Origin of the sequence: Acinetobacter sp. 226-1 (genome assembly GCF_030329325.1) — a bacterium.
GTDB classification, from domain to species: Bacteria; Pseudomonadota; Gammaproteobacteria; order Pseudomonadales; family Moraxellaceae; genus Acinetobacter; species Acinetobacter sichuanensis.
The window spans coordinates 185,036-415,721 of the sequence record NZ_JACANU010000002.1 but is presented as its reverse complement, the minus strand read 5'-3'; the positions used below and the strand labels follow the sequence as shown (position 1 = coordinate 415,721).

General features: G+C 36.2%; 217 protein-coding genes, 8 tRNA genes, 2 pseudogenes and 1 riboswitch (2 of these 228 cut by a window edge). Of the genes and pseudogenes, 109 read left to right on the top strand and 118 right to left on the bottom strand.

Annotated features, from left to right (window positions below):
* A protein-coding gene (locus tag HX124_RS05445) for a phosphatase PAP2 family protein (protein WP_107006556.1) crosses the window boundary here: on the top strand, positions 1-499 show its 3' portion. The gene continues 98 nt to the left of window position 1, outside the view; 499 of the gene's 597 nt are visible here — the last part of the coding sequence; its start codon lies off the left edge, out of view; the stop codon is at positions 497-499.
* Between the two features lie 123 nt (positions 500-622).
* Entirely contained in the window at positions 623-1,402 is a 780-nt protein-coding gene (locus HX124_RS05440) for a sulfite exporter TauE/SafE family protein (RefSeq protein ID WP_286382191.1), read from the top strand.
* A gap of 129 nt (positions 1,403-1,531) precedes the next feature.
* On the opposite strand, the gene HX124_RS05435 is transcribed toward HX124_RS05440, so the two are convergent.
* Positions 1,532-2,626 (bottom strand): fatty acid desaturase family protein, encoded by a 1,095-nt coding sequence (locus tag HX124_RS05435; protein ID WP_286382190.1) that lies wholly within the window; start codon positions 2,624-2,626, stop codon positions 1,532-1,534.
* Positions 2,627-2,638: 12 nt separating this feature from the next.
* A complete protein-coding gene (locus tag HX124_RS05430) occupies positions 2,639-3,706 on the bottom strand; it encodes a ferredoxin reductase (protein ID WP_286382189.1) in 1,068 nt (355 codons plus the stop codon).
* Between the two features lie 141 nt (positions 3,707-3,847).
* On the opposite strand from HX124_RS05430, the gene fabR reads away from it, so the two are divergent.
* On the top strand, positions 3,848-4,543 hold the full coding sequence (fabR, locus tag HX124_RS05425) for an HTH-type transcriptional repressor FabR (protein WP_107006552.1): 696 nt from the start codon (positions 3,848-3,850) through the stop codon (positions 4,541-4,543).
* A 33-nt stretch (positions 4,544-4,576) separates the two neighbouring features.
* Here fabR and HX124_RS05420 read toward each other — a convergent pair whose 3' ends face one another.
* Both HX124_RS05420 and HX124_RS05415 read right to left on the bottom strand, forming a co-directional pair.
* Positions 4,577-5,254 (bottom strand): response regulator transcription factor, encoded by a 678-nt coding sequence (locus tag HX124_RS05420; RefSeq protein ID WP_286376464.1) that lies wholly within the window; start codon positions 5,252-5,254, stop codon positions 4,577-4,579.
* Between the two features lie 240 nt (positions 5,255-5,494).
* A complete protein-coding gene (locus tag HX124_RS05415) occupies positions 5,495-7,192 on the bottom strand; it encodes an AMP-binding protein (protein WP_286382188.1) in 1,698 nt (565 codons plus the stop codon).
* A 410-nt stretch (positions 7,193-7,602) separates the two neighbouring features.
* Between HX124_RS05415 and HX124_RS05410 the strand changes: the two genes are divergently transcribed.
* On the top strand, positions 7,603-8,403 hold the full coding sequence (locus HX124_RS05410) for an enoyl-CoA hydratase-related protein (RefSeq protein ID WP_286382187.1): 801 nt from the start codon (positions 7,603-7,605) through the stop codon (positions 8,401-8,403).
* A gap of 47 nt (positions 8,404-8,450) precedes the next feature.
* Here HX124_RS05410 and HX124_RS05405 read toward each other — a convergent pair whose 3' ends face one another.
* A complete protein-coding gene (locus HX124_RS05405; protein WP_286382186.1) occupies positions 8,451-9,050 on the bottom strand; it encodes a LysE/ArgO family amino acid transporter in 600 nt (199 codons plus the stop codon).
* Between the two features lie 115 nt (positions 9,051-9,165).
* Between HX124_RS05405 and HX124_RS05400 the strand changes: the two genes are divergently transcribed.
* Positions 9,166-10,056 carry a LysR family transcriptional regulator ArgP gene (locus HX124_RS05400; RefSeq protein WP_286382185.1) on the top strand — a complete coding sequence of 297 codons (891 nt, stop codon included), beginning with the start codon at positions 9,166-9,168 and terminating at the stop codon, positions 10,054-10,056.
* A gap of 11 nt (positions 10,057-10,067) precedes the next feature.
* On the opposite strand, the gene HX124_RS05395 is transcribed toward HX124_RS05400, so the two are convergent.
* Positions 10,068-10,634, bottom strand: coding sequence for a nicotinate-nicotinamide nucleotide adenylyltransferase (locus HX124_RS05395; RefSeq protein ID WP_107006547.1), 567 nt, complete (start codon positions 10,632-10,634; stop codon positions 10,068-10,070).
* A 104-nt stretch (positions 10,635-10,738) separates the two neighbouring features.
* Here HX124_RS05395 and HX124_RS05390 point away from each other — a divergent pair, with 104 nt between their 5' ends.
* Positions 10,739-11,539: an enoyl-CoA hydratase-related protein gene (locus tag HX124_RS05390; RefSeq protein ID WP_107006546.1), complete on the top strand. Its 801-nt coding sequence runs from the start codon at positions 10,739-10,741 to the stop codon at positions 11,537-11,539.
* A gap of 109 nt (positions 11,540-11,648) precedes the next feature.
* A complete protein-coding gene (locus tag HX124_RS05385) occupies positions 11,649-12,407 on the top strand; it encodes a nitroreductase family protein (RefSeq protein ID WP_286382184.1) in 759 nt (252 codons plus the stop codon).
* Between the two features lie 82 nt (positions 12,408-12,489).
* Here the strand turns inward: HX124_RS05385 and HX124_RS05380 are convergent, their stop codons facing one another.
* From HX124_RS05380 to HX124_RS05345, 8 genes are all read right to left on the bottom strand, one after another.
* On the bottom strand, positions 12,490-12,804 hold the full coding sequence (locus HX124_RS05380; protein ID WP_286382183.1) for a YqfO family protein: 315 nt from the start codon (positions 12,802-12,804) through the stop codon (positions 12,490-12,492).
* 89 nt (positions 12,805-12,893) lie between these two features.
* Positions 12,894-13,637: a hypothetical protein gene (locus HX124_RS05375; RefSeq protein ID WP_286382182.1), complete on the bottom strand. Its 744-nt coding sequence runs from the start codon at positions 13,635-13,637 to the stop codon at positions 12,894-12,896.
* 24 nt (positions 13,638-13,661) lie between these two features.
* Positions 13,662-14,069, bottom strand: a complete 408-nt coding sequence (locus HX124_RS05370) for a hypothetical protein (RefSeq protein ID WP_286382181.1) — start codon at positions 14,067-14,069, stop codon at positions 13,662-13,664.
* Between the two features lie 220 nt (positions 14,070-14,289).
* On the bottom strand, positions 14,290-17,289 hold the full coding sequence (gene gyrA, locus HX124_RS05365; RefSeq protein WP_286382180.1) for a DNA gyrase subunit A: 3,000 nt from the start codon (positions 17,287-17,289) through the stop codon (positions 14,290-14,292).
* Between the two features lie 394 nt (positions 17,290-17,683).
* Positions 17,684-18,172, bottom strand: coding sequence for a DUF2147 domain-containing protein (locus HX124_RS05360; RefSeq protein WP_286382179.1), 489 nt, complete (start codon positions 18,170-18,172; stop codon positions 17,684-17,686).
* Between the two features lie 349 nt (positions 18,173-18,521).
* Positions 18,522-19,016: a DUF2147 domain-containing protein gene (locus HX124_RS05355; RefSeq protein ID WP_286382178.1), complete on the bottom strand. Its 495-nt coding sequence runs from the start codon at positions 19,014-19,016 to the stop codon at positions 18,522-18,524.
* 333 nt (positions 19,017-19,349) lie between these two features.
* Positions 19,350-20,282 carry an FAD-binding protein gene (locus HX124_RS05350; RefSeq protein ID WP_286382177.1) on the bottom strand — a complete coding sequence of 311 codons (933 nt, stop codon included), beginning with the start codon at positions 20,280-20,282 and terminating at the stop codon, positions 19,350-19,352.
* A gap of 17 nt (positions 20,283-20,299) precedes the next feature.
* Positions 20,300-21,052 (bottom strand): electron transfer flavoprotein subunit beta/FixA family protein, encoded by a 753-nt coding sequence (locus HX124_RS05345; protein WP_107006537.1) that lies wholly within the window; start codon positions 21,050-21,052, stop codon positions 20,300-20,302.
* A gap of 597 nt (positions 21,053-21,649) precedes the next feature.
* Here HX124_RS05345 and HX124_RS05340 point away from each other — a divergent pair.
* Positions 21,650-22,243, top strand: a complete 594-nt coding sequence (locus tag HX124_RS05340; protein ID WP_502872807.1) for a GNAT family N-acetyltransferase — start codon at positions 21,650-21,652, stop codon at positions 22,241-22,243.
* Between the two features lie 13 nt (positions 22,244-22,256).
* On the opposite strand, the gene HX124_RS05335 is transcribed toward HX124_RS05340, so the two are convergent.
* The 7 genes from HX124_RS05335 to HX124_RS05305 all read right to left on the bottom strand — a co-directional run bounded on the left by HX124_RS05335 (position 22,257) and on the right by HX124_RS05305 (position 28,074).
* Positions 22,257-22,631 (bottom strand): hypothetical protein, encoded by a 375-nt coding sequence (locus tag HX124_RS05335; protein ID WP_107006535.1) that lies wholly within the window; start codon positions 22,629-22,631, stop codon positions 22,257-22,259.
* Positions 22,632-22,820: 189 nt separating this feature from the next.
* The gene (locus tag HX124_RS05330; RefSeq protein ID WP_286382175.1) at positions 22,821-23,195 is read right to left on the bottom strand and encodes a hypothetical protein; all 375 of its coding nucleotides are present in this window, start codon (positions 23,193-23,195) and stop codon (positions 22,821-22,823) included.
* A 95-nt stretch (positions 23,196-23,290) separates the two neighbouring features.
* Positions 23,291-24,208: a tyrosine recombinase XerC gene (locus HX124_RS05325; protein ID WP_286382174.1), complete on the bottom strand. Its 918-nt coding sequence runs from the start codon at positions 24,206-24,208 to the stop codon at positions 23,291-23,293.
* A 103-nt stretch (positions 24,209-24,311) separates the two neighbouring features.
* Complete coding sequence (locus HX124_RS05320; protein ID WP_286382173.1) at positions 24,312-24,587, bottom strand: hypothetical protein; 276 nt, start codon at positions 24,585-24,587, stop codon at positions 24,312-24,314.
* Positions 24,588-24,674: 87 nt separating this feature from the next.
* A complete protein-coding gene (gene glnA / locus HX124_RS05315) occupies positions 24,675-26,090 on the bottom strand; it encodes a type I glutamate--ammonia ligase (RefSeq protein ID WP_171405048.1) in 1,416 nt (471 codons plus the stop codon).
* A 417-nt stretch (positions 26,091-26,507) separates the two neighbouring features.
* The gene (locus HX124_RS05310) at positions 26,508-27,041 is read right to left on the bottom strand and encodes a GTP-binding protein (protein ID WP_107006530.1); all 534 of its coding nucleotides are present in this window, start codon (positions 27,039-27,041) and stop codon (positions 26,508-26,510) included.
* 88 nt (positions 27,042-27,129) lie between these two features.
* Positions 27,130-28,074, bottom strand: coding sequence for a hypothetical protein (locus tag HX124_RS05305; protein WP_107006529.1), 945 nt, complete (start codon positions 28,072-28,074; stop codon positions 27,130-27,132).
* A 564-nt stretch (positions 28,075-28,638) separates the two neighbouring features.
* Between HX124_RS05305 and HX124_RS05300 the strand changes: the two genes are divergently transcribed.
* From HX124_RS05300 to HX124_RS05270, 7 genes are all read left to right on the top strand, one after another.
* Positions 28,639-29,223, top strand: a complete 585-nt coding sequence (locus HX124_RS05300; RefSeq protein WP_107006528.1) for an anthranilate synthase component II — start codon at positions 28,639-28,641, stop codon at positions 29,221-29,223.
* Positions 29,224-29,236: 13 nt separating this feature from the next.
* On the top strand, positions 29,237-30,283 hold the full coding sequence (gene trpD / locus HX124_RS05295) for an anthranilate phosphoribosyltransferase (protein WP_286382172.1): 1,047 nt from the start codon (positions 29,237-29,239) through the stop codon (positions 30,281-30,283).
* Positions 30,284-30,313: 30 nt separating this feature from the next.
* Complete coding sequence (gene trpC, locus HX124_RS05290) at positions 30,314-31,120, top strand: indole-3-glycerol phosphate synthase TrpC (protein ID WP_286382171.1); 807 nt, start codon at positions 30,314-30,316, stop codon at positions 31,118-31,120.
* Between the two features lie 88 nt (positions 31,121-31,208).
* A complete protein-coding gene (locus HX124_RS05285) occupies positions 31,209-31,718 on the top strand; it encodes a GNAT family N-acetyltransferase (RefSeq protein ID WP_286382170.1) in 510 nt (169 codons plus the stop codon).
* Positions 31,719-31,877: 159 nt separating this feature from the next.
* Positions 31,878-32,579, top strand: a complete 702-nt coding sequence (locus HX124_RS05280) for a Smr/MutS family protein (RefSeq protein WP_107006524.1) — start codon at positions 31,878-31,880, stop codon at positions 32,577-32,579.
* 140 nt (positions 32,580-32,719) lie between these two features.
* Positions 32,720-33,268, top strand: coding sequence for a GTP cyclohydrolase I FolE (folE, locus tag HX124_RS05275; RefSeq protein ID WP_171405017.1), 549 nt, complete (start codon positions 32,720-32,722; stop codon positions 33,266-33,268).
* 63 nt (positions 33,269-33,331) lie between these two features.
* Positions 33,332-33,691, top strand: coding sequence for a cupin domain-containing protein (locus HX124_RS05270; protein ID WP_286382169.1), 360 nt, complete (start codon positions 33,332-33,334; stop codon positions 33,689-33,691).
* Positions 33,692-33,931: 240 nt separating this feature from the next.
* On the opposite strand, the gene HX124_RS05265 is transcribed toward HX124_RS05270, so the two are convergent.
* The 4 genes from HX124_RS05265 to hemE all read right to left on the bottom strand — a co-directional run bounded on the left by HX124_RS05265 (position 33,932) and on the right by hemE (position 38,387).
* The gene (locus HX124_RS05265; protein WP_286382168.1) at positions 33,932-35,818 is read right to left on the bottom strand and encodes an Lnb N-terminal periplasmic domain-containing protein; all 1,887 of its coding nucleotides are present in this window, start codon (positions 35,816-35,818) and stop codon (positions 33,932-33,934) included.
* Positions 35,819-35,897: 79 nt separating this feature from the next.
* On the bottom strand, positions 35,898-36,368 hold the full coding sequence (locus HX124_RS05260; RefSeq protein WP_286376487.1) for a DUF3015 family protein: 471 nt from the start codon (positions 36,366-36,368) through the stop codon (positions 35,898-35,900).
* Between the two features lie 122 nt (positions 36,369-36,490).
* Positions 36,491-37,297 carry a DUF817 family protein gene (locus HX124_RS05255; protein ID WP_286382167.1) on the bottom strand — a complete coding sequence of 269 codons (807 nt, stop codon included), beginning with the start codon at positions 37,295-37,297 and terminating at the stop codon, positions 36,491-36,493.
* Positions 37,298-37,313: 16 nt separating this feature from the next.
* The gene (gene hemE, locus HX124_RS05250; protein ID WP_286382166.1) at positions 37,314-38,387 is read right to left on the bottom strand and encodes a uroporphyrinogen decarboxylase; all 1,074 of its coding nucleotides are present in this window, start codon (positions 38,385-38,387) and stop codon (positions 37,314-37,316) included.
* 242 nt (positions 38,388-38,629) lie between these two features.
* On the opposite strand from hemE, the gene HX124_RS05245 reads away from it, so the two are divergent.
* From HX124_RS05245 to HX124_RS05205, 9 genes are all read left to right on the top strand, one after another.
* Positions 38,630-39,904, top strand: coding sequence for a L,D-transpeptidase family protein (locus HX124_RS05245; protein ID WP_286382165.1), 1,275 nt, complete (start codon positions 38,630-38,632; stop codon positions 39,902-39,904).
* 141 nt (positions 39,905-40,045) lie between these two features.
* Entirely contained in the window at positions 40,046-40,873 is an 828-nt protein-coding gene (locus HX124_RS05240) for an SIR2 family NAD-dependent protein deacylase (RefSeq protein WP_286382164.1), read from the top strand.
* A 160-nt stretch (positions 40,874-41,033) separates the two neighbouring features.
* Positions 41,034-41,723, top strand: coding sequence for a pirin family protein (locus HX124_RS05235; protein WP_107006516.1), 690 nt, complete (start codon positions 41,034-41,036; stop codon positions 41,721-41,723).
* Positions 41,724-42,056: 333 nt separating this feature from the next.
* Positions 42,057-42,132, top strand: a tRNA-Asn gene (locus tag HX124_RS05230).
* Positions 42,133-42,137: 5 nt separating this feature from the next.
* Positions 42,138-42,213: transfer RNA gene (locus HX124_RS05225), tRNA-Asn, on the top strand.
* A 188-nt stretch (positions 42,214-42,401) separates the two neighbouring features.
* Positions 42,402-42,953, top strand: coding sequence for a hypothetical protein (locus tag HX124_RS05220; protein ID WP_286382163.1), 552 nt, complete (start codon positions 42,402-42,404; stop codon positions 42,951-42,953).
* A 328-nt stretch (positions 42,954-43,281) separates the two neighbouring features.
* Positions 43,282-43,692 carry a hypothetical protein gene (locus HX124_RS05215; RefSeq protein ID WP_286382162.1) on the top strand — a complete coding sequence of 137 codons (411 nt, stop codon included), beginning with the start codon at positions 43,282-43,284 and terminating at the stop codon, positions 43,690-43,692.
* A gap of 178 nt (positions 43,693-43,870) precedes the next feature.
* A tRNA-Asn gene (locus HX124_RS05210) sits at positions 43,871-43,946 on the top strand.
* Between the two features lie 58 nt (positions 43,947-44,004).
* Complete coding sequence (locus HX124_RS05205) at positions 44,005-44,454, top strand: DUF2726 domain-containing protein (RefSeq protein WP_286382161.1); 450 nt, start codon at positions 44,005-44,007, stop codon at positions 44,452-44,454.
* Positions 44,455-44,537: 83 nt separating this feature from the next.
* On the opposite strand, the gene rapA is transcribed toward HX124_RS05205, so the two are convergent.
* Together rapA and HX124_RS05195 are read right to left on the bottom strand one after the other, a co-directional pair.
* Positions 44,538-47,375 (bottom strand): RNA polymerase-associated protein RapA, encoded by a 2,838-nt coding sequence (gene rapA, locus HX124_RS05200; RefSeq protein WP_286382160.1) that lies wholly within the window; start codon positions 47,373-47,375, stop codon positions 44,538-44,540.
* Positions 47,376-47,516: 141 nt separating this feature from the next.
* A complete protein-coding gene (locus tag HX124_RS05195; RefSeq protein ID WP_502872806.1) occupies positions 47,517-48,161 on the bottom strand; it encodes an RluA family pseudouridine synthase in 645 nt (214 codons plus the stop codon).
* Positions 48,162-48,632: 471 nt separating this feature from the next.
* Here HX124_RS05195 and HX124_RS05190 point away from each other — a divergent pair, with 471 nt between their 5' ends.
* A complete protein-coding gene (locus HX124_RS05190; RefSeq protein WP_286382159.1) occupies positions 48,633-49,337 on the top strand; it encodes a YidX family protein in 705 nt (234 codons plus the stop codon).
* Positions 49,338-49,398: 61 nt separating this feature from the next.
* Entirely contained in the window at positions 49,399-50,418 is a 1,020-nt protein-coding gene (locus HX124_RS05185; RefSeq protein WP_286382158.1) for a hypothetical protein, read from the top strand.
* Positions 50,419-50,489: 71 nt separating this feature from the next.
* Here the strand turns inward: HX124_RS05185 and HX124_RS05180 are convergent, their stop codons facing one another.
* The 5 genes from HX124_RS05180 to HX124_RS05160 all read right to left on the bottom strand — a co-directional run bounded on the left by HX124_RS05180 (position 50,490) and on the right by HX124_RS05160 (position 54,997).
* Positions 50,490-51,086, bottom strand: coding sequence for a GGDEF domain-containing protein (locus tag HX124_RS05180; RefSeq protein WP_286376497.1), 597 nt, complete (start codon positions 51,084-51,086; stop codon positions 50,490-50,492).
* A gap of 294 nt (positions 51,087-51,380) precedes the next feature.
* A complete protein-coding gene (locus tag HX124_RS05175) occupies positions 51,381-51,800 on the bottom strand; it encodes a GlcG/HbpS family heme-binding protein (RefSeq protein ID WP_286382157.1) in 420 nt (139 codons plus the stop codon).
* A 65-nt stretch (positions 51,801-51,865) separates the two neighbouring features.
* On the bottom strand, positions 51,866-53,167 hold the full coding sequence (hemL, locus tag HX124_RS05170) for a glutamate-1-semialdehyde 2,1-aminomutase (RefSeq protein WP_286382156.1): 1,302 nt from the start codon (positions 53,165-53,167) through the stop codon (positions 51,866-51,868).
* A gap of 41 nt (positions 53,168-53,208) precedes the next feature.
* On the bottom strand, positions 53,209-53,829 hold the full coding sequence (thiE, locus tag HX124_RS05165) for a thiamine phosphate synthase (RefSeq protein WP_286382155.1): 621 nt from the start codon (positions 53,827-53,829) through the stop codon (positions 53,209-53,211).
* Positions 53,830-54,118: 289 nt separating this feature from the next.
* Entirely contained in the window at positions 54,119-54,997 is an 879-nt protein-coding gene (locus HX124_RS05160; RefSeq protein ID WP_286382154.1) for a hypothetical protein, read from the bottom strand.
* Between the two features lie 204 nt (positions 54,998-55,201).
* Between HX124_RS05160 and HX124_RS05155 the strand changes: the two genes are divergently transcribed.
* The 3 genes from HX124_RS05155 to HX124_RS05145 all read left to right on the top strand — a co-directional run bounded on the left by HX124_RS05155 (position 55,202) and on the right by HX124_RS05145 (position 57,717).
* Positions 55,202-56,224: a hypothetical protein gene (locus tag HX124_RS05155; protein ID WP_286382153.1), complete on the top strand. Its 1,023-nt coding sequence runs from the start codon at positions 55,202-55,204 to the stop codon at positions 56,222-56,224.
* 79 nt (positions 56,225-56,303) lie between these two features.
* Entirely contained in the window at positions 56,304-56,999 is a 696-nt protein-coding gene (locus tag HX124_RS05150) for a hypothetical protein (protein WP_286382152.1), read from the top strand.
* A 199-nt stretch (positions 57,000-57,198) separates the two neighbouring features.
* Positions 57,199-57,717 carry a hypothetical protein gene (locus HX124_RS05145; protein WP_286382151.1) on the top strand — a complete coding sequence of 173 codons (519 nt, stop codon included), beginning with the start codon at positions 57,199-57,201 and terminating at the stop codon, positions 57,715-57,717.
* A gap of 58 nt (positions 57,718-57,775) precedes the next feature.
* Here the strand turns inward: HX124_RS05145 and HX124_RS05140 are convergent, their stop codons facing one another.
* The gene (locus tag HX124_RS05140; RefSeq protein WP_286382150.1) at positions 57,776-58,978 is read right to left on the bottom strand and encodes a toxic anion resistance protein; all 1,203 of its coding nucleotides are present in this window, start codon (positions 58,976-58,978) and stop codon (positions 57,776-57,778) included.
* A gap of 109 nt (positions 58,979-59,087) precedes the next feature.
* Positions 59,088-59,468 (bottom strand): Mpo1-like protein, encoded by a 381-nt coding sequence (locus HX124_RS05135; RefSeq protein ID WP_107006499.1) that lies wholly within the window; start codon positions 59,466-59,468, stop codon positions 59,088-59,090.
* A 190-nt stretch (positions 59,469-59,658) separates the two neighbouring features.
* Between HX124_RS05135 and HX124_RS05130 the strand changes: the two genes are divergently transcribed.
* Entirely contained in the window at positions 59,659-61,116 is a 1,458-nt protein-coding gene (locus tag HX124_RS05130) for a CYTH domain-containing protein (RefSeq protein ID WP_286382149.1), read from the top strand.
* Positions 61,117-61,264: 148 nt separating this feature from the next.
* On the opposite strand, the gene HX124_RS05125 is transcribed toward HX124_RS05130, so the two are convergent.
* Positions 61,265-62,977: an ATP-binding cassette domain-containing protein gene (locus tag HX124_RS05125; protein ID WP_286382148.1), complete on the bottom strand. Its 1,713-nt coding sequence runs from the start codon at positions 62,975-62,977 to the stop codon at positions 61,265-61,267.
* A gap of 193 nt (positions 62,978-63,170) precedes the next feature.
* On the opposite strand from HX124_RS05125, the gene HX124_RS05120 reads away from it, so the two are divergent.
* The gene (locus HX124_RS05120) at positions 63,171-64,634 is read left to right on the top strand and encodes a CHAD domain-containing protein (protein ID WP_286382147.1); all 1,464 of its coding nucleotides are present in this window, start codon (positions 63,171-63,173) and stop codon (positions 64,632-64,634) included.
* A gap of 48 nt (positions 64,635-64,682) precedes the next feature.
* Here HX124_RS05120 and HX124_RS05115 read toward each other — a convergent pair whose 3' ends face one another.
* The gene (locus tag HX124_RS05115; RefSeq protein ID WP_107006494.1) at positions 64,683-65,315 is read right to left on the bottom strand and encodes a hypothetical protein; all 633 of its coding nucleotides are present in this window, start codon (positions 65,313-65,315) and stop codon (positions 64,683-64,685) included.
* A 90-nt stretch (positions 65,316-65,405) separates the two neighbouring features.
* Between HX124_RS05115 and HX124_RS05110 the strand changes: the two genes are divergently transcribed.
* Together HX124_RS05110 and HX124_RS05105 are read left to right on the top strand one after the other, a co-directional pair.
* Complete coding sequence (locus HX124_RS05110; protein ID WP_107006493.1) at positions 65,406-65,783, top strand: DUF3144 domain-containing protein; 378 nt, start codon at positions 65,406-65,408, stop codon at positions 65,781-65,783.
* Positions 65,784-65,837: 54 nt separating this feature from the next.
* A complete protein-coding gene (locus tag HX124_RS05105; RefSeq protein ID WP_107006492.1) occupies positions 65,838-66,236 on the top strand; it encodes a DUF3144 domain-containing protein in 399 nt (132 codons plus the stop codon).
* Positions 66,237-66,343: 107 nt separating this feature from the next.
* Here the strand turns inward: HX124_RS05105 and HX124_RS05100 are convergent, their stop codons facing one another.
* The 4 genes from HX124_RS05100 to HX124_RS05085 all read right to left on the bottom strand — a co-directional run bounded on the left by HX124_RS05100 (position 66,344) and on the right by HX124_RS05085 (position 72,953).
* Positions 66,344-69,112: a M16 family metallopeptidase gene (locus HX124_RS05100; protein WP_286382146.1), complete on the bottom strand. Its 2,769-nt coding sequence runs from the start codon at positions 69,110-69,112 to the stop codon at positions 66,344-66,346.
* A 116-nt stretch (positions 69,113-69,228) separates the two neighbouring features.
* Positions 69,229-70,404, bottom strand: coding sequence for a winged helix-turn-helix domain-containing protein (locus HX124_RS05095; RefSeq protein ID WP_286382145.1), 1,176 nt, complete (start codon positions 70,402-70,404; stop codon positions 69,229-69,231).
* A 192-nt stretch (positions 70,405-70,596) separates the two neighbouring features.
* On the bottom strand, positions 70,597-71,427 hold the full coding sequence (locus HX124_RS05090) for a PhzF family phenazine biosynthesis protein (RefSeq protein WP_107006489.1): 831 nt from the start codon (positions 71,425-71,427) through the stop codon (positions 70,597-70,599).
* Positions 71,428-71,561: 134 nt separating this feature from the next.
* Positions 71,562-72,953: an L-cystine transporter gene (locus HX124_RS05085; protein WP_286382144.1), complete on the bottom strand. Its 1,392-nt coding sequence runs from the start codon at positions 72,951-72,953 to the stop codon at positions 71,562-71,564.
* A gap of 386 nt (positions 72,954-73,339) precedes the next feature.
* Between HX124_RS05085 and HX124_RS05080 the strand changes: the two genes are divergently transcribed.
* A complete protein-coding gene (locus HX124_RS05080; protein ID WP_286382143.1) occupies positions 73,340-74,503 on the top strand; it encodes a YbfB/YjiJ family MFS transporter in 1,164 nt (387 codons plus the stop codon).
* Positions 74,504-74,581: 78 nt separating this feature from the next.
* Here the strand turns inward: HX124_RS05080 and HX124_RS18150 are convergent, their stop codons facing one another.
* The 3 genes from HX124_RS18150 to icd all read right to left on the bottom strand — a co-directional run bounded on the left by HX124_RS18150 (position 74,582) and on the right by icd (position 76,806).
* Entirely contained in the window at positions 74,582-74,902 is a 321-nt protein-coding gene (locus HX124_RS18150; RefSeq protein ID WP_353619584.1) for a pentapeptide repeat-containing protein, read from the bottom strand.
* Between the two features lie 60 nt (positions 74,903-74,962).
* Complete coding sequence (locus tag HX124_RS05075; RefSeq protein WP_286382142.1) at positions 74,963-75,451, bottom strand: hypothetical protein; 489 nt, start codon at positions 75,449-75,451, stop codon at positions 74,963-74,965.
* A gap of 98 nt (positions 75,452-75,549) precedes the next feature.
* The gene (gene icd, locus HX124_RS05070; protein ID WP_286382141.1) at positions 75,550-76,806 is read right to left on the bottom strand and encodes an NADP-dependent isocitrate dehydrogenase; all 1,257 of its coding nucleotides are present in this window, start codon (positions 76,804-76,806) and stop codon (positions 75,550-75,552) included.
* Between the two features lie 553 nt (positions 76,807-77,359).
* Here icd and HX124_RS05065 point away from each other — a divergent pair.
* From HX124_RS05065 to HX124_RS05005, 13 genes and pseudogenes are all read left to right on the top strand, one after another.
* Positions 77,360-78,148: an rRNA large subunit pseudouridine synthase E gene (locus HX124_RS05065; RefSeq protein WP_286382140.1), complete on the top strand. Its 789-nt coding sequence runs from the start codon at positions 77,360-77,362 to the stop codon at positions 78,146-78,148.
* 223 nt (positions 78,149-78,371) lie between these two features.
* The gene (paaI, locus tag HX124_RS05060; protein WP_286382139.1) at positions 78,372-78,776 is read left to right on the top strand and encodes a hydroxyphenylacetyl-CoA thioesterase PaaI; all 405 of its coding nucleotides are present in this window, start codon (positions 78,372-78,374) and stop codon (positions 78,774-78,776) included.
* A gap of 174 nt (positions 78,777-78,950) precedes the next feature.
* A pseudogene (locus tag HX124_RS05055) lies at positions 78,951-79,337 on the top strand (carboxymuconolactone decarboxylase family protein).
* 208 nt (positions 79,338-79,545) lie between these two features.
* A complete protein-coding gene (locus HX124_RS05050; protein WP_228198960.1) occupies positions 79,546-79,902 on the top strand; it encodes a hypothetical protein in 357 nt (118 codons plus the stop codon).
* Position 79,903: 1 nt separating this feature from the next.
* Positions 79,904-81,685 (top strand): PepSY-associated TM helix domain-containing protein, encoded by a 1,782-nt coding sequence (locus tag HX124_RS05045; protein WP_286382138.1) that lies wholly within the window; start codon positions 79,904-79,906, stop codon positions 81,683-81,685.
* Positions 81,682-82,020, top strand: coding sequence for a DUF3325 domain-containing protein (locus HX124_RS05040; protein WP_286382137.1), 339 nt, complete (start codon positions 81,682-81,684; stop codon positions 82,018-82,020). The genes HX124_RS05045 and HX124_RS05040 overlap by 4 nt, the downstream gene beginning before the upstream one ends.
* Positions 82,021-82,118: 98 nt before the next feature.
* Positions 82,119-82,628, top strand: coding sequence for a tetratricopeptide repeat protein (locus tag HX124_RS05035; protein WP_286382136.1), 510 nt, complete (start codon positions 82,119-82,121; stop codon positions 82,626-82,628).
* 394 nt (positions 82,629-83,022) lie between these two features.
* Positions 83,023-84,405 (top strand): adenosylhomocysteinase, encoded by a 1,383-nt coding sequence (gene ahcY, locus HX124_RS05030; RefSeq protein WP_107006478.1) that lies wholly within the window; start codon positions 83,023-83,025, stop codon positions 84,403-84,405.
* Positions 84,406-84,601: 196 nt separating this feature from the next.
* Positions 84,602-85,438, top strand: coding sequence for a methylenetetrahydrofolate reductase [NAD(P)H] (gene metF, locus HX124_RS05025; RefSeq protein ID WP_286382135.1), 837 nt, complete (start codon positions 84,602-84,604; stop codon positions 85,436-85,438).
* Positions 85,439-85,474: 36 nt separating this feature from the next.
* Positions 85,475-86,188 (top strand): 16S rRNA (uracil(1498)-N(3))-methyltransferase, encoded by a 714-nt coding sequence (locus HX124_RS05020; protein WP_286376522.1) that lies wholly within the window; start codon positions 85,475-85,477, stop codon positions 86,186-86,188.
* A 161-nt stretch (positions 86,189-86,349) separates the two neighbouring features.
* Positions 86,350-89,208, top strand: coding sequence for a sensor domain-containing protein (locus HX124_RS05015; protein ID WP_286382134.1), 2,859 nt, complete (start codon positions 86,350-86,352; stop codon positions 89,206-89,208).
* Between the two features lie 133 nt (positions 89,209-89,341).
* Positions 89,342-91,621, top strand: a complete 2,280-nt coding sequence (locus tag HX124_RS05010) for an NADP-dependent malic enzyme (protein WP_286382133.1) — start codon at positions 89,342-89,344, stop codon at positions 91,619-91,621.
* Positions 91,622-91,700: 79 nt separating this feature from the next.
* Positions 91,701-92,942 carry a multifunctional CCA addition/repair protein gene (locus HX124_RS05005; protein WP_286382132.1) on the top strand — a complete coding sequence of 414 codons (1,242 nt, stop codon included), beginning with the start codon at positions 91,701-91,703 and terminating at the stop codon, positions 92,940-92,942.
* A gap of 124 nt (positions 92,943-93,066) precedes the next feature.
* Here HX124_RS05005 and HX124_RS05000 read toward each other — a convergent pair whose 3' ends face one another.
* A complete protein-coding gene (locus tag HX124_RS05000) occupies positions 93,067-93,189 on the bottom strand; it encodes a hypothetical protein (RefSeq protein WP_286382131.1) in 123 nt (40 codons plus the stop codon).
* Positions 93,190-93,663: 474 nt separating this feature from the next.
* Between HX124_RS05000 and HX124_RS04995 the strand changes: the two genes are divergently transcribed.
* A complete protein-coding gene (locus HX124_RS04995) occupies positions 93,664-94,128 on the top strand; it encodes a hypothetical protein (RefSeq protein ID WP_286382130.1) in 465 nt (154 codons plus the stop codon).
* Between the two features lie 54 nt (positions 94,129-94,182).
* On the opposite strand, the gene HX124_RS04990 is transcribed toward HX124_RS04995, so the two are convergent.
* The 5 genes from HX124_RS04990 to HX124_RS04970 all read right to left on the bottom strand — a co-directional run bounded on the left by HX124_RS04990 (position 94,183) and on the right by HX124_RS04970 (position 99,497).
* Positions 94,183-94,656 carry a hypothetical protein gene (locus HX124_RS04990; protein ID WP_286382129.1) on the bottom strand — a complete coding sequence of 158 codons (474 nt, stop codon included), beginning with the start codon at positions 94,654-94,656 and terminating at the stop codon, positions 94,183-94,185.
* A gap of 76 nt (positions 94,657-94,732) precedes the next feature.
* On the bottom strand, positions 94,733-95,725 hold the full coding sequence (gene epmA / locus HX124_RS04985; RefSeq protein WP_286382128.1) for an EF-P lysine aminoacylase EpmA: 993 nt from the start codon (positions 95,723-95,725) through the stop codon (positions 94,733-94,735).
* Complete coding sequence (locus HX124_RS04980) at positions 95,722-96,789, bottom strand: 4-phosphoerythronate dehydrogenase (RefSeq protein ID WP_286382127.1); 1,068 nt, start codon at positions 96,787-96,789, stop codon at positions 95,722-95,724. The genes epmA and HX124_RS04980 overlap by 4 nt, the downstream gene beginning before the upstream one ends.
* A gap of 89 nt (positions 96,790-96,878) precedes the next feature.
* Positions 96,879-98,183, bottom strand: coding sequence for a GGDEF domain-containing protein (locus HX124_RS04975; protein ID WP_286382126.1), 1,305 nt, complete (start codon positions 98,181-98,183; stop codon positions 96,879-96,881).
* A 282-nt stretch (positions 98,184-98,465) separates the two neighbouring features.
* Positions 98,466-99,497 carry a L,D-transpeptidase family protein gene (locus HX124_RS04970; protein WP_286376530.1) on the bottom strand — a complete coding sequence of 344 codons (1,032 nt, stop codon included), beginning with the start codon at positions 99,495-99,497 and terminating at the stop codon, positions 98,466-98,468.
* Positions 99,498-100,036: 539 nt separating this feature from the next.
* Between HX124_RS04970 and pyrC the strand changes: the two genes are divergently transcribed.
* The 7 genes from pyrC to HX124_RS04935 all read left to right on the top strand — a co-directional run bounded on the left by pyrC (position 100,037) and on the right by HX124_RS04935 (position 104,788).
* Positions 100,037-101,071: a dihydroorotase gene (gene pyrC, locus HX124_RS04965; RefSeq protein WP_286382125.1), complete on the top strand. Its 1,035-nt coding sequence runs from the start codon at positions 100,037-100,039 to the stop codon at positions 101,069-101,071.
* Positions 101,056-101,715, top strand: coding sequence for a ribonuclease T (gene rnt, locus HX124_RS04960; protein ID WP_107006466.1), 660 nt, complete (start codon positions 101,056-101,058; stop codon positions 101,713-101,715). The genes pyrC and rnt overlap by 16 nt, the downstream gene beginning before the upstream one ends.
* A 20-nt stretch (positions 101,716-101,735) precedes the next feature.
* Positions 101,736-101,811: transfer RNA gene (locus tag HX124_RS04955), tRNA-Glu, on the top strand.
* Between the two features lie 211 nt (positions 101,812-102,022).
* Positions 102,023-103,438, top strand: coding sequence for an amino acid permease (locus HX124_RS04950; protein ID WP_286376531.1), 1,416 nt, complete (start codon positions 102,023-102,025; stop codon positions 103,436-103,438).
* Between the two features lie 129 nt (positions 103,439-103,567).
* Positions 103,568-104,440 (top strand): lipase family protein, encoded by an 873-nt coding sequence (locus HX124_RS04945; RefSeq protein ID WP_286382124.1) that lies wholly within the window; start codon positions 103,568-103,570, stop codon positions 104,438-104,440.
* A gap of 148 nt (positions 104,441-104,588) precedes the next feature.
* A tRNA-Glu gene (locus HX124_RS04940) sits at positions 104,589-104,664 on the top strand.
* Between the two features lie 48 nt (positions 104,665-104,712).
* Positions 104,713-104,788, top strand: a tRNA-Glu gene (locus tag HX124_RS04935).
* Positions 104,789-104,851: 63 nt separating this feature from the next.
* Here the strand turns inward: HX124_RS04935 and HX124_RS04930 are convergent.
* Positions 104,852-105,454, bottom strand: coding sequence for a YiiX family permuted papain-like enzyme (locus HX124_RS04930; protein WP_286382123.1), 603 nt, complete (start codon positions 105,452-105,454; stop codon positions 104,852-104,854).
* Positions 105,455-105,539: 85 nt separating this feature from the next.
* On the opposite strand from HX124_RS04930, the gene HX124_RS04925 reads away from it, so the two are divergent.
* A complete protein-coding gene (locus tag HX124_RS04925) occupies positions 105,540-106,241 on the top strand; it encodes a glutathione S-transferase (protein ID WP_286382122.1) in 702 nt (233 codons plus the stop codon).
* Here the strand turns inward: HX124_RS04925 and HX124_RS04920 are convergent.
* From HX124_RS04920 to HX124_RS04895, 6 genes are all read right to left on the bottom strand, one after another.
* Complete coding sequence (locus tag HX124_RS04920) at positions 106,238-107,482, bottom strand: NADH:flavin oxidoreductase/NADH oxidase family protein (RefSeq protein ID WP_107006461.1); 1,245 nt, start codon at positions 107,480-107,482, stop codon at positions 106,238-106,240. The two genes, HX124_RS04925 and HX124_RS04920, sit on opposite strands and share 4 nt — an antisense overlap.
* A gap of 118 nt (positions 107,483-107,600) precedes the next feature.
* Positions 107,601-109,199, bottom strand: coding sequence for an ABC transporter ATP-binding protein (locus tag HX124_RS04915; protein WP_286376588.1), 1,599 nt, complete (start codon positions 109,197-109,199; stop codon positions 107,601-107,603).
* Positions 109,174-110,187 (bottom strand): ABC transporter permease, encoded by a 1,014-nt coding sequence (locus tag HX124_RS04910; RefSeq protein ID WP_107006459.1) that lies wholly within the window; start codon positions 110,185-110,187, stop codon positions 109,174-109,176. Before HX124_RS04910 ends, HX124_RS04915 begins: the two co-directional genes overlap by 26 nt.
* Positions 110,187-111,266, bottom strand: coding sequence for a microcin C ABC transporter permease YejB (locus HX124_RS04905; protein ID WP_107006458.1), 1,080 nt, complete (start codon positions 111,264-111,266; stop codon positions 110,187-110,189). Before HX124_RS04905 ends, HX124_RS04910 begins: the two co-directional genes overlap by 1 nt.
* Positions 111,267-111,323: 57 nt before the next feature.
* Positions 111,324-113,168, bottom strand: a complete 1,845-nt coding sequence (locus tag HX124_RS04900; RefSeq protein WP_286382121.1) for an extracellular solute-binding protein — start codon at positions 113,166-113,168, stop codon at positions 111,324-111,326.
* A gap of 42 nt (positions 113,169-113,210) precedes the next feature.
* Positions 113,211-116,513 (bottom strand): LysM peptidoglycan-binding domain-containing protein, encoded by a 3,303-nt coding sequence (locus tag HX124_RS04895; protein ID WP_286382120.1) that lies wholly within the window; start codon positions 116,511-116,513, stop codon positions 113,211-113,213.
* A gap of 215 nt (positions 116,514-116,728) precedes the next feature.
* On the opposite strand from HX124_RS04895, the gene dnaQ reads away from it, so the two are divergent.
* The 3 genes from dnaQ (at position 116,729) to nudC (ending at position 120,792) form a co-directional block, all read left to right on the top strand.
* Positions 116,729-118,168 carry a DNA polymerase III subunit epsilon gene (gene dnaQ / locus HX124_RS04890; RefSeq protein WP_286382119.1) on the top strand — a complete coding sequence of 480 codons (1,440 nt, stop codon included), beginning with the start codon at positions 116,729-116,731 and terminating at the stop codon, positions 118,166-118,168.
* A 228-nt stretch (positions 118,169-118,396) separates the two neighbouring features.
* Positions 118,397-120,037: a chemotaxis protein gene (locus HX124_RS04885; protein WP_286382118.1), complete on the top strand. Its 1,641-nt coding sequence runs from the start codon at positions 118,397-118,399 to the stop codon at positions 120,035-120,037.
* Entirely contained in the window at positions 120,037-120,792 is a 756-nt protein-coding gene (gene nudC, locus HX124_RS04880; RefSeq protein WP_286382117.1) for an NAD(+) diphosphatase, read from the top strand. Before HX124_RS04885 ends, nudC begins: the two co-directional genes overlap by 1 nt.
* Positions 120,793-120,821: 29 nt before the next feature.
* Here the strand turns inward: nudC and HX124_RS04875 are convergent, their stop codons facing one another.
* The 4 genes from HX124_RS04875 to HX124_RS04860 form a co-directional block, all read right to left on the bottom strand.
* Positions 120,822-121,709 carry an alpha/beta hydrolase gene (locus HX124_RS04875; RefSeq protein ID WP_286382116.1) on the bottom strand — a complete coding sequence of 296 codons (888 nt, stop codon included), beginning with the start codon at positions 121,707-121,709 and terminating at the stop codon, positions 120,822-120,824.
* Positions 121,696-122,394: a BON domain-containing protein gene (locus tag HX124_RS04870; RefSeq protein WP_107006451.1), complete on the bottom strand. Its 699-nt coding sequence runs from the start codon at positions 122,392-122,394 to the stop codon at positions 121,696-121,698. Before HX124_RS04870 ends, HX124_RS04875 begins: the two co-directional genes overlap by 14 nt.
* Before the next feature lie 75 nt (positions 122,395-122,469).
* On the bottom strand, positions 122,470-122,898 hold the full coding sequence (locus HX124_RS04865) for a YraN family protein (RefSeq protein WP_107006450.1): 429 nt from the start codon (positions 122,896-122,898) through the stop codon (positions 122,470-122,472).
* Between the two features lie 29 nt (positions 122,899-122,927).
* Complete coding sequence (locus HX124_RS04860) at positions 122,928-123,815, bottom strand: penicillin-binding protein activator (protein WP_286382115.1); 888 nt, start codon at positions 123,813-123,815, stop codon at positions 122,928-122,930.
* Between the two features lie 73 nt (positions 123,816-123,888).
* Between HX124_RS04860 and rsmI the strand changes: the two genes are divergently transcribed.
* Positions 123,889-124,731 carry a 16S rRNA (cytidine(1402)-2'-O)-methyltransferase gene (rsmI, locus tag HX124_RS04855; protein WP_107006449.1) on the top strand — a complete coding sequence of 281 codons (843 nt, stop codon included), beginning with the start codon at positions 123,889-123,891 and terminating at the stop codon, positions 124,729-124,731.
* 298 nt (positions 124,732-125,029) lie between these two features.
* The gene (locus HX124_RS04850; RefSeq protein WP_286382114.1) at positions 125,030-125,479 is read left to right on the top strand and encodes a universal stress protein; all 450 of its coding nucleotides are present in this window, start codon (positions 125,030-125,032) and stop codon (positions 125,477-125,479) included.
* Between the two features lie 69 nt (positions 125,480-125,548).
* On the opposite strand, the gene HX124_RS04845 is transcribed toward HX124_RS04850, so the two are convergent.
* Entirely contained in the window at positions 125,549-126,385 is an 837-nt protein-coding gene (locus HX124_RS04845; RefSeq protein WP_286382271.1) for an SDR family NAD(P)-dependent oxidoreductase, read from the bottom strand.
* A 193-nt stretch (positions 126,386-126,578) separates the two neighbouring features.
* Positions 126,579-126,736, top strand: a riboswitch (FMN riboswitch).
* A 107-nt stretch (positions 126,737-126,843) separates the two neighbouring features.
* Between HX124_RS04845 and ribB the strand changes: the two genes are divergently transcribed.
* A complete protein-coding gene (gene ribB, locus HX124_RS04840; protein ID WP_286382113.1) occupies positions 126,844-127,503 on the top strand; it encodes a 3,4-dihydroxy-2-butanone-4-phosphate synthase in 660 nt (219 codons plus the stop codon).
* 86 nt (positions 127,504-127,589) lie between these two features.
* Here ribB and HX124_RS04835 read toward each other — a convergent pair whose 3' ends face one another.
* Positions 127,590-128,120, bottom strand: a complete 531-nt coding sequence (locus HX124_RS04835) for an HPP family protein (RefSeq protein WP_286376543.1) — start codon at positions 128,118-128,120, stop codon at positions 127,590-127,592.
* Positions 128,121-128,217: 97 nt separating this feature from the next.
* Between HX124_RS04835 and HX124_RS04830 the strand changes: the two genes are divergently transcribed.
* On the top strand, positions 128,218-128,778 hold the full coding sequence (locus tag HX124_RS04830; protein WP_286382112.1) for a TetR/AcrR family transcriptional regulator: 561 nt from the start codon (positions 128,218-128,220) through the stop codon (positions 128,776-128,778).
* Here the strand turns inward: HX124_RS04830 and HX124_RS04825 are convergent.
* Entirely contained in the window at positions 128,760-129,368 is a 609-nt protein-coding gene (locus tag HX124_RS04825; protein ID WP_286382111.1) for a LysE family translocator, read from the bottom strand. The genes HX124_RS04830 and HX124_RS04825 overlap by 19 nt on opposite strands.
* Positions 129,369-129,402: 34 nt before the next feature.
* Entirely contained in the window at positions 129,403-129,915 is a 513-nt protein-coding gene (locus tag HX124_RS04820) for a DUF1289 domain-containing protein (RefSeq protein ID WP_107006649.1), read from the bottom strand.
* Positions 129,916-130,030: 115 nt separating this feature from the next.
* On the opposite strand from HX124_RS04820, the gene trhO reads away from it, so the two are divergent.
* The 3 genes from trhO to HX124_RS04805 all read left to right on the top strand — a co-directional run bounded on the left by trhO (position 130,031) and on the right by HX124_RS04805 (position 132,171).
* A complete protein-coding gene (trhO, locus tag HX124_RS04815; protein ID WP_107006444.1) occupies positions 130,031-130,963 on the top strand; it encodes an oxygen-dependent tRNA uridine(34) hydroxylase TrhO in 933 nt (310 codons plus the stop codon).
* A 214-nt stretch (positions 130,964-131,177) separates the two neighbouring features.
* On the top strand, positions 131,178-131,459 hold the full coding sequence (locus HX124_RS04810) for an FUSC family protein (protein WP_107006443.1): 282 nt from the start codon (positions 131,178-131,180) through the stop codon (positions 131,457-131,459).
* A 100-nt stretch (positions 131,460-131,559) separates the two neighbouring features.
* A complete protein-coding gene (locus HX124_RS04805) occupies positions 131,560-132,171 on the top strand; it encodes a DedA family protein (protein ID WP_286382110.1) in 612 nt (203 codons plus the stop codon).
* Positions 132,172-132,235: 64 nt separating this feature from the next.
* On the opposite strand, the gene HX124_RS04800 is transcribed toward HX124_RS04805, so the two are convergent.
* Both HX124_RS04800 and HX124_RS04795 read right to left on the bottom strand, forming a co-directional pair.
* A complete protein-coding gene (locus HX124_RS04800) occupies positions 132,236-132,760 on the bottom strand; it encodes a YecA/YgfB family protein (protein ID WP_107006441.1) in 525 nt (174 codons plus the stop codon).
* A 67-nt stretch (positions 132,761-132,827) separates the two neighbouring features.
* Positions 132,828-133,037, bottom strand: a complete 210-nt coding sequence (locus HX124_RS04795) for a PA3496 family putative envelope integrity protein (RefSeq protein WP_065994931.1) — start codon at positions 133,035-133,037, stop codon at positions 132,828-132,830.
* A gap of 377 nt (positions 133,038-133,414) precedes the next feature.
* Here HX124_RS04795 and rpoD point away from each other — a divergent pair.
* The 6 genes and pseudogenes from rpoD to HX124_RS04765 all read left to right on the top strand — a co-directional run.
* Positions 133,415-135,304: pseudogene (gene rpoD, locus HX124_RS04790) on the top strand (RNA polymerase sigma factor RpoD); the annotation flags it as partial.
* A 115-nt stretch (positions 135,305-135,419) separates the two neighbouring features.
* On the top strand, positions 135,420-135,707 hold the full coding sequence (locus tag HX124_RS04785; protein ID WP_107006439.1) for a YbeD family protein: 288 nt from the start codon (positions 135,420-135,422) through the stop codon (positions 135,705-135,707).
* Between the two features lie 158 nt (positions 135,708-135,865).
* Positions 135,866-136,534: a lipoyl(octanoyl) transferase LipB gene (gene lipB, locus HX124_RS04780; protein WP_286382109.1), complete on the top strand. Its 669-nt coding sequence runs from the start codon at positions 135,866-135,868 to the stop codon at positions 136,532-136,534.
* 80 nt (positions 136,535-136,614) lie between these two features.
* Positions 136,615-137,148 (top strand): hypothetical protein, encoded by a 534-nt coding sequence (locus HX124_RS04775; RefSeq protein ID WP_107006437.1) that lies wholly within the window; start codon positions 136,615-136,617, stop codon positions 137,146-137,148.
* A gap of 3 nt (positions 137,149-137,151) precedes the next feature.
* Positions 137,152-138,336: an iron-containing alcohol dehydrogenase gene (locus tag HX124_RS04770; protein WP_286382108.1), complete on the top strand. Its 1,185-nt coding sequence runs from the start codon at positions 137,152-137,154 to the stop codon at positions 138,334-138,336.
* 267 nt (positions 138,337-138,603) lie between these two features.
* Positions 138,604-139,989: an APC family permease gene (locus tag HX124_RS04765; RefSeq protein WP_286382107.1), complete on the top strand. Its 1,386-nt coding sequence runs from the start codon at positions 138,604-138,606 to the stop codon at positions 139,987-139,989.
* 70 nt (positions 139,990-140,059) lie between these two features.
* On the opposite strand, the gene HX124_RS04760 is transcribed toward HX124_RS04765, so the two are convergent.
* Positions 140,060-140,614: a flavodoxin family protein gene (locus HX124_RS04760; protein WP_286382106.1), complete on the bottom strand. Its 555-nt coding sequence runs from the start codon at positions 140,612-140,614 to the stop codon at positions 140,060-140,062.
* Positions 140,615-140,734: 120 nt separating this feature from the next.
* On the opposite strand from HX124_RS04760, the gene HX124_RS04755 reads away from it, so the two are divergent.
* Positions 140,735-141,118, top strand: coding sequence for a winged helix-turn-helix transcriptional regulator (locus tag HX124_RS04755; protein ID WP_286382105.1), 384 nt, complete (start codon positions 140,735-140,737; stop codon positions 141,116-141,118).
* Positions 141,119-141,232: 114 nt separating this feature from the next.
* Here HX124_RS04755 and HX124_RS04750 read toward each other — a convergent pair whose 3' ends face one another.
* The 10 genes from HX124_RS04750 to HX124_RS04705 all read right to left on the bottom strand — a co-directional run bounded on the left by HX124_RS04750 (position 141,233) and on the right by HX124_RS04705 (position 151,355).
* Positions 141,233-141,712 (bottom strand): tRNA (cytidine(34)-2'-O)-methyltransferase, encoded by a 480-nt coding sequence (locus tag HX124_RS04750; RefSeq protein ID WP_286382104.1) that lies wholly within the window; start codon positions 141,710-141,712, stop codon positions 141,233-141,235.
* Between the two features lie 141 nt (positions 141,713-141,853).
* The gene (cysG, locus tag HX124_RS04745; RefSeq protein ID WP_286382103.1) at positions 141,854-143,236 is read right to left on the bottom strand and encodes a siroheme synthase CysG; all 1,383 of its coding nucleotides are present in this window, start codon (positions 143,234-143,236) and stop codon (positions 141,854-141,856) included.
* 11 nt (positions 143,237-143,247) lie between these two features.
* Positions 143,248-146,130, bottom strand: a complete 2,883-nt coding sequence (locus HX124_RS04740; RefSeq protein WP_286382102.1) for a UvrD-helicase domain-containing protein — start codon at positions 146,128-146,130, stop codon at positions 143,248-143,250.
* 106 nt (positions 146,131-146,236) lie between these two features.
* Positions 146,237-147,508 carry a serine--tRNA ligase gene (gene serS / locus HX124_RS04735; protein WP_286382101.1) on the bottom strand — a complete coding sequence of 424 codons (1,272 nt, stop codon included), beginning with the start codon at positions 147,506-147,508 and terminating at the stop codon, positions 146,237-146,239.
* Between the two features lie 115 nt (positions 147,509-147,623).
* Entirely contained in the window at positions 147,624-148,436 is an 813-nt protein-coding gene (locus tag HX124_RS04730; protein ID WP_286376557.1) for an RsiV family protein, read from the bottom strand.
* A 77-nt stretch (positions 148,437-148,513) separates the two neighbouring features.
* The gene (locus HX124_RS04725) at positions 148,514-149,212 is read right to left on the bottom strand and encodes a hypothetical protein (RefSeq protein ID WP_286382100.1); all 699 of its coding nucleotides are present in this window, start codon (positions 149,210-149,212) and stop codon (positions 148,514-148,516) included.
* A gap of 17 nt (positions 149,213-149,229) precedes the next feature.
* Positions 149,230-149,535, bottom strand: a complete 306-nt coding sequence (locus HX124_RS04720; protein ID WP_286382099.1) for a hypothetical protein — start codon at positions 149,533-149,535, stop codon at positions 149,230-149,232.
* Entirely contained in the window at positions 149,486-149,947 is a 462-nt protein-coding gene (locus tag HX124_RS04715) for a hypothetical protein (RefSeq protein WP_286382098.1), read from the bottom strand. The genes HX124_RS04720 and HX124_RS04715 overlap by 50 nt, the downstream gene beginning before the upstream one ends.
* A gap of 98 nt (positions 149,948-150,045) precedes the next feature.
* The gene (lolA, locus tag HX124_RS04710) at positions 150,046-150,741 is read right to left on the bottom strand and encodes an outer membrane lipoprotein periplasmic chaperone LolA (protein WP_286382097.1); all 696 of its coding nucleotides are present in this window, start codon (positions 150,739-150,741) and stop codon (positions 150,046-150,048) included.
* Positions 150,742-151,019: 278 nt separating this feature from the next.
* Positions 151,020-151,355 (bottom strand): MGMT family protein, encoded by a 336-nt coding sequence (locus HX124_RS04705; RefSeq protein ID WP_286382096.1) that lies wholly within the window; start codon positions 151,353-151,355, stop codon positions 151,020-151,022.
* Between the two features lie 102 nt (positions 151,356-151,457).
* Here HX124_RS04705 and HX124_RS04700 point away from each other — a divergent pair, with 102 nt between their 5' ends.
* The 3 genes from HX124_RS04700 (at position 151,458) to HX124_RS04690 (ending at position 154,559) form a co-directional block, all read left to right on the top strand.
* Positions 151,458-152,423: an alpha/beta fold hydrolase gene (locus HX124_RS04700; protein ID WP_286382095.1), complete on the top strand. Its 966-nt coding sequence runs from the start codon at positions 151,458-151,460 to the stop codon at positions 152,421-152,423.
* Between the two features lie 249 nt (positions 152,424-152,672).
* The gene (locus HX124_RS04695) at positions 152,673-153,647 is read left to right on the top strand and encodes a hypothetical protein (RefSeq protein WP_107006422.1); all 975 of its coding nucleotides are present in this window, start codon (positions 152,673-152,675) and stop codon (positions 153,645-153,647) included.
* A 12-nt stretch (positions 153,648-153,659) separates the two neighbouring features.
* Positions 153,660-154,559, top strand: a complete 900-nt coding sequence (locus HX124_RS04690) for an arginase family protein (protein WP_286382094.1) — start codon at positions 153,660-153,662, stop codon at positions 154,557-154,559.
* Between the two features lie 58 nt (positions 154,560-154,617).
* On the opposite strand, the gene HX124_RS04685 is transcribed toward HX124_RS04690, so the two are convergent.
* A complete protein-coding gene (locus HX124_RS04685; RefSeq protein ID WP_107006420.1) occupies positions 154,618-156,117 on the bottom strand; it encodes a cation:proton antiporter in 1,500 nt (499 codons plus the stop codon).
* 241 nt (positions 156,118-156,358) lie between these two features.
* Here HX124_RS04685 and HX124_RS04680 point away from each other — a divergent pair, with 241 nt between their 5' ends.
* On the top strand, positions 156,359-156,904 hold the full coding sequence (locus HX124_RS04680; protein ID WP_286382093.1) for a hypothetical protein: 546 nt from the start codon (positions 156,359-156,361) through the stop codon (positions 156,902-156,904).
* A 49-nt stretch (positions 156,905-156,953) separates the two neighbouring features.
* On the opposite strand, the gene ypfJ is transcribed toward HX124_RS04680, so the two are convergent.
* Positions 156,954-157,844 (bottom strand): KPN_02809 family neutral zinc metallopeptidase, encoded by an 891-nt coding sequence (ypfJ, locus tag HX124_RS04675; protein WP_286382092.1) that lies wholly within the window; start codon positions 157,842-157,844, stop codon positions 156,954-156,956.
* A gap of 67 nt (positions 157,845-157,911) precedes the next feature.
* On the bottom strand, positions 157,912-158,826 hold the full coding sequence (locus HX124_RS04670) for a DUF808 domain-containing protein (protein WP_286382091.1): 915 nt from the start codon (positions 158,824-158,826) through the stop codon (positions 157,912-157,914).
* Positions 158,827-159,039: 213 nt separating this feature from the next.
* Here HX124_RS04670 and trpS point away from each other — a divergent pair, with 213 nt between their 5' ends.
* The 3 genes from trpS (at position 159,040) to HX124_RS04655 (ending at position 163,070) form a co-directional block, all read left to right on the top strand.
* The gene (gene trpS / locus HX124_RS04665; RefSeq protein ID WP_286376565.1) at positions 159,040-160,053 is read left to right on the top strand and encodes a tryptophan--tRNA ligase; all 1,014 of its coding nucleotides are present in this window, start codon (positions 159,040-159,042) and stop codon (positions 160,051-160,053) included.
* 639 nt (positions 160,054-160,692) lie between these two features.
* Entirely contained in the window at positions 160,693-161,331 is a 639-nt protein-coding gene (locus HX124_RS04660) for a YqiJ family protein (RefSeq protein WP_286382090.1), read from the top strand.
* 29 nt (positions 161,332-161,360) lie between these two features.
* Positions 161,361-163,070 (top strand): flotillin family protein, encoded by a 1,710-nt coding sequence (locus tag HX124_RS04655; protein WP_286382089.1) that lies wholly within the window; start codon positions 161,361-161,363, stop codon positions 163,068-163,070.
* 94 nt (positions 163,071-163,164) lie between these two features.
* Here the strand turns inward: HX124_RS04655 and HX124_RS04650 are convergent, their stop codons facing one another.
* Positions 163,165-163,581 carry a hypothetical protein gene (locus HX124_RS04650; protein ID WP_286382088.1) on the bottom strand — a complete coding sequence of 139 codons (417 nt, stop codon included), beginning with the start codon at positions 163,579-163,581 and terminating at the stop codon, positions 163,165-163,167.
* A gap of 251 nt (positions 163,582-163,832) precedes the next feature.
* Here HX124_RS04650 and HX124_RS04645 point away from each other — a divergent pair, with 251 nt between their 5' ends.
* Positions 163,833-164,852: an ELM1/GtrOC1 family putative glycosyltransferase gene (locus HX124_RS04645; RefSeq protein ID WP_286382087.1), complete on the top strand. Its 1,020-nt coding sequence runs from the start codon at positions 163,833-163,835 to the stop codon at positions 164,850-164,852.
* A 39-nt stretch (positions 164,853-164,891) separates the two neighbouring features.
* On the opposite strand, the gene HX124_RS04640 is transcribed toward HX124_RS04645, so the two are convergent.
* Positions 164,892-166,595, bottom strand: a complete 1,704-nt coding sequence (locus HX124_RS04640) for a M61 family metallopeptidase (RefSeq protein WP_286382086.1) — start codon at positions 166,593-166,595, stop codon at positions 164,892-164,894.
* A gap of 172 nt (positions 166,596-166,767) precedes the next feature.
* On the opposite strand from HX124_RS04640, the gene HX124_RS04635 reads away from it, so the two are divergent.
* From HX124_RS04635 to HX124_RS04625, 3 genes are all read left to right on the top strand, one after another.
* A complete protein-coding gene (locus HX124_RS04635; RefSeq protein ID WP_502872805.1) occupies positions 166,768-168,036 on the top strand; it encodes a D-alanyl-D-alanine carboxypeptidase PBP6B in 1,269 nt (422 codons plus the stop codon).
* A 129-nt stretch (positions 168,037-168,165) separates the two neighbouring features.
* The gene (locus tag HX124_RS04630) at positions 168,166-169,452 is read left to right on the top strand and encodes an NAD(P)/FAD-dependent oxidoreductase (protein ID WP_286382085.1); all 1,287 of its coding nucleotides are present in this window, start codon (positions 168,166-168,168) and stop codon (positions 169,450-169,452) included.
* A 142-nt stretch (positions 169,453-169,594) separates the two neighbouring features.
* Positions 169,595-170,077, top strand: a complete 483-nt coding sequence (locus HX124_RS04625) for an FKBP-type peptidyl-prolyl cis-trans isomerase (protein ID WP_107007104.1) — start codon at positions 169,595-169,597, stop codon at positions 170,075-170,077.
* A 177-nt stretch (positions 170,078-170,254) separates the two neighbouring features.
* Here the strand turns inward: HX124_RS04625 and HX124_RS04620 are convergent, their stop codons facing one another.
* Positions 170,255-170,695: a hypothetical protein gene (locus HX124_RS04620; RefSeq protein ID WP_286382084.1), complete on the bottom strand. Its 441-nt coding sequence runs from the start codon at positions 170,693-170,695 to the stop codon at positions 170,255-170,257.
* Positions 170,696-170,929: 234 nt separating this feature from the next.
* Here HX124_RS04620 and HX124_RS04615 point away from each other — a divergent pair.
* A tRNA-Asn gene (locus tag HX124_RS04615) sits at positions 170,930-171,005 on the top strand.
* A gap of 193 nt (positions 171,006-171,198) precedes the next feature.
* Here HX124_RS04615 and HX124_RS04610 read toward each other — a convergent pair.
* The 9 genes from HX124_RS04610 to lepA form a co-directional block, all read right to left on the bottom strand.
* Positions 171,199-171,855 (bottom strand): MiaE family protein, encoded by a 657-nt coding sequence (locus HX124_RS04610; protein ID WP_286376573.1) that lies wholly within the window; start codon positions 171,853-171,855, stop codon positions 171,199-171,201.
* Between the two features lie 36 nt (positions 171,856-171,891).
* Positions 171,892-172,617 (bottom strand): pyridoxine 5'-phosphate synthase, encoded by a 726-nt coding sequence (gene pdxJ, locus HX124_RS04605; RefSeq protein ID WP_286382083.1) that lies wholly within the window; start codon positions 172,615-172,617, stop codon positions 171,892-171,894.
* Between the two features lie 32 nt (positions 172,618-172,649).
* Positions 172,650-173,372 carry a DNA repair protein RecO gene (gene recO / locus HX124_RS04600; protein WP_286382269.1) on the bottom strand — a complete coding sequence of 241 codons (723 nt, stop codon included), beginning with the start codon at positions 173,370-173,372 and terminating at the stop codon, positions 172,650-172,652.
* Between the two features lie 39 nt (positions 173,373-173,411).
* Positions 173,412-173,594, bottom strand: a complete 183-nt coding sequence (locus HX124_RS04595; protein WP_286382082.1) for an NF038104 family lipoprotein — start codon at positions 173,592-173,594, stop codon at positions 173,412-173,414.
* A 40-nt stretch (positions 173,595-173,634) separates the two neighbouring features.
* Positions 173,635-174,663 carry a GTPase Era gene (gene era, locus HX124_RS04590; protein WP_286376575.1) on the bottom strand — a complete coding sequence of 343 codons (1,029 nt, stop codon included), beginning with the start codon at positions 174,661-174,663 and terminating at the stop codon, positions 173,635-173,637.
* A 5-nt stretch (positions 174,664-174,668) separates the two neighbouring features.
* Positions 174,669-175,361: a ribonuclease III gene (gene rnc, locus HX124_RS04585; RefSeq protein ID WP_107007097.1), complete on the bottom strand. Its 693-nt coding sequence runs from the start codon at positions 175,359-175,361 to the stop codon at positions 174,669-174,671.
* Positions 175,333-175,707: a DUF4845 domain-containing protein gene (locus HX124_RS04580; RefSeq protein WP_286376576.1), complete on the bottom strand. Its 375-nt coding sequence runs from the start codon at positions 175,705-175,707 to the stop codon at positions 175,333-175,335. The genes rnc and HX124_RS04580 overlap by 29 nt, the downstream gene beginning before the upstream one ends.
* Positions 175,708-176,025: 318 nt before the next feature.
* On the bottom strand, positions 176,026-176,880 hold the full coding sequence (gene lepB, locus HX124_RS04575) for a signal peptidase I (protein ID WP_107007095.1): 855 nt from the start codon (positions 176,878-176,880) through the stop codon (positions 176,026-176,028).
* A 21-nt stretch (positions 176,881-176,901) separates the two neighbouring features.
* A complete protein-coding gene (gene lepA, locus HX124_RS04570; protein WP_286382081.1) occupies positions 176,902-178,719 on the bottom strand; it encodes a translation elongation factor 4 in 1,818 nt (605 codons plus the stop codon).
* 403 nt (positions 178,720-179,122) lie between these two features.
* Here lepA and HX124_RS04565 point away from each other — a divergent pair, with 403 nt between their 5' ends.
* Positions 179,123-179,332: a DUF1090 family protein gene (locus HX124_RS04565; RefSeq protein ID WP_286382080.1), complete on the top strand. Its 210-nt coding sequence runs from the start codon at positions 179,123-179,125 to the stop codon at positions 179,330-179,332.
* Between the two features lie 60 nt (positions 179,333-179,392).
* Here the strand turns inward: HX124_RS04565 and HX124_RS04560 are convergent, their stop codons facing one another.
* Both HX124_RS04560 and HX124_RS04555 read right to left on the bottom strand, forming a co-directional pair.
* Positions 179,393-179,836 (bottom strand): acyl-CoA thioesterase, encoded by a 444-nt coding sequence (locus HX124_RS04560; protein ID WP_286382079.1) that lies wholly within the window; start codon positions 179,834-179,836, stop codon positions 179,393-179,395.
* A 98-nt stretch (positions 179,837-179,934) separates the two neighbouring features.
* Entirely contained in the window at positions 179,935-181,326 is a 1,392-nt protein-coding gene (locus tag HX124_RS04555) for a Do family serine endopeptidase (RefSeq protein ID WP_286382078.1), read from the bottom strand.
* 227 nt (positions 181,327-181,553) lie between these two features.
* Here HX124_RS04555 and nadB point away from each other — a divergent pair, with 227 nt between their 5' ends.
* Positions 181,554-183,191 (top strand): L-aspartate oxidase, encoded by a 1,638-nt coding sequence (nadB, locus tag HX124_RS04550; protein WP_286382077.1) that lies wholly within the window; start codon positions 181,554-181,556, stop codon positions 183,189-183,191.
* Positions 183,192-183,255: 64 nt separating this feature from the next.
* Here the strand turns inward: nadB and HX124_RS04545 are convergent, their stop codons facing one another.
* Positions 183,256-183,672 (bottom strand): PaaI family thioesterase, encoded by a 417-nt coding sequence (locus tag HX124_RS04545; protein WP_107007089.1) that lies wholly within the window; start codon positions 183,670-183,672, stop codon positions 183,256-183,258.
* 178 nt (positions 183,673-183,850) lie between these two features.
* On the opposite strand from HX124_RS04545, the gene HX124_RS04540 reads away from it, so the two are divergent.
* Positions 183,851-184,300 carry a DUF6210 family protein gene (locus HX124_RS04540; RefSeq protein ID WP_286382076.1) on the top strand — a complete coding sequence of 150 codons (450 nt, stop codon included), beginning with the start codon at positions 183,851-183,853 and terminating at the stop codon, positions 184,298-184,300.
* A gap of 8 nt (positions 184,301-184,308) precedes the next feature.
* Here HX124_RS04540 and tmk read toward each other — a convergent pair whose 3' ends face one another.
* The 3 genes from tmk to pabC are packed head-to-tail and all read right to left on the bottom strand — an operon-like array spanning position 184,309 to position 186,775.
* On the bottom strand, positions 184,309-184,917 hold the full coding sequence (gene tmk / locus HX124_RS04535; RefSeq protein WP_286382075.1) for a dTMP kinase: 609 nt from the start codon (positions 184,915-184,917) through the stop codon (positions 184,309-184,311).
* Between the two features lie 9 nt (positions 184,918-184,926).
* On the bottom strand, positions 184,927-185,958 hold the full coding sequence (gene mltG / locus HX124_RS04530; RefSeq protein ID WP_286382074.1) for an endolytic transglycosylase MltG: 1,032 nt from the start codon (positions 185,956-185,958) through the stop codon (positions 184,927-184,929).
* Positions 185,930-186,775, bottom strand: a complete 846-nt coding sequence (pabC, locus tag HX124_RS04525; RefSeq protein WP_286382073.1) for an aminodeoxychorismate lyase — start codon at positions 186,773-186,775, stop codon at positions 185,930-185,932. The genes mltG and pabC overlap by 29 nt, the downstream gene beginning before the upstream one ends.
* Before the next feature lie 161 nt (positions 186,776-186,936).
* On the opposite strand from pabC, the gene HX124_RS04520 reads away from it, so the two are divergent.
* From HX124_RS04520 to HX124_RS04490, 7 genes are all read left to right on the top strand, one after another.
* Positions 186,937-187,944, top strand: a complete 1,008-nt coding sequence (locus HX124_RS04520) for a sulfate ABC transporter substrate-binding protein (protein WP_107007084.1) — start codon at positions 186,937-186,939, stop codon at positions 187,942-187,944.
* Positions 187,945-187,967: 23 nt separating this feature from the next.
* Complete coding sequence (locus HX124_RS04515) at positions 187,968-188,573, top strand: RBBP9/YdeN family alpha/beta hydrolase (protein ID WP_286376736.1); 606 nt, start codon at positions 187,968-187,970, stop codon at positions 188,571-188,573.
* An 83-nt stretch (positions 188,574-188,656) separates the two neighbouring features.
* Complete coding sequence (gene cysT, locus HX124_RS04510) at positions 188,657-189,490, top strand: sulfate ABC transporter permease subunit CysT (protein ID WP_107007082.1); 834 nt, start codon at positions 188,657-188,659, stop codon at positions 189,488-189,490.
* Positions 189,487-190,380 (top strand): sulfate ABC transporter permease subunit CysW, encoded by an 894-nt coding sequence (gene cysW, locus HX124_RS04505; RefSeq protein WP_286382072.1) that lies wholly within the window; start codon positions 189,487-189,489, stop codon positions 190,378-190,380. Before cysT ends, cysW begins: the two co-directional genes overlap by 4 nt.
* An 11-nt stretch (positions 190,381-190,391) precedes the next feature.
* Positions 190,392-191,453, top strand: coding sequence for a sulfate/molybdate ABC transporter ATP-binding protein (locus HX124_RS04500; RefSeq protein WP_107007080.1), 1,062 nt, complete (start codon positions 190,392-190,394; stop codon positions 191,451-191,453).
* Positions 191,454-191,506: 53 nt separating this feature from the next.
* Positions 191,507-192,436 carry a CysB family HTH-type transcriptional regulator gene (locus HX124_RS04495; RefSeq protein WP_107007079.1) on the top strand — a complete coding sequence of 310 codons (930 nt, stop codon included), beginning with the start codon at positions 191,507-191,509 and terminating at the stop codon, positions 192,434-192,436.
* 178 nt (positions 192,437-192,614) lie between these two features.
* Entirely contained in the window at positions 192,615-193,832 is a 1,218-nt protein-coding gene (locus tag HX124_RS04490) for an outer membrane protein transport protein (protein WP_286382071.1), read from the top strand.
* 82 nt (positions 193,833-193,914) lie between these two features.
* Here HX124_RS04490 and carO read toward each other — a convergent pair whose 3' ends face one another.
* Positions 193,915-194,658, bottom strand: coding sequence for an ornithine uptake porin CarO (gene carO / locus HX124_RS04485; RefSeq protein ID WP_107007077.1), 744 nt, complete (start codon positions 194,656-194,658; stop codon positions 193,915-193,917).
* 299 nt (positions 194,659-194,957) lie between these two features.
* Here carO and dapD point away from each other — a divergent pair, with 299 nt between their 5' ends.
* The 6 genes from dapD to HX124_RS04455 all read left to right on the top strand — a co-directional run bounded on the left by dapD (position 194,958) and on the right by HX124_RS04455 (position 199,052).
* Entirely contained in the window at positions 194,958-195,779 is an 822-nt protein-coding gene (gene dapD / locus HX124_RS04480; protein WP_107007076.1) for a 2,3,4,5-tetrahydropyridine-2,6-dicarboxylate N-succinyltransferase, read from the top strand.
* 115 nt (positions 195,780-195,894) lie between these two features.
* A complete protein-coding gene (gene queE, locus HX124_RS04475; protein ID WP_286382070.1) occupies positions 195,895-196,605 on the top strand; it encodes a 7-carboxy-7-deazaguanine synthase QueE in 711 nt (236 codons plus the stop codon).
* Positions 196,606-196,724: 119 nt separating this feature from the next.
* Positions 196,725-197,393 carry a 7-cyano-7-deazaguanine synthase QueC gene (gene queC, locus HX124_RS04470; RefSeq protein WP_107007074.1) on the top strand — a complete coding sequence of 223 codons (669 nt, stop codon included), beginning with the start codon at positions 196,725-196,727 and terminating at the stop codon, positions 197,391-197,393.
* 16 nt (positions 197,394-197,409) lie between these two features.
* Positions 197,410-197,817, top strand: a complete 408-nt coding sequence (locus tag HX124_RS04465; protein WP_107007073.1) for a hypothetical protein — start codon at positions 197,410-197,412, stop codon at positions 197,815-197,817.
* A 72-nt stretch (positions 197,818-197,889) separates the two neighbouring features.
* Complete coding sequence (locus HX124_RS04460) at positions 197,890-198,591, top strand: Dph6-related ATP pyrophosphatase (protein WP_213069626.1); 702 nt, start codon at positions 197,890-197,892, stop codon at positions 198,589-198,591.
* Between the two features lie 2 nt (positions 198,592-198,593).
* Complete coding sequence (locus HX124_RS04455; RefSeq protein WP_286382069.1) at positions 198,594-199,052, top strand: peroxiredoxin; 459 nt, start codon at positions 198,594-198,596, stop codon at positions 199,050-199,052.
* A gap of 63 nt (positions 199,053-199,115) precedes the next feature.
* On the opposite strand, the gene HX124_RS04450 is transcribed toward HX124_RS04455, so the two are convergent.
* The 9 genes from HX124_RS04450 to HX124_RS04410 form a co-directional block, all read right to left on the bottom strand.
* Entirely contained in the window at positions 199,116-200,315 is a 1,200-nt protein-coding gene (locus HX124_RS04450; protein WP_286382068.1) for an alpha/beta hydrolase family protein, read from the bottom strand.
* A 125-nt stretch (positions 200,316-200,440) separates the two neighbouring features.
* A complete protein-coding gene (gene ubiA, locus HX124_RS04445) occupies positions 200,441-201,328 on the bottom strand; it encodes a 4-hydroxybenzoate octaprenyltransferase (protein WP_286382067.1) in 888 nt (295 codons plus the stop codon).
* Positions 201,329-201,342: 14 nt separating this feature from the next.
* Positions 201,343-201,843 (bottom strand): chorismate--pyruvate lyase family protein, encoded by a 501-nt coding sequence (locus tag HX124_RS04440; RefSeq protein WP_107007068.1) that lies wholly within the window; start codon positions 201,841-201,843, stop codon positions 201,343-201,345.
* A gap of 246 nt (positions 201,844-202,089) precedes the next feature.
* The gene (locus HX124_RS04435; protein WP_286382066.1) at positions 202,090-203,859 is read right to left on the bottom strand and encodes a leucine-rich repeat domain-containing protein; all 1,770 of its coding nucleotides are present in this window, start codon (positions 203,857-203,859) and stop codon (positions 202,090-202,092) included.
* 95 nt (positions 203,860-203,954) lie between these two features.
* Complete coding sequence (gene dapF, locus HX124_RS04430) at positions 203,955-204,800, bottom strand: diaminopimelate epimerase (protein WP_107007067.1); 846 nt, start codon at positions 204,798-204,800, stop codon at positions 203,955-203,957.
* Positions 204,801-204,813: 13 nt separating this feature from the next.
* Positions 204,814-206,058 (bottom strand): diaminopimelate decarboxylase, encoded by a 1,245-nt coding sequence (lysA, locus tag HX124_RS04425; protein ID WP_286382065.1) that lies wholly within the window; start codon positions 206,056-206,058, stop codon positions 204,814-204,816.
* A 34-nt stretch (positions 206,059-206,092) separates the two neighbouring features.
* Positions 206,093-206,311, bottom strand: coding sequence for an LPS translocon maturation chaperone LptM (gene lptM / locus HX124_RS04420; protein ID WP_107007065.1), 219 nt, complete (start codon positions 206,309-206,311; stop codon positions 206,093-206,095).
* A 118-nt stretch (positions 206,312-206,429) separates the two neighbouring features.
* On the bottom strand, positions 206,430-207,995 hold the full coding sequence (locus HX124_RS04415; protein ID WP_286382064.1) for a hypothetical protein: 1,566 nt from the start codon (positions 207,993-207,995) through the stop codon (positions 206,430-206,432).
* Between the two features lie 165 nt (positions 207,996-208,160).
* Complete coding sequence (locus HX124_RS04410) at positions 208,161-209,558, bottom strand: amino acid permease (RefSeq protein ID WP_107007063.1); 1,398 nt, start codon at positions 209,556-209,558, stop codon at positions 208,161-208,163.
* Between the two features lie 419 nt (positions 209,559-209,977).
* On the opposite strand from HX124_RS04410, the gene HX124_RS04405 reads away from it, so the two are divergent.
* From HX124_RS04405 to HX124_RS04395, 3 genes are all read left to right on the top strand, one after another.
* Positions 209,978-211,333: an alanine/glycine:cation symporter family protein gene (locus tag HX124_RS04405; protein WP_286376727.1), complete on the top strand. Its 1,356-nt coding sequence runs from the start codon at positions 209,978-209,980 to the stop codon at positions 211,331-211,333.
* Positions 211,334-211,466: 133 nt separating this feature from the next.
* Positions 211,467-212,855 carry a DNA repair protein RadA gene (radA, locus tag HX124_RS04400; protein WP_107007061.1) on the top strand — a complete coding sequence of 463 codons (1,389 nt, stop codon included), beginning with the start codon at positions 211,467-211,469 and terminating at the stop codon, positions 212,853-212,855.
* Positions 212,856-212,975: 120 nt separating this feature from the next.
* Positions 212,976-213,971 carry a Tim44 domain-containing protein gene (locus HX124_RS04395; RefSeq protein WP_286382063.1) on the top strand — a complete coding sequence of 332 codons (996 nt, stop codon included), beginning with the start codon at positions 212,976-212,978 and terminating at the stop codon, positions 213,969-213,971.
* A 72-nt stretch (positions 213,972-214,043) separates the two neighbouring features.
* Here HX124_RS04395 and HX124_RS04390 read toward each other — a convergent pair whose 3' ends face one another.
* Complete coding sequence (locus tag HX124_RS04390) at positions 214,044-214,736, bottom strand: aspartate/glutamate racemase family protein (RefSeq protein ID WP_286382062.1); 693 nt, start codon at positions 214,734-214,736, stop codon at positions 214,044-214,046.
* Positions 214,737-214,870: 134 nt separating this feature from the next.
* Positions 214,871-216,046: a S1C family serine protease gene (locus tag HX124_RS04385; RefSeq protein WP_107007058.1), complete on the bottom strand. Its 1,176-nt coding sequence runs from the start codon at positions 216,044-216,046 to the stop codon at positions 214,871-214,873.
* Between the two features lie 249 nt (positions 216,047-216,295).
* On the opposite strand from HX124_RS04385, the gene HX124_RS04380 reads away from it, so the two are divergent.
* Both HX124_RS04380 and sodB read left to right on the top strand, forming a co-directional pair.
* The gene (locus HX124_RS04380; RefSeq protein WP_286382061.1) at positions 216,296-217,054 is read left to right on the top strand and encodes a Nif3-like dinuclear metal center hexameric protein; all 759 of its coding nucleotides are present in this window, start codon (positions 216,296-216,298) and stop codon (positions 217,052-217,054) included.
* A gap of 216 nt (positions 217,055-217,270) precedes the next feature.
* Positions 217,271-217,897 (top strand): superoxide dismutase SodB, encoded by a 627-nt coding sequence (gene sodB / locus HX124_RS04375; RefSeq protein WP_107007056.1) that lies wholly within the window; start codon positions 217,271-217,273, stop codon positions 217,895-217,897.
* 143 nt (positions 217,898-218,040) lie between these two features.
* Here sodB and HX124_RS04370 read toward each other — a convergent pair whose 3' ends face one another.
* The 6 genes from HX124_RS04370 to greB all read right to left on the bottom strand — a co-directional run bounded on the left by HX124_RS04370 (position 218,041) and on the right by greB (position 225,886).
* Positions 218,041-218,928, bottom strand: coding sequence for a metal-dependent hydrolase (locus tag HX124_RS04370; protein WP_107007055.1), 888 nt, complete (start codon positions 218,926-218,928; stop codon positions 218,041-218,043).
* Between the two features lie 125 nt (positions 218,929-219,053).
* Complete coding sequence (locus HX124_RS04365) at positions 219,054-220,235, bottom strand: lipid-transfer protein (protein ID WP_286382060.1); 1,182 nt, start codon at positions 220,233-220,235, stop codon at positions 219,054-219,056.
* A gap of 82 nt (positions 220,236-220,317) precedes the next feature.
* Positions 220,318-223,335: a peroxisomal multifunctional enzyme type 2 gene (locus HX124_RS04360; RefSeq protein WP_286382059.1), complete on the bottom strand. Its 3,018-nt coding sequence runs from the start codon at positions 223,333-223,335 to the stop codon at positions 220,318-220,320.
* Positions 223,336-223,608: 273 nt separating this feature from the next.
* Positions 223,609-224,784, bottom strand: coding sequence for an acyl-CoA dehydrogenase family protein (locus HX124_RS04355; protein WP_286382058.1), 1,176 nt, complete (start codon positions 224,782-224,784; stop codon positions 223,609-223,611).
* A gap of 427 nt (positions 224,785-225,211) precedes the next feature.
* Positions 225,212-225,301 (bottom strand) — tRNA-Ser (locus tag HX124_RS04350).
* Positions 225,302-225,391: 90 nt separating this feature from the next.
* Positions 225,392-225,886, bottom strand: coding sequence for a transcription elongation factor GreB (greB, locus tag HX124_RS04345; RefSeq protein WP_107007052.1), 495 nt, complete (start codon positions 225,884-225,886; stop codon positions 225,392-225,394).
* A gap of 362 nt (positions 225,887-226,248) precedes the next feature.
* Here greB and HX124_RS04340 point away from each other — a divergent pair, with 362 nt between their 5' ends.
* Positions 226,249-227,361 (top strand): transglycosylase SLT domain-containing protein, encoded by a 1,113-nt coding sequence (locus tag HX124_RS04340; RefSeq protein ID WP_286382057.1) that lies wholly within the window; start codon positions 226,249-226,251, stop codon positions 227,359-227,361.
* Positions 227,362-227,434: 73 nt separating this feature from the next.
* On the opposite strand, the gene HX124_RS04335 is transcribed toward HX124_RS04340, so the two are convergent.
* Both HX124_RS04335 and ttcA read right to left on the bottom strand, forming a co-directional pair.
* Complete coding sequence (locus HX124_RS04335) at positions 227,435-227,818, bottom strand: SCP2 sterol-binding domain-containing protein (protein WP_286376716.1); 384 nt, start codon at positions 227,816-227,818, stop codon at positions 227,435-227,437.
* 221 nt (positions 227,819-228,039) lie between these two features.
* The gene (ttcA, locus tag HX124_RS04330) at positions 228,040-228,948 is read right to left on the bottom strand and encodes a tRNA 2-thiocytidine(32) synthetase TtcA (protein WP_107007049.1); all 909 of its coding nucleotides are present in this window, start codon (positions 228,946-228,948) and stop codon (positions 228,040-228,042) included.
* Between the two features lie 489 nt (positions 228,949-229,437).
* Here ttcA and HX124_RS04325 point away from each other — a divergent pair, with 489 nt between their 5' ends.
* A complete protein-coding gene (locus tag HX124_RS04325; RefSeq protein ID WP_286382056.1) occupies positions 229,438-230,316 on the top strand; it encodes a lytic transglycosylase domain-containing protein in 879 nt (292 codons plus the stop codon).
* 255 nt (positions 230,317-230,571) lie between these two features.
* A protein-coding gene (gene htpX, locus HX124_RS04320) for a protease HtpX (protein ID WP_107007047.1) crosses the window boundary here: on the top strand, positions 230,572-230,686 show its beginning. The gene runs 791 nt beyond the window's last position; only the first 115 of its 906 coding nucleotides appear in the window; the start codon lies at positions 230,572-230,574; the stop codon falls past the right edge of the window.

Genomic DNA, 230,686 nt, shown 5'->3' with positions numbered 1-230,686 from the left:
TGATTTATTGTATTTAATGATTGTTGTATTTGCCATCTTGTGGTTTCGTGGCGATGAACAAGTCAAAAAACAGATTTTAAAAGCATTCATTTTTACTTGTGTGACACTGTCAATTAGTCAGTTAATTTCACATTTTTTTTATTCTCCACGACCCTTTGTCATGGAAGTCGGTCAAACCTTAATTCAACATAAACCGACAGGTTCTTTTCCAAGTAATCACATGACGATTTTTAGTAGTATCGCCTTTGCTTACTATTTTTCATCACAACGCGAATTGGGTAAATTACTCATCTTGGTCGCGTGGTTAGTGGCATGGTCTCGTGTTTATGTAGGAGTGCATTTTCCACTCGATATGATTGGTGCTTTTTTGTTGGCATTATTGGTCAATTTTTCTGGGCTCATGCTATGGCACAAATATAAAGACTTTATTTTAAATCTGGTCTTGTCAATTTATTATCGTATTTTTAGACCTTTTATTGATAAAGGGTATATAAAATAAACACTACCTCCTACATTACAACAACCAAGTCTCAAATCGTGAGACTTGGTTATTTTTATGACTTTCATTGCAAATACTTCTAGCATAAACTCGCAACATCTCCTTTAAATATCAGCGCTGACCATGGAATATCAAACCCTTTTAATGGGTCTCGGCTTTTTCGCATTCTGTGGTGGGCTGATTGATGCCACAGTGGGTGGTGGTGGTCTAGTCCAATTACCTGCCCTCATGCATGCTTTGCCAAAACATAGTTTAGCCACTGTTTTTGGTACCAATAAAATGATTGCAATGGCAGGTACATTGTCTTCTGCGCTTGCTTATTTTAAGAAAGTAACCATTAATTGGAAGTTAATCCTACCGACCATGGTTGCTGCATTTATATTTTCTTTCTTTGGAGCAATGTCAGTTTCGCTTATTCCCAAAGAATTCATGCGTTATATCGTGTTCTTTTTGCTGATTGCCATTGCCATTTATACATTTGCCAAAAAAGATCTTGGACAAGTTCATACCGTTTTACAAGCAGGGAAAAAGGAAATTGCGCTCGGCATTTTGTTTGGTGCATGTATTGGTTTTTATGATGGTATTTTTGGTCCAGGAACGGGTAGTTTTTTATTATTCTTATTTGTCAAAGTCTTTGCTTTTGACTTTTTAAATGCCTCTGCTTCGGCAAAACTCGTCAATGTTGCCACCAACGCAGCCGCGATGTTTTTCTTTATTCCAACGGGTCATGTGATTTGGCTCGCAGCCGTTGTCCTTGCTGTATGTAATATTTTGGGAGCAATTACAGGCACGGCTTTGGCAATGAAATATGGCAGTGGTTTCATCCGTATTTTCTTTCTGATTTTATTGGTTTTTTTAATTGGGCGAATGGGATCTGATCTATTCTCGTTGTCCTTATTTTAAGGTTTTTTCAATCTTCAATGCTCATGCTGAGCACGGTCAATATGTCGTCTCAATTATGATGACAAAATTCAAACTTATTTCCCAATAAAAAACCGCTCGAAAGCGGTTTTATTTCAAAATCAATGCTAATTATTTCTTAAATGGGAAAGCATATTTGACAATACGTCCAAGTACCTGACCATACTGTTTTAATAAACTTGCATTGTTATAGTTCAAACCATATTTTTCACATACAGCCTGTACTTTCGGTGCCATTTTACGATAACGACGTGCAGGTACTTCAGGAAATAAATGGTGCTCAATTTGATGGCTTAAGTGCCCCGTCAAAATGTGGAACGCTTCTGAACCTGTTAAGTTTGAAGAACCACGAATTTGACGCATATACCAATGACCACGGCTTTCATTTTGTAATAACGTTTTAGGAAAAACTTCTACATCTTTGGTGAAATGACCACAGAAAATAATGCTAAATGTCCAAACGTTACGAATACCATTTGCAACCAAATTACCTGTAAATACAGGCAACGCCGCAGGTCCTGCAATTAAAGGAAAAAATACATAATCTTTTAGAAATTGCTTGCCTATTTTTTGCTGTGTCGGTTTCCATTCTTTTTTAAACTCAGCCCAAGTTTTCCGCTTGTAAATTAATTTACCAATTTCAAGATTTTGGATTGCAACGCCCCATTGAAATAACAAACAAAATGGAATGCTATATAAAGGCTGTAATAAATAGCCCGGCTTCCAACGCTGTTCAGGGAAAAGGCGCAATAAACCATAACCAATGTCGTCATCCATGCCTTTAATATTAGTATAGGTATGGTGCTTGTAGTTATGGGTTTGACGCCAATTATCAGAAGTACCTACAATATCCCACTCATAATTTGTTCCTTTAAAACGTGGATCATTCATCCAATCATATTGCCCGTGCATGACATTATGACCCAGCTCCATGTTTTCCATGATTTTGGCAAAACCAAGTAAACCTGTGCCTAGCAACCATGCTGGTGGGAACCAACCTGCAAAAAGACAAGCGCGCCCTAAAATACTGCTATAGCGAATCGCTGCATAAACCTTTTTAATGTATTTCGCATCTTTTTCGCCAATATCATCAAGAACTTCTTGCTTAATTGCATCAAGTTCACGGGCAAGTTCATCTAACTCAAACTGAGTTAACTCACGGTTTTTAGGATTGGTAAAATATTGAATTTTAACTGGCATATTCATGATAAAACTCGCTTAAATGTCGATAACTAAATCAGTTTGTGCAGTATTTACACAAATTCTAAGTAAATTGTTAGGTTCAGAGTTTTCTTGACCATTCACCATATTTTTGGTTGCACCTTGGGCTTTATTACATGCACATTTATTGCAAATTCCCATACGGCAGCCATGCTGCGGTTTAATGTTTTGTTGTTCTAAACTCACCAAAATAGACTGACCTTTTGGAATCGCCAGCACCTTATTCGACTGAGTTAAAGTTACATTTACAAAGCCTGTTTCATCAGAAATTATGGGCGTAAGACTAAAAGCTTCACTTTTAAAATCATGTGCGGACTGAAATAAACTTTCCGCAGTGCTGACAAAACCTGATGGACCACAAACATAAACCGTACTTTGTGTAAGGTCTTTCACCAAATGTAAATACTCAACATTTAAACGTGCATCTTTAGGCGTATCTTGTGTATAAAAAACATCAAATTTAAAGTTTGGATATTGTACTGCCCATTGTTCAAACTGCTGTTTAAATGCAACATCGGCATGTTTTTTTACCCAATACATTAGATGTACCGTTTGCTCTTTATTTTTTTTGTTTTGAAGCAAATCCTTAACTAAGCTATACATCGGCGTAATGCCACTTCCCGCAGCCAATAATACAAGTGGCTGAGTTGTGTTTAGCAGTTGCATTTCACCATAAGGCTGACCAAACTCAAGAATATCTCCAACTTGTGCTTGTTCATTTAGCCACTGACTAACGATACCTTTCTCAACTTTTTTTACTGTTAATACAACATGTTGTGTATCAAGTTGAGTCAAACTATAAGTACGCTCATAGCGACGACCATTAATTTCAATCGTGATAGGATGATGTTGCCCTGCTTGCCCATGTTTAAAATTACGATTTACTTGAATCGTCAAACTCACCATATCAACGGCGGTTTGTTCTTTTTGGACAATTTTTCCAAGTGCTTGCTGAATTGACCATAAAGGATTAATTTTTTGTAGCCAGAAGTTGCTTGCATGAGTGCCTAATACAACTTCAAATATTGAATTTATAGGAGATTTTTGCTTTTTAAGAGCATGCATCAGAGGCGTACCACTCAATAGGATTTAAATTATTATACATATGTATATATATTTGTATATACAGTTGTATTGTATCTAGACATTTCATTTATGTAATGGCAACGGCTATAATAGTTAAATAACTTAATTTACTTGATATTTATGAATCAGCCCTCTGCACTCTCTGAAAATTCTATTTCCGTTCAAGACACAGATACGGGTCTTGAAAAAGTATCTGTGCGTTCAGTAGGCAGAAAAGCAACCATTACTAAAGAAGAGCTTTTTCAAGCCGCACTAAATTTAATTAGCCCACAAAAAAGTATTTCATCTTTAAGTTTGAGAGAAGTTGCACGTGAAGCAGGTATTGCACCCAATAGTTTTTATCGACACTTTAAAGATATTGATGAACTTGCAATTGAGTTAATTGACCGTGCAGGCGGTGTCTTACGTCAAATTTTGCATCAAGCACGTCTACAAGCGACCAAAAACGGCAGTATTATCCGTAGTTCTGTTGAAGTATTTATTGAACAATTAGATGCTGACGAAGGAAATTTAAGTCTATTATTACGTGAAGGTTATACAGGTTCAATCCAATATAAACATGCTGTAGACCAACAATTGGCTTTTTTTCAACAAGAGTTACAAGAAGACTTAATTCGCTTAGAAAAGCTGAACCGACATAAACTCATTCATCCCGAGCTTGTAGCCAAAGCCATTACACAATTGGTTTTTAATATGGGAGCAAAAGTGCTAGATCTGCCAAATCATGAACGCAAAGCAGTTGCTGAACAAACCATGATTATGATTCGCATGCTGCTTGAAGGTGCTCGCCATATGAATGATGCAACCATTCCTTAAACCTTAAAATCATCTATGCACAAAGGCTTATTATTAACTTAATAAGCCTATATTTTGTGCAACATGAATGGCTTTAGTGCGCGAATTTACCTCAAGTTTTTGATAAATATTTTTGATATGAACATCAACCGTATATTTTGCAATCACCAGTTGGTGACTAATTTCTTTACTGCTTAAACCTGAAGCAATCAATTTTAAAATTTCTGTTTCTCGGTTAGATAAAATACTTTTCTTGCTCACATCTTGTGAAACAACATCCACACCAACAAACTTATTTAAAATTTCTTTAGCAATGCTAGGATCAATAATTGCGCCGCCCGTTAATATGCTACGAATCGCAAACATGATTTCTAAATCATCACGTTCTTTGAGTACATAACCTGTTGCACCAGCAGTGAGTGCCTGATAAATCATTTCCGTTGTATTCCATGCGGAAATCACCATGACAGGAATATCTTCTTTTTCCTTTTTTTGACGTAAATATTTTATAAAATCGATTCCGTTACCATCAGGTAAACCTAAATCGACCAATGCTAACTGCACAATATTTTCTTGTGCATTTTTTTTTGCTGTTGCAATACTTTGTGCAAAAAGCACATCTTGCTTTTTATAGCCAAACGCATATAACAATTTTTCAATGCGGATTTGTACATTAGGATCATCTTCTAAGACTAAAATCGGTTTTAATAACGGACAAGAAATATTAAACATGACGATATCCAATTCATTTTTTTATATTTTATGGACTATCTGGTCAATTTTATATCCCTGAGATTGGTGATTTTTAATACAAAAATATCAATAAAAATCACACAAAAACTTAAAAATATAAAATAAATCACACTTTACCCTAAAGCTTATTTTTTGATATTTATTATTTTTGACTATATGGTAAAAAAGGCAGTTTATCTAAAACTCCCTTTTTTTTCATCCAACACACTAAATTTAAGTTTATTCCCAGATTATTTTTTGCTGTTTAGCCGCCCAACTTTCTAGAGGTTGTTGATAAAGAGCTTCTATTTTATTACGTTTAATCTTCATCGTTGGTGTTAATAAATCATTATCCATAGTCCATAATTTTTTAATGATGACAATAAATGCAAGCTTTTCATGAGATTCTAATTTTTCATTGGTACTATTTAAAAGTGCTGTTAACTCCTGTTCAACAGGTTCTCTTTGCTGCTTGCCTTCAGCTAAGTGATGTCGCAAATCTTCAGCTAGCATGACAAATGCTACAGGTTGAGGCAAACTGGCACCTCCCACGCAAACTGACTCAATATAACCATGATTACCTAACTTTTGCTCAATCGGTACAGGCATCACATATTTACCTTTTGAGGTTTTAAAAATATCTTTCACTCTTCCCGTAATTTTTAAGCGTCCTGAAGCATCGATCTCGCCCATATCCCCTGTACGTAAAAAACCATCCGCTGTGAGATCTTCTGCTGTTTTTTCTGGATTTTTATAATATCCCAACATTGTTCCGGGACTCTTGACTAAGATTTCACCATTCTCATCAATTTTACATTGCACACCTGTTTGTACATGCCCAACGAAACCTTCAGCATATTGTCCTGTGCGTGTTACATGTGAATAACCACAATTTTCAGTCATGCCATAAACTTCAAGTAATTCAAGCCCTAAACTTCGGTACCATTTGATAATATCTACAGGTAATGGTGCTGAACCCGTTAAAGCAAAACGTATATGATTTAAGCCTAATTTAGTTAAAAGTTTCTTCTTAATCACTTTACCTAAAATAGGCAATTTAAATAATATTTTTTGCTTAGATAATGGAATTTTCTCATTAATTCCCAAATAAAATTTTGTCCATAAACGTGGCACTGAAAAGAAAATTGTTGGTTTTGCTCGGTTTAAGTCTTGTACAAAAGTTTCTAAATTATTGGCAAAATATACGGTAAATCCTGCTGCCAAAGAAGCTGACTCAATAAACATTCGCTCTGCAACATGTGCTAAAGGTAGATAAGACAAAGTTCGTTCATTTGACGTAACAGCAAAAGTTCCTGATAAAGAATGCGTAGGGCGAGTTAATGTTGCAAAACTTTGCATGACACCTTTGGGTAAACCTGTACTGCCTGATGTATAAATAATGGTTGCTAAATCATGCTCTTGAGGCAAAGATAAGTTTTCGGATTGTGGCGTTTGAGTAATAATTTCATCCCAAGCCGGTGCAGAGTAATCTGGAGCTAAAGGCAAACGAATACACGGCATATTTTCAGGAATAATTGTTTTTACACTATGCCAACTGTCAGCGACTCCATCTAATTTTCCAATAAAAAATAATTTTGCCTCACTGTGTTCTAAAACATAAGCTGCTCCCTCTGCATTTAAGGTGGTATATAAGGGCACAGAAACATGACCTGCAAGCCAAATTGCCAAATCAGCAATAATCCAATGCGCACTATTTTTACCATAAATAGCAATACGGCTGTGTGCTGGAAAGTTTAAAGATTGCAAATAGCTCGCCATTAAACGTACCTGACGAGCGACTTCCCCCCATGTATATTCCACAACAGAGCCATCAGACAAAGGTTGTACTAAATAAGTTTTATTGGGTTGTTTCTGCTCCCAATGTAATAAATAGTGCAGATGTGTGTCACGCGCTTCAACTTGATTCTTGCTATCCATATTGTTTTTATCCATTTTAAAATCAATGTTTTAATAAAATTAAAACAAAGTAATACCCTTTTTTAAATTTTTAAACAGTACACATTTACTTTTCGCATCCAATTGCAAAAAATATTCAAATGCCTATTATTTATACTATTGCAATTCTTAAAAAGATAGTCTGTTCCGAAGCTTTTTCTCTATTTTCCATTTTATTGAGTGAAATATCTTTTAATTTCAATTTACACTTATTTTGAGTAAAAACTGTTACTTATTGCCAATGCTGATCAAGAAGTATTCACCTATAACGTAGATAAATATATTTTCCATCTCTAGATATGACTCAAAAATTTGCACAATAACAAAGCAATGTAATACATCTTTTTAAGCAAATCATTTTCTCAGTAACGTAATAATATAAGGATATATGAATGACTTACCAAACGATAAAACTTGAATACTTTGATGAGGTTGCGCTACTAAAGTTTACACGTATCTCTGTAATGAACAGCCTATCTATTGAAATGGTAAAAGAAGTTTTAGATGCTTTTACAGCAATTCGTGAAAATAGTGCTATTGGCGCACTGGTGATAAGTGGTGAAGGTAAAGCTTTTTGCACAGGTGCTGAACTGAATCCAGAATTTTTTATGGGTATTGATGGTAAATCTCCTGCTGAGTCATTAGATTATCATATGCAATATTATTTTAATCAATGGATTGAACAGCTTGAAAACTTCCCTATTCCCGTGATTATTGCTATGAATGGTGTTGCAGCAGGTGCAGGTGTTGGCATTGCTTTAGCAGGTGATATTACACTTGCTGCCGAAGAAGCATATTTTATTTTAACTTTTGCACCCAAACTTGGACTCATTCCTGACATGGGAACATCATGGTTTTTACCACGTTTAATTGGTACAGCAAGAACCAAAGCGATTACTTTACTTGGAGAAAAAGTCAGTGCAACCCAAGCAGAACAATGGGGCTTAATCTGGAAAACTGTACCCAAAAATGAATTGCTTGATGAGGCTTTAAAAATTGCAAAAAAACTCGCCTCACTACCGCCTCATATTGCCCAACATATTCGTAATACCTACTCATCTGCCAACGAAAATACCTTAACACAGCAATTAAACTATGAAAAAGATTTGCAATGCCAATTGATTCAAACACCTGCTTTTATGGAAGGGATCATGGCATTTACAGAGCGCCGTGAACCTGTTTTTAAACGTTAAAGTGATGACTGCATTAAGAGGATAATGCAGTCTTTTTGGTTTTAAAATCAATGGGAAATCAAATTCACAGCAATTCCCCACATCATTATTGCAATAAGGATATCTAAAACTTTCCATGCATTAGGTCTTTTAAAAATCGGTTGTAAAAGCCTTGCCCCAAAGCCTAATGCAAAGAAAAAGATAAACGAAGCTGTGATTGCCCCTAAAGCAAAATTCATTTTAGCTGCTGCGTATTGTGTAGAAATTGAACCCAATAAAATGACCGTATCCAAATAAACATGAGGATTTAGCCATGTTAATGCTAAGCAAATGGCTAATAATTTCCATAAATTTTGTTCAGATTGTTCTGTTGCAATTAATGTTTGATTTTGTGTTAATGCTGTATAAAAATGCTGAGCACCATAAAAAAATAAAAAAGCAGCACCAAAATACTGAGCAATGATCAAAATCTCAGGTATTTTTTCAATTATTGAAGCAAAGCCCAACACGCCTAAGAGAATGAGGATCGCATCCGATAATGCACAAACCAAACAAATCCAAAAGACATATTGTTTCTTGAGTCCTTGTTTCAATACAAAAGCATTTTGAGCACCAATCGCCACAATTAGCCCCATGCCCACAGCAAAACCTTGAAGAAAAATATACATTGTTTCATCTTAATCATTAAACTGAGCCATTATGCAAATTTGAAAATTAAAATAAATTATTCTTATAAAATATTAGCTAAACTAAGTTTTTCTTAGCCTCATGCTGGATAAACACATGTTACAAAGCAAACAAAGTGAAGCTTTTCTTGCTGTTGCAGAAACAGGAAGCTTTGAACTCGCAGCCGAAAAGTTATGTATTACAGCATCAGCAGTCACACTTCGGCTACAAACATTAGAAAAAAAGTTAGGGCAAGTCCTTATTTTAAGAGAACGCCCTTGTCGTGTGACACAAGTTGGGCAAATACTCTTGCAACATTTACAACACACTCGTTTAATGCAACAAAATTTATTACAACAGCTCCAAGGTCAAGATACACATTCTGGTTTTTATCAGGTCAATATTGCAACGAATGCTGACTCTCTCGCCACATGGTTATTACCTTTATTACGTGATTTACTGATTAAACAAAACATCACTGTGCATTTTCAAGTCGACGACCAATCAGAAACCCATCATTTACTTGAAACAGGTCTTGTGAATGCCTGTGTCACAACAGAACCTCAAGCAATGAAAGGTTGTATCGCTGAATACTTAGGCAGTATGAATTATCGTTTTACAGCAACGCCCTCTTTTGTAAAACAATGGTTTCCTCAAGGCGTACACCGTGATGCCTTAAGACAGGCACCCGCTTTGATTTTCAATGAAAAAGATTATCTACATACTCATTATATACAACAAAATTTTGGTCTCAGTCCTAGTCAATATCCTCATTATTTTATTCCGTCATCGACTGCCTTTGTTGATGCTATAGTCATGGGCTTAGGCTATGGCTGGCTGCCTGATTATCAAGTAAAAAAGTTTTTAGATACGGGTGAACTCATAGAAATATCACCGCAGTTTCAAATTCAACTGGCTTTGTATTGGCATCATTGGAAACAACAATCTCAGCAACTTCAACACTTAACAGCTCATTTGATTCAATATGCTCATCATGTACTGAACTAAAAGATAAAAAGCTAAATATTTGAACGATCTTGTTGTTGAAACTTTTCACTTAATTTTTGATAGGTTTCAGTTTTTTGGAATTTCTCTAAAAACTCTACTGTTCCCAATGGAAATTCAGCCTGTTTAATTTCACCCTGAAAGTATGCTTCTCTGAGTGGTGTTGCTGAAATTGACCCTTTCAAACTCTCCAATTCAACCATTTTCCATTCAGGGAAAAGCTGTAAATAATAAGAAGACTCATCTTTAAAATGACCAATTAAACCCACTCGGTCATCAGATTTAACCACATCATTCACCAAAGACTTCACTAGCTTTACCCATTTCACATCATTATAAACATCAATAACATGTACAAAATGGATACGTTTTTGGTTTTCAGGTGAAAAATTTGAGAGAATCATTTTTTCACGTTCTTCAGCACTAAAGGGATTTTTAATATTACGCTCATTTTGTGCTGAGCCTAATGCCAAAATTATATTTTGACTTTGCGCTAATGCAATGTTTATAGTTTGCATATGCGCCAAATGAAAAGGCTGAAAACGACCAATATAAACCAGATAATCAAAACAATATTGCATCATAGTCCTCATTTTTATGAACTGACCAGTTTGCGTCTACACATAAAATATGCGACATAATGGCGTTATAAAAATCCAATGAATTTTAAAGCAAGGATAGTACGATGACCCTCAATTGTATTCAACAGCCTCACCCACATTTAAATGCAAATTTAGACAACGGTACGCTCACTTTAGCAATCAATCGCCCTGAAGCAAAAAATGCACTTTATGGTGAATTATATTTGTGGATTGCTCAAGCATTAGATGAAGCAGATCATGATGATGCTGTACGCAATGTCATTTTACGCGGACAAGACAATGACTTTACTGCGGGCAATGATATGCAAGACTTCTTGGCTAGTGCGCAAAAGCCTTTAGATCGTAAAGCAGGTATGAATCCGCCATTTGTATTATTAAAGTCTGCTGCTCGATTTTCTAAACCCTTAATTGTCGCTGTTCGTGGTGTAGCAATTGGAATTGGTGTCACTATTTTATTACATGCTGACTTGGTATATAGCGATAACACAGCATTATTTCAAATGCCATTTGTCAGTCTAGGTTTATCTCCTGAAGGCGCTGCTACACAACTCTTGGTACAACAAGCAGGTTATCATAAAGCGGCTGAGCTTATTTTTACTGCACAAAAATTTAATGCAGAAAAAGCCTTCGCTACAGGCTTAGTCAATGAAATTGTAGAAGATGCTTATGCGCATGCTGAAGCACAAGCACGTCATTTATCTTCACTGCCTTTAGCATCATTAAAACAAAGTAAAGCTTTAATGAAACACAATTTAGAACAAATTATTGAATGCGTAGATCATGAAGCTGAAGTATTTATGACACGTGTCAAATCACCTGAAATGGCAGAAGCTGTTTCAGCATTTATGCAAAAACGTAAACCAGATTTTTCTCAATTTAACTAATTGTGTATTCATTTGTATATTCATATAAGTTTAAGCCACTGAAGTCATTATATTCAGTGGCTTTTTCATTTGAAATTTTTATTTATTTTATAAATTTAAGGCAAGATTTATGACACAAGAAAATTCGACCAAGCAGCGTTATTATGAACCTGCACCACAAAATATTGATATTGATAATTTTAAGCTTGTTCTACAAAGTCGCCGCTCTGTACGTAAATTTACAGAAAAGAAAATTCCAAACGAAGTTTTAGAGCAATGTTTAGATTTGGCTTTACTTGCACCTAACTCATCTAACTTACAACCTTGGACATTTTATGTTGTTCAAACACAAGAGAAAAAACAACAATTGGTTAAAGCATGTTTAAGCCAACTTGCTGCCAGAACAGCCGCAGAACTGATTATTTGTGTTGCCCGTACAGACCGTATAGATGAAATGTCTCAACGAAATTTAAGTGAATTTCCATTTCCTGAAGTTCCACCGATTGTGCAAAAATATTATAGATATATTCCTTATAACTATAAAACTGGTTATTTCAACACTTTGGGTAATTTTAAAAAAGTAGCATTTAAAATCGCCCGTATCATGAACAAACAATTACCTGTAACGGCTTTTAACCCTGCCGATGCTAAGCTTTGGGCAGCAAAAACGACAGCATTGGCTTGCGAAAACCTTGTCTTGGCTTTACGTGCTTATGGTTTTGATAGTTGTATGATGGAAGGCTTTGATGAACCGATGCTGCGTCAAATTGTAAATTTGCATGATCAACAATATCCAATTATGGTGATCGCCGCAGGTGAACGTGCAGAAGATGGTGTATTTTTACCGCAATATCGCTTTGATCGTGATTTATTTATTCAAAAGATTTAAAAACCAATAAAGTCTTCTCTCCCTTTAAGGGATGAGAAACACTGTTTCGCAAAGAGAGAGGCTGCTTTTTAGCTTACTGATTTCAATCAATCTCAACCATCTGAATAAATTCAAAAGCAGGTTCTTCATAAGGATGACTTGCTTTTAAAGCATGCATAACTTGTCGTGCTTTTTGCTCTGAAACAATCGTTTCTACACGCCATTCAGGAACTTGTTCCAAAAGACCTAACTCGCCAATAAACGGGTTCGCACCTTTTACAGGTTTAAATTGCCCGATTCCTAAAACTTGCCAAGCACAGTGTTCATAGTTTCCGATCCCTCCCGCACCTGCTGCAAATATTGCTGCTTTTGTCGTTTCTAAATGTGACTCTGGAACGTAATAAATTAATTTTAGCATCTCAATTTCATTCCAAATAATATAGTTGATGATTTTAAATTTTATAAATATATATTAAAGCGATTTAAAACTCTAAAGTATTTTAAAGTCTAAAATATCCTAAACTCAACTTGTATCCATATATAAATAAGTTTGTAAAATATAAAATAAATAACAAAAAATAATCCTAAGATAGAAATAATGATCGAAGAAATATTATTTTTATAATCTTTTAAGCAACTAAATAAATATGTCGCAAAAATAGCAAAAGAAATCATAAATATTGCAATTAATACAAAAACATACATATTTTTTGTAGAACGGATTTGATTATATTTTTTAAAATTTGGATCAGCATTTTTAAAATAAATACGTGCTTCTTGCCCCTCACTGATCACAGTTGCTTTCGTGATCCAATATAAATCTTTACGCTTCAACATCACACTATAATCAGGACTATAATAAAACTCAGGATAGCTTATCGGATATTCCACATCTGAGATTAACTTCATTTCAGGATGATTGATTTTAAAAAAACTAAATTGTTTACTCACCAGAGTTTGTCCAGTTTTTTTATTTTTAACAATGAGTTCTGGACCTTTAGGTTTTATCGTTTTACCTTTTTTAGAATGGAAACTAAAAATAAGATCTTCAACTTCTAATTCTTTTTCTAATGCCCAATTTAATTTATAACTTATTTCATATTCAGTTAATGCAACTAAATAGGATTTACGAGATTCACTAAACATCACAGTAAACCAAATAATCGCGCATAAAATAACAAAAAAGACTTTTAATTCGCCTTTTACATCTGGTTTTTCTATATTTTCATGATCTATATTTTGATTATCCATATTTTAACTTAATTGTTTTTCCGTTTACTTATTTTCATTAACTGGTTTTATTTGATCTGATGTAACAAAAAGTCCTAATACTTTTGCACCTCCATCATGCCCTTTGAATACCACCGTAAAACGAATGGGTTTCTCAGGATAATCATAGTAATAAGTCACTGAAAATATTTTTCCTACTTTTAAATCAACTGTTTTTGCACGATAAACTACCTCTTTTGGCTCAATCACATGATCAGGCATCATTTCAAAAATTTCTGGCAGCACTTGTGGATTATTATTTAATAATTCATGAACATCTAATTCAACCAACTGGTAAACCTTAATTTCATTTTTTTCAACCAATGCGCTAAAGAGCTGCTGTGCCTTAATATCTTGTTCTTCACTACTTTCTGGTATTTCACCAATTGCTTTTTCAAATACCGCATTACCCACTTTTTCACACACCATGAGCGGTAAACTTAAACACAAAATAAGTAAAATATTCTTCATTCAAATCCCAGTTTATTTTTATAAAAGCATTTAACTTTCATTAAGAAACCAAGTTATCACAGATATAACTACAAATAAAACTCATATATAAATTAAAATGATAAATACTTAAATATACAGATAAAAAAAAGAGCGCCTAAGCGCTCTCCTTTAAATATTTAAATTACTCTTCAACTTCATCATTATTAGATTCAGCATTAGCCTCATCCATAATTGTTTCATCAATCACTAGCTTTTCTTGATCCACTAATGCTTCACCATCAATGGTTTCAACTGACTCTAAAATTTCTTCATCTTCTTCAACAGCTTCAACAGCAACAACGCCAACCAAGATTTCTTCATTACCTAAACGGATAAGACGAACACCTTGTGCATTACGACCTGTTTGTGCAATTTCAGAAGCACGAGTACGCACTAAAGTACCACCATCAGAAATCAACATCACTTCTTTGGTCACATCAATCGCAACAGCACCGACCAATTCACCATTACGCTCAGAAGTCTTAATGGCAATAACACCTTTACCACCACGTTTTTTGGTTGGGAAGTCATCGACAGAAGTACGTTTGCCATAACCATTGGCTGAAGCACATAATACTTCGCCCGTTTCAGGAACAACAACGAGTGAAACGATACGGCTCACAAATGCTGAATCAGATAGATCCTCATCATCAGAATCTACATCAGTTTCCACATCTTCTTCTGCTTGTACAGCAGCAAGTGTTACACGCATACCACGAACACCTTTCGCAGTACGCCCCATCACACGAGCATCAGTTTCTGAGAAGCGAATGGCTTTACCTTCGTTCGAGAACAACATAATTTGCTGTTCACCGTCAGTGATCGCAACACCAATCAAGGTATCTTCTTCTTTCAACTCAATTGCACGTAAACCATTTGAACGAACATTACTAAACTGTTCTAATTCAACACGTTTTACTGTACCTGAAGCGGTTGCCATAAAGACATAGAAGTTTTTACGCACGCTTTCAACACGTTCAGCAAATTCAGCAACCAAATCATCTTGTACATCTGTTGCAGAAAGCTCTAAACCAATTTCTTTCAACTGCTTGCGTAAAGCATCTGATAAGTCATCTGGATTGTCACCCAACTCAGCAAAGGCAGTTTTTAATGCTTCATAATGTGCATCAATAATTGCATTTTCACGTAGTTTATCTACATTATTGCGAACAAACGTTCTAAATTCTGCTAAACGTTCTGTAAATTTCTTCGGTGCATCAATCACAGGAAGAATCGCTGTGATGGTTTCATTTGCATCTAATGGCAATAAGTTGACCATCGGGCGACCTTTTGCACCACGAGATGCTTGTGGTACTTCAAAAACTCTTAAACGATAAACTTTACCCACATTGGTAAAGCACAATACCGTTGCATGGTTCGATGTCACGATTAAATGTTGAATATAATCATCTTCTTTCATCGAAGTTGCAGATTTACCACGTCCACCACGGCGTTGAGCCGCATAATCTGACAATGGTTGAGTTTTTGCATAACCTGTTTTAGAAACAGTGAGTACAACTTGTTCTTCTGGAATTAAATCTTCACGTGAAAAATCAATACGAGATTCAACAATATCTGTTTTACGTGCATCGCCATACTGTTGTAGGACTAAAGCAAGTTCTTCTTTAATCACAGCCATCAACAGATTGAAATCATTTAGAATTGCTGTTAATTCAGCAATTTGTGCCAAGATTTCAGAATATTCCGCTTGTAACTTATCCTGTTCAAGACCAGTCAAACGATGCAAACGTAATTCTAAAATTGCACCAACTTGTGCAGGTGATAAACGATAAATAACATCATCTAGACCAAATGGACGATTTGGATCTTCACCTTCAATTTCATCTGGACGTACAGAAATTGCGCCCGCTTTTTCAAGCAATGCAACTACATTTCCACCTGCCCATTCTCCAGCAAGTAAACGCTCACGTGCTTCTTGTGGGTTTGCTGATGTTTTAATGGTTTCGATGATGTCGTCAATATTGGCTAAAGCAACAGTCAAACCTTCTAATATATGACCACGCTCACGTGCTTTACGCAGTTCAAACATCGTACGGCGTGTTACGACTTCTTGACGATGACGAATAAATGCCGCAATGATATCTTTTAAATTCATCAGCTTAGGTTGACCATTATCAAGGCAAACCATATTAATGCTAAACGAATTTTCAAGTTGCGTATTGAGGAATAAATTATTCACAATCACTTCAGCATTTTCGCCACGCTTCAAGTCAATTGCAATACGCATTCCGTCTTTATCAGACTCATCACGAAGTTCTGAAATACCTTCCAGTTTTTTCTCTTTCACCAACTCAGCAATACGCTCAATGGTTTTTGCTTTATTGACTTGGTAAGGAATTTCTGTGAAGACGATCGTAGTACGACCTGTTTTTTGGTCTTCTTCAAAATGGTATTTACCACGAATATGTAAACGACCTTTACCTGTACGATAAGCGTCTACAATTCCTGATTTACCATAAATAATACCGCCAGTCGGGAAATCTGGACCAGAGATATGCTCCATTAACCCTTCAATACTGATTTGTGGGTTTTCAGCATAAGCTAAACAAGCATTGATCACTTCGGTCATGTTGTGTGGCGCCATATTGGTCGCCATACCCACAGCAATACCTGTGACACCGTTGATCAATAAGTTAGGAATACGCGTTGGCATCACCTGAGGAATACGCTCAGAACCGTCGTAGTTATCTTCCCATTCAACTGTATCTTTTTCTAAGTCAGCCAACATTTCATGGGTCAATTTACGCATACGGACTTCGGTATAACGCATTGCCGCAGCACTGTCACCATCAACAGAACCAAAGTTACCTTGACCATCAACCAATTGGTAACGCAAACTAAAATCTTGCGCCATACGTACAATGGTTTCATAAACAGCAAAGTCACCATGTGGGTGATATTTACCGATTACGTCACCGACAACACGGGCAGATTTTTTATAAGCTTTGTTATAGTCATTGCCTAACTCGTGCATAGCGAATAGCACACGACGATGAACAGGCTTTAGACCATCTCGAACATCTGGTAATGCACGTGAGACAATAACGCTCATCGCATAGTCTAGATATGAGTGCTTGAGTTCATCCTCAATGGCAATCGGTCTAGTTTCCGATACGCTCATGCATACTCCTTATTTCAAGCAAAAAATGCTCGATTTATATCATCAATCTTGCAAATATTTGACCTAAAAAATTTAAGCCAAAATCTAAAATTCAGCCGAAAATTATAGCACAAATACTTCACATTTTGTGACTTTAAATGACTGCAAATCCTGTTAAATTTCACCAACCAATCGTACATTTATTCACCAATTTTTGGTTATAAAATATTGATTACTCGCCCTACTCAATCACGCCATCTTCTCTGTTTAAAAACTTATGTTTTCTGAATGGAAATTGTACAAATTTTATATATATTCAAATTTATTACACATAAAAAATAAGATGACACACGCTATAATTGAGAATGAAAACCTCCAAATTACGTAATTTGGAGGATATAAACTTTTTTCTTTTTTATTTATTAATTTCTGCTTGTGGATCATTCACTTTAACCCAAACCTGTGTACGCCCCAACATCGACACTCCCACAAATCCTCTCAAGCGAAAACGCCGCCCATCTGTTGTTAACTGCCCTTTTCCTTCAAAAATTTTACCGCTTTTTGCTTCTAAAACCTTACCATGAATAAAATGATTTTCTTTTTTAGGGTCTTCAATAAAGCCTGATAAAATCTGCATACCTAATAAAGGCTTATTTTTATAAGGTTCAGGGCATTTTGTACAATTCGTTAATACCACCCCACCTGGCGCCGCAAAACGATGGACAATAAAACCACCATAAGTTCCATCTTCTAATTTTTTAATTTCAATAATCGATAATGCTTCTCCCGTCCGATCATCTACACTTTTCCAATATCCTGTCAATGGACTTGCATATATATTTGTCAGACACCCCATTCCAATTAAAGCAATCAATCCAATTTTTTTTAAAATATTAATTTTCATCTTATGTCCTATTAAGAATTAATTATTCTTCCTTACCAGAAGTAAACTTTATATTACTGCGCACTTAATAAAATACAATTGTTATTTTTAAAAGTTATGCTGAGTATTTATCAAATTTAAAAAAATAAATTAATATTCATTTAAAATTTATCTCGATATTATGAATAGGCTATATTTCTTTAATTTTTTTTAAAGATAATAGATTTTTTAATAAAATAAATTCATAGATTTAATTGAGGACAAAAATTTTTATTTACTGACTTGTTAAATAACTGCCTTAAAAACACCCCTTAAATCATTATAATTCACATAATTTAAGGGGTTATTCTAATGTAATTTTATATTTCTTTTATTTCTTATTAATTTCAGCCTTAGGATCGTTCACCTTCAACCAAACATGAGTTCGCCCTAAAATTGACACCCCCACATATCCCCTCAAACGAAAACGCCGACCATCTGAAATAAGTACCCCTTTTCCTTCAAAAATTTTGCCACTTTTTGGCTCTAACAACTTCCCATGAATAAAACTATTAGGTTTACTAGGATCCTCAACAAAACCAGATAAAATCTGCATACCCACCAAAGGTTTATTCTTATAAGGTTCAGGGCATTTTGTACAATGCGTCAATACAGCACCTCCAGGTGGAGCAAAACGATGTAAAATCACACCACCATATGTTCCATCAGGCATTTTTTTTACTTCAATAATAGATAAATCCTCCCCAGTACGATCATCTACACTTTTCCAATACCCTTCTAATGGACTTGCTGCATGCACATGTGCTAAATACCCCATTCCCACAAAAATCATCAATCCAATTTTTTTTAAAATATTGATCTTCATCTTATATCCTATTAAGAATTATTACTCTTCATCACTAGAAGTAAGCATCATATTACTGCGCACTTAATAAAATACAATTGTTATTTTTAAAATAAATCAATGATTAAAGTTGAACATCTATAAAAATAAATCACTATTCATATAATTTTTCTTCGTACTTTTTATTTAAAGAATTCCTAAAAATATTTGAAAGTTAATCTTTTTATCTATGCCAACATAAATGGCTCTTTAAAGTCACGTTAAATATTTTATTTAAAACTTAAAAATATTTTCCACTAAAAAAAGCACCCTTAATTTCTTAAGCGTGCTTTTTTTGAAACTTAAGTTTCAGAATTAGATTTTAGAAACCAATTCTGGAACGACAGTATTCAAATCACCCACTAACCAGTAGTCAGCTACAGCATTGATTGGCGCTTCTTCATCTTTGTTGATCGCAACGATCACTTTAGAATCTTTCATACCAGCCAAGTGCTGAATCGCACCAGAAATACCGACAGCGATGTATAGGTCAGGTGCAACGATTTTACCTGTTTGACCAACTTGCATATCGTTAGGAACAAAACCAGCATCAACCGCAGCACGTGAAGCACCTTGAGCAGCACCAAGCTTGTCAGCAAGTGGATCAAGTACTTTATGGTAGTTCTCACCAGAACCTACACCACGACCACCAGATACAACGATACGCGCAGCTGTTAATTCAGGACGTTCAGATTTCACGATTTCTTCAGAAACGAACTTAGAAATACCCGCATCACCTGTTGCAGCGACAGCTTCAACCGCAGCAGAACCACCTTCAGCAGCAACTGGATCAAATGCAGTACCACGAACAGTTGCAAGCACTACAGACTCAGCTGATTCTACAGTTGCAATCGCGTTACCCGCATAGATTGGACGTTTGAAAGTTTTAGGACCTTCAACCGCGATCACATCTGTGATCATACTTGAATCAAGTAACGCAGCAGCACGTGGCAGAATGTTCTTACCTGTTGTTGTAGAAGCAGCAAGGATATGTGTATAACCTTTACCCAATTCTGCAACTAGTTTAGCAACATTTTCAGCCAATTGATTTGCATAAGCAGCGTCATCAGCAAGTAAAACTTTGCTTACGCCTGCAACTTTAGCAGCTGCATCAGCAACTGCTTGAGCGCCAGAACCAGCAACCAATACAGTGATATCACCACCGATTTTCTGAGCAGCAGCTACAACGTTTAATGTTGCACCGTTAAGTGCTTTATTGTCGTGCTCAGCGATAACTAAAATACTCATGATTTTATCCTTCTGTATTAGATCACTTTCGCTTCATTTTTAAGTTTTTCAACAAGCTCATCTACAGATTTCACTTGTACGCCTGCTTTACGTTCAGCAGGTGGTTCAACTTTAACTGTTTTAAGCTTAGAAGTCGCTGTAACGCCATAATCTGCAGGAGATTTAGTATCAAGCGGTTTTTTACGTGCTTTCATAATGTTTGGAAGCGCAGCATAACGTGGCTCATTCAAACGTAAGTCAGTCGTAATAATTGCAGGAAGTGCAAGTTCAACAGTTTGTAAACCGCCGTCCACTTCACGAGTAACTTGTACTTTATCGCCTTCAACTTTAACTTCAGAAGCAAATGTACCTTGACCTGAACCTAATAAAGCGCCCAACATCTGACCCACTTGGTTTGAGTCGTCATCAATTGCTTGTTTACCTAAAAGGATTAATTGTGGTTGTTCTTGTTCAACAACACCTTTTAAGATTTTAGCAACTTCTAAAGCACCTAGTTGGCTGTCATCAGCTTCAACCAAGATACCGCGGTCTGCACCAAGCGCCATAGCAGAACGAATTTGTTCTTGCGCTTCTTTAGGACCAATAGAAACAACGACGATTTCTGAAACAGTTCCTTTTTCTTTTAAGCGAACCGCTTCTTCCACTGCGATCTCATCGAAAGGGTTGATCGACATTTTAACGTTAGTAAGGTCTACCCCACTATTGTCCGGTTTAACACGAACTTTAACGTTGGCATCAACCACACGTTTTACAGCAACAAGAGCCTTCATGTAATCCTCGGCTGTTTTAGCAAAAGTGAAAATTAAGAAGTGTTATAATAACGCTTCATTTAAAATTATTTAGGTGTCCTATCTTGCAATGTGATTGGCATTTCGGTCAAGTCACAATTCATCAAAGTGTTGTAAAAAAGCGTAAAAATAGTTGAACGTACAGTTCAAAAATATTTTTTTTGCACAATTCAGTTTGTTTTGACTATTATTTATTAAAATTTTAAACATTGATTTTTAAAGTTTAATATCAAATTACACCTAAAAACCACTGTCAATCTAAGATAAAAAACCGATTAATTCATCAAAAAAAAATTCCCTAAAATTTACTGATGCTCTATATCAAAAAATGTCATTTAAGATATAAAGCCGAAAAATCAGCTTTTTTTCTCTATTTTTTTTACGTTTAGTCACAACTTTATGGTCATAATCTTACAATCTTTCGGATAAACAACAAAATATGATGCTATTTATGAATAAAATTCACCCTAGAAATGATTATTTTATAAACTCAACTCTAAAAAAGAAATTGAATAAAAATTAAGCTATTTTAGTCAACAATATTTTGCACACTATTTCCTTAAAAAATATAGGTACATGATGCCCCACTATCAACTTGAAACATCACGTTTAATTTTACGACAATGGCAAGACTCTGATTTTGCAAAATTTGCTCAACTTAATGCCAACTCCCAAGTAATGCAGTATTTTCCTCATTACTTATCATGTGAAGAAAGTGACCTATTAGCCACTCGTTTTCACAATTTAATCGAACAAAATCAATGGGGATTTTGGGCGGTTGAATTAAAAGCAACTCAACAATTCATCGGATTTGTTGGCTTACATTCTCAACCTGAGCGGTTTCTATTTTCACCTTGCGTTGAAATTGGTTGGCGTCTAGACCAAAAGCATTGGCATCAAGGCTATGCAACTGAAGCTGCTTATGCGTGTTTATTATTTGCTTTTGAATATTTAAAATTAACAAAAATTGTATCTTTTACAGCATGTGTAAATTTAGCCTCTACAAAAGTAATGCAAAGGCTAAAGATGAATTATATTCAGACATTTAATCATCCCAACTTAATGGAAAATCACCCATTATCTCAACATGTTTTGTATGAAATAACTCAAGATCAATTTAGACTAAACACACAAAAATTAAATGAATTTTACATTAAAATTAAAAACTTATAAAAACAAAGCTCACTTAATTTATAGGGTTATTTTCTAAAAAATCGCGGTGAATATGGCTCAGTGAGATTAGATCTTGATGTTGTAAATCAAATATTTCCCACACAGCCAAAAAGTCTTCTTTTAAATCGACATGACTAGACTTCGTTTTTGCAGCTTGCCATTGTTGATCTGAAATCCACAAATAAACTTGTTGTGTTTCAGTATTCATTGCTTGCACTTTACCTTCAGCATTAATACCAAGTACTTTTCCTTGTTGTGGTAAAGTTGCCTCAATTTTGGGCAAACTAAGTTCAACAAAATGTTTCACTTGTCTTAACCCATAGCCTCTAAAAATTTCTTTTTGCGCTTCAGTCAATTGTTGATATTTTTGCTCAAGCTCAGGAATCATGTTATTACCCAGTACATGTCAGACATAATTTTTCAGAAATGAAAAAGAATTAATTAAATTACTCATTGTGCTTAAAACATATACAAGAGTGCTTTGAAAAACAATTATTCTTTCGGCTTTTTTTGATGACTTTTTATAAAAGATTTGCAACCAAGTGTACTTTTATAGCAAGCATTGACAAATTTTCGATTATTTTACAGCACATTCACCCAAAGAAAGGTACTCTGAACCACTTGCCATTTCAACTGTACATTTTAGATGTACTTTTTGCCCTTCTTGCAACTGAGAAAATTGCGCAGCAGCAGTATCTACAGGTACAACACGTGCTAAAGCAGTCGTTGAATCCTTTAAACCTGCAACTTCAAGTAAAACACCACCCTCTATATTTTCGTCTAAAGCAGAAACAATAGCTTGAAAATCAACTTCTGTATTGTATTCTGCCAACTCTAAAGAGGAATAATCTGCTTCACTATAACGTTGATATAATTCATCTAATTGTACAGTTTTTGCAAAAATTGCTGTAGATTGTAGCAACAATAATGACAGGATAATTTTTTTAATCATTGTTAGAAATTTTCATATTATTGAAGAAAAATAAATATAAATCGTTTTATTTCCGCAAACAATGTCATTTTGATCAGTAAATTGCGTTTAATTTGCTACTTTTTCATCGCTCTTGGATGTGCTTGATCATACACTTGTGCTAATCGATCAAAATCGATGTGTGTATAAATTTGTGTCGTTGTTAAATTACTATGCCCTAACATTTCCTGCACTGCACGCAAATCACCACTATTTGATAACATATGACTCGCAAAACAATGTCTTAATAAATGTGGATGCAAATCAACATTTACATTTGCTCTTTGTGCTTGATATTTAACCCGATTTTCAATCTGTCGTGGGGTAATGCGATGACCTTGCTGGCGAATAAAAACTGGTGCATCAGGGCTAAATTCACCCTGCCAAATTCGATAGATTTGCAACCATTGAATCAAACTTTCTTTTGCTTTACGACCAAAAGGTACAATACGCGTTTTATTTCCCTTACCTGTGATGCGCAACAATTGACGATTAAAATCAATATCACGAATATTTAGCCCCTGCACTTCAGCTAAACGCAAACCACTTGAATACAATAATTCTAAGATTGCTTTGTCTCTATACCATAACTGCTGTTCTATTGGCTTTTTAGGTGCTGGCTGATCTAAAATTTGATTCACAGTTTCAACATCAATCATGCCCGGTAAAAGTCGTGGTTGACGCTTTAATTGCAAATCATCAGCAGGGTTGATTGCTAAAAAGTGATTCTGCTTTGCCCATTTCATAAACTGCCGAATTGAGCTGAGATGACGCTGCAAACTCGTTGAACCAAGCTGATCTTTTTCAACCTTATAAGCTAAATATTCACGTAAATCTGATGCTTCGACATGATTTAACTCAATATTTCGGGTATAACAAAAATCTATAAAACTAGAAACATCACGAAAATAAGCATCAAGGGTATTTTCTGACTGATTTTGAATTTTACGGTCTTTAATCCACATCGAAAGCAGTTGCATTGCTCCATATTGCATAAGTGATTCCGTAAAATTAAACCTGAGCTAGTGTAACAAAAAATTCTATCCCTCAGGGCAATACCCATTATTTAATTAATTTTTTAGATCAATTTTGATTGAATTAAACATGATCTGTTTTAGCAATCACTTCAAACTTACCTTGAGGGGTTTTTACCAATATTAAACCTTCAGCACTGATATAAAAACTTTTTGGATAATCAAAATCTAAAGCAAGTTCAGGATTTCTTAAAGCAACAAATTCAGCCTGCTTATAACCTTCAACTGTACGTCCAACTTCAAAATAAGTCACTTCAGAAAAATTTAACTTAAAGCCTTTTTCATGATCTTTACAATCATTCCACGGGAAAAATCCTGTGTGTTTTTTACGTTGTGCCATATAAATAAATCAATGCTTGATATAAAGCTATCATACAAAAAAACCCGCACAAGGCGGGTCTTTTTTACAGTTAAATTCTCAAAAGAATTACAAGCTGTAGTACATATCAAACTCAACTGGGTGAGTTGTTGTATTTAAACGACGAACTTCTTCAGTTTTAAGCTCGATATACGCATCAAGCATATCTTTAGTGAATACACCACCTTTTAATAGGTAGTCATGGTCAGCTTCAAGCGCTTCAAGTGCCATATCTAAGCTATGTGCAACTGTTGGGATTTTTGCTTCTTCTTCAGGAGGAAGATCATACAAGTTCTTATCAGCAGCTTCACCTGGGTGGATCTTGTTTTGAATACCGTCAAGACCTGCCATTAACAATGCAGCAAAACCTAAGTACGGGTTCATCATTGGATCTGGGAAACGTGCTTCAATACGTTTACCTTTAGGGCTTGAAACGTATGGAATACGGATAGAAGCCGAACGGTTACGTGCTGAGTAAGCAAGCATAATTGGTGCTTCAAAATGTGGCACTAAACGCTTATACGAGTTTGTAGAAGGGTTTGTGATCGCATTTAAAGAACGCGCATGTTTGATTACACCACCGATGAAGTAAAGTGCCATTTCTGACAAACCTGCATATTCATCACCAGCGAACAAGTTCTTACCATCTTTAGAGATAGATACGTGAACATGCATACCAGAACCGTTATCACCTACCATCGGTTTAGGCATAAAGGTTGCTGTTTTTGCAAATTGGTGCGCAACATTCCAAACAGCATATTTGAACTGTTGTACTTCGTCTGCTTTGCGAACTAAGGTATTGAAACTTACACCAATTTCTAATTGGCAAGATGCAACTTCATGGTGATGTACTTCTACACGACCAGGTCCCATGATATCTTCAATACGTGCACACATTTCAGCACGCATATCTTGTGAAGAATCAACAGGAGGAACTGGGAAATAACCACCTTTCACACGTGGACGATGACCAGAGTTACCTGCTTCGTAGTCTTTACCAGTTGACCAAGCAGCTTCTTCAGCAATCAATGTATGACGAGCGCCAGACATATCAATGTCCCATTTCACTTCGTCAAATACAAAAAATTCTGGTTCAGGACCAAAGAATGCAGTATCACCAATGCCTGTAGATTTTAAATATTCTTCAGCACGACGAGCAATTGAACGAGGGTCACGTTCATAACCTTGACCTGTAGATGGCTCAATGACATCACAAGTTACTACAACAGTCGCTTCAGCAAAGAATGGGTCAAGGAAAGCTGAATTAGCATCTGGACGCAGAATCATATCTGATGCTTCAATGCCTTTCCAACCAGCAATTGAAGAACCGTCAAACATTTTACCGTCTTCAAAAGTATCTTCATCAATACTGTCGGAAGGATAAGTTACGTGTTGTTCTTTACCCTTAGTATCAGTAAAGCGAAAATCGACCCATTTTGCGCCACTTTCTTGGATGAGTTGTAGGACCTTGTTCGCCATGCTCATTTTGCTCCGATGATTTTTTGTTGCACATTTTTTAATTGTGCGTGTTAGTAGTTGGTATTTATATAGCAATTACCGTACCAACTTCAAGAATATTTGCTAAAAGGTTGAATTCCTTGTTAGAAAGCATTCTTTTCTTAGTTCAGCTAGTTACTATTATACAAGCCATATTGATAATTGCACCATCTTCATACACTCTTCTGGCTTTTAAATATTGATCTCATCTCTCAATTGCACCATTATTGTGCAATTAGGTTTAAATGTATTAACTTGGTGCTGATTTTATTTTTTAGCTTGTTCTTTGAGTTTATCTTATACAATATTATTTGTCTTAAAACATCCAATTGTTTTGATATTTGTTTTCTCTAAGTCAAGTAAAACTTAACAGTATTATTAAGTTTTACTTTAAATAACAATAAATTAAGACATTTCTACTTCTGCACGAGCGATCAGTGTCTCAACCACCAACAATACATCGTCTTTTTTTCGTGCATCTACCGCAAAAATCGGTAAATTATAATTTTCCATTTCACTAAAATCACGATACGCCTTTAAAAGACTTTGTGGATTTTCATCAACATGCGTAATTCCCACAATAATGTTATCGACATGTGCCTTAAATGCCTCAAGATAGAACTTCAAATCTTCTAGAGCCGTTTTTTGAGAATGATCAATTAGTACAATCGCACCAATTGCCCCTTTACAGATCACAGACCAAATAAAGTCAAAACGATCCTGACCCGGCGTGCCATATAAGCCAACCACAACCCCATCTTCAAGTTTGATTTCACCGTAATCAATGCCGACAGTTGTTAAGGCTTTGCTATGCGCATCTTGATCTGTATTTAATGCTTCAGTAGAAAGCACTGAAACTTCAGAAAGGGATTTAATGGCTTCGGTTTTACCAGCCCCCATAGTGCCACCGAATACAATTTTGTATTTCTGTAAGATCAATTTTCTCTCCCTTGTTCATTTAAATGAACAGTTAACAACCTTAATTATCTAATAGATTTAAAAAATTTTAAGTCAAACTTAAATATTTTTATAAGCCAAGCTTTCGTCTTAACTTACCAAAGAATCCTTTCAGAACACCTTCAGTTTTTTCTGATTTTACTATTAATTTCGCATCTGTCTCATTTATTTCTTGCAAAGCGTTGGTTAATACAGCGACTGAAACAAAATGTTGAATAATAGATTGCTTGATTTCTAGTTTTTTTTCAATTTGACTAATACTTGCTCCTTTTTCAAAACAAGCAGCGATCTTAAAAATACTTTGTCGTTCATAAGCTGATTGTGGTTGTGGCCAAAATTTTAACTTATAAAATGTATTTACATTATGATCTTCTAATAACTGTGGAGAATACCACAATAAATTCCATAACCAATTTTTTAAATCTTGCCCTTGGATTGAATCAACACTTTGTACTTTCTGCATCGTGGCATAAGTAAAGTTCAATGATGTATCTGTATTATTGGTACGACGTTCAGGGTCTGCCCAAACCTGTTCTTTACGAATATTAATAAGTGCAATGTTTCCTGTATTATCAAATACTTGAATATTGCTATTGCGTGGATCAAATAATTCTTTAATTAATTTTTTAATTTCAAGTGGTTGTACATTTTTTAAAGTTGATGATTTTAGGTTTTGTTGTCTAATCGGTTCACCATGATAACGCGCTTTAAACCAATTACGAATTTCATCTGAAGCAGTAAATGGTAAATATAAAGCATCATCTTCTATTAAGCCCGACTTATCTTGTTTATTCACCAAACGTAAATATGCAACTTTCTGATTACCAACTAAATTCTGAATCGTTGGTGAACCAAAGAACATATCATTCACCAATAATATGTCTAATTGGGGATCTGCAATATTTGCCCAAGAAATCTGAATTGATCCATCATAAAGTGCCTGAATTTTTTGTTTTAGGCTTTCTAAAACATTTAGACTCAATCCAAAAATTGCTATTTTTACTTCTTCTTTCACAAATTTCCCCTTCAAATATGTGACAATGTTATCATTTTAAGAGCAAAAGGCAAAAATATTAACATTTTATTATTTGACCGAAGCGCTCATTTCTCATAACAAATACTTATGTATTAAATCATTATATTTTTACGCTTATCTGCCAACTTAATATAAATTGCATTTTCAATCTATCTTCACACAATTGAAAGTTATTTGTCATCTATTTTAGTTGAAATTTCCGACCATTATAAAGATAAAGTTAAGATCATCAGGCTTATTACATATAAAGATTTAATTATAAAAAAATATAAAAATTAACCTCATGTTTATACAACAATTTATTTTATTTTTACGCTTTAAAATTAACCTAGTCTTTTGCGTTTTTGATTTTTTAAATCAAAGGAAAATACAGCTTTCTAAAATAGTCAAACAGCCAAGCTTGTTTTTTGTTATGATTCATCTTACTCATTTTATAGATTGATTTAAAAGGGTTAATTTCAAATAAATTCTTTCTAAATATCTTTTGAGTATTTTCAGACAATAAGCACTTATGTGTATAAATTTCAATAGGTTAATTAGCTCATGCTTTTGATGATAGATAATTACGATAGCTTTACTTACAACATCGTCCAATATTTTGGCGAGTTAAATCAAGAAGTTAAAGTCGTTCGCAATGATGCCGTCACATTGGAAGATATTGAGCGATGGCAACCAAAATATCTTGTGATTGGTCCTGGTCCTTGTTCTCCATCTGAAGCTGGCGTTTCTGTGCCTGCGATTCAGCATTTTGCAGGGAAAATTCCAACCCTTGGCGTCTGTCTTGGACATCAGGCAATTGGACAGGCATTTGGTGGTGACATTGTTCGTGCCAAAACCGTGATGCATGGTCGTTTATCTGACATGTACCACAGTGATACAGGCATTTTCAGCAATTTACCTTCTCCATTCTCAGCAACTCGCTATCACTCTTTAGTGATTGATCAAGCGACTTTGCCTGAATGTCTTGAAGTTACTTGCTGGACCAATGAAGCCGATGGCTCAATGGAAGAAATCATGGGTGTAAAACATAAGACATTGCCAATAGAAGGCGTGCAGTTCCATCCTGAATCCATCCTGAGCCAACACGGACACCAAGTCTTCAAGAACTTTTTAGATATTTATGCATAATTGAGTGACCCAAATGAATATTCAACAAGCTTTAAATAACATCACCAAAAATATTGAACTGACTCAACCGCAAATGGAAGCAGTGATGCGTACCATTATGAGCGGTGAAGCCTCTGATGCCCAAATTGGTGCATTGATGATGGGTTTACGCCAAAAAGGTGAAAGTATTGATGAAATCACCGCAGCAGCACGTGTCATGCGTGAATTTGCCATCAAGATTGATGTCAGTGATATTCCCTATTTAGTCGATATTGTCGGTACGGGTGGTGACGGACAAAATTTATTTAATGTCTCGACTGCATCTTCGTTTGTGATTGCAGCCGCAGGTGCAACCATTGCCAAACATGGTAACCGTGGCGTGTCATCCAAGTCAGGCTCTTCTGACTTATTGGAACAGGCAGGTATCAATCTTGATTTGAGCATGCAACAAACAGAACGATGTATCCGTGAGATGGGCGTCGGTTTCTTATTTGCTCCAAATCATCACAAAGCCATGAAATATGCAGCAGGTCCCCGTAAAGAATTGGGTTTCCGCAGTATTTTCAATCTTCTTGGTCCGCTTACGAATCCGGCTGGGGTGAAGCGCTTTGTCATTGGTGTATTTTCCACTGAACTTTGCCGCCCGATGGCGGAAGTTTTAAAGCAACTTGGTGCTGAGCATGTGATGGTGGTTCATTCTAAAGATGGTTTGGATGAAATCAGTCTGGCTTCAGGAACTTATGTGGCTGAACTTAAAAATGGTGAAGTGACTGAATGGATGATTCAGCCTGAAGAGGTTGAGATTGAATCTCAGACATTAACAGGCTTATCTGTAGACAGTGCTGCTGAAAGTCTTGCACTGATTAAAGACGCTTTGGGTAAGAAAAAATCGGCAAAAGGTGAAAAAGCAGCCAACATGATTGCTTTAAATGCAGGTGCAGGGATTTATGTTTCAGGCTTAACCAACTCCTATAAACAAGGTGTGGCTTTGGCACATGACATTATTTATGGCGGACAAGCTTTGGAAAAAATGGGCGTTTTGTCAGAATTTACCAAAACCCTCAAAGAATACGAAGCTTAAGCATTTAGCCAAAATTTAAGGAATATCATTATGGTGGATATCGCCAATACCATTTTAGGTAAAATTGTAGATCGTAAATACGAAGAATTTGCAGCACGTTTAAAACAACGCAGTTTAAAAGACATTGAAGAGCTTGCTCAGGCAGCAACACCTGTACGTGGTTTTGCCAATGCTTTGCACAGTAAACGTCCTGCGGTGATTGCTGAGATTAAAAAAGCATCTCCGTCCAAAGGCATTATTCGTGAAAACTTTAATCCTGCTGAAATTGCTGAACAATATCAAAATGCAGGTGCGGCATGTTTGTCTGTATTAACAGATATCGATTTCTTTCAGGGTGCTGATGAAAATATTCAAATCGCGCGTAGCCATTGTGACTTACCTGCGCTACGTAAGGATTTTTTAATTGATCCTTATGGTGTGATTGAAGCGCGTGCTTTACATGCAGATTGTATTTTGTTGATTGTGGCAAGTTTGTCAGATCAGCAACTCGAAGAAATGTCTAAAACTGCGTTTGAGCACAATCTGGATGTATTGGTTGAAGTCCATGACGAGGAAGAACTTGAACGTGCAATGAAGCTTTCTGAGCATTGTTTATTGGGCGTGAATAATCGCAACTTGAAAACCTTTGATGTGGATTTAAATACATCTTTCCGTTTGAAAAAGTTGCTTGATCCCTCTCGTTTGTTGATCACGGAAAGTGGTATTGCCACTCCTGAAGATGTTCGAAAAATGCAGGAACATGACATTCATGCATTCTTAGTCGGTGAAAGTTTTATGAAGCAGCCTCGTCCTGATCATGCATTTACTGAGTTATTTGGTGTTCCTCAAGCTATTTAGTCTTATTTTTAAATAGAGATCAAACAGTTAAGGGTCATTATTCTTAACTGTTTAAATCATAATAAATTCAGCAGAATGAAAGAACATTTTGAATAAAGTCATCATCCGTCCAGAAAAAGCACAAGATATAGATGCTATTTCAGAAGTCATTCGTTTGGCTTTTTTGGATGTGGAATATTCAAGTCATACTGAACAATTTATTGTCAATGAGTTGCGTCGAAATCATACACTGACTCTTTCTCTAGTCGCTGAAATCGATCAGAACATTGTTGGGCATGTGGCAATTTCACCTGTAGAACTATCAACACATGAATCAGGTTGGTATGGATTAGGTCCGATCGCCGTTTTACCCACAATGCAAAAACAAGGCATTGGTTCACAATTGATGAACTCTGCTTTAGAGCTTTTGAAAAAACAAGGAGCCAAAGGTTGTGTTTTATTGGGTGATCCACTCTATTATCAACGCTTTGGTTTTAAACCTTATCCTAATTTGATTTTAGAAGATGTACCACCTCAGTATTTTCAAGCTTTAAGTTTTAATGATGCTATCCCAAAAGCAACAGTAAAATATGATACAGCTTTTAATGCAACAGAATGAATTTAAAGTCATATTTCACATCAATTAAAAGCCACTGTCATTCATACTAAAAATATAAAATTACACTGATAACATGTGAACTAAATCCAATTCAGTTCAAATTTAGCCTGATTCAGACTATAATTCACAGTAAATACCCTTTATTTACTATTTTCTAATATGAGTAATTCTGATTCTCCATTTTCCAAATCACAACTTGATTTATTAAAGCAATTTAAAAAACAAATCAGTCATCCGCATTCTTCAAAAGTTGCAGCACAGCCTGAACCTAAGAAAGTTCAAGAAACTGCACCTGAAGAAATCAGTGATGCAGATTTATTTAAAACAGCTTTGGGCGGCGTTAAAAAACTCGATAATAGTAATATTGCCAAAATCGAGCGTAAAGATATTCGTAAAAAACCTGATGCAAAGACCTTAGCCAAACGCGCTTCGGCTGAAGGTGCATTTGAAGTCAATGATGCAGAACTGTCTGATACTCAAGCTATTTTAAATCCTGTGGCAAGCCAAGCAACTTTAAGTTACCGCATTGCAACATTGCAGCACAAAGTGTTTGAAGACTTAAAAGCAGGTAATCTGCGCTGGTTTGAAGCGGTAGATTTGCATGGTTGTACGGTTGAAGAGGCTCGTGCTGCTGTACTGCAAGTGATTCAGATCGCCAAAGAAGAAAACCAAAATGTGATTAAAATTGTGCATGGCAAAGGTCCTGACGCCATTTTAAAAACATATGTCAATGGTTGGTTACGTCAGCACCGTGATGTATTGGCATTTGTCAGCGCACCTGAAAAACAAGGGGGTACAGGCGCTGTTCTGGTTCTATTGAAACGTGCTGAAAAAAATCCAAAATTTGCCAAAGAGTCTTGATCTACTGTATGTCAAACAGGCAAATCCCAGTAAAAATTTTATTTAAATGACGGTTTATCTCGTAGTTGGAAAATATTTCATGTTTTTCTGCTACAATGCCGTCCTTGTTCAATCCGTATAAGTGAACACGTTTTATGTCTATGCAGCAATCCTACGCAAATATTTTAACTGCCGTTGGCGAGGACTTAGACCGTCCTGGTCTGAAAGATACGCCCATGCGTGCGGCTAAAGCTTTTTCGTACTTGACGTCTGGCTATAGCAAAACGCTAGAAGAAGTGACCAATAATGCGGTCTTCCCCTCTGATAATGATGAAATGGTCTTGGTTAAAAATATCGAGTTCTATTCTTTATGTGAGCATCATTTATTGCCATTTCATGGTCGTGTGCATATTGCCTATTTACCTTCAGGTAATGTTTTAGGTTTATCTAAATTTGCCCGTATCACAGAAATGTTTGCCCGTCGCTTACAAATTCAGGAACAACTCACCAAGCAAATTGCCGATGCGGTTGCAGAAGTAACAAATGCCCGCGGTGTTGCTGTGGTGATTGATTCAGCGCATATGTGTATGATGATGCGTGGTGTCAGCAAACAAGAATCTACCACACGTACCGTATCTTTCGTGGGTGATTTCAAAACAGATAAAGAAGCACGTCGTGAATTTTTGTCTGCTGTGCCTGAAGCACACTAATCATTTGATTTAATATGTTAAGCCTCAAATTTTTGAGGCTTTTTTATAAAATGGATTGTTAAAATGTCACCGATTTATTTGGCAGGTCAAGGTTTAACACATAGTGAAACTACGGTGGACTATCCACGTACGGATCGTTTGGTTAAAGGTAATCCAAAACGTCTGACCCAAAGTTTATATGAACATCCCCATATGAATTGTGGCATTTGGCAATGCGAAGTCGGTGCGTGGAATATTGTATTTGCAGACAATAAACAAGAATTTTTTACTATTCTTGAAGGTGTTGTTCGCATTCACAATGCAGAAAATAATGCGTATATCGAAGTGAAAGCGGGTGAAGCAGGTGTCATTCCACCAAGTTTTGTCGGAACTTTTGAAGTTGTTGAAGCTGTGAAAAAATATTTTGTGGTGGTTGAAGTTTAAGTTTGTATGATCAAGCACTTACCATATATTCAATAAAGCAGTGTCATGATTAACGCTGCTTATTTGATTGTTCTTTTTCATTAATCAAACACAATAAACCCAATTACGCCCATTATTTTTCACTGTATATAAAGCCATTTACAATAACCAAAATCCTTCACGACTCACTCGAAAAGTATAATTACTGATGCAACTGACATAGTGATTGTTGAAAATTCATTTGAGCGAATATTTATCGTGTTAAAAATAGTGAACAAAACCTAGACTTGTTTTATTCCAATCCAAATGATTTTGTTGTTGATATTGCCATGTTATACGTAGCGAATTTTGTGCATCAACTGCATAATTAAGCCCTGTATTCAGACGTAAATTCCACTGATTTGCATCCTGCCAATATGGCAGTTCAAGCTGTACTAGGCTGTTGAAACGGTCTGTCCATATATTCTGACAACCCATCGCAGGTCCAAGCCCAATACGCCAACCATCATCAAGAGATTTACCCGCTTGTACTTGTGGCTGTAGCTGAGCATAACATACATGCTGCCGATCTTGATCGGCAAGACTATAGCCAAACTGAGTTTTCAGTTGTAATACACCATGCTGTTGGTCTGAATTGAATCGCCCTTGGTGAATGGCTTCCTGTTGCCACCCCAGATTAAACCCCCAAGTTAAAGGCATTTTAAATGATGTGATCGGGTTGTAGGAATTGACTGAAAGAAAATCAAAATGTTCAAGTTTCAACTTATCATCACGATACTGGATCGTACCATCCCAGAAATTTAACTGTGTTCCTGTACGGTATCCACCTTGCGGATCAAGTAAATCATGATACGCCTGACGTAAACCCAACTCAACAAACTGTTGCCCTTGCACTTCACCCACGTGAATGGAGGTATTTTTAGCATGGTGACCCTGAGCAGGATCATGGCGGGGGCGTGTAACTTCAGTGCGTTGTTTTTCAATATTGAGCTGACTACGCAAACTCAAAATCTGACGCAACTTTGGCTGTGCCTCTTGCGCTGCAATTTTACGGGAAATAAACACCAAGTATAAATCGTCATAAGCCATTTCCAGTATTTTGGCTTGATCAGCAGCATCAAACTTTGCCAACATTACAGACATATCATCGACGTTTAACAAGGTGAGTTGATGTGCTGTTTTTGCCAGTTGCTGCCCATGCTGACGTGACTGAGCCAAAAGCTGAGTTTCCAAAGCGGGACGATATTGCACATCCTGAATCAAATGATTGTCTTGAACTGTTTTTAAAGTTTCAATAGGAATAGAGGCAATTTGATTCTGTTGTTGCAGATTCAGCTCAGGACGGACGATGTCCAACAAGCCAAGCAGTCGATAGGCACAATTGTCACTGATAAAATAATAAGGGAATTTAACATGCTTCATTTCCCAGATGTGTTGCACTAAAAATCGTGTTTCTTCTGGATTTAAACTGAGTTCATACTCCCATAAATCACGACTTTCAAAATCACCATATTCCTTCACCTTGCGATAGTATGGCATCAGTGAATATTCACCATCATATTGTCCAGTCAAGCCTTTCCATGCATATGACCAACCTTCACTGCCCTGAACTGTGGCAGCATAATTTAATGCATAAGACACCAGATTTAATTGTTTTTGGTCTTTGGGATCCAGTCGCAATAAGGTATGTCCAAACATGGAACTTGGGTTGCCCATAAAATCTGTGGCATAAATTAAAGTGGCTTTATAGGGTTTAATTTGCCCCATCCATTCATCCAGTTCAGCACAATCTGCATGAGCCAATGTTGCTTTGGAAATTTCGAGTTGTTGAATCAACCACTGACTGCGGGCAGGAAAACGACATTGAATGGATTGATTGGCAGCAGCAGCTTCAAACAGTGCTGCAATATTGGCATTGATTTCTTGCTTTAAGTCGGACTTTCCATGTGGAGACAGAAAAAAACCATCATAACGCACTTCACTTTGACCTTGCGCATTGGCATATAACAAACGTTGCCATGCAGTCTGCTTGTAAAGCTGTTTTTGTTCAGCAAGTTGTTGATATTTTTGAACAGATGCAAGGTCCACTGATGTTGCATAAGCCAGTGGCGTTAAACTGAGTGTGCACAAAAGCGCAAATATTTTCATTAATAATATATTGAATCATTTAAAATTTTACTAAAATAGATAAAAACCCCATCATCAATGACAGGGTTTTCTCTTTACATTAAACGTAAGCTTTTAACACTTCGTCTTGTGACATCACAGTTTGCAATGATGCTAAAACTTCTGCTGAAGATGCATTTTCAGCTGAGTAAATTTTAGAGAAATTTTGTTTAGATACTGCAAAGAAACGCGCTTTATCCTCAGCTTTAATATTTAATAATTCAGCCAAAACGTTTAAGCTTTCGCCCTCACCAACTGCCATATCACGTGCAAGTGATTCAGCATTTTCATTGGTAAATGTCACTGCCTGAGCAGTCACAGCACCTGTACCACTACAACCTAGTGTACCAAATGTGATACCAAATAATTGGTTTGCAAACAAACCATTGGTTGTTGCAGCTAAAATTTTAGGAATTTTTCCAGACTGTCCTTCCCAAACTTGAGAACCTAGACCACAACCTACATCGCTATCTGCAAAAGCTGAAACTGATCCTGTTGCCAATATGGCTGCTAAAGCGATTTTTTTTAACATGTCGTTCTCCAATATTTTTAATGTTTCCCTTATTCTTGGGATTTGTGTAACTATGATTACACTGTATAAATGTTTAACACAGTTATTCTGATAAGCAAATCAAAATATACCATTTTAATTGATTATTTTTCATTCTCTTTTAATAACCACTGCCCTGTATCGGCTCTGTGCCCTAAAATTCGTAAGACTAGCACCAGACTGAGCAATAACAATAAATACCAAGAACCAAGTTTCCCCCACCCCACCATATGCCATGCATCGACCTGACTTGGATATAACCAAATTTTATAAAAAGTACTGATATTTTCAGCAATCCAAATGATAAATGCCAAAATCAATAAAATTGGTAGCATAGGCAATTGGAATTGAGATTGTTGTATTTGAAAGCGAATTTTTGTTTTCCAAAAAATAACGACGCTCCAAACAAACAATACATTGCGTATATCTGGAACAAAAAATTTTGTCATAAAATTAAGATAAGACAACAATGCAAGACTCAGCATATTGGCAAAACTAGGCAATCTTAAAAAAGAAACTTGATAAAGCCTTAATGAACGTGCAAAAAAACTGCCAACTGCCGAATACATAAAGCCTGCAAATAACGGCACAGTCATGATTTTAAAAACTGCAGGTTGTGGATATTGCCAAGATGCAATGTGTGGATGAGTCAGGAAAATTTCCATCACCATTGCCATGACATGGAACAAAGCAATCACTTTTGCTTCCGCCCATGATTCGAGTTTTAAATAGAGTAAACAGACTTGAATGAGTAAGGCATAAAATAATAAATAATCATAACGAAAGAAGCCATAAAACTCATAACTGCCCATTTTTGCACTCAGTGCAAAAGCGATCAGCAATAAAATACCAAATAAGGCAGCGGAAACTGCCTTAATGATAAATTCAATACTTAATTTTATATAGAACATGGAGAAAAAAAGTGTTTTACCCTAAGTATTTCGCACTATATTCATGCACGGTATCAATGAATATTTTTGGTTGTGCAGGGTCAACCCATTGCGTAATACCATGTCCTAAGTTTGCAACATAACCTGTTTTTTCACCGTTGGCATAAGCATCATCTAGCATGGCTTTTGTTGCTTTCTCAATCGTTTGTGCTGAACCATATAATGTTGCAGGATCTAAATTACCTTGTAGTGCCACACGACTATTCACTGTTTGGCGTGCTACATTTAAAGGTGTTGTCCAGTCCAAGCCTAAAGCATCTGCACCTGTTGCAACCATTGGCTCTAGCCACTGCCCGCCGCCTTTGGTAAATAAAATGACAGGCACTTTACGTCCTTCATTTTCACGTTTTAAACCTGCAACAATTTTCTGCATATATTGAAGTGAAAACTCAAGATATTCGCGATGTGCTAGCGCGCCGCCCCAACTATCAAAAATTTGAATTGCTTGTGCGCCTGCATCGACTTGCGCATTTAAATAGTCGATCACTGCATCAGCTAAACGGTCTAATAATGCATGTAAAACTTCAGGTTGGGCATACATCATTTGCTTGGTAAAGCGAAAATCTTTACTCGAACCACCTTCAATCATATAGGTTGCCAAAGTCCAAGGACTACCTGAAAAACCAATTAAAGGGACTTGACCACCTAATGCAGAACGAATAGTTGAAACTGCATTCATGACATAATCTAAGTCAGATGCTGCATTAAATTTCGGTAAATTTGCAACGTCTTGTTCGCTACGAATCGTCTTATGAAACTTAGGACCTTCACCTACTTCAAAGTATAGACCTAATCCCAAAGCATCAGGAATTGTCAAAATATCTGAAAATAAAATCGCAGCATCTAAATCATAGCGACGTAAAGGCTGTAAAGTCACTTCACATGCAAATTCAGTATTTTTACATAAAGAAAGAAAATCACCTGCTTTGCCTCGTGTCTCACGATACTCAGGAAGATAACGACCTGCTTGGCGCATCATCCATACTGGTGTGGTATCTACGGGTTCACGCAACAAGGCACGTAGAAAACGATCATTTTTGAGGGTCGTCATTTACTTTCCTATTTTCAAATTTAACAATTTGACTCATCATATCAAAAAAGCTTTCAAATATAAGCTTTTCTTCTCGACATTTTATTTTTCTACATATTCTTAAATTTTCTGTTTACTTTTGCTGGCTTTTATTTGCATAAAACGAGTATTTACACAAAACAACTACTGCATCTACATTTAAATTCTGCAATACTTATTCGGTTTTTATAAATCAATATGAATAATTCTTAAGGTTGAATTACATGTTCGTTCGCTCAATTCTTGCTTTGAGTTTAAGTTGTATATTAACAGGTACTGCATTTGCTGCACCTACAACTGCTGAGCAACCCTTAAAGCCAAGTAAAGTATCATCAGCAGTTGAAGATCCGATCGATCCTCTAGCTGTTGATTCATCTGCTGCATCTACCGTAAATACAGCAAGTGCTAGCGAAGCTCAAATTTCCCAACAAGAGCTTAATGACTTAGACCAAGCAGCTACAACGCTACAAAACCTAGAAAAGACTGAAGACAAGACTGCTGATACAGCAATTGCACCAAGTGCAAAAACGACTGAATCAAGCACAAGTGAAACAACAGCAACGCCTAAATCTCCATCTACAAATGCAGCTAAAGCATCATGGACTTTAGATGGCATTAACAATGCTGAATGGTATGAAAATATTGGGAAAGGTCAATTCCCTGTTTATGCTCGTGCGCATGTTATGCTGAACAACGCCCATGCTTCACCTGGTGCGATTGATGGTTCAAGTGGTATGAATACCCTAAAAGCTATTTCTTCATTTCAACAAATGAATGGCTTAAAACCTACTGGCGAACTGACCAAAGAAACTTGGGATGCTCTTGTTGCAAAACAAGGTGCTAAACCTGCATTTGTAGAGTACACCATCACAGATGCAGACTTGAAAGGTCCTTATGCTGCATCTATTCCACATGACTACGCTTTACAGGCAAAAATGAAAGGCTTGTACTACACGCGTGTAACAGAAATGTTGGGTGAAAAATTTCATATGGATGAGGATTTCTTAAAGAAACTAAATCCTAAAGCGAGCTTTAAAAAAGCTGGTGAAAAAATCATTGTCACCAACATTCGTAATGAACTACCTGAAAACATTCACCTCATTGTGGCACATAAAGGTGCTAAACAACTTTACTTGTTTAATGCACAAAACCAGATGGTAGGTTCATTCCCTGCAACGATTGGTAGCTCTGACACACCATCACCAACAGGGACATATAAAGTCACTGGCGTAGCACCAAATCCATGGTATAGCTATTCACCAAGTAACTTTGTACAAGGAAATAACCGTAAACCACTTTCTTTACCACCTGGTCCAAATGCGCCAGTAGGAAATATCTGGATCGGTTTAAGCAAAAAATCATTTGGTATTCACGGCACACCAAACCCATCTGCGATTTCAAAAACCGCATCTCATGGCTGTATTCGTTTAACCAACTGGGATGCTAATGATCTTGGTAAAAAAGTGAAATCTGGTGTCACGGTTAAATTCTTAGAATAATGTTGAAAAAATTTTTCACATGATTTCAAAACCAGTGTTGTTATACACTGGTTTTTTTATCTTAAATCATTTTGCTTTGACCTATACTTATCAAATAATAATCGATCATTTCTAACAAATATTTCATAGGTTTCAAATGCGATGTTAAATTCTCAACATATCTCAAAAATACAAAAGCTTTTTTCACATGCAGATAGCTTAATCATCACGGCAGGCGCTGGCATGGGCGTAGATTCTGGTTTGCCTGACTTTCGTGGTAATCATGGGATGTGGCAAGCTTATCCAGCCTTAGCTAAGCAACGTATGCAATTTACATCTATTGCAAATCCAAACGCATTTCAACAACAACCTCATCTTGCATGGGGTTTTTATGGGCATCGTTTAAAGTTATATCAAGAGACAATACCGCATCAGGGTTTTCATTTATTAAAAAAACTCAGTGTAATACTGCAACTCCCCTATTTTATTTTCACATCAAATGTGGATGGGCAATTTCAAAAAGCTGGTTTTGCTGAAAATCTGATTTATGAATGTCATGGCTCTATTCAACATTTACAATGCTTAAATGTATGCACTGCAAAAATTTGGACAACAGAAACATTAAACCCTCATATTGATCACATCCGTTGTGAATGGCTAGGTGAGTTACCGCACTGTCCTCACTGCCAAGCACTAGCACGACCTAATATTTTGATGTTTGATGATTATGATTGGATCGAGCGACGTAGTCAGCAGCAAAGACAAAATCTTAATGCTTGGCTCACGCAACACCATCGCCCTATAGTCATTGAACTAGGTGCAGGAACAGCCATTCCAACGGTACGGTATTTTAGTGAACGCTTTGCCCCTGCTGTCATTCGAATTAATCCTAGAGAAGCACAATTCTCATCAGCACAAGGTATTTCTTTAGAATATGGCGCGCTAGAAGGTATGCAAATGATTTTTCAAGCACTGAATTTAACTGAATAATTTAAATTTTAGCTTTTATTTATTGTTCTATAAATGCTGTTCATCAATCCCTTTCATCGTTCCAAATACACAACAATACGTTGCTACTTTAAGGTTTTAATCCATATTCTAGAAAGCTAATATGAACTCAAGTTAAAAAATAAAAATTTGGAGTTTCATCATGAATACATTTCTACATCGTAGTGAAGATCGTGGTCATGTCAAAGCAGGTTGGTTAGATACCAAACATAGTTTTTCGTTTGGTAGTTGGTATAACCCTAAATATATGGGTGTTGGTTCATTACGTGTTATCAATGACGATACCATTGCAGCACATAATGGATTTGGTACACATCCACATGACAATATGGAGATTTTGACTTGTGTACTCAAAGGCACAATTTCACACAAAGATAGTATGGGCAATGAGCGTCATATCAATGCAGGTGAATGGCAATTAATGAGTGCTGGTACAGGCGTACAACACAGTGAAGTCAATCAAGGCGATGAAGCTGTACATATGCTGCAAATCTGGGTAATGCCGAATGTACAAAATGCAGAGCCAAATTATCAACAAATTGAACGTGACCCACGTAAAACGCCCAACCAATGGCAATTAATTGTGGGACCAAATGACAATGCACCAATGCATATCCGCCAAGATGCTGAAATTAAAGCTGCTTATTTGGAAAAAGGTCATACACTTGAGGTTAAAGCAACTCAAAAATTTAACTATGTACATGTCATTGAAGGTGAAATTGATATCGCAGGGCAAACTTTGAAGGCAGGCGATGCTTATCTTTTTGATGAAGATGCAATGCTCAATGCCAATGAAAACAGTCAATTCATTTGGTTTGACTTAAACAACTAATGGTTTATTCAAAAATAAAACCTCCATATTGATTATGGAGGTTTTTTATATTGTGACGTTTAATTTTACGCTTCCAGACCACTCAGCTCTCATGCTTAGATTAAGTATGTATACACTTTATTCAAAAATAATTGAAACCTGTAACCATCCATTTTCATTGCAAATATGGATATTTTTCATAATCTTGCATAGTGAAAATCGCCTATTTAAACAACAAAATTCGTATTTTTTAAAATTTTTTCTAAAAAACGCATATTAATAAAGCAAACAATTCATTTCTGTACATTATCTTATTGACGAGTTGCCATTTCATCCCTAAAATGCGCATCAGATTCTCCAATAGCTCAGTCGGTAGAGCGACGGACTGTTAATCCGCAGGTCCCTGGTTCGAGCCCAGGTTGGAGAGCCATCTATTCTTCCATAGCTCAGTCGGTAGAGCGACGGACTGTTAATCCGCAGGTCCCTGGTTCGAGCCCAGGTGGAAGAGCCAGATTCTAAAAAGCCCACTCATTGCGAAGTGGGCTTTTTTTATTTTATGATTTAAAATTACATCATCAATAAATTGATTAAAACATAAATATGCCAGAAACTTATCATCTCTTTTATTTAAAGAAAAAAAATCTAAATAAATTTTTTCTTCCATTTTTTATTTTAATTTTTAGCTGTGCAACATTTATTATGACTGTAAATGCAATTGCACATCAAAGCATTATATATACAGCACTTGCCTTATTTTTTGGCTATATGATCTATATGTTTAGCTTTGCAACTTATCGTTTATTTAAAATCAAGACACCACACTTAAAAATTACACCTGAAGCCATTTATCATGAAGGAATCTGGAAAAAATCTGAATATATTAAATTTATCGATGTTATCTCTACGAACCTAAAATTACATACTATTTCGGGTCAATCAATATGTGACTTAGTACTGAATGACTGGGATATTAAAACACAACATAAAACGGGTTATGGAAAATACACAGCAATATTACGTATTCGAATTTTCCCTGAAAGCTATGCATCCATTAACCTAGATTTTGCTACATGGATCACGGTGCTTAAACGCATGAACACGCAACAACGTCAAACTATTATCCAACAATGGAATCAGGGTGAAAAACCTAACCTAAATGAATACTTATCCGAAAAAGATCTAAAATACTATCAAGAAAATAATGTCATTTTAATAGGAAATCATATTAAAATGACCTTGAAATCGAATTAAAAGAATTTATGTTCAGCTAGTAAAAGCAACCATCTATTTTCAACAATAACAACCTAATTCAGGTAATAATCTCTATTTCAATATGAATATCAAGACAAGCATTCTATTTAAAACTCAACTCTCCACAATTATTTTCAGTTTTTTAGGATTATATATTTTTGTATTTGTTTTTTATTTTATATTTAATGAATTACGATACCAAAAACCATTACTGAGTTTAATTGCAGCACTGATTGGATTTTTGCTTGTCGTTATTTCAATATATTATCTTTTATTTTTAATTCGTTTTGGCAAACCTTATCTACGTATTTCAAAACAACGATTTGAGGTGAGAACTTTATTTCATCATTTGGATATTTCGCTTGAAGACATCACACAAACAAATATTCAAGTAGAAGATATTAATTTTTTCCAAGCCACGGTGATATTACACCTTGATCAAAAACACATAGATGAAAAATTGAGTTTAACTCAGCAAAAAGTATATCAACATCATGCGATTTCTTTATTCTTTTTACCCAAAGATTCCCACTTCCAAGCTGTAACATTGCTTTCTATACTCTATGCCTTACCACTATTTAAACGAGACTCATTCATTCAGTCCTATCATCAAAACCCAGATTTTGATTTCAGCAATTTTTTAAGTCTTGAACAACGCCTTGAATTAGATTTACTGGGTTATTTATTAATTTCATCTCAGCAAAATCATAGTCTTGCTGACCATATTGAAAATTTGTAAAAATAAAAAATAGAGCATAGACCCCTCAATTTCCACTAAATCAAACATATTATTTTCAATACTTTTGCCACAAAACACGATAAATGGTTAATTTTATACCAAACAAGCTTTATTCCTCATAAATATTACATTTGCCTCTTGACCATACAGCCTTTCATCACTAAAATGCGTTCCAGATTCTCCAATAGCTCAGTCGGTAGAGCGACGGACTGTTAATCCGCAGGTCCCTGGTTCGAGCCCAGGTTGGAGAGCCAAATTACAAAAAGCCCACTCATAACGAAGTGGGCTTTTTCTTTTGAAATGAATGTATTTATGTTTAATTCACATGAGACTTTGTTTTTTATCATTGGGTGTCTTGCACTCATCGCCTTTTTAGTTATTTGCTTTGGTCAAAATTTGTTTCGTAAAAAGGAATATTATTCCAAACCTGTCATTACTGCTTTTGAGCAGAAAATGTTTCTACGTTTAAAAGAAGCTTTCCCTCAATATCATGTCTTAGCACAAGTGGCTTTTAGTGCGCTCATTACCGCAAATGAATATAAACTAAGATCTCGTTTTAATCGCAAAGTTACTGACTTTGTTATTTTAGATCAAAACTTTCGTGTATTGAGTATTATTGAACTTGATGATCCAAGTCATATTGGTCAAGAAAAACGAGATGCTGAACGAGATGCAATGTTTCATCAAGCAGGTTATCAAGTTTTGCGCTACACCAGTATTCCCTCAATACGCCAGCTGAAAAAAGATCTCCCTCATTCTTAAGTTATCTACCTCTTTGCCTGAGGTTATTTGATTATTTCAATGGCAAAAAAAAGCTCCCGAAGGAGCTTTAATTGATATAGAAATTAAGGTTTAACAACCACTAAGACTTGAATCGCTTCTGGTGTAACCGCCAACCCTTCTAACAATTCCAAACCTTCTTTTTGTAGTTTTTGTAAACGTGCAATTTCATCTTCACGAATACTTGGATTGAACTGTTTCAAATAAGTTAAACGATCAATTTCATATTGCCATTTGCTACCATAAATTTCTTTAGCTTGTTGTTTTAGCTCTGGCAATGCGCCTCTTGCAATTTCAAGTGCTTGCGTATAGCGTTTCTCAACGACTTCTCGACGTGCTTTCACCACTTGACGACAACTATTGCTATCTAAATGATGTAAATAAGGTTTTAAAATTTCAGGTGCGATTTTATTCGATAAATCCTGACCTTTTTCACTTAATAACACACGAATAAGTTGTGTTGGCAAACTCGAAGGTAAATTTAAAGCTTTTGGTGCAACCACATCAACTTTAAACCACACTTCAAGCAAGACAGAACCTTGTGGTAAAGCAGCCGATTTAAGCAAGGCAACATTCGTACTACCAAATGATTGTGTACGAATCATTTCCATCACACTTTCAGTAAATGGATGCTCTAAAGTGATGTATTGCGCATCTTCACGAATTTGCGCTTGATCACGATAGAAAGTTACGGTCATGCCTTCTTCATCAAGGTCTAAACCTTGCACTTGCATTTGATCTGTTGGCTTAATGATCACAGTGCCATTACTTTGCTCATCAAAATCAATGTTTGTAGATGCCATAAAACGCTTCATAAACATTGGTAACAATGTGTTGTCATCATAGTCTTCAAGTGCATTGACAATTTCTTGTGCAACCATAGGACGACAAGAGTTGTATTCTAACAAGCGGTCACGACCTTCTTGTAACTCATTTTCAAGTGCTTGGCGTTGAACATTAACAGCTTCAAGCAAGTCTTCAAAATCTTGACCTTTATCTGCCAATAAACAATCTTTTAAGTCAACAATAAAGTTTTCTTGCAAGGTTTGTGCTGTTGGAGAAATATTACTAAAAATATTCAATGCTTCGTTGTACCAACGGAACATACGTTCTTGTGCTGTTCCAACCAAATAAGGTACATGAATCTGAATACGATTTTCTTGACCAATACGATCTAAACGACCAATACGCTGCTCCAGTACATCTGGATTTGCTGGCAAGTCAAATAAAATTAAATCTGAAGCAAATTGGAAGTTACGCCCTTCTGAACCAATTTCAGAACAAAGTAAAATTTGCGCTCCATATGAGTCTTCAGCAAAATAAGCTGCTGCTTGGTCACGCTCAAGCAGGCTCATTCCCTCATGGAACATTGCTGTACGAATACCTGCATGAATACGCAAAGCATTTTCTAAAGCTTCAACCACAGGACCACTACGTGCAATAAGTAAAACTTTCTTATGTTTTAATTGCGTACGTAGCATCTCCATAATCCAAGATACACGTGGATCTGTTTCCATCCAAGCACCATCAAGTTGTGCTTCTTCAGGCCACATTTGCTCACGCAATTTACCATCTTTAGACCAGTTTTCTGGTGCAGGTAATGGCGCAGGCTGACAATCACGACCAGGGAAACCTTGAATTGCTTCACGAGTATTACGGAATAAAATACGCCCTGTACCATGACGGTCTAACAACTCATGAATAGCACGGAAACGTTGCTCAGGTTGATCTTCAATTGCATGACCTAAGAGCTTTTCAATTGCAGTAAAATGTTCAGCTTCTAATGGTAAATCAGACATCAACACTTCAGCAATTTTTGCAGTGTGATGATATTGCTCTTCCTCATCTAAGAAACGATCAAGTGAGCTAAAACGTTGTGGATCAAGCAAACGTAAACGTGCAAAATGACTCTCTACACCTAATTGTTCAGGTGTCGCAGTCAATAACAACACACCAGCCGTTTTTTCAGCAAATTCTTCAACTAGGTCATAACGGTCATTACCGCCTTCTTCTTCGCTCCACATCAAATGATGGGCTTCATCGACCACTAAAAGATCAAAACCTGCTTCAAGTGCTTGCTCACGCAAATCATCATGGTCAATCATCAAGTCAACAGAAGCAATAATACATTGCTCTGTTAAGAACGGATTCAGTTCAGGATCATGCTCTTTAATCGAAGCAGTACGCGTCAAATCAAATAAAGAAAAATTCAAATTGAAACGACGACGCATTTCAATCATCCACTGATACTGCAAAGAATCTGGCACTAAAATCAGAATACGTTCAGAACGACCTGTTTTTAACTGTTGATGAATAATCAAACCTGCTTCAATGGTTTTCCCCAAACCAACTTCATCAGCAAGGAGTACACGTGGTGCAAAACGCTTACCCACTTCATGAGCAATATAAAATTGGTGTGGAATCAAACCAACACGTGCACCAATCATGCCTCGTAATGGAGAGGTTTGCATTCCTGCTTGCATTTGCATTGCTTCAATGCGTAAGTCATACCATTCTTTATAATCAATTTGGCTTGCAAGCAAACGATCCAGTGGTTTAGATAACTGAATAGAAGCTCCAATACGCGTTTCATTTAAAGATTTGCGTTCTTCTGCGCCATCTGCCAACGTACGAATCACATTGTAACGTAAGACGCCATGACCGTCTTCAAGTGACTCTACTGACCATGTAGTGCCTTCTTGATCTTGAAGCTCATCGTTTACATTAAAAATAATACGAGATAAAGGAGCATTATTACGTGCATATACACGAGTTTCATCACTTTTGGGAAACAATATACTGATTGAACGCTCATCGACATCAATCAATACTCCCAGACCAAGTTCTGTTTCTGTATCTGATAACCAACGTTGACCTATAGCAAATTGTTGCAATTTTTCCACCTTTATCTCATGTTAGGACTGAAAAACAGTTGCTCAAATTAGGAGAATATTTGAACAAAGTTTAACCCCATTAAGCAATACTTTTTGACACAAAGCTCACCAAAAGAGTGAGCACATTCAATCTTTGTTAATAAAACCAAGTTAAAACGGAACTGGACAATAAAATTGTACATCCTCCTCTGTTTTAGGATGATGAAAACTCAACTGTTCCGCATGTAAACATAAACGCGGCATTAATATTTGTTGTTCTAGCGTTGCATATAAAGTATCGCCAATAATAGGATGTCCTAAAAACTGCATATGCACTCTAAGCTGATGTGAACGTCCTGTAATCGGCGTTAATTTTACTCGTGTTACAGCTTGCCCTTGTATTTCAAAATGCTCAATGCTTTGCCACTCTGTTAAAGCAGGCTTATTATTTTGAGGGTCAGCAATATGTAAAGGAGGATGTTCTGGGTCATAAACAACAGGAACATCAATTGTGCCTTGCCCGACTAAATGCCCAGCAACCACAGCTTGATAAGTTTTTGACGTTTGGCGTTCTTGAAACTGACGGGAAATACTTTTTTGTCCCCAACGAGACAAAGCAAAGACTAAAATACCTGATGTATCACGATCTAAACGATGGATAAGTAATGTTTTTGGTTCTATCTTTAATAAACGATTAATCACACAATCTTGTAAATCTTCTGTTTTGCCCGGAACAGTGAGAATACCCGCTGGCTTTGCAATCACCATAAAATCTTCATCACGATGTATCAGGTGTTCGGTTAGAAAATTACTCAAGGTTCAATTCCGCTGATCGTGCAAACAAGCAGGCAATGATAAGAATCTTAGCTTAAAAATACAATGAATATTTTCGTTTTTTCGATTGATTGCTCTAATTGACACAATCTAAAAGTAGAATAAGCTTTTAGACCGCCAAACAATTTCAATATTGTCATCTTTATAAAAAATATGTTTAGAATATTGAAAACGTTAATACGATGAAAACAAAAATGCATATCGGTACAACATCATATACAAATGATGCTGATTACATGAAAAAATTGTTTCAGGTCAATAAACATTCATCCAACACATTAAAAACTTAAATTAAAGATATTCAATCATTATATTTTGCCAACCCATACCATGAAAAACGATAAAAACATCTCAAAATTAGAAAATTTATCGATAATTTTGGCATCTTATAAACTTAACGGGCTATAACTTAAATGCTATAAACTAAATTGAAAATAATCAATGAGTATAAAAATGCTTACAGCACTCAAAAACCCTTTCCTTCCCCTCGCTTTAAGTACAGTTGTCCTCTTTACGACAGGATGTGCTACAAAAACACTTTTAGAAAAAGATGATGGTATACGCATACAAACAGTGCAAAAAACCTTAATTGAAGATTATGTCATCGCTTTTGGTAAACCATCGCAACCTTTAGCAAATCTACCTCAGGACAGTATTGTTATTGTTGGACAACAATATAGTTATGTTTTAACACATGGTGGAAATCGATTTGCAAAAGTAATTTCTGCACTTGATCCTAAAAATATACAAATCAAACGTTCTTTAGATTTTTCCTCACCTAAAAATGATGGAAAATTTGTGGGAACTGTGGAACTTTCCTATGTCAAACTTGCCGAAGATGTAAGCAAAGCTGACCGTGAGTTCTTTATTGAAAATGGTGCTGAAGAATGTACCAGTTCAAGCGATAAACGTATGGAGGCTCAACGTTTTTGCTTTGACATTAAACTTGCTGGCGTCGTATATCCCGCTGCAACCAACCGTGACTCTTTTAAAGCACTCAGTAAACCTTATCGTATAAGCATTTATACGCAACAACAAGAGAAAGACTATTCTGAAGTCGGTAGCAACGCAGCCAATAAATTAATGTTATTCCCTTTTGCTGTGGCATTTGATGTTGTGACTTTACCGTTCCAAGCGATTCACAAAATATTTGATTAATCATTTAAAGATATGCAGGATACTTATAGAATATCCTGCATAATTCCAAATATATTTAAATATGATTCCTTTTTCTTTTAGCTATTTATGGATTTTTTTTATTGCAGCAATAGGCAGCTTGGTTTTTTGCTTATTTGCAATCGGACTTATTTTTAGCGCTCAATGCCGTACCAAACTCAAAAATGGTAATATTTTCCTACAATCACTTTTTGTCACAAGTTGCTTATGTGTATTGCTCAGTATAGGTTTATTTTTTCTGGTTAAGAAAGCGCAACTTGAAGTTAAAACTGATCATGAAGCAACTTATCAAACCTTAACTTCACCACAAAATATTTTAGGTATTTCTATGCCAACAGGCACAGAACTTTATTTATTTGAAGCCAACAACCAAGAATCTTTTCGTGAGGCAACATTTCCAACACCCGTCGCTTTTGGTAATTTTCAAATTAATAATATACAAATTCCTAGAGGCTATGAATTAGAAATGTTTGATGATCGTTCAATTACCTTGCGTGGTAAAGGAGTTGATCAAATCGAGGGCTGGCAATGCAAACTTGAAAATTACATAAAAGTTTATTTAGATGAACAAGCAAATATTTCTGGCTTAGAATTTTGTATTTTAGCGAGTTCTGTCAAACTCAAACAAATTACCTTGCAAGCTGGAGCTGATATTCAACGTAGTAAATATTCAAAATACCCCGATGGATTTATTGCTCAAGATACTTGGCAAATCAGAAATCTGTTAACACACTACAAAAATATTTCGGTTGGGTGGGCAAATATTTATTTAGATAAAAATCATCAATTATTAGGCATCGAAAATGGCACACTTGCCAAAGATTTACATTTTGGCGGTATTGATTATCCTCAAGGAACAGAATTTAATTTTTTGCTTCATCCCCTAATTAAAAATCAAGAAACTTGGCTGTTTACACCACCAACAAATAAAACTGCAAAAGCAAAAGATGGAACCGTTTACACCGATCAACAAGCCATTTTGCACACCACTGATGGTCAAGTTTTAAAAATTTTAAATGCTAATGACGAAAAAATCATGGCACGTAGAAGTAATCACTCCTAAACGATTTTATATTTTTCAGGCAATGGATATTCCTATTTTTTTCTTTAAAAACAGGAATATCTATACTTCCATTAAGATAAACTTTGTGAGCCTGAATGAAAGCCTTGAGCCTGTATTTCAAAACGATTTTGATCTGCTTGTTGTAAAACCTCATGACTTTTTACATTTTGCTCAGAGACTGACATTCCATAACTTAATTCAGCATGAATCAATTTATTTTTTATTTTAATTGGATGACTCTTAATCACACCAAGTAAACGCTCAGCAATTTGGGCTATTTGTTGTTGATTAATATCATTTAAAATCAAAATAAATTCTGAATCACTGAAACGCCCAACCAAGTCCGTATCACGAATATTGTGACTCAGTTGATAAGCAACCGAAACCAAAACTTCATTGGTAACTTTTTGATTATATTCTTCATTTAATTTATTAAAATTATCAAGATTAAAAAGAATAATCCCGTATTGAATCAACTCTTGTGGATGTAACTCCTTTAAAAATTGATTAATTGCAAACTGGTTATATACACCTGTTAATGTATCTGTTTCTAAATCCTGATGTTTTTGATCCTTATGGATAAGTTTTGTAAACAAGGAATTTTTCAGAACTTGGTTGAGTAATCTATAAATTTTACGACGTTTTTCTGAATAAATTTTATTGCGCATACAATCCCCATCCCCATGGTTTTTTATTTTATCCTATCAATGTAGCAATTTATTCAATGATTTCCAAATCTAATTTTCAAGCAATTATTGATATATATAGCAATCAAAACCAAAAATGTGACCAGATTTACAATAAAATTAAAACAAAATTAACTAACATTTCTATTTAGTATAACTGAATAATAAAAGTTTGAGTATAGTTAATGAATTGAGAAATTCCTTTATTTTTATTTGAATAAGATAGATTGCAGTGAGATACAATCTACCTCATTTTAACAGCATAAATCATTTAATTTATGAAGAAAACTGAGCTAAGAAATTTTGAATTGCATATAACGCAATCTCTGCATCTTCAAATGATTTCACACCTGAAACACCGACAGCACCAACCAACTGCCCTGCATATAAAATAGGCTCGCCACCCTCTAGCATCCCTGAAAAAGTTTCCATGGTCAGAAAACCCATTTGACCATTTTTAATTAAATTTTCAAATAGACCTGAAGATTTACGGCTGATTGCAGAACATTTGGCTTTTTCCAAAGCAAGATTTGCAGTCATGGGTGCAGCGCCATCCATACGCTTCATCGCAAGTAAAGTTCCTGTTTCATCCACAATGACAATACTGACATTAAATTGTTTTTGAACCGCATATTGATGTGCATGATCCAATAAAAACTCACCATCTGCCAAAGTCAAATAATGTTTAGTTTGCATCCATTCATTCCTATTCAAAATTTAAGGAGTTCCCTCTCTTTTCAGGAGAGGGTTAGGGAGAGGTATTAAGCTTTCATTTCTGCAAAAACTTCTTTTGCCATATCAATGGTAAATTGAATATCTTCATCACTATGTGCAGCCGAAATAAAGCCCGCTTCAAAAGCCGATGGCGCAAGATTCACACCACGTTTTAACATACCGTGGAAGAACTTACGGAAAGCATCGACATCACATTTCAACATCGAGTCAAAGCTTGTGATATCTTCTTGATCGGTAAAGTACAAACCAAACATCGCACCCACTTGCTGAGTTTTAAAAGCAATGCCTGCTTCATTCGCAGCAGTCTGCAAACCTGTAAGTAATTTTTCGAGTTGTGCAGTAATATTTTCATAAAAGCCGTCTTGGCGTAAATGCTTAAACATTTCAATCCCTGCACGCATCGCCAATGGATTACCTGACAATGTACCTGCTTGGTAAACTTTACCCAAAGGTGCAATACATTCCATCACTTCACGTTTACCACCAAAGGCACCTACAGGCAGACCCGCACCAATGATTTTGCCCAAAGTGGTTAAGTCAGGTGTCACACCATAATGTGCTTGTGCACCGCCTAAACCTACACGGAAACCCGTCATCACTTCATCAATAATAAAAACTGAACCATGTTCGTCACACACATCACGAATGGCTTGTAAGAAACCATCAATCGGTTTGACCAGATTCATGTTACCCGCGACAGGTTCAACAATGACCCCTGCAATTTCAGCACCAAACTTGGCAAAACATTCTTTTAAAGTGGCAATATCATTATATGGCAAAGTTAAAGTGTGCTTGGCAAAATCAGCAGGAACACCCGCAGAAGTCGCTTCGCCTTCACCGCTCGTCAACAGACCTGAACCTGCTTTTACCAGCAATGAATCTGAATGACCGTGATAACAGCCTTCAAATTTGACAATTTTGTCACGTCCAGTATAGCCACGCGCCAGACGAATTGCGGTCATGGTCGCTTCCGTTCCTGAGTTGGTCATACGCACCAATTCAATTGAAGGCATGATTTCACAGATGATGTCTGCCAATGTCGTTTCGTGGACAGTCGGCGCACCAAAACTTAAACCATCGACAGCAGCATCTTGTACAGCTTTGATAATGTCGGGATGTGCATGCCCTAAAATCATCGGTCCCCATGAACCGACATAGTCGACATAACGCTTGCCATCGACATCGTACAAATAAGCACCCTTGGCTTTTTCAATAAAAACTGGCGTACCACCGACACCATTAAAGGCACGTACAGGAGAGTTCACTCCACCTGGAATATGTTTGCTTGCTTGTTTAAACAATTGTTCTTGCTTGGCAGATAAAGTCATGGAAATGCTCAACTTAAAAATAGAACGGCATTCAAAAAAGCTTATGCTTTTGATGCAAATAAATCAGCCCATTCGTGGGTACGCACAGTAACGCCTGATAACGACTGTCCCAATATATCACTAATCACAGCACAAAGGTCGGCACCTGCATCAATCACTTCACTTGAATTTTCAACAGTTAAACCACCAATCGCACAAATTGGCACATCAAATTTTACTTGGGCTTGTTTTAAAGTTTCCAATCCAATATTGCCTGCTTCAGGCTTGGTTTCAGTGGCATAAATTGCACCAAAAGCCACATAGTTTGCGCCATCCGCAATAGCTTGTTCAGCAAGCTCAATCGAATTATTACAACTACGACCAATCAAGACATTTTTGGGTAAACGAGCAACAGCATCAACAATTGAGCCATCACCCTGCCCCAGATGTACGCCTACGCCATATTTTACTGCGGCTTCCAAGTCATCATTGATCACAAAAGGGACTTTATATTGCGCACACATCGACTTCATATATTCGATTTCATAGTCCTGATCTTGTTTTGCCACTTTTTTACGGCGATATTGCAACACTGCCACTTCATAAGTTGACATTGCACCTTCAAGCTTTGCCAATAAAAGTTCAATTGGATCATCATTGGTAATGAGATAAAGACCGCGCATACAAATACCTAAAGTTTCTAATTGATCTAATTATAGCGTTGTTCTTTTATATTTCATGTTATAAAGCGATTAAAAAATATTTTATGCTTAAAAATAATGTTTATTGATTACAAGCATTTTGCTAAATTTTCTAAAATTATATTTTTTTGGCTATTCATGCCTTAATTTCTATAATTAACATTTATAATTCATCTTTAATTTTCACATAAAAAATGCTGTGTCTGGAGCACAGCATAAATTTAAAAAACAAATAACTTAAAAGCCAAATAGTTTAGGTCAAATGATGATATTAATACTCTAAAATTTCAGACCATTTTTTTGTTTCATCAAATAAGACCTTATTGTTTAAAACTGCTTTATATTGTGCAGTCTGATCATTTAAAGCTGAAATTGTCGTAATATTTTTATTGTCTTTGGTATCAATAATTGTCATGACACCGCTATATGGCGAAGAAACAATATCATCATTTTTTGCATCTTTTTTAACAAAGAATGGCTGATTAGTATTGTCATAAGCGACGCTAAAATCACCATTTTCACCGCCTGTTGCAGCAATTTTACCACTCAATTGTAATTTAACATTTGTAGCATCTTGTGCTGACCACACAAGTTTATAGTTATCAACCACATAATTGACTGTTCTAAGTTTTTTACTTTGATCAAATTGTTTGATCACTGCTTTAATTTGATTGACTGTGATTGTCGCTACGGAAGGTAAATCATTGACATTCAGCCCACCATTAATGACCTGATTTTCTCCATCTGCAAATGAAACATTCAAGTCGTTAAATTCATAATCACGACTATGATCATTGATTTGCTTAAACTTAATAACACCAGAAGCACTCCCCTTACCTTCAACTTCAAAAACACCAACACATTTATTTAAAGTGACCGTATTGGCTGTTTTTTGATATGAACCAGATTCACACTTGATATTATTATCCAATATTTCATCTGTTCCATATACCAAAGAGTCAATTAAACCATCTCCTAAAGATTCTCGGAGAACAATTCCACTAACTTCATTGATCAGTGCTTTTGCTGTTTCATCTGTTGTTGGATTTGTTGGATTTGTTGGATTTGTTGAATTTGTATCATCATCATTATCACTCCCACAAGCAACTAATGCTAAAGTACAAACAAGTGTTAATATTTTAATTTTCATTTGGATCATCCTTGTTGAAGGCGCCATCCTATTTTTAAAAATAAAATGCAATAAAACTATTCCTCAAATAAGGAGTTGTTAAATCTCTAAAGTTATGATTTTCAAAAATTTGAATGCTTTCTGAATAAAAATAATACTTCTTTTTTATTTACTGTTATACTTAAGACTCTATATTATAAACACATTAAATATATAAACGAAAAAATGTTCATCTCCAAAATAAAAGCAGGTCTTCAAACCCCAAGTCAAGAACTTAAGAAAATTTATCGTGATATTTTCATTTTCAGCTTAATTGGTTTTTTTATTTTGGTTTTTACTCAAAGTTTTTTAGCATCTATAACGTCTTATTTAGTTTTATTTTTTCTCTATAAATGCTTTTTCTATTCAAAAAAAATAGAACTACCTCAATATTACGAAAAAAATTATCGTATTTTTAAAATAAATCTCATTTATAGTTTAAGCATCATTTTTATTTCTACATTTTTTATTTTAATTATTTCAGCATTTATACATCTAAAATTTTTTAAAATTTTAATCGTCATTTTTTCTACTTTTCTTGTTTACTTTATATTATACCAACTGCCTATTATTTTAGCCTACTTAATCTATTTTAAAATAAAAAGCACATTTTTTGAAATCAAATGGGAATCTCCTACTTCAAATACTCAAAATAAACTGTCCATTTCTGAACGACAACTTAAATTTAAACAACGGAATATAAAACCGAAACCAAATACTCCAATCATAATCAGTACAACATCAGATAAAATTATTCCTCCATTTATACTGAATACCGAAAATAGCAGTACAGAACAACTGTTCGAGCTAAAAATACATTATCAAAGTTATTTAGGTGTACGCCATAAACGCCAAATCAATGAAATATATAAAGTATTCAAAGAAGTTGATTTAAAGCTATCAAACAAAAATAAATTTTATAAGAACAGACAAAGTATTTCAAAAATACAACTCACATTATTAGAACAAATTCTTGAATATACTCAACAATTTTTGACTTATCCGCGAAATGAACAAACACGTTTTTGTCGAAATTTAAACAATGTTCCTGATCTTTGGTTTACACAAATGCTGAATAAAATTTTAGATGATTTGTTAAAGCAAGTTGAGTCTATTTATAATCATGATTTACAATCTTTATTAGACCATCAAGAATTCTTACATCAAAGTTTAAAAGCTGAGGAGGATTTTAAAATAGATAAAAAATAAAATTTTAGAATATTAAAAACAGCATAATAAAATCAAAAGGTTGAATGAAAATACAAAATATCCAAGGTGATCTAAATTTATGCATTATTTTAAAATTACTTTAACTATCTTAATTTGTATTTTATTCATCTATAGTGAAATAAGTTTTTTAAAGTCTTTAAGTATTTTTGTGCTGATTTTAGTATGCCTTTATCTTTTCTTACTTGTATTTATGAAAATTTTGAATCAAGTTTTATTTCCAAATACAATACATGGGCATATTGAAAAAAATGAAAATCAAAATTTAAAATCAATCCCTATTCAGCTATTTAAAACTGATCACCCAAAAGTTAATCAAGAAAAAATCACGATCATACAACAATTTCAAATTTTTAAAAAAAATATTCGTACACAATTAGATTCTCAAAACCAAGCTTATTTAGATGAAATTGAAATGATTTTTCTGGATATAGAGCAACGTAAAAAATCCACTCAATTTAATATTTCTAAAAAACTAAACCGTAAACTTAGATTGGCTGAAAATGAATGCTTAAAACGAATTCAACTGTTATTTGATCATTATTTAAATCATGCATATAACAACTTTGATCAGCAAACATTCATAGATGAACGCAATAAAATTATGGAAAAATTACTTAAAAAAATAGAATTTTTATACCAAAATGACTTACAATCCTTACTCAATCACCAATATTTCATACAACAAAATTTAGATGTGAAACCAGTATTTGAATTAAAGGAAAACACAAAGAGAATTTGGCAAAACGATGAGTAATAAAGATCAATCACATAATCGAATTTCTGGAAAAGACGCTTTAATCACGTGTGTTATCTCGATTATACTTGCTATCTTTATTAGTATCCTTCTATTTATAGATACATGGTTTTCTAATCTATTACTGGTCGTTATATTACTGGGAATTGTATTTGGTGTATATTGGCTGTATAAAATAAGTGATTTAGAATTTAAAAGAATGTTAAAAAATCAAGAAGATGAAAATAAAATAGACGTTATCCATCAACAACCAACTGCTTATTTTTTACAATATCAACAACTCATTTCAAATTATCAACATTTACAAAGTCAGAGTCTACGACATTTAAGTCAAAATGCGCAAAATCAACTGACAAAAATCGAAGAAATCATGCAATTTATGAATGAAAAACTTCAGCAGAGTCAAGATGAATCATTTCAAAATGAAATTATGGATATTCAAAGAACCTTAAATGCCTATCTTAGCCCTGCATTACAGCATTTTATTGATATTCCTGAGTTTTTAAGAAATCGTAAAGTTTTAGATCAACAACAGACACCAAATCAGATCATTGAACAACAGCTACAAATGATTGTAAATGAGTTTGAAAATATTGCTGAGTCAATTTATTTAAATGATTTAAATCAATTGGTTGATCATGGGCAATTCTTAAAATATAAATTACAACAACCCGATCTCTTTAAGACGCAGCAAGATATTTCTGATCATTCAGCTTAAAAGTAAAAAGTTGCAATTCTTACAACTTTTTATTGGTTATAGATGATCAGATATCAAATTACTTTTCATTGACAGAAATAAAATCTTTTACAGTGAGCTGCTCATCTTTTAATTGCTCTGCAACTTCTTGAGCTCGAACTTGATCTGTAAATTGCTGCGCACGTTGTAACTGTGCAGCTAAATGATCCATACTTTGTTGTAAATTAGGCAAAGCTCGAACTTTAAATTCGTTCACTAAATCAATGGTTTCAAAAATTTGGTTAAAAGCCACTTGTAGTTTTTCAACATTAATTACACTATTTGAAGATTGTGATTGAATATCTCGTGTTTGTTGATTCAACATTTTACTGGTTGCAACAATCAAATCTTCCGTAGTGCTATTAATAATTTTAACCTGATTTAGAACAAGTTTTTGAGTTGATAAGGCTTGAGCCACCACCATAGCCGTTTGTAAGGCAGAAACCGTTGTCATCAAAGCACGGTCTACACCTTTTATCAGTTCTAAATTATTTTTTCGAATTAAATCTAGCGACATATACGCCTGTACACTCACCGCTTGTTGCGTCATTAAATCGGTGACTTTCTGCTTTAAATAAAACAAAACTTCTTCTTGTAAAACCATTGCTTTTTGCTGATCTGTCACCCGTACATTTTCAATAATATCTTCAACTTTTCGGCTGAGTTCCTGCCCAATATAACTATATTGTTCAAGCTCTTGCATGGTATCCCACATATTACGTTTGTCACGTTCTAATGCGATATTATCTTTAATTAATTCATCTTTACCATTTTCTAAACTACTCAGTACAACATTAATATGCTCTTCTGAAGATTTATATTTATCAAAATAGTCCTCGACTCGCTCACCTAAAGGTAAAAATTTTAACCATTTTCGCACAGCAAAAAATTTCTGATTATTTGCAGGATTCAAACTGTCTAAAGTTTGTTTAAGATCAATCAAACTTTGGCTAATATTTTGACTGTCAGCATCATCATTTAATTGATTCAATGATCTTGAAAGTAAGCGGTGGCTCAGTCGTGATGATTTTTTAACACTATTATGTCCAAGTTGATGAACTGCATTCACTTTATCTTGAAAGGTTTTTTCATGTACAGGAAGATCAATTAAATGTTGTAAAAATTGTTCAACTTGTTGATTTAAATTTTGTACAACCTCTGGCTTAATTTTTACTGCGCCACCAACTTGTTGATGATCTACTAAAGGTAATGCATCAGGTGCAGTTAATTCTATTTTAGCCATACATTGTCCTCTGTTATTTTATTATGATCTTTTTCAACCTCTTTGATTCAATCATTCAAAGAGGTTTTATATATTATTTAAGTGAATTATTAAATTTTAATCAAAACAATTAACGATCAATTTTATCAAACTGACGGTCTTTTAAACTTAAGTTACCACGAACAATATCAGATAACATCCGCCAATCTGAAATAAAGCTATATAACGGTTGTTTAAAACTTGCTGGTTTATTTTTTTCAAAAACAAAATGCCCTACCCATGCACAAGCATAGCCAGAAACTAATCCATATACAAAATATTTAGGTTTACGTTGACGAATTGCTTTACTAAAAAAATAAATCCCGACGCTACTGCCTACCGCATGTAGACGGCGACTCATAATATTTCGGTGTTCGGTAAGATAAAAACGATAAAATTCAGAATAGTTTTTAATTGGTAGCTGAAAATTTGGCGTCGTTAATTCTGATTTTGGTTCAACGAGTGCATTCATTCTGATTTTCCTTATTTATTTTGTATTGCTTTATTCTAATGGATGCCGAATTAAAAGCCAAATGAACTTTGACCCATACAAATACTGATAATGCAGTTTGAATCGACAAGAAAGCGAACAATTTTACAGTATATTTTAGGCTACAATAGCGCATTAAAATTCAAATTTTACTATTTTTCAGGATTTCACCATGCTTGAAGTTGAATTGAAATTTCAGATTTCAGAAAGCCGTCGTAATGCTTTACTCAAAGCCATTGACCCTAAAAAGTCTGAAATTATTCAACTTCAAGCAAAGTATTATGATACACCTGATAAAAAATTGGCGGCACACGGTGCTGCACTGCGTCAACGCTTAGAAGGTAAAACATGGGTTCAAACCCTTAAAGCTGCGACTAAAAACCATTTACAACGTATTGAAGAAAATCACAATTTAGGTGAATTAGCTGAAGCACCACAACTGGATCTTTCACTCTATCCAAAAAACTCCGAAGCTGATCAAATTCTGCAAAATGCTTTAGGTGATCAATTTGACCAGCTACGATTGCAATTTGAAACTGATATTCAAAGAACGTGTCGAGTCATTACATTTGAAGATGCAGAAATTGAAGTCAGTTTAGACATTGGTGAAGTGCGTACTCAAACAGCACGTCATGAAATTCATGAAGTTGAATTTGAACTAAAAAATGGTTCTATCCAATCTTTATTGGCTTTTAGTTTTGAATGGGTGAAAAAATATCAACTTTGGTTAGATGTTCGTAGTAAAGCCGAATTTGGTAACTTATTGACATTAAATCAAACTGTCAGCCCTGCTCATATCGCTAAAGATATGATCCTGAACAAAAAAGATAGTTCAGATAAAAGCTTAAGAACGATGATTGCTAATCATATGCAACATCTATTACCAAATATTGCCGCAATTTCAGCACAAGTTGCTGAAGCAGAACACATTCAACAAGCTCAGCTTGCCTTACACCATTTACATCTCAGTTTATCTTTATTTAAAGATTGGACACATGTAAAAACTGAAAAATGGGCACATCAACTTGCTGCATTTGAAAGTCATTTTCAAAATTTACAACATTTTCAACACATGCAAAATACTTTAGGTGCTTTGCTACAAAACCCTAAAACGGCTGAAAGCTTAGATAAAGACATTCTATATGCACAAGAAAAGTTGAATAATTTAGTTAAATCTACACAAAATGTGCAGCATTATTTAGAATTACTCATGTTTAGCCTTGCAGAGGCTGAACAATCCACTCATGATTTAAAATGGTTTGCACAAAATACGCTGCAAAATCAATATAAATTATTACAAGAGGCTTTGAGTCAAGCCGATTTAAATCATCTGGAAAGTCTTGAACTTTTAGCGCAAAGACTGAATGAGCTAAAATTTAGCTTCCCGATTTTAACCCAAATTTATGATGTAAAAAATCTACAAAAATATGGAAAATCACTGAACGATGCACAGCAAGCATCTGAGCAATATCAAGTTTTAGCATCATCTTCATCTTATTTACAACAAACTGAACTAGAAGCCAGTGATTGGTTTGCATTAGGTTGGTTAACTGCAAAACAAGAAGCTTATGCAGAAAAACTACTTGAAGCAACTGAACAATTTCTAATCAGTCGAAAGTTTCTAAAATAGGATTAAACTATAATATATTCAATATTTTACATTTAAGTTTATTTTGTATTATGTTATCAGGTGATCAAGACATTGATATATTGTGGTCACCTTATTGAGTAACAAACATCAAGTTTTACTTAGTTATTTTTAGTGATATTTAAAAACCTCATAGTTCTAAATCAGTTTTTTGAATAGCACTTTTTTGAATTAAAGTATCAAAATTAATGACTTCATCTGCATATTGTTGGGCAAAATTTGCATGTGAAATGATAAAAGTTGTTTTTACTTGGCTTTGAATAAATTTCATTAATGCCATACTTGTTTGTTCATCTAATGCGGCTGTTGGCTCATCCATAATTAATAATTGTGGTTTTTTAAGTAGTGCTCGAATAATACTAATACGCTGCTTTTCGCCACCTGAAAAACTTTTATAAACATGTTTAATATTATCATCTAAAGCTAAATTATTTTTATTTATTAAATTCAATAAATTAAACCGTTCTAAATAATCATAAAGCTCATCATCGGTATATGTATAATGACTATTATGAACTAAGTTTTCTCTAAATGTTCCCGAGTACACTACAGGCATTTGACTCACGACTGCAATTTCTTTAAAAATATTTTCAGAGAATTGTTGACTGATTTCCACATTTTTATAAAACAATTGCCCTGCTTTTATCTTTTCTAAGCCAATTAAATAGTTGATAAAACTCGTTTTTCCTATACCTGTTTGCCCAATCGCAATATAGTTCTTCCCTTGTTCTATGACAAAGTCAAAATCTGTAATTAGGTTTTTACCTAAGTAAAATTCGGCTTGTTTAAACGCATAGAAAATAGGCTGATCAATAATAACTTCAGAACTGAGTTGATCTGTCATTAAATGAAAATATTGTTCAAATTTTTCGATGGCAATAAAATCACCTTTCAAATGAATAATACTTTGTGACACCATTAATAAAGGCATGGTTAATGCAATAATATATGTACTAATGAGGACAAAATCACCTGAAGTCACTTGCTTTTGACTGAACAGATAAACTGTCAACAACATAAATGATAAAAGAAAAAAACCCACGAATAAAACTTGTATAACCATTAAACCAGCAAGTTTTTTATGGCTACTTAAAATCTCATCTTTATAATGTTCTAAACGCTTTTCGTATAAATTCATTTCATATTGCTGTGCACCATTAACCTTAATATCATAATTTGTTTGAATTTTTTCAACTAAAAACTGACCGACCTGATTTTGCGCATTATACATTGCAGTAAAAATATCATTTCCCTTTGCAGTAAAATATATGTTCAATGCAAAAGTGATCACGGCGAATAACATAAAATATAAGGCATAAGCTAATTCAATAGCGTGTGCAAGCACCCAAACCATACTTAAAATTTGGAATAAAATAGGAACTAATACAAATAAAATAACGTAGGTAATCGTACCAAATGAGCTAGCTCCACGTAAAATATCAGTTTGATAAACCCCCAATTCAATTTTTTTCTGTTCCGCAAATGTCGCCTCAAAAAATTGTTTGACCCCACCATGTAAAAGTGCAATTTTAAATTTAGTCATTAATCTTGCACTTAAGAAATTCGCTGCATGATTTAACACATTCATCAGCAACCATCCTAAAGCGTAGGCTGTTGCTAAAATGTAGAGATTTTTCCATGTAAATAACTGGTCAAATGTTACAACATTTTTCGTATGAGACTGATCAACAATTTCTTTTAAAATATAAGGCACTGCAACTGAAAGTAACGTGTGAATCATCAAGAATAGACCTAAAATCAGCATATCTTGTATTGGTCTGGGATAACGATTTTTGACAATTTTCCAAATAGTTTGATAATTTTTTAAAACTTTTATACTCATCCAAAACCTATTTTTATCTATTTTTTAGTCAATTTATTCTTATTCTAATCATGGCAGATCAAATGCTTCCATGTATTTATTGTGAACAGTGATTCAATTTATCTTAATATTTAAACGTATCCAATTATGTACTAGGTTTTAAATTTATATTGTTCTAATATAAGAAAAAGTTTCTATAACAGGATGTTAGACCATGTTTGAAATAGAACTCAAATTTCAAATCAAAAATGATAAAAAAGATGCCTTTCTCAAAGCATTACAAAGAAGAAAGTGTGATAAATCCACTATACATACTCAATACTTTGATCATGATAAATGCCCTTTATCTACACAAGGTATTGGATTACAACAACGTTTAGAAAATGGTCAATGGATACAAATACTACATTTATCCAATGTAGAACAACTGGCACCCCCCCAATTTCAAATCAATTTAGGAACAACAGCCCCCAACAATTTCGAGTTTAAAAATTTTGGTAATAAAAACCATCATAAAAGCATCAGCAAAAATACTCAAAAATTATTAAATGATCTTTCATCTGAACTGTATGTGAAATTTAGCATAGATATTGAACGCTTTATCACCTCATTTAATTTTCAAAAAAGCCTCATTGAAGTGTATTTTGATCAAGGTCTTGTTTATTCTCAGCAACAAAAACGAGAGTTTTCTGAAATAACATTTAAGTTAAAAAAAGGTAATATTCAGGATTTTATTTCTTTTGTTCTGCCTCGCATTAAACGTTATGCCTTATATTTAAATACACAAGCTAAAACACATTATGATGATTTACTCAGTCAGAACATCCCTGCTCAATTTCAAACACCATTTCAATTAGACCCAAAAAGCTCACCTGAACAAGCCATTAAAAAGATTGTACAACATACTTTACAGCATCTTTTGCCGAACAGTTCTGCCATTGCCTCAGGCTACTTTACTGAGGAACATGTACATCAAGCTCGTGTTGCGATCCGTAGGTTACGCAGTGCACTCAAAACTTTTGCGCATTGGTCATCTCATCTTGATCCGACATGGGAACAACAACTTGCCGAACTTTTCCGCCAACTGGGTCATCAACGTGATCTTGATATGGTTAAAAGTACAATTTTACCGCAAATTTTAGCTGATTGCTCACCCAACATAACATTGAAAAAACACAAAAATATAGATAAAAATAAACTAGATGATGTGTTTAAGTCGTTTAATTTTCACGCTCTTATCTTAACTTTGATGCAGTTTGTCCATACACAGCATAGTGAGCCACTTTCTCTCAATCTGAAAAAACAATTTAGAAAAGATATTGAAAAATTACATCAGAATATTATCAACAATTCATTTAATTTTTTAGAATTAGCAATAGATGACCAACACCGTGTTCGTAAACGCTTAAAACGTCTACGTTATAGCATTGAGTTTATCGCATCGCTCTATCCTACTGAAAAGGTAAAAGAATATTTAAAAGCACTGAAACCTGCACAAGAAGCTTTAGGTTTATATAATGATTTATTTGTTGCTGAAAATATTTTTAAAAGCATCTCAGAACATGAACCTAAAGCATTATTTGCTCTAGGTTGGATTGCTGCACGAAAGCATGATTTATTAGCACAATCAGCCCAAGAGTTACGCCATCTTTCTCAAGCTGTACCTTTTTGGAAGTAAATAATCTTAATTTTTACAATATTTTAGATTTTATTTGGGAAAATGCGATTAACGATATTTCCCAAATATTTTCCAAGTTTGGTTATCTGCTAAAGGATCACTATAACTGTCATTTCGTTGCTTACGTGGCTTATCACGTGCATCAATCAATTCAAAATGCTCTTCTGTGCTTAATACTAAACCATTCACATAAAAACGAGTACGTGTATATTCACTTTGACCATGTTGAAAAATATACGTTCTTAAATCAATAAACTCACGATGTGCCACTAAGGCTGCGGTATCATCGCTATTTAACCAATGTTTCATGGCTAAAACTTGTTCAGGCTCAAACTGACCACATTTATCCATCAAACTGGCTAAACCACGAAAAGTTTTAGATTCTTTTGCTCGTGTTTTATTAATACGAATACGATCTACATGAAAGAAAAATAAGGGTAAATTTAAGTGGCTAGGTAGATGGACAGCATCTAAAACCTCATCTTCCATAAAGGGTTGAAATAAGTCTTGCGCACGTTCAATCAACCCTGTCCACTGATGATAATATTCGGCAACTTGTTGTTTTGAACCATAATAAATAGGTAGACCTTCAACATTTGCTAAATCTGTTGGCGGCCAAATATTTTGACGCAATAAGGCAATATCACTTTTTAAACTTTGTACCGCAATAGCATCTTGCATATACACCTCTTAAATTGTTTAATTTTATACTTAGGCTATTTTAAGTATGCTATAGTTTAAATATACATACAAGATATTGAGAGATTTTAAATGTCAAACAATTCAAATAATTTTGATGGCTTATTAGACCAAAACGAATCTGCACCAGATGAACAATTTTATCAACGTGCAGATGAATTTATTGCACTTGCAAATGAGCTTGCAGACACGACAGATGATGCTGAACAATTCGCTCAATCTGCTGCAAAAGTCAGTGCTTCACTGATGTATGCCAATGCACGTTTTGACATTTGGTTGACTGCATGTGGTTATGACAAAGCTGAAGATATGCAAGCCAACAAAGAGCAAATTTTGCAGTATTTTTTAGAGCAATATAAAGTTATGTTAGAAGATAATTTTGAAGAATATGCAAATAACTTTGAAGAATATATGAATCCACCACAGGATGAAGTTAAGCATTTCGTTTAAAGGCGAGATTGCCTATAATATGAGAATATTTATGTAATCGTTGTGGAAATATTCATGTCTCAAAAAATCGATGCTGCGGATGTCACTGAAGAAGAAGCGTTAAATGCCGTTTTTTTTGAGCGTGCCGATGAGTTCATCAAACAAGCCAATGAATTTTGCCGCCCACCAAAAGGTCAAAAACCTGATCCAAATGAGTTACGTGGTCAGGTCAGTGCAGCCATGTTATTTGCCACAGCTCGTTTTAATACATGGGTTGCAGCCAATACGTTTAAAGATGGCAACGAAATGCGTGATGCCAAAGAGCAAGTGATGTCTTATGTACTTCAACAGTTTCAAATGATGTTAGAAGACAATTATGACGAATATTGTGAACAATTCGAGAACTATTTACGCTTCCGTAAAAATGAAGAATTTCACACACATAAGCATGACCATGACCATCATCAACACTAATTTACAGACCTAAAAATGAAAAAAGCCCTGTCAAGTACAAGGCTTTTTTATTCTTTTACAGATCATTAAAATAAAAACAATTGATCAAAATATGTGATTACAAAAAATTATGGTTTCTGTGCCGTACCATATTGATCTGCCATTACCTCAACCAACTGATTCAGATCAATATATTTCTTAATCACAGCATCTACATCTGCTTTGGTCAATTTTGCAAACTCTTGATCACGTTGTGCTCGATCCAATAAGTTACGTTTATTTTGCATTTGGGAAACTAACATACGATGAATAATACGATCATCTTCAAGTGAAGTAACACGTTTTTTCATGATTCTGGCTTTTGCTGCTTCAAGCTCTTGTTCCGTTATGCCATTGCTTAATAATTCAGTTAATACTTGATGAATGACTTGTGAAACTTGGGCTGATTTTCCCGCAGTATAGTTGGCTTCTATCTTGATTGCACCAGACTCAACAACGTCATCTAGATCCAATTGACTACCAAAACCATAAACTAAAGCATTCTTTTCACGCAATTCCTTACCTAAACGAGAAGATAATTGTGAATCACCTAAAATATTATCTAATACAATTAATGCAGGTGCATCCACATGATATGCCCCAACAGGAATCGTCAAAATACTTTGATAATTACCAAACTCTCGTTGCTCTGAAAGCGCATGAACTTTTTGTGCTTTATATGCTTCAAAACCAGAGCTTAAACGCTCATATTTTTCTTTACTTTTCCAATTTCCTAACTGTGATTGAAGTAACTTTTGAATATGTTTAGCATCATATTGTCCTGTAATGGCAATTTGTGCATGATCCATTGCAAAAAATTTCTGATATAAATCTTTCACTTGCTGATTCGTCATTGACTTAATTTGCTGTTTTGCCAACTCTGGTTCATAGTGATAACGCAAATCACCTGCTTGATAAGTCTCTAGCAAACGAGAAATGGTTAATGCAGCTACAGTTTCAGGCTCGGTATAAGGACGATCTAAAGTCGCTAAACTTTGTAACTTGATTAAATCAAACTGTGATTGTTCGAACTTTGGCTTTTTCATCACAGCTAAAATATACTGAAAAAAGTCATCAAACTTATCTTTTTTCGCAGAAATTTGGATTTGCATCCCATTGCCATTTGCAACTGCACTGGCTGAACCACCTGCTTCTATCGTTTTATCTGCAATATCTTGCAAACTATATTGATCTGAAGCACGTAATAACAAATAAGAAGTAAATTCAATAATCTCATCTTTATTGAATAAAGACTGTGCTGTACCGAACTCCACATTCAAGGTTGCATAGGTTTTATCATCACGAGTGGTCGTTGGAAATAGTGCATATTGCATTCCATTTTTGAGTTGACCACGTTGAATTTTTTGCTCAGATTTTTGCAAAAGCTGTTTTGAAACATCAACATACTGCGCTACTTCTTTTTTATATTCATCTGCTGACTTTAGTGGCTCTTCAGCAATGGTCTGCTGATCTAATGTTTTATTAGACTCCGTAGACTGTTTTTGCTCAAGTGCTTTCTTTTGATCTTCAGGAGTAGGCTGTATATCCCCACTAAAACGATGTGGTGACGTTAAAAATGTTTTTAAGGTTTGATTGGTTTCTGCAACTGTTAAAGCTTGTATTTTTTGTTGGTCTTTAAAATATTGTGTCCAATCACCATGTGATGATACAACATAATCACTCAACATTGAGCCGACTGCTGATGCACTACTCAATAGATTATCTTGTGCATTTTTTAAGAGATTTTTAACACGTTTTAACTCAACTTCATTAAATGCTGGGTTTTGTTCTACACCTGAGATTAAGGCTTGATCAATACGTTTTGCATCATGTGTAGGTGCATAAATTGCCCCCATTAAAATCAGATTAAAATCATCATCTAACCAAGTTGTTGATTGCACATTCGTTGCTATACCTGTTTCAACCATACTGGAATATAAATGACCACTTGGCTGCAATGTATATAAATAAGGTGTTAATGCTAAAACGGGTTGAATTGCTTCATTTTTCCCATTCATATAAATATTAAATTTTGCTAAATCGCTGCCTTTTTTTACAATAAATTGGCGATTTTTTACAGTTGCTGAATCTAATAAGGGAACTTGTGCTTGTGTTGGTAATGCACGTTTTGGAATGGCACTAAAGTTTTGATCAATTTGCTTTAAAACCTCAGCTTTATCAAACTTTCCTGAAATGACCATAACCGCATTATTGGGTGCGTACCAGTCTTTATAGAACTTGTTCAGTTCATTCATTTTAATGGATTGTAACTCAGGTAAATCACCAATCGGCAAACGTCCTAAGAATTGATTACCATAAGCTGCTTTCCACATTTGATCCATGAGTACAGCAAATGGCTGATCCATTCTGACTTCACGCTCACGCATGACAATATTAATTTCAGAAGGTACATATTTTTCTTGTAAAACCAACTGATCCATCCGTTCTGCTTCTAAATAAATAATTTCATTTAAAGCATTCGCTTCAGGACGTACAATATTGGTATATTTTGTTGAATAATAATCTGTGCTCGCATTCGTCATTAAAGTATAACGATCAAGTCGACGTTGAAATTCTTCGCCTTGAACATTTTTTGTTCCTTTAAAAGCAAGATGTTCTAGTAAATGTGCTAAGCCTCCTTTTCCTTTTGGATCATTCAAAGAACCTGTAAAATATACTGTATTAACAAAGACTTTACTCTCTTTCTCATTCGGTGCTAATAAGATACGAAAACCATTTTCTAAGGTATATTCTTCAATATTATGTTCAGATTTAACCAAAACAGGTTGGGCAAAAGCCGCTATCCCGACGCCCATTAAACAAAGAGATAAAGTGAGTTTTTTCAACCGCATTAACATAGAAATTCCAGATTTTTTGGATAAATTTTAAAAAATTGTAAACAGCTTAGCTTAAGAAAGACTGCAATAAATAGTTAATTTTTGAAACTTTTTACTGTTCAATCACATTTAAAAAATCAGGACTGCCATTTTTGTAAAAATTTTATTTCAGTCGTATCCACCACATTGCATTGGTTAAATGCTGCAAACCTTTCCAGTTCCTGCATCAGTAGAAAATAAAACTGATCCTGATCTAGCCATGATTTGGCTTCATCCTGTAAATGAAAACTGCACAGTTGCAGAATTTTTTCTCCCCGATGTGCTTTACAATCCATCCGCCCTACCAGTTGATCAGCATATAAAACAGGCAAGCAAAAATACCCAAAACGACGCTGCTCGGCAGGTAAATAGCACTCCAACCGATAATCCATCGCAAAAATCTGCTCTAAGCGTTCACGATGGATCAGTACATTATCAAAAGGAGATAGAATTTTAAGCTGTACTTGTGGCTGTAGCGTATGCGTCAAAGCCTGCGTGTCGACATATAAAAGCTGCCCTTTTGCCTGTTGAATAGGTGTAATAGTGCCAAGCTGAAGCTGTTCATCAATAATTTGACGCATCGCCTTTTGTAGTGACTGACCCGTTTTTAAGTGCAAGAGCTGTTTTAAACTGAAAATACCATGTGCCCGTAGCGTCTGATCAAATAAATATTGTGCATATTGTTGCAGATCAGGTTCGCTTAAATCGAGATCTGCGGGTAAACATCGTGCTGTCAGATCATAAATTTTTTCCATGCCCTGACGCTGACAAATCATCAGATCACCTTGCATAAATAACTGCTCAAGTGCACGTCTTCCTGCACTTGACTTCCATCCTTGTCCAGCAACCTGACGATGCCGAAGTTCCAAATCACGTAATTTGAGTGGACCTTCTGCTGTGATTTGCGCCATGATTTCAGTCATTAACTGGGGCTCACCACGATTAAAATAACGGCTTTCACCACGTCGGACTGCATTCATCTGGATTAAAGCAAAACGATAATCACGCATGGGTAAATATGCTGCGGCATGTGCCCAATATTCAAAAATTTGTTGATCTTTCACCAAATGATTCAAATGATCTTGCTGATAATCCTGCACACGATTCCATAACACATGATGATGTGCCCGCTCTACAACGGAAATGGTATCAATTTGCACATAACCCAAGTGTTGAATCATGCTCAATGTTCCTGACTTTCCGATATATTCCGTAGCGTCTGGGATTAATTTTTGATGAGCCAATGCCAATTGTCTTAAATTTTGTTGATGCATAAATCACACAATATAGCTGTTATTTTCAGGTGAATATTAAAGTTATAGATTTAAATACTGATTTGAATGAGCAAAGCAAAATGATACAAAAGTTGAAGCATCCACATCAGCCTTAAAATGTCACTCAAAAAGACTTTCCCTCAAGAAAGTCTTCAGCATGCTAACATTATTTTTTAAGATACAATGCAGAATTTACAGAGAAAGTTCAGCCACCATATACAACTGCGCATAACCTGAAATTTCAATACGTTGATCATTCAGAATTTTACAATATAACTCTCCGCCTCGTGCAGAAGCCTGATAAGCAATCAGTTGATCTTTACTGAGTTTTTCAGCCCATAACGGTGCCAATCCTGTATGCATGGAACCTGTCACAGGGTCTTCATCAATGCCTTTATGTGGTGCAAAATAACGTGCAATATAATCATATTTTGAAGAAGCTGCCGTGATGGTCAGATCCAATTGATCTTCTTTGGCAGTGATTGCGGTCGAGATTTTATAGGATGCTGCAAGTTTCTGAATTGCATCTAAATTTGGAATAGCATCTTGAACCGCTTGTGCTGACTTTAATACCAAAATAAAAGCTTGCGGATTGATATAAACCTCTTCAAAAGGCTGATCAATCACCTGATTTAACAGTTCAGGATAATTCAGCAAAGGTTCAGCTCTACGAATTGGAAAATTCATGTGAATCATTCCATTTTCATTGCGCTGAATAATAAAAATACCTAAATTTTCAACATGAAATTGCAGTGTGGTTGCCGCTGTATAATGTTCAAATAAAACAAAAGCTGATGCCAAAGTTGCATGTCCACAGAAATCCACCTCCAAAATTGGGGTAAACCAACGGATTGCATAGTTTTCCGCATCCATTTTTTTGACAAATGCAGTTTCAGCCAAATTATTTTCCAAGGCAATTTTCTGCATGAGGGCATCGTCCAGCCACTCATCTAGAACCAATACAGCCGCAGGATTACCCTTAAATAATTGTTGGGTAAAAGCATCAACCTGATACATTTTCATGTTTAATCTCCTCATTCATGGGTATTTTAGCCAAAACCATTGCTTGAAAAACAGATACACTTTTTATTTTTAACCAGATACAAAAAAAGCATTATGTGACCATAATGCTTTTAAATAAAAATGCTCAGCAAAGCTTAGCGCTGCTGTAATTCTTCATATTGTTCTGACTGTAAAATAGCTTGATCAGTTTGCCCCATTAATTGACTAGTGACCATGCCCGCAGTCATGGATCCATCCACATTTAAGGCTGTACGCCCCATATCAATCAAAGGTTCAATTGAAATTAACAATGCCACTAAAGTTACAGGTAATCCCATAATAGGTAAAACAATAAGAGCAGCAAAGGTTGCGCCACCACCGACACCTGCTACACCTATCGAACTCAGAGTGACAATACATGCCAATGTTAAAATCCAAACAGGATCTAGTGGATTAATTCCAACTGTTGGAGCAACCATAACAGCAAGCATCGCAGGATATAAACCAGCACAGCCATTTTGACCAATGGTTGTACCAAACGAAGCTGAAAAACTGGCAATTGACTCAGGTACACCTAAACGACGAGTTTGCGCTTCAATATTCAAAGGTATACTTGCGGCACTTGAACGACTGGTAAAAGCAAAGGTCAGCACAGGTAAAACTTTTTTAAAAAAGCGAATTGGGTTGACACCTGTCAAAGCCAAAATGATGGCATGCACCATAAACATAATGGCAAGACCAACATAAGAAGCCACTAAAAAACCACCAAGGTTTATAATGTCTACCAGTTTAGAACTCGCAACAACTTTTGTGATCAATGCAAAAACACCATAAGGTGTAAGTAACATAACCAAACGAACTAGCTTCATCACCCAAGCTTGTAAAGTTTCAATGGCTGTTACAATACGCTGCCCTTTTTCAGCATTCTCTTTAATCAATTGAATACCAGCAAGACCTAAAAATGTCGCAAAAATTACAACACTAATAATAGAAGTTGGATTTGCACCTGTTAATTCAGCAAAAGGGTTTGTAGGAACAAAAGATAAAATAAAATCTGGAACATTTAAATCGGTTACTTTACCGACATAATCAGAATTTAACTTTGCTAAACGTTCTGTTTCTTGCGTTCCTTGAACCAGTCCTGCTGCACTTAAACCAAATAAATTCGTTACAAATACACCAACCAATGCGGCAATCAAAGTCGTAAATAGTAAGGTTCCTATACTAAAAATACTAATTTTACCCAATGAACTTGCATCATGAAGTTTAATCACAGCACTCAGAATAGAAATAAATACCAATGGCATAACCACCATTTGTAATAGTTTTACATAACCATTACCTACGATATTAAACCATTGAATAGATTCAGTTAATATTTCTGGCTGTGCGCTATAAACAAGATGTAAACCTAAACCAAATCCCACACCTAAACATAAGCCTGCGAAAACTTTTTTAGCAAGACTCCAGTTCGTTTTTCGGGTTTGCATCAAGATCAGAATTAAACCTGCGAATATCAAAATATTCAAAATGAGCGGATAATTCATTCAATTTCCAATTTTTTACACTGCTTTTATTATATTCTAATTCAGTGGAATTCCTTGTTATTTAGCATTTTTATGTATAAATGGCGAATTTTCACCCAAATTATAATAAATTGATAAATCAAATACTTCTTGCTTATATCTAAAAAAATGATAAGTATTTCTAAAAATAAAATATATAAGTGTATAACATTCAAACCAAACTCAAATGACTGTAGCACTCTTTATATTTTCCATATAAGTGTCTTTTTCATTTGAAAAAAAACATAAATCATCACGGTTTAGATATTCCTCAAATAAATAATCAAAATAACTTGCCAAGTTTTAAGCAGCAATTTAGTGTAAGACTCATGATTAAAACAGATGATAAAAAATTGAGTAATCAAATCATGTCAATAAGCAAAATTAAACTGAGTCTTTTTCTCTGCTTAAGTACATGTTTGGGCATTGGTTTATTGCGTTTTTCTTATACAGCTCTTCTTCCTTCAACACGTGAAAGTTATGAATGGACAGCTCACTTTGCCAGTATGTTAGGCAGTGCCAATCTTCTTGGTTATTTGATTGGGGCTTTTTTTGCAATGAAGCTGCCACAAAATCAGAGTATGGCGAAATACTTACTCTATGCTGCATTTGCAGGTAGTTTAAGTCTACTCAGTTGTGCTTTTGCTGAGCTTCCTGCAAGTTGGTATGTTTTTTGGCGTATTATTTCAGGTGTCAGTGGTGGGTTATTGATGATTCTTGCACCGAGTGTTGTAGTGCAATGTTGTGCCGTAGAAGATCGCTTAAAAATTAACTTTATTGGTTTTAGTGGAATTGGGATTGGTGTCCTAATTGCAACTTTATTTATGCCGTATTTAGATCATATTTCAACACAAACTGCATGGCTCATTTTATTTGCTTTTTCATTTATTATTTGTCTCATTCTTTTATATTTGCTTAATATTTTTAAAAATCATATCAATAATATTCAAATGCCACTCCAACAAAACAATGTGATGGATGGCATGTATTTTAGCTTATTACTGGTTTATGCCTGTAGTGCATTTGCCTATGTGCCGCACTCTTTATTTTGGATTGATTATTTAAAAAACACTTTGGCTCTTGATTTATATCATATTAATTTTAATTGGATTTTATATGGTTCAGGGAGTGCTTTGGGTGCAATTAGTGCTTATGTATTCGCACGGATTTTTGGGCATTTTACGGCACTTAAAATCTTATATAGCTTGTATGTTGTAGCAATTATTATTGCCATTTTAGATTTAAACCCTATTTTTACTTATATATCTTCATTTTTTACAGGTTTACTCAACCCTGCTGTAGTTTTTTTAACCTCATTTACCATTATGCAGCTTTATGGCGTGGCGTATAAAAAACTTTGGAGTATAGCGACCTTGGCGTTTGCGCTTACACAATTAGTCGGTGGTTTATGTTTTAGTGCTTTACAACATTTTGGAGTAAATTATCATCAACAATTTATACTTGCTGCTGCTGTGTTAATGGTCGGTACATTACAATTTTTTGTTTATAGCCTGCGAGCAAAGCCGCTTTAATATCATCCAAGTTAATACGCTATTGGACATACATAAACGCTTATCAGGCTGATATTTTAATTTTTTTTAAAAAATTTCCTAGATAAAATCCAGACTTAACTGAGAATTAATCTGACAATTCACAAATTCAGTCTTAGAAATTTGCATATATTTCATGTTACAAGACTTAAAAGTACAATTTTCGATACGGGATTGATGAATAATCAATGTAATCATATTGGTTTCTATAAAATAACAATGTTCAAAATGACATTTTATAAAAAAAGCACCACGAAAATTGGTTTTAAACCATGTAAACCCTATAAAATGGATATTATAAAATCTCACTCTATGTAAATTTACAGCATTAAACTGAAATTTTCCGATATAAACAAAACTTCTAAAATTTTGTTCAAACATAAAATCATACATCATGCTTTATAAGCGTCTCCCATGCGATTTTAAAAATTCACCATAAAACTAATCTTGTCGATCATCTGTCTGTACGATTTGAGGATCAAGATCCAATAATAAATCTGAGAATAATCCCTTTTTCAAACACGCATCAAAGCCATAGGTAGTATTGAACATTAAAATATTTAAACTTGCCTGTAATTGCTCAAAAGTTGCTATTTCCAACACTTTTGAGAAAATAACCTGGCTACGCTTTTTACTTGTAATTCCTTCATTGATCACATAAAGGTCAATTTCATAACTTAAATCCACAATTTTATCGTGTTCATATCGCGGATACGAACTGACCCACAATGTCACTTTATATTGTTTTGTCCAAATACACTCTGCCAAAAAAACATTATAGCTAAGATAAAACTCAATAATCTCAAATAGATCCTCTTCATTCAAAGCATTGATCACATCTAAGGGAACTTGAATTAAATGATTCTTTGCAATACTCCAACGTGCTGGAACACGAAGTGAAATCAATGTCTTATAAAATTCATTTATCATTTTTTGTCTAATCTTTAAGTTTACAAAACCAACAATATAAAAAAAGCCCATCAGTTCTATGAGCTTCTTTTATATTGTATTGCAATCGATGTTATGAATTAACTGTCCATATGCATAATAATGGCTTGAGCAAATTCAGAACAACGTAATAATTTTGCACCTTTCATTAAACGTTCAAAATCATAAGTCACTGTTTTAGCTTCAATGGCAGCCGAAATACCCTTAATAATCAAATCTGCTGCCTCAGTCCACCCCATATCACGCAGCATCATTTCCGCAGAAAGAATAATCGAACCGGGGTTCACCTTATCCTGTCCTGCATATTTAGGTGCTGTGCCATGTGTCGCTTCATAAACCGAAATTGCCCCGCCAATATTGGCACCCGGTGCAATGCCAATACCACCTACTTCAGCAGCCAAAGCATCAGAAATATAATCTCCATTTAAGTTTAAGGTGGCAATCACAGAATAATCCGCAGGGCGCATTAAAATTTGTTGCAGGAATGCATCAGCAATCACATCTTTAATAACAATGTCCTGACCTGTTTTTGGATTTTTGATTTTCACCCAAGGACCACCATCCAATAATTCACCCCCAAAACGCTCAAGCGCAAGTTCATAACCCCACTCTTTAAATGCGCCTTCGGTATATTTCATGATATTGCCTTTATGCACCAAAGTGACTGAAGGTTTATCATTATCTATGGCAAATTGAATGGCTTTACGCACCAATCGCTGTGTACCTTCTTTGGAAACAGGTTTAATTCCAATACCACAATTTTCCTCAAAGCGGATTTTAGTAACACCCATTTCCTCTTTTAAAAATTTGATGACTTTTTTCGCTTCAGGCGAGTCAGCTTTCCACTCAATTCCTGCATAAATATCTTCGGAATTTTCACGGAAAATGACCATATCAGTCAGCTCAGGATGCAACAATGGTGAAGGCACTCCCTCAAACCAACGTACAGGACGTACACAGACATACAGGTCAAGTTCCTGTCTTAATGCGACATTTAAAGAGCGAATACCACCGCCTACAGGTGTGGTTAATGGACCTTTGATTGAAATGACATATTCACGCAAAACCTCAAAGGTTTCTTCGGGCATATAAGTGCCATAAATTTTATTGGCTTTTTCGCCACAATACACTTCCATCCATTCAATCGAACGTTTGCCACTATAGGCTTTTTGTACCGCAGCATCGACCACGGCTTTCATTGCCGGTGTAATATCCACACCAATACCATCTCCTTCAATAAAAGGAATAATAGGATGATTCGGAACATTGAGTGACAGATCTGCATTTACGGTAATTTTGCTGCCGTCCGCAGGTACAACGATCTTTTGATAACCCATTTTTCAGGATCTCCCTGTTGTTATAATTGGCGATTTTTAAAAATTTACAGTAATAAAAAGAGATTTTGCATCTTTCCCTATCTCTTAGAGATTAATCGAATTTGCATGTTTTTGAGATTTATATCAGGAATAACTACATTTCTTAATTGAATAAGCGACATGCTTTTACATTGTCTGAACTCAATCCACATGTTTCAACACATCTTACTGACTGTTGATGAATGCAAAGCATAAAGTTGCAGAGCATAAAATTTAATTCTGTTATAATCGCTCTCAATCCTGCGGGCTTTTTATTTTGATGCCTGCCCCACCTTTGTTAAAACGGGTCACTGAACTAATGCCAATCATTTAAGCATTTTTAATCCTTCCCAACTCTACTTTTTCAAAGCAGGGAACTTTTCATGACTAAAAATGACTTTAGTGAGTGGAAGTTCCCCTCTTTTCAAAGAGGGGTTAGGGGAGATTTTTAGGAATTTAGCCAATTATTTTGCTTAACTGAACGGCTTATACCGTACTCGATTTATTTTATTTCTCATGATATTAGTAGCTTAAGATGAAAATTGTCATTCTAAACAAGCCCTATGACGTCCTCTCCCAATTTCGTAAAGACGAAGCACATATGACGATCTCAGACTTTGTCGCTGATCCAACATTACGTATTGCGGGTCGTCTGGATATGGACTCAGAAGGATTGGTTTTTTTAACCGATCATGGTGGCTTAAACCAATTTATTACCAATCCTGCCAATAAAAAGTTTAAAACCTATTTGGTTCAAGTCGATGGTGATGTGACTGAAGAAGCTTTAGAACAATTGCGTAAAGGCGTTGAACTTAAAGATGGTATAACTTTGCCTGCCAAAGCTGACAAAGTTGCACAACCTGAATGGTTATGGGAGCGTGATCCTCCTGTACGTTTCCGTGCCAATATTCCAACGTCCTGGATTGAAATTTCAATTTGTGAAGGGCGAAACCGTCAGGTTCGTCGTATGACTTCGGCTGTGGGTTTTCCAACTTTACGTTTAATTCGTACTAAAATTGGTGCAATTGATTTGGTGCAAATGGCGCTTGAGCCTGGTGAAACCAAAGAGATTGAACCACTTTTATATCCAGACTTCCAAAATATACCTGCGGAAGAACCTTATCGTTCTCGTTCTTATGTGAAAAAACCGGGTGGTACAGGTGGTAAACCGATGGTTCGTAAGAATAAAGATGGTTCTGTGAAAAAGTCAGGGACAAAGCGGATCTGGCAAATGGATGACAGTGAAAAACCAAAGCGTAAAACCAACGGTACGACACGTCCAAATACTAAAGCACCTCGCGGTCGCGGACGTAATGGTCGTTAAGTTTTAAGTTTTAAGTTTTAAGTTTTAATGAAGCTCACATATGTGGGCTTTTTTAATTTTCTACGCTGCATAAGTTTATATTTTTATATAAAGTCTAACTCAGTTCTTAAAAATAATCACAGTTTTACGCTGTATTCATCTTGTCTTAGCATCATCAAAATGATATTCATGATACATTATTTTATATTTTAAAATAATTAAGTATCAATAAAGGAATTTTAAAATGACACAGGATTTACAAAAAAACGTTTTTGAAAATGATGCTGTAATGCAAAATTTAGGTGTTCATCTTGATCACTATTCACATAAAACAGCACAGCTCTCCTTAACCATTACCACTGACCATACACAAGGATATGGAACTTGTCATGGTGGTATTATCTTTACACTTGCAGATGGTGCGTTTGCGGTTGCCTGTAATTCTGAAACAACAGCCGTTGGACAACATTGTACGATTAGCTATTTAAAACCTGGAAATGTTGGTGATACATTAACTGCAAAAGCGATATTTAAAGCACCTAGTGGTCGCTCTGAAATTTATGATATTACGCTGACAAACCAACACAATGAAATCATTGCAGAATTTCGAGGTGTATCACGAATGGTCAGTAAAATAAAAAATACTTAATATCACTAAAAAGTACATCTGCAAGACAGAATTGCTCAATATTGATTGAAAGATTTTAATTTTTACAGCACTTGGGCGTAATACTTTTCTAAACTTAGACGTTCCGCCTATGGTTTTCTTGCTAAAAAGCTTTAGGCTATAACACATAATATTGAATGATCAGGATCAAGATCAATGTCACAACAAGATTATGAAAATGGCTTAAAAGTCCGCACAGAAGTTATGGGCGAAAGCTTTGTAAAACGCGCACAAGAAAATACCGTACCTTTCACACAACCTTTACAAGATTGGATCAATGAACACGCATGGGGTTCAACTTGGCAACGCGAAGATGTTTTACCACGTAAATATCGCTCTCTCATTACCATTGCATTTTTAACTGCTCAAAAAAGCCCAACTTAATTAAAAGGTCATGTGCGTGGTGCATTAAATAATGGTGCGACTGTCGCAGAAATCCAAGAAGTTTTATTGCATAGCCTACCTTATTGTGGCGCACCTGCGACTCAAGAAGCTTTTCGTGCAGCACTTGAAGTGATTAATGAATACCAAAAAACTGAATAAAAATAAAAGTATAAGGCTAGTTACAATCTAGCCTTATGCTGATTGATCAAACATATTATAAATCTACATTCTGCGTTCAATAATCACGATATTCACCTGATTTAATTTTAAAAAATCTATATTTGTTTAGGCTTTTGATTTCTCTTGTTTTAAATTTTAATAATAATTGTTATCATTTGCATTAATATTAACCCTATGATCAATATGTATGTCTAGCGCCAATCTTGAGATGCAAAAATCTCCCCCTCTTATTTCGCCATCCGAAAAAGTAAAAAAAAGCACTAAAACTCAGTCATTATTCACATATCGAATCATGATTTTTTATCGTTTTATCTTGGCAATTTTAGGCGGCTACATTCTTGCTTCTTTATCAGCAATACTCATCGCACAAACTTTTGCGGAGTATCGTTCAAGTGCTGCTATGGCTGCTACTTTGATTGCATTTAGTCTGCATTGTGCTGTGTTTATTTGGGTTTTTATGGTGAATAAAACATTAAAAGCCACTTTAGGTATTTTCCTACCCATTCTCATTTTATTTTTAATTTATAAAGGTTTGGGCAACTAAAATGAGAACTGATGAAAAAATTGAAAGCCCTCGCCAATCAATGTCATGGTTACATACATGGGCAAGTTTAATTTTAGGTTGGTTACTTTACGCTATTTTTTTGACTGGAACGCTCAGTTTTTTTCAATCGGAAATTAGTGCATGGATGAAACCTGAATTTCATCAATCCATACCCAACCAATCACAAATTCAAAATACGCAAGTCGCTTTAAATTATCTACAAAAAAATCATGCTGAAGCAGGGAGTTGGTCGATCCAACTGCCAAATTCACGACAAAATGTCACAACCTTAACCATTCGTAAACAAGGTGAAGACCCCCGTGCACGTCGTGGTGGTGAACGCGTGAGTATTGATAGCCAGACAGGTGAAGTTTTAACTGCACGTGATACACGTGGCGGTAGTTTCTTGTATCGTTTTCATTTTGAGCTTTATGGTTTACCACGTACATGGGCGCGTTGGATTGTCGGTATTGCGACGATGATGATGCTTGTTGCAATTGTCAGTGGAATTATCACACATAAAAAAATCTTTAAAGATTTCTTTACCTTTCGTTCAGGTAAAGGACAACGCTCTTGGCTTGATGCACATAATGCCACAGCAGTTTTTGCGCTTCCCTTCCATATTATGATTACTTTTAGTGGCTTATTGCTGCTGTTATTTACCATTATGCCGTGGGGGGTCAATCAACTCTATGAAAATCGTGGACAATTCCTACAAGATCAAAGCCGCTCTTTAGTACAGCAAAATAATACCGAACGTGGCGAACGCCCTACGAATGGTGAAAATCCACAAGCACGTAGTGAACATCCTGAAGGTGAAAACCAACAAGCACGCGGCGAACGTCCTGAAAATGGTGAAAACCAACAAACACGTGGTGAAAGAGCCTCTCGTGGTGAGCGCAGTGAAGGTCGTCAACGCCAAGCGCCTCAATCTGCGCCATTGGCTGATCTTGCACCGATCATTACTGCAACACAAGCCAAATGGAAAGACAATCCGATTGCAAGCATTAATATCATCAACCCTAATACCAACAAAGCCAAAATTGAATTACGTGCTTTACATGGCGAAAGCGTGGCACATCGTAACATTTATGCCAGTTTAGAATTTAATGGCGTGACAGGTCAGAACATCACAAATGACAGTGCAAAACTACTCAATCCTTCTATTCCAACAGGGATTTATAATGTCACAACTGTACTACATGAAGCACGTGGTGTTGATTATGCTTTACGTTGGCTGTTATTTTTCTCAGGCATTGTAGGCACAATGATGGTCGCTACAGGACTGATTTTATGGTGTGTCAAACGTGCGCCACAGCAACAAAAACAGGGTTATAAATCTTTTGGTTATCGTGTTGTTGAAGTCACAAATATTGCAGCAATTATTGGCTTACCGATTGCCTGTGCTGCATATTTTTATGCGAACCGTTTTATTCCGACAGAAATAGAATTACGCTTAAATTGGGAAATTCGTACGTTCTTTATCATCTGGCTGCTGACCTTAATCTATGCAGCACTACGCCCGCATCGCCAAGCATGGTTAGAATTATTAATGTTGGCAACGCTTGCATTTGCACTATTACCTATCATTAATTTTGCAACAGGTGGCGCAGCACTTTGGCAGTCCATCCCACAAGGTTTATGGATGATTGCAAGTTTTGATATTGCAATGTGGGTACTTGCTGCACTCTTTGCTTATAGTTTTTATAAAGTGAAAAAACACCAAGGTTTACCGAGCAAAAAAGCCAAAATAGCGCATAAAGTACAGGAGAATGAAGCATGATTTTCTTTCTCAGCATTTGGTCTTTGTCTAATCTTGGCTTTTTTGCTTTAGCAAGTTCAATGTCAAAACATCAAAAGCAGATCTATTTGACCGAGTTAGATACATCTAAAACTCGTTTTGCACGCTGTATCGGTTGGTTGATTTTATTGATCACCTTAGGAATTTGTATTTCTCAAGGGCAAATGAGCAATATGATGAGCTATTGGGTCGGTGTGCTGACTTTTTCTGCGCTTTTTGTTGGGTTAATGCTCAGTTATTTTCCTGAAAAAATTAAAAAACTTATGCGAATATGTCTGCTACTTTCTATAATCAGTGGTTTACTTTACTTGCTCTGATTGTTTCAGATGCCTTTGTGATGACTGCCAATCTTCGGATTGGCTTTTTTGTGGTAACCTTTTAGGTTATAACGCTCTGATGCTTTGGATTTTTGAATATGTCTGACCTCCCTATTTCAACTGAACTATATAACCGTGCGATGGCTGGCAACCGTAATGCTCAATTTGAACTTGCTGAAATTTATATGCAAAGTGACAAAGATGAACATGTTGAATTAGCAGAAGAATGGGCACTCAAAGCAGCACAACTGGGTCATGTAGAAGCGATGTACTGGTTGGGTGAAGGCTATGCAGTCTATGCAAAAGATATGCTAGAAGAAGATCCTGAAGAAGCGAAAGCCTACTTTGAACATGCACATCGTTGGTTAGAACAAGCTGTGAAACACCATCACCCTGCTGCCATTTTTGAATTAGCCAATTTTTACCGCCGTGGGGATGTCGTAGAAAAAAATGTCGTTAAATCAATCGAAATGCTAGAGCAAGCCGCTAAACTTGGCGAAATACAAGCCATGCGTGACCTTGTTGCTATTTATGAACATGGTTTGGGTGTAGATGTGAATGATGGAAAAGCGGATTTTTGGGCGGAAAAAGTAAAAGCAGCGGAATAAAAGTAGCAAGCTCATTGAATATATTTTTCAATGAGCTGATTCATTCTACTCAAAAATCTTCAAGATTAAACTGAGCGTTTAATTCAAAAAAAATATAATGAAAGACATCATTTAACAGAACGAACATTGTTATTTCAAAGAATAGAAGAAGCGATCTAATCTCACCTTACAAAATTAGGCATTGAGGTACAGCTCGATGAATAAAGCAACAAGATCACATTGGAATCAAACCAATTTCCAAGTACAATACGCCACAGTCGAGGGATGCTGCGACTTTCTTACAGGCACTAAATGTAAGATCGCTAGGCTCGACCATCGGTATTCTATTCAGATATACCAACAACGGCATCCGCGAACATACTGATCAATTTTTATTTTTATTAAGGAGATCGTGATGAACGCGGTTAATGCTTCATTTACAGATTATAAAGTTGCTGACATTTCACTTGCAGACTATGGTCGCAAAGAAATCAAACTTGCTGAAGCAGAAATGCCAGCTTTAATGGGGCTTCGTAAGCGTTATGCTGCTGCAAAACCACTTGCAGGTGCAAAAATTCTTGGCTGTATCCACATGACTATTCAAACTGCTGTTCTTATTGAAACACTGGTTGAGTTAGGCGCAGAAGTTCGTTGGACATCTTGTAACATCTTCTCTACACAAGACCATGCTGCTGCTGCGATTGCTGCTGCGGGTATTCCTGTATTTGCTTGGAAAGGCGAAACTGAAGAAGAATACGTTTGGTGTTTAGAACAGCAAGTTAACGTGAATGGTACACCTTGGGATGCCAACATGATTTTGGACGATGGCGGTGACTTAACTGCACTTGTTCATGAAAAATATCCTGAAGTGATTGCAAAAATCCACGGTATTACAGAAGAAACAACAACAGGTGTTCAACGTCTGTATGAAATGCACCGTGATGGTACTTTAAAAGTTCCTGCGATCAACGTAAATGACTCTGTAACTAAGTCTAAAAATGACAATAAATACGGTTGCCGCCACTCTCTGAATGATGCAATCAAACGTGGTACAGATATGCTTTTATCTGGTCGTCGTGCGCTTGTGATCGGTTATGGTGACGTGGGTAAAGGTTCTGCGCAATCTCTTCGTCAAGAAGGCATGATTGTACGTGTCACTGAAGTTGATCCAATTTGTGCTATGCAAGCATGCATGGACGGTTACGAAGTTGTTGCTCCGTACAAAAATGGCGTACAAACTGGAAAAAAAGAAGACATTAACCTTGATCTTCTTCAAAACACTGACCTAATCGTAACAACAACTGGTAACTATCACGTTTGTGATGCTGCAATGTTAGATAGCTTAAAAGCTGGTGCAGTAGTTTGTAACATCGGTCACTTTGATACTGAAATCGACACGAACTATTTACGTGGTTACAAATGGGTTGAAGTTAAGCCACAAGTTCACCAAGTGTATCGTTCAGAAGATGAAAATAACTATTTAATTCTTTTATCTGAAGGTCGTTTAGTGAACCTTGGTAATGCAACAGGTCACCCATCACGCATCATGGATGGTTCATTTGCTAACCAAGTTTTAGGTCAAATGCACTTGTTTGCTGAGAAATTTGCTGATCTTCCTGAAGATCAAAAACAAGCAGCGATCCGTGTTGAACTTATTCCTAAGAAACTCGATGAAGAAGTTGCTGCGGCAATGGTTGCAGGTTTTGGTGGTGTCTTGACTCAATTGACTCAAGTACAAGCAGATTACTTAGGTGTAGCTGTTGAAGGTCCGTTTAAAGCTGAGGCTTATAAATATTAATTTTTAATTTCCCTCACCCCATCCCTCTCCCTGAGGGAGAGGGTGACCACGCAACTCCTTCATCAATGAATTTCCTTTCATCATGTGAAGAAAGTTAGCTTTTTCCCTGCATCATTCTTCAATGAATTCTCCTCTCCCTCTGGGAGAGGTCAGGGAGAGGGAAAAAATTAAAGTATTTATAAAAAAGGACTTAACCATGACCAAACGTGTTCCAATTTCCTTTGAGTTCTTCCCGACCAAAACCGATGCGGGTGCAGAAAAACTCAAAGTTGTACATCAGGAGTTGCAATTACTGAATCCTGAATTTTTCTCTGTGACTTATGGTGCAGGCGGTTCAACCCGTGAACGCACATTGTCCACACTGAATGACTTTAACGGTAAAGGCACGCCTGTTGCTCCACATCTTTCTTGTATTGGTGACAGCAAACAACGAATTGCAGAATTGCTCGATTTATATAAATCACAAGGTATTGACCGTATTGTTGCACTGCGTGGTGACTTACCTTCTGGTCAGGTGGGCTTAGGTGAATTACCTTATGCAACCGATCTGGTACGTTTTATCCGCGAACATTCAGGCGATCACTTTCATATCGAAGTGGCAGCTTATCCTGAAATGCATCCTCAAGCAGACAGCTTTGACTTAGATATTCAACGCTTTTGTGACAAGGCTCGTGCAGGTGCGAATGCGGCACTGACACAGTTCTTCTTTAATCCAGATGCGTATTTCTATTTTGTAGATCGCATTCAAAAAGAAGGTATAGATATTCCTGTTGCACCCGGCATTATGCCAATCACCAATGCAAGTAATCTAATTCGCTTTGCCGATGGTACAGGTGCAGAAATTCCACGCTGGATTCGTAAACAACTGGCGACCTATGGTGATGACACAGCTTCAATCAAAGCCTTTGGTCATGAAGTTGTTGTTAAGCTTTGCGAACGTCTCATTGCAGGCGGCGCACCAAGTCTACATTTCTATACCATGAACCATACAGAGCCAAATCGTCAGCTTGTGCTTGACCTCGGTCTAGCTTAAGTCAAAACCATCATCGTTATTTGTGAGTAAAACTACATGCCCCGCTTTTATATTGAAACTGATTTAGCTGTTGATACTCTAGTTGAACTGACTGAAACAGTATTTCATCATTGGGTAAAAGTTTTACGTGCGCAAATCGGTGAACAAGCCACTTTGTTTAATGGGCAAGGTGGCGAATATGAAGTTGAATTAACTGATATTTCTAAAAAATCAGCCATAGTCAAAGTCAATAATTTTAATCCTATTAATCGTGTTACAAAGTTCAGCACACTCCTTGGTCAAGTCATGAGCAAAGGTGATCGTATGGATTATGCCATTCAGAAAGCCGTTGAGCTTGGAGTATCAAAAATTCAACTCCTCACCTCTGAACGTTGTGAAATGCGCTTAAAATACGATCGTGACCAAAAAAAACTTGATCATTGGCAAGGTATTGCGATTGCGGCTTGCGAACAATGTGGATTGAATATTGTACCTGAAATTCTTGCACCACTTAATTTGGAGCAATGGCTAACAAGCGAACTTCCTACAACACGATTAGTTCTTGCGCCAAATAAAGAAGAAGTCAATGTATTAGCAAATGTAACAACTGATCTAGCTTTATTAATTGGACCAGAAGGAGGCTTAAGTGATACTGAAATAAACAATGCAAATCAGAAAGGCTTTATAAATTGGTGTATTGGTGAACGTGTATTACGAACAGAAACAGCCCCTGTTGTTGCTTTGTCCATTTTAAACTATAAATTTCAATAAATATTTAATCTTTTTTTGTGAACTGTGCCTTAAAAATCTATTGATTTTGCCAAAAAAAATAAGTAATTTACATATTTCTTGAGCAATTATTAAAGTAATATTAAATGTTGTCTATAAAATTAAATTCTAAAAGCATTTAAAATAAGGAAAAGGCATTAGGAATGGTCATAGATGTTCAAGATGAACTTTTGTACACTTCACAGATTAAAAGTGCAGCAGTTCATTTACAGCGTTTTCTAGTCTGTCTTTTTGGCATTCTTGCATATGTTGATCTTGTTCACTTTTTTTATTTTGAAAGCTTCTCATTTGCATTTAATTTATGGTTCATTTCAATTTCTATTCTTCTGAGTATTTTTTGGTTATTAATTAAAGCAACTATCGCCTCTCCTTATAATAATACCTTTAATTTAGATGCACTCTGTCAATTTATTTGTCTAGTTTTAGGATGTATTTTAGGTTTTGGTGTTTTTAATTTACATCATTATGTCAATATTGATACCCCGAATATGACTTTAAATCATTTAATCATATTATCAGGGATTTTAATTTTTTCGACATCTACCATTTCTATTTTGTATTTAAGCAATAGATTTCGATATTTTTTATTTTTATTTATTCCTTTTATTACGCCATGTATTTTATATAAGTTTATTTTCTTCACGCCATTATCTACTTATTATCAATTTACATTTAATTTTATTTTTTTATTTATTATTATCTGTGCCTTTATTGTGCATAGATATCACACACAATTAAGCTTATTATCTTTTAAAAATAATAAATTTTCTCTCCAAGAAACACAGCTTACGCAAGATAAGAATCAATTGGGTCTTAATTTAAAAAATGCAGTTGAAAAATCAAATCAAATGCAAAATGAGCTTTTATTACATAATCAATTACTCGAACAAAAAGTAAAAGAACGTATTTATGATATTAAACAAATTAATGATCGTTTAGAAAACCATCAAGCAAACTTAGCATTTGCCCATGAAACTGCAGGCATTAATTCTTGGTTATGGAATATTGAAAAACGTAGTATTGAAATATTTGATACAAAATCAAAAATTTTATTCAACCATATTAGTGAAAATGAAGTTCAATTTGAAAGCTTAATTCATCCAGATGACTTAGATAATTATCAAAAATTAATGCGTCAACATTTAAGAGGTAAAACAGAACGTTTTGAAGCACGTTATCGTATTAAAAGAGATCAACAATGGTGCTGGATTCAAGATACAGGCAAAGTTGTTGCACGCCACCCTATGTCTTATAAACCATTGAGAATGGTTGGAATTCATCGTGATATTCAAAAAGAAAAGACGGATCAGGAACAATTAAAATTAGCAGCAAATGTGTTTGAACATGTCGCAGAAGGTGTTTTTGTTTTAGACAATAATTTGTGTTATTTAGAGGTTAATCCTTATTTTGAAAAGCTTACTTCTTATCATCAAAGTGACTTACTTGGTAAACATTTATTTGATATTACAGTCAATACAAAAAAAGAAATTTTGTCACAGCATTTTGATGTTACTAAGAAACTCATAGCAGATGGTGAATATGATGCAGAATTACAAATTGAGTTTTTAACAGGTAAAGTTTTAACATTATGGGTGCATATTAATGCAGTGACTGATGAAAAAAATAAAATCATCAATTATATTGGCATTATTACTGACTTAACAGAACGTAAGAAACAAGAACAACGTGTTTCATATTTAGAAAACTATGATTTATTAACAGATTTACCAAATCGTTTTTATTTTAATTTGCAACTACATCATTATCTAACGGATCCAAATGATTCAATACAAAATTTAGCTGTAATCCGCATTAATATCGATCGTTTTAGATCATTTAATGAGTTTGTAAGCACTCAAGCAGGTGATATATTACTGCAAAAAACTGCACAGAGATTAAGACATTCCTGCCCTGATGCTTTATTAATTTCTTATTTAAATAATGATGATTTTGCGATTATTTATAAATATGGTCAAAACAAAAAAAATATCCAACAAATTGCTAAGAAAATTTTAGAAGCATTTGAAAGTCCTTTTGTCATTCAAAATAATGAGCATTTTATTTCAACCTCAATTGGTATTGCGCTTTATCCTGAACATGGTCGACAAATTGATACACTCAACAGCCATGCAGAACAAGCATTAGCTGAAGCCAAAAGTCTAGGGGGAAATACAGCTTATTTTTACACCAATAAAAATACACGACTCTTTCACCAAGGAGTAAATTTAGAAGGTGATTTAAGACAAGCACTTAAAAACAAAGAGTTACTGGTTTACTATCAACCCAAAATTTGTACAAAAACAGAAAAAGTGTATGGCTTTGAAGCTTTAATTCGTTGGCAACATCCTAAGTTAGGTTTATTAACGCCTGATATTTTCTTGCCAATCGCAGAAGAATCTAGTCTGATTACCGAAATTGGACGTTTTGTTTTATTTGAAACCTGTAAACAAATCAGAATTTGGCAAGATTTAAATTTTGATTATTTACGCATCTCTGTCAATGTTGTTGCTCAACAAATTCATCGTGGTGAACTCATTCATGATATTGATCAAGCTTTAGAACTATATAATGTTTCTGGCGATATGCTTGAACTTGAAATTACAGAGTCATCACTCATTGCAAAATCAGAAAATGTACTCACGCTCTTGCAGCAAGTGAAACATCGTCATATTTCTATTTCTTTAGATGATTTTGGAACAGGCTATTCATCTCTTGCTTATCTCATCAATTATCCTATTGATACTTTGAAAATTGATAAACTCTTTATTGCAAAAATTGAGCAAGAAAAAGATCAAGCTATTGTGAGTGCAATTATTGCAATGGGTAAAGCAATGGGGCTCAGTATTGTTGCCGAAGGTGTAGAAACGATTGAGCAAATTAACTTCCTCAAAAAACACGATTGTCATATTTTACAAGGTTACTATTATTCTAAGCCACTCACGGCTCAAGAATGCATTGATTATCTTTCAAAATTCAAACTCGCTTCTGTTTACCGTAGTTGAATAATCCGTAATTGCACATCTTGTTCAAAAAGATATCTTTTCGACTGTCCGTATCGCTCAACAAATGGTATATTCAAGAAAATCTAGCCAAAATCGCCAGCCCCGCTGGTACATTGTAACAAACGAGATGTAAATGGACGATCAATCACTAAAACAGCAAGCCCTCTATTACCATGAATTCCCAAGCCCAGGGAAAATCAGCGTTACTCCAAGTAAACAACTCGTTAACCAACATGATTTAGCACTTGCCTATTCTCCAGGTGTTGCTGCGCCATGTTTGGAAATCGAGAAAGATCCGTCTAAAGCAGCACTGTATACTGCACGTGGAAACTTGGTGGCAGTGGTCAGTAATGGTACTGCCGTTTTAGGTCTGGGAAATATTGGTCCTTTAGCTTCTAAACCTGTTATGGAAGGTAAAGGCGTACTGTTTAAAAAGTTTGCTGGTGTTGACGTATTCGATATCGAAATTGCTGAGAACGATCCTGATAAGATCGTTGATATCGTTGCTGCATTAGAGCCTACTTTTGGTGGAATCAACTTAGAAGACATCAAAGCACCAGAATGCTTCTATATTGAACAAAAACTCCGTGAACGCATGAACATTCCTGTGTTCCATGATGACCAACATGGTACTTCTATCATTGTCGGTTCAGCACTTTTAAATGCGCTGCAACTCAATGGCAAAAAAATTGAAGAGATTAAAGTTGTCGCTTCAGGTGCAGGTGCAGCAGCACTTTCTTGCCTAGATTTATTATGCGCATTAGGTGCAAAAAAAGAGAATATCATCGTTGCTGATTCACGTGGTTTATTAACCACAAAACGTGAAGGTTTGGATGACTCTAAAAAGCGTTATGTACAAGATATTGAAGGTTCTCAACTTGCAGATGTTATTACAGATGCAGATATGTTCCTTGGTCTTTCTGCTGCGGGTATTTTAACCAAAGAAATGGTTAAAGTGATGGCGGCTGACCCAATCATCTTTGCATTGGCAAACCCAGATCCTGAAATTTTACCTGAACATGCACATGAAGTTCGTCCAGACGTCATTATGGCGACAGGTCGTTCAGACTATCCAAACCAAGTGAACAATGCACTTTGCTTCCCTTATATCTTCCGTGGTGCGCTTGATGTTGGGGCAACGACAATCAATGAAGAAATGAAGATTGCTTGTGTACATGCGATTGCACGCATGGCACATGTTGAAGCAGATGCAGCCTCTTATGGTGAAAAATCTGCGTCATTTGGTCGTGATTATTTAATTCCACGTCCACTTGATCAACGTTTAATTCTTGAAATTGCGCCAGCTGTTGCACAAGCAGCAATGGACTCAGGTGTTGCCAGTCGTCCAATTCAAGACTTCTCTGCATATCGTCAACGTCTTTCTGAGTTTGTTTATAACTCAGCATTGATGATGAAACCAATTTTTGCTCAAGCAAAATCTGACCCTAAACGTATTGTTTATGCAGAAGGTGAAGATTTACGTGTACTCCGTGCTGTGCAAATTGCAGTAGATGAAGATTTGGCTAAACCGATTCTTGTTGGTCGCACCGCAGTGATTGAAGCGAACATCAAAAAACTCGGTTTACGTCTGCAAAATGGTGAAAATATCACGATTGTTGATCAGGAAAACAACCCTGATTATGAAAAATTTGCGGATGATTATCACACCATCATGCAACGCAAAGGTGTTACACCTGAATATGCACAGCGTGAATCACGTCGTCGCTCTACACTGATTGCAGCCATGCTTGTCAAATTTGGTAAAGCTGATGGTATGCTTTGTGGTACTTATTCAAGCTATGACATTCACCTTGATTTCGTGAAAAATGTCATTGGTTTAAAAGAAGGTCGCAATAACTTCTTTACTTTGAACGCTTTGATGCTTGAAGATCGTAATATTTTCATTGCAGACACATACATCAACCGTAACCCAACGGCTGAACAGTTGGCTGAAATGACCATTTTAGCAGCTGAAGAAGTGCGTCGTTTTGGTATGACACCTCGTGTTGCTTTATTGTCACACTCAAGTTTTGGTTCAGATCAAAATGACCCAAGCGCACAAAAAATGCGTAAAGTCTTTGAAATTTTGACTGAAATTGCACCTGACCTTGAAGTTGAAGGTGAAATGCATGCCGATGCGGCATTGGATGAAAATATTCGTCATTTTGCATTCCCGAACTCACGTTTCAAAGGTTCTGCAAACTTGTTGATTATGCCAAATCTTGATGCTGCAAACATTTCATTCAACCTGTTAAAATCTACATCGGGTAATAATGTGACGATTGGTCCTATTTTACTGGGTGCAGCAAAACCTGTTCATATTTTGACACCGACTGCAACGACACGTCGCCTTGTGAATATGACAGCATTAACAGTTGCTGAAATTCAGGAAAATGAGAAAGCTGCACTTTAATTGCACGTTTACTCACATCTTGTGACTTGAGAAAACCTCTATTCTGTAGCATCATGGCTTGAAGAATAGAGGTTTTTTCATGCAAGTTTATTTAGTAGGCGGTGCCGTCAGAGATCATTTACTCGGACATCCCTATCACGAAAAAGATTATGTGGTTGTCGGTGCAACACCAGAACAACTGATCGCTCAAGGCTATCAACCTGTGGGCAAAGATTTTCCTGTGTTTTTGCATCCTGAAACAAAAGAAGAATATGCACTTGCACGCACTGAGCGTAAGTCAGGACATGGTTATCATGGATTTGAGTTTTTTACCGATCCTGATGTGACTTTGGAAGAAGACCTGATTCGCCGTGATCTCACCATCAATGCTATGGCAATGGATGATACAGGTCAGGTATTTGACCCCTATCATGGGCAAAATGATTTAAACAATAAAATCCTGCGTCATGTTTCAGATGCCTTTGCCGAAGATCCTTTGCGTGTACTGCGTGTAGCGCGTTTTGCTGCGCGTTATGCACAATATGGTTTTAGCATTGCCGATGAAACTTTGGCGCTCATGCGTCAATTGGCTGAGTCAGGTGAACTTGAAGCACTAACCCCTGAACGGGTTTGGAAAGAGACCTCTCGCGCCTTGATGGAAAATCATGCCGATGTTTATTTTCAGGTTTTACGTGATTGTGGTGCGCTTAAAATTTTATTTCCTGAAATAGATGCTTTGTTTGGTGTTCCACAGCGTCCTGAATATCATCCTGAAATAGACTGTGGTATTCACACATTAATGTCTTTGCACCAAGCCTGTAAAGCCAACTATTCTTTAGATGTTCGTTTTGCGGTTTTAGTGCATGATTTGGGTAAAGCACTCACCCCTGTTGATGAATTGCCGCGTCATGTTCAGCATGAAGAACGTGGTATAGCACCTGTGACTGAAGTATGTGATCGTTTAAAAGTACCAACGCATACCAAACAACTTGCGCTTGCTGTGTGCAAGGAGCATTTGAAATGTCATCAGGCATTTACTTTAAAAGCAGGGACTTTGTGGCGTTTGTTACAGCGTTTGGATGTATTGCGTCGTCCTGAGCGTGTGGAGGCATTTTTACAAGCCTGTGAATGTGATGCACGTGGTCGCTTAGGTATGGAAGATCGTGATTATCCACAAGCAGATTTTTTATGGAAAATCACACAACGTGTGCGTACCATTAAGGCGTCTGACCTTCCCCCTGAGATCAAAGGTGCGGATATTGGTGAAATGCTCATTCAAAAACGGATTGAGGCAATTGCGCAGTTAAAGCATGATTTGGGGCATCATAGTCATACGGTTTGATATAAAGTATCTCTATAAAAGTCTAGGAAATCTATTTTTTGAATTGTGATTTTTTGAGCTAAAACTTAGAAATCTATATTATGAATTAAGGCAAATCAATGACTTGCCTTTTTTACCTAGCATATTAACCGTTCATTTTATCATGATGTAGATTTTCCAAATGTCTCATTTCATCATATTGAGTTGGGTTAAATGCACATGCTGATACTGTACTAGCGACTAAAACAATCAAAACAAATTTATTCATCACACAAATTCCTCAAAATTGAGTTGATACATATCAAAGGTTTATCTGCATCAACTGAGTGCAATAAATATACATAATATTTAAAATTCATTAAAACCGATTATTTTATTAATATTGATTGTTTTTTTAGATTAAAAACCTACGTCGTCTATTTTGTATGTCGTAAGATTCATTGAACTTGGTAATTCACTGCTTGGATTCATATAATTTCTATCATCTTTTATACACTAAGGTTTCATCTTCTTTCTCTTTGACATCTTTATTATTTTTAAATCAACATGCCTAATCCCAACAATCAGACATGTTTTATGTTTAATTTTACGAAACATCCGCTGTAAAACTCACCACTTTTTCCAACTTTATATTTTTTATAAAATATAAGAACACCTACATGCCCAATACAATCTCATCCATTCTCTATATGCTATTTTAAACATTTAGAGAAATGCTTTTGAATCTACGGAATAAAAAATAATGAAACAAAAATTATATCATGTAAGCACCATTGTATTGTTCTGTGGACTGCTCATTGGCATGGGTTTTACCCAGACTCATTTAAAAAGCATGCCACAAATCGTCATGTTCTTCTTCGGAATTTTCACATTAGCCTCATTATCCATTAAATCATCATTCATAAGCTCCATTCCTTTCTATGTTGTATTATTAGTCATGTTTTATATCAATATTTATTTATTGACTCATTTAATTGTAGATTTTATTCATCCATATCAAGGCTGGATTACCAATCCTGACGGTACTATAGATAGACGTATGAATACCAATTGGATTTGGGGTATTTTTACCAGTTTTATTCTTTCACCGTTAGCTGTTATTTTCTATCATAAAAAGATTCAGAGAAATAAATTTTTAGAAATATCCTTTATGAGTATTTTCATTATTTTGACAGCGATCATTTATATTAAAGATGAATTACTTTGATATCATTGAAGCACCGCATTTTATCCAATAACTGATAATTTTTCTTACTCTTATTTAAATCACTTTAAAATGCTCTGCAATCCAGTCCTGTGCCAACTCTTCCGAATCAAACTTTTTAATCGTGACCTGATCTGAATCAATATACACAATTTCAAAATACTGAAAGATCTTGTTTTCATAAATAGAGTTAATGTGCGAAATTTTATTACTATCTAATGCTGTATGAATTTCTGTTTTACTCATATTGTCTAAATTAATATCACACAACTTATCATTCACCCATTCATCATGAGAGAGTGGACATGCGACGTCAGGACATACCTCCGTTAAATTTTCTATCCATTCCAATACCTCAAAGTCACCTTCTAAAAATTTTGTCGTATCAAGATCACCGCCACTTTTTGGTCTTTTTATCCCCATAAAAACCAATATTGATCCTAATCTTGAATATCTTATTTTTATAATACGCTCGATATACTCAGGATTTAGATAATTTCCATCATCATCTTTAATAAAATAAGGTTTCATATTTTTTCGTCTTCTATAATTATTTTATAAAAAACATGCCCAATCACATTAATCAGACATGTTTTCATTCATTATATCACGACACATCCGCAGTAAAACTCACCACTTTTTCCAGCTTCATTTGATTTTGCACCACCATCAATAGACGATCTATTCCCAAAGCAATTCCTGAGCATTCAGGCATATTCGGCAAAGCTGCAAGTAAGTATTCATCTATCGGCATCACATGCAAACCGAGTTTTTCACGCTCAGCATTATCTGCTTCAAAACGCCCACGTAACACATCGGCATCAATCAACTCATCATAAGCATTGGCAAGCTCTAAACCTTCAATATACAACTCAAAACGTGCTGCAACCAACTCACCATCTTCATCTACACGTGTCTTGGCAAGAGAAGCCAACTCAGGTGGAAAATCGGTTAAAAACACAGGTGTATCAAAACCTAAACTTGGCTCAACCATGTGTGAAAATAACAGGTCGATATACCCTAAACGATCATCACCCAAATCCAGATTTAAACCAACACGGCGACAAGCATCTTTCAATTCCGCCAAAGTCGCTTGCAAGGGATTCAAATCCAAACGATCCATAAAGGCATGCTTATAACTGTAAATGGTTGGGCGAACTTCACCAAAACGCTGTGCCAAAACCACATTCAACAAATCCGTCACTTCAAGCATCAAATCTTTCAGTGAAAAAGCAGGTCGATACCATTCCAACATGCTAAATTCGCTGTTGTGCTTCCGCCCATGTTCATCATCACGGAACACTTTACAAATCTGATAAATCGCACCACTGCCACTTGCGAGCAAACGCTTCATGGCAAATTCAGGCGAAGTCTGCAAATAATGCGTTTGCTTTTTACCTTGTACATGACGTTGCGCTTGAATTGATGCCAAATGCACATCAGTCACACCCGCTTGTGACAAGACAGGTGTTTCAACCTCCAATACATCTCGTTCAGCAAAAAACTGACGAATTTGACTATACATTTTCGCACGGGCTTTGAGTGCAGCCACATCACAAGTCGGTTGATAATTTATGTTTTCAAGAGCAGATAAACTCATGCTTTAGGTCCCCCGTGTGCAGCCCATTCACGACGTAAAGGATAGGTTTTTCTAAGATAATCAAAGGCTTTTTGATCTACTTTACCATCTTTCAAACAAGCTCTTAAATTATCATCATCGCGTTGAATGTCATAAATTTCTGTAAGATACTTTTTCAATGTTTGCTTAATATTATTGCCATAAAAATATTGTTCACATGCAGGCAGTTGGCTCTCAAATTTTTTGTGTGCAGCATAGTCAAAATTTTTACAAAATGCCTCATAAATCATTTGTGTACCGCGTGCCTTACCCTCAAGGCTATAACCTGCAATGTGTGGTGTGACGATGCTGATTAAGTCTAATAATTGCTGAGAAATCTCAGGCTCATGTTCAAATACATCCAGTACGACTTTACGCTGTGTTTTTTTAATATCATCAATCAACGCAGCTTCTTCTACGACAGCGCCACGTGCTGAATTAATTAAAATTGCTTCAGGTTTCATCATTGCTAATGCTTCAGCATTAATCAAATGATAGGTTGGATGCTCACCTGCTTTGGTGAGTGGAACATGCGTGGTAATTGCATCGGCTGTTTTTAATAATCTTTCTAATTCAACTTGTTGAATATAATTACATTTTACAAATGGATCATAACCAATCACATGCCAACCAAGTAAAGTTGCCATATAAGCCAAACGTGAACCTACATTACCCAGTCCAATAATCCCTAAAGTAAATGTTTTATTTTGATCAATTAAACTTACATTTAAATGTAATAATGCCGTAATCACATATTCTGCAACAGCTTGAGCATTACAACCTGCTGCATTTGACCAAGCAATTTGATGTTTTTCTAAAGCCTCAATATCTAAATGATCTGTACCAATCGTTGCACTACCTACAAATTGCAGCGCTGTATTTCCAATCAATGCTTCATTAACTTTGGTCACTGAACGCACTAATAAAACATCACTCTCTTTGACATCATCATGGGTCAAAGTACGCCCTGCTGCTTGATGAATTTCCCCGTATTCTGAAAAAAAGTATTCAGTAAATGCTAGATTTTCATCTGCAACAATTTTCATAATTCATTCCAATGCAATAATGCAGCTATAATAACCCTTTGCGCGATCACTGACTATGCGAATACGGATGAATACAATACAGAATTCAGCTATGAGTTTTTAACTGGGTTTTTATTGACATCTATATCATGCATATTGGTATTGGTAGGCATAAAAATATACTGATTGCGTCCCTGTTTTTTGGCTTGATATAAGGCATTATCCGCGATATTTAAAAGCTCTTTTTCTAAAATATGCTCATTTCCTAAATAAACCGTTAAACCAATACTGATCGTTAAATATTTAGAAATTTTAGAATGCTCATGTGGAATTTTTTGTTTATACATATCCTCCAGTAATTTTTTTGCAACTTTAATCGCGGCTTCATAAGAACTATTATTTAATAAAATAATAAACTCCTCTCCACCATAACGAATTGCAATATCATCGTCTTGAATATTCTTTTTTAATACTTCAGCTACAGAGATTAAAGCCATATCTCCTTGTTGATGCCCATAATAATCATTAAATAACTTAAAAAAATCGACATCTATAAATAATAATGCCAAAGGTTGATGTTTATCTTTTGCACGATATAAACTTTGTGAAAATTTCTGTTCAAAACTTCTACGGTTATCGAGTAATGTTAAAGTATCTTGATGACTTAACCGTACTAAATGCTGATTTAAAGCAGCATATATTTTTTTATCAAGATCAATAATAAGCGACTGCAAAAAACGGATTCTTTCTGTTGAAATGGTTAAAACTGCAAGACCTAAACCGACTAAATTCCCTAAGACTAAGACATTAAATAATACCCATTGTGGTACATATTTTCCTGTTATCCATAACACTAAACATGTTATGAGTGCGGACATCATACCTGCGATAAAAGTATATCGCGGACGTATACCTGAACAAATATAAGCAAACATTAATGCAAAAATGATAATTAATGTGCCTCGCCATGTCATAGATCCTGATTGAGTTGAAAATAAAACAATTTGTACAATACTCAAACCGATCATAATGACAGTCATAACAACATGACGATAATAAACTTTCCATATAGGATGCTTTGCCATTAAATAAACCGTTAATAACGCAATCCATCCCGTGCTATATGAAATAAGCGTCATCAGAACATCATGTTTGCGATACATCACCTCAGTCGTAAAATAGTTAATGGGTAAACTAATCAGTTCAAATAAAAAATAGAAAATGGTGGCTGGAAAAAATGCCCGTACAATTAATTTAGTTAATCTGTCTTCACGATCTTTCCAAAACTTAGACTCTAATGATTTTGAAAAAAGTGATGACATACTTTTTGATTGATTTTCGAGTAAGCACTCGTATTCTTTTCGCTGTCTTTCTAGTTCTTGGATTTCGGGTTCATCTTCTATTTTACTATTCATCTATTTACTAATTACTTTTACATTCCATTATTTTAAAGTTTATTTTTAAAAATAAATAAAACCTCAACAAGATTAACATTATAAATAATGCAATGAAATAATTAATTCCAACTTTATAAAAATAAAATAAATCACATTTTTATTATATTTAAGCGGTTTAAATCACAATAATATTAAAGAAATAATAAATAAATATTTTAATATAAGTAAATAATAAGTTTAAAATAAAAATAGAGGTATAAAATACCTCTATTTATAAACAAAAAATTTTAACGGCTAAAATCACTCTAAAAATTTTACTACAGCGCCTTCTTGAACTTTACGCCCTAAATCATTCGCATCCCAATTGGTCAAGCGAATACAACCATGCGATGCTGTTTTCGAAATTAAAGATGGATTTGGTGTGCCATGAATACCAAAAGACGGCTTACTTAAAGCAATCCACATATTACCCACAGGACCATTTGGACCAGGTGGTAATGTTAAAGGTTTCTTATTACCACCTTGTACAAAATTCTTTGGTGAATAACCATAATAAGGATTTGCTGCGACTTTTACGACTTTATGTGTACCTTTAGGCGAAGGCGTATCAGCACCACCAATGGTTGCAGGGAAAGACCCAACCAATTGATTTAAATGATTAAACAAATATAATTGACGTGCGCCTTTATGTGCCACAATCAAAGTAATATCCGCAGATAAATCATTACGTACATTCGGTACAATAATTTTCTGACCTGCTTTATTAAAATTTACTTTAGGATTTATTTGTTTTAGAAATTCTTCATCAATATGAAATTTTTCGCCCAACATTTCAGTAATACGTGTGTAATACAAGCCTTTCATTTTCGCTTGTAAAGCATAATTACGTGGAATACTTTTCGCATAAGGACCTTTTAAGTCCTGTGCTGTAATCGTATATTCAGTAAAGGCAGGTTGTGTTTGCTGAGCAACCAAACTATTCCATGTGCTTTGATTTAAAACTCCTGTAATTTCTAGACCATTCATTTGTTGGTAAGCAGAAATTGCTTTCAAGAAATTTTTACCACTTTTTGCATCAATTGGACCAGGAGAAGCATGTAAATTGTTGAGCATGACTTGTGCTCGTGCATAAGCAGGATACTGTCCACGTGCTAATTGAGCAGACCACACAGCTTTATTTATGGACTCTTTATCCCAACTAACGGATGGTGCAGATGCAACTTGAGCTGTTTTTTTATCATCATTCGCAGCTTTGCTTGTTGTCGCATAAATTGATGTATTAAAAATCGTGACACATGCAAACAACATGATGAATGGCACACTTTTGCGCATTTTCTACTCTCTATTCATCTCATTTTAAATATTAAAAAACAAATCGTTATCTAAATTTTTTAGTCTAACCGATATGCTTTTTATCATAACCTTATCAACACAATATACTTTACCCAAAGTAAAACCAATAAATTATTTTTGAATATCAGCTCGTTAAATATACCAATCATTAAAAAGATTAATTTATTCACTCAAAATATATTTGCATCAAAAAACGTGACAAATTTAACACTTTATCAAAAGGAAAGTGTAATTTTATTGCGTTTTTTTAAAATAAGCCGACTCTTTACTCAATAGAAAATATTTATTTGATTATCCTACATTAAATCAAAGTATTTATTTTTCCCCTGCTATTTTCTGACTATTTTAAAGTATTGTATAAAGAATAAACATTTAATTTTAAAATAGAAATAAATGTTGCTAAAAAAACACCAATTCAATCTATAGAATATGCGCAAAGATTTAGCAAGCGAAAAATAGCGGTTACCATTTTTGTTGGAATGGATTATCATCTACTTTATTTTTCAGTAAGAACTGCCTTGAACACGATTACTATTCTTCAGCCCGATGATTGGCACGCTCATCTTAGAGATGGTCTTGCATTAAAACGTACTGTTCCTGATTTAGCAAAACAATTTGCTCGTGCGATTTGTATGCCAAATCTTGTTCCACCTGTAAAAACAGTTGAAGAAGCATTGGCTTATCGTGAACGTATCATGGCACATGTACCTGAAGGCATGGACTTTGACCCACGCATGGTGCTGTATTTTACAGATCAAACCGCACCTTCTGAAGTGAAAAAGATTAAAGATTCAACCCATGTCAATGCGATTAAACTTTATCCAGCAGGCGCTACGACAAATTCAGATAATGGCGTGAGTGATATTCGTAAGGTTTACGGTGTCATTGAACAGCTTGAAGAACATCAAGTCCCATTATTATTACATGGTGAAGTCACACATAACCATGTTGATATTTTTGATCGTGAAAAACGCTTTTTAGATGAAGTCTTAGTTCCTTTATTAAGACAATTTCCAAAATTAAAATTGGTATTGGAACACATCACAACCAGTGAAGCTGCACATTTTGTCTTAGAGCAAGATCGTAATGTTGCTGCAACTATCACACCACAACATTTATTATTTAACCGTAATGACATGTTAGTGGGTGGCATTAAGCCTCATTTTTATTGCTTACCAATTCTAAAACGTCAAGTTCACCAACAAACATTATTAGAAGTTGCAAGTAGCGGTAACCCTAAATTTTTCTTAGGTACTGATAGTGCTCCGCATTCAAAAAATGCTAAAGAAAATGCTTGTGGATGTGCAGGTTGTTATAGTGCTCCAACAGCAATTGAACTTTATGCTCAAGCATTTGACCAAATCGGTAAAATTGAGCGTTTAGAAGGTTTTGTAAGTCATTTCGGTGCTGATTTTTACGGACTTCCTCGTAACACCAAAACCATCACCCTTGTGAAAGAAGACCAAGTGATTCCTGAAAGTTTAGACTATTTAGATGGTGAAAATATTATTCCATTATATGCGGGTAAAACCATTCAATGGAGAAAAGTGTGACAACTGAAATACAGCCTGTAATTGCTCAACGATTCCGTGGTTTTTTACCCGTTGTCGTGGATGTTGAAACAGCAGGCTTTAATGCAGATACAGACGCTCTACTTGAAATTGCGTGTATTCCAATTATTTATGATGCTGAAGGAAAATTTGTGCCTGGTGAGGCTCATCACGCACACATTAATCCTTTTGAAGGTGCTCATTTAGACCGTCGATCATTAGATTTTATTGGGATTGATCCATCAAATCCTATGCGTATTGCGATGGCTGAAGACGAAAAAACAGCATTAAAACGCATGTTTAAAGCAGTGAATGAAGTTCGTCGCCAACAACAATGTACGCATGCAGTTTTGGTTGGACATAATGCACATTTTGATTTAGGTTTCCTCAAAGCAGCCATTGCACGTACAGGAACTAAAAATCAAAATCCATTTCATAGTTTTTCTGTATTTGATACAGTCACTTTGAGTGCGGTGATGTTTGGTCAAACTGTATTAGCAAAATCATGTATTCAGGCAGGAATTGAATTTGATGGCAAAGAAGCACACTCTGCTTTATATGACACTCAAAAAACTGCTGAACTGTTTTGCTATATTTTGAACAAACTCTCTCCTCATGTACTTGACACTTTGATGGCGGATCAATAAGATAGCGCCATCTTCTAAACGACCCTATCGTCTAGAGGCCTAGGACATCGCCCTTTCACGGCGGTAACCGGGGTTCGAATCCCCGTAGGGTCGCCATCTATTTTTAGTATTTCATATACTCATCTCAATTTCCTTAGAACTCCAAGCATTTTTTGTTTGCATCTTATCTTGCCTATTTTTTAACACCCAACTTTATTAATTGTTCAAACAGTCTATACAATTACACTGAATTTATCAGTTCGGCTTTGAACTCTAACGCAATAACACCTACAATACTGCGCTTCCTATTTATCTTTCATTACTTTTTATGCAGCCATCTCATACTCAGAATGACAACCAAACTCAGGACGATTCTGCACAATTAAAACGTGCAATGAGTACTCGACATTTGGTGATGATTTCACTAGGTGGTGCAATAGGCACAGGCTTATTTCTAGGCTCTGGTGAAGTTATTGCTCAAGCGGGTCCTATTGGTGCCATTATCTCCTATATTTTGGGTGGTATTATTGCCTATATGGTGATGCTCTGTTTGGGCGAACTTGCTGTACACATGCCAGAATCAGGCTCTTTTGGCTCTTATGCTCAAAAATATATTGGTCCTGCAACAGGTTATACTGTGACATGGCTGTACTGGTTAACATGGTCAGCAACTTTGGGTACCGAATTTACCGCCGCCGCCTTATTGATGCAAGAATGGTTTCCACAAGTTTCTATGTGGTTATGGACACTTATTTTTGCAGCTATTGTACTTATACTCAACATGAGTTCGACACGCTGGTTTGCTGAATCTGAGTTCTGGCTCTCTTTAATCAAAGTAGTGACCGTTGTTGCTTTTATTCTGTTAGGTTTACTGGCTATTTTTGGTGTCATTCATTATGACGGCTATAGCACTGCACCTCTTTTTAGCAACTTAACAGCAGGAGACTGGTTTCCACAAGGTCTGTTTCCTATCTTTACCACAATGTTAATTGTTAATTTTGCCTTTTCTGGCACAGAGTTGATCGGCGTTGCAGCAGGCGAAACCAAAGATCCCGCAAAAAATGTACCTAAAGCGATTAATACTGCACTGTGGCGTTTGTTAATTTTCTTCGTGGGTACAATCATTGTAATTAGTGCACTTCTTCCGCATGAACTGGCAGGCTTAAATGCTGAAGGTGTTAGTAGTAGCCCATTCGTTACAGTGTTTACGCATATTGGTATTCCTTATGCTGAAGATATTATTCGTTTTGTGATTATTACGGCATTATTATCAGCAGCAAACTCAGGTTTATTTGCAGCTTCACGCATGATGTGGTCGTTATCCGCAAAAAAACAGCTCCCTGCTATATTTTCTAAATTAAATGCTCGTGGTATTCCCTATATTGCAGTGTTAGTGACCATGTTAGGTGCAATGCCTGGCTTATTGTCTGAGCAATTTGCACCTGAAAAGATTTTTAAAAATCTATTAGGAATTGCAGCATTTACAATGGTAATTGTGTGGATGAGTATTTGCTGGAGTCAATTTAATTTTCGTCGTACATGGTATAAAGCAGGACATCGTAAATCCGATCTTGCTTTTTCCGTACCTTTCTTTCCTATTATTCCAATTTTAGGATTTATTTTCTGTTTAATTACAGGAATTAGTATGGTGTTTGACCCCGAAATGCATGTTGGCTTTATCAGTTGTTTAGTGTTTATTGCAGGTTGTTATGCAAGTTATGCTTATTTTTATAAATCAAAATAATAATAACTAAACAAAAGCAATGAGCCTAAAAGAGTGTAGCGTAAGCTGCACTTTTTTTATATTTTAAATTCCCTAATGATGATGACAATTGCTATATTGAATTAAAAAAAAACCATTTTTAAAATTTTAATGAAAATTATTTTTATTCATGGCATGAATCAACAAAACCACACAGCACAATCTCTACAAAGATATTGGTGTGATATTCTTCAGCAAGGTATAAATGCTCAGCAAATTGCGCTCAAATCTCCATTAAATATTCAATTGGCATTTTATGGCGATCTCATCACCACACATCATTTGAGTAATCATTTTGATCTAGAAATGCTCTTGCCTAAATTTTTACTTAATTTTCATGTCCCATATTTTGCTAAAAAGCCGCCTACACTTTCTATTCACCCTCCTCCATTTATTCCGACACTTTCTCCTCAACAACCTGTTGCACTTAAAACACAACTCTATTTAGCATCAGAGATGATCAAAGACAGTGCATTAAAAGAATTTGTATTACTTTTAAATCATTTTCCTCAACTGCATGAAAGTATGATTCATCGTTTTCTGATTGAAACTTATTTATATTTAGATAATTCAGACTTTTTACAAGAAGTACATCAACGGGTGCTAAAGTGTTTAGATGAACATGAGCCACATATTATTGTTGCACATTCACTTGGTACTGTGATTGCCTATAATTTATTACAACAACTGGATCCGAAATATAATATACAACGTTTTATTACACTCGCGTCCCCCTTAGCTTTTCGTGTCATTCAAGCCAAAATTTTACATCCTATTCTGCATCCAACAATTTTACAGGGTGATTGGTTCAATTTTTATTCTCAAAACGATTTTTTAAGTGCTTTTCCTTTAAGCGCTGCACCTTTTAATTTTGAACCTCATATTCTAAATCAACGTATTCGGACATTTATTGACCGTCCACATAATATTGCTGGTTATTTACAAAATCCTGCTGTCATTCAAGCTATTCTTCAAGAACTGTAGTTCACCCAGCCCCAAAATTGTATTAGATTTAACCAAAATCTAAAATATTGTTTTATATTTATACATTCAAGTTATTTTTTCTTTTTTATTGCTGAAAAGTGTTTGACACATCCACGTATTCACCCTAATATACGCCCACCTCTGAAACGACCCTATCGTCTAGAGGCCTAGGACATCGCCCTTTCACGGCGGTAACCGGGGTTCGAATCCCCGTAGGGTCGCCATTAATTTATGGTTTAGTTTCTAAATTCAAAGGTATGCCTCATCTTATTGACCCTATCGTCTAGAGGCCTAGGACATCGCCCTTTCACGGCGGTAACCGGGGTTCGAATCCCCGTAGGGTCGCCATATTCTAGAATGTTTACATTCTTATAAAAAAACCTGAGCATCATGACTCAGGTTTTTTTATGCCTATCGACTATACACTGTTTTTAAATATCGAGAATCAAACAGTGCTTTAGGGCTAATCACTTGTTCTTGCAATGGAATATGTTCACCATAGCGCTGCTTCATTAAAGCTTTGACTTTTAAATGACTTAAATCAAACGCTTTTAATTGTTGCAAGGGTGTCAATTCTATTGCCAAAGCATTTTTATAGGCTTTCCACACAATTTCAGAGCAGTAAATCGCACGATCATCCCATTCAAAATAAATATCATAAGGTTTATTTAAATATTGTTCTGCATTTTTGATTAAAGCATCTTGTTGTTTTGAGTTTAAACCTTGAATCAAACGCTTGACGACATATTTTTGCCCCACACCACGCCGTACCCACGCCTCAAATGGCGTGTATTGCACAGGTTGGATTGCTTCCAAAACCCATAATCGACCATTTTTATTCACCAACATTCCCATATGACTATAAGGTGAATGCGTTGCCAGTTGGATCACCTGACTCTGTGCAGACTTAGAGGTCTGAAAAATCAAATCGCCAGTCTGTAATGGTATTGCGTATACAGCGCTGCAACTGAGCATTAAAATCAGATAAAATATTGTATTAATTAATCGAGACATCACTTCAATTTACTCATATTATTTTTAAAATCACCTTGCGTTTCGCAATTTGACATCAAGCATTATTTTAAAAAGTAGCAATCAAATGCACATCACTTTATATCATCTACAAAACTCACGCTCGCAACGCATCGTTTGGTTATGTGAAGAATTAAATCTTGACTATGAAATCGTGACTTTTACAGAACATTTACCAGAACAAGACCATCCTAAACACCCTCATCTCTTTAAAAAATTTCCAACTTTGGTGTATGCTCCGCCTGCACAATCCGCCTTGGTATTGGCAGAGACCACAGCCATTGTAGATTTTCTTTGCCAGCAATCTACACAGCTCGCCACACATTATATGATGGAAAATAAGCAGCTTGCGGATTTTTATTATTGGAAAAATTGTGCAGATGCTTCTTTTATGCCAAATGTGGCACTCAAACAAATTTTTGCACAAATCGTGCAACATACGCCATTTCCAGTTCGTTTTATTGCCAAAGTATTTAAATATGGTTTTGATCAGGGCTATTTAAATAACGCACTACAGCAACACATGCAGCAGATTGAGCTACAACTTAAGCTTAATCCATGGATCGCAGGAGAACGCTTTTCGGCTGCTGATATTTTATTGTGGTTTCCCTTATTTGCCTGTACACAGCTGGATCAGACATTTCAAAACTATGTGCATATCAATGCCTATCTGAGACAAATAGAAAGCAGACCCGCCTTTCAGCGTGCAAAAGCGAAAGGACAATGGTCTGCCAAGCATTTTCAGTTATATTGGAATAAAGCCCATTAAGCTGATTTACGTGAATTCACTCGCCCTTGAATCACAGCTTTGACATTATTTTTGGCGTAGTTCAAGAAGACTTTTAATGGCGATAATTTAGGATTTGGCTGTTTGCCTTCACCAATCGCCTTAAACTGCGCTGCATACCAGAGAATTTCCATGATTGCCATTTTATCAACAAATGGAATACCCGTTTTAATTTGCTCCACGGCATAGCGTACATCACGCCCGGCAATCAAACTATTGCTGACATCTGTTTCTACCGCCAAAGGACGGGCAATCCCGATAAATTCACATGCACCACTGTCCAAAGCTGCATTCATACCTTGTGCAGTACGGAAACCACCCGTCACCATCAGTTGGCATTTGACTTCTTTACGAATTTTTTCTGCAAAATCGAGGAAATATGCTTCACGGGCAATGGTACTCGCCTTACGCTTATCCGCCTTGGCACCCGCCATCGCAGGTGCTTCATAGGTTCCGCCTGACACTTCAATTAAGTCAATGCCTGCCGCATCAATGGCTTTAAAGACATGAATCACTTCTTCTTCAGTAATACCGCCACGCTGGAAATCTGCCGAATTCAATTTAACGGAAACAATGAAATTTTCTGAGGTTTTAGCACGAACTGCCTTATAAATTTCCAATAAAAAGCGTGAACGGTTTTCAATGGAACCACCCCATTGATCCTGACGCTTATTGGTCAATGGCGATAAAAACTGACTAATCAAATAACCATGTGCGCCATGCAGTTGTACACCTTCAAAACCTGCCTTTTCACAAATTCGTGCAGATTCAGCAAAACGTTGGATAATATCCAGAATTTCAGCTTCTTCTAAAGCACGTGGTGTACCAAATGTCGTTGCCAACGTTGGGCTGAATGCCACAGCAGAAGGTGCAACGGTTTCTTTATTTAGACCACGTGGGCATTGGCGTCCAGGATGTGACAACTGAATCAGTTGCACCATGTCATGCTTTTTACCGACATTTGCCCATGCTGTGAGTTTTTCTAGATCACGCTCTGTTTCAACCACAACCACACCAGGTTCGTTTTTGGCACGAAAATCCACCATGACATTACCTGTGATCGCACAGCCTAAACCACCCTTACCCCATGCATCATATAAACCTAAATGTAATTTATTCGGTTGACCTGCATGGTTTGCTAATGCTTCGCTCATTGCACCTTTAATAATGCGATTTTTAAAGGTGGTATTTCGTATTTTAAATGATTGTGCAATATGGCTCATGGTGCATCTCTAATCTATTTTTAGAATATTTACTCTAAATTATTTAAAAAAATGGTCAAGCAAAATCTGACAATATCTCATGTCAAAATTGCATGCCAAACTTAAACGCTGCGCTATTTTAATACTGACTCGCTGAAATCAATTGCTTAGTATAGTCAGTTTTAGGGTTTTTAAATAAAGATTCAGTATCCTGAAACTCTATGACTTTAGCATGACGCAATACTAAAACTTTTTGACACAATGCTTTGACAACCTGTAAATCATGACTAATAAATAAATAGCTGATTTGAAACTCTGCTTGTAACTGACGTAATAACTTTACTATGGCTCGCTGTGTAGTACGGTCTAAAGCCGATGTTGGCTCATCAAAAATAATTAATTTTGGACGTAAAACCAAAGCACGTGCTAATGCAACACGTTGGCGTTGCCCACCCGATAATTCATGTGGATAACGTGATATAAATTCAGCAGGAAGTTCAACTTTTAACAAAGCTTCTGTAATGTGTTTTTGAATTTCATCTGCTTTGAGTTTTTTCAAAGCCAAGCCTTCACCAATAATTTGTTCTACCGTCATACGTGGATTTAAACTACTGAATGGATCTTGAAAAACCATTTGAAATTCAGCACGTAATGGACGCAACTTTGACTCTTTGAGCCTATTTAGATCTTGATTTAATAAGACGATTAAGCCATCACTGTCAATCAAACGCGCTACAGCCAAAGCCAAAGACGTTTTACCTGAACCACTCTCCCCCACAATTCCGATTGACTCTGCTTGATGTAACCTCAATTCTAAAGGTTCAACAGCAACAAAATAGTCTTTTACCCGATTCAGCAAGCCTTGTTTGATGGGGAATTTGACACCAACATGATGTAAGGACAACACCAATGCAGAAGGGTCTTGTCGTGGTACAGGATTTGCAATACCAAAATCATGATCAAGTAAATGCTTCGTATAGTCCGCCTTAGGTGTATTAAAAATATCCCTCACCGCACCTTTTTCTTCAACTCGACCTTTATTCATTACAATGACTTGATTGGCATAACGTTTCACTAAATTTAAATCGTGACTGATTAAAATCATTGCCATGTCATGATTTACAATCAAGAGCTGTAATAAATTTAACACCTGCGCTTGCAAAGTCACATCTAAAGCTGTAGTTGGCTCATCTGCAATAATAATTTCAGGCTCTAATGCCAAAGCTGCTGCAATCATCACACGCTGTCTTTGCCCACCTGATAACTCATGAGGATAACGACTTAACTTTTCTTCAGGTTCAGGAATGCCCACATCTGTGAGTAAATCAATCACACGTTTACGCACTTTATTTTTAGGCATACCCTCTAACAACAAAGGCTCACCAATAATTTTTTCAACCCGATGTAATGGATTTAAAGCCGTCATAGGTTCTTGAAAAATCATCGCAATTTTTTTACCACGAATTTGACGTAACTGTGTCTCATTCATTTGTAATAAATTTTGCCCATTTAAATTGGCTTCACCTGTAACTTTTAAATGTTCAGGCAATAAACCTAGCATTGCTAAACTACTGATAGATTTACCTGAACCACTCTCACCCACAATGGCAATCGTTTCTCCTGCATGTAAATCTAAGTTTAAATTTTGCACCAAATCATGTTGTTGATTTTGAATACTTAAATGCCGCACAGATAATACTAATTTTGCGTCTTTATTGACGTCTTGGATCGAATGCATCACGTGTCGCCTCCCCAATATAAATCAACAAAGATAAAACCAAAGCCAATGTAAAAAAGCCCGATAAAGCCAACCATGGCGCATTTAAGTTATTTTTGCCTTGTAACAACAACTCACCCAAAGATGCTGCATCTGGTGGTAAACCATAACCTAAAAAATCTAATGCAGTTAATGCTGTAATATTTGCGGTCAACATAAAAGGAAGCTGCGATAAACTTGAACTCATCGCATTAGGTAAAATATGCCTAAACATAATCGTCCCATCACGCACACCTAAAGAACGTGCAGCACGAACATAGTCTAAGTTTCGTGCGCGTAAAAACTCAGCACGCACTAAGCCAACCAACGCTGGCCAACCAAAAACCAACATAATCAAAAATAGCCAATATACGCTTGGTGTAAATAAACTCACTAAAATCATAATCATGAAGAGTGTTGGCAAACCACCCCACACTTCTAATATGCGCTGACCAATTAAGTCAACCCAACCACCGTAATAACCTTGTATTGCGCCGATAAAAATACCAATCACTGAAGCAAATAACGTTAAAGCCAAACCAAATAACAAAGAAATCCTTAAACCATACAAAATTCGTGCGACAACATCACGTCCTTGATCATCTGTACCTAACCAATTTTGTGCAGTCGGTGGTGAAGGTAGAGGCACAGCCAAGTCTAAATTTGGTGTTTGATAGGAATAACGTAAAATCGGCCAAATCGCCCAACCCTTAGCATCAATTAACTGTTGCACAGCAGGATCACGATAATCTGCTTCACTCTCAAAAACACCACCAAATGTCGTTTCAGAATAAGTTTTTAATACAGGCGCATAATAATGCTGATCATATTTAACCAATAAAGGCTTATCATTGGCAATAAATTCGGCACCTAAAGATAAAATAAAAATAAGCGCAAATAGAATAAAACAACTAAAGCCTAAACGATTTTTTTTAAATTTTTTAAATCTTGCTTGCATCAATGGAGACATTATTTTGCTCCTCTTGATTCAAAGTCGATACGAGGGTCAATAATTTGATACAACACATCACTAATCAAACGTAATACAAGCCCTAACAAGGTAAATAAAAATAATGTACCAAAAATCACAGGATAATCTCGCTGAGTAATTGCCTCAAAGCCGAGTAAACCCAACCCATCTAAATTAAAAATAATTTCAATAAATAGATTTCCAACAAAGAAAATACCCACCAAAGCTTCAGGTAAACCCGCGATCACAATCAGCATAGCATTACGAAAAACATGCCCATAGAGCACTCGATTTTCATTTAAACCTTTGGCACGTGCAGCCAAAACATATTGTTTATTTAACTCTTCCATAAATGAATATTTAGTGAGATAGGTCAAACCTGCAAAACCACCCAATACAATCGCAATCAAAGGTAAGGTCATATGCCAAAAGTAATCTTTAATTTTGCCCAATACACTTAAACTATGAAAATCATCCGAGACCAAGCCTTGTAGTGGAAACCACTGAAAATAAGAGCCACCTGCAAAAAATACAATCAACAAAACAGCAAATACAAAGGAAGGAACAGCATAGCCGACTGCCAATAACAAAGAAGTTGATTTGTCAAAAATCATACCGTGCTGTTTGGCTTTTTTAATGCCTAATGGAATAGAAACCAAATAAATCAGCAAAGTACTCCATAAGCCCAAAGACACCGTCACAGGCATTTTTTCCCATAATAATTGAGTTACGGGCTTATCTTTAAAAAAGCTGGTACCAAAATCAAAATGAAGATAACCTTTGAGCATCATCCAAAATCGTTCAGGTGCAGATTTATCAAAACCATATTGTGCTTTGATTTTTTCAACCATTTCATCACTCAAACCACGAGCACCTTGGTATTGACTAGGATTATTTGAAGCGGATACCACCTCTGCTCCCGCAGGTGCATTCCCCATCCCTTGAAAGCTTTCAGCTTGCTGTATCGCTTGCTCTACTGGACCACCTGGTGCCAATTGAATCACCACAAAATTAATTAATAAAATAAAAAATAATGTCGGAATAATAAGTAAAAGTCGTTTGAGAATGTATGTGCCCATTGATGTGACATTCCTTGTAAGCGCATGGCTTTTATTTTCAATCAAATACAGCCTAAATTATTGTTTACGCAAATATTGATTGATTTTTTGCGCTTGTTTTGGCTCAGACCACCAGTAGTCCAAACCCAGTGATAATTGCGGTTTCACTTTTGGTTGTTGATACATACTCCAATAAGCATACCAATCACTGTCTTTACTATAAGTCAAAATATGATAATAACCTGAACGCAATAAGCGATCTAAAACTTTAGTACGTAGGATTAACTGCTCTCGATTTGGCGCACGAATCACTTCTTGTATTGCTTCATCAATCACAGGGTTTTTAATCCCTGCATAGTTATAATTCCCTACTTCATCGGCTGCTTTACTGCTCCACATTTGTGCTTGTTCATTCCCTGGAGTCAATGATTGAGGCATCACATTGGTGGTCATTTGAAAATCTGAACGGCGCATTCGCTCAATATATTGGGGAACATCAACCTGACGAATAGAAACCTGAATGCCAAGTTTTTTAAGATTACGCACAAAAGGCATTAAGGTTCGATTTAAACTTTCCTGAAATATCATAAACTCGATACGAATAGGCTGCCCTTTTGGGTCTACCAACATCGCATTTTGATAACGATAACCTGCTTTTAACAGCAAAGTTCGCGCTACGAGTAAATTATTACGGTTAAACCCACTGGCATCGGAAGGTGGATATTTCCAATTTGCCAAAACGCCTTGACGTTGTAAAGGATGCAAACGCGCTAAGTAAGGCTGAATCATCTGTAATTCTTGCTGAGATGGTAGACCTGTGGCTGCAAGCTCACTATTTTGGAAATAACTGTTTAAACGAATATATTGCCCATAAAATAAAGCTTTATTTAACCATTCAAAATCATAGGCATAACTTAATGCTTGACGAAAATAAATATCGTTAAAAGGTGTCTTACGCGTATTAAAAACAAAGCTTTGTGTCGGTGCAGGGTTTGCTGTTTTAGAAATATATTTGGTGACCATACCTGCTTTTAACGCAGGAAAGTTATATTCTGTTGTCCACTTTCGAGACATTTTTTCTTCATGAAACGTATATTGACCCGACTTAAAACCTTCAAAAGCAATATCTAAGTTACGATAATACACAAATTTCACAAGATCAAAATTATAGCGTCCTTTATTTACAGCTAAATCTTTTGCCCAATAATTTGGATTACGTTTATAGGAAATGCTACGTCCTGCATCTATACGATCAATCAAATAAGGTCCTGAACCTAAAATTGGCTGTAAAGTAATTTTAGCAAAGTCTTTATTTTTCCAGTCTGCTTTGGAATAGATGGCAATAGACGCCAAAATCAAAGGCATTTCTGTATTATTATCTGATTTAAACGTCATTTTAACTTGGTATTTAGACAATACTTCTGTTTTTTCTAAATCAGATAAATACATTTGAAAGCCAGGGTTGGCTTTACTCTGAATAATATCAAAGGTAAATTTAACATCCTCTGCGGTGACAGGTGTGCCATTACTAAAACGCGCTTTGGGATTAAGATGAAAAATCACAAACTTGGTTTTATCGGGATCAAAAGTCACTTTTTCTGCTAGTAAAGGATACATAACACTTGGTTCATCGAGTGATGAACTCATCAAGGTATCAAATAAAAAATTTGTACCTTCAGCGCTCGTTCCTTTGCCATTAAAGCCATTTAAATTATCAAATGTTCCATTTCCTGCCTGACTAATCATACCGCCTTTGGGAGCAACTGGATTAGCATACGGCATTGCTTGAGCATTTGCGTACTTTGCAGTGGTATGAATTGCAATATAAGGGGTTGTTTGAGGCGCTGCATATAATGCACCTGCGATCCAACATAAAACCCCTACTGCCCCTAGCTGTTTCGCATACGCAAAGCTCAATAGCATATTGAGTCTATCCTTTTACTTTTAAATCAACTTATAGATCAATTATAAGTTTGGTACTCGAATGACAGTTCCAATACGCAACTGTGTATTTGGCTGAATATTATTCATTTCAGCGAGTTCATTACTTGCTATACCATATTTACTGGCTAAGCGAATTAAAGAATCACCACTTTTGACTTTATATTCAGTCACAGTTTTTGGAATTTGAATACTTTGCCCACGTTGCAAACCTGAACGTGCATTTAAGTTATTCAATGCTGCCAACTCCTGCACTGAAACACCAGTACGGCTCGCAATGACATTGAGCGACTCACCTGCTTTTACTGTATAAGCTTCAGTATCTTTAGTCGAGGCTTTTGTTGAAGCTGTCACTTTCGTCACTGGCTCTTCTTTTTCCTTGACATTACTTTCTTTAGTCGATAATTCACCATCAATTTTTAGACGCTGACCTGCACGTAAACTTGCATTACGTGCTAAACCATTTAACTCGGTTAAAAATGCGACTTGTAAATGATATTTCTTAGCTACTGAAGCAATCGTTTCGCCAGATTTCACAATATGTATATCTTTACTTACATTTCGTTCATTACTCTGGATTTCAGGCTGTTCAATCTGCTTAGTTTTTGCAGCTTGCACAGGCTCACCTGATAATTTTAGTTTTTGCCCAACAAACAAACCTGCTGTTGTACTTAAACCATTTAAATCAGCAACTTGACTTAAAGACAAATTATACTTATTGGCAACAGTCGTCAAACTATCACCCGATTGAACCACATAACTCTCTGGAACCGTACTACCTTCTGGCACTTTAATGGTTTGCCCAACCAATAAGCCTTTTGAAACAGATAAATTATTTAATGCGGCTAACTCAGATAAACTCATCTTAGACTGAACTGCAATACTCGATAAAGTATCACCGCTTTTTACACGATAACTTTCAGTTTTATACTGAGTTTCAGCTTTGACATTATTAAATTTAGTTTGATCTACAACTTTCGACTCAAGTTTTTCAGCACTTTGCTGTATTTCTTGCAATGGAACATTAATTTTTTGCCCAGCAAATAGATTACCTACTTCCAAACCAGGGGTTAAATCTGCTAACTCTTGTACAGATAAAGCATAACGATCTGCAATAATCTTCAGATATTCGCCACGTTTTACGACATAAGGTTTCGTCTTAATTTTTGCTTCAGGTTTAGAGGTGTCAGAATGAACAAGCGTTTTATTTAATGCACTGAGCTTTTCTTGTCCTATATCTTTTAAGTTAAGCTTTTGCCCAACCAGTAAGTTACTCGTTGTTGTTAAATTATTATAGCTCGCCAACTGTGAAACAGACAGATTAAATTGTTCTGCCACGCCTGTTAAACTGTCATTTGGTTTTACAACATACGTTGCAGGTGTATGATCAGGTTTTTTGACTGAGCTTGATGGTGTTTCTGCTTCTTGTGGTTTAGCATCATACAAATATAAAGTTGCACCAACAAATAATGTCCCACTTGGATCAACTTGGTTCCATTTTGCAATATCACGCCAATTTACACCATTTTTCATTGCAATGATTGCCAGTGTGTCACCAGCTAACACTGTATAAGTACTACGTTTACCTTTTGGTGGTACCACCACAACTTCACTATCTGTTTTGGCAAAGTTTTTATCTTGATTTAATTTTGCTTCTTCTGATGTTTTCGCTGTGGTTTCTGCTACACCTTTTGGATAAGCAAAGCCGACTGTATTTTCTCGTCCTTGTTGCTCAGCCACAGACTGACTCGTTTGAATTGCTGTAAGCTTAATTTTACCGTCATAAGGATCAACAATTTCAGTTCCTTGTGGCGCAATGGCTTTAATTTCTTTGACGACCTCATCTTTTTCAGCTTGTGTTGCTTGAGGATCAATCACTTGTTTAACTGTGAGTTTTTCGTCCTCAGTTTTTACTGCTGCCATAATTTGCTCACGTTCTTGTGCAGATAATGGCGGCTCAACTGTAACAGGTTTTACATTGCTGGCTTGTGTCACGGCTACAGGAATACGAGGTGCGCTTGGAATAACAGCATCTGAGGCAAATGCCGCTAAAGCAGAAGCACCTTGTGGTGTATTTCTAACTGTAGTTACAGTTGAAGGCGTAACAGGCTTTGTTGTTGTGACAGGTGTAACAGGTTGGGGAGTTGTATTACTTGCACTCAGTACAGGTGGATTCGTTCTGGTTGGCGCTATAGGCGTCCCTGTATTTGCAGGTACATAAGTCGGTGCTGGCACATAAGTCGGCGTATTACTTGCTAAATATGAGCCTGAATTTGGCTGTAAGCCTCTTAATTTTGTATCAATATTTGGATTTAAATCTGCTGGAATTAAAATTTTCATTGGGCTGGAGATATCAACAACCTCACCACGATGCCCAGGGTTTAAAGCATATAATTCTGCACGGCTTAAACCCGTAGTTGCAGCAATTTGATTCAGTTGTACCCCAGCAGGCACAGACACTTCTCTAAAGTGTGGTCGATTGGCAATAGGAGGTAGTGTTACACCATATTTTTGTGGGTTTTTTACAATCTGTGCCACAGCCAAGAAACGTGGTACATAGTTCATGGTTTCTTGTGGTAAACGTAATGACCAATAATCTGTAGGTAAACCCGCCGCTTCATTACGATTAATTGCTTGTTGGATACGTCCTGGACCTGCATTATATGCTGCTAAAGCAAGCTCCCAAGAACCAAACTGATTATATAAACTTCCTAAAAACTCATAAGCTGCACGGGTAGATTCGACCACATCACGACGACCATCATACAAACCTGATTGTCTTAAACCATAAATTTTCCCTGTACTCGGGATAAACTGCCACATGCCTGCTGCGGCTGCACTACTGGTTGCAGCGGGATCATAAGAACTTTCAATAATAGGTAAAAGTGCTAATTCAGTTGGTAAACCACGACGTTCAGCTTCTTTGACAGTATGGTATAAATAACGAGATGCACGGGCACTTAAACGATCAATATAAGGCTGACGTGCAGCAAACCAACTACGTTGTGCATCAATACGCGGATCCCAACGATCTTCATTCATTTTAAAACCGACTGACATACGTTTCCAGACATCACCATGTTTTAAAATAAGTAAACGATCGCCCTCTACAGCACGCATATCAGTTGCTGATAATAGATCTTCTAATGAGTCCAGACTTGTTGCATCCAACATTCCTGTTTGCTTACTCGTCTGTGGTTTACTCACAGTTTGAGAAGAAGAACACCCTGTCATTAAACCAATGGCAGCCAGTGCTGTTGTCATGAATGATAATTTAAATAAAACAGGAGTAGTGGACTGCCACACAATCGTGGTTGGTTTAGACATACAGGATTCCGAACAACATATAGTAAATTATTTTATCCATGCCATTTTAGTAGAGCATCTGGCTCATACAAGGCACTTATTGCAAGCAAACTGCTTACAAATGTTACAAAAAATTAAAAAAATCGGAGTTCTAGCGGTGGAAAACGCGATTTGCGTATACAATAAATTCTTAGCTCACGATGTTCAACACTAAATTTCATTCATTGGTTATCATTATGTCTCAAACAATCACACTTTATGTCGATGGTGCATGTAAAGGCAATCCAGGATTAGGCGGCTGGGGTGCGTATATCATTACTGAAACAGAAGAACATAAACTGTGTGGTGGTGAAAGAGAAACAACCAATAATCGGATGGAACTTTCAGCCGCTATTGAAGGCATTGCATTTTGCCCCAAAGATGCCAAGCTCATTTTGTGGACAGATTCTAACTATGTCAAACGTGGTATCACTGAATGGATTGAAAATTGGAAAAAGAAAAACTGGAAAGATGTCAAAAATCCTGATTTGTGGCAAAAACTCGATGCTACATGTAAAGGTCGTGACATTGAATGGAACTGGATTAAAGGACATGCAGGACATGCGGGCAACGAAATGGCAGATCAACTTGCCAATTTAGGTGCATCAAATACAGCGCAAGGTATCACCCAGACTCAAATTACCACGACTCAGAAACTTTTAACTCAAGCAAAGACCACCATGACTCAAGATAAAAAAAAAGTTGAAGCAGATTGGCTTTTAGATGACCCTTTTGGTTTTGATCTTGTCAATGAAGATGAAGATACAGCCGAAGAAATTGAACTGAGCAGTGAAAGTGAAGAACATGAAAATATAGATGCTTTATCTTCTTCTGCTCAACATTTCAGTCATGAAACAGCAGCAAAAGAACAAGAACATTCAACGACAAATACTCAACAGCATCCTGATATTGTCATTACTCCAAAAAAACTCGATATTGAAGGTCCACGACAACTTATTTTAGATACAGAAACCACAGGTTTTTATTTTCAAGACAGTGACCGTATTGTAGAGGTTGGAGCGATTGAAATGATCAATCGTAAACTCACAGGTAGCTCTATTCACATTTATATTAACCCTGAAAAACCTGTAGGTGACTCTGAAGCAATTCACGGTATTACGGATGAATTTTTAAAAGATAAACCTAAGTATCATGAAGTTGCCCAAGTACTTTTTGACTATTTAGAAGGTGCAGAAATTATTGCACATAATGCAAGCTTCGATATGAACTTCTTGGATATGGAGTTTAAACGTAGTGGCTTTGTCGCTTTATCTGAAGTCTGTAGTGTCACTGATACTTTGGCAATGGCAAAAAGTAAGCATCCGGGGCAAAAAAACTCATTAGATGCTTTAGTTCGTCGTTATGAAATTCCACAACGTGACCGTACTTTCCACGGTGCTTTACTGGATGCCGAGATTTTATCTGATGTCTATCTAGCCATGACAGGTGGACAAGTTTCCTTTGACATGGATGCTTTATCAGACACATCAAACTTATCTTCTGAGCAACAAACACGTGCAAAAATCGATATACAAGCGCCTGTCATTTTAGCATCAGAAGAAGAGTTAGCAGCGCACGATGCTTGGGTACAAAAATACCAAGAAAAAAATGGAGAAGCATGTATTTTTGGTAAATAACAGGACAGTCAAAAGTGGAATCACTCAATAATCCAATCGATTCAGCAATCAACTGAAAAGAACTGGGTAAATAGACAGCATTCCACTTCGTACAGTTTGTAAAGTCCTAAGACTAAGCAAATAAGTCTATTGTAAATTGTCTGCATTTAAGCGATATTAAAATCTAAAAATTAGTCTTTATACTAAAGGCTAAAAAATTAGAACATTTATTTTCATCAGGGGGCTTTGATGTCTTATCAAACATCAATATATTTTGATCCAACAGCATTATTAATAATAAAAAATGAAGTGGATAATTCGATTCAACAAGTTGAGTCGGCTGTTAGTAGTTTGGTTGAAGATCAAACCTTACCTTTTGGTATAGATGATGCACTGAATCAGTTTGAACAATGTGCACATGTGATTCGTTTGATCAACATACCGCAACTCGCACAACTTACTGAATATGCAGCGGAATTAATGCATAAAATCATGCAAGATCCGCGTAATATTAAAACATCAGATGTACTTGCGCTGAGCGAAGGCACAACAATGCTCAAACGCTTTGTCGAGTTTACCTGTTTACGTGAAGTCAAAGTTCACCAGTTTTTGCTTGATACCTTAAACCGTTTAGAGCTAGCGCTTGGCAAACCGCTTACACAAGAGGGAGAAAATCTAACACCATTGTTAGCGCAAATTCCTCATTTAGAATTAGCCCAAGCACAAGAACTCGAAAAATCTAATTATGTACATCGGTTATATAAGCTCTGCTTAAATCACCTTTTGAAACAAAACGAAACTCAATTAGATTATCAAGGCTTACAACTGGTGGGAGCCTATCTTTCTCATTTAGCAGATACAACGCCAAGTGCTCAATATTGGAAATTGGTCGCAAATGCCTTACAGCATCTACAAGATACTATTTTGAGTGATGCTCGCTTACGCACGTTAATTCAAATTGAAACCAATATTGGTAACTTCCTAAGCCAAACTCAACAATTTAATGTAGATAACTTACAAGTTGCGAATGTTCTCAGTTTGTGTATTAGCCAAGATAATGATATTGCACAAAATTTACGCCATAAAATTCAAGCTGGTGATGATGTTCTAACAGACAATCAACTCCATGTTTTTAGTCGTCATTTATATGGTCCAGATTTTGAAACGATTCATAGCGTGAGCAAACTGATCACTGAAGAAATGACAGAAATTCGTAATGCGATTGAGTACAACTATCAAAACATGTCAGATGAAAAAACAGTTGAACTTAAAAGCAAGTTATTAGGTTTAGCGAACATTTTTAAAGTTTTAAATCTCAATGAAGCAGCAACAGAACTTGTACAACAAGCAGCCTTACTCGACAATCCAACAATTTTAGAAGATGAAAACTATGCGCAACAATTGATGAATAGTATTTTATCTGCTATGAATTCAATTGGAATTTTAGAGCGTAATTACACATCAAATCGCTTACAACTTCGTGTCAATAATCTGCAAATTTCACTCGATCGTTTAGATGAAGCACATACCACTTTGTTAGCAGAAACGAAGATTCAGATTGATGCCACTAGCCAAGCATTGGTTCAATATATTTCTGAACAAAATCAGGAAACTATTGCTAATGTTGCATTACAACTAACTGAAATTAGCGGTGCTATGTTATTCCTTGGTTCTAAAGCAAGCCAAGAAACATTACTGACATGTGCTCAATTTATTGACCATGCTTTATCTCAAAGTACCACATTAAATCCACAGCAAATTCAATCTGTATTAGAAGTGCTAGCAAGTGCTGATATGATGATTGAAAATTTACAGAATAAACAACCTGTCCTACAATCTATGTTTGATATAGCATTGAAAAGTAGCCAAAACTTAAAAGCGATCGCCTAATGTCAGAATTATCACTTGCCTATATTTTTCACCATCACCAACTTCTTGTTGATGACAATTTTCAATTACCACAAGTTGAACAATTAGCAAGTGATCTTATTTTTAACTCGGGTGATCAGATTATCGCCCGAGATCTATTTATTGAGGAAAATATTCCTGAAGGTTATCAACTCGTTCCCATTCGCCAGCTTATTTCACAATGGACAAAGGTTCAATTTGAACAAGCAAGCCGTGCTTTACAACTTTTAGAATGGCGCCGTAACCATAAGTTTTGCAGCCATTGCGGGCATGAAACAGAAGTTCATCCTACAGAATATGCGATGGTTTGCCCTGCTTGTCGCTACCATCAATATCCACGTGTGCAACCTTGTGTTATTACGGTCATTACACGAGGAAAAGATGAAATTTTACTCGCAAAAAATGCTAAAAACACCAGTAATATGTATGGTTTAATCGCAGGCTTTGTTGAGGTTGGAGAAACACTCGAAGAAGCTGTACAACGCGAAACCCTTGAAGAAATTGGTATTGAAGTTAAAAATATTCAATATCTGGCGAGCCAACCATGGCCTTTTCCAAGCAACTTAATGCTTGCCTTTAAAGCTGAATATGCTTCAGGTGAACTTGTCTTACAAGAAGAAGAAATCAGTGATGCTCAATTCTTTAAATTTGATGCTTTACCCGAAATTCCTTTTTCAGGCAGTATTGCACATGCCATGATTGAACACGTGATTTTTAATAAAAAAATGCCTGATTAACAGGCATTTTTTTGATTTAAATGACAATTTTAGTTGTTTTTAAAAGTTTGATCTAATGCTTTAACAATTTCTGATCGTGTTTGATAAAAACGACTAAATAAACTTGAGACACTTCCCATAATAGACACATGACCTGTTTTTGGAATCACTGTCATTTGGCAATGATTTCCTAAAGCTTCAAGTTGTGCCTTCAAATCTAGACTATTGCTTTCCTCAACAATTTGATCATGAGCCGCAGTAAATAAAAAGTGGCGAATCTCATTTTTTTCAATAAAGTAATAAGGCATCACTTGTTGATAAGGGATATCTTGATCAAATGCATCACTTGCTAAAGGATCACCTTTATAATCAAAGTGATAAGGTCCAGCAACCCCCACGATTGCCTTAATATTTTTTTTGACCTCAGACTGAAAACGCTTAGGATTATACAATAAAGAGGTAATATTAAATGCGCCTGCTGAATGCCCCATTAAAGCAATATTATGCGTAGAAATACCAAGCTTGTTTTGTTGTTGCTCTAAAAAGTTTAAAGCAACAGCCAAATCATCTACATAAGTAGGGAACTTATGCTGTGGTGCTAAATGATAATTCAATACCGCAACATCATAACCATAACGACTAAATGCTTCGCCAACAAACTTATAAGCACTTTTATCGCCATGACTCCAAGCACCACCATGCACAAAAACAATTAATGGTTTTTCTTGTGTACGATTAGAAATATATAAATCTAAACGTTGTCTTGCTTTTAAACCATATGCAATATTGGCATGAAATTGATAACCCTTTTTAGGAGTCAATTTATTAATCGTGATACTGGCTAAATCATATAAACGAAAATCAGTATAAAATGCCTTAATTGATTGGATTTTTTTCAATACAACTTTAGGTTTAACATGAAAATTACGGTTGAACATCTGTACTTGGCTCTACTGCATCTGGGTCTATTGCCACAGGAGTCACAACATCGGGTTGAACATTTGAAACGACAGGTGCAGTAAAGGATGAACTTTGTACTTGACGACTCGCTTGCTCAACATTATCTAATAAAGTCACAATTTTGGTGACATTACCTACTTTTTGCAAAACATCATTTAAGTCATCACTTTCAGCATTATTCAGACGTCCCATGACATAAAGCACACCATCTTCGGTATGTACTAAAACTTTATTATCTGAAACAACAGGTGCTTTCATAATTAAGCCACGTGTATTTGCTGTTACTGATGCATCTTGCATAATGGTGCTGTAGCTAATTTGATTACCCACTGTAATATAATTATGTACAGCTTTGACATCACTCATGGCACGGACATTATCTTCAGCCAATTGTTTTAAATGAACATCTGGCACTTGACCTGTCAATAAAACATTGCTGTGAAAACTATTGATATTGACACGAGATTGTTTAAATCTGGCATCTAATTTATATAAGTTAATTTTTGCAGTACGTTCAATTGAAGAATCAATGAATACTTGCCCTAATGATCTGACACCACTTTCAGTTCCAACAGGTGTACTTCCTGTGCCACCAGAAATAAAGCTCGCGCACCCAGATAAACTTGCTACACACAACATTGTAATGACAATACGGTTTAACACTCAGCAAGACTCCTCATTGAAATCATTATTTCTATATATTTTAAACGACTACTCGAGTTTACGCTTAAATTTTACTCACAGATTAATCAAGTCTGCATCTAAAGTAAATGCATTTTCAATCCACTGTAAATCATACGGGATTTTAGAAAAGTCATGCTGTACATTTTTTGCAATTTCTTGATGAAAATCAAAACAAATTGCATCAAAACGATAATAAAAGTCCTGAAAATGTTCATGATCTTGCAAAAACTTCAAAGCTGTCTTAATAATTTTACGTTGCTTACTGAGAGTAATTACCTCTACAGCAAGACCATACTCAGTTTTAGCACGTGCTTTGACTTCAATAAAAAGTAACTCATTATCCTTGACCACAATCAAATCAATTTCACCACAACTTGCATGATAATTTTGGCACACCAAACGATAAGCATGCTCTTGCATAAGCTGTAAAGCAGTATGTTCTGCCCACTCACCTAATTGTTGCCGCACAGACTTCGCTTTCATTCGATCTATTCCAATTGTTTACGTGATGGTTAGGCGATTGCTAAGCCTTTGCCTGTACTCACAAAACACATTGGCTCGCGATCAATGCGATTATTTTCAATATGAATTTTACCTGTACGCCCTTTAAAGTCTAAATTTTTCATTTGTGGCTGTGTAATATAACTCTGAGTAATTTGCCATGCATCTCCACCAAAAGCATATAAACGTTGATATGCCATAGTGGTTGGACTTTGTTGATACGCTTTTAAAACGTCACTCCATTCAGAAATATACAGTGAAGGTACATCGCAGAACTTCATTCCCTTAGGTAAAGGCTGACTGTCCTCAACTGCTACAGCTTGCATATATAAGTTTTGTACAGGTAATTTTTTTAATTGACTGATCCATGCATAATTCCCTAATAACAGTAATCCCTCACTTTTGACCATCTTTACGGGTACGCTATTCACAATTTGGATTTGCCCTTGGAATTGTTCAGATAATGCATTGAAAAATGCTTTACTGTCTTGAATATTTTCAGGTTGTTGTAAAATATATAATTTATTCACTCCATCTCTTTCTATGGTATCAATTAATGCTGCTGCATCATCATTTTTAGATAAACTAAATTGCACAACATTAGGATGTTTTAAAGTCACTTCATTTAATGCCAATACAGGTATTTTTGGCGAAAATTTAATAATCTCTTCAACATCAGTACGCCCTAAAGGTCCAATAATCATTTGGGTTTGCTTATTGATATTTTGCTTCAGTACAGCACTGATTGATTTTTGGTCTGTATTTACAAATTTTAGAACAGTTTTCGACCCCGTTGCTTGATATGCAGTCGATATTCCAAGTTTAATGCTATTACTTGCTCGCGCCAGAGGTCCTGTTTCAGGTAAAATAACCAATACTTCCGCTTGAGCAGTGATCATTATGCTCAAAAGCCCAAGACCACATAGCGTCTGTCTATAATTCAATTTTTTATTTTTAATCATGGAGAACCTTATGAGTGCTCAGTTATTTGTTGTAGCCACTCCAATTGGGCACTTAGATGACATGACCTATCGTGCAATTGAAGTTTTAAAGTCCGTTGCTGTAGTTGCCGCAGAAGATACACGACAATCTGCACAATTACTTAAACATTATAATATCTCAACTCCTTTGACTGCATGTCATGATCATAATGAAAGTAACAAAATTAATATACTGATCGAACGCTTAAAAAATGGAGAAGATATTGCTTTAGTGAGTGATGCAGGAACACCATTGATTAGCGATCCTGGTTTTAAATTAGTACGTGCAGCTCAAGAAAATAATATTCGTGTGATTCCTGTACCGGGTGCTTGTGCAGCGATTGCAGCTTTAAGTGCTGTTGGCTTACCCAGTGATCGCTTTAGTTTTGAAGGCTTTTTACCATCTAAACAATCACAACGCTTATTACAGTTAGAAAAACTTAAACATGAAACACAAACTTTAATTATCTATGAAGCGCCACATCGAATTTTAGATTGTGTTAAAGATATGGTCGACGTATTTGGTGCTGAACGTCCAGTTGGTTTTGCACGTGAAATTACTAAAACTTTTGAAACAATTAAAAAAATGACTTTAGCAGAATTACTGCATTTTATTGAAAGTGATCATCATCAACAAAAAGGTGAAATTGTTTTAGTGATTGGTGGAGCGCCACAAGAACATGATGTTAAGCAAGAGAAATTAGATCAGTTATTGATCCGTTTGCTTGAAGACTTATCTGTTAAAGCAGCCTCTCAGTTGGTTGCCGATTTAACTGGTGTTAAGAAAAAAGTGGCTTATCAACGTGCTTTAGAACTCACCCAAAAAGATGAGTGATTTTAAGCTAAATTTAAGACCCATTTCACATGATTTAATAAAGAATAAGTGAGACTAAATTGTAGTATTGCAGCAAATTTGATATCACAATCACAGCTTCAATATTACAATTTTAATTCCGAGTAAAATAGTATAAATTATATTTAAATACATAAGCTTAATACCAATAAAAAACACCAAAATTAATATTTTGATCTCATGCTAAAGTCGACATTTTCAAAGTAAATATTTTGCGCTATGATGAAATTATAGATAGTAATAATGTATATATTTTTGCAATAACTATAAGGAGAATTTTATGTCTTTTAAAAATATTTTAGTTCCTGTTGACGGTTCAGATACGTCTTTGGCTGTCATTCCTACTGTGGTTGAAATGGCAAAAAAATTTGATGCCAATGTAACCGTAGTTCAAGTCATGACTATAGATCCTTATATTGCCTCTGAATATATTGCTCATGGTCAAAGCAATCAACTTATTGAACGGGCAAAAAATTATATTTTAGATAATTTAGAAACCGCTAAAGCTAAATTTAAAGCGCAAGATTTAGACGTGCAAGTCAAGCTTTTAGAAGGTGAAAATATTGCCAAAGCCATCGCTAAAGCTAGCGATGAACTCAATACCGATCTGATTATTTTATGCTCACATGGTCGTAGTGGCTTTAAAAAACTTTTAATTGGTAGTGTGGCACAAAGCTTAATTACAACGCTCAAAGCACCTGTTTTAATCGTGAAACAAGATGACGTATAGTTGATAAAAACTTTCACTAAACATTTGAAGCTCAGATGTTTAGTGATTCATCCATACAAAAAATTGAACTTATTTTAAATCATTCAATGCTGTACCTTGAATTGGGTTGCGCTTCCAATAATAAGGCTGAAAAAATCTGAGTAATAAACGCCACGGTGTCATCCAAACAATACGTACATTGGTTCTTTTATTTTGAATTATTTTCTCTGCTAAATAACCACATACTTGATGTGGTGGATCAATGATAAACATAAATAACCATTTCATTTTACGCCAGTTTTCCACATCACCATCCTTCCAAGATGAAACTAATAAATCTGTAGCAACCATTCCGGGGCTTAAAGTACCTACTCGAATCGTGGTCTTTTTAGTTTCTTTATATAATGCTTGACTAAAATAAGCGACTGCACGTTTACTGGTGGCATAGGGTGTCATACCTGCACTCCACTCACCTCGACTTCCCCAGCCTTCCATATTAAAAATTTGCCCAAACCCTTGCACTAACATTCCTTTTAGTGCCACTTGTGCGCCTAACATACATCCCAATACATTCGTTTCAATCACATTTGTGATCTCTTGAGGGTTTAATGCGGCAAAAGATTTTGCGCTATTACTGGTACCCGCATTATTAATCCAAACATCAACACGACCAAAGTGAGAAAGTGCTTCTTGCCAAAGCTTTTCTAAATCTTCAATTTTCGTCACTTCACAACATACAATATGAACTTTAGCTTCACCAAATTGCTGTTGTAGCTGCTTTTGAACTTGCTGTAAATTTTGTAGATCACGTGCAGAAATCACGACCGACCAGCCCAATGTCAAAAATGCTTGACTTAATCCCAAACCAATCCCACGCGAGCCTCCTGTAATCACAACACATGATGGCTTTTTATTTTGCATGTTCATCATTACCTTTGCTGCTAGTAAAATCTTATGATTCAAAATACATTCAAGATTTTTATTTCAATGCTCTATTCATAGCATGCTGAGTTTATAAATAAAATCAAAATAATTTTCTCTGGTGCTTACACATAAGACAAACGCAGCGTTCTATAGAAAAACTCTGAACTTTGACGAAAAATAGCTTATAATCAAAAAACATCGCTTCAGGGCGGGGTGTAATTCCCCACCGGTGGTAATTAAATACACATTTCTTTGTGATTTATTCAGCCCACGAGCCTATAATTTCTTTGATTTTATAAGCAGATTTGGTAAAAGCCAAAGCCGACGGTATAGTCCGGATGAAAGAAGACGACGTCACAGCTCAATAATTTTCAATCTATACATTGGAAATTGTTTTGTAACGCCACTATTTCACATGTCCTGAAATGTTCAACCGTATTTCTACTTACGAGAGCGTTTCAATGTCTAGCTTAATACAACCCGAAATTTTCTTTTCAGCCCTTCCTCCTGCTGAACAACGCATCCAACAAGCTTTAGAAGATATGCGTCAAGGCAAACCTGTCTTGGTCATGGACGATTTTGATCGTGAAAATGAAGCTGATTTAATTGTTGCTGCAGAAACATTAAATATTGAAACTATGGCACGTATGATTCGTGATGGTTCAGGCATTGTGTGCTTAACCTTAACCTCAGAACTTGCTGACCATTTAGCATTACCACCCATGGTTCAAGATAATTCAAGTCAATTTAAAACAGCATTTACAATTACCATTGAAGCTGCCGAAGGTGTCACAACAGGTGTTTCAGCGAAAGACCGTGTAACCACCATTCATGCAGCAATCAAAGATGGTGCTGTAGCAAGTGACTTAAACCGTCCAGGGCATGTATTTCCTTTACGTGGTCGTGATGGTGGCGTACTCACACGCCGTGGTCATACCGAAGGTTCTATTGATTTAGCACGTATGGCAGGACTAAAACCTGCGGGTGTCTTATGTGAAGTGACTAACCCTGATGGTACGATGGCTTCAGGTATTCAAGTTTTAGCATATGCGCAAACCCACCATTTAACTTTAATCACCATTGAAGAAATTGTGCAATATCGTTTAACACATGGTGTTTAATGGAACTTCATTTTTGATGACTTATCTCTGATATTTTCATTGCTAAAAAATGCCTAATATTTGCTTAAATTAGGCATTTTTTTTGATTACTTTTTTGTTTCCCACAATGCCAAGCCATAAATCGGCCATTTTTTTGTGACCTTGATATTATTCACCAACAACGCAACAAGTACCAAGGCAACCGCTCCACACAAGACAGGGAAAATCAGAAAATCCCAATCATAATATACAGTATGCGCAGTCAATAAAATCACCAATGGATTTGCCCCTGCTGGAGGATGGACACAGCGACAATATTGCATTAGGGCAATTGCGACACCTACACTACAAGCAATAGTCCAAATATTGATTGGAAAAAATTTTAAACAAACTAACCCGACTAAGGCAGAAATAAAATGCCCAAAAATAATATTTCTTGGTTGCGCTAATGGCGATTGGGCAACGGTATACAATAAAACACAGCTCGCTCCAAAAGGTGCCATAATCCACATATGATGTGACCACTGCCCAAGCAATAATAAAATTAGAATACTCAAAGCCCCACCAATAAATCCTCTAAATAGTTCCAAACCATTTGGTATAGCTGCCAATAATTCTTTGCCACCGAATAAGTTCATTGTGCTCACCCTGCCTTGTTTTTTAGCGTCAATCATACTAAAATAAAAAATAGTACAGATCTGTACTTATATCAAGTGTTATTGATGAGAATGAACAATGTCCAAATCAGCACAAAAAATTTTAAATGTCGCAGAACAACTTTTTAATGAGCATAGTTTTGTTGCCGTGGGTGTGGATCTCATTCGAGATGAATCAGGTTGCTCAAAAACCACGCTCTACACGTATTTTAAAAATAAGCAACAATTGGTGTGTTCTGTTCTACAACAACGTGATTTACGTTTTCGAGAAAGCTTAACGACTTTTGTCGCCGAACATCGTGGTTTAGAAGCACTAGAAAAAATTTTTGTTTGGCATCAAAACTGGTTTCAAACAGACCATTTTAAAGGTTGTTTATTTGTACGTGCTGTTGGCGAATCTTCTCAGCAAGATTTGGAACTCATTGAAATAGCTAAACAACATAAACTTTGGTTAAGAAATTTTATTTTTGAAAATATTCAAGATTTAAAATTTCCACATCAAATCACAGAAATGAGTTTTAACTTACTTGAAGGCTTAATCAGTCGTTTTTTAGTTGAAATGTATGATGAAAAAAAATTTTTAGACACCCAAAGCTCTTTATATTTTTGGGTTAAAACACTTCAGCGCACAACAGAATAAATGCCATAAATTGCCACCAAAACTAAAATTGCACCACACAATGCTAAGAGTTTTGTATATATTTTCGACTTTGCTAAAACATTAAAACCAAGATAAACAACTGACAATGTTACAAAATCTAGCACAATCCAAGTGAGTGTGAGTAAAATCAAACTGTGATCTAAATCATCACGAACATGCGTAAATTGTGGGAAAAAAGATGCAAAGAAAATAATATCTTTAGGATTTGAAATTCCCACTAAAAAACCTTGTTTAAAACCACCTTGTATAAAAGATGAAACTTCATCATTTGTGCTTGGTTTTAAAACCGCCTCTCTAATAATTTGAATCCCTAAATACGCAATATAAAGACATCCTAAAATTTTAATAACATCAAACCAATGATTTGCGATATTAACAAAACCTTTTAAAATCAGGACTGAAATAGCAATTAAAACCAAAGAAGCTAAATTTGTACCGAAAATAGTTTGTAATGCCTTTTTATAGCCCCCTTGCAAACCTGCACTTGCCACCAATAACATCACAGGTCCGGGTGTTGCAATCATGACAATCACCGCAACACAATATAAAAAATAGGCTGAAAAATCCAAAACAAACCCAGTCGATACTTAATCAGGCAGTATTTTACAATGAAATTGGGATATGAAGATTTTCTTTTTCTTCCACAATTTTAAGTAAATTATGATGAATTCCATCGGCACGTAGCCAAGCCAAATCATAACTTGCTGTTGCTAATGCTAGAACGCGGCGTTCAAACTCATCCCACAAAGGCTTAACTTGCTTTGCATGTATTCCTAAGCCACTCTCACCTGCCAACGCACGATTTTTCTCACAAATTTTTAACGCATAATATAATTTACGCCCTTTAGACGCATTTTCTAAAAGGCGTACTCGTTTGCCTAAAATGAAACCTTCAACATGTTTAAGTTGGGCAAATGGCAACATAGGCACTAAAATTTGATCTAATTGTGCATCTAAACGCTTCCATACTGCCAAATGCTGTTCTGCGGTATAAGTATTCCATTGGATCACTTCATGATTAAAACGACGGCAGCCACGACAAACCGAATCACCAAAAACCGTTGAACAACGCCCAACACATGGAGTTAATGATGGAATTCGACCTTTATTACTCAAAACATTCTCCTTATTTAAAACCATATTTTTGCTATGGCTTTCTCGCAAATTTTTAAAATTCAGGCTAGAATACGCACCTAAATTTTTTCATATCTTAATACATTTGGAGTATTCCATGAACGCTACTGTAGAACAGCTTGCACCTGTAGAACAGCAAGCGACCACTGGTTGGGTTGTTGCAGCACTTTATCAATTCAAAGAAGTTCAAGATCCTGCTGATCTTCAGCAACGTCTTTTAGATTTGGTAAAAACCATCAACTTATGCGGTACTCTAATTGTTGCAGATGAAGGAATCAACGGCACTGTTGCAGGTGACCGTCAAGCAATTGATGCCATTCATCAATTTCTTTTAGATGAAGGTTTCAACACGATGGAATATAAAGAATCACAAAGTGATGATAAACCATTCCGTAAAATGAAAATCAAGTTAAAAAAAGAAATTGTTACTTTAGGCGTTGAAGTTAAACCACGTGATTTGGTGGGTCACTATCTTGATCCTAAAGAATGGAATGAACTCATTGCACGTGATGATGTGATCTTAATTGATACACGCAATGACTATGAATATAAAGCAGGTACATTCAAAGGTGCAGTTGATCCAAAAACTGAAACTTTCCGTGAATTTCCTGACTATGTTAAAAAAGAGTTAGAACAACACAAAGATAAAAAAATTGCCATGTTCTGTACAGGTGGTATTCGTTGTGAAAAATCAACATCATTACTTTTACAGGAAGGTTTCAACGAGGTTTATCACCTTAAAGGCGGTATTTTAAAATATCTTGAAGAAACACCTGCTGAAGAAAGCATGTGGGAAGGTGAATGCTTCGTTTTTGATGGACGTACTGCGGTCACTCATGGCGTTGAAGAAGGTGTTAACATTAAGTGTCATGCTTGCGGCTGGCCTTTAAGCCCTGAAGAAGTTGCACTACCAAGCTACGAACATGGCGTATCTTGTGTATATTGCATAGACAAAACTTCTGAAAAGCAAAAAGAAGGTTTCCGCATGCGCCAATCACAAATTGTTGCCGCAAAACGTAAACGTCTTTAATCATTTTTAAATTGTAAATAACCGCATATTTTATGCGGTTTTTTTACACAAAAATGACACTAGTTATGAAACCCATCACTTTTCCATACAGGTTTTAAAAATTTATACGTAACAGTTTACAGTTTCTCTTGCTAATCTCCAAAATAAGAAATAGAGTGTTTTTTAACACCTTCACTTTAAGAAATAATCATTATTTATTAAGGAGATCAATCAAATGGAAAGGACTGCTTATTTAAAACCCAACACAGTAAATTACAAATATACCAACACCAACACACTGACTGAAATTGAGCGTGTTAAGGCAAAACTCAACCAAGAATCACATTTATTTATTATCTGTTTTGGTATGTTAATTGGTACAATATTCTCACTGTTTATTGGCTATCATCTCAATACAACCTTTATCAATATATTTTTGCTGATGGCTTTACCTATCGCCCTGACATACTGGTTGCGAAAAGTGTATATCCATACACTGATTCATTATCAAGAATAATTTTTCAAATGAAACGAAGACTGACGTTACGTAGTATCACTTTACCTTAACTTCAGCAATTTATAATATAAATCTTTATTCGCTAATTGATAGATAAACAATGACAGAATGGATCATTTCCATATTGGAACAATTGGGCTACTTTGGCATTGCTCTATTAATGTTTCTAGATAATGTATTTCCGCCTATTCCTTCAGAAGTCATTATGCCTTCTGCAGGATTGGCTGCATCTCAAGGGCAGCTTATTTTAACAGGTGTGATTATTGCAGGAAGTACAGGCTCAATTTTAGCAGCGGCATTACTCTATTGGATCGGTCGAAAAATACCACAACAGACTTTACTTCATTGGGTTGAACAATATGGAAAATATCTTTTTATTCAAGTAAAAGATGTAAAAAAATCACTAAATTGGTTTGAAAAATATGGGCATCGGATTGTATTTTTCGGTCGTATGATTCCTGCTGTACGTTCTTTAATTAGTATTCCTGCGGGTATGAGTGGCATGCCTTTTTGGAAATTTATCCTATATAGCAGCTTAGGTACAATGATTTTGACGACTTTTTTAGCGTGTATTGGTTTTTATTTTGGTGAAAATCAGGCTTTAATGCAGCAAATTTTTAGTCGTGTAAGTTATATTATTATCGCGATTGTGATTATTCTGCTGATTTATTTTTTATATCGAAGAAAAAACAAAAAACGATCAGTAAGTTAAAAACTTAACTAAATCATTCCATTAAAAAAGCACCAAAAAAGGTGCTTTTTTATAAAACTTAAACTTATTGATCTGAATGGAACATCAAATAAATTTCATTTAAATTATCAGGAATTTCTTCTGCAATTTCATCCATCAACTGACCATTACGGCGGAAAGATTCCATTTGAGGATCTTCATCATCGACGCCGCTAAAGACCATCATTGGTAGAGTTAAATCAACGACTTGCTCTTCATGCTCTGGGCTAAACCAAGCTTCCTCATTGAGGAACATTGCATCAACAAAGCCCACAGACCAATCGCCTAGACTAGACTCAACATCTGCCTCTTCAATTTCAAAAGGAAATTCCACACCTTCTTCATTGGCTAACTTTTGACGAATATCACCTAACCATAATTTAATTTGCGCAATGATTTCTTTCGGTGCTTTAGCTTGATTTCCTTCAAAAAGCTCGTCTAACCAACGATCAAATTGAGGACCAACAGCAATGGCACATAAAAAACCATGAGTCGCTGCGAAATCTAGACCATACTCGTTTTGGTCGCCATCTAGATAGTCACTTAACAGGTCTAAATCTAAAGCACTCATCTTGTTTCCAATTAATTTTAATTACGGTAAAAGCATAGCATTTTAGATGACTATGCCCAAGCTGTTTTTATGCTTCATCATCTTCAAAATCGTCATCATCATCGAAATCATAATCAAAATCTTTTAATTCGCGATCTAAACGACGTTGAGCAAGTAAGTCATCGATTAAACGACGTTTTTCTAATGATTCTTTGGCGCTAATTTTGTTTGATGACTCATCAAAACTAACATCATCATCACCGTAGTTATCATCTAGTTCAAAATCTGTCGAAGACACTAAAACTACCTCATAATGAAAAAATGTGAATGGGTCTAGCCGCTATTTATCGCTCTTCTTTAACCTTGTCAAGTTTTATTTGTTTATTTTTAATTTTAATTTGAATTTGGGGCTTTTTTTGTACCAAATTTTGTGGCATGGTATAATCCACCCTACGTCCTTCTATTTAACATTCAAATTTAAATAGAAATGTACGAAGGGTTGAGCTTGAAAACAACAAATTCATCCCCATTTAATTATTTCACCAAAATCCGATTTTTAAGATTTTATCAGCGTAATTTTTTCTGATGAAATACACACGCTATGCACAGATAAAGCGCATAGTGATGTGATGATGCACGGTTTTTGACTGCCACAGATTCAACGAGAAGAGAGTAAAGATGAGCGATATGCATTCCCCTACTTCGCAAGTAGCGGCTCTGATTAGCCGAGGCAAAGAACAAGGTTACTTAACCTATGCTGAGGTTAACGATCATCTCCCAGAATCAATCACCGAAAGCGAACAGATTGAAGACATTATTCAAATGCTTCAAGACGTGGGTATTCCTGTACATGAGCGTGCGCCAGAAACTGACGACACCATGTTTGAAGGGAATAGTGAAGCTGCTGATGAAGTTGCAGAAGAAGAAGCTGCTGCGGTACTTGCCTCTGTAGAAAATGAACCTGGTCGTACCACAGACCCTGTCCGTATGTATATGCGTGAAATGGGAACTGTTGAACTTTTGACACGTGAAGGCGAAATTAGTATTGCTAAACGTATCGAAGAAGGGATTCGTGACGTTTTACATTCAATTGCTTACTGGCCAAACGCGGTAGAAGTTGTTTTACAAGAATATAAAGATTATGAAAATGGCGAACGCCGTCTTGCTGACATCTTATCAGGCTATCTTGACCCTGAAACTGATGAAGAGATTCCTGAAGTTTTAGAAGATGAAGCCGATTTAGATGATGATGAAGAATCATCAAATAAACCAACAAAAGATGTAAAGTTGGATGATGATGATGAAGAGGAAGAAGCTGAAGGCGAAGATGACTCTGAAGGTGAATCTGGTCCTGACCCTGAAATTGCTAAAATTCGTTTTACAGAGCTTGAAAATGCGTGGAATGAAGCAAAAGCAACACTAGCAAAATCAGGTCGTAACAGTGCTGACAGCAAAGCTGCAATGGAAGCGCTTGCAACTGTATTCATGATGTTTAAATTTACACCACGTTTATTTGACATTATTTCAGAAATGATTCGTGGTACACATGAACAAATCCGTACCTCTGAACGTGAAGTCATGCGTTATGCTGTACGCCGTGGTCGTATGGATCGTACACAATTCCGTACTTCTTTCCCAGGACAAGAATCAAACCCTGCTTGGTTAGATGAGCAAATTGCAAAAGCATCTCCAGACCAAAAAGTTTATCTTGAAAAAGTTCGCCCAGATGTATTGGCATTCCAACAAAAGATTGCTGATATTGAAAAAGAATTAGATTTAGACGTAAAAGGCATCAAAGATATTTCTAAACGTATGGCAATTGGCGAAGCCAAAGCACGCCGTGCTAAAAAAGAAATGGTTGAAGCAAACTTACGTCTTGTAATTTCAATTGCGAAAAAATACACCAACCGTGGCTTACAGTTCCTTGATTTAATTCAGGAAGGTAACATCGGCTTGATGAAAGCTGTAGATAAATTTGAATATCGTCGTGGTTATAAGTTCTCAACTTATGCAACTTGGTGGATTCGTCAGGCGATTACACGTTCGATTGCTGACCAAGCACGTACTATTCGTATTCCTGTTCATATGATTGAAACGATTAACAAGATCAATCGTGTATCTCGTCAATTGTTACAAGAAATGGGACGTGAACCAACACCTGAGGAATTAGGTGAGCGTCTAGAAATGGACGAAGTTAAAGTTCGTAAAGTGCTCAAAATTGCTAAAGAACCGATTTCAATGGAAACACCGATTGGTGATGATGAAGATTCGCACTTAGGTGACTTCATTGAAGATGGCAATATCACCTCTCCTGTTGATGCTGCAACTTCAGAAGGCTTAAAAGAAGCAACGCGTGAAGTACTTGAAAACTTGACTGAACGTGAAGCTAAAGTATTGAAAATGCGCTTTGGTATTGATATGCCAACCGACCATACTTTAGAAGAAGTTGGTAAACAATTTGATGTAACACGTGAACGTATTCGTCAGATTGAAGCAAAAGCATTACGTAAATTACGTCATCCTTCTCGTTCAGAACACTTGCGTTCATTCTTAGAAAATGACTAAGTTTTTTGTTGCTTCGATGGAGACTTGAAAATTTATCGTTCATCTCCATTAAGTAACTAAGAGCAACACAACGCCTGCACTTTTGCAGGCGTTGTTAATAAATTAGAGGTGAAACATGTTAGACCGCACACCATCTCGTGAATTACGCGAAGATCTTTGGGTATTTCCGATGGATTATCCAATTAAACTGATTGGTAATGCTGGAGAAGAATTACGTGGTGCTGTAGTCGAAATTTTGGTAAAACATTTTCCAGAGTTTGATGAAGCAACACTAAAAGTTCAACCTTCTCGTACTGGCAAATACCACTCTATTACTGCGCAGTTACGTTTTAATGAGCTTGAGCAAGTGCATGCTTTATATGCAGATCTTGCTGCTTGTGAACATATTCGTACCGCACTTTAATTAAAAAAACACGTCTCTTGGCGTGTTTTTTTATAGATCAAATTTTATTTTTCAATATCACAAAATCAAAATCATTTTTACGCTCATTAATGTTTCATCAGAACACTTCTATCTAACAAAATCACGTTATACTCTTGTCATAGCCAACTAAAAAGGACATGTCTACCGTGACTGATGTTGCTTCAAAACCACAACTCATCATCCGCCAGTACACTGATTTAACGCCCTATTCAGATCGTTTTCAGGAAATGAAAACATATACAGAACAACGTGATGAAAACTCTCTTGATCAATTGTGGATACTGCAACATCCTGATGTACTCACTCAGGGACAAGCTGGAAAGCCTGAACATATTTTGATTCCAAGCCATATACCTGTAGTACAATCAGATCGTGGTGGGCAAGTCACTTGGCATGGACCTGGACAAATGGTGATTTATTTTATGTTTGACTTAAATCGCTTAAAGTGGAATGTACGCACCTTAGTCAGCTACGCAGAAAACCTGATGATTGATCTACTCAAAAAATATGGTGTACAGGCTTATGCAAAACCCGATGCACCTGGTGTCTATGTCAATGAGCGTAAAATTGGTTCTTTAGGTTTCAAAATCCGTAAGGGACGTAGCTATCACGGTTTGGCGCTTAATATCGACTGTAACCTTGATGGTTTTCATACCATTAACCCGTGTGGCTATGCAGGCTTAGAGATGGTTCGCATTTGTGATCTTGTTGAAAATTATCCAAATTTCAATCAACTAGCACAAGATGTTACACTTTACCTCAGGGAAAGTGGCTTTTTTAATGACGTTAAAGTCATTTCGCACTAAAGGGGCTTTCTTTTTCAATAAAAACAAATTAGAGTAATTACTCTAAATTATAAATATGAACTCAATGAAGGAATAAGCGAGTGATTTCTAGTAAATCTGTAAAACCCGCTTTAGAACAAGCTTATGTCAAACTCATGATGGATGTGATTGGCAGAGGCTTGGTCATGGCGAGCCAAGTTGATGATGAAATTAAACATGAAGTTTCTGCACTTCCTGTTGGTTTCACTTTATCAATGAAAGTATTTCCAAATGGCGCTTCATTTATTGCTAAAGTCAATGAACAGCATCAACTCGAGTTACTCAAATCTCTAGATCATAAACCTGATCTTGCGATTATTTTTAAGCATCAATATCATGCCTTTTTGGTGTTTTCTTTCCAAGAAAGTACAGCACAAGCTTTTGCCAATGACCGTATGATTGCAGATGGTGATGTTTCTTATGCTATTCGCTTAGTACGTTGCTTAAATAAAATGGAAGCTTTGATTTTACCAAAATTGGTTGCTGAATTGGCAGTCAAACAATATCCAACCGAATTAAGCTTAAAAGAAAAATTAACAGGTGCAGCAAATATTTACCTTAAAGTTGCCCAATCATATTTAAAAGGGAGTGCATAACACATGGCTAAAGCATATTACGAATTTTTCTGTCCTGTAAAAGTGATCGCTGGTCATGCTGCACTGGAACATATTCCTTTTGAACTCATATCATTAGGTGCTAAGCGCCCAATGATCATCACCGATAAAGGCGTGCGTGCCAACAATCTACTGGCACCGATTGAAGCTGCTTTTGAGTCAACTGAGATTGAAATCGGATTAATTTTTGATGATGTACCACCAGATTCAAGTCTGGAAACTGTACGTGCTGTTGCACAGGCTTATCGTGCAAATCACTGCGATGCGATTATTGCCGTTGGTGGTGGCTCAGTTATTGACACAGCTAAAGCATCTAATATTTTGGTGACTGAAGGTGGTGATGATCTCACGCAATATTCAGGTGCACATAATTTACCGCGTCCACTTAAACCATTTTTCGTGATTCCAACAACATCAGGTACAGGTTCTGAAGTGACTTTGGCTGCGGTGATTTCAGACACGCAAAAAAATGTAAAACTTGCTTTCGCCTCAAATTATTTGATGCCAAATGCGGCTATTCTTGACCCACGTATGACATTGACTTTGCCATCGCATTTAACCGCGATGACCGCAATGGATGCAATGACCCATGCGATTGAAGCTTATACCTGTATTGCAGCAAATCCTATTTCCGATGCTTATGCTACCGCAGCGATTAAAAAAATCAGCACAAACTTATTCCAAGTTTTAGATGATCCAAATAATGCTGATGCTCGTTTAGAACTTGCACAAGCTTCAACCATGGCAGGAATTGCATTTTCCAACTCGATGGTGGGTATAGTTCATTCACTTGGGCATGCTTTAGGTGCTGTAGCGCATCTGCCACATGGTTTATGCATGAACTTATTCTTACCATACGTTCTAAATTACAACAAAGATGTCAATGGCGATAAAATCGCGGACTTATTATTGCCGCTTGCAGGTGCAGACATTTATGCACAGACGCCTGCAAATCAACGTGCTGAAAAAGCGATTGCTTTCCTCAACACCATGCGTGATCGTATTTATAGCTTGACTAAATTACCACGCACCTTGAGTGAAACAGGTAAAGTCACTCAAGCGCAGTTTGATGAGATTGCAGACAAAGCACTCAATGATGGTTCTATCATTTTTAACCCGAAAGAAGCCACTTTCAAAGACTTAAAATCAATCTTAGAAAAAGCTTGGTAATTGTTGAAAAATAAGCCAATATAGTTTCATTAAAAGCCTGATACTTTTTATAAGTATCGGGCTTTTATCATGCACACATCTAAGTTACTTATTTTTTGATCAATATGGCTTATTTTTTGCTAAAAAAACTAACAAAGTTACTGACAAGTGCTGCGGATATGGAGTAGATTGGCGCACTTTTGTTTTATTCGTAGGGGGGATCGTTCGTCTCAAACGATCCTTAGATAGATGACTGATCCTTGATCAAAGATTAAGAGGATAACGCCGTTGACAAATATCTCTGGGACTCAACCGGCAGCTAAACTGCAAAAAAACCTTGTGCTTTGGCACATTATCATTATTGGTTTGGCTTATATTCAACCAATGACTGTGTTTGATACTTTTGGTTTAGTATCTCAAGATAGTCAAGGTCATGTTCCGACCTCCTATATATTTGCGTTAATTGCGATCTTATTTACGTCTGTAAGTTATGGTCATATGATTAAACGCTATCCTTCCGCAGGATCTGCATATACCTATGCACAAAAATCTATTCATCCCAATGTCGGCTTTATGGTCGGTTGGTCGTCATGGTTAGACTATATATTATCGCCTTTGGTCAATATTATTCTTGCTGATATTTACCTCAGAGCACTTTTCCCAGAAGTCAACAATTGGATCTGGATTGTCGGTTTAACGATTCTTATGACGGTAGTCAACTTATTTGGCGCACGTTTTGTTGCTCGACTGAACAGTACCATTGTGTTTATTCAAATTGGTGTGATCTTATTCTTTACTTACAAAGTCTATGTATTATTGACTCAAGGTATGAATGCCGATGGCAGTTTGGATAGCTCAAAATACCAATTATGGAGCATGGCACCGTTTTGGAATGAAATGACATCTGTTGGTGCGCTGATCACAGGTGCAACGATTTTATGTTTCTCGTTCACAGGTTTTGATGCTTTATCATCACTTGCCGAAGAAACCAAAGATACTGAAAAAACCTTGCCTAAAGCGATTTTCTTAACTGCTTTAATCGCAGGTGTCATTTTCATTATCAGCACCTATTTCATGCAGATTTACTTCCCGAGTGATCCAGCTAAATATTTCCAAAAAATTGATGAAACTCAACCTGAAATATTATTGGCAATCGGGGGAATTACCTTCCAGACTGTGATCTTGTATTTTGCGATCGTGACTGTTATGGCTTCAGGTATTTCTGCACATGCAGGTGTTTCGCGCTTGATGTATGTGATGGGTCGTGATGGCGTGATCAACAAGAAAATCTTTGGTCATATCAGTCCAAAACTGTTTACCCCGACTTACAATATTTTAATTGTGGGTGTTGTTGCTTTAACTGCGGGTTTCCTGGATTTCGAACATATTGCTAACTTAATTAGTTTTGGTGCTTTAACCGCATTCAGTTTTGTGAACTTCTCTGTGATTTCACGTTATGCACTGCGTGATGGTCGCACCAAAAATATCAAAGATATTTTAAGTTATATCGTGATTCCACTGCTCGGTTTTGCCAGTGTGTTTATGATGTGGCTTGAGATTGATCAAACAGCACTTAAAATCGGTCTGATTTGGGCTGCGATTGGTGTCGGTTATCTCGCGTATAAAACCCGCGGTTTCCGTTATCCTGCACCACAACATAATGAACATGAATAATTTAAATTGATTGTTCATACATGACAAAAGGCGCTTTATGCGCCTTTTGTTTTATCTATTGCTCAGCTGATTAAGCAACAAATTTATCCGTAATTTCCTGAACACGTTTGGCAAAACTTTTTGCTGTATCCAAATCACCCGATGGAATTTCATCTACACTTGCATCCGCAGGTGACTGTACCAGTAAACCTACAGAACCACCCAGATTGTTAATATCCTGACGAGTTGCTGCTTTAGTATTTGCAGGTGCCAGACCTAAGCTGACCCAGATTCCGCCATGTTGAGATGCCAAGGTTTGCAAATAAATCAGCGTCACTTGCTTATCACCATTAAAGCTTGCGCTGTTGGTAAATCCTGCAAATACTTTGTTGACCCAGCCACGAGTAAACCAGATTTTCGATGTTGCATCTGCAAATTTTTTGAACTGCCAAGGCACACCGCCCATATAGGTTGGAGCACCAAAAACGATCGCATCAGCGGCATTCAAAGTTTCCCAATCTTGCTCCTGAATATTACCTTCCTGATCAATTGCAACCAGTTGAGCATGAATTTCATTGGCAAAAGTTTCAGCAATCACTTTGGTATGACCATAGCCAGAATAATACACCACAGCAACTTTAGACATTTTTTATTTCCATCATCATTGAACATACTTTATATGATATATTTTTGATACTAGCTGTCAATTAGTTACCTAAAAGTAACTATTATGATATGCTGAAAAAAAGCATTTTGGTTACTAAATATGAACAATCGCCCTAACTTCAATATTTATCACCCCAACTGCCCTTCACGCTTATTTTTTGAAAATATGGTGGATAAATGGATCTTGTTTATTTTAGACACTTTGCGAAATCAGCCTGAGCACTTCAATGGTTTAAAAAAGAAAATCTTAGGCATTTCCCCAAAAGTCTTATCACATAAATTAAAAATATTAGAACGTGATGGCTTTATTAGTCGTGAAATTTTGGACACTCGTCCTATTCGGGTTCAATACAGCTTGAGTGCATTGGGTTTTGAATTTTCCAAAACGGCGTTATCATTTAAACATTGGGCAGAAGCCAATATGCAGCATGTCCTTTCAGCCCAACAGCATTTTGATCAACAACAATTGATGGAAAATACTTAAGAGAAATTGATGGCTGACTAAACAATCTTGCCAGCAAACGAATTATTACAACCCAAATAAACAAAAACCCATCTTGATGATGGGTCTAAATCTAAAAACTGAAGGCTTTTTAGACTATTTCAATTCCTGAAAACCTTGCTGACGCCAAGCTTCGTACAAAATCACCGCCGTGGCATTGGATAAATTCAAACTACGTGAATTTGGTGCCATCGGCAGTCGAATCCAATGCTGTTCAGGAAACATCAAACGGACATGTTCAGGTAAACCACGGGTTTCAGGACCCATCAACAACGCCACAGGACGGTTTAAATCTGAGGTATGCGGTGTTTCAAAACCTTTGGTGGTTAATGGGTAAATCGCATCACGTTCAATGCCTTGCTCAGCCAAATGTGTCAGACATTGTTCAAAATTTTCCCAGACTTTCATATGTGCCCATTCGTGATAATCCAACCCCGCACGGCGTAATTTTTTATCATCCAGCTCAAAACCCAAAGGTTTGACCAAATGTAATTGCGCGCCTGTATTGGCACATAAACGAATGATATTTCCTGTATTTGCAGGAATTTCGGGCTCAAATAAAACAACATGTATCACTTAATTACTCACTTACTAATACTTTCATTTACGTCTGTAAAATTTTCACTTTACATTGTAGATCGCAAAAAAGTCGTTGTGTATCTCTCACTCAGGCAAAGCCTTCGTCTTGCGCTTCGGGCAACGATACTTAATCGTTGCTTATCCTCGCTCATGCCATTTTAACTGTTCACGTAAACTCACCACTTCACCAATAATGGTTAAAGTCGGTGCTTGAATCTGATGTTCTTCCACTTTAGAAGCAATATCCGCCAAAGTCCCGATCACGACTTTTTGCTCAGGGGTCGTCCCTTTTGAAATTAAAGCCACAGGCATATTTTCGCGTTGACCATGTTCAATGAGTTTTTGGCAAATTTTTTCTAAGCCGACCAAACCCATATATAAGACAAGTGTTTGATTTTCATATACCAGTTCATTCCAAGGCAACTCAGGAGAACCTTCTTTCAGATGCCCTGTCAGAAAACGCACACTTTGGGCATAGTCACGATGGGTGAGTGGAATACCTGCATAAGCCGAACAGCCTGAAGCTGCGGTGATTCCCGGCACAACCTGGAAGGTAATGCCCGCTTCGAACAGTTCCTGAATTTCTTCACCACCACGCCCAAAGATGAAAGGATCACCGCCCTTTAAACGACAAACACGTTTCCCTTCGGCTGCATACTTCACCAATAAAGCATTGATTCCATCTTGAGGAACAGCATGATTTGAACGTGCTTTACCGACATAGATTTTTTCTGCATCACGACGACACAGTTCCATAATGGCAGGTGAAACCAAGCGATCATAAATCACCACATCCGCTTGTTGCATTAAACGCAGTGCTTTTAAAGTCAATAATTCAGGATCACCCGGTCCAGCCCCCACTAAATAGACTTCACCTTTTGGCTTTTGCCACTCGTTTAATGCTTGCTCAATTAAGCGATCCGCCTCACTCAGATTGTCATTGAATACTTGTTCTTTCAGAGGACTTGCGTATAAATCTTCCCAAAAAATACGGCGCTCATCAGGATTACTGATTTTTTCCTTTACAATCTTGCGCCATTTTCCTGAAAAGTCAGCAAGTTTTCCCATACCATGTGGAATGGATGCTTCCAATTGTGTACGAATCTGACGGGATAACACAGGTGAAGCACCATTGGTCGCAATTGATACCACCAAAGGAGAACGATCAATTATCGCAGGTACCATAAAACGGCAATGTGGAGGATCATCCACACTATTCACCAATACATTTAACACTTCACATGCTTCAAACACGGCTTGATTGACTGCTTTATCATTGGTTGCTGCAATCACCAGTCTAAAACTACTTAGGCAAATTTGTGCATTAAACTTTTCAGCATGATATTGCCCTTGAGTTGAATGCACGATTTGCAATAAATCCTGCTCAATTTCAGGTGCAAGCACATGAATGATTGCCCCAGATTTTGCCAAAAGTACTGCTTTTCGATAGGCAATATGACCGCCACCCACCAACAAACAGGGCTGTTGCTGTAATTTTAATGAAATTGGGAAAATATCCACACTACGCACCTTTACAATTCGGTTTCAATTTTAGCACCATCTTTACGACCAATAACATCAAAAAAAGCCAATGTACGATTTCGATTAAACTGATTGATCTGTTTTAACCTATCTTGCCAATGCTGATTATTTGCCAGTTCAGGCACTTCAGGTTCATCCATATAAAAATCAACCCGTTGCATATTCATACTCTGATAAATCGGCTGCCATTCCCCATTGACTTTGATGACCAATTCAGGATTCAGCAAATATTGCCCATGCCCTGTTCGTATAAATAAGTGCTTGTTATATTTGTCACTGCCTGTTGTTTCGTTTTTAGACAAAAGTGAACTGATATAACTTCGCTTTAATTTCTTTTTAGCAAATAACGTACCAGATATTTTTTCCAGCGTTTGCAGCAATAAAGCACTGTCAAAACCTTTTTCATAACGAGCAAAACGCTGATAACCCTGAATCATACTCATCACGTACATAAGCTGAAAAATCATATATTCAGCATGATGAGATTCCAGTTTAAATAAGCGTTGGCTGATTTGTAAAACGATGCTGTCTTGCGGTAAATGTGCTGCGATTTCAGTCAAATTGGCTGCATACTTAGGCTGAGTGGTGACACGTTGCAGTGCAATTTGTAAAACATTTAAACCTTGCCCATCAAGCAAATCGACATCTGCACCATCCTGTATAAGTTGCTGATAAAATGCCGCATTTCCCACCCAAACAGCAGCCATTAATGGTGTTTGATTAAATTCATTGCGATGATTAATCCCAAATTTTTCAATCTTTTTCAGCAATGCGGTCGGATGTTTCACCTGATAATTCATATAGTATTTAGACAAAATACCCTGCTCAGCTTTATGTGCCACCACTTCATGACGCATATTAAAAACACTGATTGCAGGCTTAAATCCAATTTTTGCCAATTGAATTAAATACGCTTGATGCTGATAAACCACGGCATATTCAAATAAAACCAATTGAGATTTTTTGTCTTTGTCTTGCAATGCCCGATGTTCTAAATGTCGCAGTTCACTGTCTTTTAATACCACCCAATTCGGTGATTCTTCTTTTAAAATCTCACGACGAATCCGCTCAGCCTGTTCTTTTTTACCTTGCAGTTCGAGCTTCTGCGCTTCTTTTTGCCATTCTTTTAAACTGGACTGTTGATCTTGTAGATCAAGCACTTCCGCAGCCTGATCCATACCCAGCAAATGAAAAATCTGATGTTGATCTTGCTGTTCCACCCAATAAATATTAGACATTGCCCGTGTTAATCCAACATATAGGGCATTGATATAAAATTTATAAATTTCAAGTGATTTATCCGCTTTATCTTTATTACGTGCATAGACAAAATCACTTTGTAGATCCTGCAATGAAATCTCACTGCATATTTCATTAAAATGTACCGCAGACTGACTGACAAAATTATATAAAATAATATTTTGATACTCTAAGCCTTTGGCTTCCTGAATCGCAAAGACCAATGGCGTTTTAAAAACACGCTGTGCGGTTTTCTTTTGTTCTTCATGCATCACGATGACCGCAAACTGTGTGGATACCGCAGTTTTTTGATCCAGTTCATGCAAAATATCAGGTCGGTTTTTTAGAAAATAAACACCGCCCTGTATATCTGCATTACTTTGCACTAAATAATGACTTTCTTTATCAATCGAGCCAAATCGGGCATTTTTTAACAATAAAACCCGATTGGAAATTTCGGTAATTCGCTGCGCATTACGATAATTGTGTTGCAATATATGGGTGATTTCCATGCCATGATGCAGTTCTTCATGACGATAAAACAGACTTTTTACCTTTGCCCAAGAGAAAAAATTTGGATGTACAATTTGATTGGCATCTCCACATATTAAAAATAGCCCCTTATCACTGAGGCTATTTAAAATCAAATAGAGTTGAATTGCCGTAATATCCTGCACTTCATCAATCACCACATAATCATAAGCGGGTTTGACTTTTTGCAGATATTCAAAGCTTAAAATATTAATATCAGATAAATTATTTTTCTCAAGTTCAGTCAAATAATGCTGAAAAATTCGATAAACTTCAGTCCTTTCTTCAACACTGAATATTGATTGTTTAATGCCAAGATTTAAATAATCCTGTTCAGACAAATAAGCCTGATCTGTCATTGCACCCGTCAATACACCTTTAAATTCTTCATAAATACTGTGTGCATTGAAGCTATTTTTATAATGCACCTTATACCATGTTCTAAAAAATTCAATATCAGCAAAAGCATGTTCAGGAATTGCTATACTTTCAATAAAATCCTGATAGGAGTAAAAATCGACCAATTGTCGATCATTATAATATTGGTCAGAATAATATAACTCACGTGAGTTTTTCACCAAAAATGAAGATAAAGTGACATATAAAATCTGCCCTTCCAACTGCTTCATTTTTTCCAATAAAATAGCGGTTTTACCGCTACCTGCTGAACCAATAATCACCAAAGGCGGATATTGTTTATAAATATGCTGCTGCACATCATCAAATGAAATAAATTTGTTTAAATAGACAAAATTGGGGTTATTGGCATTGATATACACCAATTGTTCCTGTGCTTCCATTTCATCGATAGATTCAACATCAGGAATTTCAGCTTCATTGATTTGAACATCTTCATTTAAAAACCGCGAGCCTTGATAATCATGATTTTTTAAATATTCTAAGATTAAAATATAATTTTTTTGTTGATATTGATAAACAGAAAATAAAATACGATCGCTACGGTTCAGTTTGGCACGATATAAATTTGGTTGAATTTTTTTAACTTCTGCGGATTTAAAATTATCATCTTGCAAGTAGGCAATAAGTTTATCCAAACCCATAATTTTTTGATTTGCTAATTCATTATAAATTAAGACATCCATCTCAAATTCAAACTCAACTGATTTCAATATTTATACTAATGATAAAAAATAAGCCAAATATCAAATTTGGCTTATTCTATTTTAAATCTAAACGCTGAACTGATGATTAATCAATAAAGCTAACTCCGCCCATATATGGACGTAAAACTTCAGGAATTTCGATGGAACCATCTGCACGTTGATAATTTTCCATCACTGCAAGTAAAGTACGCCCTACAGCCAAGCCAGAGCCATTTAAAGTATGCACAAATTCAGTTTTCTTTTGGTCTGCACGGTAACGGGCTTTCATACGACGTGCTTGGAAATCCCACATATTTGAACATGAAGAAATTTCACGATAGGTATTTTGGCTAGGCACCCAAACTTCCAAGTCATAGGTTTTGCATGCGCCAAAGCCCATGTCACCACCACACAGTACGATTTTACGATACGGTAAACCTAAAGCTTGCAAAATGCCTTCTGCATGCCCTGTCAAATCTTCCAAAGCTTGCATAGAATCTTCAGGTTTAACGATCTGAACCATTTCAACTTTGTCAAATTGGTGCTGACGAATCAAACCACGGGTATCACGACCATAAGAGCCTGCTTCACTGCGGAAACATGGCGTATGTGCTGAATATTTTAAAGGTAAACGCTCAGGATCAATGATTTCGTCACGCACGAAGTTGGTCACAGGTACTTCTGCTGTCGGAATCAGGTAGTATTCCTTTTCACCTTGTAATTTGAATAAATCTTCTTCAAATTTAGGCAGTTGACCTGTGCCACGTAAAGAATCAGCATTCACCAAATAAGGTACATAAGCTTCGGTATAGCCATTTTTCAGCGTATGCGTATCGAGCATAAATTGCGTCAATGCTCGTTGTAAACGCGCTAATGGACCTTTGAGCACACTAAAACGTGTACCTGTGAGCTTGGTTGCGGTTTCAAATTCCAAACCACCCATCATTTCACCCAGATCGGTATGGTCTTTGATCTCGAAGTCAAACTGACGCGGTGTGCCCCATTTTAAGATTTCCACATTGTCGCTTTCATCTTTACCTTCAGGCACGGATTCGTGTGGCATGTTTGGAATAGACATCAATTTTGCATCAAGTTCAGCTTGTAACTCGTTCAGCTCAACTTCCGCAGCTTTGATTTCATCACCAATTGCAGACATACGTGCCATGATTTCAGAAGCATCACCGCCCGCTTTTTTGATTTGACCAACTTGTTTTGCACCCGAATTACGCTCAGCTTGCAGATTTTCAGTTTTGGACTGAATTTCTTTACGGCGAGTTTCAAGTGATGCCCACTCCTCGACATTGAGTTGCACACCACGTTTTGCCAAGGCTAAATTTACAGCCTCAATATTATTTCTGATTAATTTCGGGTCGATCATAGTCAATCTAAATAAGAGAAAAAAACTGATTATAGTGTAAGCTCTTCACCATAAAAAATACAGTGACAGAGCAAATTCACAGGAGAGATTTTAAATATTGTGTTGAAAAATGAGCTTATTCTGCCTCAACAGGCTTTTCAGCGACAGCTTCAATCACAGGTAAACTTGGTAAATACTCAGCTTTGACCAAATCTCTTGCACTTAAATAAGGTAAAGTAAGCTCTGTCATCCCTTCTGCATAAGATGCTAATTCATATAAAGGATAAACAAAAACAATCCCTTTGGGTCCGTAATAATAGTTATCACTGAGCTGTAATTTTTCACGAGTAATATCGTGTTGCGTCAACCAATTGGCATTGGCATCATACAATTGTTCAGCCACCTTAGCCTCAACATTCGGTTTTAAAATATCTGTTAATGCCAAACGTTTTTGGTTAGATAAATCAAAAGTGACATATTCATTATGATACATGCCATGCGCTGCACCTGCTGCGTAGGTATAAGACTGGATCATAAAAGTCGCTAAATTATATTGCTGAGAAATAAAACGAACATAAATTGAACTTTGGCTTAGTCCTTTTTTGTTTGCTGCCTCATTACTTGTTGCTGTTGCCTCTTTCTGAGTTTTTTCAAAAGCACTTGGGACATCTTTTTTGATACGATTTAAAAAGTAATCATCAATCCAAGCAACTTGCGTTTTAACCGTTTGAAAATCATATTGAGTACAACCATCTTCATCGCAAAATTGTTTTTCAGGCAGTGCTACACGCTCCATTTTTGCTTGAATCAAAGGAATTTCAATTTTTTTTGCTTGATCTGTAGATGCTGCTTCTACCTGTGAAGCAGGTTTTTCTTGACAGCCTGAAACCACCAATAAAATGGACAGAAGTGCAGAAGCGACCAAAGTTTTCTTTAAATGTACTTGCATGATACGGTCTTTCAAACATGTATTGCGATACAAGTATCATAAAACCACAACATCCAAATTGAAATTGATTATTGTAATTATTGCCTACTTTGCTTTCTTAATTTCTTGTTTAAGCGTTTATTTTCACGTTTTCGTGCGGCTGCTTCATCTTCATTTCGGGTTTTTAACACGCCCCAAATACGTACATTAGATTTAACAATCGTGTCTCGTTTTAAATCATAAATTACATTTCCTTCCAAACCACCTAAAGTACCATTCATCCAATGATCAGGATCACTTGCAGGATAAATTGCCACAGCCATTAAAGGCTCATTGCCTAAAAATGCCATACTATAACTATGCCAACGCAAAGGTAAACCTGTTTTATTTTGATGCAAAAATGTTTGATAGCTTAAATATAAATTTTTTAACATGCTTGCAGGGATGATTAAATCAGAAAAGTGATCCGTAAAACGATAAAAATGCAAAAGCTCAGGTAAGGCTTGAAAGGACGGTTGAAAATGATCAATCTGTTTTTGATGGACAATATCATAATCAAAACGATAGGATTCTAAATAAGCACTCAGATTGGATTTTGGGGTGAATAGAGCAGTTAATACTCTTGTATTTTGATCAGCTTGTAAATAAATTTCATAATAGTGTGTCAGTTCAAAGCCTGCCTGTTTTTTAGAAAAATCACGATAGAGCTGAAGCAAACAGAAGAACATCTCTGTTGAAAGGTCATAAACCTCTGCCCCATCTTCACGTCTAAAGGGATTATGCATATGTCTAGTCATAAGGATTTTCCTATTTTTTATTTCCGCTGTTGACGTAGCTTTTCATTTTGTCTTTTTACGCGTCCTTTGGGTTGCAAACTTAAGCGTTGAATAATGTCTTCCGTTTTATTTTGAATAAAATGTTGAAAAATAAAGGGAGGCTGACTGATATCAAACATGACATACGCCTTTAAAGGGGGCTCTTCCTGATCTTGCTTAAAATGTGGTTCCAATAGCATTGGCTCAGGTTGCGTCAGTACTATCAACGTTGATGCATACTCAAAAGATGCTGGCTCAAACATCGTTAAACGGAATTGATAAACTGTATGGATAATAGGATTCATTCCATTGCACAAATAAATGCTTTGCCTGTGCGATATATTTAAATACTTTCGCTTCTACACTCAGTTGAAGTAAATCATCAACTTGCACAATATTTACTTGTATTTTTGGCTCATGCCGCAATGGTTCGAGCTGTTGTGCATGAATTAATTTTTGCTCGTAAATATCATAATGCAAATGGATCTCAGACTGTAAAATTCCCGCTCGCTGTGCCTGTACATGCAAAATAATGCTGCATATTCTCTGATTTTGACTGATTTGAAACGAGGCATGGTAATAGCGTAAGGCATCTCCCAAGGGATAAATTTTTTTCACATCCTGAACAATACGTGCGAAACAAAAAAACAAATCTGCACTTAAATCAAAATGATGTGCTAACTTTTGTTCATGTAATTCATGTTTAAAATTTTTCATTATTTAATTTTTTTATCATAAAAGCGCTCTATCATAACCATAAAAAAGCAGCTCGAAAGCTGCTTTCTTGTTGCAAAGATTTATTCATCAGTTCTATTTTACTGGTCAATAATATCTGTACCTTTTGGTGGTGCAAAATTAAATGTAGATGCAGGTAATGATGGGTTGAGCTTCACATTATTAAATTTTACATAGGTTGTTTGACCTAAAGAATCCTGCAAAATCATCAGACTAGGGGCTTTATTTACACCAAAGCTAATGGTTAAACTTTGGAATGCACCTTCTTTGTCTTTTGGATATAAAGTGTAATATGTTTTTGCTTGGTCAGGCTGCGTAATACGATATGCCTGCTGAATTTGCTGCGTATTACCAGACAATAATAATGCAGGCGTATTTGCAACTTGTTCATCTAAACTTTGGCGTACGGCTTGCTGCAAATCTGGGTCATAGATCCAAACCATTTTCCCTGTAGTTGCAATCGTTTGTTTTGCTGGAGATGTCGTTTCCCAATAAAACTTACCTGGACGTGCAACTTTCATCACACCTTTAAAAGTTTGATTCATATGTTGCGCAGTCAAACCTTTTTGTTGAGCAACTTTACCATTACTTGTAACCTTAGTCGTTTGTTCAAAATTAGCAGATAAACTTTGAATACCACTGAGCTGTTTGACTAAATTACTCGTTGCTTGTTGCTCCGTTGCAGCAGTTGCAGCAAAAACTGTTGTGCTCATTGCAGGTGCAAACAGCGCCGCACTGATCGTTACTGCACCCATGGTTTTACGAAGCATATTCATATGTTCACCTTTTATATATTTGCTCAATCGCAATTTGTTAGATGATTTATCATAAACCAAATTTTAGTGCTAATATTAGAGAAAATAAGAAGTTTTGTATTGTTATTAATGCACTATGTAGAAATTTATTCATCATGATGGAGATAAGCAGCTTTTCAAATCACATTTTAATCATCGTTTATTTTCGTTTTAACATTGATAAATAAAACTCCAAATACACGTTTAGTCCTCTATTTAAAATACACACTAAATTAAAATATTCATTTCAAAATCTTCATTTAAGGCTGCCAACCAAATTTTTTTAGATCAACTTTAGCCTGAATCACTGCGACCCCTTCTGCTAAAAGCATTGCTTCTTGAATATTAATGCCATGTTCATCAAGTTTGTTTAGGCTTATTTTGCCTTGTGAATTAATAACACGATGCCATGGTACATCTTGATCTGTTTCTAGTTGTGCCAAGACTCGCCCCACTAAACGAGCATGTCGTGGTAAGCCTGCTAATTTTGCGACCTGACCATAGCTTGCCACTTGACCATAAGGAATCAAGACCACAACAGCAATAATCATTTGAGCTAATTCTTGAGCTGGATTTTGTAGATTTTTTGCATTCATTGACTGAAATACACTCTAATTGGATATTTAGGCAAATGTATTTTTATAAATACTGTTCTAATCTTAAATCACTTTTAACAACAAAAACATAGAGCACTACAAATGAAAGGAATCTTAAGTAAACTCATGCTTTCTACAGCATTAAGTATGGGTATTGCTGCAACAGTCAGCATCCCTACCCAAACATTTGCTGCAATTGATATCCAAAGTGTATTACAACAAGAACGTGCTTGGGCAGGTTTACAATCTAAACGACTGAAAGTCGCTGATATTGACTGGGCTTATAGTGAAGGTGGTCAAGTTGGAAAACCGACTTTACTTTTAGTACATGGTCTTGCAGGTAGCCGAGATAACTGGAATCGTTTAGCACGTTATTTAACGCCTTATTATCATGTGATTATTCCAGATTTACCTGGTCAAGGTGATAGCAAAGTACCTGCTGACTTTGACTACACCATTCCAAACATGACTGAAAAACTACGTCGTTTTGCTGAAGCAGCAAAAATTGAACAAGGTTTACATGTTGCTGGTCATAGTATGGGTGGCTCAATCGCACTACTTTATGCAGCACAATATCCTGTAGATACTAAATCACTCTTTTTAGTTGATAGTGCTGGGGTCTTTAAATCCGCAAATACGCCTTATCTCAAAGATCCGACGACATTACGCAGTATGATTGTCGCGAAAAAAGGAGATTTGGATAAAGTTCTCGGTATTGCAACAACACTCCCACCCTTTATTCCAAATGAACTCAAAGAAGCTCAAGAAAAGCTGATGATTTCACAAGCTGCCAACAACGCAAAATTAGTAGAACAATTAATTTTAATGTCTAAAGTTTATACTCCTGAAACTTTTGCACTCGCTGCTCGCTCAATAGATCAACCTGTACTTATTGCATGGGGTGATCAAGATAAAGTGATTAATGTTGAGGCTGCGGCTGAACTGAAATCTTTATTAAAAAATGCCAAAGAACCTCTCATTTTAAAAGGTGTAGGTCATATGCCGATCATGGAGCAAGAGCAATTATTGGTTCAACCTTATCTTAATTTCTTGAATAGCGTAAAATAAAAAATATGCTTTAAAGCAGTAGAGACCTCTGCTGCTTTATCTACAACTTCATGCCATGAAAACCTATTACTTTTAAAAAAAATAGTCATGATTTGAGAATAAATCAAAAAATTAAATCTTTAATGTGTTGCTTATTCAAACAAAAATAATAATAACTGATCTGAAAATATTGTGAAAATTATCTAAATTTATTATTGTTGGAAGACTAAATAATTTAAAAAACGATAAAAATTTTTATTGGGGAATAATATGAATGATGTCACTTTAGATCATGAAGTTTTACAATGCTTTACCGAGCGTTTGTATCCTCTGGCTAAAAACTTAACTGAAATGTTAAATGAACATTTTAGCCATCAAACTGAACGTCGTGGTTGTGGTTATACTCAAGCTACACGTGTTGTTGCTGAGTTTATTAATGCTGAATTGGATGAAACTGACTTTAAAGATTTCAAAATTTTTGATCAGTACGATACAAAAGGTTTAAAAACATTACTGGCTAATGCGCTTGGATTTGGCTTAGAACTTAAAACTTGGCGTAATTTAGATATTAATCCTGATGTGCAACAGTTCTTAAAGCTCAAACAAGACAGTGACGATGCTTTTGTCAATACTTTACGTACAGAAGTTGAATTTCAATCTAAACTACGCAATATCCATGAGTATGTCGAAAAAGAAGAAAGTAAAGTTTTGTGCCAATTTTTAGAAGATATTATTTTAAGAAAAGACCCTGCAGAGCTTGCCTGTCTTGAATTAAAAAATCTGAATGAAAAGCCTAAAGTCGGTTCTTGCCCAATGGCAGAGAATTTTTTCTTAAAAATTGCGCATGGTCGTATGCTGCGTCAAGGCAATATTAATATCTTTGTTGACAAAAATGAGCGCCCTATTTTAATGGAAAAAATTAAAATGGGAGATGATCATTCTTGCATTAATCTTGTCCCATTGATTATTAATGGAATTCGTATTCCACTTGGGAGTTTATTTTCTGTATATTATGATGAAGAGAATATTGCCAAGCGTCCAAATAAAGTGTTCAAAGGTCATATTATTTCAATACATGATGTAATAGGTTTTTGGTTTTTACGCTTAACAACACTGGCGATTTCACCACAAAATAGAGCGAGAGCATTTAGCTCACATTTCAAACAACAAGTTGATAATGGACTATTTAGCCCAGAAACAACAGAATTGAAGCAATTAATTTCAGTTGCCCAAGATCAAATTTAATCGAGAGTTATCATGTTAAAAGCTTGCTACTCACCACAGTATTTTGCTAAAACGCATACGAATAGCATGGAAAAACTGACTGCGGTAGCACAAGAACTTGAGGTCTACGAACTTGCAGAACTCGTAGACCCAGAAAGTATTGATCCTAAAATTTTGTATGGCATTCATGACCCTGAATATGTACAAGCTTTTGTCAAAGGTAAAAAGCCTCTTGCTGTTATGCAAGGCTTTAAACAGTGGAGCTTACAATTTCGTGAGGCTATTTTTGCCATACAAGCAGGTCAGCTTTTAGCAACAGAAATTGCATTTAAAGAAGGAATTGCAGCCAATATTGCGCAAGGATTTCATCATGCAGTTTATGAACATGGTAATGCTTATTGTACATTTAATGGACTTGCCTTAATTGCACAACAATATCCGCATAAGAAAGTTTTTGTTTTAGATTGTGATCAACATGGTGGTAATGGAACAGCAGAATATACACGTAGATTTGAAAATTTATTCAATTTTAGTATTTATGCTTTAGCCTTTGGTTGTGCAACGTACGAACGTAGCATCACACGTCATATTCACAATAAAAAAGGTTCATTTGAACAATACGCCGCTGCTGTCATCGAAGGCTTTGAACATGCTTTAGATTGGCAAGCTGATCTGATCGTTTATCAAGCGGGAATGGACTGCCACCAAAATGATCGTTGTGGTTCTAAATGGTTTGATACAGAGATGTTATATCAACGTGATTTAATGGTTTTCAAACTTGCTAAAAAATACAACCTACCCATCATGTTCGTTTTAGCAGGTGGTTATCAAAAATTAGATGATTTAGTTCCTTTGCATATCAATACCTTTAAAGCAGCGAATCAAATCTATTTTCCAGAAATGGTTTTAAGCAAACTGAGTAAATTAAACTGAAAAATCAAAAAAACCGAATGATGATGCATTCGGTTTTTTTTATGAAGAATAAATAGTGCTAGAAGTTATTTGGATTTTCCAAACGTTTTACTTCTTGTGCTTTATCAGGATGATATACAGCAGTCACACCATCTTCACTTTGCTTATTGATAATTGCTTCAGGATTATAAATGGTAATGGTTTCATGCCCTTCTGCGTCTTCACCAACAATATATTTCACCCCTTTACGATTCATTTTATGACACATACGTTGATACCAACCTTTAAAACCTGTCGTTTCTTCTAAAGGGTTGTAATAAAATGCATTCATAACCGCAGGCAGTCCCAAGCCACATACAATTCCTGAAAGTAATACACTGATAAAAGTATACCCAATCAAAATACTACTATAATCACGTAATTCAGGAATGTTAGCCACAGCCAAAATCAGTGCTAGGGAAATACCACCTCGTACCCCACCCCAAGATAAAATCGCCAAACTGCCGTTATAACTCTTATGTCGAAATGATGGGAAAAATGCGAATGCCAAATAGTTCGCTGCAAAGCGTGATAAATGCAAAGCAAAGAAAGCAAAAATACCGCCTAAAATCAAACTTGTACTTAAATCTAAAATAAAAATTTCTAGACCAATTAAAGTGAAAAGGAATGAATTAATAATCCCTTCTACTGTATGCCAAAAATGATTTACCTCACGAATTTCACGATCTTGTAAAATTTCTTTCCATTTATTGCCGACAATCAAACCGCCAATCACGCAGGCAATCGGTGCCGAGGCATGGGCAAATAAAGCAACCAGATAAGAACCACAAGCCAACAATGCTGTGGTTAAAATCAAAGATTCCATTTCATGTTTACCACGCAGTAAACGCAAAATAGCTAAACCAAATGCCCAACCAATAATCACAGCAACAACAATTTCATATAATAATGTTTGTAGTGTTGCAACTAAACTAAAATGCTCACCTTCTAACACATTGAGTAAAGTCATAAATACGGCAATACACATTGCATCATTAAATAAGGATTCACCTTCAAGTTTGACCATTAAATGATGAGGTGCGCGAACAGAACTTAAAACACCTTTAATACCAATAGGGTCTGTTGCACCTAATGCTGAACCAAGTAACAACAACACTAAAATCGGTACAGGATTTCCAATCACATATTGGAATCCAAATACAAGACCTGCAAAAAATACTGCACATAACAATAAAGCAATCGTTGCAAGAATACTGATGGGTTTCCAATATACTTTTAAATCTGAGACTTTAAATTTAAGTGCAGAGGAAGTTAAAATAAAACAAATCACGCCATTGACTAAAAAGTCATAAAAATCAATATGTCTTACCGCTTCTTCAATATTATGAATATTAATGGAGATAAATTGATTACCATTTAGTAAACTTGCCCCCCATTGTAAAATAAAGACGAAAACGGCTGAAACTAAAGGCACTCCTATGGCTTGCGGAAAACCTAAAATACGCTTATTGAATATGGTTGTAGCAATGGATAAAGCAAAAACAACTGTAAAGACCTGTAGAAAAAAATAATTACCCATGCGTATCCTTTTTCAGTTTTTAATATCGGTGGACAACCATCACCCATCATTTTTTAAGTAAATTAAAAATGAAAGCTGATTTTTAAATTTATATAATCTTACAAAAAAATGATTAAAATCACCCGTAAAAATATAATTTCTTAACATAAAACTTCTTAAATGTGATTAAGAGCTGATTTAAGGATATAAAATTTAGCCATAAAAAGGTATGATTATTATTTAGTTTTTGCTTTTCTAGGTTATGCCTTTAAAAATTGTTTTTCGATATTTTTTTGCTTTTGTTATTTTCTTGGTCAGTCTGATTTTGATTTGGACAACTTCAGTTAAAACTGTTGAAGTTTTCAATGCGCCTCATGTTAAAGCAACATCTACGCAGCTCAGCAGTACATCTGCTCAAGAATTTCGCTTAATCGGCAACAACCAAAAACCTGATCAAAAATTATTTATTACCATTCCAAATCAAGGCTATGTCGCAAGGATTTCATGTATTCACTATATGGATTCTTTATGTACTGACCAAGACAATCAGCATCAATTTAGAAAAATAAACTCTATAAAACTCATAAATTACAAATCAAATCAATATATTCAAAATATTGATTTTACCAACACACAAACTTTGCAAAAAAAATCATTTGATTTTACTGAGCAACAAATTTCTGATTTTTATACAGCAGATACTGAAAAATTAAAATTTCAGCTGATTCCTTTATTCTTTTTCAGCCTCTTTGCAATTTATGTCAGTGTACGAATTTTGCGTAATTTTAAAACATTTTTAAATAAATAAAGGAGAGATATTTCTCTCCTTATGCTTCATGTGATGTCATCTAATGACTTTATTTAAACGTATCACACTGATTAATATCACCTGTTTTTAAACCTGTTTGAAACCATTGCATGCGCTGTTGACTTGTTCCATGTGTAAAACTGTCAGGCACTGCATAGCCTCTCGCTTTTTTCTGTAAATAGTCATCCCCAATTTTCTGAGCCGCATCCATAGCTTCTTCTACATCGCCTTGCTCAAGAAATTGGGTTTTTTGATGGGTTTTATTTGCCCAAACACCTGCCAAACAGTCTGCTTGTAATTCTAAACGAACAGAGAGTTGATTGCCTTGTGCTTCACTTGCGCGCTGACGTGCTTGTTGTACTTGCCCTGAGATCCCCAAAAGATTTTGTACATGATGACCAACTTCATGCGCAATCACATAAGCTTGTGCAAAATCCCCTGCCTCATCCTGAGCACTGAGCTCAGATTGATTTTGTTCACCTGAAATGCCCATTTGCTGACGCATGTCTTTAAAGAAAGAAGTATCGATATACACTTTTTGGTCAGCAGGACAATAAAATGGTCCCATAGCAGATTGTGCTGTACCACAAGCCGAATCTGTTCTTCCTGTAAATAACCTCAATTTAGGTGGTATATATTGAGCACCTTGTGCCTGAAAAATAGGGGCCCAAACATCTTCTGTATCTGCAAGAATAGTCCCTACAAAATCTGAAACTTCTTTCTGCTCAGGTGTTAAATTTTCAGGAGAAACTGCCTGAGTTTGTACACCTGAAGTCACTTGTTTAGTGGTTTGATAAGCTTGTTGCGGATCTACGCCAAAAAACTTCCATGCAACAAAAGCAACTATTAGCCCGAGAATACTAATGCCACCTGCTTTTGCCCCGCCCCCACCTCGACGGTCTTCAACATTACTACTTACTCGGCGTCCTTTCCAACGCATAGCCTGATCCTTATTTTTTAATTCAGTGATGTTTAGTTTAATGATATTTTTACAATTGGGTAGAGCTTCACGCACCTCGTATTTTTTGTACTGTTTTTACCAAAATAAGCACCAATAAACCCGCGACTATACCAATGACCAAATTAATCAAAGTCGGTGTAAGCGCACCAATAATTACCCCTACAGTTGGAATATGTTCAACTTGGTCGACAGTTTGCTCTGTAAAATGATGTAATGATGAAATCCCATGTGAAATAATCCCTCCACCCACTAAAAACATCGCAATGGTGCCCACTATTGATAAAGTTTTCATCAGTAAAGGTGCAAATGCCAGTAAACCACGCCCTATTGTTTTCTTAAGATTAGATGCTTGTTGAGTTAAATATAATCCTAAATCATCAATTTTCACAATCATTGCAACAAATCCATAAACCCCGACCGTCATCACGATTGCAATAATCGAAAGTACCATGACCTTACTCATAAAAGGTGCAAGTGCAACAGTACCTAATGAAATCACAACAATTTCAGCAGATAAAATAAAGTCAGTACGTATAGCACCTTTAATTTTATCTTTTTCAAATTTAACTAAATCTGTTTCTACAGCATCCAACTCTACTTCTGCTTCACTTTGAGTTTTTGCTTTGCGATGTAGAAGACTATGTAAAACCTTTTCAACCCCTTCAAAACACAGAAAAAGCCCACCAAGCATCAACAAAGGCGTAATTAACCATGGTGCAATGACACTAATCAGCAAAGCGAGTGGAACTAAAATAAGCTTATTAATAAATGACCCTTTTGCAACACTCCATACCACAGGAATTTCTCGTTCAGAACGAACACCTGCGACTTGTTGTGCATTTAAGGCTAAATCATCCCCCAAAACACCTGCTGTTTTTTTTGCTGCCATTTTACTCATTACAGCAACATCATCTAATACAGTGGCAATATCATCTAATAGTAATAACAAGCTACTTGCCATTTTTTTCTTATCCTAAGCTGTGTTGATTTAAATAGTTTAATTAAGTTTTTAAATGCTTTATAGATTGTCTTGTATTTTTATATATCATTTTTGAAATTTTGAATTTTTGCAATCAAGTACATTATTTCGCTGACATAAAAAAAAATTATGCCGTACAATGTGCAACATTCTTAGCAACAACAGATGTCGTCGCTTACGGCTGTGGAATAAATAATGAGTAATCAAGACAATCGCCCTGTCATCCTAACAGGCGACCGTCCAACGGGACAACTTCACTTAGGTCATTTTGTTGGTTCACTACGTTCACGTGTAGGTTTACAAGACTCACATCACCAACATTTACTTTTAGCAGATGCGCAAGCATTAACAGATAATGCCGACAATTTTGAAAAAGTTCGCCGTAATATTCTTGAAGTTGCAACAGATTATTTAGCCGTTGGTATTGATCCAAGTAAAACAACGATTTGTGTTCAATCATGTTTGCCTGCGCTCAATGAACTGACAATGTTATATCTTAATTTTGTTACAGTTTCTCGTTTAGAGCGTAATCCAACGATTAAAGCTGAAATTCAATTACGTGGCTTTGAGCGTGATATTCCCGCAGGTTTCTTATGCTATCCAGTAGCACAAGCTGCTGATATCACAGCATTTAAAGCAACAGTTGTACCTGTAGGTGAAGACCAAATTCCGATGATTGAACAAACCAATGAAATTGTTCGTCGTTTAAATCGTCAAATTGGTCAAGATATTTTACCTGAGTGTAAAGCACTTCTTTCGAACATGAGTCGTCTTCCTGGTTTTGATGGTAAGGCAAAAATGTCTAAATCTTTAGGCAATACAATCGTACTTGATGCTTCTGATAAAGATATCAAGAAAGCAGTTAATGCGATGTATACCGATCCAAACCATCTACGTATCGAAGATCCAGGTCAAGTCGAAGGAAATATTGTATTTACTTATTTAGATGCTTTTGATCCAAATAAAGAAGAAGTTGAAGAATTAAAAGCGCATTATCGTCGTGGTGGTTTAGGTGACGGTACTGTGAAAAAACGTCTTGAAGGTGTACTCAAAGAATTGATCACACCAATTCGTGAGCGTCGTATGGAGCTTGCAAAAGACCCTGATTACATTATGGATATTTTGAAAACAGGTACGGATAAATGTCGTATTATTACTCAAAATACGCTTGATGAAATTAAAGATGGTTTAGGTGTTTTCCATTTTTAAGTTATAAATAAGTTGTTCAATAAAAAAGCCTTTCATTTGAAAGGCTTTTTTATTCTGGAAAGAAAAGCAACATAAATCGTCTCTTATTAACGTAATTTAACATGAATTAACGTGAAAACTAATGACGTATTTATCAGGCAGTATTATATTTAATTCACGTTATGAGCAATCCCCAAAGTTCATAACATTTCTCCTTAACCGAATTTGTGTATGCAGATTCGTTGTTATACGCAGTGATCACCCCAATCATTGCGTATTTTTTTGAGCTTAAAATAATCAATAAAACCCTTTTACTTCATTTCCAATAGGCTGATTGTTTAGAAAACATTGATTTTGAAGTTTAATTCCTTTTTTTCCTAAAATCCCTTTTCTCCTTATCATTCGTTTTATTGCTTGTTTTAGATATGTCTAATTTATAATCTACTTTATCATTTATTACAACTGCCTTGCTTTAAATTTATTGTTTTACTAAAAATCAATAACTTATTGATTTACAATTACTAATATCAAAAAAATCTTGTCAATATTGAAATAACCATATAAACTGAGATTCTTAATAGAATTAACTCATAATCAGCACTTTACTGGTTATAAAAATATCAGAACAAATAAACCGTGAACTCAACAAGAGTAAACATTATGTGGGAATTATTTACACATGCTTCAAATTTATTTTTTAGCGTCAGCTTATGCTTGATGTTGCTTTTAGGTATTTTTGAATGCTTATTACTCATTTTAGGCTCATCTACTCAGGGTTTTTTAGACCAGTTTATTCCTGAACAAGTTGGAGGTAGCCATAGTCTTGATTTTGATACAGATCAAAGCTTATTTGTACAATTTTTAGACTGGCTTTACTTAGGTCGTGTGCCTGTTCTGGTTTGGCTCATTATTTTTTTAACCGTTTATAGCTTGTTTGGTTTTGCAATGCAGGCTGTATTCTTTAAGTTCACTCAAAGTTATTTAGCAATTTGGATTGCAGCACCTGTCAGTTTATTTTTATGTATGCCCTTTGTACGCCTTTGTACCGCAATCATTGCAAAAATTTTACCTCAAGATGAAACCACTGCAATACATAGTGAAGAATTGATTGGTCGAACAGCCCTGATTATTTTAGGACAAGCAAAACAGAATTATCCCGCTCAAGCCAAAGTGCTCGATCAATTTGGTCAAACGCATTATATATTGGTCGAACCTGAACTTGACATTACTTTTTCACAAGGACAAGAGGTCATATTAACGCACAAAACAGTGAATGGTTTTCAAGCGATTCAACTTTAAATTTTTATAACAAATGACGAGAAAATTATATGATGAGTTCATCTTTATACCAAATTTTAATTCTTGCAGGCATTATTTTAGCCACACTGATTGTAATAGGCGTTGTAATTGCCCGCCTTTATAAACGTTCAAGTAAAGAAGTTTCTTTTGTACGAACAGGTTTTGGTGGTGAAAAAGTCATCTTAAATGGTGGCGCAATTGTTCTTCCTGTTTTACATGAAGTTATTCCTGTAAATATGAATACTTTACGTTTAGAGGTAAAACGTGCAGCAGATCAAGCACTGATTACACGTGATCGCATGCGTGTTGATGTCATGGCTGAATTTTATGTACGTGTAAAACCAACAGCGGAGTCCATTGCAACAGCAGCACAGACACTGGGTAAAAAAACCATGTCACCTCCAGAATTAAAAGATTTGGTTGAAGGTAAATTCGTTGACTCTTTACGTGCTGTTGCCGCAGAAATGGCAATGGAAGAATTACATGAAAAGCGTGTCGATTTTGTTCAAAAAGTTCAACAAGTTGTTTCTGAAGATTTATTTAAAAATGGTCTAGAACTTGAAACAGTATCTTTAACTGGCTTAGACCAAACAAGCTTTAAATTTTTTAATCCTCAAAATGCTTTTGATGCAGAAGGCTTAACTAAACTCACTGAAACGATTGAAGATCGTCGTAAAAAACGTAATGACATTGAACAAGATGCTGACCTCGCAATTAAAGCGAAAAATTTAGAAACCCAACAAGCACAATTGCAAATTTTACGTGAAGAAGAATATGCAAAAATGCAACAAGAACGTGAAATTTCAATTCGTAAAGCTGAACAATTGGCTGAAATAGCCTCTCAAGAAGCATCAAAAAAACGTGAAGCGGAAGAAGCTCGCATTGCAGCAGATCGTGAGGTTGAATTAAAACGTATTGCATCTGCTCGCGATGTTGAAAATGAAAATATTGTCAAAGCACAATTGATTCAAAAAGCACAAGTTGAACAAAAGAAAACCATTGAATTAGCAGAACAAGACCGTGCAATTGCGATTGCTGAAAAATCTCGTGCTGAATCTGAAGCAAAAGCACTCGCTGACCAAGCACGTGCTCAAGCAGTAAAAGCGGAAGAAGAAGTTTTAACTGTACGTGAAACTCAACGTGCTGAACGTGTTAAGGCTGTTGAACTTGTTGCTGCAAAACAAATTGCTGAAACAGATGCAATTGCCATTACTGTAGCTGCAGAAGCTGCAAAAAAAGCGGCAGCAGATGATGCTGAAGCAGTACGTATAGCAGCACAAGCTGAGGCTGAAAAAATTCGCCTCAAAGCAAAAGGTGAAGCTGATGCAAAAGTTCTTTTGGCTCAAGCACAAGAGAAACAGTATCAAGTTGATGCTGAAGGTACGCGCGCAGTAAACGAAGCCAATAATATTTTATCGACTGAACAAGTTGAAATGCAAATTCGCTTAGCTTTACTTAAGTATTTGCCTGAAATTATTCGTGAAAGTGTTAAACCAATGGAAAATATTGATGATATTAAAATATTACAAGTCAATGGCTTAGGTGGAATTGGTTCATCATCTAACATGACTGAAGGTAGTGCTGAACAAGGACAAGTCGCTTTGTCAGATCAAGTCGTCAATAGTGCTTTACGTTATCGTACTCAAGCACCTTTGATTGATAGCTTAATGAACGAATTAGGCATACAAGGTGGTGACATCAATGGTTTAACTCAAAGTTTAAAAGCAAAAACTGAGTAATCCAATAATTTAGAGTTAAAATGATCAGGTTGCTTTCAACATAATTAAATATCACCAAGATGTTTAACGTGATTTGCAACCTGTTCTATACAAGTTACTTACATTTCCCTATCGTTTGCCCTTCCACACTACTCATATTAGATTTTAGTTTGACCAAAGATGAGCTATATAGTTTTCCTGAAATCATAGATTTATCAAGACTTAAAGCAGTAGAAACTTGGGCAGCATTTAAATCACCCTCAATGCTTGAGTTTATCAATTGAACTGCTTTAGCACTACTTGCCTGAACATTTCCACTGACTGAGGCATTATTTAAAATTAAACTCGCTCCTTTTTGTACATGAATATTTCCTTCAACAGCCGTGGCATTTAACTTACAAACTGCGCCAACAGGTACATTCAAATCATTGACGGCTGTATTGTTGAGTGTTTTTGTACACTCCGCAGCAAAACCAGTATTTGAAAATATCCATAAAGTGGTCACTGATAATAGTGTCACGATTTTGTTCATATTTCACTCCATGATTCACATTTCTTAATTTGTCTATTTATTATTCAATTTTTTCTTTTGATCAATATGACAAAATCTTAATCTTGTTGTTATTTATTGTGAAAGTAATATTCACATAAATCTTCTTCTTATAAATAAGTGATTTCCTAGATTGATTAAAATGATGTAAACAATTTTTAATCTAGACTTCAGCAGAGTTTAATAAAAGCTCTTTAGGCTATTTAGCACAAAGCTAAAACATAGGTCTACTCATGGTTGCATCTTCTCTTCATCAATCTGTATTAGTGATTCATGATGATCGAAAAGGTCATCTTAATCCGTCATTAGCTGTGGCTGAAATTATTCAAGAAAAATATTCTTGTCAGTTTCAAAAATATTTATTCTCGCAGCATTTAAATAAAAAATTAATTAGCTTATTTAAAAAAATTTCTCATTTTCCTTATTTATTCAAATTGTTAGGAAAACTTATTTTTAAAGTTGAACCGCAAAATATAAAAGATATTGAAGTCATCATTTGTTCTGGAATGCCTAATTTAATTTATGCAGCTTATTTAGCACATCGATATAATATTCTTCTTTTATACGTTGGAAACTTAAGAGGCTTTAATGATCAATTGATTGATTTTAGTATTACTGCACTTCCACAAAATGTGAATTGTAAACAAATTATTTTAAATACTCCTCCTGTTTCAGCAAAATTTAGTTCAGCAACCATACAACCAAACCATCAGGCAGTCTTACTCTTAGGTGGAAGTACTAAAGAATATCCTTTCTCAAAACAACAATTCACAGAAATAATCACACATTTTGTTCATTTTACTCAAACAAAACAGCTTGAAGGCACGATTATTTGTTCACGACGAACACCTGAGTTGAGTGAAAAAGTACGATCTCTAGTTTTGGCTCAAAACATCAAAATTATTGATGCTCAGCAAAATATCGAAATTTATGAACAAATGATACAGAGTAAATTTATTTTCGTGACAGAAGATAGTATTACCATGTTATCGGAAGCAATCCATACAGGTGCGATTGTCACATCTATTTGCTTAAATGAATTAGAAACAACTGATTTAATTGAAAAATATTTGGATAAAAAATATATTCAGCGAAAATCTATTCAACATTTAGGACAAATTTCTGAACATTACAGTTCATTTAACAGAACAGAACTGACTCAAACATTGATTCAACAACTGGCTCCATTTTATCATCATGGGCATTTTAAAAAGAATGGACTCGAAGCGAAAAAGCACAAAGTTTATGCATAAAAAAGCACTCCGAAAAGTGCTTAATTTCAACCACTTAGATTAAGGTTTTAACCATTTTTCGGCTTTACTTTGATCTGCAACCACCAATTCAACAGTGCTGAGATAAACTTCACCGCCTTGCAATTCAAATTGTAGTAATTCGTCACGGCGGAAAGCATAAACAGTAAATGTACCTTGCTGTTTTGCATATTTATTTAACAGTTTTTCTGATGCCTTCAGCCCATCAATAGCAATAATGACATCATTGGCTGATAAACCTGCATTTGCACCAGCACCATCACGGCGTACCTGCTGAATCAATACACCTTCAGGTTTTTCAGCGACTTTCAAACCAAAAGCCAAAGTCTTTTCATTTTTCAGTTCAAACTGAATACCAAACTCTGGGAATAGCTGATCTAATGGCAATTCTTCAGTTGTATTAATCAAATGATTAATCTGCTCGCCCCAATGATCTCCTGTTAATTCCTGACAAATGTCAAAAATTGTACGTTCATTCACCTGAATGCCTTTTTGTGTATTTTCATACAATTTACGCATGACTAAATCTAGACTTGAACCTTTGATTCTTAAACCTAAATCTAGGCATAATGCCACCAAACATCCTTTATTATAGTAGCTTGTGCCTGCATTATTCGAGTTTTCATCTTGACGATAGAATTTAATCCACGCATCAAAACTTGACTCAGAAACAGTCTGAATAAAACGTCCTGGATTTTGCAAATAACGATCAATCTGTGTTTTCAGCAATTTTAAATAAGATGCTTGAGAAATCACGCCGCTACGATACAAAATTAAGTCATCGTAATAAGATGTAAATCCTTCAAAAATCCATAATAAAGATGTCAAACTTTCTTTATTTAAATCATAAGTTGCTAAATTTTCAGGACGAATAAATTTAACCAACCATGAATGAAAATATTCATGACTACATAAGCCTAAAAAGCGTTGATAATCTGCCGAAGGTTCAACAGGTTCATCAGCTTTAGGTAAATCATCACGTGGTGTGATTAAACTTGTACTATTTGGATGCTCTAGCCCACCATAACTATTGCCTGTTGCCATTGTCATAAATGTGTAGTTTTCAAATGGTGCTGAACCAAACATTGCGATTTCAGTACTACAAATTTTTTCAATGTCTTGTTTCATACGTTCAGCATTCATTGCATGCTGACCAGAAACCACAAATTCATGAGCAATCCCATGCGCCTCAAAGCTAAAACGTGTTTGATCAGCCAACTCAAACGGTGCATCAATCAATTGAGCATAATTGTCTGCTTTGAGCGTATAACGCCCTTTAACCAAACTTTTTGCAGACAAACCTGTCGCGATTTGGAAATGTTTTAATTCTTCAGGTAAAAATATTTCCAGTTCGATAGGTGAATGCTCTTGATCTTGCAACCCTAAGCAGACACAAGCAGGATTTACATAGAGTCGAGTTTGGTCAACATAGGCACCTCGTACAGACAAATCATAAGCATAGACGTCATATTCAACGGTAATAAGCTCATAATCAGTGTTATATAAACGCCACTGATTTTTTTCAAATTTGGTAATTTTAAGCTGGCGACCTGCTTCATCGTAGGCTTTTACAGATTCGATATGCTTCGCAAATTCACGAATTAGGTAACTACCAGGAATCCACGTAGGTAAAGACAAAATTTGCGTTGGCTGAGCAAGAAAGCGCAAAGTAACATGAATAAGATGCTGACGATATTCGTCAAATTCAATTTGATAATGCAACATAAGCCGTATTCAAAAAAAATATTAAGGTAATTACTTCCAAGATTAACATTTTTTACAAAGTCGTGCTTTATTCGCGCGATTTCTTGATCATATTCACTAGCCAGCACAGAAAAAAAGGCATAGCATGCTGCTCTGCTTTCTCATGTATTCATCGGCTTTAAAGGTAACCCCGTTGAGAATTTTCACTTTCTTCATTGCGTTAATGAGTCTCGTTTGCTCCACGCTAGTGAATGCTGCTTTACTAAATATTAATCCCCTTTCTGTTGAAGCTGAAGCTTGGACAATCTTAGACACACAAACAGGTCAAACGATTGCTGAGCATAATAGTCATCTACAACGTGCCCCAGCCTCAATGACAAAAATGATGGTGGCTTATATTGCTTTAAAAGAAATAAAAGCAGGTCATTTAAAGAAAAATGAAATTCTTACTGCAACACCAGTCGTTAAAATGGTGCAATGGGACGAGTCCCAAATGTATCTTAAAGAAGGTGAACAGATTACGGTTGATCAATTGATCGCAGGTTTGATCGTCATGTCTGCAAATGACGCGGCTGTGACTTTAGCTGAACGTATTTCAGGTGATGTGCCAACTTTTGTCGCACGAATGAATCAGGAAGCTCAGGCTTTGGGCATGAAAAATACTCATTTTTCAAATGCGCCTGGTGTGACAATGCCTGACCATTTATCAACTGCACATGATATGGCTTTGCTTAGTGAAGCTGTCGCAGTGCAGACTCCAGACTACTTGCATTACTCAGTGCTACCAAGTTTTAGTTATAATCAGCGTTTTCACCATGCAACAAATTTGATTTTAAAAACAGATCCAAGTGTTGATGGCTTAAAAACAGGCTTTACTAAAGCAGCAGGTTATAATTTAGCTTTAAGCGCACACCGTCCTTCAGGACTCAGTATTGCACCAGAGCGACGCCTAATTGTTGTTGTTATGGGAACAAAAAATGCAGCAAAACGTGCAGAAGTTGCCCACAAATTACTCAACCTTGCTTATGCTTATACACGTGATGAAGTCGTCATTGAAGATAAACAACTGATTGCGGAACTTCCAGTGGTCAAATCAACCTTAAAAATTTTTAAAGTTGAAGCCAAAAAACCGCAAATCGTGACCACAAGTTTATATAACAATCCGCAACCGATCGATTTAATGCTTTTTGATAATCTCAACTCTAAGATCATGCAAAATGATGCAACAGGTTTGTTAACAGCCATTGAACCGCTACAACATACAGAAACACATTTAAATGTAGAACTCAATGAAGCGTCATTAACCGCGCCATTGGCAAAAATGATGCACTTAGCGAAAGTCAATGTTTACCAAAATGATGCTTTATTACAATCTTTTGATATAGAAGATGACGTATATATTGAACAAGCATCTTGGTTTGAACGCCTTCTTGATTGGCTAAAAAACCTGTTTGGATTTTAAACAATAAAAAAATCCAACGCTTTTACTTTGTTTTATTGTAAATATGTAAATTGTAAAACAAAAAAGCCGAATAATTGTGTATCTGGTGGCATATTAATGTCATCTTTTATAACAACTATTAGGTAAATTATGTCTAAACTTCATCATATTGTGATCGTTGGCGGCGGTGCTGGCGGTCTTGAGTTGGTTACACAACTTGGTGATACACTTGGTAAAGCAAATAAAGCCAAAATTACACTTGTAGACCAGAAACTCACTCATATCTGGAAACCTTTATTGCATGAAATTGCAGCAGGTACCATGAACCCAAATGATGAAGGCACCAATTATTATGCACATGCAGCAAAGCATCATTATGAGTTTGTACAAGGACGTTTTGAAAGTTTAGACCGTGAAAAACAGGAAATTACCCTCAGTAAACCTCAAACCACAAAATACGAAGCAGCCAGTGAAAAACAAACGCTTGCTTATGACACTTTAGTACTCGCGGTTGGTTCTGTTTCAAATGACTTTAATACTCCAGGTGTAAAGGAATATTGTCATTATCTTGACAGCTTACAACAGGCTGAAATTTTCCAGCAAGATCTTCTGCATTTATATCTCGATGCACAAAATACCAATACTGAACGTCATCTAAATATCGCTGTGATTGGTGCAGGTGCAACGGGAGTTGAATTATCAGCAGAGCTTGTTGAAGCAAAACAAAATTTTTATAAATATGGCTTAAACAAAATTAATCCAAATCAAGTTAAAATTTCACTGATTGAAGGAGCAGATCGTATTTTACCTGCCCTTTCAGAAAAAATTGCAGAGCATGCTGACAAACAACTGCAACGAATGAAAATTGATGTATTAACCGCAAAACGTGTAGAAAAAGTTGATGCTGAACGCGTTTATTTTAACGACGGTAGCAGTATTCAAGCTGAGCTTAAAGTATGGGCTGCGGGCATTAAAACACCAAAAGTGATTGCAGAATTACCAGACTTTAAAAAAGATCGTATGGGTCGTTTAGAAGTCTACGCAACATTACAAACCAAAACTGATCCAAATATTTTTGCAATTGGTGATTGTGCCAACTGTATTTTAGATGCACGTGAAGGTGCTTTAGGACCTCGCGCACAAGTTGCAAGTCAACAAGCAAGCTTTATGCTTGATGCACTCAAAGCAAGAATTCATGGCAGCCAACAGCCAATGTTCCAATTTTCAGATAAAGGCTCTTTAGTTTCGCTGAGTAAAAACAAAGCTGTAGGTGAATTATTGGGTCAAGTCAATGTACAAGGCTTTGTTGCGAAATCTATGTATGTTTCTCTATATCGAATGCATCAAGCCACAATTTATGGTTATACACATGCAGGCTTACTCACAGCAAAAGATTTTGTTACACGGAAAATTACGCCAAGAATAAAATTGCATTGAAATTTAAAAATTCGCCCATATTAATGAAAAAACCATCAAAAAAGTGGTAAAAATGCTTTTTTTTCGTAAATTTAGTCTACAAAAATTGCATTTCACTTTATGATGTACACTTAAAACTATCGTTATCGAATGGATCAATAACATGACTGCTATTGCAAATAACCAAGTGGTTTCTTTCCACTATACGTTGACTAACGCTGAGGGTGAAACTCTCGATAAATCACAAGGTGAGCCACTAGCATATTTGCATGGCGCAGGTAACATCATTCCTGGTTTAGAAAAAGCTTTAGAAGGTAAAACTGTAGGTGAAAAATTTACAGTAAACGTTCCTGCTGCTGAAGGTTATGGCGAATATAATCCTGATCTAGTTCAAGAAGTTCCTGCTCAAATGTTCCAAGGTGTTGAGAACATCGAAGCTGGTATGCAGTTCCAAGCTCAAACTGATGATGGCGTTCAAATCGTTACTGTTAAAGCAGTTGAAGGCGACAATGTTGTCGTTGATGCTAACTTCCCATTAGCAGGTCAAGATCTTACTTTTGAAGTAGAAATCGTTGAAATTCGTGAAGCTTCAGCTGAAGAATTAGAACATGGTCATGTTCATGGTGTAGGTGGTCATCACCACTAAGGTCTATTGAGATCTAAAAAGGCAAAGTTTTACTTTGCCTTTTTTTATATCAAAAATTCTTATCTCTTTGTGATATAACATCATCCAAATCAGAAATATACTTTTTAAAGGCTTAAAGACTGATATAAATAATTGCTCATTTTACAATGAAATAGCATTTAACCTTAACGCATAACCCTATGCTGTTTTATGTTGAACTAAAAAATTAAAATGTGGTCGATTCAAAGCCCAACATTCAGCATAAAATTTAACAACACGATCTAAAGAAACGTCTGAGCCTTGCTGTTTTTTTAATGACCAAGCTTTAGATTGATTAGATCCAGTCAAAAGATTACCTGTAATTTGATAAACATAGACATCCTGAGACAAAACTGAAATACGTTTTTTGCTCTGTACATCAAATAAATTTTGAATGGAATCATTCAACAACCACTTTTCACTGAACCATAATTGCAATAAATCTCCTAAAACTAGACTTTTTTTTGCAGCAGGCCAAGCCTCAATATAGGCATCTTCAACAGGTGTAAAATAATGGGTTGGATCATGAATCAATGAAAGATAATTTTCCTTATAAAAAGAAAAATTTGAAAATATATTTGAGATAGTGAGCGTATTCATTCGCTTTCTCCTGTTTAGCCATTTTTGTGCTGGCAAGTGAGTTAAATCCACACTGTTTAAATTTTCATTTAAACGATCTATGCAATTAAACTAACAAGCTCCGCCTAGACATGCAAGTTTTTTTCTTAGAATTGTCTTTTTTGTTCAAATATAGAACATACAAGATAAAAATGAAGAAAACATGACATTTAAAGCTTGACCCTGTGGGAAATGTCCTTATAATCGCATGCAGATTCTCCAATAGCTCAGTCGGTAGAGCGACGGACTGTTAATCCGCAGGTCCCTGGTTCGAGCCCAGGTTGGAGAGCCAAATTCTAAAAGCCCACTCATTACGAAGTGGGCTTTTTTTATATAAAATAAATTTACTTTTTCTAAAAATCTAAACCTGTCATATAAATAAAATACTCAAGCAAAGACTTCGATCATTTAATAATTTGATAGATAAAATATGTTCTAGACGAAATAAAAAAGAAGCGAACTTATCGCTTCTTTTTCTTAATGACTTATGCAGCAACCTTAACGGGTACACCACTATGAAAACGGAAGCTCTCATCGGGGCTTAAAATTAAATTTTTTTCAACTTCTCGAATAAACTCAATTCGTTGCTGAATCGTTTCTTCTGGATCTTTCAGCTTTGACGTCTTTGCAACATCTAAAGCTAAAGCCAAATAGTCTTCATAATGGCGTGATTCAGACTTTAACAGATAGCGATAATAGCGCCCTAATTCATCATCTACAATTGGTGCAAGTGCATGAAATCGCTCGCAAGAGCGTGCTTCAACAAATGCGCCTATGACTAAAACATCAATCAAAGCTTCAGGCTCATAGGTACGGATTTCTTTGCGTAACCCCCCCGCATAACGTCCTGCACTTAAACCTTTCCACTCATAACCTCGTTTGGTCATAAACTCAAGCACTTGCTCATAATGCAACATTTCTTCACGTACAAGCTGTGCTAATTTCACTTGTAAATCGGTAAAAAAGCTATAACGGAACATCAAATTCATGGCTGTTCCTGCTGCTTTTTTTTCACAATTGGCATGATCTTGCATCAGCAAGGGTAAATTATTTAATGCCTCATCTAACCATGCTTTAGGCGTTTCGCAACCTAAAAAAGCAATGACAGGTTGCATGAGTTCATCATAATTAATATTAGACATGAAATATTCAACAACAATTAAGAGAGTAAAAGAAAATTAGCCTGCGGCTTGAATCGCTGCTTTCATATCCTTCACAGCTTGCGTTAAACCGACAAATACGCTTTCTGCAATAATTGAATGTCCAATATTCAATTCATGAATTTGAGGAATTGCTGCTATTGGAGCAACATTTTCAAGGTTCAAACCATGTCCAGCATTAACAACCAAACCTTTAGATGCAGCATACTCCGTACCTTTGATAATACGTTGTAATTCTACCTGTTGAGCTTCTGCTGTTTCTGCATCTGCATACGCACCTGTATGAAGCTCAATCGTTGGGGCACCACAAGCGATTGCTGCATCAATCTGAGCAAAATCAGGATCAATAAACAAGGAAACATCACAACCAATGGCAGTGAGTGCCTGAGTAGCAGCCTGAACATCTTCAAAATGCCCAACGACATCTAAACCACCTTCTGTCGTGATTTCTTGACGCTTTTCAGGTACAAAACATACATGATGTGGCTGAATTTCTTTGGCAAATGCCACCATTTCATCTGTAACTGCGATTTCTAAGTTCATTCTTGTTTTTAAAACAGGACGCATACGACGTACATCATCATCTTGAATATGACGACGATCTTCACGTAAATGTAGAGTAATCCCTTCTGCCCCTGCTTGTTCACAAATTAATGCCGCTTTTACAGGATCAGGATAAATCGTTCCACGTGCTTGTCTTAAAGTCGCAACATGATCAATGTTTACACCAAGCAATGCAGCCATACCATTTTCCTAATAAGAATAAATTTTAAAAATTAATGTTTCGCCATTTTCGATTGAGAATTTTGAATCCAAAGCTGACGACTTTTCAAAGGTCGATCACCGAGTAATGAGCTAATCATTTGCCGATAAAGCTTCGCTAATAATTGTAACTGTTCTGAACTAAAATCCATACCCTTTTCATAATGAGCCATACTCAAAATTTGCTTTCCCAACAAAGTTGCAGGCGAGTGATGTGCCACAGGAATAAAACCATCTGATAACTGAAACTGATAACTTTGATTTACACTAATTTCATACTGGTGAGCATCATGCTGATAATCTAAAGGATAACCAAGCTCTTCTAATAATGCGTGTTCAAACTGACGTAAAATTTGTCTTAAAAATAAATCTGCTTGTGAATGCTCAGCCAAATTTTGTAGATGCTGCAATGTAATATGATATTGTGCAAAAGTTTCAGGCATTGCTTCTTCAAGTGGGCATAAACGAAGAATAACTTCATTGAGATAAAAGCCTGAGAAAAAAGCATCACCATAAAAAAAAATGGGTTGGTTCAAGATTTCTAATTTGGAAAAGTTTTTTAACTCTGACTTACCCGAAGCTTGTAATGTAATTGGTTGATATTGTGGTGGTGGCGTCTGTCTTAAAATACCATCGACACGCCCATGCTCTTGCGTAAACAAATGCACAATATGACTTCGCTCACGATATTTACGATGATGAATTAAATATCCATGTAAAACTTCATTACGCATTATTCAGTATTTCACTCACACTGAGGAAGTTCCTAAGCATGATCAATCTTTTTTCTTATCTTCATCATCATCCCCATCGGGAATGACTGCACCAACAACAGCCGCAGTGCCTTTAACAACACCTTTGGTTACGCCATAAGCAGCTTTAACAGGAACTGTGACAATTTTGGTAATACACCCCTGCAACATGAAAATACATGTCAATATAGTGAAAACTCGAATCATGACAGTTCCTTATTTAACAATTAAAACGCTTTAATAACAATTAAATATCGCTATAGCCTAAACTCTTCAATGCACGTTCATCATCAGACCAGCCACCTTTGACTTTTACCCAAAGTGTCAGCATGATTTTTTGTTCGAACATTTTTTCCATATCAACACGTGCATCCATCCCGATTTTTTTCAGTTTGGCACCTTTTTCACCAATCACAATGGCTTTTTGACCAGGGCGATCCACAAAAATCGTTGCATCAATATAAGTACACGCTGCTTTAGGACGACCTGTTTTTTCATTAATGGTCGCTTCCTCAGTTTTAAATGACTCAATTTGAACCGTTAAATCATAAGGAAGTTCCTCACCCAACTGACGCATGATTTTCTCACGAATAATTTCACTCGCAAGGAAACGTTCAGAACGATCTGTCACTTGTTCTAATGAATATAGCGGCGGTTGGAATGGCAAATATTTTTCAATCGCATCACGCAAATGATCTAAGTTTGCACCACGCAATGCCGATACAGGGACAATTTCAGCAAAATTCATAAGCTTAGCGCGTTCTTGAATCAAGGGTAAAACCATACGCTTATTTTCTAAGGTATCGATTTTATTGATGATCAAGATCACTGGCATCTCTGCATTTTGCAGTTTTTCCAAGACTAAATCGTCATTTTGCGTCCACTTTTGTGCATCCAAAACAAACAACACAAGATTGACATCACGTAAAGCTGAATTTGCAGCTTTATTCATCATTTTATTGATGGCACGTACTTCTTTCTTGTGCATCCCTGGTGTATCTACAAATACTGCTTGAGATTTTTCACGGCTATCAATCCCAACAATTTTATGTCGAGTTGTTTGTGGCTTACGTGAAGTAATTGAAAGTTTTTGACCCAATAAATGGTTCATCAATGTTGATTTGCCTACATTTGGGCGACCAACAATTGCAACAAAGCCACTACGATAATCCGAAGGAATTTCTGTCCCTTGCGAACTAAAAAATTGATTAATTAAATCATTGCCGTTTTCAGTTGGCTCGTGATCAGCATCATTGTGATCGGAATGTGTACTCATGCAGTTTACTGCTCCAATAACTTTAAAAATTCCGCCGCAACTGCCTGTTCTGCAAAGCGGCGACTTGATCCCTCACCCATCATTTTAGGTAAGCCATCTACAGTACATTCTACTTTAAAATGTTGATTCGGTGCATCACCCTGAATATCTACAACCTCATAAACAGGTAAATGCTTTTTACGAGCTTGTAGATATTCTTGTAAACGCGATTTTGGATCTTTTAACTGATCCGTTGGTTCAATATTTTCCAGATAAGGTTCATACCATTTTAAAACAATCGAACGTAATAAAGGTAAATCCTGACTCTCTGTATAAATTGCACCAATAAGCGCTTCGACTGTATCTGCTAATATAGACTCACGATGATGACCACCAGATTTCAATTCACCTGTACTTAAAATTAAACTGGTGCTTAATTTTAAATCATTGGCAATTTTACCTAATGCTTCCTGACGCACTAATGTTGCACGCATACGTGTTAAACGCCCTTCATTCTCTGTAGGATAAGCGTGGTACAAATAGTTTGCGATAATCATACCTAACAGTGAATCGCCTAGAAATTCTAGGCGCTCATAGTTATATTTATGACTTACCGAACGATGTGTCAGTGCAAGTTGTAATAACTCTGGTTGTTTAAACACATAACCGATACGACTCTGTAAGCGTGGATCACTTACTTTGAACTGACCTTTGATCAAAACTCTTCTCGAATGTTTGGACTAAGTCAATATTCATAAAAAACGGTGTTCTTACTTCATATTTCTTAGTCACTGTTAAACCATTTTCTGTAGATACGGTTGCAATATCCTTAAATTTTAAATCACGGATATTGTTCATATCTAAGCGTTGGCTCATTTGACTTTCAAATTTAGATGGTGTGATTTCAGAAGAGCTCTCTTGCATCAATTGCTCTATCTGATTATTAATCACACGATCGTCCCAGTATGATGGCCAGATTGCCACTGCTGCTTTTGCAACAAAAGCAAAGACCATGATTACCAATAAAATCGTAATATACGACGCACCTTGTTGAGATTTACGCATTGTTATTATCCACTAGGCGAAATAATTATACCATTTTGGCACTATGAACATAAGTGTAGATAATAAAATCCCACTGAGTTTACAGCACCAAATTCCCCAAATTAAAAAACTAAATATCGACAGTACAGATCTATTTTTGTTAATTGAGACCACGCACACATATTTAATCATTCTATTATCTTGCAAAGCCTATAGACTTGCTAGATTAAAGCGTACATTTTTACCTACTTTATTTCATCTGAGTAAACTAAATATACTTTTTTAAGCCATAAAAAAAGACCAATCAACTTGGTCTTTTCATTACACTCTATCTTTTAACTAGTTAATTTTTCCATTACGGCTAAATGATGGAAAATTCAAACCAGGCTCTTTATGCATCCACACATAAATCGCATGACCTGTTAAGTTCTCTTCAGGCACAAAACCCCAAAAACGACTATCAGCACTTTGATCACGATTATCACCCATTGCAAAGTACTTTCCTTTTGGTACAGTCACTTCCCAACTCTGACCATTACTTTTTATAAAACGATCATTATCACGTGCAACAAAAGGTAGATCTTCTTTTTTCTGAGCATAGTTAAATGCACCAACTAACGTATTTTGACCTTCAAGAATACGGACTAAATGCTGATGCTCACCCATGGTTTCAGTGTAATAGATTGATTTTGGTGTATCCAAAATGTCTTTTTCACGACTGAACTCAGTTGTAACTTGGGAAATTTTTTGACCATTAATGATCAACTGCCCATTATCAAATTCAATATGATCACCTGGTAAACCAATAATACGTTTGATATAACTAATTTTTGGATTTTCAGGATAACGAAACACAGCAACATCACCACGTTGCGGTTCGCCAATATCTAAAACTTTAGTGTTGGTAATCGGCAAACGTACACCATATTGGTATTTATTCACCAAAATATAATCACCTGTTTCTAAAGTTGGCACCATAGAATCTGAAGGAATATTAAAAGGTTCAAAGAAGAAAGAACGTAAAACTAAAACTACAGCCAATACTGGCCAGAAGTCGTATGCCCATGTAATGATGAAATTTTCATTTCCCTTTCCTTTGGTCGCACGCTGTTTAAGCACAAACTTGTCGAGCAACCATAAGCCAAAAAATATCAGCGTTGCAGGTACGAGAATTAAATTAAAATCAAAATCCATGAGCAATCAAACCTCTAGTTTTTATCTATCGACTTTTAATACAGCAAGGAACGCTTCTTGTGGGATTTCAACGCTACCCACTTGCTTCATACGTTTCTTACCTTCTTTTTGTTTCGAAAGTAATTTCTTCTTACGTGAAACGTCACCACCGTAACATTTCGCTAATACGTTTTTACGCATCGCTTTTACAGTTGAACGTGCAATGATTTGTGCACCAATAGCCGCCTGAATCGCAACATCAAACATTTGACGTGGAATCAAGTCTTTCATTTTTTCAACGAGTGCAATACCACGATGACGCGCATCTTGGCGGTGACAAATCATGGCTAAGGCATCTACCTTATCACCATTAATTAGCACATCAACCTTAACCAAAGATGAACTTTCAAAACGCACAAAAGTATAGTCTAATGACGCAAAACCACGAGAACATGATTTTAACTTATCAAAGAAGTCCATTACCACTTCAGCCATTGGGATTTCAAATGTGATAGACACTTGATTTGCCATAAATTTCATGTCTTTTTGCACACCACGGCGCTCAACACATAAAGTCATGACATTACCCAGATAGTCTTGTGGAACAAGAATATGACATTCTGCAATCGGTTCACGTAAATCTTCTACAGTTGAACCATCTGGCATTTTAGAAGGGCTATCAATATAGATTGTTTGACCATTTTTCATCACCGCTTCATAAATTACAGTTGGCGCTGAAGAAATCAAATCTAAATCGTATTCACGTTCTAAACGTTCTTGTACGATTTCCATATGTAACATACCAAGGAAACCACAACGGAAACCAAAGCCTAATGCATCTGAACTTTCAGGTTCAAAGAATAATGCAGAGTCATTGATTTGTAGTTTCTGTAAGGCATCACGGAATGGTTCAAAATCGCTGGCGTCAATTGGGAATAAACCTGCATAAACCTGTGGTTTAACCTTTTTAAACCCTGGTAATGTTTCAACTTCAGGCGTTGTCGATAATGTAATGGTATCACCTACAGGCGCACCAAAAATATCTTTGATCCCCGCGATGACAAAACCAACTTCACCTGCTTCCAAAATACCTGTTTCAGTATGCTTTGGATTAAAAATACCCACTGAAGTGATGATGTGCGTTTGACCTGTTGATTTCATCAACATTTTGTCACCTTTACGCACACGACCTTGTTTCACACGGACTAAAGAAACAACGCCTAAATAGTTATCAAACCATGAGTCTACAATCAAAGCTTGTAAAGGCGCATCACGATCACCTTCAGGTGCAGGGATGACATTGACCAATGTTTCAAGCACACCTTCAATGCCTAAACCTGTTTTTGCTGAACATGTTGGAGCTTCAGTCGCTTCAATCCCGATAATATCTTCAATTTCTTGAATGACACGTTCAGGTTCAGCCTGCGGCAAATCAATTTTATTCAGAACAGGAAGTACTTCTAAGCCTTGTTCAATAGCTGTATAGCAGTTTGCAACCGATTGAGCTTCCACACCCTGAGCAGCATCAACAACCAACAACGCACCTTCACATGCCGCCAAAGAACGTGATACTTCATAAGAGAAGTCTACGTGTCCTGGGGTATCAATGAAGTTTAATTGATATTCTTGACCATTCGGATGCGTATAATACAAGGTGACCGAAGTCGCTTTAATCGTAATACCACGCTCACGTTCTAACTCCATAGAGTCGAGGACTTGAGCCTGCATTTCACGATCTTGTAAACCACCGCAAGTTTGAATGAAACGATCCGCGAGTGTCGACTTTCCGTGGTCGATATGCGCGATGATACTGAAATTACGAATATTTTTAATATCGACGGATTTTTTAGCTTGCGCCATGGGCTACCTTGAAGAAAAACGCGCTATGTACTGAAAAAATATACATAACAAAAGCTGAATAGAAATTGCGAAGGATTATAGCAGATGGTTTTTTTAAAGTATTCATATTAATTTATGTAGAGCCTATAAATGTGAGTTGAAAACAAAAACTCAGCATCAAAAAAGTAAATTAATGAAAAAAATAGACCCTATAATAATTTAAAAAACGAGAATCAATATACAAATAGTCAAAAATATATGTTCAAATTTTCAAAAAAAGATAAATAAAATAGATATTTATTCTTAATTCATCCATTATTTTAATATTTAAAAACGTGAATAATACTGTAATTAACAACTTTTCCACTTTATATACATCAGCTCAACTTATCATACAGTTTTTATTTTTTAAGATATATTGATCATGTTAAAACGGACGCTATTAACAGTTACAGTTGCTCTTATCTCAGTACAATCATTTGCTTATGATGCAAAATCATGCCAAATCAAAAAAGAGAAACTTGTAGAACAGTTACAATATGCTAAAAAATACAATAATACCCATCGCATTGAAGGTTTAAATAAAGCCATCGCACGTTTAGACCGTGATTGTGCTCGATATGTGAAGAAGTAATTTTCTAAATATATCAATATTTTCAGCTATATTTTGCAGATATAGCTGAAAATCAAAAAATTATGTCGTGATAAATGTATAAGGATCTACATCTGTATCCAGCGGTTGATAAGCTTGAATAAAAGTTGGTGACATACGTTTAGGGCGACCTGATACAATTTCAATACATGCCCATTTGGTACTCCCAGTAAACAATAAGCTTTTATCACTTGCTCTAAAAAAAGCATACTGACGAAACGAATATAAAGCATTTATATCATTAAGCCATGTTCGTAAGATAATGTCTTCATCCAACAATGCTGCTTTTCGATATTGCACATGATGTTCAACAGCAACCATTGCATGTTCCATTTCTAAATATTCTTTAAGCCCTACACCTAGCGTTTCAATATGTGCAGTAGCGACATCTTGCATCCATTGTACATATACAACATTATTCACATGACCCAATATATCAATATGTTCTGGCTTTACCTTGATTTTTAAATCAAATATTGAACTCATGTTCGTCCTTTGTCTTTCATCTTAAATATTGCACTTATTTTGTCATAAAAAAGCCACTAAATAAGTGGCTAATATGATTTAAAAATTAAGGAATTGACTTATTGAATACGCAAGCCAATCATTGCATGTTGCCCTTCACGAATAATGGCAACACGTGCCACAGAATTTGCTTTTAACTCTGAAACTGCTGCAACAAAATCATTTGAATTTTGAATCGTTTTTGAATTGATTTGGGTAATAATATCACCAGCCATGATGCGTGACTGAGCAGCTAAACCACCTCGTGTTACATCCTGAATCAAAACTCCACCTTTGATGCCCAAACGTGACTTTTCCACTTCATTTAAAGAACGAATTGCCACACCTAAAGTTGGACCTTTTTTGCTTTTTACATCCACTGCATTATCATCTTTTGCAGGTGTATCATCTGGTGCAATGGTCAACGTTGCAGAAATCACTTTTGGCTTATCGTCACGTAATACTTCTAACTGAACAGTTTGTGCAGGTTGAGTACGATTCAAATAGTTCAACAACTCGCTTGTACGTGAAATAGGTGAACCGTTATATTTCATAATGACATCACCCGATTTAAAGCCTGCTTTTTCTGCGGGTGAATCAGGTGCAACTTGTGTAATGAGTGAACCTTCAGGTTTATCCAGTTTATAAGCTTCTGCTAAGTTACGATCAATATCTTGCAACATGACACCTAGATAAGAACGTGTCACTTTACCATTCTTTTTCAACTGATCTACAACATCCATCGCAACATCAATGGGTATCGAAAATGATAAACCCATATAACCACCTGTACCGCTAAAGATCCGTGAATTTACACCCACAACTTGACCTTGCTGATTAAATAATGGTCCACCTGAATTTCCAGGATTTAGAGCAACATCTGTTTGAATAAAAGGAACCGAGGTTTCACCCATCATATTTCGAGACTTAGCACTCACGATACCCGCTGATGCCGAATAGTCAAAGCCAAAAGGAGAACCAATGGCTAAAACAGGTTGCCCCACTTTGAGCTGATCTATATTTCCTGTACTTAAAGATGGAAAATTTGTGCCGTCGACTTTAAGTAATGCAATATCAGTACGTTCATCACTACCCACAACTTTAGCATCAATTTCACGGCGATCATTTAATACAATGGTCACTTTTGAAGCATCTTCAACCACATGATGATTTGTTAGCAAATAACCATCTTTACTGATAAAAAAAGCGCTGCCATAGCCTGTTTTTTCTTGTGGTATTTGCTGTTGTGGAATGATGATTTGATTACCAAAAAAACGTTTTAATATCTCAGGAACTTGTTGTTGTAATAACTCTTCTTGAGACAGTTTTTTTACAACATTCACACTCACAACAGCAGGACTCACCTGCTCAACTAAATTTGAAAAATCTACAGGAGCTGACGCTTGTGCTTGTGTTGCTGCAACAGTAAAAACTGCAGCGTACATTCCTTTTTGTATAAAGCCACTTTTCATGAATAATCAACCTACAAATTTTGTTTTTTGTTGAAACATTTGTTTTTAGCATAAAAAATTACTTTTTTACGTAATATTATGTTTCTATATTATTAAAAAACAATACTTTACTTAAAAATTACTTAAAATATGACAAATTCGTCATATAAACCAAAATATGAGCGCTATAACGCTTGAAATTTGTTTAAAAAAAGAGTGTCATTATCAGACTTTTTTCAAATTAGCTGATGGACATGCCTAATTTAAAAACCACGCATCAATTTGACGTGATTATTGTGGGAAGTGGTGGCGCAGGTTTAAGCCTTGCTTTATCTTTGCCAGCACATTTTAAGATTGCGGTTTTAGCCAAATCAAATCTGACGGATGCAAGTACTTATTTTGCACAAGGTGGCGTTGCTGCGGTACTTGATGAAACAGACTCTATTCAACAACATATAGATGACACCATGATTGCAGGTGCCCAACTTTGTGAATTAGAAGCTGTTAAACATACCGTTGAAGGTGGACGCCCTTCGGTGGATTTCCTGCTTGGTCATGGTGTGCAATTTACTTTAGATGATGATGAACAATTACATTTGACCCGTGAAGGTGGACATTCTCAGCGTCGTATTATTCATGCTGCAGATGCAACAGGCAAAGCCATTTCTACCACTTTGGTTGAACGCGCCCAAGAAAAAGAAAATATTACAATTTTTGAAAATTATATTGCCATTGACCTGATTACCACGCATAAACTTGGGCATACTCACGAAGCAAATCATGCTGTGGGCTTATATGCCCTGGATGAACGTAATGAAAATGTTCATACCTTTTTAGCACCATTTACTGCACTTGCTTGTGGTGGTGCTATGAAAGCCTATTTATATACCTCAAATCCTGATATTGCCACAGGTGATGGGATCGCTATGGCATATCGTGCAGGTTGTCGTGTTGCCAATATGGAGTTTAATCAATTCCATCCAACCTGTTTATATCATCCTCAGGCGCGTTCTTTCTTAATCACAGAAGCCATGCGTGGTGAAGGTGCTTATCTGCGTTTACCAGATGGTGAACGTTTTATGCTGCGCTTTGATGAACGCGCAGAACTGGCACCACGAGATATTGTGGCACGTGCCATTGATTATGAAATCAAACGCTTAGGTATTCGACATGTATGGCTTGATATCAGTCACAAACCTGCTGATTTTGTCAAAGAACATTTTCCGACACTCTATGCACGTTTACTTGAACTAGGCATTGATATTACCAAGGAAATGATTCCAGTCGTCCCTGCTGCGCATTATACCTGTGGCGGTGTCGTGGTCGATGAAAACAGTGAAACTGATATTGCAGGTTTATATGCCATTGGAGAAACATCATACACAGGCTTACACGGTGCAAACCGTATGGCAAGTAATTCATTACTAGAATGTTTTGTTTATGGTATGAGTGCTGCCAAAGATATTGAAGATAAATATCAGCAGCATTTTGAAGTCCCACAAGTTCCTGAATGGGATGCCTCAAAGGCTTCAAACCCAGATGAAGATGTAGTGATTTTACAAAACTGGGATGAACTGCGTGCCACCATGTGGAACTATGTTGGTATTGTCCGAACCACGAAGCGTTTACAACGTGCATTACATCGTATTGAAATGCTTAAAAAAGAAATTACTGAGTACTATCAAGATTACCATGTCAGTAAAAATCTGATCGAACTGCGTAATTTGGTTTTGGTCTCAGAAATGATTGTGCGCTGTGCGATGGAACGCAAGGAATCACGTGGTTTGCACTATACATTGGACTACCCTGAACTGGCGCCAGAACTACGTAAAACCGTACTCACGCCGCCTGACTTCAAAGTCGACACACCTCTGGTTAATACTTAATCAATACATTAAAAAAGAGATTCATTGGAATCTCTTTTTTTTAACTAAAACAGTTTAGATGCTTTTATCTTTTCGGCGGAATCGAATATGTACCCGTGACATGCGCGACAGGCTCATCCTGATCAATCGAGTAAATCCAAACTTCACCGACAATCAACGCCTGTCCAACTTTCATAAGTTTACATACCCCACGCAAATCTACGCCACCAGAGGGTTTACGTAAAAAATTAATATTTAAATTGGTTGTAACTGCCAAACCGACAATGCCAATTTCACCTAAAATCGCGACATATAAAGCAAAATCAGCCAACGTCATCATCGTTGGTCCTGAAATCGTCCCACCGGGGCGAATATCTGTACCACTCACATGCCAAATCAAGCTTGCGCCACACTCGGTGACTTCCTCAATTTCGCATTTTTCTAAACTCGGTGGAAAATGGACGGTTAAAAAATCAATAATTTCCTTTTTAGTGCTTTTCATTTTTGATTCATCCCTTGAATTATTTCTTTATGACGCTGTATTTTCAATATAAAGCTTTTTCTGTAAAGACTTGAGAACGCTTGGGTTCACATTTTCAATCAAAAAGAAGTTTTTTGCCAATGCTTTCATTTTGTTCTATTTTAAAAGTCACTCAAACCATAAATTTTCATCAAATATGATGCAAAACCCTTACATTTTTATAGATGCCGATGGTACACAAAGCTCGTGGTTATACTTAATTGTTGAAAAATCAACGCAAGTATTTTATGCAAGTCAGTGCGCAGGTTTAGAGAATCAAATACGCAGCACTGAAGGCTATTTAATTCCGTTGATTGGACTGACATTTGATACAGATGTTTTGTTAGATGAATATTCACATCAATTAAGACAGATATTTCATCAAGGACAATCTTGTCGCAGTGCAACCAAACTGAATACACAACAATTGCTTCAACTGCAAAGCTGCATTGAAAATATCACCATTTGGTTCACAAACAATGAACCAGAAGATGATCAACGTCAGCATCTATGTTTAGACATGAGCCGACAGGAGGAAATCACAGAAGCTTGGGTTCCTGTCATTTCCCCTTATGGTAAAGCAATTTTAATCTGGAAAAATTGTGACTAAAGCGATGATTAAACACATTCAGCCAAATAGCTTAAAGCCTCAGCAAACACCTGTTCAGGACTTTGTGTTGCATCTAAACGCTTCATACGCTCAGGCTCACGTGTATGAATTTCTGCAAATCCTGAACGGACAGATGCAAAAAAAGCAACTTTTTCTTGCTCGAAACGGTCTAAAGCACCTCGCTCTCGTGCACGTGTCATGCCCAATTCAATTGGTGCATCCAACCAAAAAGTGAGATCAGGCATTCGACTGACAAAGTTTTCATTCAGAAGTTGTAGTTTTTCCCGACTCAGCCCACGCCCTGCACATTGATAAGCAAAACTGCTGTCTGTAAAACGATCACACAATACAATTTTACCCTCTGCCAAGGCAGGTAAAATCACAGTTTCCACATGCTGTGCCCGTGCAGCATACATCAGCAACAACTCAGTGTTGTTACTCATTTTTTCCTCATGATTGACTGACAGCAATAACCCACGAATTTGCTCAGCCAACGGTGTTCCACCTGGCTCACGGGTCAGTACAACATCTTTACCTTGCGCCTGAAAATGCTCAAATAATTTTCGAATCAGTGTGGTTTTACCTACGCCTTCTGTGCCTTCAAAACTAATAAACATGACTACTCCTTAATTTTTAGCACGCATGACAGCAAGGTATTCCTGAACTGCTTTGTTATGATCTGCCAGATTACTTGAAAATTTATGCCCACCATTGCCTGTTGCCACAAAGTAAATATTGTCTGAGTTGTCAGGATGCATGGCTGCCTCAATGGCTTTTTTACTTGGCAAAGCAATCGGTGTAGGTGGTAAACCATTGATCGTATAGGTGTTATACGGTGTAGGTGTACGCAAATCTTGTTTGCTGATATTACCTTTATAGTTGTCACCCATACCATAAATCACAGTTGGGTCAGTTTGCAGACGCATTCCTAATTTCAAACGGCGAACAAATACCCCTGATACTTGCTCTAATTCGCTGTCTACACTGGTTTCACGTTCAATAATGGATGCCATAATCAAGGCTTCATATTTATTTTGATAAGGTAAACCTTGATCACGTTTTTCCCAAGCAGCATCTAAAATTTTCATTTGACGCTGATATAAATCGGTCAGAATCTTTTGATCAGTTGCGCCTTTATCAAAGAAATAGGTATCAGGTGCAAATAGACCTTCAGCATGCTCAAAAGGAATATTTAAAGCTTTAAGCATCTCAGCAGTAGGTAGATTTGCAAGCTCAGTTTTCACATATTGATCTTTTTGCAAGGTCTTTAAAAGCTGCTTTGTCGTCGTTCCTTCAATCACCAGAATACGATTCATTTGTGCATTATCAGCATCAGAGACCATTAACAACACTTCACGTACACTCATGCCTTGCGTCACTTCATAGACACCTGCTTTCATGGTTTCCTGAATAAATGCTTTGCGATATAACTTCAAAATAATTGGAAAACTGACTTTGTTATCTTTGGCTAATTGATCAATAAATCTAGTATAAGTTTCACCATTATCAATCACCAGTTTTTGCTTCTGACCATTGACTGGATAGGTTTTAAATAAACTCATTTTCAACACGACTGCACCTAAGACTAAAAGTCCAATCAGTACAAGCGCAATGCCTTTATAAAATTTGTTATTGGTTTTTACAGGAGTATTCGGCATGAGATTTAAACAGTTGTAATTGCAAAGTTTCAAATAATTCAACACAAGGTTGAATCTCTAAAGCACGTGTATTCAAAGTATCTACTATTTTCATCGGGCTTAACGCATTACAAAAAAATAGACTTTGAATATGTGGAATTTCATTAAAATCAACGATACGTTGTTCACATGAAATCTTGTGGCGTTGCATACGCTGCAAAATCTCAGCACGCATAACACCATGCACACCATTATAGCGGAGTTCAGGCGTAATCCATGTATTGTTTATTTGAATAAAACAATTACTGCTCACTCCTTCAACAATTTGATCTTGTATATCGACCACCAAAGCTTCAAGCCATCCTTTTTCATGTGCTTCTTTTTTTAACATCACTTGTTCAAGTCGATTCAAACTTTTTAATCCCACAAGTTTAGGCATGGTTAAACCAATTTTTTGGGTTAATACTCCACTTTGAATCAATTCGGGCTGAAAGTTTTCGGTGTTTTGTGGATAATAAAATACATATAAATCTGCGGGATGATCAGGCATCAGGTAGCCTCGTTGCCCTTCACCACGACTGATTACGATTTTTAAAGTCCCATTTAATACATCAAATTGTTGGGTGAGCTGTTTGAGCATTTTATCTAAAAGGGAAAAATCTACTGTCAAAAATAACCGTTCAGCAGATTGTTGCAAACGTTGACGATGTAAATAGTCTAATTCGATGACATTTTGATGAATACGGGCAGTGGTAAAACAACCATCTCCATACTGAAACGCGCGATCAAAAATTGAAATATTATCAATAATTTGACCATTTTTATAACAAAAAACCATACTCATTTTCCTAAAAAAACACCAAAAACATACATATTTACCAATTCATCTTATGCGTTTTTATTCATATAAAATTCGTTTTTTATTATTTTTTATGGATAAAGACTGGCGTTATGCTGCACGCATATTAACGAAATTACGAATTATTTGGGGCATATCCGATGCAATTTTCAAAATTAAAATTAGGTGTTGTTGCTGCACTCATTTCAGTGACATCTTTGAGCGCAAGTGCAAAAGATTTTCTAAACGTTTCTTATGACCCAACACGTGAACTTTATGACAATTTTAATAAACAGTTTGCAGTATATTGGAAGTCAAAAACAGGACAAGATATTGATTTTAAACAATCACATGGTGGTTCAGGAAAACAAGCTCGTTCTGTGATTGATGGCTTAGGCGCAGATGTAGTAACGCTTGCTTTAGCGGCTGATATTGATGCAATTGCAGAAAAGACAGATTTATTACCAAAAGATTGGCAAAAGAAATTTCCACAAAACTCTACACCTTATACATCAACCATTGTCTTCTTAGTACGTAAAGGCAACCCTAAAGCCATTAAAGACTGGGCAGATTTAGTAAAACCGGGTGTAGAAATTATTACCCCAAATCCAAAAACATCAGGTGGTGCGCGTTGGAACTATTTAGCAGCTTGGGCATGGGCAAAACATAAATATGGTACAGATGCTAAAGCACAAGATTTTGTACGCCAAATTTATAAACAAACCAAAGTTTTAGACTCAGGCGCACGTGGTGCAACGACAACATTTGCTGAGCGTGGTATTGGTGATGTGCTATTGGCTTGGGAAAATGAAGCATTTTTAGCGCAACGTGAACAGCCTGGTAAATTTGAAATTATTACACCTTCACTCTCTATTTTAGCTGAACCACCTGTTGCAATTGTGGAAAAAAATGCTCAAAAAGATGGCAACCTGAACCTAGCTAAAGCTTATTTGAACTATTTATATTCACCAGCAGGACAAGAAATTGCAGCAAAAAATTACTACCGTCCACGTAATGCTGCAACTTTACAAAAGTATAGTACAACATTTAAACCACTCAAATTAGTCACGATTGATAAAGAGTTTGGTGGTTGGACTAAAGTTCAAAAGCAACATTTTGAAAATAATGGTGTTTTTGATCAAATTGTAAAAGCAAACACAGCGAAATAATACGCTTAAGCAGGAGCATCGACATGATTCATACCGTAATTGTTCCAGGTGTAGGTGGCAGTGATTATGATCATTGGCAATCTTGGTTACAGCGCCAATTCATGTCTTGCTCTCGTGTGCAACAAGAGAATTGGAACCTTCCTGTGTTAGCACATTGGATTGAAAAATTTGTTGATACCTTAAGTAAAACAAATCGTCCTGTCCAAATTGTTGCACATAGCTTTGGTTGTTTAACCAGTGTTGCAGCATTAGCCCAACATCCTGAGTTAACTAAAAAAGTTAAAAAACTTGTTTTGGTTGCACCTGCCAACCCTGCTCGTTTTGGTGAAGCTGGTTTTGCACGAGATAGCATTGGCAATTATGCTGAGTATTTTCACAATCTAAGCATTCATGTGCCTGTTGATATGATTATTTCTGAAAATGATCCTTGGTTAAATTTTGAAGATGCTCAGGCTTTGGCAAAAGCTTGGAACATTCAAGCTTATAATCTGGGGCAAGCAGGTCATATCAATGTTGCTTCTGGTTTTAATACTTTTCCTGAAATTTTTGATCATTTAATTGCAACACCATCAATACCTTATATCAATAATTTTGATGACAGCAAGTTGTTTTTTAAATTTGCAATTTGAGTATTGCCTTTTAAGCTTGGCAAAAGTTGTTTAGTTTATTGGCTTGTTGACTTCAACAAGCTTTCTCTCTTTGAGGAGTAGTCATGTCGCAGCGATCCCGAGTGCTGCCAGGATTTGGTCTTTCACTAGGCTTCACCCTTGCGTATTTGTCTTTAATAGTACTGATACCATTATCTGCTGTATTTATAAAATCATTAGGTGTAGGTTGGGACGGGCTTTGGGAAATCCTAAGTTCTGAACGTATTTTAAAATCTCTACAACTCAGCTTTAGTACAGCAATTATTGCAGCCTTAATTAATGTTGTATTTGGCTTGTTACTGGCTTGGTGTTTGGTTCGTTACACCTTTCCTGGTAAACGCATTGTTGATGCTCTCGTTGATTTACCGTTTGCATTACCCACTGCTGTTGCAGGGATTGCCTTAACTTCTCTTTATGCACCTACAGGATGGATTGGTCAATATCTAGAGCCTTTAGGAATAAAAGTTGCGTATACGCCTTTAGGTATTACTTTAGCATTAATTTTTATTGGAATTCCATTTGTAGTACGTACAGTACAACCTGTTTTAAGTGATTTTGAAACAGAATTAGAAGAAGCAGCTTCTGCTTTAGGTGCAAACCGTTTTCAAATTATTACCAAAGTGATTTTACCTGTGCTCTTTCCTGCACTATTAACAGGCTTTGCTTTAGCATTTGCTCGTGGTGTTGGTGAATATGGCTCTGTTATTTTCATTGCAGGTAACCAACCCTTTGAAACTGAAATTGCACCATTAATGATTATTTCTCGTTTAGAAGAATATGACTATGCAGGTGCAACAACAATTGCTGTTGTCATGTTGGTCATCTCATTTTTTATCTTGTTCTTAATTAACTTGATTCAAGCTTGGGCAAGTCGCCGTACAGGGAGAACTGCACGATGAGCTTAACAACAAATAGTCAGGCTTTAGCTGAAAAACTGCAGTCACGAGACGCAACACGTGAACCAAAATGGGTACGTTATACGCTGTTAACAATTGCCTTGGTTTTCTTCTTAAGCTGTCTCATTTTGCCATTAATTTTGGTTTTTGTTGAGGCGTTTAAACAAGGTCTCACAGTTTATTTTGAAGCTTTGGTTAATCCAGATACATTATCAGCCGTTAAATTAACCTTATTAACTGCTGCAATTGCAGTACCTCTTAACGTGATTTTTGGTGTTGCTGCTGCATGGTGTGTTGCGAAGTTTAACTTCCGTGGCAAAGCCATTTTAACCACGATCATTGATACACCTTTTTCAGTTTCTCCTGTGATTGCGGGTTTAATGCTGGTCTTGATCTTTGGTTCGCAAGGTTGGTTAGGTGGCTGGCTCATGGACAATGATATTAAAATTTTATATGCAACACCTGCCATTGTTTTAGCTACTGTATTTATTACCGTTCCTTTTGTTGCACGTGAGCTCATTCCACTCATGGAAGCACAAGGAACAGAAGAAGAAGAAGCCGCTATTGTTTTAGGTGCTTCAGGTTGGCAAACTTTCTGGAAAGTCACTTTGCCAAATATTAAGTGGGGTCTAATCTACGGTGTGATTCTATGTAATGCTCGTGCAATGGGTGAATTTGGTGCAGTTTCAGTTGTTTCTGGGCATATTCGTGGTGAAACCAATACGCTACCGCTTCATGTAGAGATTTTATATAACGAATATACCTTTAGTGCCGCATTTGCCGTGTCATCATTATTGGCTTTATTGGCAATTATTACCCTTATTCTTAAAACATGGGTCGAGTTCCGCCAAGAAAAACTCAACCAAAGTAAAGATGATTCAACAGTTTCTTAAGGAATGACCTCATGAGTATTCAAGTTAAAAATATTGAAAAACATTTTGGTGCATTCCATGCACTAAAAGATATCACTTTAGATTTTCCAGATGGTCAATTGGTCGCATTACTCGGTCCTTCTGGCTGCGGTAAAACCACTTTATTACGTATCATTGCTGGCTTAGAGTCCGCAGATCGTGGGCAAATCGTACTTGAAGGACAAGATGCTACCAATGTTCATGTTCGTGAACGTCAAGTCGGTTTTGTATTTCAGCACTATGCGCTATTTCGTCATATGACTGTGTACGATAATGTCGCTTTTGGTTTACGTGTTCGTCCACGCGCAACGCGTCCTAGCGAAGCAGAAATTAAAAAACGTGTCACTCGTTTATTGGATTTAGTTCAACTTGGTTTTTTAGCTGACCGTTATCCTGCACAGCTTTCAGGTGGTCAACGCCAACGTATTGCTTTGGCACGTGCCTTAGCTGTAGAGCCTCGTGTATTATTACTTGATGAACCCTTTGGCGCATTAGATGCTAAAGTACGTAAAGAATTACGTCGTTGGTTGCGTACTTTACATGATGAATTACATATTACCTCTATTTTTGTCACACATGACCAAGAAGAAGCGTTAGAAGTTGCTGACCAAATTGTTGTGATGAATAAAGGTGATATTGAACAAATCGGTTCACCTCGTGAAGTTTATGAAAGACCTGCAACACCATTTGTTTTTGACTTCTTAGGTCAAGCAAACCGCTTTGAAGGTGAAAATCGTCAAGGTGTCATTCATTTAGGTGAAGATACGATTCGACTTGCAGCAGCGCAAAATACAGCAAATGGCAAGATTATTGCTTTCGCTCGACCTGATGAACTCATCATTCATACTCAACCTACAGAAAATGCCATTCAAGCGACATTTTTACGTGAGGTTTGGATTGCAGGAAAAATCATGGCTGAGTTACATGATCGTCAAGGTAATCTCATTGAAATTTCTCTAAATTCTGAAGAAGCTAAATTACACAAATTTCGACCAAATCAAACTGTTTGGGTCAGTCCATCTACTTTACACTTATTTGAAAATCAAGTTGCATAATGCGCTATACGGGTGAGTGATCTACACTCATCCATGATTGAGGTATCCACACAATGAACTTTCAACAATTACGAATTATTCGAGAAACGGTTCGACAAAATTATAATTTAACTGAAGCTTCTGCTGCTTTATACACCTCACAGTCAGGTGTAAGTAAACATATTAAAGATTTAGAAGATGAACTCGGTGTGCAATTATTTGTACGCAAAGGTAAACGTTTATTAGGTTTAACTGAACCTGGACAAGCTTTACTGAGTATTGTTGAACGCATGCTCATCGATGCAGATAATATTAAACGTCTTGCTGATGATTTTAATAAAGTGGATGAAGGCACATTAACTATTGCAACAACACATACACAAGCACGTTATGTGTTACCTCCAATCGTTAATTTGTTTAAAAAAGCTTTTCCTAAAGTTCATCTGATTTTACAACAAGCGAGTCCTGTTGAAATCTCTGAAATGCTACTTCTTGGTTTAGCTGATATTGGTATTGCAACTGAGTCACTCACCACCGAAGATAATTTAGGTAGCGTTCCATTTTATGAATGGAAACACAGTATTATTACGCCACAAGATCATCCTCTGAGTAAACTTGACGCGAAAGAAATTACACTAGAAAAATTGGCAGAATATCCAATTATTACCTATCACGGTGGGTTTACAGGTCGTTCTAAAATCGACAAAGCCTTTCAAGATGCCGAGTTAGATGTTGATATTGTGATGTCAGCACTAGATGCTGATGTCATCAAAACTTATGTCGAACTAGGTATGGGTGTCGGTATTGTCAATGATGTCGCTTATGACCCAGAACGCGACCATCGTTTAAAACAAATTGATACCGATATTTTTGGAATCAATACGACATGGATTGCTGTACGTAAAGGGCATTTGCTACGTGGTTATGGTTATGAGTTTATTTCTCTATGCTCACCTGAAGCTGATATTAAAGCACTCAAGAAAATCGCCTACCCTGAAGACTAAATAGACGCATAGTGAACAGATTTATATAAAAGAGAGCACTATTGCTCTCTTTTTAATTTTCACATTCAAAATCATACAATTATTCACTCTAATTATTGCACATTATAAAAAATAGACCTAAAATATTTGTATAAAAAAAAACCAATTTACTTTTTAAGATTAAGGTTAAGGTCATTACATGAATATTCAGTGGTTAGGGACAGCTTCGTTAGGAATGCTACCTGTATTTTGCATGGCTGCTGGATTGGAAAAATCAGACCAATCTATTCACGCCTTTTTAGAAGGTGGTAACTATTTAGAATTATCTTACGCACAACTGCATGCCAATGTATCAGGTCAAGTCAGTCATCAAGAAGAATTACAAAAAATTGGCGTACAAGATTTTTCAACAGGTGACTTAATTCAACCTTATTCTATGCTCAATGCCGCAATCAAAATTCAATATCAACCTAAATTATCCTTGGCTTTTATTTATGACCAACCTTACGCAGCAAACTTAAAATATGATTATTCACCACATACAACACTTGGAAAACAGTCTTTAGAATCCGCTCAATTCGATGTTAATAGTCATAACCTTTCCAGTATTTTTGGCTATCAACCCACACCGAATTGGAATATTTATTCAGGCTTTGCAATTCAAGATTTTAAAGGTTATTTAAATCTAAATGGCTTATCCTATTCGGTGATGAGTGGTTATGAGGCTCAATTTAAACCTGATACAGCCTTAGGTTGGATTGCAGGCTTAAGTTATCAGCGACCAGAATATGCCTTACAAGCAGCGATTACTTATCGTTCTGAAATCAAACATCAATCACATATTAATGAAAGTATTCAGGGGCAAACTTTGCTCTATACTCCAGAGCAATCAACAACAATTAAAACACCACAATCTATTAATATTGATTTTAGGTCAGCACTGAATACAAATAACTTGCTCTATAGTTCATTACGTTGGGTTAATTGGAAAAATTTTGAAATCCAACCCACTCAATTTGATGCTATTTTAAATACAGTGGTAGAACAATATCCAGATTTAGTACAACATTTTAACTTAATTGATTATCAAGATGATCAATGGTCTGCGAAGTTAGGTATTGCGCATCGTTTTACTGAACAATGGGTCATGTCTACAGATGCTTCATGGGATTCAGGGACAGGAAATCCCGCAGGAACCTTAAACCCATCAGATGGCTATTATGCTTTCGCTTTAGGTGTTATGTATTACCCACGACCTAAGAGTTTCATCGCAACAGGTATTAAATATTTTAAACTACAAAAAGCTGATGTAATGAATCAATCAACCTTAATTACAGGTAATCAAAATACCAACCTAAACACTGTCAATAACAATGATGCTATTGCCTATGGTTTACGTATAGGACATTTTTTTTAATTATCGAACATTTAAGATTGAATGCGTAAAAATCAAAAAAACGAGCCGAAGCTCGTTTTTTATGTATGAAAGAAGGCTTGTTTTACCAGTGGTAACTCACACCAACTTTACCTACAGGCATCCATTCATATTTATCATCATTTGCAATTTTATTAGATTCATTTGCAAGTTCTTGATCTAAATTATGACCTACAGTTGAGCTAGCTGAACCAGATACCGCTTGAAGGTTTACTTTTGGATTACCTGTATAGTAAGCACCTACTTCACCAAAAACGCCGATGTTTTTAGTAATTTTTGGCGCAAAACCAAGACCAACATAAGGTGCTATATCATTATCATATGATAAATTACCTTTAATTTGTGTACCATTAGGACCTGCTTGGAAGTCTTTATGATTCACAGTAAAATTACGACCAGCGTTTACATTACGGTTTAGATCATAATCGTTATCAACATAGCCTACACCCGCTGCTACATATAAACCTTGAGCCCATACATTTTGACTTGCACCCCAAGGGCGGAATTCAGCATTTAAATAAGCAAGGCTGTTATCCATATCCATATCATATGTTGAGCCATTTACTTTAACATCATCTGACCATGAAATATCACCGCCATTATAACCTAAAGCCAAACCTACGTATGGATTAGCAGTCCAAAGTAAGGCACCACCATAACCTGTTGTACCAACTTCAGCACGTACACCTGTTGGAATGAGTTGGCTTTTATCAAATGTATAACCACTATGTACAACTTGGTCATCAGCCATAGCAAAACAAGATGCAGATAATGCTGTTGCTACCGCTAATACTTTTAACATTTTCATAGATGTCTCCTCAGAAAGCATTTCTTCTTTAATCATTCGTATATTTTTGACTCAAATTTATAATATGTAAAAATTACCTATCAAAAAATATGCATATTGATTAACTTTTGTTAACTTTTGATACAATTATGCATAATTATTTGTTTTTAGGTGCTTTACATCTATACAAAACTAGTATTTTTATGCTTATGCAATACAACCTTTTTCCAGTATGATATTTTTCTAGAAAAAGCTGTTTTTTTATCTCATTTAATCACTTTTGGTGTAGAATCTTCGGCAAACTTTTTTGGAAAAAGATCATGTCTCAGCTTTCCACTCTTATTGAGCAAGCATTTGAAGACCGTGCTAATTTCACTGCTGCAACATGTCCAGCAGAAATTCGCCAAGCAGTTGAGGAAGCAATTGCAGGTTTAGATAATGGCTCACTTCGTGTAGCAGAAAAAATTGATGGTGAATGGGTTGTTCACCAATGGCTTAAAAAAGCTGTTTTATTGTCATTTAAAATCAATGACAATAAGCCAATTGAATCTTGTGATCTTCGTTTTTACGACAAAGTTGATACTAAATTTAAAGGCTGGACTGAAACACAATTCCAAGAAGCGGGTGTTCGTGTTGTTCCTCCTGCTGTTGCACGTAAAGGCTCTTTCCAAGCAAAAAATGTGGTCTTGATGCCTTCTTATGTCAACATTGGTGCTTATGTAGATGAAGGCACAATGGTTGATACATGGGCAACTGTAGGTTCATGCGCTCAAATTGGTAAAAATGTTCATCTTTCTGGTGGTGTGGGTATTGGTGGTGTATTAGAGCCACTTCAAGCAAACCCAACAATTATTGAAGATAACTGTTTTATTGGTGCACGTTCTGAAATTGTTGAAGGTGTTATCGTTGAAGAAGGTTCTGTGATTTCAATGGGTGTCTTCATTGGTCAATCAACAAAAATCTATGATCGTGCAACTGGTGAAATCCATTATGGTCGCGTACCAGCAGGTTCAGTTGTTGTTGCAGGTAGCCTACCTTCTAAATGCGGTACTTATAGTTTATATGCTGCTATTATTGTGAAGAAAGTTGATGCTCAAACTCGTTCTAAAACCAGCTTGAACGACTTACTTCGCGAAGACTAAGTTTCTATTCATTTTTAAATAAAATTTAGTCCTTCCTCATCTCTACGCTCAGTGATGAGCGTGGAGATTTTTATTTTGTAAGCTGTGGCACTCTTTGTAATCTGTGGTAAAAGTCATGAATTCTCTACGTTCTTCAACTATTCCTGTTTCTGATCCGTCTGCGGGGCTACGTATCACGGAGATTTTTTATTCTTTACAAGGTGAAGCCAATGCTGCTGGTTTGCCTACGGTATTTATTCGCCTCACAGGTTGCCCATTACGTTGCACGTATTGTGATACAACGTATTCTTTTGAAGGTGGCGAACGTCAATCTTTAGACCACATTATTCAAACGACTTTAGATTTTAAAACACCTTATATTTGTGTTACTGGGGGCGAGCCACTTGCTCAACCCAATGCACTTCCCTTAATGACTCGTCTTGCTGACTTAGGCTGTCATGTATCGCTAGAAACCAGTGGTGCTTTAGATGTGTCTAAAGTAGATACTCGTGTATCTAAAGTGCTTGATCTAAAAACACCAACATCAGGTGAAATGCAGCGTAATTTAATCAGCAATCTTGATCATTTAACTCAACTCGACCAAATTAAATTTGTTATTTGTAATCGTGAAGATTATGAATGGGCAAAACAGCAAGTGACAGATTTTGCTTTAAACCAAAAAGTGAGTACTGTTTGGTTCTCGCCCGCTTTCGCTGTAGAAAAAGGTGCTGTCCGTTTACCTCAATTGGCACGTGACTTGGCACAATGGATTTTAGAAGACCATCTCCCTGTACGTTTCCAATTACAATTGCATAAACTGCTTTGGAATGATGAAACTGGTCGTTAATACCTTTATTTTTTGATGCATTACTTTTTCTGATGATTGTTATTTTTCAATAAATGTGTAATTTCATTTTGAAGTAATAATCTATCTTTTTGAAAAAGTTCAATATTTGGAGTTAAAATATGCGCTCTCGTGCCGTAGTCTTATTATCTGGTGGCTTAGACTCAACAACCTGCTTAGCTTGGGCGCAAGCAAATTATGACTGTATTGCGCTAAGCTTTATGTATGGTCAACGTTCAACAACCGAGTTAGATGCGGCTCGTGCCATCGCTCAACAAGCGGGTGTTGAACATCGTGTGATTAACATAGATTTAGGTAACTTAGGTGGCTCAGCCCTTACAGACCATAACATTGACATTCCAGATCATGAAACCGATGGTATTCCTGTAACTTATGTTCCAGCACGTAACACGATTTTCCTCTCTTATGCACTCGCTGCCGCAGAAGTTTTCGACGCTCAAGCCATTGTCATTGGCATTAATGCTGTTGATTATTCAGGATATCCTGACTGTCGCCCTGAATTTATTGACGCTTTTGCCAATATGGCACGTCTTGCAACTAAAGTCGGTGTTGAAGGAAAACCACTTAAATTTGAAACACCTCTGTTACATTTATCCAAAGCGAATATAATACGCTTAGGCATAGAACATGGCGTAGACTATAGTCAAACGGTCTCATGCTATCAAGCAGATGACCAAGGACGTGCTTGTGGAATATGTGATAGCTGCCGCCTTAGAAAACAAGGTTTTAATGATGCAGGTGTTACCGACCCAACACGTTATATACAGTAATAACAAGGTACAGTTTATGAAAAACTTAAAATCGGGTCTCATTCTTTCAACTTTATTTTCTACAGTAGCATTGTTTGGTACTACGGCTCAGGCAGACAATAATGCATTACAACAAGCATATAAAAGCAGCAACGTAAAGTCTGCATTGATTGGTGTATGTAAAACTGAAACTGCAAAAGGCGGTAAGTTAACCAGTGCTGAAGTCAGCAAATATTGTTCTTGTGCAATTGAGTCCGATGGTAAATTAACCAATGACCAAAAATGGCAAATTCAAAGTGCCATCAATCAAAAGAAAAGCCCATCAACTTTAGCTTTTGTTCAAAAACAAAATCAAGAACTTCAATCATGCTTTGGCCCTCAGTTAACAGGTAAATTAAAAACTTTAACTGAAGCTGCAATGAAAGCTGCTCAAGCACAAAAATAAAATTTGGTATGTGTAAAAGCCTGCTTTATGCAGGCTTTTTTATCATTTGGGGTCAATCAATTAGATCGTATTATGCACAAATTTATTCCAAAACCCTTGCAACAGCGTAAATTTGTTGCGTCTTATAGTGGTGGTAAAGACAGCAGCCTTGCGCTTTATCATGCAATGCAAACAGGTACACCAGTTGCTTTAATGATCATGCTAGAAGAACAAGGTCTACGTTCACGCTCCCATGCAATGCCTCTTGAAATTATTGATGCGCAAGCTGCAGCATTAGGTTTGCCTATTTTAAAAGCAGCCGCCACATGGGAAAATTATGAGCATGAGTTTTTACACATGCTAGATGAAGCAAAACAATATGGCGCTGAGATTTTAGTCACAGGAGATATTGATTTACTTGGACATGCGCAATGGAATCAATCTATTTGTGACCGTCAAGATATCGAGTTATGTATGCCTTTATGGCAAAAACCACGTCTTGAGGTTGTAAAGGAACTTATTTCATTAAATTTTAAATGTATTGTAGTTACTATTAACTTAAATCTAGGTATGAAAGTTGAAGACCTTGGGCGTGTTTTAGATCAAAGCTTTGTTGATGAATTATTAGCACGTCATATCGACCCATGTGGTGAAGCAGGTGAATTTCATACGACTATGATTGATGCACCTATTTTCAAACAACCACTTTCTGTGGTTAAAGGTGATATTCTGTATCATGAAAATTATGCTTTTTTAACATTGAAACTAGAGCATGAACAACATTTTAAGGAATGAGCATGACTGAAACGATTCAACTCCCAACACAAATTTTTTTAAGTACGACAGGTGAAATTAACCTTTCTGAACAATCAACGGATTGGTTAATCATTTATTTTTATCCAAAAGATAATACGCCAGGTTGTACGACACAAGCCGTTGGATTTTCTTGTTTAAAAGATCAATTTGATGCTTTAAATACTACAATTATTGGGGTTTCTCGTGACTCAGTAAAAACGCATCAGAACTTTACTGAAAAACAGGCTTTAACGATTGACTTGATTAGTGACAAAGATGAAGTGTTATGTCAGCATTTTGATGTCATTAAAGAAAAAAATATGTACGGTAAAAAAGTCATGGGCATCGAACGCTCTACTTTTATTTTCCATAAAGGTCAATTGGTTAAAGAATATCGCAAAGTCAAAGCAGCAGGACATGCTGAAATTGTTTTAGAAGATTTAAAAGCTCTACAGAAATAACTCAACATTTAATATGAAAAAAAAATAAGGAGCATATAGCTCCTTATTTTTTATAAGACTAAATTATTGTTTCATCAAACTATCTACAGTATTCACTAATAGTGGAATATTGTCAGATACAGCCGTGCTATGAGTTTTTCCTTCTAAAAGCTGCAATTTAACATCGGTTTTTTTCGCAGCCATATTTGCAGCCAATTGTTCTGTAATGAGATATGGGACTGTGGTATCAGCTTTACCTTGATAAATATATACTGGCTTTTCAAGTTTCACTTTGGCAGGTGTATTATCTGCTAAATAATGTGCAACATCAGGATCTGTTTTAAAGTTTGTTTGCAGTGCTTGATATTTACTAAAATTGCCGCCATTGGACTGTAAAGTTTTTTGAATATCCTCACCAAATTTAACGGCTAACTCAGGTGAACACAAACTTTCCGCTTGTTCTGCTAAAGGTACTTTTGCATCAATAAATGCTTGATTATATTTAAAGGTTGTTGATCCTGCTTTGATTCCTGAGCTGACAATTGCAGCATAGGTATATAAAGTTGCACCTATTTTTGTCGCCTGCACAGCATCACCTGCAAGCGCATATTGATTTGCAACTTGCATACCCAAATCAAGTGTTTCACCTAAATAAGATGCTGGTGCAATCGCCACTGTGCCTTTAAAATTATAATTTGGTAATGCTTTGCTATATTCAGCCGCAGCTAAAGCAGCATGCCCACCTTGAGACCAACCAATCACACTCCAGTTTTTAGATAAATTGCCATAATGTTTATTTGCCTCATCTAAAGCAAATAAAATTGATTTTGCAGCACTTTGTAAATTGAGGTACGGATGTGCAACATTCTTATTACCTAAACCTTCATAGTCTGGTGCAACAACAGCATATCCTCTTTGAACTAAAGCCATAATTAGGCTTTTTTCAAGTCCATCTAAAGCATTCGCAGATGGTGCACATTGGTCAGCAGCACCCGTTGTACCATGAGCCCATACAACCACAGGCCAACCACCTGTTGGTACTGTACCTTTCGGTGTAAAGACTAGGGTCGTTGCACTGATATCTTTATTTAATACACTTGGCATTGTATAAGTAAAAATATCGTGTGTATTCACAACATTTGCCACATCATTATCAACTGTAAATGTTTTAGTCTTTGAATCTACTATAAAGTTAAAGTCATCATCATCGTCATTACACCCCGCAAAAAAGAGAACCGAACTACAACTCAGTGCGATAAGTGATTTTTTAAGTAAGTGTTGCATAGTTACATCCTCATTGTTGTTTTTTCGCCCTTCATGAGCACTTACCTAATAAAACACAAAAAAAAGTACCTTACTAGGGTACTTTCCATGAAAATGTAATGTTTTCATCGTTTGTCTTTAAATTTTTAATTTTTAAAATATAAAGCAATAAATATACCGACAAAGATAATAAACCCCACCCAACGATTATGACGAAATGCCCAAAAACAGCGTTGTGGATCACGATCGTTGGTTTTTGTCCATTGATAAATAAAATCTGCAACAACAATAACTAAAGCAATCAAGCCATAAGGAAATAATAAATTTTCTAAATATAAAGTTGCACCAATTAAAAGTACGCTGATCGCTTGTAACAGTGAAATAATTTCGATGTCATATTTACCAAATAAAATGGCTGTCGACTTCACACCAATTTTTAAATCATATTCACGGTCAGTAATCGCATATTGTGTATCATAAGCCACTGTCCAAGCCAAATTACCAAAATAAAGTAACCAACATGACCAATCCAAAGGCTTGCCCATCGCTGTAAAAGACATTGGAATACCCCATGAGAATGCCATGCCTAAAACCACTTGTGGTAAATGCGTATAGCGTTTCATAAATGGATAAATAAATGCCAATACCAAACCTGCCAATGCACAATAGAATGTTGCAATCGGTAAGAAAAACAATGTACAAGCACTTGCAGCCACCAAGGCAATAAAAACCCAAATTGCTTCTTTGGCTGAGATTACACCTGTGGCTAAAGGTCTATTTTTGGTTCGCTCTACATGCGCATCTACCTTGCGATCTGCAAAATCATTAATTGCACAACCTGCTGCACGCATGAAAATCGTACCTAATACCATAGCAGTTAATGTCACAAGATCAGGAATTCCCCCTGCTGCAATCCATAACGCCCACATCGTTGGCCAAAAAACCAACTCTGTACCAATTGGTTTATCAAAACGGCACAAATAATAATAAGCTTCTAAACGATCACGCCATGAGGTTTGTTGCAGAGTTCTCATGAAAATATAACACCTTATTTCAATGACTTACTTTCAATAAATTGTTCAAAAGTAGGTAGGAAAGTTTCTTGCACAATAAATTTACAGCCATGCCAAATATAACAACTTTGACGTGTCCAGCCATCTTCCAAAAATAACACTCGACGTTCACACGCTGGTTGTGTACGTTGAAATAAAAATCGACCTATAGGTTGTCGCCCAATATGCTGAAATAAACGAGCACGTTTTTGTAAGCTTAAAATCGGGAAAATACTTTTTGCTTTGACCCATGCATCTGCATCACAACCATATAAAAGGCTTTCACGTACCCATGCTGTATGTTGATACGGCATCTGCATCCATTGACTATCAATAAATGTTAAACGTTGGAAATGTTCCTGAGTAGGCACAACCTTAAATACACCACCTGCAAATTCAGTCAGTTGTTGTGTAAGCGAACCTTCAGCATAAAGCCATTTTTTTAAATGTTCAGGAATATCAGAAATCTGTTTGGGGCAGGAAGCAATCAATGTCATTTCCTTGAAATGTTAAATAAAGAAAAGCATCATTTAGAATAATCACAAAATAATGTCAATTTTTATAAAGTATATCAAGATGGTGACAAGCTGTGTTGTTATTAGCGCATTCATATTCAAAGTTTGAACACTAGCACCGTTACTTGCAATGTAAATTGGATATTTTCAGGTATTGATTTTACATTTTGACGAAAACTCAAATTTCAATAATTCTCAAGTTTTAAAATTTTTATTCTCAATTGGACGCTATCCAATCATCTTTCGTTGAATAATTTTGATATGTTTATTATGTTTTTCAAATTCATCTAAGTTTTGCAATGAACAACAACCTGAGATAAATATTTCTTCAAGATAGCTAAGCTCTAACAAAAATAAGGGCAGTTTTTTTAAATGAATACACCCAGAAAGATGTAAAACTTCTAATTGTCTAAGATGCTTCATACTTGTAGGCAATTCACTCACAGTACATCCAGAGAGGTGAAGTACCACTAATTTTTTTAGCCTTGTAAAATCAGGCAATTGAGTTAAACGAATACAACCTGAAAGATGTAAATACTCTAATTGATCTAAAAATCTCACTGAATCAGGTAAATATTTGAGCTTTTCACATCTAGCCAACCTGAGTTCTTTGAGCTTCTTCAGCTGACCAATTGATTCTGGTAAACTTTCCAAATGATTACAACCTGATAAATCTAAAATCCTTAACTCATATAATTCTGCAAGTTCTGAGGGTAAATTTTTTAGTTTATAACTTCTAATGACTTTTAATTCTATCAAGTTTTTGAGTTGAAAAATTTCTATTGGAATCGCCTTTAAATTGACCCATTTATTGAATGTCAAATATTTTAATTTTTTGAGTGTTGCAATTTCTTTAGGAACAGTGGAGAGACAATCAAAATCATTAAAAACTAGATGGGTTAATGCGAATAGTTTTGGATGAATCTGCTGAATATTTTGTCTAATACCATTTAGCTCTAATGCAAAATTTTGAAATACAAGTGCATTTTTTTGATGATGATTTTGTGTTTTTAAAATCGTTTTTCTATCACAAAAATCTTGATAATTCATTTCAATTTTATAGCTCAAATATCGATTCAAATTTTCATCAATAACAATGTCATCATACATAATATTAACGCAATTATTTATTTCTATACTCAAAAAGTTTAAAGTTAAATCAGGTAAAGATAATTGTGTTATGCCAACACAATTATCCAATGTAAGATAAGAAAGCTTTTGAAGTTTTTTAAATTGGTCTTTTTTTAGATTAATCTGATAACATCCACAAATTTTAATATATTCTAAATGACCAAGTAAATTAAAACTATCAGGTAATTCTTTTAGTTCGGGGCAATTTATAATATCAAACATCCCTAATTGACTTAATTGCCCTTGTTTTATTTCAAAAATACTTTTCAAATTTGGTAAATTTATAAAATGAATACAGTAAATTTTCTTTAAATCCGCAATTTCTGGTGGCAATACTCTAAAACCTTGGCAATTGCTTATTTCTAGATGCTGTAAATGATTTAACTCTATAATTTTCTTTGGGAGTTTATCTAAATAACAACAATTATTTATTTCAAGTTCTATTAAATTTTCTAAATTTTGAATTGAATCAGGTAATGCTTTGAACGTATTATTTTGTAAAATGAGTGTTGATAATTTCTTTAATTTTTTAAACTGAGGAGGAAAGTCAATTGTTTGATTTACATCCAAAATATATAAATACTGAAGATCATCAATTTTATCTAAATTTTCCAAAAACTTTTTTACACTCAAATGACCAAATAAAATGATCATCTTTGCATTTTTATATGTAGCAATAGGCTCTATATTAATTCTTTCTTCAACGCCATCATCTAAAATAAGTACATCTGACAAAAATAATGAATATTTTAACAAAATATTTTCAAATCTATTTTTAAACTTAAAAAAATTTTTAATATGTTCATTTAACATCAAAGAAAATATGTCATGAGCAGGCATTTTAAAGTATGAATGATCATTATTCATATTTTATCCTTTATATTTTTTATAAATTTTATTCTTCATTTTTAAAATATTTTTAGTTGAGTCATCTGAACGTATTCAAATGACTCTGTTTTCAATCAACCTTGGAAATAACGTAAATCTAAACGACCTTCATAAACATTTGCAGTTGGACCTGTCATCCAAACCACATCGCCTTCTTTCCACTCAATGTGCAATGTACCGCCTGCAAGCTCAATTTCCACTTGATTAGACAATAAACCACGACGTATGCCCGACACTGCCGCAGCACAAGCACCTGTGCCACATGCCATGGTTTCACCCACACCACGTTCAAAGACACGTAAACGCGCATGTTTTTCATCAATGATTTGCATAAAGCCTGCATTTACACGCTGAGGAAAACGCGCATGTGACTCAACTTGACGACCAATATTTTCAACATCAGCCGTTAAAACATCAGAAACCACGGTGACTGCGTGCGGATTTCCCATGTTGACAACATCAATCGTCAACTTTTGTTCATTGGCTAAATCGATGTCATATAAAGCATCTGCTTCTTCCGCAACAAATGGGATTTCAACAGGTAAAAACTTCGGATAGCCCATATTGACACGCACCCAACCATTGGCACCAATCTCAGGCTCTACAATCCCTGCACAGGTTTGTACCTTAAATTTGGTTTTATTGGTTAACTGCCGCTCATGTACAAAACGCGCAAAACAACGTACACCATTACCACACTGTTCGACTTCAGAACCATCTGCATTAAAAATACGATATTTAAAATCGACGTTTGGAAAATCAGGTGGCTCAACGATCAATAGTTGGTCAAAGCCCACACCAAAATGACGGTCAGCCAAACGACGAATTGTAGCGGTATCAAAAAAAGCACGTTGGCTGATCAGGTCAACCACCATAAAGTCATTGCCCAAGCCATGCATTTTAGTAAATTCTAATAACATCTGCATTTACTCCTTAAGGCAATAACTGTTCATTTTCCCAAAGTGATTCAATCGTTTCACGCTGACGAATCACATGTGCTTGATCGCCATCAACCATGATTTCAGCAGCACGTCCACGGCTGTTGTAGTTTGAGCTCATCACAAAGCCATAAGCCCCTGCACCCATAACTGCCAAAATATCATTTTCTTGTAATGCTAAATCGCGCTCTTTTCCTAAGAAATCACCCGTTTCACAAATCGCACCCACAAGATCCCATGTTTTTGTTTCAACATCGGTACGAGGTGTAACTGCTTGAATGTCCATCCATGCTTGATATAAAGACGGACGAATTAAGTCATTCATTGCTGCATCAATAATTGCAAAATTACGATGATTGGTCGGTTTCAACAAATCAACTTTGGTTAATAACACACCTGCATTGGCAGAGATACTGCGACCTGGCTCCATATAGACTTTTAAGCCAAGTTTCTCTAAAGCAGGACGCATTGCATTGGCATATTCAGTCACTGTAGGCGGTGTTTCATCTTTATAAGTCACACCTAAACCACCACCAATGTCGATGTGTTTTAGATTGATGCCAAGTTCTTTCAACTGTTCAATCATGGCAATCACACGATCAAGTGCATCAACAAAAGGCTGCGTTTCTGTTAACTGTGAACCAATATGACAGTCGATGCCCACAACATCAAGATTTGGTAAAGACGCTGCATATTGATAGGTTTCAAAAACGACATCTGAAGGAATACCAAATTTATTTTCTTTTAATCCTGTTGAAATATACGGATGTGTTTTCGCATCTACATCTGGGTTTACACGTAAAGAAATCGGCGCTTTTTTGCCAAGTTGTGCTGCAACTTTTTGAATACGATCAAGTTCAGCATAAGATTCAACATTAAAACAAGCAATGCCCACTTCTAAGGCTTTTTGAATGTCTGCTTCTTGTTTCCCTAAACCAGAAAATACGATTTTTGAAGCATCGCCACCTGCGGCTAACACACGTGCAAGCTCGCCACCTGTCACAATATCAAAACCTGAACCTAGTTTTGCCAGTACATTCAATACCGCAAGATTTGAGTTTGACTTCACCGCAAAACAAATTTGATGATCGATAAATGCAAAAGCTTTATCCATATCTAAATAATGTTTTTCAAACGTTGCTTTAGAGTAGACATAAAGCGGTGTGCCAAATTGCTGTGCAAGCTGATCTAAAGAACATTGCTCTGCATGCAATACCCCATTAATGCGGGAAAAACTCATGAATGTATCCTTTCAATAAAAAACTATAAAAGCTTTAGTTAGTGGTGACTTCTGATGCAGCAGCAACATCGACTGAATCTGTCACCTTACGATCTGAATGAGATGCCTTAGGCGCTGCATTTGGATAAAGCAAATATTTTGCACGTTGATCGTAATTTGGGTCATTTGGAAGTTGTAAAGCGCCTGATTGACCACACGCTGTTAATAAGAGACTTATTGACAACAAAGCGATTTTGTTTGAAATAGCGCGCATCTGTATATCCAATACAATGTTTGACCAAAGTATAGCGTGATCATTCAGATGATAAAAGTCAAAGCCTATGATTTACTCATCGGCTTTTAACATAAGTGAAATTGATAAATTTGCTAAATTATTCTGTATGCTCTCCAGCACTGTCTAATGCTTTTTGAATCGCATTTTTAGCAATGTCATAAGATAAATACCTGTATAAATCATGCAAGGCTTGTCTACCACTTTCACCATACTGTAATAATACATAGATGGCTGTATTTGCTAAATTAGTACTATTTGCACCGATCCCCGCAATTTTACGATAACCAATCTGTACAACACGACTTAATAATGCAATCACTTCTGGTTGTGTAGGCAATAACAATAAAAACCACAACACGCCTTTCAAGGTATTTTCATTTTTACTGTCAAATATACGCATATTTCGCGGTGAATTTTGCTCAATCAATGTCATCCATCCTGACACACGCTGTACATAAGCATCCTGAATGGATGACTGTAAAATTTCTTCGGCTTTTTTTAACCATTTTTGACTGGGTTTTTTCGCACCTACATTGTCTACATGCTGCCAAAATATCTGCCAATCTGCTTTTTTATCTGCGTCAAAAGCTGAAAATTCTTGTTGTAAAATATCCACCCAAACCAAAGGCATCTCACTATAAAATGCCCTGCTTGGCGTCACCGCAGATAACGGTAATTGATATTCGATATCTGCATTTTGCGCAGAACTGAGTGTATTTTGCTGCGTAAATGCTACTGCCAACTCGCTGACTTTGTGTTGAATTTGTTCCAAACGGCGCATAGCTATAGATTGGGTACTATGTTTAGTAAACTGAATCTGTACCATCGCATCTACAATGACACGATTCAATTGTTGCGCTTTGGCAACTTTTTCAATTGAAAATGCTAAATGTAAAATAAAAGGTTTGGCATAAATCATTTTTTGAATAATTAAATCAAAATTTTGCACTAATTTTTCTAAAATTTCAGCTTGATTTAAACGTTTGTCTTTTTGCTCCATTAACACAAAAAATAACTGCTTACTGACCCAATAGTGAAAATATGCTTCTTTTTCAATCGCAAATAAAAATAAATTTAAAATTTCTTCAGGATATGTTTTCACGATCTGCAATTGTAAGCCTTTGATTAAAGGCTCACGTTCATCATAATTCAAATCCTGATAAGGACCTAAAAGGTCAATATATGCATCCAATAAATCAAGTAAGCCTGCTGGAAAATGAAAATCTCCCTGATGATAAAGCTGTTGTAAATTCCACAATTCTTGTGTTTTTTCTAAAATCTCTTTGAGATTTAACAGACCTTTTACCAAATATTCATGATAGGTATGCTGCCTTACAAAATAGGGTTTACCCAAATCATATAATTCATTCAATAATGCAATGAGTTGTTGCCTTTGCTCAGGATGATCTCGATAAAAATTCGCAATCGCTTGTGCTCTTGGTACATAATGAATTTTATATTCAGAAATCGGCAAAGCCGCTTCTAAACTTTCGATATAGTCAACACACAATGCCAACAATGCTGAAGGCTGTTGCTGATATTTTTCCTGAATTAAGCTTAACCATGTTTGATATCCTGCTCTAATTTCATAATTATGTGCCAGTCCATGCACACGCTGTATGTCTTGCAAATGTCTTTGTAAATATTCTTGATCATGACTCATGTTTATTTTCCCCCTTTTTATTTTGAATCAATATTTTAATATAGAGATTTGTTGTCTTCTAGAACAAAAAATAAATCATAAAAAGTATAACGACACTCTTTGTCGCATAAAAAATACCCTATGAAAACATAGGGTATTTTAAAATTTCATTACGAAGAATAAGCACTATTTTTTCTTATAAAAAAAGAAATAACCGATGGCTAAAATCACCAACCATATTGGACTAACACGTAGAGCTTGTGCAGTAACTTCATCTTTTGATAGGACATAAATCATTCCAATAAAGAATAAAATCACCACATAACACGTTAGAGGACCACCGGGTAATTTGAAAATAGATTTTTGATGTAATTCTGGGCGAGTTTTATAATAAACCAAATAACTCCACAAAATAATAATCCAAACCAAGATAAATAAAATTGTAGATAAGGTTGTTGCTAAGGTAAATGCTTTCACAGTATCAGGTACAACATACTGTAACCCAGCACCTAATAATAAACATACACCAGAGAAATACAAAGCATTCGCAGGAACAGCACGACCATTCAACTTGCCAAAAGCTTTCGGACCTTGTTCTTCACGAGATAAACCAAACAACATTCGACTTGTAGAAAAGACACCGCTGTTCATTGATGACATCACAGATGATAACACCACTAAATTCATAATAATTGCGGCTGCGGCAATACCTGCTTGACTAAATAAATTAACAAACGGGCTGACTTGCGGATCAATCAAATCCCATGGCGTTACTGACATCACAATAACCAACGCCAATACATAAAAAATAATGATACGGACTGGAATTGAGTTCACTGCTTTTGGTAAATTTTTCTCTGGATCTTTGGTTTCTGCGGCTGTAGTCCCGACTAATTCAACACCAACAAAAGCAAAAATTGCAATTTGGAAACCCGCAAGAAAACCATCAAAACCTTTAGGGAACATTCCACCATGATCCCATAAGTGTGTAAATGAAGCGACATGCCCTGTTGTAGATGTAAAATCAGTAAAAATCATCCACAGACCTACAGCAATCAAAACTAGAATGGCGATAATTTTGATTAATGCAAACCAAAACTCTAACTCACCAAAAAGTTTTACTGTAACCAGATTCAGCCCCATAATGAAGAAAATTGCAGCAATACTGATCATTGCCCCTTCAATAGGCGAAAATGCTTCACCACCATTAAAAAATTGTAAATAATAAATAATGGCTGATAAGTCTGCGATTCCGATTGTGATCCAGCACAACCAATACGTCCATCCAACAAAATAACCTGCCCAAGGACCAATTAAATCAGTGGCAAAATCAATAAACGACTTATATTTCAAGTTAGAAAGTAATAATTCGCCAAGCGCGCGCATGACAAAAAACACCATCAAACCAATAATCATATAAATAAATAAAATCGAAGGACCCGCTTTACTAATGGTCGAACCAGAGCCCATAAACAGCCCCGTACCAATCGCACCACCAATTGCAATCAACTGCAAATGACGGTTGGATAAACTCCGTGCGAGCTCCCCATTTTCATTGGAGGAAGTGTAATTTCCGTTTGACATTTTTAATTCATCTTTCGTGTTAACTCGCACAAATTAGCTTAATTTTGCAAAAAAATAAAAAAAAATATTCGACTTGACTACTTATTGCACATCTGGTTTTTAAAGTGTTTTCCATTTTTTACCAATCAATAATTTACTGATTTTATTTCACTTTACGAATTACTATAAAAATCAACCATTAAAACTGACTGCATTTCTACAAAATTTAAAATCTGAAATGACTTGTAACTTAAATAAATCTATGTCAAAAAAGAAATCATTGGAAAAAACAATATGTCCTTATGCGCTTGTTTTATAAAGTTCATATTATTTCAGTGATATGAATTCAAAGATAATAAGTAACAAAACACGGATGGCATAGCTTTTGCTTTATTAGAGCTAAGCTAAATTCAGAATGGAAATAACAAAGAAGAAGTATTATGCAAAATTTACAATCCCTGATGGAAACACTTAGCGGCTGGGTATGGGGTCCATACATGCTCATCCTTATTGTGGGTACAGGTATTTTCCTGACATTTCGGCTACTGTTTTTACAATTTCGTTTATTGCCTTTGGCATTCAAACAAGTTTTTGGCAAACATGACAAAGCGAAAAGCGCAGATGGCGACATTTCTCAATTCGCCGCATTAATGACCGCCTTATCTGCCACTATTGGTACAGGTAATATTGCAGGGGTTGCAACTGCATGCGTACTTGGTGGACCAGGCGCGGTTTTTTGGATGTGGATCACTGCTTTAGTCGGTATGGCAACAAAATATGGAGAAGGTGTTTTAGCTGTTAAATATCGAATCAGTAATGAAAAAGGCGAAAAATCAGGCGGTCCAATGTACTACATTGAACGTGGCTTAAAATGGAAATGGTTGGCTTTAATTTTTGCACTATTTGGTACTTTAGCTTCATTTGGTATTGGTAGTTCAGTGCAATCAAATACTGTCGCTTTAGCTGTAGAAAATAGCTTGGGTATCCAAACATGGATCACGGGTATTGCCATCACTGCTTTTTCTGCTCTTGTGATTTTAGGGGGGATTAAATCGATTGCTAAAGCGGCATCTTTTATTGTGCCTATCATGGCTATAGGCTATGTACTGGGTGGTTTAGTAATTATTTTATCCAATCTTGATTTGGTTATGCCTGCTTTAAGCCTGATTTTTCGTGATGCATTTACAGGTGAAGCCGTTGCTGGTGGTGCAATTGGTGCTGTGATTCGTTATGGTGTTGCCCGTGGTGTCTTTTCCAATGAAGCAGGTATGGGTTCTGCGCCTATTGCTGCTGCTGCGGCAAAAACTGATCATCCTGTACGTCAAGGTCTAGTTTCAATGACAGGTACATTTATTGATACTATCATTGTATGTAGTATTACAGGCATTGTGTTGGTCATGGGTTATATCATGGCAGGCAACAGTTTTGGTGCTGAAACAGGTGCTGTACTCACCACACAGATTTTTGACCGTCTTCTACCGGGTGTTGGTGGTTGGATCGTGACATTTGGGATTATTTTCTTTGCTTATTCGACTATTTTAGGTTGGTGCTATTATGGTGAAAAATGTGCGACCTATTTACTTGGTGAAAAATTTGTTCTGATTTATCGCATTATTTATATCATCAGCGTTTTTGTGGGAACTGTGGCTACACTCGATCTGGTTTGGCTATTTGCAGATACATTTAACGGTTTAATGGCTGTACCAAACTTAATCGCATTACTGTTACTTTCTGGTGTGATTGCCAAAGAAACCAAAGATTTTATTGCTAAACGTAAATCGGGTGAATTGTATTAAATACTTCAAAATTTCCCCCCCCTATTTCCACATAAGAGCGACTTAAATAGTCGCTCTTTTTGATTGGCTGACTGTGGAAGCAACAAAATCTATTGTATAGTCAAAATAATTTTCATGTGTACTGAACTTATTTATGGCTAAAGTTAAAACTGTTTATCGTTGTGAACAATGTGGTACAGACCATTCTAAATGGGCAGGTCAATGTTCAGACTGTGGTGAATGGAATTCTTTAACTGAAGTACGTATTGAACCTGCCGTAACACATCGCGCCAAACCAATGGGCGGTGGTTATACAGGACAAGCGGCAAATGTTACTTTACTCAATAAAATCACAGTATCTAATGAAACACGCTTAGCAACGGGAATTAGTGAATTTGATCGTGTTCTTGGTGGTGGTCTGGTCACAGGTTCAGTTGTATTAATTGGTGGTGATCCTGGTATTGGGAAATCGACCATTTTATTACAAACAGCAACCCACATGGCGGCTGTAAATAACTCTGCTTTATATGTCACAGGTGAAGAATCACTCTCTCAAGTTGCCCTACGCGCAAACCGTTTAGATCTGCCTACAGATAAACTACAAGTTATGGCAGAAACCTGTGTAGAGCGTATTTGTGAAACCTTGGCGCAACTGCGTCCATCCGTTGCAATTTTAGACTCGATCCAAACTTTATATACTGAAACGCTACAATCTGCACCTGGCGGTGTTTCACAAATCCGTGAATCTGCCGCACTCCTCACTCGTTTTGCTAAAAATAGTGGAACTGCTTTATTTATTGTGGGTCATGTCACTAAAGAAGGTTCTCTTGCAGGTCCTCGTGTACTTGAACATATGGTTGACTGTGTCCTATATTTTGAAGGTCAGTCTGACTCACGTTATCGTATGATTCGTGCAGTGAAAAACCGTTTTGGTGCGGTGAATGAACTCGGTGTGTTTGGTATGACAGACAAAGGGCTAAAAGAAGTTGCCAATCCATCAGCAATTTTTCTTAGTCGCTATGATGAAGCCATTCCTGGCTCTGTGGTCATGATCAGTCGTGAAGGTACACGCCCACTTTTGGTTGAAGTGCAAGCCCTAGTAGATGATGCTCACGGTCAACCCCGTCGTGTAGCCTTAGGCTTAGAGCAAAACCGTTTAAATATGTTACTTGCTGTGATGCACAGACATGGTGGTGTACAAACTTCAGGACAAGATGTTTATGTCAATGTCGTCGGTGGCTTAAAAATCACTGAAACAGGCTCTGACTTGGCTGTATTACTGGCATGCGCTTCTAGTTTACGTTCCAAAGCACTTCCCCAACAATTAGCCGTATTTGGAGAAGTTGGCTTATCAGGTGAAATCCGTCCTGTACCGAATGGTCAAGAACGCTTAAAAGAAGCCATCAAACATGGCTTTAAATTTATTATTGTGCCACGTGCCAATGCACCACAAAAACCTATTGCTGGTGTACAGATTATTGCTGTTGCTCGTTTACATGAAGCTTTAACTGAAGCGATTCAATTAAGTGATGAACATAGTTAAAGAAATCGTTGTTTTTATGTGAATAACTGTGCAAAAAACTGTCGATCATTCTTGATATTTCTCCTAAAAGGCGTCATATATAGAAGTTATATTTCTCGTTATATTGAATAGGAAAACGCAATGGAAGTTCGACAGCGTAGTTTAATGGCTGGTGTATTAATGGCAGCATTGGTGGTTGCACCTTTAGCAGAAGCTAAACGAGCAGGTGGTGGTAAAAGTCATGGCATGAGCCGTTCCGCTACGCCAAGTCAGTCTTATTCACAACCACGACAAGCTACGCCTGTACAACAACCGATGCCTGCTCAAAATACTCAACAGAAGTCAGGTTCTGGTGTAGGTAAAATGGTTGCTGCTGGTGTTGCAGGTGCAGCAGTGGGTGCAATTGCCGCAAATGCAATGGCAGATGACAACAATACAAATCACCAAGCACAAACCAATGATGCAGAGTTAGCAAAACAACAAGCTGCTGCTCAGCAAGAAGAGGAAAAAGGTGGAATCCCAAGTTGGATCTGGCTCATTCTCATTGCGGGTGGTGCTTTCTTCTTGTTCCGTAAATTTGGTGCAAAAAAAAAATTAGCAGCAACTAATCCATACGCACCAAATAATGCAGGTCCAACAAACGCTCCTTTTGGTAAATCAACTGCACCAAATCACCAAGACAATACCAATATTTTTGGTCAGTCGGTGGCAGGTGGTGCAGCAACTCAAGCACCGTTTGGTTCTGCATCAACACAAAGTGGCAATCAACTTCCAGATGGTACTGAACCTGCGGCATTTTTACGTATCGCACGTCAACGCTTCAACCATATTCAGTCTATGAATACAGCAAGTAATATTAGTGAAATTCAACGTTATTTAACACCAGATCTTTATCAGTCTATGTATAGCGATATCATGGCAAATCAAGATCAAGACGTTGCTGAATTCTCTAATTTAAATGCAATGGTGACAGATTCTGCAACTGAAAATGGACAATACATTGTCAGTGTTCGTTTTACAGGTACAGTGAGTGAAGACTTAAATAGTCAACCTGTGCCTTTTACTGAAATTTGGCATTTTGTTAAACCAGCAGGTTCTACACAAGACTGGCTCGTTGGCGGTATTCAACAAGCATAATTTTAATTTTTTAATCAAAAAAACCAGTGCTCGCCACTGGTTTTTTATTTTAAAAATAATCATTTATAAAAATTAATTCGATAAAGAAAACTCAACCAAAGCATCAACATGAATATGTGTAGTATCAAAAATAGGGACTTGCAAATCTTGCTGCTGAATCAACAAACCAATTTCCGTACACCCCAAAATAATACCTTCAGCGCCTTGCTGCAACATCGTTTGAATGATCCTTAAATATTCATGTTTAGATGATGCATTTATTTTGCCACGACATAATTCCTGATAAATGACATCATGAACAATCATTTGATCAGCAAGTGTCGGCGTTAAAACCTCAATGCCTTGTGCAATGAGTCTAGCCTTATAAAAATCTTGCTGCATAGTGAATGCAGTGCCCAATAAACCCACACGTTGAATATTTTGTTTTTTGATGACTTGAGTGGTTGCATCGACAATATGTAAAAAAGGGACTTGAACTGCACTTTCAATTTGTTCAGCAACTTTATGCATCGTATTGGTACATAGCGCAATCACCTCTGCGCCAGCGAGTTCCAACTGCATTGCGAGTTTTGCAAGATATTGCCCTGCTTCATCCCAACGATTTTCTCTTTGTAATTGTTCAATTTCATGAAAATCAACACTACTTAAAATCACTTTTGCAGAATGTAACCCCCCATATGACTGCTGAATTTTACGATTGAGTTGTTGATAATAAATATCTGAAGATTCCCAACTCATTCCACCAAGTAAACCAATTGTTTTCATTTTCAGTTCATTCATCGCATTTTATGGTTAATTTTTTAACATAAATGCTTTAGAAGACCAAACAAATCGTGAGATAGCAATTTAAAAGCCAACAAAAAGCCCTGAAAAATCAGGGCTTTTTACACTATGTAATCTTAGCGTTTAGGCAAAGGAATATATTGTGAATCAGTTTGCTCAATCTGACGTTCACCCACTTTCACATTTAAATCAAGTGTTTCTTGTCCACGTACAACTTCAACTTTGATATGTGAATTTGGTGCTTGTAAAGCAACGTAATTAATCAAATGTGATGTTGAAGTAATCACTTCATCATTGACTTTAACAATGCGATCGCCAATTTTTAAGCCAGCATCGGCAGCAGGTCCTTGTTTCAGTACGTCTGCAACCACTACACCTGTTTGACGTGGAGCAAGAACATCGACTTGCGCTGGTGGAACTAAACTAATTCCTAACCAACCACGAATTACTCGACCATCTTTTAAAATAGAATTTAAAACTTGTTGACAAATTTTTGCAGGAATCGCAAAACCAATGCCTAAAGAACCACCTGATTGTGAGAAAATCGCAGTATTTACCCCAATCAAATTACCTGCAACATCAATCAATGCCCCACCAGAGTTTCCAGGGTTAATAGCTGCATCTGTTTGAATAAAGTCTTCATAAGTGTTAATTCCTAAGTCAGAACGACCTGTTGCAGAAATAATACCTTGTGTAACGGTTTGCCCCACACCAAAAGGATTACCAATCGCAAGAACAACATCACCGACTTCATTACCACTGAGTTTAAACGGTAATACAGGCAAACTCTCTAATTCAATTTTAATAACAGCCAAATCTGTATCAGGATCAGTTCCAATGACTTTGGCTTCAGCCCGACGACCATCTTGCAATGCAACCACAATTTGATCTGCTTGTGCAATTACATGATTATTCGTCAAAATATAACCATCAGGACGAACAATCACGCCTGAACCTAAACTATTTTCATTTTGCCCTTGAGACTGTTCAGGAATTTGATTACCAAAAAACTCACGGAATGCAGGATCATTTAACAATGGATGATTTTGTTTTACTTTTTGTGTTGTAAAAATATTAACCACTGCTGGCGCTGCGACTTTTACCGCAGCATTATAGGAAACCACACCACCCGTACGAGATGTATCGACTAATGGCTCAACCTTTTCAGCTGGCATTTTTACACCATCTGATGCAATTGGTGCTTTTGGTTGTTGTAATTTTTGCCATACAGCAAAACTAATAATTACTAGGATGAGTAACACCCAAGGTAGCCATGTAAAGGTGCGGCGCACTTTTTCGCTCCTCTTCAGAATTTTTTAATTCATTGATGTGAAAGTATTTTCAATATTGTAATCTAATTCAATAAATAAACCTAAAAAACACAAAGAGTTTTGTTCAGCTTTAGTTACAATTTACAGTTAGGTTTAACCCGATCTTTGTTTAGTCATGATTTATATTTCATATAATCAAACTCAGCAATGTACATTCCCATATCATCTAAGTTAAAAACTTTAATTTTCACTCAATTTAATCAGAGTCATATGGCAAATTTAAATGAAATAATCCAATGGTGTAACCAAACTTTAAAAACGCATGAATTTAAAGACTATGCTCCTAATGGTTTACAAATCGAAGGAAATACCGAAGTCAAAAAAATTCTTTGTGCGGTTACTGCATCACAAGATGCCATCAATGCAGCCATTGAACAAAAAGCTGATCTTCTCTTGGTTCATCATGGCTATTTTTGGAAAGGTGAACCTTACCCAATTACGGGTATGCGTGGAAAACGAATTAAAGCATTGATTAAAAATGATATTTCTTTATTGGCTTATCATCTTCCTTTAGATTCACATCCAACACTTGGCAATAACGCAGCCATTGCTGAAATTTTAGATTTAGAAAATTTAGAAGCACTTGACCCAACTGAACGCAACCCAATAGGTAATATTGGTGATCTAAAAACTGCAATGTCACCAGATCAATTTAAAAATTATGTTTCTGAAAAATTGGGTTTTGATGCGATTCATTTGCCTGCTGAAAAGACCCAAATTCAAAAAATAGGCTTTTGTACAGGTGGCGCGCAAGATTTTATCTCTAAAGCCGCGGCAATGAATTGTGATGCTTATATTTCAGGTGAAGTGAGTGAACGTACTTTTTATGAAGCACAAGAGTTAAATGTACATTATTTTGCCTGTGGGCATCATGCAACTGAGCGTTATGGCGTACAACGATTAGGCAAAGCTATTTCAGAACACTTCAATATTGAGTATAGTTATTTCGAATTAAATAATCCGATTTAATGGCGGCTCAAAAGTTAAATTTGAATGAACATAAAAACATTCAAATAGAAAGCTTTTTTGCCAAAAATAATGGCTGTTTTTTAACATTTTCTTTATACGTATTAAATCGAAATAAATTGTGTATTGTTATTTAACAAGCTGCGCAATTATTTGAAGAATCTATTACAATAAAGCCACTTAATGTTAAAACCCAGCAAAATGCAAGGAATTTAAAACATGACAACTATCACTTTACCTGCGCTTCCATATGGTTATGATGACCTCGCTCCGCACATCAGCAAAGAAACTTTAGAGTTTCACCACGATAAACACCACAACACTTATGTTGTTAACTTAAACAACCTCATTGCTGGTACAGACCTTGAAGGTAAATCTTTAGAAGAAATCATCACTGCTGTTGCAGGCGATGCATCTAAAGCAGGTGTTTTCAACAATGCTGCTCAAGTTTGGAACCACACTTTCTACTGGAACTGTATGGCTAAAAATGGTGGCGGTAAAGCGACTGGCGCTTTAGCTGCTAAAATTGATGAAGCTTTCGGTTCTTACGAAAAATTCGCTGAAGAATTTGCTGCTGCTGCAACAACTCAATTTGGTTCAGGTTGGGCTTGGTTAGTTGCTGACAAAGTAAATGGCGACCTTTCTATCCTTAAAACTTCAAATGCTGATACTCCACTTGCTCATGGTAAAGTTGCTGTACTCACAATTGACGTTTGGGAACACGCTTACTACATCGACTTCCGTAATGCACGTCCTAAATATATCTCTACTTTCCTAGAAAGCTTAGTGAACTGGGACTATGCAAATGCTAAATATGCTGGTCAAGAAGCTGGTGTAGAAAAATAATTTACTTTTTTATCAAGTAAATAAAAAGCCAGTCGGTGCAAACTGACTGGCTTTTTTAATGCATTTTTACATCTGTGGATTCAAAAGTTAAGTAAACTTGATTTAAGACTTAAAATGTCCTTGATATCTTTGTATTGAACGCATTAGACCTTTTTATTTTTCACTGATTCATCAGCCAATTTATAAATCAGATCTTGCATTGCAAGCATTTTGTCACGATTAGCATGATCCCAAGGATGAAAATTAGGACGGAAATAATCAATATAATTACCCAATTGCTTTCTTAAAGCGCCCACTTCACCAAACGTATATTTGTACGCTTTACGCCAACTAGAAAGATCAGTTAATTTTTTCTCATCCATCACGATCTTAGTAAAAACTGGTAGTACAAGCCCCCAAAATACAATCGTTGCAAGTACTAAACCTAAACTACGAACTGCGTAGGCATAAGGTCCATGTCCCATGGCAGTATTCCACACATCGAAAGCAACGGCTTTATGTTCAGTTTCTTCAAAGGCATGCCAACGCCAAATATTGGCATAATTTTCTTCAGCACCATCAAAGAGTTCAGGAATTTGCAACACAGAATCTGCTAATAGTGCAGTAAAATGTTCTAATGCAATTGTCGCACTCAGCCAAAAATATTCTGGTGTATGCTTTTTGATTAAACCAAAAATATCCAAAACAAAAGCTTCAAATTTTGGCGCAATGGTATTTCGATCAAACAAAGCACTATTATAGTCTTCATGCTCACGACCATGCATCGCTTCCTGACCAATAAAAGCAGTCACTGCTTTTTGCAAATCAGGGTCTTGCACTAGATCTCGATGCGCACGCACAGCATCAATAAAGAAACGCTCACCAATAGGCAAAACAATTGAAAATGTATTTAACAATGCGGTAAAAATTGGTCCCGCCGAAGTATGCCAGTCCGCAATACGATCGGCTGGTAAATCAAATCGTACATCACGACGAATGGGTAATGGCTCATGATATACGGTGGATTTTATAAGTTTCTGTAAAATGCCCATAGCTTCATCCTATCTATTTATTTGAATAAGTGTGATGTCCTAAACAAAATTGTACTCTTTTGAGCACAATCTTCTATATCATTTCAACTCAATTCCATGTCATAACAACTCATTTCAACCACATTTCAGTCACGACGATACATGGTAATGACGCATGCACCACCCAAGCCAAGATTATGCTGTAAAGCAATTCGGGCATTTTCAACCTGACGATTGCCTGCTGTACCACGGAGTTGCCAAACCAGTTCGGTACATTGTGCTAAGCCTGTTGCACCGAGTGGATGACCTTTGGACAATAGCCCACCAGATGGATTGGTGACATATTTTCCACCATAGGTATTGTCAGCATCCCAAATGAATTTTTCCGCTTCACCCTCAGGACATAAACCCAAAGCTTCGTAAGTCAGCAATTCATTCGCCGTAAAACAATCATGCAGTTCAATAACATCGACATCTTCCACACCTACGCCTGCTGCTTCATAGACTTGTTTCGCAGCTTGTTTGGTCATGTCGTAACCGACCATTTTGATCATGCTTTTTTCTTCAAAACTTGAGGCATAATCTGTGGTCATCGACTGCGCTGCAATATAAACAGGGTTGGAAATACCATGTTTTTTGGCAAATTCATCTGAACAAAGAATGACTGCACCTGCACCACAAGTTGGAGGGCAACATTGGAAACGGGTTAAAGGATCAAAAACTTCATCAGATGCCATGATCTCATCTAAAGACAGCACTTGCCCAAATAAAGCATATGGATTTTGACTGGCATGTTTTCGGGCTTTTACTGCAATTTGTCCAAAGGTTTCTTTTTTGGTGCCATGCAACCAACGATATTCACGACCTGCGCCACCGAACATTTGCGCAGCAGGCGGTGCTGAATTGAAGCCTTGTACATCTAACATCACTTGGGCATGTTGCCCCATTGGCGGTTCACGGTCATTGAATTTTGCACCCAACGCGCCCTTTTCCATTTTTTCAAAGCCCAATGCAAGTACACATTCAGCCAATCCACCTTCAATCGCCTGACGTGCTAAATACAAAGCACTCGAACCAGTTGAGCAGTTGTTATTGACATTGACAATGGGTACGCCCGTTAAACCCAACTCATAAGCCGCACGCTGTCCACAGGTTGAGTCACCATAAACATAACCTGCAAATACTTGCTCAATTTCATTATAGTTAATGCCTGCATCTTTCAGTGCATTTTGCCCTGCTTCTTTCGCCATTTCATAATATTCAGCACTGGCACCCGGTTTGGCAAATTTGGTCATGCCGACACCAATTACATTGACACGTCTTTTCATTTCTTATTCTCCAATGTATCGCATTTTCAAATTATCCTTTTGTAGAAAATGCGATGATTTTATTCATTTATATTGAGATGGATTAATTGCTTAAACCTTGTAGGAATTGCATCTGATGAACCAATCGGATATCACCATTCACTTTGACCTCACCATGCTGATACAAGTCGCGAATCTCACGCTGATTCGCCACCAACTCCGCCAAATGATGATCACTCAAAGTTAAGGTCACATCGGCATTGGCATCATTGCCCTGCGTGACACTGCCATTAGCTAAATTCACCGTCCAAGACTCATTCGGCTCTGTGATATTGAACTGATAAGAATGGCTACTGTTACTTTCACCCTGTAAACGATTTTTCAAAGCATTGAAAATTTCAGGCGCTTTGGCAACTTTAGGCGTTGCATTGCTCGTTGAGGTAGTCGTTGTCGTTGCACCTGAAGCCACACGTGCATCACGAGCTTGATCGACCAACTTCTTGTCCATATCCTGCAATACGGTTAGTTTATTGGACGCCATAACATTGCCACCAATTTTCAACTGACCACCGAAGAATAATTTCTGTACAGAAGCAAGGTCACCACCAAATACGGTTGGAATATGTTCTTCATCCAACTCAAGCGTCACATCAGGATTGGCAATGTCGCCTGCACCCGCACTGCCTGCCCCATTTTTCAGGTCAATAAACCAGACTGAGTCAGGATTTTTAATCTTGAATAAGAATGAAGTTTTGGTTTTATCAACAATATCTGCTTTGGACTGAATATGTTGATTGACCGCAGTAAAGACATCTGCAAGGGTGATTTCGGTATTGACCGATGGTGTTGCATCAACATTAGCTGAATCTGAACTGCCTGCACTCGCGAGGCGTTGATTTTTTGCTTCGGTAAATAATTTAGCATCAATTTCTTGCAGGACAATCAACTTATTGGACGCCATGACATTGCCACCAATTTTAAGCTGACCACCGAAGAACAACTTCTGCACATCGGCAAGTGAACTGGTCACCACTGTTTCAAGATGTTCTTCATCCATTTCCAATGTCACATCTGCATTGCCAGCATCGCCTTGCGTACATGAACCTGCACCATTTTTAAGATCCAATGTCCAAACCGAATCAGGGTTTTTCAGTTTGAATAAGAATGACGTCTTAGTTTTATCGACCAATTCAGGGTGTTGTGCAACATATTCGCCAATCACTTTAAATACATCTTTGGCAATGAGGCGATCAGGTTCAGCCGATGCTTGAACTTGCGCAGATGCTGCCGCATCCTGAGCTGCTTTTGGCTTGGCTTTTGCCGTTGGAATTTCCGTATACAATTCAATGGCAGCATTTTTAATCACCACTTCATTACGTTCTTTAACCCAAGTTTCGAAAATGATTTTGGTGTCGGATTCCTTCCACATCTTGGTGACCAAGGTATCGCCCGGATAGACGCTCTTGGCAAAACGCACCTTAATGCTCTTGAAATAACGACCATCATTATTGCTAAATGCTTTAATTACATGGCGACCACTGAAACCAAAAGTACATAAACCATGTAAAATTGGGCGATCAAAACCAAAGGCTTTGGCAAATGCAGGGTCTGCATGCAGTGGATTCCAGTCACCTGATAAACGATACAAAAGTGTTTGATTGACATCGGTTTTTTCTTCAATTACCGCATCAGGTTCACGGTCAGGAGCAACATTTTGCTCGGTTGAATCACCACGCTCACCGCCCCAACCACCTGCACCACGTACGAATGCCGTCATTTCGTTGTAAATGAGCTCTTCCCCATTTTCATCTTTGGACGAAATCGCAAAAGTCACCACCGCATTTGGGTCTTTGTCATACGCACTTTTTAAGGTGAATGTATGTTGTAACTTGGCATGTGGCGGTAAAGGTCGTTTAATTTCAGTATATTGCTCACCATGCAACACTCGGTCAAAACCATAATTCATTCCCGGAAGTGTCACGCCTTGTTTTGCCATTTGTAACATAGCATTCATTTGTGGCATCACACCATAGGTTGGAAATGCCTGAAATTCACTGCCCAATTCATAGACATAGGCAAGTTCAGAACTGTCGAGTGGATTTTGCGCTGCGCCAATACCCAAAGCATATAAGGATAAATCACGCTCATCGTAGGATGATTCAATTTCAAGTTTAGCTTTTGACGCCACATCCAAATCGATAAATTCATTCCCCCCTAAGTTAGGATGATTGATACCTTCAAGAATTGGCGTGAATGATTCTGTGGTCGAAGTCGGATGAGTCGATTCTGTGAAATCAGTGATTTTATCCCAATGACGTGCAACATCATCAATATCGAATTGGCGTTTATTGGGGAAAATATAACCTTCTGTACGCTCCCAACGCAGTTTGGCTATAAAACCTGCGCCAACTTCAAATAAGCCTTTATTTTCCTTACAGTCTTCATGCGCCAACCAAGCTACTAACGGACTGACCGCTTCAGGTTTGAGCAATGCCAATAAATCAGGTGGCATCACTGTTTCAGTCAATCGGGATGCTGCTAAAGGTGCAATGGTATTGACGAAAATGTTTTTACTGCGCCCTTCTTCCGCTAAGCAATTGGCAAGTCCGAGAATTCCCAACTTTGCCGCACAGTAGTTGGCTTGACCAAAGTTACCGTAAATCCCAGCCGCAGACGTGGTCATGATGATACGACCATAGCCTTTTTCACGCATAATTGGCCAAGCCGCATGTGACACGCTTTCCGTACCATTCAAATGCACGCGCATGATCAAGTCCCAATCTTGCTGCGTCATTTTGGCAAAACTGACATCACGTAAAATGCCTGCATTGTTAATGACAATATCGACTGTGCCGAAATGATCTAATGCGGTTTGTACAATGGCTTGACCATTTTCTACTGAGTCATAGTTGGCAACCGCTTCACCGCCTGCGGCACGAATTTCTTCAACCACTTTATCGGCTGCAGAAGATGACTGCCCTGAACCATGAGCGCCACCACCTAAATCATTGACCACTACTTTACAGCCACGAGCTGCAAGGGTCAGTGCATGTTGGCGACCTAATCCACCGCCTGCACCTGTGACAATGGCAACGCGCCCATCAAAACGTAATTCTGACATTTTCAATCCCTAATCTGATCTTGTTGTTTTACTATTACCTATAAAGCTTTTACCTAAACCGAGCGATCAATCACGAATTAACAATAAAAGTTCCCTCTTCTCTCAGGAGATGAGAAGCACTGCTTCGCAAGGGAGAGGTTTTACAAAAGAATCCCCTCATCCTAACCTTCTCCCTGAGCCATATATGGCGCAAGAGAAGGGACATTCAATATGAATTAACTATCTGATTAGTGATCAAGCTTATGGTTTGTAAGTGCTCTAATCATTTCTTTATCAAATCGTCCGTGAAATCAACTCTTTCATGATTTCATTGGTTCCACCATAAATACGGTTTGGACGCATATCCAAGTACGCGCGTGCGATTGGATATTCCAACATATAGCCATAGCCACCATGTAATTGCACACATTCATCAACAACTTTACACGCCAAGTCCGACACCCAATATTTTGCTGTACATGCTGCTTCAATCGACAATTCATTTTTCAGGACTTGTTGCATGCATTGATCTACAAAAGTACGAGCGATTTGCACTTCAGCACGCATTTCAGCCAGTTTAAAACGCGTATTTTGAAATACTGAAATAGGCTTACCAAATGCCTTACGCTGTTTAGTATATTCCACTGTGTTTGCTAAAGCATTTTCAGCACCTGCTGCACAGATAATCCCAATCATCATGCGTTCCCAAGCCAGTTCTTTCATGAGCATGATAAAACCCATGCCTTCCATACCAAGCAAATTACTTTTTGGTACACGCACATTGTCAAAAAATAATTCACAGGTGTCCTGACCATGCATACCGACTTTTTTTAACGGCTTACCTTTAGTAAAACCCTCTCGATCAGCTTCAATAATGATTAAAGAAACATTTTGAGCAGCATTTTCACTTTTACCTGTTTTGACTGCAACGACAGCAATATCAGATAGATAACCATTCGTAATAAAAATCTTGGAACCATTAATAATATAATCGTCACCATCTTCCACTGCTGTGGTACGAATACTTTGTAAGTCCGAACCCGTACCCGGTTCAGTCATTGCGATTGCACCTACTGCTTCACCTGTTGCCATTTTTGGCAACCAGTGTTGCTTTTGCTCTTCATTACCAAAATTATTTAAATAGTTTGCAACAATATCTGAATGTAAGGAAAAACCTGACGAAGAATCTCCCACACGAGCTTGTTCTTCCATTAAAATCATCGAATACAAGCGATCTACACCTGAACCTCCATATTCTTCTGGCATAGTGCAACATAAAAGACCTAACTCACCCGCTTTATTCCAAAGATGACGATCAATGTGCTGTTGTTCTTCCCATTTTTCACGATGTGGTGCAATTTCAGTTTCAAAAAAACGACGTGCCGTTTGACGAAATTGTTCATGCTCTGCATTGAATAAAGTGCGCGGAATCATTGCAGGAATAGCTTGTGGAATATTTAAAACAGACATGATCTTTCCTTAATTTAACGTTATTTTTCTAGCATGTTAAGAAGTTATGAGTTTTTAAGATATAGATATAACTTCATCTTCTACTTTTAAAATGAGATCAAATATTCGTCAATTGTAATAAACATAGTCTACTGATTAAAAATGATGTTTTTTGCCAAAAAATATTTTAAGCAATACCTGTAATTTTTATAAAATTATGATAAATCCTGTTGTTTTTTATCGTTACAATCATACTGATTTAGCTTAATAAAATGAATTATTTCAACTTTAGCTCTATCTCATCAGAGTTATTTTTACTTTTTAAAAAACATGGAAAAAATAAGGAAATTAAGTTTCTAACATTAAAACTTCAATTGTAAAAATTTTTATTGATTAAATTTTCACAATAAAAAAAGACCCTTGAATGATCAAGGGTCTTTAAAATATTTGGCGGAAGCGGTGAGATTCGAACTCACGGAGGACTCGCACCCTCGTCGGTTTTCAAGACCGGTGCATTAAACCGCTCTGCCACGCTTCCAATGGCGGCTATCATATAAATAAAAAATCAATTTGGCAAATGTTTTTATAAAAATATTGAACCAAGTGTACAAAATAAAATCAAATACCACTATTTAGATGATTTTTCAGGCTTTTCATATTCAATTGAGTTGATATACCAATTTTTTTTGCCTGATGGGGTTAATACTTCAACTTCATCATCCACTTGTTTAGCAAGTAGTGCCCGTGCCATAGGTGAATCTATAGAAATATTTTGAGGATGATGATCATAAATTTCATCGACCCCAACAATTCTAAGCTTTTTCTTCTCCCCTTCATCATTCTCTATTTCCACCCAAGCTCCAAAATAAACTTTGCCCTCTTGTTCCACAGAAAAATCAATTATCCTTAATTCTTCTAAACGTTTTCCTAAATATCGAACACGTCTATCAATCTTCCTAAGTATTTGTTTATTATATTGATAATCTGCATTTTCAGAACGATCACCGAGACTTGCAGCCCAGTTCACTTTCTGGGTAATTTCAGGACGTTCTTCATGCCATAAACGTTGTAATTCAGCAACTAATTGATCATGCCCTGTTCGGGTAATTAAGTTCGATTTCATGATGTCATCCCTTTACTTCAACAGCATAACTTTACATTTTGAAATAGGAAATTCTCGTTTTCCACACAAAATAAGTATATAAATTTTTTTCACTAACCAAATCAATCCATTATGTTACACAAATTAAATAATCTCAGTACAAAATTTGACATTTTAAATTTTCAACTTTATTATTCGCACATGTTTTAGGTTGCCTATTTTTTATACTATGTAGTTTTACTACACAATCCTAATTTCCCATATGTCATTTTTTGAATGACGTCCATGCCTGCCCACCCTTATTGAATTTATCAACTTAAGAAAGTCTTGAGTCGTACTGGCTTTGTCTTTTGAGGGCATAAATTACTAGTAGCGGAGACAACATGCACAGTAATTCAACATCTGGATCGAGGTTAAAGCTCGATTCTTTTTTTTCCACTCTCCCATTAAAAGCTTTGGTTCTGGCTAGTGCATTTATTCCATTTCATAGTATTAATGCCACTAAAGTTAACCAATACAATAGTGTTGTCAACAGCAACAAATTGACTGTTGTAGCCGTATCAATGCCAACAATCGTGTTTAAAGATGGTCAATATAAACATGGTTTTGGTTATGATTTAGCGCATAGCTATGCACAAAATTTAAATGTGCAATTAGATTTTAAAACAGTTGCAGACAATGCCACAGCTTTAAAAATGATTGCGCAGGGAAAAGCAAATTTTGCCATTACAACAGCATCGACTGAACGTATTGAAGCAAAGAAATTAACCTCTTTTTCTGCTACTTGTGGTGACTTAAATAGCTTAAAAAAGAATGGTTTAAATACCGAAATTAATTGGGTTTTTAAACATGCTGATGACCCTTTGACAGAAGCCGCAAGTGGTTTTGTTTGTCAAAGTAAGCAAAATGGTTCTATCCAACAACTGGCTTCATTTTACAACCGTAATTTGTTGAAAAAAGATGATTGGAATATTATTCAACGCGATTTAAGTGTTCGACTTCCTATTTATAAAGCCAGTTTTCAACGCTCAGCACAACAATATGGTCTAGATTGGCATTTGCTCGCAGCCATTGGTTATCAAGAGTCATATTTAAAACCAAATTCTGTTTCTCCTACAGGAGTTCGTGGTTTAATGATGCTGACTCATGCAACAGCACGTGAAATGGGTGTTTCTAACCGAACTGACCCAAGTCAGAGCATCCAAGGTGGCGCAAAATATTTTAATCAAATGTTGAATCGTTATAACTATATACATACTCCTGACCGTCATTGGTATGCATTAGTTGCCTATAATATGGGACCGGGTGCTGTTGATGCCATTCAAAAACGCATCAAAGCTCAAGGTAAAGATCCGAATGATTGGATGAATCTTTATAACTATTTAACACGCCACCAAACACGTAATGGTCGTTACAAGCAGGCGCTTCAATATGTCACGCGTATCCGAGCGTATTTAGAACATATTAAAAATACACCTGACTTGATGACAATTTAATAGTTCAGAGTATATTTATCCCAAATAAAAAAAAGCTTACATCAATGTAAGCTTTTTTTTGTTTTAACGCAGCTTAAGCTGTTTGCTCAAGTACACGCTTGAATAAATCTTTTTGCTCTTGGCTTGGTTTAGCCGTTTGTAATGCCATCAACTGAGACATATCACCTTGAACTTTGATTTTACCAGTCATGAATGCTTGCATTGCAGCAGCCATATCAAACTCTAGGAATACTTTACGAAGTGTTTCGCCATCCATATTCAAAGTTGTTTTTGCATTTGGAGATAAACCTTTTACAATTTTACCGCCATCTAAAGATAATTCAGTATTACCATTATCATCAGCAACCACAAGGTTAATTGCAAGATTTGCCAATGCAGGTGGTAAATTCAGATCACCAGCTTCAGCAGTCAATTTTTCTACAGTTGCAAACCAATCATCAGTTAAAAATGCAGGCATGTTCATTCCTCAAAATTATTTATTCATTTATCGTGTTGTCTATCCAAACAACATCATGAAGCATTTCGCTTGCTAAAGGTTATAACACGATAATTTCTATTTGGGCTAAAGTTTTTTGTACTGGTTATTCTATTTTTATTGATTTTATCGTTTTATTTTTATAAATCAGGCACTCAAATAAATATGAATGCCCTTTTCGATCAATTTATTAGCAAAAAAGATCAATCAGCAGCAAAGCTTAAATTTACTACATCCAAACGGTTTTTCATTTCTTCAGTGTCACATTTCATATCAAACTCACGCTCTTCATCTAATTTTTCAAAATCAAATAAGTCACGATCTGCAAGTTGTGATGGCGAAACGTTTTGTAAAGCACCAAAAATACTATGTAAACGTTTTGGATATTTTTGATCCCAGTCACGCAACATATCATTTAAAATAGCACGTTGTAAGTTTTCCTGTGAACCACATAAGTTACATGGAATAATTGGGAATTTACGCATTTCTGCATATTTAATAATGTCCTTTTCTTCAACATAAGCCAAAGGACGAATCAAAATATTCTTTTTGTCAGATGACAATAATTTTGGTGGCATGGCTTTTAAACTACCACCATGAAAGAGGTTCAAGAAAAAAGTTGCCAAAATATCATCACGGTGATGACCTAATGCCACTTTTGTTGCACCAATTTCTTGTGCGAAGCCATATAAAGAACCACGACGCAAACGAGAACATACCGCACAATACGTTTTACCTTCTGGTGTTAAACGTTTTGTAATGCTGTAAGTGTCTTTTTCCAAAATATAATATGGAATGTTATTTTCTTCCATATAACGTGGTAAAACATCTTCAGGAAAGCCTGGTTGCTTTTGATCTAAGTTGACTGCAACCACATCAAAATTAATCGGCGCAATACGTTTAAACTGCAACAAGATATCCAGTAATGTGTAGCTGTCTTTTCCTCCAGATACACAGACCATGACCTTATCACCTTCTTCAATCATTTTAAAATCACGAATGGCGTGACCTACCTGACGACGAAGTTTTTTTAATAAACGATAATAAGCTGAACTTGTAGGAAGCTCTGGTTTGAAATTAAATCCTTGATCAGACTCAATTGGCGAGTACATAGAGGAGAATTACCCATAAAAAAATGCTGCCTGATTTTAGCCGATTTGCGTTTATATAACATCTAAAGATTTTTGTTTTTTACAATTATGCGATTTTGTCATTCATCTGTCTTATAGCAAGGTATAAAATAAGCAGTCATGGTTAAATATTCGCCCAAACGCTTATCTTTTGGACTTTTCCACAGTTTTCCACAAAAGCTGTGGATAAAACTGTGGATTGTTTAGGGCTTGACAAAGGGTAGCGCCGAATAAATGGAGCTTTTATTTAAATTGATCATTTTTTAACCAACTATTTTTTTGAATATTTTTCAATGCCTTACAATAGTCAAGTGATCTTTAAATAAAAAAAATTAATTTTTTTTTTGCTTAAATGCAAATCAAATAGCACTTGATTTTTTCTATTTGTCTTGATAAAAATCAATTCAAGGTTTTACTTCATGATGAACTTTGTTAAACTCCAAAAGAATTGGGGAAAAATATAATATTACAATGAAAAATTTCATCCGCAGATCTACTTTTTTGTTAGGTTGTATCAGTTTTAGTGTATTGACATCATCAAGCTTTGCTGGGCAAATTTATATTTATAAAGACCAACAAGGAAGCACTTTACTGACCAACAAAAAAAGTTCAGATAGCTCATTACAAAAAGTGAAAGTCACTTATTATCCAGACAGTAATATTCACAGTTATAGCAACTGGGGAAGCTCTGAAGCATCCGTTTTACCAAGCTATAACCGTAATAAAAATGCATATGACCATATTATTAAACAAGCAGCCGCAACACATGGAGTTTCTGAGGGTCTAATTAAAGCCGTCATGCATACTGAATCAGGCTTTAATGCAAATGCACGCTCACCTGTAGGTGCTCAAGGCTTGATGCAATTAATGCCAGCAACTGCACGCCGTTTTAATGTTTCTAATTCTTATGATCCGCAACAAAATATTTTCGGTGGTGCTAAATATCTCAGTTGGCTGATAAAACGCTTTAAAGGCAATACCAATTTAGCCCTAGCAGCCTACAATGCTGGTGAAGGTAATGTTGATAAATATGGCGGTATTCCGCCATTTCGTGAAACCCAAGATTATGTAAGACGTGTTTCAAGTCGTTATAATAATTTGTATTCAAATGGAACAGGGTTAAGTGCTAGCACGAGTTCAACCAGTAATAGCAACAATACAGCACCTCAAGGTCAAGTGATCGCCCAATCCAACAACTACAATTCAAACAGTGAAACAACGGTTACAACACCTAAATACCCACAACGACAGATTATTGTTGCAAGTGATGGTACTTTTACTGATGCTCCTGCGGGTTCTTATTCGACCAATAATGCAACAGCTTCTGCACGCATCTATATATCCAATTAAAAACTACGTTTACAATGATTTCTTAAATAAATAATCTAAAAATAAAAGTATTTCTCTTGATAAGAGAAATACTGAAAAATAGTCGAATTATTTTGACTATTTTACTCACTTCACTCTACTCATTGCAGAATCAAAGCAAATTAATGGGTATAGATTTTTTCAATTCTTCTTGAATTTTCACATATTAATCCTCATATTCCCCATAGGTTTATAATTTATAAATCACATTATTTTATTATTATGAGGATTTTCTCGATGATGCGGATTGGTTTGTTTTTGCTTACCAACCTCGCGGTACTGGTTGTAGCTGGCATTATCCTATCTGTTTTAGGTGTTGGTAGTTACCACGGCGCTGGCGGTCTAAACTTAG

Bases quoted from the DNA above. Each gene is read 5' to 3' on its own strand.
- HX124_RS05440 (WP_286382191.1), top strand. From the start codon at position 623: ATGGAATATCAAACCCTTTTAATGGGTCTCGGCTTTTTCGCATTCTGT.
- HX124_RS05435 (WP_286382190.1), bottom strand. From the start codon at position 2,626: ATGAATATGCCAGTTAAAATTCAATATTTTACCAATCCTAAAAACCGT.
- HX124_RS05430 (WP_286382189.1), bottom strand. From the start codon at position 3,706: ATGCATGCTCTTAAAAAGCAAAAATCTCCTATAAATTCAATATTTGAA.
- fabR (WP_107006552.1), top strand. From the start codon at position 3,848: ATGAATCAGCCCTCTGCACTCTCTGAAAATTCTATTTCCGTTCAAGAC.
- HX124_RS05420 (WP_286376464.1), bottom strand. From the start codon at position 5,254: ATGTTTAATATTTCTTGTCCGTTATTAAAACCGATTTTAGTCTTAGAA.
- HX124_RS05415 (WP_286382188.1), bottom strand. From the start codon at position 7,192: ATGGATAGCAAGAATCAAGTTGAAGCGCGTGACACACATCTGCACTAT.
- HX124_RS05410 (WP_286382187.1), top strand. From the start codon at position 7,603: ATGACTTACCAAACGATAAAACTTGAATACTTTGATGAGGTTGCGCTA.
- HX124_RS05405 (WP_286382186.1), bottom strand. From the start codon at position 9,050: ATGTATATTTTTCTTCAAGGTTTTGCTGTGGGCATGGGGCTAATTGTG.
- HX124_RS05400 (WP_286382185.1), top strand. From the start codon at position 9,166: ATGTTACAAAGCAAACAAAGTGAAGCTTTTCTTGCTGTTGCAGAAACA.
- HX124_RS05395 (WP_107006547.1), bottom strand. From the start codon at position 10,634: ATGCAATATTGTTTTGATTATCTGGTTTATATTGGTCGTTTTCAGCCT.
- HX124_RS05390 (WP_107006546.1), top strand. From the start codon at position 10,739: ATGACCCTCAATTGTATTCAACAGCCTCACCCACATTTAAATGCAAAT.
- HX124_RS05385 (WP_286382184.1), top strand. From the start codon at position 11,649: ATGACACAAGAAAATTCGACCAAGCAGCGTTATTATGAACCTGCACCA.
- HX124_RS05380 (WP_286382183.1), bottom strand. From the start codon at position 12,804: ATGCTAAAATTAATTTATTACGTTCCAGAGTCACATTTAGAAACGACA.
- HX124_RS05375 (WP_286382182.1), bottom strand. From the start codon at position 13,637: ATGGATAATCAAAATATAGATCATGAAAATATAGAAAAACCAGATGTA.
- gyrA (WP_286382180.1), bottom strand. From the start codon at position 17,289: ATGAGCGTATCGGAAACTAGACCGATTGCCATTGAGGATGAACTCAAG.
- HX124_RS05360 (WP_286382179.1), bottom strand. From the start codon at position 18,172: ATGAAAATTAATATTTTAAAAAAAATTGGATTGATTGCTTTAATTGGA.
- HX124_RS05355 (WP_286382178.1), bottom strand. From the start codon at position 19,016: ATGAAGATCAATATTTTAAAAAAAATTGGATTGATGATTTTTGTGGGA.
- HX124_RS05350 (WP_286382177.1), bottom strand. From the start codon at position 20,282: ATGAGTATTTTAGTTATCGCTGAGCACGACAATAAAGCACTTAACGGT.
- HX124_RS05345 (WP_107006537.1), bottom strand. From the start codon at position 21,052: ATGAAGGCTCTTGTTGCTGTAAAACGTGTGGTTGATGCCAACGTTAAA.
- HX124_RS05340 (WP_502872807.1), top strand. From the start codon at position 21,650: ATGCCCCACTATCAACTTGAAACATCACGTTTAATTTTACGACAATGG.
- HX124_RS05335 (WP_107006535.1), bottom strand. From the start codon at position 22,631: ATGATTCCTGAGCTTGAGCAAAAATATCAACAATTGACTGAAGCGCAA.
- HX124_RS05330 (WP_286382175.1), bottom strand. From the start codon at position 23,195: ATGATTAAAAAAATTATCCTGTCATTATTGTTGCTACAATCTACAGCA.
- HX124_RS05325 (WP_286382174.1), bottom strand. From the start codon at position 24,208: ATGCAATATGGAGCAATGCAACTGCTTTCGATGTGGATTAAAGACCGT.
- HX124_RS05320 (WP_286382173.1), bottom strand. From the start codon at position 24,587: ATGGCACAACGTAAAAAACACACAGGATTTTTCCCGTGGAATGATTGT.
- glnA (WP_171405048.1), bottom strand. From the start codon at position 26,090: ATGAGCATGGCGAACAAGGTCCTACAACTCATCCAAGAAAGTGGCGCA.
- HX124_RS05300 (WP_107006528.1), top strand. From the start codon at position 28,639: ATGCTTTTGATGATAGATAATTACGATAGCTTTACTTACAACATCGTC.
- trpD (WP_286382172.1), top strand. From the start codon at position 29,237: ATGAATATTCAACAAGCTTTAAATAACATCACCAAAAATATTGAACTG.
- trpC (WP_286382171.1), top strand. From the start codon at position 30,314: ATGGTGGATATCGCCAATACCATTTTAGGTAAAATTGTAGATCGTAAA.
- HX124_RS05280 (WP_107006524.1), top strand. From the start codon at position 31,878: ATGAGTAATTCTGATTCTCCATTTTCCAAATCACAACTTGATTTATTA.
- folE (WP_171405017.1), top strand. From the start codon at position 32,720: ATGCAGCAATCCTACGCAAATATTTTAACTGCCGTTGGCGAGGACTTA.
- HX124_RS05270 (WP_286382169.1), top strand. From the start codon at position 33,332: ATGTCACCGATTTATTTGGCAGGTCAAGGTTTAACACATAGTGAAACT.
- HX124_RS05265 (WP_286382168.1), bottom strand. From the start codon at position 35,818: ATGAAAATATTTGCGCTTTTGTGCACACTCAGTTTAACGCCACTGGCT.
- HX124_RS05260 (WP_286376487.1), bottom strand. From the start codon at position 36,368: ATGTTAAAAAAAATCGCTTTAGCAGCCATATTGGCAACAGGATCAGTT.
- HX124_RS05255 (WP_286382167.1), bottom strand. From the start codon at position 37,297: ATGTTCTATATAAAATTAAGTATTGAATTTATCATTAAGGCAGTTTCC.
- hemE (WP_286382166.1), bottom strand. From the start codon at position 38,387: ATGACGACCCTCAAAAATGATCGTTTTCTACGTGCCTTGTTGCGTGAA.
- HX124_RS05245 (WP_286382165.1), top strand. From the start codon at position 38,630: ATGTTCGTTCGCTCAATTCTTGCTTTGAGTTTAAGTTGTATATTAACA.
- HX124_RS05240 (WP_286382164.1), top strand. From the start codon at position 40,046: ATGTTAAATTCTCAACATATCTCAAAAATACAAAAGCTTTTTTCACAT.
- HX124_RS05235 (WP_107006516.1), top strand. From the start codon at position 41,034: ATGAATACATTTCTACATCGTAGTGAAGATCGTGGTCATGTCAAAGCA.
- HX124_RS05220 (WP_286382163.1), top strand. From the start codon at position 42,402: ATGACTGTAAATGCAATTGCACATCAAAGCATTATATATACAGCACTT.
- HX124_RS05205 (WP_286382161.1), top strand. From the start codon at position 44,005: ATGTTTAATTCACATGAGACTTTGTTTTTTATCATTGGGTGTCTTGCA.
- HX124_RS05190 (WP_286382159.1), top strand. From the start codon at position 48,633: ATGCTTACAGCACTCAAAAACCCTTTCCTTCCCCTCGCTTTAAGTACA.
- HX124_RS05185 (WP_286382158.1), top strand. From the start codon at position 49,399: ATGATTCCTTTTTCTTTTAGCTATTTATGGATTTTTTTTATTGCAGCA.
- HX124_RS05180 (WP_286376497.1), bottom strand. From the start codon at position 51,086: ATGCGCAATAAAATTTATTCAGAAAAACGTCGTAAAATTTATAGATTA.
- HX124_RS05175 (WP_286382157.1), bottom strand. From the start codon at position 51,800: ATGCAAACTAAACATTATTTGACTTTGGCAGATGGTGAGTTTTTATTG.
- hemL (WP_286382156.1), bottom strand. From the start codon at position 53,167: ATGACTTTATCTGCCAAGCAAGAACAATTGTTTAAACAAGCAAGCAAA.
- thiE (WP_286382155.1), bottom strand. From the start codon at position 53,829: ATGCGCGGTCTTTATCTCATTACCAATGATGATCCAATTGAACTTTTA.
- HX124_RS05160 (WP_286382154.1), bottom strand. From the start codon at position 54,997: ATGAAAATTAAAATATTAACACTTGTTTGTACTTTAGCATTAGTTGCT.
- HX124_RS05155 (WP_286382153.1), top strand. From the start codon at position 55,202: ATGTTCATCTCCAAAATAAAAGCAGGTCTTCAAACCCCAAGTCAAGAA.
- HX124_RS05150 (WP_286382152.1), top strand. From the start codon at position 56,304: ATGCATTATTTTAAAATTACTTTAACTATCTTAATTTGTATTTTATTC.
- HX124_RS05145 (WP_286382151.1), top strand. From the start codon at position 57,199: ATGTTAAAAAATCAAGAAGATGAAAATAAAATAGACGTTATCCATCAA.
- HX124_RS05140 (WP_286382150.1), bottom strand. From the start codon at position 58,978: ATGGCTAAAATAGAATTAACTGCACCTGATGCATTACCTTTAGTAGAT.
- HX124_RS05135 (WP_107006499.1), bottom strand. From the start codon at position 59,468: ATGAATGCACTCGTTGAACCAAAATCAGAATTAACGACGCCAAATTTT.
- HX124_RS05130 (WP_286382149.1), top strand. From the start codon at position 59,659: ATGCTTGAAGTTGAATTGAAATTTCAGATTTCAGAAAGCCGTCGTAAT.
- HX124_RS05125 (WP_286382148.1), bottom strand. From the start codon at position 62,977: ATGAGTATAAAAGTTTTAAAAAATTATCAAACTATTTGGAAAATTGTC.
- HX124_RS05120 (WP_286382147.1), top strand. From the start codon at position 63,171: ATGTTTGAAATAGAACTCAAATTTCAAATCAAAAATGATAAAAAAGAT.
- HX124_RS05115 (WP_107006494.1), bottom strand. From the start codon at position 65,315: ATGCAAGATGCTATTGCGGTACAAAGTTTAAAAAGTGATATTGCCTTA.
- HX124_RS05110 (WP_107006493.1), top strand. From the start codon at position 65,406: ATGTCAAACAATTCAAATAATTTTGATGGCTTATTAGACCAAAACGAA.
- HX124_RS05105 (WP_107006492.1), top strand. From the start codon at position 65,838: ATGTCTCAAAAAATCGATGCTGCGGATGTCACTGAAGAAGAAGCGTTA.
- HX124_RS05100 (WP_286382146.1), bottom strand. From the start codon at position 69,112: ATGTTAATGCGGTTGAAAAAACTCACTTTATCTCTTTGTTTAATGGGC.
- HX124_RS05095 (WP_286382145.1), bottom strand. From the start codon at position 70,404: ATGCATCAACAAAATTTAAGACAATTGGCATTGGCTCATCAAAAATTA.
- HX124_RS05090 (WP_107006489.1), bottom strand. From the start codon at position 71,427: ATGAAAATGTATCAGGTTGATGCTTTTACCCAACAATTATTTAAGGGT.
- HX124_RS05085 (WP_286382144.1), bottom strand. From the start codon at position 72,953: ATGAATTATCCGCTCATTTTGAATATTTTGATATTCGCAGGTTTAATT.
- HX124_RS05080 (WP_286382143.1), top strand. From the start codon at position 73,340: ATGTCAATAAGCAAAATTAAACTGAGTCTTTTTCTCTGCTTAAGTACA.
- HX124_RS18150 (WP_353619584.1), bottom strand. From the start codon at position 74,902: ATGTTTGAACAAAATTTTAGAAGTTTTGTTTATATCGGAAAATTTCAG.
- HX124_RS05075 (WP_286382142.1), bottom strand. From the start codon at position 75,451: ATGATAAATGAATTTTATAAGACATTGATTTCACTTCGTGTTCCAGCA.
- icd (WP_286382141.1), bottom strand. From the start codon at position 76,806: ATGGGTTATCAAAAGATCGTTGTACCTGCGGACGGCAGCAAAATTACC.
- HX124_RS05065 (WP_286382140.1), top strand. From the start codon at position 77,360: ATGAAAATTGTCATTCTAAACAAGCCCTATGACGTCCTCTCCCAATTT.
- paaI (WP_286382139.1), top strand. From the start codon at position 78,372: ATGACACAGGATTTACAAAAAAACGTTTTTGAAAATGATGCTGTAATG.
- HX124_RS05050 (WP_228198960.1), top strand. From the start codon at position 79,546: ATGTCTAGCGCCAATCTTGAGATGCAAAAATCTCCCCCTCTTATTTCG.
- HX124_RS05045 (WP_286382138.1), top strand. From the start codon at position 79,904: ATGAGAACTGATGAAAAAATTGAAAGCCCTCGCCAATCAATGTCATGG.
- HX124_RS05040 (WP_286382137.1), top strand. From the start codon at position 81,682: ATGATTTTCTTTCTCAGCATTTGGTCTTTGTCTAATCTTGGCTTTTTT.
- HX124_RS05035 (WP_286382136.1), top strand. From the start codon at position 82,119: ATGTCTGACCTCCCTATTTCAACTGAACTATATAACCGTGCGATGGCT.
- ahcY (WP_107006478.1), top strand. From the start codon at position 83,023: ATGAACGCGGTTAATGCTTCATTTACAGATTATAAAGTTGCTGACATT.
- metF (WP_286382135.1), top strand. From the start codon at position 84,602: ATGACCAAACGTGTTCCAATTTCCTTTGAGTTCTTCCCGACCAAAACC.
- HX124_RS05020 (WP_286376522.1), top strand. From the start codon at position 85,475: ATGCCCCGCTTTTATATTGAAACTGATTTAGCTGTTGATACTCTAGTT.
- HX124_RS05015 (WP_286382134.1), top strand. From the start codon at position 86,350: ATGGTCATAGATGTTCAAGATGAACTTTTGTACACTTCACAGATTAAA.
- HX124_RS05010 (WP_286382133.1), top strand. From the start codon at position 89,342: ATGGACGATCAATCACTAAAACAGCAAGCCCTCTATTACCATGAATTC.
- HX124_RS05005 (WP_286382132.1), top strand. From the start codon at position 91,701: ATGCAAGTTTATTTAGTAGGCGGTGCCGTCAGAGATCATTTACTCGGA.
- HX124_RS05000 (WP_286382131.1), bottom strand. From the start codon at position 93,189: ATGAATAAATTTGTTTTGATTGTTTTAGTCGCTAGTACAGTATCAGCA.
- HX124_RS04995 (WP_286382130.1), top strand. From the start codon at position 93,664: ATGAAACAAAAATTATATCATGTAAGCACCATTGTATTGTTCTGTGGA.
- HX124_RS04990 (WP_286382129.1), bottom strand. From the start codon at position 94,656: ATGAAACCTTATTTTATTAAAGATGATGATGGAAATTATCTAAATCCT.
- epmA (WP_286382128.1), bottom strand. From the start codon at position 95,725: ATGAGTTTATCTGCTCTTGAAAACATAAATTATCAACCGACTTGTGAT.
- HX124_RS04980 (WP_286382127.1), bottom strand. From the start codon at position 96,789: ATGAAAATTGTTGCAGATGAAAATCTAGCATTTACTGAATACTTTTTT.
- HX124_RS04975 (WP_286382126.1), bottom strand. From the start codon at position 98,183: ATGAATAGTAAAATAGAAGATGAACCCGAAATCCAAGAACTAGAAAGA.
- HX124_RS04970 (WP_286376530.1), bottom strand. From the start codon at position 99,497: ATGCGCAAAAGTGTGCCATTCATCATGTTGTTTGCATGTGTCACGATT.
- rnt (WP_107006466.1), top strand. From the start codon at position 101,056: ATGGAGAAAAGTGTGACAACTGAAATACAGCCTGTAATTGCTCAACGA.
- HX124_RS04950 (WP_286376531.1), top strand. From the start codon at position 102,023: ATGCAGCCATCTCATACTCAGAATGACAACCAAACTCAGGACGATTCT.
- HX124_RS04945 (WP_286382124.1), top strand. From the start codon at position 103,568: ATGAAAATTATTTTTATTCATGGCATGAATCAACAAAACCACACAGCA.
- HX124_RS04930 (WP_286382123.1), bottom strand. From the start codon at position 105,454: ATGTCTCGATTAATTAATACAATATTTTATCTGATTTTAATGCTCAGT.
- HX124_RS04925 (WP_286382122.1), top strand. From the start codon at position 105,540: ATGCACATCACTTTATATCATCTACAAAACTCACGCTCGCAACGCATC.
- HX124_RS04920 (WP_107006461.1), bottom strand. From the start codon at position 107,482: ATGAGCCATATTGCACAATCATTTAAAATACGAAATACCACCTTTAAA.
- HX124_RS04915 (WP_286376588.1), bottom strand. From the start codon at position 109,199: ATGCATTCGATCCAAGACGTCAATAAAGACGCAAAATTAGTATTATCT.
- HX124_RS04910 (WP_107006459.1), bottom strand. From the start codon at position 110,187: ATGTCTCCATTGATGCAAGCAAGATTTAAAAAATTTAAAAAAAATCGT.
- HX124_RS04905 (WP_107006458.1), bottom strand. From the start codon at position 111,266: ATGGGCACATACATTCTCAAACGACTTTTACTTATTATTCCGACATTA.
- HX124_RS04900 (WP_286382121.1), bottom strand. From the start codon at position 113,168: ATGCTATTGAGCTTTGCGTATGCGAAACAGCTAGGGGCAGTAGGGGTT.
- HX124_RS04895 (WP_286382120.1), bottom strand. From the start codon at position 116,513: ATGTCTAAACCAACCACGATTGTGTGGCAGTCCACTACTCCTGTTTTA.
- dnaQ (WP_286382119.1), top strand. From the start codon at position 116,729: ATGTCTCAAACAATCACACTTTATGTCGATGGTGCATGTAAAGGCAAT.
- HX124_RS04885 (WP_286382118.1), top strand. From the start codon at position 118,397: ATGTCTTATCAAACATCAATATATTTTGATCCAACAGCATTATTAATA.
- nudC (WP_286382117.1), top strand. From the start codon at position 120,037: ATGTCAGAATTATCACTTGCCTATATTTTTCACCATCACCAACTTCTT.
- HX124_RS04875 (WP_286382116.1), bottom strand. From the start codon at position 121,709: ATGTTCAACCGTAATTTTCATGTTAAACCTAAAGTTGTATTGAAAAAA.
- HX124_RS04865 (WP_107006450.1), bottom strand. From the start codon at position 122,898: ATGAAAGCGAAGTCTGTGCGGCAACAATTAGGTGAGTGGGCAGAACAT.
- HX124_RS04860 (WP_286382115.1), bottom strand. From the start codon at position 123,815: ATGATCACTGCTCAAGCGGAAGTATTGGTTATTTTACCTGAAACAGGA.
- rsmI (WP_107006449.1), top strand. From the start codon at position 123,889: ATGAGTGCTCAGTTATTTGTTGTAGCCACTCCAATTGGGCACTTAGAT.
- HX124_RS04850 (WP_286382114.1), top strand. From the start codon at position 125,030: ATGTCTTTTAAAAATATTTTAGTTCCTGTTGACGGTTCAGATACGTCT.
- HX124_RS04845 (WP_286382271.1), bottom strand. From the start codon at position 126,385: ATGAACATGCAAAATAAAAAGCCATCATGTGTTGTGATTACAGGAGGC.
- ribB (WP_286382113.1), top strand. From the start codon at position 126,844: ATGTCTAGCTTAATACAACCCGAAATTTTCTTTTCAGCCCTTCCTCCT.
- HX124_RS04835 (WP_286376543.1), bottom strand. From the start codon at position 128,120: ATGAACTTATTCGGTGGCAAAGAATTATTGGCAGCTATACCAAATGGT.
- HX124_RS04830 (WP_286382112.1), top strand. From the start codon at position 128,218: ATGTCCAAATCAGCACAAAAAATTTTAAATGTCGCAGAACAACTTTTT.
- trhO (WP_107006444.1), top strand. From the start codon at position 130,031: ATGAACGCTACTGTAGAACAGCTTGCACCTGTAGAACAGCAAGCGACC.
- HX124_RS04810 (WP_107006443.1), top strand. From the start codon at position 131,178: ATGGAAAGGACTGCTTATTTAAAACCCAACACAGTAAATTACAAATAT.
- HX124_RS04805 (WP_286382110.1), top strand. From the start codon at position 131,560: ATGACAGAATGGATCATTTCCATATTGGAACAATTGGGCTACTTTGGC.
- HX124_RS04800 (WP_107006441.1), bottom strand. From the start codon at position 132,760: ATGAGTGCTTTAGATTTAGACCTGTTAAGTGACTATCTAGATGGCGAC.
- HX124_RS04785 (WP_107006439.1), top strand. From the start codon at position 135,420: ATGTTAGACCGCACACCATCTCGTGAATTACGCGAAGATCTTTGGGTA.
- lipB (WP_286382109.1), top strand. From the start codon at position 135,866: ATGTCTACCGTGACTGATGTTGCTTCAAAACCACAACTCATCATCCGC.
- HX124_RS04770 (WP_286382108.1), top strand. From the start codon at position 137,152: ATGGCTAAAGCATATTACGAATTTTTCTGTCCTGTAAAAGTGATCGCT.
- HX124_RS04760 (WP_286382106.1), bottom strand. From the start codon at position 140,614: ATGTCTAAAGTTGCTGTGGTGTATTATTCTGGCTATGGTCATACCAAA.
- HX124_RS04755 (WP_286382105.1), top strand. From the start codon at position 140,735: ATGAACAATCGCCCTAACTTCAATATTTATCACCCCAACTGCCCTTCA.
- HX124_RS04740 (WP_286382102.1), bottom strand. From the start codon at position 146,130: ATGGATGTCTTAATTTATAATGAATTAGCAAATCAAAAAATTATGGGT.
- serS (WP_286382101.1), bottom strand. From the start codon at position 147,508: ATGATCGACCCGAAATTAATCAGAAATAATATTGAGGCTGTAAATTTA.
- HX124_RS04730 (WP_286376557.1), bottom strand. From the start codon at position 148,436: ATGCAAGTACATTTAAAGAAAACTTTGGTCGCTTCTGCACTTCTGTCC.
- HX124_RS04725 (WP_286382100.1), bottom strand. From the start codon at position 149,212: ATGACTAGACATATGCATAATCCCTTTAGACGTGAAGATGGGGCAGAG.
- HX124_RS04720 (WP_286382099.1), bottom strand. From the start codon at position 149,535: ATGAATCCTATTATCCATACAGTTTATCAATTCCGTTTAACGATGTTT.
- HX124_RS04715 (WP_286382098.1), bottom strand. From the start codon at position 149,947: ATGAAAAATTTTAAACATGAATTACATGAACAAAAGTTAGCACATCAT.
- lolA (WP_286382097.1), bottom strand. From the start codon at position 150,741: ATGAATATGCTTCGTAAAACCATGGGTGCAGTAACGATCAGTGCGGCG.
- HX124_RS04705 (WP_286382096.1), bottom strand. From the start codon at position 151,355: ATGAATGCAAAAAATCTACAAAATCCAGCTCAAGAATTAGCTCAAATG.
- HX124_RS04700 (WP_286382095.1), top strand. From the start codon at position 151,458: ATGAAAGGAATCTTAAGTAAACTCATGCTTTCTACAGCATTAAGTATG.
- HX124_RS04695 (WP_107006422.1), top strand. From the start codon at position 152,673: ATGAATGATGTCACTTTAGATCATGAAGTTTTACAATGCTTTACCGAG.
- HX124_RS04690 (WP_286382094.1), top strand. From the start codon at position 153,660: ATGTTAAAAGCTTGCTACTCACCACAGTATTTTGCTAAAACGCATACG.
- HX124_RS04685 (WP_107006420.1), bottom strand. From the start codon at position 156,117: ATGGGTAATTATTTTTTTCTACAGGTCTTTACAGTTGTTTTTGCTTTA.
- HX124_RS04680 (WP_286382093.1), top strand. From the start codon at position 156,359: ATGCCTTTAAAAATTGTTTTTCGATATTTTTTTGCTTTTGTTATTTTC.
- ypfJ (WP_286382092.1), bottom strand. From the start codon at position 157,844: ATGCGTTGGAAAGGACGCCGAGTAAGTAGTAATGTTGAAGACCGTCGA.
- HX124_RS04670 (WP_286382091.1), bottom strand. From the start codon at position 158,826: ATGGCAAGTAGCTTGTTATTACTATTAGATGATATTGCCACTGTATTA.
- trpS (WP_286376565.1), top strand. From the start codon at position 159,040: ATGAGTAATCAAGACAATCGCCCTGTCATCCTAACAGGCGACCGTCCA.
- HX124_RS04660 (WP_286382090.1), top strand. From the start codon at position 160,693: ATGTGGGAATTATTTACACATGCTTCAAATTTATTTTTTAGCGTCAGC.
- HX124_RS04655 (WP_286382089.1), top strand. From the start codon at position 161,361: ATGATGAGTTCATCTTTATACCAAATTTTAATTCTTGCAGGCATTATT.
- HX124_RS04650 (WP_286382088.1), bottom strand. From the start codon at position 163,581: ATGAACAAAATCGTGACACTATTATCAGTGACCACTTTATGGATATTT.
- HX124_RS04645 (WP_286382087.1), top strand. From the start codon at position 163,833: ATGGTTGCATCTTCTCTTCATCAATCTGTATTAGTGATTCATGATGAT.
- HX124_RS04640 (WP_286382086.1), bottom strand. From the start codon at position 166,595: ATGTTGCATTATCAAATTGAATTTGACGAATATCGTCAGCATCTTATT.
- HX124_RS04630 (WP_286382085.1), top strand. From the start codon at position 168,166: ATGTCTAAACTTCATCATATTGTGATCGTTGGCGGCGGTGCTGGCGGT.
- HX124_RS04625 (WP_107007104.1), top strand. From the start codon at position 169,595: ATGACTGCTATTGCAAATAACCAAGTGGTTTCTTTCCACTATACGTTG.
- HX124_RS04620 (WP_286382084.1), bottom strand. From the start codon at position 170,695: ATGAATACGCTCACTATCTCAAATATATTTTCAAATTTTTCTTTTTAT.
- HX124_RS04610 (WP_286376573.1), bottom strand. From the start codon at position 171,855: ATGTCTAATATTAATTATGATGAACTCATGCAACCTGTCATTGCTTTT.
- pdxJ (WP_286382083.1), bottom strand. From the start codon at position 172,617: ATGGCTGCATTGCTTGGTGTAAACATTGATCATGTTGCGACTTTAAGA.
- HX124_RS04595 (WP_286382082.1), bottom strand. From the start codon at position 173,594: ATGATTCGAGTTTTCACTATATTGACATGTATTTTCATGTTGCAGGGG.
- era (WP_286376575.1), bottom strand. From the start codon at position 174,663: ATGAGTACACATTCCGATCACAATGATGCTGATCACGAGCCAACTGAA.
- HX124_RS04580 (WP_286376576.1), bottom strand. From the start codon at position 175,707: ATGCGTAAATCTCAACAAGGTGCGTCGTATATTACGATTTTATTGGTA.
- lepB (WP_107007095.1), bottom strand. From the start codon at position 176,880: ATGGATTTTGATTTTAATTTAATTCTCGTACCTGCAACGCTGATATTT.
- lepA (WP_286382081.1), bottom strand. From the start codon at position 178,719: ATGGCGCAAGCTAAAAAATCCGTCGATATTAAAAATATTCGTAATTTC.
- HX124_RS04565 (WP_286382080.1), top strand. From the start codon at position 179,123: ATGTTAAAACGGACGCTATTAACAGTTACAGTTGCTCTTATCTCAGTA.
- HX124_RS04560 (WP_286382079.1), bottom strand. From the start codon at position 179,836: ATGAGTTCAATATTTGATTTAAAAATCAAGGTAAAGCCAGAACATATT.
- HX124_RS04555 (WP_286382078.1), bottom strand. From the start codon at position 181,326: ATGAAAAGTGGCTTTATACAAAAAGGAATGTACGCTGCAGTTTTTACT.
- nadB (WP_286382077.1), top strand. From the start codon at position 181,554: ATGGACATGCCTAATTTAAAAACCACGCATCAATTTGACGTGATTATT.
- HX124_RS04545 (WP_107007089.1), bottom strand. From the start codon at position 183,672: ATGAAAAGCACTAAAAAGGAAATTATTGATTTTTTAACCGTCCATTTT.
- HX124_RS04540 (WP_286382076.1), top strand. From the start codon at position 183,851: ATGCAAAACCCTTACATTTTTATAGATGCCGATGGTACACAAAGCTCG.
- tmk (WP_286382075.1), bottom strand. From the start codon at position 184,917: ATGTTTATTAGTTTTGAAGGCACAGAAGGCGTAGGTAAAACCACACTG.
- mltG (WP_286382074.1), bottom strand. From the start codon at position 185,958: ATGCCGAATACTCCTGTAAAAACCAATAACAAATTTTATAAAGGCATT.
- pabC (WP_286382073.1), bottom strand. From the start codon at position 186,775: ATGGTTTTTTGTTATAAAAATGGTCAAATTATTGATAATATTTCAATT.
- HX124_RS04520 (WP_107007084.1), top strand. From the start codon at position 186,937: ATGCAATTTTCAAAATTAAAATTAGGTGTTGTTGCTGCACTCATTTCA.
- HX124_RS04515 (WP_286376736.1), top strand. From the start codon at position 187,968: ATGATTCATACCGTAATTGTTCCAGGTGTAGGTGGCAGTGATTATGAT.
- cysT (WP_107007082.1), top strand. From the start codon at position 188,657: ATGTCGCAGCGATCCCGAGTGCTGCCAGGATTTGGTCTTTCACTAGGC.
- cysW (WP_286382072.1), top strand. From the start codon at position 189,487: ATGAGCTTAACAACAAATAGTCAGGCTTTAGCTGAAAAACTGCAGTCA.
- HX124_RS04500 (WP_107007080.1), top strand. From the start codon at position 190,392: ATGAGTATTCAAGTTAAAAATATTGAAAAACATTTTGGTGCATTCCAT.
- HX124_RS04495 (WP_107007079.1), top strand. From the start codon at position 191,507: ATGAACTTTCAACAATTACGAATTATTCGAGAAACGGTTCGACAAAAT.
- HX124_RS04490 (WP_286382071.1), top strand. From the start codon at position 192,615: ATGAATATTCAGTGGTTAGGGACAGCTTCGTTAGGAATGCTACCTGTA.
- carO (WP_107007077.1), bottom strand. From the start codon at position 194,658: ATGAAAATGTTAAAAGTATTAGCGGTAGCAACAGCATTATCTGCATCT.
- dapD (WP_107007076.1), top strand. From the start codon at position 194,958: ATGTCTCAGCTTTCCACTCTTATTGAGCAAGCATTTGAAGACCGTGCT.
- queE (WP_286382070.1), top strand. From the start codon at position 195,895: ATGAATTCTCTACGTTCTTCAACTATTCCTGTTTCTGATCCGTCTGCG.
- queC (WP_107007074.1), top strand. From the start codon at position 196,725: ATGCGCTCTCGTGCCGTAGTCTTATTATCTGGTGGCTTAGACTCAACA.
- HX124_RS04465 (WP_107007073.1), top strand. From the start codon at position 197,410: ATGAAAAACTTAAAATCGGGTCTCATTCTTTCAACTTTATTTTCTACA.
- HX124_RS04460 (WP_213069626.1), top strand. From the start codon at position 197,890: ATGCACAAATTTATTCCAAAACCCTTGCAACAGCGTAAATTTGTTGCG.
- HX124_RS04455 (WP_286382069.1), top strand. From the start codon at position 198,594: ATGACTGAAACGATTCAACTCCCAACACAAATTTTTTTAAGTACGACA.
- HX124_RS04450 (WP_286382068.1), bottom strand. From the start codon at position 200,315: ATGCAACACTTACTTAAAAAATCACTTATCGCACTGAGTTGTAGTTCG.
- ubiA (WP_286382067.1), bottom strand. From the start codon at position 201,328: ATGAGAACTCTGCAACAAACCTCATGGCGTGATCGTTTAGAAGCTTAT.
- HX124_RS04440 (WP_107007068.1), bottom strand. From the start codon at position 201,843: ATGACATTGATTGCTTCCTGCCCCAAACAGATTTCTGATATTCCTGAA.
- HX124_RS04435 (WP_286382066.1), bottom strand. From the start codon at position 203,859: ATGAATAATGATCATTCATACTTTAAAATGCCTGCTCATGACATATTT.
- dapF (WP_107007067.1), bottom strand. From the start codon at position 204,800: ATGTTATTAGAATTTACTAAAATGCATGGCTTGGGCAATGACTTTATG.
- lysA (WP_286382065.1), bottom strand. From the start codon at position 206,058: ATGAGTTTTTCCCGCATTAATGGGGTATTGCATGCAGAGCAATGTTCT.
- lptM (WP_107007065.1), bottom strand. From the start codon at position 206,311: ATGCGCGCTATTTCAAACAAAATCGCTTTGTTGTCAATAAGTCTCTTA.
- HX124_RS04415 (WP_286382064.1), bottom strand. From the start codon at position 207,995: ATGAGTCATGATCAAGAATATTTACAAAGACATTTGCAAGACATACAG.
- HX124_RS04410 (WP_107007063.1), bottom strand. From the start codon at position 209,558: ATGTCAAACGGAAATTACACTTCCTCCAATGAAAATGGGGAGCTCGCA.
- HX124_RS04405 (WP_286376727.1), top strand. From the start codon at position 209,978: ATGCAAAATTTACAATCCCTGATGGAAACACTTAGCGGCTGGGTATGG.
- radA (WP_107007061.1), top strand. From the start codon at position 211,467: ATGGCTAAAGTTAAAACTGTTTATCGTTGTGAACAATGTGGTACAGAC.
- HX124_RS04395 (WP_286382063.1), top strand. From the start codon at position 212,976: ATGGAAGTTCGACAGCGTAGTTTAATGGCTGGTGTATTAATGGCAGCA.
- HX124_RS04390 (WP_286382062.1), bottom strand. From the start codon at position 214,736: ATGAAAACAATTGGTTTACTTGGTGGAATGAGTTGGGAATCTTCAGAT.
- HX124_RS04380 (WP_286382061.1), top strand. From the start codon at position 216,296: ATGGCAAATTTAAATGAAATAATCCAATGGTGTAACCAAACTTTAAAA.
- sodB (WP_107007056.1), top strand. From the start codon at position 217,271: ATGACAACTATCACTTTACCTGCGCTTCCATATGGTTATGATGACCTC.
- HX124_RS04370 (WP_107007055.1), bottom strand. From the start codon at position 218,928: ATGGGCATTTTACAGAAACTTATAAAATCCACCGTATATCATGAGCCA.
- HX124_RS04365 (WP_286382060.1), bottom strand. From the start codon at position 220,235: ATGAAAAGACGTGTCAATGTAATTGGTGTCGGCATGACCAAATTTGCC.
- HX124_RS04360 (WP_286382059.1), bottom strand. From the start codon at position 223,335: ATGTCAGAATTACGTTTTGATGGGCGCGTTGCCATTGTCACAGGTGCA.
- HX124_RS04355 (WP_286382058.1), bottom strand. From the start codon at position 224,784: ATGTCTGTTTTAAATATTCCACAAGCTATTCCTGCAATGATTCCGCGC.
- greB (WP_107007052.1), bottom strand. From the start codon at position 225,886: ATGAAATCGAACTTAATTACCCGAACAGGGCATGATCAATTAGTTGCT.
- HX124_RS04340 (WP_286382057.1), top strand. From the start codon at position 226,249: ATGCACAGTAATTCAACATCTGGATCGAGGTTAAAGCTCGATTCTTTT.
- HX124_RS04335 (WP_286376716.1), bottom strand. From the start codon at position 227,818: ATGCCTGCATTTTTAACTGATGATTGGTTTGCAACTGTAGAAAAATTG.
- ttcA (WP_107007049.1), bottom strand. From the start codon at position 228,948: ATGTACTCGCCAATTGAGTCTGATCAAGGATTTAATTTCAAACCAGAG.
- HX124_RS04325 (WP_286382056.1), top strand. From the start codon at position 229,438: ATGAAAAATTTCATCCGCAGATCTACTTTTTTGTTAGGTTGTATCAGT.